180 protein-coding genes, 4 pseudogenes, 1 riboswitch and 2 other annotated features are annotated in these 190707 nt (G+C 41.9%); of the genes and pseudogenes, 49 read left to right on the top strand and 135 right to left on the bottom strand.

The features are described 5' to 3' along the window. Positions 1–204: 204 nt before the first annotated feature. The 11 genes from JOC94_RS05665 to JOC94_RS05615 form a co-directional block, all read right to left on the bottom strand. Positions 205–1593 carry a murein hydrolase activator EnvC family protein gene (locus tag JOC94_RS05665; RefSeq protein WP_077111619.1) on the bottom strand — a complete coding sequence of 463 codons (1389 nt, stop codon included), beginning with the start codon at positions 1591–1593 and terminating at the stop codon, positions 205–207. Between the two features lie 89 nt (positions 1594–1682). Further along, positions 1683–2567, bottom strand: coding sequence for a permease-like cell division protein FtsX (ftsX, locus tag JOC94_RS05660; RefSeq protein ID WP_077111620.1), 885 nt, complete (start codon positions 2565–2567; stop codon positions 1683–1685). Continuing rightward, positions 2557–3243, bottom strand: coding sequence for a cell division ATP-binding protein FtsE (gene ftsE / locus JOC94_RS05655; RefSeq protein ID WP_077111621.1), 687 nt, complete (start codon positions 3241–3243; stop codon positions 2557–2559). The genes ftsX and ftsE overlap by 11 nt, the downstream gene beginning before the upstream one ends. A gap of 360 nt (positions 3244–3603) precedes the next feature. Continuing rightward, the gene (gene cccB / locus JOC94_RS05650) at positions 3604–3930 is read right to left on the bottom strand and encodes a cytochrome c551 (RefSeq protein ID WP_077111622.1); all 327 of its coding nucleotides are present in this window, start codon (positions 3928–3930) and stop codon (positions 3604–3606) included. Between the two features lie 88 nt (positions 3931–4018). Further along, a protein-coding gene (prfB, locus tag JOC94_RS05645; protein ID WP_139345631.1) for a peptide chain release factor 2 occupies positions 4019–5117 on the bottom strand; the annotation gives its coding sequence in 2 pieces (ribosomal slippage) (positions 4019–5044 and positions 5046–5117; 1098 coding nt in all). A gap of 33 nt (positions 5118–5150) precedes the next feature. After that, positions 5151–7664, bottom strand: a complete 2514-nt coding sequence (gene secA / locus JOC94_RS05640) for a preprotein translocase subunit SecA (protein WP_077111623.1) — start codon at positions 7662–7664, stop codon at positions 5151–5153. 652 nt (positions 7665–8316) lie between these two features. Then, positions 8317–8865: a ribosome hibernation-promoting factor, HPF/YfiA family gene (gene hpf / locus JOC94_RS05635; RefSeq protein ID WP_077111624.1), complete on the bottom strand. Its 549-nt coding sequence runs from the start codon at positions 8863–8865 to the stop codon at positions 8317–8319. A gap of 108 nt (positions 8866–8973) precedes the next feature. Continuing rightward, positions 8974–9324, bottom strand: a complete 351-nt coding sequence (locus tag JOC94_RS05630) for a hypothetical protein (RefSeq protein ID WP_077111625.1) — start codon at positions 9322–9324, stop codon at positions 8974–8976. Further along, positions 9321–9728 carry a flagellar export chaperone FliS gene (fliS, locus tag JOC94_RS05625; protein ID WP_077111626.1) on the bottom strand — a complete coding sequence of 136 codons (408 nt, stop codon included), beginning with the start codon at positions 9726–9728 and terminating at the stop codon, positions 9321–9323. The genes JOC94_RS05630 and fliS overlap by 4 nt, the downstream gene beginning before the upstream one ends. Positions 9729–9756: 28 nt before the next feature. Then, entirely contained in the window at positions 9757–11745 is a 1989-nt protein-coding gene (gene fliD, locus JOC94_RS05620; RefSeq protein WP_077111627.1) for a flagellar filament capping protein FliD, read from the bottom strand. 22 nt (positions 11746–11767) lie between these two features. Further along, positions 11768–12118 (bottom strand): flagellar protein FlaG, encoded by a 351-nt coding sequence (locus JOC94_RS05615; protein ID WP_077111628.1) that lies wholly within the window; start codon positions 12116–12118, stop codon positions 11768–11770. 209 nt (positions 12119–12327) lie between these two features. On the opposite strand from JOC94_RS05615, the gene JOC94_RS05610 reads away from it, so the two are divergent. The 3 genes from JOC94_RS05610 to JOC94_RS23150 all read left to right on the top strand — a co-directional run bounded on the left by JOC94_RS05610 (position 12328) and on the right by JOC94_RS23150 (position 13814). Beyond that, positions 12328–12504, top strand: coding sequence for a hypothetical protein (locus tag JOC94_RS05610; RefSeq protein WP_171973892.1), 177 nt, complete (start codon positions 12328–12330; stop codon positions 12502–12504). A gap of 172 nt (positions 12505–12676) precedes the next feature. Then, on the top strand, positions 12677–13294 hold the full coding sequence (locus JOC94_RS05605; RefSeq protein ID WP_077111630.1) for a Dph6-related ATP pyrophosphatase: 618 nt from the start codon (positions 12677–12679) through the stop codon (positions 13292–13294). A gap of 391 nt (positions 13295–13685) precedes the next feature. Beyond that, entirely contained in the window at positions 13686–13814 is a 129-nt protein-coding gene (locus tag JOC94_RS23150; protein ID WP_268920952.1) for a hypothetical protein, read from the top strand. A 169-nt stretch (positions 13815–13983) separates the two neighbouring features. On the opposite strand, the gene JOC94_RS05600 is transcribed toward JOC94_RS23150, so the two are convergent. The 16 genes from JOC94_RS05600 to JOC94_RS05525 all read right to left on the bottom strand — a co-directional run bounded on the left by JOC94_RS05600 (position 13984) and on the right by JOC94_RS05525 (position 28289). Then, positions 13984–14670, bottom strand: coding sequence for an acylneuraminate cytidylyltransferase family protein (locus JOC94_RS05600; RefSeq protein ID WP_077111631.1), 687 nt, complete (start codon positions 14668–14670; stop codon positions 13984–13986). Between the two features lie 11 nt (positions 14671–14681). Continuing rightward, positions 14682–15827, bottom strand: coding sequence for a UDP-N-acetylglucosamine 2-epimerase (gene neuC, locus JOC94_RS05595; protein WP_077111632.1), 1146 nt, complete (start codon positions 15825–15827; stop codon positions 14682–14684). A gap of 3 nt (positions 15828–15830) precedes the next feature. Next, the gene (locus tag JOC94_RS05590; RefSeq protein WP_077111633.1) at positions 15831–16871 is read right to left on the bottom strand and encodes an N-acetylneuraminate synthase family protein; all 1041 of its coding nucleotides are present in this window, start codon (positions 16869–16871) and stop codon (positions 15831–15833) included. 15 nt (positions 16872–16886) lie between these two features. After that, positions 16887–18029, bottom strand: coding sequence for a polysaccharide pyruvyl transferase family protein (locus JOC94_RS05585; RefSeq protein WP_205178859.1), 1143 nt, complete (start codon positions 18027–18029; stop codon positions 16887–16889). Further along, positions 18019–19890, bottom strand: coding sequence for a motility associated factor glycosyltransferase family protein (locus JOC94_RS05580; RefSeq protein ID WP_077111636.1), 1872 nt, complete (start codon positions 19888–19890; stop codon positions 18019–18021). Before JOC94_RS05580 ends, JOC94_RS05585 begins: the two co-directional genes overlap by 11 nt. Then, positions 19877–20479 (bottom strand): hypothetical protein, encoded by a 603-nt coding sequence (locus JOC94_RS05575; RefSeq protein WP_077111637.1) that lies wholly within the window; start codon positions 20477–20479, stop codon positions 19877–19879. The genes JOC94_RS05580 and JOC94_RS05575 overlap by 14 nt, the downstream gene beginning before the upstream one ends. A gap of 326 nt (positions 20480–20805) precedes the next feature. Then, complete coding sequence (locus JOC94_RS05570) at positions 20806–21639, bottom strand: flagellin N-terminal helical domain-containing protein (RefSeq protein ID WP_077111638.1); 834 nt, start codon at positions 21637–21639, stop codon at positions 20806–20808. 150 nt (positions 21640–21789) lie between these two features. Beyond that, entirely contained in the window at positions 21790–22017 is a 228-nt protein-coding gene (gene csrA, locus JOC94_RS05565; protein WP_077111639.1) for a carbon storage regulator CsrA, read from the bottom strand. A 4-nt stretch (positions 22018–22021) separates the two neighbouring features. Further along, positions 22022–22456 carry a flagellar assembly protein FliW gene (gene fliW, locus JOC94_RS05560; RefSeq protein ID WP_077111640.1) on the bottom strand — a complete coding sequence of 145 codons (435 nt, stop codon included), beginning with the start codon at positions 22454–22456 and terminating at the stop codon, positions 22022–22024. A gap of 3 nt (positions 22457–22459) precedes the next feature. Beyond that, entirely contained in the window at positions 22460–23041 is a 582-nt protein-coding gene (locus tag JOC94_RS05555) for a DUF6470 family protein (RefSeq protein WP_077111641.1), read from the bottom strand. Positions 23042–23323: 282 nt separating this feature from the next. After that, a complete protein-coding gene (gene flgL, locus JOC94_RS05550) occupies positions 23324–24175 on the bottom strand; it encodes a flagellar hook-associated protein FlgL (RefSeq protein WP_077111642.1) in 852 nt (283 codons plus the stop codon). Between the two features lie 13 nt (positions 24176–24188). After that, on the bottom strand, positions 24189–25607 hold the full coding sequence (gene flgK / locus JOC94_RS05545) for a flagellar hook-associated protein FlgK (protein ID WP_077111643.1): 1419 nt from the start codon (positions 25605–25607) through the stop codon (positions 24189–24191). Between the two features lie 17 nt (positions 25608–25624). After that, positions 25625–26104 (bottom strand): flagellar protein FlgN, encoded by a 480-nt coding sequence (locus tag JOC94_RS05540; protein WP_077111644.1) that lies wholly within the window; start codon positions 26102–26104, stop codon positions 25625–25627. An 18-nt stretch (positions 26105–26122) separates the two neighbouring features. Continuing rightward, on the bottom strand, positions 26123–26383 hold the full coding sequence (gene flgM, locus JOC94_RS05535) for a flagellar biosynthesis anti-sigma factor FlgM (RefSeq protein WP_077111645.1): 261 nt from the start codon (positions 26381–26383) through the stop codon (positions 26123–26125). A gap of 75 nt (positions 26384–26458) precedes the next feature. Next, positions 26459–27166 (bottom strand): ComF family protein, encoded by a 708-nt coding sequence (locus tag JOC94_RS05530; protein ID WP_077111646.1) that lies wholly within the window; start codon positions 27164–27166, stop codon positions 26459–26461. Then, positions 27159–28289 carry a DEAD/DEAH box helicase gene (locus tag JOC94_RS05525; protein WP_328799776.1) on the bottom strand — a complete coding sequence of 377 codons (1131 nt, stop codon included), beginning with the start codon at positions 28287–28289 and terminating at the stop codon, positions 27159–27161. The genes JOC94_RS05530 and JOC94_RS05525 overlap by 8 nt, the downstream gene beginning before the upstream one ends. 672 nt (positions 28290–28961) lie before the next feature. On the opposite strand from JOC94_RS05525, the gene JOC94_RS05520 reads away from it, so the two are divergent. Together JOC94_RS05520 and JOC94_RS05515 are read left to right on the top strand one after the other, a co-directional pair. Further along, complete coding sequence (locus tag JOC94_RS05520; RefSeq protein WP_077111648.1) at positions 28962–29309, top strand: SCP2 sterol-binding domain-containing protein; 348 nt, start codon at positions 28962–28964, stop codon at positions 29307–29309. 225 nt (positions 29310–29534) lie between these two features. Then, complete coding sequence (locus JOC94_RS05515; RefSeq protein ID WP_077111649.1) at positions 29535–31367, top strand: AMP-dependent synthetase/ligase; 1833 nt, start codon at positions 29535–29537, stop codon at positions 31365–31367. A gap of 740 nt (positions 31368–32107) precedes the next feature. Here the strand turns inward: JOC94_RS05515 and JOC94_RS05510 are convergent. Then, on the bottom strand, positions 32108–33610 hold the full coding sequence (locus JOC94_RS05510; RefSeq protein WP_077109939.1) for a response regulator transcription factor: 1503 nt from the start codon (positions 33608–33610) through the stop codon (positions 32108–32110). A gap of 799 nt (positions 33611–34409) precedes the next feature. Between JOC94_RS05510 and JOC94_RS23145 the strand changes: the two genes are divergently transcribed. Together JOC94_RS23145 and JOC94_RS05500 are read left to right on the top strand one after the other, a co-directional pair. After that, positions 34410–35600: a DUF5011 domain-containing protein gene (locus JOC94_RS23145; protein ID WP_077109938.1), complete on the top strand. Its 1191-nt coding sequence runs from the start codon at positions 34410–34412 to the stop codon at positions 35598–35600. 210 nt (positions 35601–35810) lie between these two features. Beyond that, positions 35811–38309, top strand: a complete 2499-nt coding sequence (locus JOC94_RS05500; protein WP_077109937.1) for a YhgE/Pip domain-containing protein — start codon at positions 35811–35813, stop codon at positions 38307–38309. Positions 38310–38967: 658 nt separating this feature from the next. Here JOC94_RS05500 and JOC94_RS05495 read toward each other — a convergent pair. Together JOC94_RS05495 and JOC94_RS05490 are read right to left on the bottom strand one after the other, a co-directional pair. Next, positions 38968–39648, bottom strand: coding sequence for a response regulator (locus JOC94_RS05495; protein WP_077109936.1), 681 nt, complete (start codon positions 39646–39648; stop codon positions 38968–38970). Between the two features lie 29 nt (positions 39649–39677). Next, positions 39678–40820, bottom strand: coding sequence for a sensor histidine kinase (locus JOC94_RS05490; RefSeq protein ID WP_077109935.1), 1143 nt, complete (start codon positions 40818–40820; stop codon positions 39678–39680). A 158-nt stretch (positions 40821–40978) separates the two neighbouring features. Between JOC94_RS05490 and JOC94_RS05485 the strand changes: the two genes are divergently transcribed. Next, a complete protein-coding gene (locus tag JOC94_RS05485; protein ID WP_077109934.1) occupies positions 40979–41614 on the top strand; it encodes a YigZ family protein in 636 nt (211 codons plus the stop codon). A gap of 78 nt (positions 41615–41692) precedes the next feature. Here the strand turns inward: JOC94_RS05485 and JOC94_RS05480 are convergent, their stop codons facing one another. Beyond that, a complete protein-coding gene (locus JOC94_RS05480) occupies positions 41693–42577 on the bottom strand; it encodes an ROK family protein (protein ID WP_077109933.1) in 885 nt (294 codons plus the stop codon). A 135-nt stretch (positions 42578–42712) separates the two neighbouring features. Here JOC94_RS05480 and JOC94_RS05475 point away from each other — a divergent pair, with 135 nt between their 5' ends. Beyond that, positions 42713–43891, top strand: coding sequence for a M14 family metallopeptidase (locus tag JOC94_RS05475; RefSeq protein WP_077109932.1), 1179 nt, complete (start codon positions 42713–42715; stop codon positions 43889–43891). On the opposite strand, the gene JOC94_RS05470 is transcribed toward JOC94_RS05475, so the two are convergent. Both JOC94_RS05470 and tagU read right to left on the bottom strand, forming a co-directional pair. Beyond that, complete coding sequence (locus tag JOC94_RS05470; protein WP_077109931.1) at positions 43862–44269, bottom strand: VanZ family protein; 408 nt, start codon at positions 44267–44269, stop codon at positions 43862–43864. The two genes, JOC94_RS05475 and JOC94_RS05470, sit on opposite strands and share 30 nt — an antisense overlap. Positions 44270–44434: 165 nt before the next feature. Next, positions 44435–45361, bottom strand: a complete 927-nt coding sequence (gene tagU / locus JOC94_RS05465; protein WP_083717281.1) for a polyisoprenyl-teichoic acid--peptidoglycan teichoic acid transferase TagU — start codon at positions 45359–45361, stop codon at positions 44435–44437. Positions 45362–45537: 176 nt separating this feature from the next. Between tagU and JOC94_RS05460 the strand changes: the two genes are divergently transcribed. Continuing rightward, the gene (locus JOC94_RS05460; protein WP_077109929.1) at positions 45538–45996 is read left to right on the top strand and encodes a low molecular weight protein-tyrosine-phosphatase; all 459 of its coding nucleotides are present in this window, start codon (positions 45538–45540) and stop codon (positions 45994–45996) included. A gap of 255 nt (positions 45997–46251) precedes the next feature. On the opposite strand, the gene JOC94_RS05455 is transcribed toward JOC94_RS05460, so the two are convergent. The 5 genes from JOC94_RS05455 to JOC94_RS05435 form a co-directional block, all read right to left on the bottom strand. Then, the gene (locus tag JOC94_RS05455) at positions 46252–46614 is read right to left on the bottom strand and encodes a general stress protein (RefSeq protein WP_077109928.1); all 363 of its coding nucleotides are present in this window, start codon (positions 46612–46614) and stop codon (positions 46252–46254) included. A gap of 346 nt (positions 46615–46960) precedes the next feature. Beyond that, a complete protein-coding gene (locus tag JOC94_RS05450; protein WP_205178857.1) occupies positions 46961–47479 on the bottom strand; it encodes a hypothetical protein in 519 nt (172 codons plus the stop codon). Positions 47480–47756: 277 nt separating this feature from the next. Next, positions 47757–48422: an MBL fold metallo-hydrolase gene (locus JOC94_RS05445; RefSeq protein WP_205178855.1), complete on the bottom strand. Its 666-nt coding sequence runs from the start codon at positions 48420–48422 to the stop codon at positions 47757–47759. Next, positions 48419–49060 (bottom strand): TetR/AcrR family transcriptional regulator, encoded by a 642-nt coding sequence (locus JOC94_RS05440; protein WP_077109925.1) that lies wholly within the window; start codon positions 49058–49060, stop codon positions 48419–48421. The genes JOC94_RS05445 and JOC94_RS05440 overlap by 4 nt, the downstream gene beginning before the upstream one ends. 238 nt (positions 49061–49298) lie before the next feature. Next, complete coding sequence (locus JOC94_RS05435; protein WP_077109924.1) at positions 49299–49964, bottom strand: SOS response-associated peptidase; 666 nt, start codon at positions 49962–49964, stop codon at positions 49299–49301. A 125-nt stretch (positions 49965–50089) separates the two neighbouring features. Between JOC94_RS05435 and JOC94_RS05430 the strand changes: the two genes are divergently transcribed. Next, positions 50090–50698 (top strand): NAD(P)H-binding protein, encoded by a 609-nt coding sequence (locus JOC94_RS05430; protein ID WP_077109923.1) that lies wholly within the window; start codon positions 50090–50092, stop codon positions 50696–50698. Between the two features lie 131 nt (positions 50699–50829). Continuing rightward, positions 50830–51945: a KamA family radical SAM protein gene (locus JOC94_RS05425; RefSeq protein ID WP_077109922.1), complete on the top strand. Its 1116-nt coding sequence runs from the start codon at positions 50830–50832 to the stop codon at positions 51943–51945. A 47-nt stretch (positions 51946–51992) separates the two neighbouring features. Here the strand turns inward: JOC94_RS05425 and JOC94_RS05420 are convergent, their stop codons facing one another. The 19 genes from JOC94_RS05420 to JOC94_RS05330 form a co-directional block, all read right to left on the bottom strand. After that, positions 51993–52358: a DUF2512 family protein gene (locus tag JOC94_RS05420; RefSeq protein WP_077109921.1), complete on the bottom strand. Its 366-nt coding sequence runs from the start codon at positions 52356–52358 to the stop codon at positions 51993–51995. A 154-nt stretch (positions 52359–52512) separates the two neighbouring features. Continuing rightward, a complete protein-coding gene (locus tag JOC94_RS05415) occupies positions 52513–53358 on the bottom strand; it encodes a metallophosphoesterase (protein WP_408021902.1) in 846 nt (281 codons plus the stop codon). 409 nt (positions 53359–53767) lie between these two features. After that, a complete protein-coding gene (locus JOC94_RS05410) occupies positions 53768–54049 on the bottom strand; it encodes a hypothetical protein (RefSeq protein ID WP_083717279.1) in 282 nt (93 codons plus the stop codon). A 67-nt stretch (positions 54050–54116) separates the two neighbouring features. Then, complete coding sequence (trpA, locus tag JOC94_RS05405) at positions 54117–54920, bottom strand: tryptophan synthase subunit alpha (RefSeq protein WP_077109920.1); 804 nt, start codon at positions 54918–54920, stop codon at positions 54117–54119. Then, on the bottom strand, positions 54913–56118 hold the full coding sequence (trpB, locus tag JOC94_RS05400; RefSeq protein WP_205178853.1) for a tryptophan synthase subunit beta: 1206 nt from the start codon (positions 56116–56118) through the stop codon (positions 54913–54915). The genes trpA and trpB overlap by 8 nt, the downstream gene beginning before the upstream one ends. After that, on the bottom strand, positions 56096–56728 hold the full coding sequence (locus JOC94_RS05395) for a phosphoribosylanthranilate isomerase (RefSeq protein WP_205178851.1): 633 nt from the start codon (positions 56726–56728) through the stop codon (positions 56096–56098). Before JOC94_RS05395 ends, trpB begins: the two co-directional genes overlap by 23 nt. After that, positions 56729–57517 carry an indole-3-glycerol phosphate synthase TrpC gene (trpC, locus tag JOC94_RS05390; protein ID WP_205178849.1) on the bottom strand — a complete coding sequence of 263 codons (789 nt, stop codon included), beginning with the start codon at positions 57515–57517 and terminating at the stop codon, positions 56729–56731. It abuts the gene before it with no gap. Next, complete coding sequence (trpD, locus tag JOC94_RS05385; RefSeq protein ID WP_205178863.1) at positions 57518–58543, bottom strand: anthranilate phosphoribosyltransferase; 1026 nt, start codon at positions 58541–58543, stop codon at positions 57518–57520. Positions 58544–58607: 64 nt separating this feature from the next. Continuing rightward, positions 58608–58856 (bottom strand) — a binding site (T-box leader). A gap of 27 nt (positions 58857–58883) precedes the next feature. Further along, positions 58884–59137, bottom strand: a binding site (T-box leader). Between the two features lie 104 nt (positions 59138–59241). Continuing rightward, positions 59242–59436: a hypothetical protein gene (locus tag JOC94_RS05380; RefSeq protein WP_077109916.1), complete on the bottom strand. Its 195-nt coding sequence runs from the start codon at positions 59434–59436 to the stop codon at positions 59242–59244. 366 nt (positions 59437–59802) lie between these two features. Beyond that, the gene (locus JOC94_RS05375) at positions 59803–60015 is read right to left on the bottom strand and encodes a hypothetical protein (RefSeq protein ID WP_205178847.1); all 213 of its coding nucleotides are present in this window, start codon (positions 60013–60015) and stop codon (positions 59803–59805) included. A gap of 65 nt (positions 60016–60080) precedes the next feature. After that, positions 60081–60857: a TatD family hydrolase gene (locus JOC94_RS05370; protein WP_077109914.1), complete on the bottom strand. Its 777-nt coding sequence runs from the start codon at positions 60855–60857 to the stop codon at positions 60081–60083. Further along, positions 60850–61602, bottom strand: coding sequence for an ABC transporter ATP-binding protein (locus JOC94_RS05365; RefSeq protein WP_077109913.1), 753 nt, complete (start codon positions 61600–61602; stop codon positions 60850–60852). Before JOC94_RS05365 ends, JOC94_RS05370 begins: the two co-directional genes overlap by 8 nt. Continuing rightward, positions 61603–62364, bottom strand: a complete 762-nt coding sequence (locus JOC94_RS05360; RefSeq protein ID WP_077109912.1) for an ABC transporter permease — start codon at positions 62362–62364, stop codon at positions 61603–61605. Next, complete coding sequence (locus JOC94_RS05355) at positions 62364–62654, bottom strand: thiamine-binding protein (protein WP_077109911.1); 291 nt, start codon at positions 62652–62654, stop codon at positions 62364–62366. Before JOC94_RS05355 ends, JOC94_RS05360 begins: the two co-directional genes overlap by 1 nt. A 12-nt stretch (positions 62655–62666) precedes the next feature. Continuing rightward, a complete protein-coding gene (locus tag JOC94_RS05350; protein ID WP_077109910.1) occupies positions 62667–63668 on the bottom strand; it encodes an ABC transporter substrate-binding protein in 1002 nt (333 codons plus the stop codon). A gap of 69 nt (positions 63669–63737) precedes the next feature. Further along, a riboswitch (TPP riboswitch) is annotated at positions 63738–63847 on the bottom strand. Between the two features lie 168 nt (positions 63848–64015). Continuing rightward, positions 64016–65260: a helix-turn-helix domain-containing protein gene (locus tag JOC94_RS05345; protein WP_077109909.1), complete on the bottom strand. Its 1245-nt coding sequence runs from the start codon at positions 65258–65260 to the stop codon at positions 64016–64018. Between the two features lie 80 nt (positions 65261–65340). After that, positions 65341–66252: a TIGR01777 family oxidoreductase gene (locus JOC94_RS05340; RefSeq protein WP_077109908.1), complete on the bottom strand. Its 912-nt coding sequence runs from the start codon at positions 66250–66252 to the stop codon at positions 65341–65343. Positions 66253–66639: 387 nt separating this feature from the next. After that, a complete protein-coding gene (locus tag JOC94_RS05335; RefSeq protein ID WP_083717277.1) occupies positions 66640–67104 on the bottom strand; it encodes a hypothetical protein in 465 nt (154 codons plus the stop codon). Positions 67105–67381: 277 nt separating this feature from the next. Then, positions 67382–68581, bottom strand: coding sequence for a CdaR family transcriptional regulator (locus JOC94_RS05330; RefSeq protein ID WP_077109907.1), 1200 nt, complete (start codon positions 68579–68581; stop codon positions 67382–67384). A 156-nt stretch (positions 68582–68737) separates the two neighbouring features. On the opposite strand from JOC94_RS05330, the gene JOC94_RS05325 reads away from it, so the two are divergent. The 3 genes from JOC94_RS05325 to JOC94_RS05315 are packed head-to-tail and all read left to right on the top strand — an operon-like array spanning position 68738 to position 72399. Continuing rightward, positions 68738–69895 (top strand): NAD(P)/FAD-dependent oxidoreductase, encoded by a 1158-nt coding sequence (locus JOC94_RS05325; RefSeq protein ID WP_077109906.1) that lies wholly within the window; start codon positions 68738–68740, stop codon positions 69893–69895. A gap of 26 nt (positions 69896–69921) precedes the next feature. After that, the gene (locus JOC94_RS05320) at positions 69922–70890 is read left to right on the top strand and encodes an ornithine cyclodeaminase family protein (protein ID WP_077109905.1); all 969 of its coding nucleotides are present in this window, start codon (positions 69922–69924) and stop codon (positions 70888–70890) included. Positions 70891–70917: 27 nt separating this feature from the next. Then, positions 70918–72399: a sodium/proline symporter gene (locus JOC94_RS05315; RefSeq protein WP_077109904.1), complete on the top strand. Its 1482-nt coding sequence runs from the start codon at positions 70918–70920 to the stop codon at positions 72397–72399. Between the two features lie 217 nt (positions 72400–72616). Here JOC94_RS05315 and JOC94_RS05310 read toward each other — a convergent pair whose 3' ends face one another. From JOC94_RS05310 to JOC94_RS05290, 5 genes are all read right to left on the bottom strand, one after another. Next, on the bottom strand, positions 72617–73957 hold the full coding sequence (locus tag JOC94_RS05310; RefSeq protein WP_321189652.1) for a (Fe-S)-binding protein: 1341 nt from the start codon (positions 73955–73957) through the stop codon (positions 72617–72619). Next, the gene (locus JOC94_RS05305; RefSeq protein WP_077109903.1) at positions 73954–75360 is read right to left on the bottom strand and encodes an FAD-binding oxidoreductase; all 1407 of its coding nucleotides are present in this window, start codon (positions 75358–75360) and stop codon (positions 73954–73956) included. Before JOC94_RS05305 ends, JOC94_RS05310 begins: the two co-directional genes overlap by 4 nt. A gap of 133 nt (positions 75361–75493) precedes the next feature. Then, positions 75494–77365: a sigma 54-interacting transcriptional regulator gene (locus tag JOC94_RS05300; RefSeq protein WP_236016988.1), complete on the bottom strand. Its 1872-nt coding sequence runs from the start codon at positions 77363–77365 to the stop codon at positions 75494–75496. A 366-nt stretch (positions 77366–77731) separates the two neighbouring features. After that, positions 77732–78202 (bottom strand): hypothetical protein, encoded by a 471-nt coding sequence (locus JOC94_RS05295; protein WP_077109902.1) that lies wholly within the window; start codon positions 78200–78202, stop codon positions 77732–77734. A gap of 18 nt (positions 78203–78220) precedes the next feature. Further along, positions 78221–79201 (bottom strand): trypsin-like serine peptidase, encoded by a 981-nt coding sequence (locus tag JOC94_RS05290; RefSeq protein ID WP_077109901.1) that lies wholly within the window; start codon positions 79199–79201, stop codon positions 78221–78223. Between the two features lie 657 nt (positions 79202–79858). On the opposite strand from JOC94_RS05290, the gene JOC94_RS22815 reads away from it, so the two are divergent. Continuing rightward, on the top strand, positions 79859–80050 hold the full coding sequence (locus JOC94_RS22815; protein WP_328799778.1) for a transposase: 192 nt from the start codon (positions 79859–79861) through the stop codon (positions 80048–80050). Between the two features lie 258 nt (positions 80051–80308). Here JOC94_RS22815 and JOC94_RS05280 read toward each other — a convergent pair whose 3' ends face one another. After that, positions 80309–81790 (bottom strand): aldehyde dehydrogenase family protein, encoded by a 1482-nt coding sequence (locus tag JOC94_RS05280; RefSeq protein ID WP_077109899.1) that lies wholly within the window; start codon positions 81788–81790, stop codon positions 80309–80311. Positions 81791–82117: 327 nt separating this feature from the next. Here JOC94_RS05280 and JOC94_RS05275 point away from each other — a divergent pair, with 327 nt between their 5' ends. From JOC94_RS05275 to JOC94_RS05265, 3 genes are all read left to right on the top strand, one after another. Next, positions 82118–83755: a SulP family inorganic anion transporter gene (locus tag JOC94_RS05275; protein ID WP_077109898.1), complete on the top strand. Its 1638-nt coding sequence runs from the start codon at positions 82118–82120 to the stop codon at positions 83753–83755. A gap of 194 nt (positions 83756–83949) precedes the next feature. Continuing rightward, a complete protein-coding gene (locus JOC94_RS05270) occupies positions 83950–86106 on the top strand; it encodes an MMPL family transporter (protein WP_077109897.1) in 2157 nt (718 codons plus the stop codon). Positions 86107–86968: 862 nt separating this feature from the next. After that, on the top strand, positions 86969–87598 hold the full coding sequence (locus JOC94_RS05265; protein ID WP_077109895.1) for an SGNH/GDSL hydrolase family protein: 630 nt from the start codon (positions 86969–86971) through the stop codon (positions 87596–87598). Positions 87599–88092: 494 nt separating this feature from the next. Here the strand turns inward: JOC94_RS05265 and JOC94_RS05260 are convergent, their stop codons facing one another. The 5 genes from JOC94_RS05260 to JOC94_RS05240 form a co-directional block, all read right to left on the bottom strand. Then, positions 88093–91224, bottom strand: a complete 3132-nt coding sequence (locus JOC94_RS05260; RefSeq protein WP_077109894.1) for an MMPL family transporter — start codon at positions 91222–91224, stop codon at positions 88093–88095. Beyond that, the gene (locus JOC94_RS05255) at positions 91221–91670 is read right to left on the bottom strand and encodes a MarR family winged helix-turn-helix transcriptional regulator (protein WP_077109893.1); all 450 of its coding nucleotides are present in this window, start codon (positions 91668–91670) and stop codon (positions 91221–91223) included. The genes JOC94_RS05260 and JOC94_RS05255 overlap by 4 nt, the downstream gene beginning before the upstream one ends. A gap of 61 nt (positions 91671–91731) precedes the next feature. After that, complete coding sequence (locus tag JOC94_RS05250; protein ID WP_139345555.1) at positions 91732–92112, bottom strand: hypothetical protein; 381 nt, start codon at positions 92110–92112, stop codon at positions 91732–91734. A 273-nt stretch (positions 92113–92385) separates the two neighbouring features. Continuing rightward, positions 92386–92940 (bottom strand): nitroreductase family protein, encoded by a 555-nt coding sequence (locus JOC94_RS05245; RefSeq protein WP_077109891.1) that lies wholly within the window; start codon positions 92938–92940, stop codon positions 92386–92388. Positions 92941–93014: 74 nt separating this feature from the next. After that, a complete protein-coding gene (locus JOC94_RS05240) occupies positions 93015–94307 on the bottom strand; it encodes a pyrimidine-nucleoside phosphorylase (protein ID WP_077109942.1) in 1293 nt (430 codons plus the stop codon). 159 nt (positions 94308–94466) lie between these two features. On the opposite strand from JOC94_RS05240, the gene JOC94_RS05235 reads away from it, so the two are divergent. Further along, on the top strand, positions 94467–95000 hold the full coding sequence (locus JOC94_RS05235; protein ID WP_077109890.1) for a YceI family protein: 534 nt from the start codon (positions 94467–94469) through the stop codon (positions 94998–95000). Positions 95001–95657: 657 nt separating this feature from the next. Here JOC94_RS05235 and mscL read toward each other — a convergent pair. Continuing rightward, the gene (gene mscL / locus JOC94_RS05230; protein ID WP_077109889.1) at positions 95658–96050 is read right to left on the bottom strand and encodes a large-conductance mechanosensitive channel protein MscL; all 393 of its coding nucleotides are present in this window, start codon (positions 96048–96050) and stop codon (positions 95658–95660) included. Positions 96051–96307: 257 nt separating this feature from the next. Beyond that, the gene (locus JOC94_RS05225; RefSeq protein ID WP_083717267.1) at positions 96308–97804 is read right to left on the bottom strand and encodes a GGDEF domain-containing protein; all 1497 of its coding nucleotides are present in this window, start codon (positions 97802–97804) and stop codon (positions 96308–96310) included. A 288-nt stretch (positions 97805–98092) separates the two neighbouring features. Between JOC94_RS05225 and JOC94_RS05220 the strand changes: the two genes are divergently transcribed. From JOC94_RS05220 to JOC94_RS22805, 4 genes are all read left to right on the top strand, one after another. Continuing rightward, positions 98093–100033: a TRAP transporter permease gene (locus JOC94_RS05220; RefSeq protein WP_077109888.1), complete on the top strand. Its 1941-nt coding sequence runs from the start codon at positions 98093–98095 to the stop codon at positions 100031–100033. Positions 100034–100058: 25 nt separating this feature from the next. Continuing rightward, complete coding sequence (locus JOC94_RS05215; protein ID WP_205178845.1) at positions 100059–101042, top strand: TAXI family TRAP transporter solute-binding subunit; 984 nt, start codon at positions 100059–100061, stop codon at positions 101040–101042. 257 nt (positions 101043–101299) lie between these two features. Continuing rightward, positions 101300–101701 carry an IS110 family transposase gene (locus JOC94_RS22810; RefSeq protein WP_077109887.1) on the top strand — a complete coding sequence of 134 codons (402 nt, stop codon included), beginning with the start codon at positions 101300–101302 and terminating at the stop codon, positions 101699–101701. Between the two features lie 234 nt (positions 101702–101935). Further along, positions 101936–102508, top strand: coding sequence for a transposase (locus JOC94_RS22805; protein WP_236016983.1), 573 nt, complete (start codon positions 101936–101938; stop codon positions 102506–102508). Between the two features lie 327 nt (positions 102509–102835). On the opposite strand, the gene JOC94_RS05205 is transcribed toward JOC94_RS22805, so the two are convergent. From JOC94_RS05205 to JOC94_RS05180, 6 genes are all read right to left on the bottom strand, one after another. Then, entirely contained in the window at positions 102836–104038 is a 1203-nt protein-coding gene (locus JOC94_RS05205; RefSeq protein ID WP_077113787.1) for an acetyl-CoA C-acyltransferase, read from the bottom strand. Beyond that, entirely contained in the window at positions 104038–104688 is a 651-nt protein-coding gene (locus JOC94_RS05200; protein WP_077113786.1) for a 3-oxoacid CoA-transferase subunit B, read from the bottom strand. The genes JOC94_RS05205 and JOC94_RS05200 overlap by 1 nt, the downstream gene beginning before the upstream one ends. Then, positions 104685–105377 (bottom strand): CoA transferase subunit A, encoded by a 693-nt coding sequence (locus JOC94_RS05195; protein WP_077113785.1) that lies wholly within the window; start codon positions 105375–105377, stop codon positions 104685–104687. Before JOC94_RS05195 ends, JOC94_RS05200 begins: the two co-directional genes overlap by 4 nt. Before the next feature lie 154 nt (positions 105378–105531). Beyond that, positions 105532–106365 (bottom strand): alpha/beta fold hydrolase, encoded by an 834-nt coding sequence (locus JOC94_RS05190; protein WP_077113784.1) that lies wholly within the window; start codon positions 106363–106365, stop codon positions 105532–105534. A gap of 25 nt (positions 106366–106390) precedes the next feature. Next, entirely contained in the window at positions 106391–106858 is a 468-nt protein-coding gene (locus JOC94_RS05185) for a DUF3237 domain-containing protein (protein WP_077113783.1), read from the bottom strand. After that, complete coding sequence (locus JOC94_RS05180; RefSeq protein WP_077113782.1) at positions 106858–107997, bottom strand: muconate/chloromuconate family cycloisomerase; 1140 nt, start codon at positions 107995–107997, stop codon at positions 106858–106860. Before JOC94_RS05180 ends, JOC94_RS05185 begins: the two co-directional genes overlap by 1 nt. A 332-nt stretch (positions 107998–108329) precedes the next feature. On the opposite strand from JOC94_RS05180, the gene JOC94_RS05175 reads away from it, so the two are divergent. Then, positions 108330–109133 carry an IclR family transcriptional regulator domain-containing protein gene (locus JOC94_RS05175; protein ID WP_236016982.1) on the top strand — a complete coding sequence of 268 codons (804 nt, stop codon included), beginning with the start codon at positions 108330–108332 and terminating at the stop codon, positions 109131–109133. 171 nt (positions 109134–109304) lie between these two features. Here JOC94_RS05175 and JOC94_RS05170 read toward each other — a convergent pair whose 3' ends face one another. The 14 genes from JOC94_RS05170 to kynU form a co-directional block, all read right to left on the bottom strand. Further along, complete coding sequence (locus JOC94_RS05170; RefSeq protein ID WP_077113780.1) at positions 109305–110087, bottom strand: dioxygenase family protein; 783 nt, start codon at positions 110085–110087, stop codon at positions 109305–109307. A gap of 20 nt (positions 110088–110107) precedes the next feature. Then, entirely contained in the window at positions 110108–110650 is a 543-nt protein-coding gene (locus tag JOC94_RS05165) for an FAD synthetase family protein (RefSeq protein ID WP_077113779.1), read from the bottom strand. A gap of 34 nt (positions 110651–110684) precedes the next feature. Next, positions 110685–112229 (bottom strand): 4-hydroxyphenylacetate 3-hydroxylase N-terminal domain-containing protein, encoded by a 1545-nt coding sequence (locus JOC94_RS05160; RefSeq protein ID WP_077113778.1) that lies wholly within the window; start codon positions 112227–112229, stop codon positions 110685–110687. A gap of 224 nt (positions 112230–112453) precedes the next feature. Beyond that, positions 112454–114262, bottom strand: coding sequence for a XylR N-terminal domain-containing protein (locus JOC94_RS05155; protein WP_077113777.1), 1809 nt, complete (start codon positions 114260–114262; stop codon positions 112454–112456). Between the two features lie 22 nt (positions 114263–114284). Next, positions 114285–114758 (bottom strand): flavin reductase family protein, encoded by a 474-nt coding sequence (locus JOC94_RS05150; RefSeq protein ID WP_077113776.1) that lies wholly within the window; start codon positions 114756–114758, stop codon positions 114285–114287. 588 nt (positions 114759–115346) lie between these two features. Beyond that, positions 115347–116108, bottom strand: a complete 762-nt coding sequence (locus JOC94_RS05145; protein ID WP_077113775.1) for a DeoR/GlpR family DNA-binding transcription regulator — start codon at positions 116106–116108, stop codon at positions 115347–115349. Further along, positions 116083–116250, bottom strand: a complete 168-nt coding sequence (locus JOC94_RS05140; RefSeq protein ID WP_171974024.1) for a hypothetical protein — start codon at positions 116248–116250, stop codon at positions 116083–116085. The genes JOC94_RS05145 and JOC94_RS05140 overlap by 26 nt, the downstream gene beginning before the upstream one ends. 621 nt (positions 116251–116871) lie before the next feature. Continuing rightward, the gene (locus JOC94_RS05135; protein WP_077113774.1) at positions 116872–118281 is read right to left on the bottom strand and encodes a sodium:solute symporter; all 1410 of its coding nucleotides are present in this window, start codon (positions 118279–118281) and stop codon (positions 116872–116874) included. A gap of 30 nt (positions 118282–118311) precedes the next feature. Continuing rightward, positions 118312–119274 carry an agmatinase gene (gene speB / locus JOC94_RS05130; protein WP_077113773.1) on the bottom strand — a complete coding sequence of 321 codons (963 nt, stop codon included), beginning with the start codon at positions 119272–119274 and terminating at the stop codon, positions 118312–118314. A 155-nt stretch (positions 119275–119429) separates the two neighbouring features. Then, positions 119430–120830, bottom strand: coding sequence for a sigma-54 interaction domain-containing protein (locus JOC94_RS05125; RefSeq protein ID WP_077113772.1), 1401 nt, complete (start codon positions 120828–120830; stop codon positions 119430–119432). A 328-nt stretch (positions 120831–121158) separates the two neighbouring features. Then, on the bottom strand, positions 121159–121788 hold the full coding sequence (gene kynB, locus JOC94_RS05120; RefSeq protein ID WP_077113771.1) for an arylformamidase: 630 nt from the start codon (positions 121786–121788) through the stop codon (positions 121159–121161). A gap of 14 nt (positions 121789–121802) precedes the next feature. Continuing rightward, on the bottom strand, positions 121803–123146 hold the full coding sequence (locus JOC94_RS05115; RefSeq protein WP_077113770.1) for a sodium-dependent transporter: 1344 nt from the start codon (positions 123144–123146) through the stop codon (positions 121803–121805). 147 nt (positions 123147–123293) lie between these two features. After that, complete coding sequence (gene kynA / locus JOC94_RS05110) at positions 123294–124148, bottom strand: tryptophan 2,3-dioxygenase (protein WP_077113769.1); 855 nt, start codon at positions 124146–124148, stop codon at positions 123294–123296. A gap of 101 nt (positions 124149–124249) precedes the next feature. Beyond that, on the bottom strand, positions 124250–125533 hold the full coding sequence (gene kynU, locus JOC94_RS05105; protein WP_077113768.1) for a kynureninase: 1284 nt from the start codon (positions 125531–125533) through the stop codon (positions 124250–124252). Positions 125534–125691: 158 nt separating this feature from the next. On the opposite strand from kynU, the gene JOC94_RS05100 reads away from it, so the two are divergent. From JOC94_RS05100 to JOC94_RS23630, 3 genes are all read left to right on the top strand, one after another. Next, positions 125692–126306: a TetR/AcrR family transcriptional regulator gene (locus tag JOC94_RS05100; RefSeq protein WP_077113767.1), complete on the top strand. Its 615-nt coding sequence runs from the start codon at positions 125692–125694 to the stop codon at positions 126304–126306. 85 nt (positions 126307–126391) lie between these two features. Continuing rightward, complete coding sequence (locus JOC94_RS23635) at positions 126392–126595, top strand: zeta toxin family protein (RefSeq protein ID WP_456356007.1); 204 nt, start codon at positions 126392–126394, stop codon at positions 126593–126595. A gap of 17 nt (positions 126596–126612) precedes the next feature. Continuing rightward, the gene (locus JOC94_RS23630; RefSeq protein ID WP_236016981.1) at positions 126613–126957 is read left to right on the top strand and encodes a hypothetical protein; all 345 of its coding nucleotides are present in this window, start codon (positions 126613–126615) and stop codon (positions 126955–126957) included. Between the two features lie 269 nt (positions 126958–127226). Here the strand turns inward: JOC94_RS23630 and JOC94_RS05090 are convergent, their stop codons facing one another. Both JOC94_RS05090 and JOC94_RS05085 read right to left on the bottom strand, forming a co-directional pair. Further along, positions 127227–127961 carry a hypothetical protein gene (locus JOC94_RS05090; RefSeq protein ID WP_077113766.1) on the bottom strand — a complete coding sequence of 245 codons (735 nt, stop codon included), beginning with the start codon at positions 127959–127961 and terminating at the stop codon, positions 127227–127229. A 640-nt stretch (positions 127962–128601) separates the two neighbouring features. Then, entirely contained in the window at positions 128602–129342 is a 741-nt protein-coding gene (locus tag JOC94_RS05085; protein WP_077113764.1) for a hypothetical protein, read from the bottom strand. 177 nt (positions 129343–129519) lie between these two features. Between JOC94_RS05085 and JOC94_RS05080 the strand changes: the two genes are divergently transcribed. Next, a complete protein-coding gene (locus JOC94_RS05080) occupies positions 129520–129855 on the top strand; it encodes a DoxX family protein (protein ID WP_083717712.1) in 336 nt (111 codons plus the stop codon). Between the two features lie 4 nt (positions 129856–129859). On the opposite strand, the gene thiD is transcribed toward JOC94_RS05080, so the two are convergent. After that, complete coding sequence (gene thiD, locus JOC94_RS05075) at positions 129860–130684, bottom strand: bifunctional hydroxymethylpyrimidine kinase/phosphomethylpyrimidine kinase (protein WP_077113762.1); 825 nt, start codon at positions 130682–130684, stop codon at positions 129860–129862. 472 nt (positions 130685–131156) lie between these two features. Between thiD and JOC94_RS05070 the strand changes: the two genes are divergently transcribed. From JOC94_RS05070 to JOC94_RS05055, 4 genes are all read left to right on the top strand, one after another. Continuing rightward, complete coding sequence (locus JOC94_RS05070) at positions 131157–131990, top strand: PHP domain-containing protein (protein ID WP_077113761.1); 834 nt, start codon at positions 131157–131159, stop codon at positions 131988–131990. After that, entirely contained in the window at positions 131987–132790 is an 804-nt protein-coding gene (locus JOC94_RS05065) for a sugar phosphate isomerase/epimerase family protein (protein ID WP_077113760.1), read from the top strand. The genes JOC94_RS05070 and JOC94_RS05065 overlap by 4 nt, the downstream gene beginning before the upstream one ends. Then, complete coding sequence (locus JOC94_RS05060; protein WP_139345717.1) at positions 132765–133037, top strand: 5'/3'-nucleotidase SurE; 273 nt, start codon at positions 132765–132767, stop codon at positions 133035–133037. The genes JOC94_RS05065 and JOC94_RS05060 overlap by 26 nt, the downstream gene beginning before the upstream one ends. 326 nt (positions 133038–133363) lie before the next feature. Continuing rightward, the gene (locus JOC94_RS05055) at positions 133364–133735 is read left to right on the top strand and encodes an SLAP domain-containing protein (RefSeq protein WP_077113759.1); all 372 of its coding nucleotides are present in this window, start codon (positions 133364–133366) and stop codon (positions 133733–133735) included. 455 nt (positions 133736–134190) lie between these two features. Here JOC94_RS05055 and JOC94_RS05050 read toward each other — a convergent pair whose 3' ends face one another. The 7 genes from JOC94_RS05050 to JOC94_RS05020 all read right to left on the bottom strand — a co-directional run bounded on the left by JOC94_RS05050 (position 134191) and on the right by JOC94_RS05020 (position 140734). Beyond that, on the bottom strand, positions 134191–134988 hold the full coding sequence (locus tag JOC94_RS05050) for an HAD-IIA family hydrolase (protein WP_077113797.1): 798 nt from the start codon (positions 134986–134988) through the stop codon (positions 134191–134193). Positions 134989–135026: 38 nt separating this feature from the next. After that, a complete protein-coding gene (locus tag JOC94_RS05045) occupies positions 135027–136112 on the bottom strand; it encodes an ABC transporter ATP-binding protein (RefSeq protein ID WP_205178843.1) in 1086 nt (361 codons plus the stop codon). 89 nt (positions 136113–136201) lie between these two features. Continuing rightward, the gene (locus JOC94_RS05040; RefSeq protein WP_139345716.1) at positions 136202–136663 is read right to left on the bottom strand and encodes a hypothetical protein; all 462 of its coding nucleotides are present in this window, start codon (positions 136661–136663) and stop codon (positions 136202–136204) included. A gap of 195 nt (positions 136664–136858) precedes the next feature. Beyond that, the gene (locus JOC94_RS05035) at positions 136859–137644 is read right to left on the bottom strand and encodes a carbohydrate ABC transporter permease (protein WP_077113756.1); all 786 of its coding nucleotides are present in this window, start codon (positions 137642–137644) and stop codon (positions 136859–136861) included. Positions 137645–137656: 12 nt separating this feature from the next. Next, a complete protein-coding gene (locus tag JOC94_RS05030) occupies positions 137657–138541 on the bottom strand; it encodes a carbohydrate ABC transporter permease (protein ID WP_213088981.1) in 885 nt (294 codons plus the stop codon). Positions 138542–138567: 26 nt separating this feature from the next. Beyond that, positions 138568–139887, bottom strand: coding sequence for an ABC transporter substrate-binding protein (locus JOC94_RS05025; RefSeq protein ID WP_139345718.1), 1320 nt, complete (start codon positions 139885–139887; stop codon positions 138568–138570). 256 nt (positions 139888–140143) lie between these two features. After that, a complete protein-coding gene (locus JOC94_RS05020) occupies positions 140144–140734 on the bottom strand; it encodes a glycerol-3-phosphate responsive antiterminator (RefSeq protein ID WP_077113755.1) in 591 nt (196 codons plus the stop codon). Between the two features lie 452 nt (positions 140735–141186). On the opposite strand from JOC94_RS05020, the gene JOC94_RS05015 reads away from it, so the two are divergent. Next, on the top strand, positions 141187–144168 hold the full coding sequence (locus JOC94_RS05015) for an efflux RND transporter permease subunit (RefSeq protein WP_205178841.1): 2982 nt from the start codon (positions 141187–141189) through the stop codon (positions 144166–144168). A 469-nt stretch (positions 144169–144637) separates the two neighbouring features. Here the strand turns inward: JOC94_RS05015 and JOC94_RS05010 are convergent, their stop codons facing one another. Continuing rightward, positions 144638–145558 carry a DUF4349 domain-containing protein gene (locus JOC94_RS05010; RefSeq protein ID WP_205178839.1) on the bottom strand — a complete coding sequence of 307 codons (921 nt, stop codon included), beginning with the start codon at positions 145556–145558 and terminating at the stop codon, positions 144638–144640. Positions 145559–145794: 236 nt separating this feature from the next. Here JOC94_RS05010 and JOC94_RS05005 point away from each other — a divergent pair, with 236 nt between their 5' ends. Beyond that, positions 145795–146001, top strand: coding sequence for a helix-turn-helix transcriptional regulator (locus tag JOC94_RS05005; RefSeq protein ID WP_077113752.1), 207 nt, complete (start codon positions 145795–145797; stop codon positions 145999–146001). Continuing rightward, complete coding sequence (locus JOC94_RS05000) at positions 145998–146387, top strand: hypothetical protein (protein ID WP_077113751.1); 390 nt, start codon at positions 145998–146000, stop codon at positions 146385–146387. The genes JOC94_RS05005 and JOC94_RS05000 overlap by 4 nt, the downstream gene beginning before the upstream one ends. Before the next feature lie 316 nt (positions 146388–146703). Here the strand turns inward: JOC94_RS05000 and JOC94_RS04995 are convergent. The 10 genes and pseudogenes from JOC94_RS04995 to JOC94_RS04950 form a co-directional block, all read right to left on the bottom strand. Further along, positions 146704–147296, bottom strand: a pseudogene (locus JOC94_RS04995) (AAA family ATPase). 408 nt (positions 147297–147704) lie between these two features. Next, a complete protein-coding gene (locus JOC94_RS04990) occupies positions 147705–148130 on the bottom strand; it encodes a VOC family protein (protein ID WP_236016980.1) in 426 nt (141 codons plus the stop codon). Between the two features lie 716 nt (positions 148131–148846). Beyond that, positions 148847–150028, bottom strand: a complete 1182-nt coding sequence (locus JOC94_RS04985; protein WP_077113749.1) for a M20 peptidase aminoacylase family protein — start codon at positions 150026–150028, stop codon at positions 148847–148849. Positions 150029–150075: 47 nt separating this feature from the next. Beyond that, complete coding sequence (menC, locus tag JOC94_RS04980) at positions 150076–151209, bottom strand: o-succinylbenzoate synthase (protein WP_077113748.1); 1134 nt, start codon at positions 151207–151209, stop codon at positions 150076–150078. Between the two features lie 14 nt (positions 151210–151223). Beyond that, positions 151224–152210, bottom strand: coding sequence for an ABC transporter ATP-binding protein (locus tag JOC94_RS04975; protein WP_139345715.1), 987 nt, complete (start codon positions 152208–152210; stop codon positions 151224–151226). After that, on the bottom strand, positions 152191–153204 hold the full coding sequence (locus JOC94_RS04970; protein ID WP_077113746.1) for an ABC transporter ATP-binding protein: 1014 nt from the start codon (positions 153202–153204) through the stop codon (positions 152191–152193). Before JOC94_RS04970 ends, JOC94_RS04975 begins: the two co-directional genes overlap by 20 nt. Before the next feature lie 17 nt (positions 153205–153221). Further along, positions 153222–154130 carry an ABC transporter permease gene (locus JOC94_RS04965; RefSeq protein ID WP_077113745.1) on the bottom strand — a complete coding sequence of 303 codons (909 nt, stop codon included), beginning with the start codon at positions 154128–154130 and terminating at the stop codon, positions 153222–153224. Between the two features lie 16 nt (positions 154131–154146). Then, positions 154147–155097 (bottom strand): ABC transporter permease, encoded by a 951-nt coding sequence (locus JOC94_RS04960; protein ID WP_077113744.1) that lies wholly within the window; start codon positions 155095–155097, stop codon positions 154147–154149. Positions 155098–155123: 26 nt separating this feature from the next. Next, entirely contained in the window at positions 155124–156695 is a 1572-nt protein-coding gene (locus JOC94_RS04955; RefSeq protein WP_205178837.1) for an ABC transporter substrate-binding protein, read from the bottom strand. 654 nt (positions 156696–157349) lie between these two features. Then, a complete protein-coding gene (locus JOC94_RS04950) occupies positions 157350–157550 on the bottom strand; it encodes a helix-turn-helix domain-containing protein (RefSeq protein WP_083717709.1) in 201 nt (66 codons plus the stop codon). Between the two features lie 343 nt (positions 157551–157893). Between JOC94_RS04950 and JOC94_RS04945 the strand changes: the two genes are divergently transcribed. Both JOC94_RS04945 and JOC94_RS04940 read left to right on the top strand, forming a co-directional pair. Continuing rightward, positions 157894–158202, top strand: coding sequence for a helix-turn-helix domain-containing protein (locus JOC94_RS04945; RefSeq protein WP_205178833.1), 309 nt, complete (start codon positions 157894–157896; stop codon positions 158200–158202). 188 nt (positions 158203–158390) lie between these two features. Further along, complete coding sequence (locus tag JOC94_RS04940; RefSeq protein WP_077113740.1) at positions 158391–159305, top strand: EamA family transporter; 915 nt, start codon at positions 158391–158393, stop codon at positions 159303–159305. A gap of 102 nt (positions 159306–159407) precedes the next feature. Here the strand turns inward: JOC94_RS04940 and JOC94_RS04935 are convergent, their stop codons facing one another. The 3 genes from JOC94_RS04935 to glcD form a co-directional block, all read right to left on the bottom strand. Beyond that, positions 159408–159611 (bottom strand): cold-shock protein, encoded by a 204-nt coding sequence (locus JOC94_RS04935; RefSeq protein ID WP_077113739.1) that lies wholly within the window; start codon positions 159609–159611, stop codon positions 159408–159410. An 843-nt stretch (positions 159612–160454) separates the two neighbouring features. Beyond that, positions 160455–161774 (bottom strand): (Fe-S)-binding protein, encoded by a 1320-nt coding sequence (locus tag JOC94_RS04930; protein WP_077113737.1) that lies wholly within the window; start codon positions 161772–161774, stop codon positions 160455–160457. After that, complete coding sequence (glcD, locus tag JOC94_RS04925; RefSeq protein WP_077113736.1) at positions 161771–163183, bottom strand: glycolate oxidase subunit GlcD; 1413 nt, start codon at positions 163181–163183, stop codon at positions 161771–161773. The genes JOC94_RS04930 and glcD overlap by 4 nt, the downstream gene beginning before the upstream one ends. Before the next feature lie 131 nt (positions 163184–163314). Between glcD and JOC94_RS04920 the strand changes: the two genes are divergently transcribed. Beyond that, complete coding sequence (locus JOC94_RS04920) at positions 163315–164442, top strand: CdaR family transcriptional regulator (RefSeq protein ID WP_077113735.1); 1128 nt, start codon at positions 163315–163317, stop codon at positions 164440–164442. 200 nt (positions 164443–164642) lie between these two features. Here JOC94_RS04920 and JOC94_RS04915 read toward each other — a convergent pair whose 3' ends face one another. From JOC94_RS04915 to JOC94_RS04905, 3 genes are read right to left on the bottom strand one after another with little or no spacing between them, the layout of a single operon-like run. Further along, complete coding sequence (locus tag JOC94_RS04915) at positions 164643–165215, bottom strand: DJ-1/PfpI family protein (RefSeq protein WP_077113734.1); 573 nt, start codon at positions 165213–165215, stop codon at positions 164643–164645. Positions 165216–165270: 55 nt separating this feature from the next. Then, entirely contained in the window at positions 165271–165984 is a 714-nt protein-coding gene (locus JOC94_RS04910) for an iron-sulfur cluster assembly protein (protein ID WP_205178831.1), read from the bottom strand. A gap of 50 nt (positions 165985–166034) precedes the next feature. Next, the gene (locus JOC94_RS04905; RefSeq protein WP_205178829.1) at positions 166035–167057 is read right to left on the bottom strand and encodes an amidohydrolase family protein; all 1023 of its coding nucleotides are present in this window, start codon (positions 167055–167057) and stop codon (positions 166035–166037) included. Positions 167058–167520: 463 nt separating this feature from the next. Here JOC94_RS04905 and JOC94_RS04900 point away from each other — a divergent pair, with 463 nt between their 5' ends. Then, on the top strand, positions 167521–167967 hold the full coding sequence (locus tag JOC94_RS04900; RefSeq protein WP_205178827.1) for an ASCH domain-containing protein: 447 nt from the start codon (positions 167521–167523) through the stop codon (positions 167965–167967). A gap of 232 nt (positions 167968–168199) precedes the next feature. Here JOC94_RS04900 and JOC94_RS04895 read toward each other — a convergent pair. The 5 genes and pseudogenes from JOC94_RS04895 to JOC94_RS04875 all read right to left on the bottom strand — a co-directional run. Next, positions 168200–168735, bottom strand: a pseudogene (locus tag JOC94_RS04895) (MlrC C-terminal domain-containing protein); the annotation flags it as partial. Between the two features lie 273 nt (positions 168736–169008). Beyond that, a complete protein-coding gene (locus JOC94_RS04890) occupies positions 169009–169533 on the bottom strand; it encodes an SRPBCC domain-containing protein (protein ID WP_077113728.1) in 525 nt (174 codons plus the stop codon). 138 nt (positions 169534–169671) lie between these two features. Then, the gene (locus JOC94_RS04885; protein ID WP_077113727.1) at positions 169672–169995 is read right to left on the bottom strand and encodes an ArsR/SmtB family transcription factor; all 324 of its coding nucleotides are present in this window, start codon (positions 169993–169995) and stop codon (positions 169672–169674) included. A 353-nt stretch (positions 169996–170348) separates the two neighbouring features. Then, positions 170349–171623, bottom strand: coding sequence for an MFS transporter (locus JOC94_RS04880; protein ID WP_205178825.1), 1275 nt, complete (start codon positions 171621–171623; stop codon positions 170349–170351). A 165-nt stretch (positions 171624–171788) separates the two neighbouring features. Next, positions 171789–172037 carry a hypothetical protein gene (locus JOC94_RS04875; protein WP_077113725.1) on the bottom strand — a complete coding sequence of 83 codons (249 nt, stop codon included), beginning with the start codon at positions 172035–172037 and terminating at the stop codon, positions 171789–171791. Between the two features lie 322 nt (positions 172038–172359). Here JOC94_RS04875 and JOC94_RS22790 point away from each other — a divergent pair, with 322 nt between their 5' ends. Continuing rightward, complete coding sequence (locus tag JOC94_RS22790) at positions 172360–172458, top strand: putative holin-like toxin (RefSeq protein WP_236016979.1); 99 nt, start codon at positions 172360–172362, stop codon at positions 172456–172458. A gap of 272 nt (positions 172459–172730) precedes the next feature. On the opposite strand, the gene JOC94_RS04870 is transcribed toward JOC94_RS22790, so the two are convergent. The 5 genes from JOC94_RS04870 to JOC94_RS04850 all read right to left on the bottom strand — a co-directional run bounded on the left by JOC94_RS04870 (position 172731) and on the right by JOC94_RS04850 (position 175244). Then, entirely contained in the window at positions 172731–172892 is a 162-nt protein-coding gene (locus tag JOC94_RS04870) for a YvrJ family protein (RefSeq protein WP_077113724.1), read from the bottom strand. A gap of 88 nt (positions 172893–172980) precedes the next feature. After that, entirely contained in the window at positions 172981–173217 is a 237-nt protein-coding gene (locus JOC94_RS04865) for a helix-turn-helix domain-containing protein (protein ID WP_236016978.1), read from the bottom strand. Between the two features lie 23 nt (positions 173218–173240). After that, on the bottom strand, positions 173241–173822 hold the full coding sequence (locus JOC94_RS04860) for an RNA polymerase sigma factor (protein ID WP_205178821.1): 582 nt from the start codon (positions 173820–173822) through the stop codon (positions 173241–173243). A gap of 350 nt (positions 173823–174172) precedes the next feature. Then, a complete protein-coding gene (locus JOC94_RS04855; RefSeq protein ID WP_077113721.1) occupies positions 174173–174814 on the bottom strand; it encodes a hypothetical protein in 642 nt (213 codons plus the stop codon). Positions 174815–174896: 82 nt separating this feature from the next. Next, positions 174897–175244, bottom strand: coding sequence for a hypothetical protein (locus tag JOC94_RS04850; protein WP_077113720.1), 348 nt, complete (start codon positions 175242–175244; stop codon positions 174897–174899). Positions 175245–175719: 475 nt separating this feature from the next. Here JOC94_RS04850 and JOC94_RS04845 point away from each other — a divergent pair. Beyond that, positions 175720–175857 (top strand): annotated as a pseudogene (locus tag JOC94_RS04845) (JAB domain-containing protein); the annotation flags it as partial. A 10-nt stretch (positions 175858–175867) separates the two neighbouring features. On the opposite strand, the pseudogene JOC94_RS22785 reads toward JOC94_RS04845, so the two are convergent. From JOC94_RS22785 to JOC94_RS04820, 6 genes and pseudogenes are all read right to left on the bottom strand, one after another. After that, a pseudogene (locus tag JOC94_RS22785) lies at positions 175868–176186 on the bottom strand (hypothetical protein); the annotation flags it as partial. 93 nt (positions 176187–176279) lie between these two features. Next, the gene (locus JOC94_RS04840) at positions 176280–177512 is read right to left on the bottom strand and encodes a Zn-dependent hydrolase (protein ID WP_205178819.1); all 1233 of its coding nucleotides are present in this window, start codon (positions 177510–177512) and stop codon (positions 176280–176282) included. 46 nt (positions 177513–177558) lie between these two features. Next, entirely contained in the window at positions 177559–178671 is a 1113-nt protein-coding gene (locus tag JOC94_RS04835; protein WP_205178817.1) for a mandelate racemase/muconate lactonizing enzyme family protein, read from the bottom strand. Continuing rightward, on the bottom strand, positions 178668–179966 hold the full coding sequence (locus JOC94_RS04830) for a winged helix-turn-helix domain-containing protein (protein WP_205178815.1): 1299 nt from the start codon (positions 179964–179966) through the stop codon (positions 178668–178670). The genes JOC94_RS04835 and JOC94_RS04830 overlap by 4 nt, the downstream gene beginning before the upstream one ends. 14 nt (positions 179967–179980) lie before the next feature. Next, a complete protein-coding gene (locus tag JOC94_RS04825) occupies positions 179981–180772 on the bottom strand; it encodes a serine hydrolase (RefSeq protein ID WP_205178813.1) in 792 nt (263 codons plus the stop codon). Positions 180773–180786: 14 nt separating this feature from the next. Further along, positions 180787–182097, bottom strand: coding sequence for a GntT/GntP/DsdX family permease (locus tag JOC94_RS04820; protein WP_077113715.1), 1311 nt, complete (start codon positions 182095–182097; stop codon positions 180787–180789). Between the two features lie 500 nt (positions 182098–182597). Here JOC94_RS04820 and JOC94_RS23480 point away from each other — a divergent pair, with 500 nt between their 5' ends. From JOC94_RS23480 to uraH, 7 genes are all read left to right on the top strand, one after another. Further along, entirely contained in the window at positions 182598–182906 is a 309-nt protein-coding gene (locus JOC94_RS23480) for a CPBP family intramembrane glutamic endopeptidase (protein ID WP_205178811.1), read from the top strand. Positions 182907–182930: 24 nt separating this feature from the next. Beyond that, a complete protein-coding gene (locus JOC94_RS23475; RefSeq protein WP_077113713.1) occupies positions 182931–183329 on the top strand; it encodes an Msa family membrane protein in 399 nt (132 codons plus the stop codon). A 6-nt stretch (positions 183330–183335) separates the two neighbouring features. Continuing rightward, complete coding sequence (locus tag JOC94_RS04805) at positions 183336–184223, top strand: ABC transporter ATP-binding protein (RefSeq protein ID WP_077113712.1); 888 nt, start codon at positions 183336–183338, stop codon at positions 184221–184223. Then, complete coding sequence (locus tag JOC94_RS04800) at positions 184216–184974, top strand: hypothetical protein (RefSeq protein WP_077113711.1); 759 nt, start codon at positions 184216–184218, stop codon at positions 184972–184974. Before JOC94_RS04805 ends, JOC94_RS04800 begins: the two co-directional genes overlap by 8 nt. A gap of 748 nt (positions 184975–185722) precedes the next feature. Further along, the gene (uraD, locus tag JOC94_RS04795) at positions 185723–186223 is read left to right on the top strand and encodes a 2-oxo-4-hydroxy-4-carboxy-5-ureidoimidazoline decarboxylase (RefSeq protein ID WP_328799774.1); all 501 of its coding nucleotides are present in this window, start codon (positions 185723–185725) and stop codon (positions 186221–186223) included. A gap of 104 nt (positions 186224–186327) precedes the next feature. Continuing rightward, positions 186328–187302, top strand: a complete 975-nt coding sequence (gene pucL, locus JOC94_RS04790) for a factor-independent urate hydroxylase (RefSeq protein WP_077113710.1) — start codon at positions 186328–186330, stop codon at positions 187300–187302. Then, positions 187299–187652: a hydroxyisourate hydrolase gene (gene uraH, locus JOC94_RS04785; RefSeq protein ID WP_205178809.1), complete on the top strand. Its 354-nt coding sequence runs from the start codon at positions 187299–187301 to the stop codon at positions 187650–187652. The genes pucL and uraH overlap by 4 nt, the downstream gene beginning before the upstream one ends. A gap of 79 nt (positions 187653–187731) precedes the next feature. Here uraH and JOC94_RS04780 read toward each other — a convergent pair whose 3' ends face one another. Both JOC94_RS04780 and JOC94_RS04775 read right to left on the bottom strand, forming a co-directional pair. After that, entirely contained in the window at positions 187732–188547 is an 816-nt protein-coding gene (locus JOC94_RS04780) for a ZIP family metal transporter (RefSeq protein ID WP_077113708.1), read from the bottom strand. Positions 188548–188803: 256 nt separating this feature from the next. Beyond that, entirely contained in the window at positions 188804–190147 is a 1344-nt protein-coding gene (locus JOC94_RS04775) for a nucleobase:cation symporter-2 family protein (protein WP_077113707.1), read from the bottom strand. Positions 190148–190707: the final 560 nt, after the last annotated feature.

Below are 190707 nucleotides of genomic sequence, written 5' to 3'. Positions count from 1 at the left end.
CTTTATACGCGGGTATTTTGCTTTATACGCGGGTATTTTGCTTTATACGCGGGTATTTTGCTTTATACGCGGGTATTTTGCTTTATACGCGGGTATTTTGCTTTATACGCGGGTAGGCGATGCTCCACGCACGCAAAATGCGCGCGGGAGCATCGCCTAAACCAGAAAGCGCCGCATCCCGGCGGATGTGGCGCTTTTCCTTTATTAGTTAATATATTGTCTAGGGTTTACTGCATTTGATTTTGCTCCGTTCCAGCCGCCTACATGGATTTCAAAATGCAAATGTTGTCCGAAAGATTGTCCGGTATTGCCCATAGATCCGATGACCTGGCCTTTTTTGACCGCTTGGCCACTGCCTACTGTACGACTGCCCTTTCTCATATGGGCATATACCGTAGTATAAGTTTGTCCATTTATTCGGTGTGTGATATAAATAACTTCGCCGTAACTGCTGGAGAATTCGGATCGAATGACGATTCCATCAGCTGCCGCCACAATTGGCACTGTTCCACCCGCTGCGATGTCAAGCCCGTAATGGAATCCGCCACTGCGTGGCCCGTATCCGGATGAAAAACTACCGGCGGCAGGTCTTGTGAACATTCCTGAAGATACAGGCGGTGCACCTACGCTGGGACCAGAGTTGCTTGGAGGTGAATACTGCTTTTTGGGAGCAGCCGGTGCACCCTTGCTTCCTCCGGCGGAAGGACGGCTTTGTGGAGCCTGTTGAGATTGTTGGGCTTGTTCCGCTTGTTTAGCCGCAGCAGCTGCCGCAGCCGCTTCTGCTGCCTCACGCTCTTTTCTTTCTTGCTCTATTCTCGCATTTTCCGCCTTGATCGCTTCTTGGATCGCGGCATTTTGCGCGCTGAGGATTCTCTCTTCTTCTTCCAAAGAGAGCTTTTCAGTCTCGGCATGTTGTTTCTCGGCTTCGAGCTGTTTTACCGCTTCAGCCTTCTGGGCTTTTTGTGAATCCAAGCCCGCTTTTAGCTCTTCGAGTTCCTTTAGCATGTTGTTAAGATCGGCAAGCTTCTGTTCCACTTTTATTTTATTTTCTTCGAGCTTATCTTTATCGCGTTGTTGCTCCTCCATGATTTCCCTATCGGCACTTACAATAGTGGATACCGCCGAGAAGCGGTCAATAAAGTCTCCGAAGCTTTCAGATCCTAAAAACACGTCAATATAATTGACTGAGCCGCCATTTTGTTGAATGTTCCGGGCTCTTTCTTTTAAAAGCTCGTCCCGCTTTTCGATTTTTAATTTTAATTCTTCAATTTCTGCTTTGAGCTTTTCAATTTCTGCTTTCGTGTCAGCAATTTGCTTTTCTTTTTGTCCAATTTTATCGTTCGTTGCGGTGATATCGCGCTCGAGCTTTTCCACCTGCAACTCAAGCCCGCTTTTTTCGCTTTCAAGCTTGTTTATTTGGTTGTTCTTTTTTTCTATGGATTCATTAACATTGGACCGCTTGTTGACAATTTCATTTTGTTCATTTTGCAAATCTGATAGTTTTGAAGCCGAAGCATCCCCTATGTAAGCAAATGAACTCCCAAACCCGATTATTCCTGCCAATGTATAAGTTACAATTGAACGCTGTTTCAACAAAAAGTTCCCCTTTCTCCCAAGCACTGTTTCTCTATTGATGAAGTGGTTTTAATCTTGTTCACGAGGGTATCGTATCTATGAATACTTTATACTTTCAAAAAGCGTCTGACTGATATGAAACTGCCCCAACCCCCAATAATGACTCCTATTAATAGAATAATCGCGCTTACTTGAAATACGAACGGGCTATAGTCAAGCGGCTTGATCACTGAACTCGGAATGCGTGCCGCAAGAAAATCGTATGCGTAATAATATCCCGATGTAACAGCAATAATTGGGATAATTGCCCCGATAAAACCAAGCCACATCCCTTCCAGCAAAAATGGCCATCTGATAAACCAGTTTGTAGCGCCGACGAGTTTCATAATCTCAATCTCCCGGCGTCTTGCAAAAATGGTAATTTTGATCGTGTTGGAAATTAAGAACATAGCCGTAAACAACAAGCCAATAATTAAAACAAGCCCGACATTTCTGCTTGTCTTCAACGTGTTGAACAGCTTTTCAACTTTCTTTTCACCATAAACAGCTGAATTGACGAATTCAAACGTGCCGATTTCTTTAGCGACTGCCGGAGTGTCTGTCGGTTTTTTCGTTTTGACGATAAACACGTCATGCAATGGGTTTTCCTGTTCGTATAATTCCCAGTCTTTTCCCATTGTCTTGATTAAGTGGGTCAATTCATCTTCTTTTGAAGAAAAGGTGACAGACTCTACCTTATCCAGGCTCTCTATCTTTTGCTTCAACTTTTCTTGATCTTCTTTTTTCGCTGTTAATTCGATATGCGTCCGGATTTCAACATCATTCTCAATGTCTGTCGCAAATTTGTTCATGTTCATCATGATCACAAAAAAAACACCGACCAAGAGCAATGTAACAGTTACGGCACTAGCGGAAGCAAAGGTCATCCAGCCATTACGGCGCAGACTTTTGAAGCTTTCACCAAGATGGCGCCGGAATGTTCTAGCTTTCATACCCATATTCCCCCTGCTGTTCATCACGAACAACTCTTCCATTTTCAATGGCAATCACGCGATGTTTCATCGTATTGACGATTTCACGGTTATGAGTTGCCATTATGACCGTTGTTCCTTGAGTATTAATTTCATCTAACAAACTCATAATTTCCCAAGATGTTTCTGGATCCAAGTTTCCTGTTGGTTCATCGGCAATCACAACTTTAGGCTTATTCACAATCGATCTTGCAATAGATACACGCTGCTGTTCCCCACCGGAAAGCTCAGATGGGAGCATGCGTACTTTATGTTTCAACCCTACAAGCGCCAACACTTCCATGACTCTCTTTTTTATGTCTTTCGGATGGTGTTCGATCACTTCCAGGGCAAAAGCAACATTCTCAAATACTGTCAATGTAGGCAGAAGTTTAAAGTCTTGGAAAACAACCCCAACATTCCGCCGCAAATGCGGAATTTCTCTATTTTTTAAGCTCGATAGGTTAACTCCGTTTACTATTATTTTACCAGTAGTCGGTTTTTCCTCACGGTAAATCATTTTGATAAAGGTTGTTTTACCTGCTCCGCTAGGACCAACCACAAATACAAATTCGCCTTGATTGATCAGAATGTTCAAGCCATTGGCTGCCATAATTCCGTTGGGATATTTCTTTGTCACATCTTGCATTTCTATCATAACTAATCACCTTGCTCCCCATTCTGCAACAATGGTGTACTACGCACTAAGCAACAGATTAAGGGTTTGCCCCTTTCAATTTCTGCAATTTATGTACGACAAGCGGGTTTAAAAAACACGTCAAATAATATCGAAATTTAACCCCAAACCCATTATAACATCCGTAAATTATAAGTTAAGATATATTTATATTACATTTATGTTTCAAACTGTCATATTCTGTAACACGAGACATAATCTGAAATACCTATTTTTTCCATAATTTTATTAAAAATCAAGAAGATTTCTTCGGGACTTTTAGCCCACTCCAAAAAAGAACAAGCTGCAAAAAAATGCAGCTTGTCATTTCGTTTATGTTTGTTATTTTTTCTCCGCTAACCAAGTTGCTACTTTGTCAGCATCATCACCAGAAATAATGTTTGGCGGCATTCCTGCTGCCCCATTTTCAATTGTTTTAAGGATATCATCTTTACTTAACCGTGAGCCAACATCAGCTAATTTAGGGCCGCTAACTCCCTCCAAATTTTCTCCATGACAGCTGGCACAATTTTGCGCATAGATTTTTTCTGCACCCGCGGATGTTGTTTCACCGCCGTCTTTTTTGTCGTTGTCTCCGCCTCCGCCACATGCGGCCAGACCTACTACAAGGCCGGCTCCCGCGATGAAAGCCATCATTTTCCTCTTCAAGATCACACATCTCCTTTATCAAAATGGTGCTCCTTTAGTATACCAATAAATGATTTTTTTTAAACTTAAAAGCCCTCATAATTAATGTTTACAGGCGGGATCTTAAATATCCGTTAATAAAAATGTCAATATCTCCGTCTGTCACCGCCTGCACGTTTCCCACTTCAATATTTGTGCGATGGTCTTTTACCATGGAATAGGGATGGAACACATATGAACGGATTTGACTTCCCCAGCCAATTTCTTTTTGTTCCCCGCGAATGTCAGCCATTTCTTTTTCCTTTTGTTCAATTTCTCGCTGGTATAACTTTGCTTTTAACATTTTCATGGCTTTTTCGCGGTTTTTGATTTGTGAACGCTCATTTTGGCATGTGACTACAGTTCCCGTTGGCAGGTGAGTAATCCGGACGGCGGAATCTGTTGTGTTGACATGTTGGCCGCCGGCTCCACTTGACCGGTACGTATCGATTTTAAGATCCTCGGATTTGATTTCAATTTCAATATCATCGGTAAATTCGGGCATCACTTCACATGATACGAACGAAGTGTGCCTTCTTCCGGAAGAATCGAAAGGTGAAATGCGGACAAGCCGATGGACTCCTTTTTCCGCCTTTAAATAGCCGTAAGCATTATGGCCTTTTATTAAAAGTGTAACACTTTTAATGCCAGCCTCATCCCCAGGCAAGTAATCAAGTGTTTCCACCTTGAACCCGTGCTTTTCCGCCCAACGGGTATACATGCGAAGCAGGATTGAGCCCCAGTCCTGGGACTCTGTTCCTCCCGCACCTGGATGCAGTTCCAGTATTGCGTTATTTTTATCATACGGTTCGCTTAAAAGGAGTTGCAATTCATAGTTGTCGAGCTTGGAAATCAACCCTTTCACATCGTTCTCAAGTTCCGTTTCAAGCTCGGCGTCTCCTTCCTCTTTAACAAGCTCATAAGTAATTTCCAAATCCTCTTGGCTTTCCTGCAGCTCTTTAAATTCCCCGACGAGATCCTTTAAAGCATTCATTTCATTAATAACAGCTTGCGCTGCCGATTGGTCGTCCCAAAAATCCGGAGCAGCCATCTTCTCTTCCAACTCGGCAATTCTTGCTTCTTTTGCCTCTAAGTCAAAGAGACCCCCTAAAATCAGCGAGTCTCTTCGCTGTATTTTCCAACTCGGATCGAACTTCAAATAGCTCCATCTTTTACACCTCTGCTATATCTTGGATTGTTTGTTATGCCAGTCTGCCGTGACAATGTTTGTATTTTTTGCCTGATCCGCATGGACAAGGGGCGTTACGCCCAACACTTTCTTTCCGGCGGACCGGCTTTCTTTTCGCTTTTCCACCGTCTTCCTTCGGGTTGACCGCCTGGCCTTTTGCCACTTCTTCACGCTGTAAATTGCTGCGGATTTCAGCTTTCATTATATATTTTGCAACATCTTCCTCGATTGATACGATCATGTTTTCAAACATTTGGAAGCCTTCGTTTTGATATTCGCGAAGCGGATCAATTTGTCCATATGCCCGCAAATGGATTCCTTGGCGCAGTTGATCCATCGCGTCGATATGGTCGATCCATTTCGTGTCAACTGAACGGAGAAGAATGACCTTTTCAAACTCCCGCATCTGTTCGGGCGTAAGTGTCTCTTCTTTTTCATCATAACGCGCCTTGACTTTTTCAATAATCAAGTCCACCATTTCCTCAGGTTCCTTGCCCCTTAAGTCAGTAGCGGTTATGTCACCTTCTGGTAAAAGGTTGGCGGAAACATAGTCGACAATACCTTCCAAGTTCCATTGTTCTTCTTCTTCGTGTTGCGGCGTATTAGCTTCAACGGCACGCTTTACGACCGATTGAATCATATTTTCCACAATTTCACGAAGATCCTCTGCTTCCATTACTTCATTCCGCTGTTTATAAATGATTTCCCGCTGCTGGCGAAGGACATCATCGTATTGCAGTAGTTGTTTACGGGCATCAAAGTTATTCCCTTCTACCCGTTTTTGTGCCGATTCTACCGCCCTTGTCACCATTTTGCTCTGGATCGGTTCGGAATCGTCCATGCCAAGCCTTTCCATCATATTTTTCAAATTATCGGATCCGAAGCGGCGCATCAATTCATCTTCCATGGAAAGATAAAACTGTGTAACACCAGGATCTCCCTGACGTCCCGAACGCCCGCGGAGCTGGTTGTCAATCCGACGTGATTCGTGGCGTTCAGTACCGATAACAGCAAGGCCGCCTACTTCAAGCACGCCCTCGCCCAGCTTAATATCGGTACCCCGTCCAGCCATGTTGGTCGCAATCGTAACGGCTCCTTTTTGGCCGGCCTGGGTAATAATTTCGGCTTCGCGTTCATGATTTTTCGCATTCAAGACATTATGGGGGATTCCTTTTTTCTTTAATAGCGAACTAATCAGTTCGGATGTTTCAATTGCAACTGTACCAACCAGGACAGGCTGCCCCTTCTGATGACGTTCCGCTATATCTTCTACAACCGCGCGGAATTTGCCTTGCATCGATGCATAAATCAGGTCGGGCCGATCGTCCCGAATGATGGGTTTATTCGTGGGAATGGCCACAACACGCATATTGTAAATATTGCGGAATTCTTCTTCTTCCGTTTTGGCCGTACCAGTCATACCTGCAAGCTTGTCATACATTCTAAAATAGTTCTGGAATGTGATCGTGGCCATTGTCATCGATTCATTTTGAATATCGACGCCTTCTTTTGCTTCAATTGCTTGATGCAACCCATCACTGAAGCGGCGCCCTTTCATGAGTCGCCCCGTAAATTGGTCAACGATGACAATTTCTCCGTCCTGCACGACGTAATCAATATCCCTATGCATGCTTACATGTGCTTTTAACGCCTGGTTAATATGGTGGTTTAACGTAACATGGGATATATCGAACAAATTGTCGATATGAAAAGCGCGTTCCGCTTTATTAATACCTTCTTCCGTCAACTGGACGCCTTTTGTCTTCTCATCATACGTATAATCAATGTCTTTTTTAAGCGTATTGACAAAGGCATTTGCCTGTAAATATAATTGCGTTGATTTCTTGGCTTGCCCTGAAATAATGAGAGGTGTTCTCGCTTCATCAATCAAAATAGAGTCGACCTCGTCAATGACGGCAAAATGAAGAGATCTCTGCACGCGGTCTTCCGGGTACAACACCATATTGTCGCGCAAATAATCGAAGCCAAATTCGTTGTTTGTACCGTACGTAATATCCGCCGCATACGCTTCTTTTTTCTCGGCCTTCGACATGCTGTTCAGGTTGAGTCCGACCGTCAAACCGAGAAACTCATACAACTGCCCCATTTCCTCAGCGTCCCTGCTGGCCAAATATTCATTCACCGTCACGACATGAACGCCTTTACCAGTCAAGGCATTTAAATAAACGGGCATCGTTGCAGTCAGTGTTTTACCTTCCCCCGTCTTCATCTCGGCAATATTGCCTTCATGAAGGGTGACACCACCCATCAATTGAACGGGATAAGGATACAGTCCAAGGACACGGCGGGCACCTTCGCGAACCACCGCGAATGCTTCCACGAGCAAGGAATCGAGTGATTCACGGCTTAAATAGCGTGATTTAAATTCCTCTGTTTTTGCCCGGAGCTCATCGTCAGATTTTTTCTCCATCTCGGAACCGAGCCTTTTAATTTCAGTTGCTATTTTATCAAGCCGCCGTAATTCACGCGTATTTGAATCAAACAGTTTTGCTAAAAAAGCTGCCATACATAACTCTCCCTTGTTTAAAAATACGGGCGAAAAATCTATATACACTAAAATGAATTATATACTCACTTCATTCATTTATCATACCATTAACGACCATTTGCTGACAATAAGGCCGTGTGTGAACCTTCATTAACTGTAAATAACAAATCATTTTTTCTTTATAGTAAAACCTATTTTCTTCGTCACGTGAAGTGAATGGAACTTTTCTTGTCTCAATAATACTTATTTTAGAGCTAATTTATAAAGACCATATTCCAGCAGCGTTTAACCGCTTCACATGCGAAACCGTTGACTCTTAGTATCATACACAACTTCTGTATTGCCATCCTAATTTGTTTAGCAAGACCGCTGGCTCATTCGTTTTGCCTGATGAGATTTGTATTGCTCAGACTAAATAAAGGTTTGCCTGATGAGGTTCGTATTGCTCAGACTAAATAAAGGTTTGCCTGATGAGGTTCGTATTGCTCAGACTAAATAAAGGTTTGCCTCGAGCTTCCTTCAGATTCCGCGTCGCCATGGACATCCTTGCGTTAGACTAACCACTACTTCTGCCCTTCACGGCCAGGGACTTGCACCCTATAGACTGCGCCCATGGTGGGCGAACCAAAAGAGCACGCAACCAAAAAGGCGCGTGCTCTCTTTATCTACATCAGTTTGTTTCGATTAAACCATATTTTCCGTCTTTCCGTCGATAAACAATATTTGTTCCGTTTGTTTCCGCATCCGTATAGATGAAAAAGTTGTGCCCAAGCATGTTCATTTGAAGAACCGCTTCTTCGCTGTCCATCGGTTTTAAATCAAAACGTTTTGTACGAACAATTTGTAACTCGTCTTCTTCCTCTGAAGAAGCACCATTAATACCTGTTGCGAACAATTGCTCAATATTGCCCTTTTCACGGAACTTGCGATTTACTTTTGTTTTATGTTTCCGAATTTGGCGTTCGAGCTTATCGACAATTAAGTCGATGGCGGCATACATGTCATCATTTACTTCTTCTGCCCTCAACACCAATTGTGGAAGGGGAATCGTTATTTCAACTTTTGATTTTTTATCAGCGTTTACTTTTAAATTAACATGTACATTCGCTTCAGGAGTTTCAATAAAATATCTCTCTAGTTTGCCTACCTTCTTTTCTACGTGGTCTCGAATCGCCTCAGTAACCTGGATGTTTTCTCCACGAATCTGGTACTTAAGCATAAAAACTCCTCCTTTAAAGGCTATATGTATATACTTCTATATCATATCCCTTATTCCTGCCTTAGACCGCCAAAAATTTTGTCGAATTTATGAGTAATAAGGTAACAATTATAGACGTTTATCATAAAAAGCCCCGTCAAGCTGGCTCGCGGACCCGTAAGGATTGGCATATCGCGATGCAGAAGTTTTTTTCAATTCTAGCTCATTTAATTCCCGTAGAATATGACTATTGACACTCTCCAATAAAAATGACAACTCGTTGTTAAGATCGACCAGCTTCTTTCCGGCTATTAAGTCTTCTTCGGAAAAAGGAGGTTTTATTTGCGGCAGCAGATTCTCACGCCTGGTAAGCGTCTCTTCAATTTTATGTATCAAGCGATCACGCTCTGTGGAATTGGGATGACGGAGAATCACCAACAATTCCTCAGTAAGACGAAGGCATTCCTGGACAGCACTCATGGCATGGTCCTTTTTGATGGAGAGTGCTGTTGCTTTCTGTTAATTTGAAGGGCTTCTTTCCAGACATCGCGAAATTCCGTTATGATATCTTCTGCTTCTTTTAATAATTCCAAATCTTGATGAATATTTGCTTCAAGCAAGCGCCTGTTCACATATTCATACAATGGCATCATCTCTTTTGCCAGGCCGATTTCCATATTTAACGTAGCCATCAGTTCAGCTATAATGTTTTGCGCTTTTTGAATATTTCTGTTGCGGTCCTCAATCTGATTTTCCGTAATTGCAATTTTCGCAAGGCCGATAAATTTCAAGCAGCCGTTATACAACATTAGCGTCAACTCTCCGGGAGGTGCCGTCGTGACAGAATTCGTCTGATACGTCTCATACGGATTCCTGCTCGCCATTTTTTCTCCCTCCATTCCTCATCATTCATCACATTCCAAATTGCTGCATTAAGTACATCGCCTGATTGTTCGACTGCAGAATTGATCTTTCCATTGCCGAAAATTGTCGCCACAACCTGTCTTCTACCATCTTAAGTCGCTTTTCAAACCTATCGATGTTTTTATCAACTTCAATCAGCTCCTTGCCGATTGCAAATTGCTTATTCATTGAAGTCGCCCTGCCGGCTTTCGTCTGGATTCTTTTGATTGTTTGATCGACGGTATCATATAACTTGTTGACGATTCCCTTGTCGGAATCAGATGTTCCCGGACCGCGGAACAAGTTTTCTACAGCTTCCGGATCCTTCTCCACCGCTTCCTTTAATTTCGCTTCGTTAATTTCAAGCTTTCCGCCATCGCGATAATTGAATGTTGTTGTAATGCCAATCGCCGTCAATTGCTTGAAAGTCCCATTCGTTTCTACTGAACTATACATATCGAGGCGCATTTGGGAAAGAGCAGCGGTTAAGGTTGGGTCGCTCTTCAAGAGACCGCTTCTTGCCATTTCCTCCCACTTTTCCTGTTGCTTTTCCGTGAGCTTATCTCGCTCTTCATCGTCGGTTAGCGGCGTATATTTTCGATAACGCTCTTCGGTTAATTTATCGTTTATCTTGCCAATTAATTCATTATATTCATTGACAAAGCTTTTGATTGTTTCAACTACTGTATTCGTATCATTTGAAACCGCAACAGAAACGGGGTCTGTAAATGTCTGCTTTAAAGTAAACGTGACTCCGTTCATCGAAAAAGTGTTGGATTGGCGTTCTGTTGTTAAGCCGTTGACGGTAAATACTGCATTTTGTCCGCGTGATTCCGTCGTTCCTGAAAATTTCAAAACATCCGTGAGAAATTGGCCGGACAAGATGATTCCATCTCCGCCATTGTTGAAATCTCCGGTTTCTTTTCTCGTTAATGTCATTTGATCCTTAAATGAATCATAGAACATCGTAACCCCTGCTGAAGACTCATTTACCTTTTTTATGACGCCATTCATTGATTCATTTCCAGCAAAAAATATCCGTTCTTCCACTTTCCCTGTTGCTTGATGGGACCCAATCGTAAAACTTGAATAATTTTGTTTGAATGTGGCTGTTAGCTCTGATCCTTCAGCAAGCGGATCGTTAAACTGGATTTCGCCCGACAGCACATGAACTTTGCCAATACCTCCAAGGTCGGCAAACCCTGCATCATCGACGGAAGCCGGATCCATTGTATAAGCCGTACCATCAATCGTGACCGTAAGCTCCGAAATCGCTCCTTTTCCCAATCTCCAATTGGATTGTTCGGCACTCGCCGTATGGGAGATCGTTTTTTCGGCAATGGCATAGTCAACTCTTACACTACTGCCTTTTGGCAAGCTTTCTCCAAATGAAAGCGTTCCTGCACCGACATCATATAAAACCTGTCCTTTTTCGGGAACTCCAGATGTCACTACTTCATAAACTTTTCCGTTCACTTTCACGTTTAGCTCATTATTGCTAATCGAAGCGCCATTTAATTCCAAGTCAATCGGTGTATTTCCATCTGGTGCCTTTAAGTACTTCGTTTCTACAACACCCTGGTTCCATGTCAAGTCCGGAAGAACCGTTTGAGACTGGCTCCATAAGTTTTGGGTTAGATCTATTTTTTCTCCATCAGGTGTTATTTTGTTTCCGATTCTATAGGCCGCTTTTGCCAATTGACTGACACTCTCAATTGAATAGGAAGCCTTTGCCGCTCCACTCGCTACAGTTGCCGTCACTTTTGCTTCATCTGATGTCGATACCGTTCTTGCCTGGTAATTGCTTGAAAATTGAAGATCTGTTAAACGTTTACGAAATCCAAGCATTAACGTATTGATCGAACGAAAATCATCACGCTGCCATTCTAAAATTTGCTTTTTCTGTTTTAACTTATCTAGTGGCATCCGGTTGACCTTCATCAAGTCATTTACCATCTTATCGATGTCCATACCACTTACCAAACCGCTGACTCTCATTTGAAACCACTTCCTTTTCCCTTTAAAGTTTCGTGTCTACAATAAGCCCCAAAGAGCTTGCTATGGACGCAAACATGTCCAGCAGCTTTTTTGGGGGGATTTCTCTTATCACTTCATCTGTTTCCTGATTGACAATTTTCACATAAAACTGATTGAGTTGCTCATGAAGCTCATATTTCAAATATGTTTGCGTTGACTGCTCTAACAGATCATTCGCGTAAGACATCGCTTTTTCCAGACGGGCTTTTGACTCGATCTTAGAAGTTTTAGAAGATTGTTCTCCCCTTTGCATGGACTCCGTAACAATCTTTTGCCGGGAAAAGGCAACAATCATTTCGTCCGCTGCAAGCCGTCCTTCAACCGATCCAACCATCGACCTCTCTCCTTCGGCAAAAAATATCATCCTTATAAACAATATCGGCAACAAATTCAAATATTTAATAATGCTTTATTACTAATCCAAACATGGTTCGTGAGAAATGCCTATTTTGGTTTCCTGCCCTGTTTATAGATGCCTTTTCATGTGCTGAATGCATATGATGGGGTGAACATTACAAATTACATGAAAGAGGAGGATCCCAAGTGAATCACTATTATCATCCAGAAGGGTATGGCCACTATAGCCATTATGGAGCGTATCCGCAGCAAGACGAAAGACTTTGGTTCGGAAGGCCTTTCTTCAGGCCGTTTGGCTTTGGACCATTTTTTGGCCCGTTTGGCTTTGGCTTTGGCTATCCGTTCTTTCCATTTTGGTGGTAGAAGTAATATCAAAGGAAGGGTTGTCCAAAAAGTCGTTTTTTCGACTTTTGGCTTCCCTCTCTGATTATTTATTAAAAAAAATGAATTTTAGGCGGCCCCTTCGACAATTTATCCACTTATTTCCCAGGAAATTCACATTGTTTAGTATAATGAAGGGAAGGAGGGATGACTTATGAGCCAGAGAGTTGCTCTATCATGGAGTGGGGGAAAAGATAGTTGCATGGCACTACACAAGCTTGTGGAAGGAGACAAAAAAGTTGCATGCCTTGTCACGACAGTACCTCAAGAAACAGGAAGGACATTTGCCCACGATGAGGAAATCGGCAAAATGAAAGCTCAAGCGGAAGCACTCGACATTCCCATTGAATTCATCCATTGCTCATACGATACATATAATGAGGATTTTTTAAAACATTTGCTTGATCTTAAAACAAAATATGAATTAAATGCCATTGCCTTTGGCGACATGTATTTGGAAGGCCATCGAGAATGGGGAGAAAAATTAGCCACAGCTGCCGGCATTCAAGCCCTATATCCATTGTGGATGGAAGAATCCATGATGCTGGATGCGCTAAATCAATTTATCAAGCTTGGTTATAAGGCCGAAGTGATTAAAGTGAGAGGCGATATGTTACCACAGGATTGGGTCGGCCGCATACTGGACAAACGATTTATTGAAGAAATTAGCAAAAAAGCGGATATTTGCCCGATGGGGGAGTCCGGCGAGTATCATACTTTTGTTTTTGATGGGCCGTTGTTCAAGGAAAGAGTAAATACCAAAGGCCTTTAGGAGTACCATATTGAAAAAAGATTCGCTTTAAAAAAGGTTGATCAAGTTCAAAAGACTATCAAAGATTCTTAGCGAGAAGTCAACTTACATAAGTGGATCGGACCAATGTAAGAATGAGTCAACAGGAAGAAAATGGCTAATCCGGATGGGAAGTTCGAACAATAAATGTTTATGATTGAGAACATCGAGTGCCCAAACCGAAAGCATTTACGAAAATGGAAAGAAGATGGATGAGATTGATAACGACTTCAGGAAACAAATAATAAGTAGTTACGGGCCGTGTCTCGCAATAAATTCCACTATGAAAAAGCCCGCAAAATTTTTTTGTTTGACTTTCCGGCAAATGGGAAAAGTAAAAGAAACCAATCCCTTGTCAGGAGAGTGAAAATCAATGAAAAAAGGTAAAACCATGCTCACCACTTTAGCTCTTGGAGCTGCATATCTCTTGAAAAATGAAAAGTCACGAAATAAAATAATGGCCCAGCTCAAAAATCTGGGCATGAAAAAATCAAAACGATAACAGGATAAACAGGCGTGGATGGCTTCCCCGCCTGTTTTTACTTTTCCCCTGCAATTCTTCATCATAATCCAGTTCCAACCCATCTGTACATCTTGCCGAGTGACCACTTTTCTTTGTGCAAATGGGTGTTTTTTGATCAACCCAATCATATGGAGAGTCAGAGTTATATCTAAACCAATGTTAATAACGTCTTTATATCATCCATATCATCAATATCCAGATCATATTTTTTATCCATGAAAAACGGATATGAATTATCATTCAGACTCACATTTTCATGAAAAGATGCATCTATTTTATTGATATATATGGCGCCATTTACTTTGTAATAGGGAATAAATTCCTGACGCCTAACTGTGCTATTTTGAGGAAGGAGCCTCTGTAATGTACCTTTTTCATCGACCGAACGAATTAAAAGAGGATGATCTTTCACAACAGAAACACTAACCAGGTCTGACTGTTTTTTCTCTATTGCTTGTTCAATTGCATGATCAATATGCCAGTATTTTCGTAACGGTTGCGTAGGCTGCAACAGGACAATATAATCAAATCGCTCATTATTTTTTGCAAGTTGATTTACAGCATGAAGAAGTACATCAATTGTTTTAGAATCATCTGCTGCTAAATGTCCCGGCCTTAAAAAAGGTACTTCCGCGCCGTTTTGTTGTGCAACATCGGCAATCTCCTGACAATCTGTTGAAACGACGATTTTATCTACATATCGAGATCGCAATGCCTCATCAATGGTGTAACTAATTAGCGGCTTTCCTTTAATATTAAATAAATTCTTCTTTGGAATCCCCTTACTTCCGCCTCGAGCTGGAATAACTGCCAAAAACGTATTGTCTTTATACATGCGCCTCACCCTCAAAATTGCGAATTAAATGGTATAAACTTCTTTTGAATATCCATATCCCAAATGGAATCGTTATGTAAAAAGTTGATGAATTCTTTTGAACTGTTTCCATTTCCGTATAAAGATAATCCGCTACATCTGAAGTGATCTACCTGGTCGATTGCCTTCAAGATTTCAGCCTTCGATTCATTTACGTGTTGTACATTACTAACTTTTAATTTATCATATCGCCCTTTCTGCCTTGTGCCTATATCGATGGTCGGAACGCCGTACACACAAGTTTCCCTTACACCCGCGCTAGAGTTCCCAATCATAAATGTGGCGTTTTGAAGCAAAACTAAAAATGCTTCAAAGCGAATCGAAGGGAAACATCGGAATCGGTTATTTCCCTCAAGTATTTTTAATGCATCAAAAATAATATCGCTTCCTGGATCGTTATTTGGATAAACGACGATATAATTTTTTCCCGAATCTATTAATGAGTTCACAACCTCCATAATGTTGCGTTTTAAGTGATGTATTTCCGTCGTAACTGGGTGATACATAAATATGCCGTATTCCTCAAATTCAATATCATAATGTTGTTTTACAAATTGTAAATCAGGCAGCTGTTTTGAAAACATAATATCCATGTCCGGAGACCCAATGACAAAAATCGAACTTTCCTTTTCACCAAGTTGAATAACGCAATTTTTCGCCTCCTCATTTGCCACCAAATGAAAATGCGAAAATTTTGTAATCGCATGTCTAATCGATTCATCAATGGTACCTGAGATTTCTCCACCTTCAATATGGGCTACTTTAATATTATTCAGGGCTCCAACAATGGCCCCGGCTAAAGCCTCTACCCTATCCCCATGTACAACAATCAAGTCGGGCTTGAATTCTGCAACATAATTACTAAAACCAACAATCGTATTGCTTAAAGTGATATCCATACTCTCATTAATCCGCGTGTTAACAAATTTATGGATATTCTTAAATCCATCTTTTTCTAACTCAGAGTATGTTGAACCATATTTTGATAACATATGCATTCCCGTTACAAAAATATGAAGCTCAAACTGATTGCACTTTTGTATTTCTCTCATCAAAGATTTTAGCTTTCCATAATCGGCCCTAGTACCCGTGATAAATACAATATTTTTTTTCTTCATATTTTATTTCACCATATTCCATGCTAATTGTACATCTGCGGGAATATCTGTCGCAGCCGTTTTACCCATTACTTGATGAAAGTCGACAGCTTTCATTTCACCGGTACCGGGCCTTTTCACCCAAATATTATCCTTAGTCAGTCTCTCACCTTTACGAATCGGTTTAATTGAAACAACACATGCATAAGCAAAATTGATCGTTGCCTGTTCTTCCGGCATGATCTCTTTCTTGCCTCCCATTGCTTGCCATATTGCTTCTGTTCCTTTCATTAACTCTTTCAACTCTGAAGGATCGATAGATATGGGAATATCTGGACCAGGCCATGTTTTATCTGAAGTAAAATGCTTTTCCAAAATACTTGCACCACAAGAAACTGCTCCGAAACACGTATAATTTCCTATCGAATGATCACTTAATCCCAGTACTGCATTTGGAAAATTGATTTGTAAATCTCTGATGGCACCTAATTGTACTTTTTCATAGGGAGTAGGGTACATAGATACACAGTGTAATAGTGCATACGGTACCCTTTTTCTTTCTAAAATCTCAACAGCTTTACTAATAGATTCAATATCGTTCATGCCCGTGCTTAAAATCATTGGCTTGCCAAAAGAAGCTACATGATCAATTAATGGATAATTATTGCATTCTCCTGACCCGATCTTATAAGCATCTACGCCTATTGATTCCAGGCGATCGGCAGCAGCACGGGAAAAGGGGGTGCTTAAAAAGATCATTTTTTTGTTTTCTACATAGTTTTTTAATTCCTTTTCTTCTTCAAATGACAATGCACATCTTGACATAATGTCAAAAATCGATTCCTTGGCATTACCCGGAATCACTTGTCGAGCCGCCGGAATCATTTCATCTTCAATAACGTGTGATTGAAATTTAACGATTTCCGCTCCTGCATCATATGCATCATCAATCATTTTAATCGCTTTATTTAGATCACCTTCATGATTAATACCAATTTCAGGTATTACAAGAGGTGGAAATTCTGGCCCAACTTTTCTTGAAGCAATACGAATAACATTAAACATTTTAACCCCCAACATTTACAAATGTTTTTTGATCCAAGTCTTTAGATGTCTGTATATGTTCTCTTTTTCCTCTTTTATTTCTTGCATTTTTTGTAAATAATTTTTCCTTAACATAACTGTAAAATCATCATCGTGTATAAGACGATCCACATTATTCTCCAAAGTGGCCGTAAAGTTCCCATGATTTATATCTGTTTTTCTATCTGGCATCCCAATCTCATCATACAGATATCCGTGTTTTGGATAACTGATCAATCCCAATGTCGGAATCCCTAATGAGATCGCACACACATTTGCATGGAAACGCATGCCGAAAATAAACTTACAATCTTGATAGTATTTGAAGGTGTCTAACTCTCTTCCCTGGATAATGGGCGTAATGGAAACCCTCGTTCGGACATATTCATTTTTCAGTAACTTCAGTAAGTCTAATATGGCGTTATAGTCACTTTGAATATGTGGAAATAAGTATATATTGTTATCTGTTTCCAATAATAATCTATTTATCTGTCTACTCATTATTTCAAGAAAGCGTTCATAGCCGATATGTTGATATCTGATGTCAGACATGTCTAAAGCTATATTAAATCCTATGTTATGACGATTAAGCGGTTGAAAGGCATTCATATAATCTGTTTCATGAAGAAAAAAGCCATGATCGGGAACTTTATGAATCAAATCAGCAAATTCCTTGAAGTATTTCTGAATAACTTTCAAAGATCCGTCATTCCTGACAGTGAAAAATACATTGTCTTTTTCAAACAAGCCGTTCAAGAACGTCTTAAACTTCAGTATGTTGGATGGAGTGATCCCTTTATTATCATCGACGCCTATGCCATTAATCAAAATTGGTATTTGGATTGATTGCAACACTTCAGGGCTAATATCGATTGTCGTGCCCGTAGCGGAATAATCCCAACAAAGCTCAAAAAAATTACCGCCACCAATGATAAATAAATCAAATTGATTTACGTAATTGGCAAATTCCATGTCGAACTTTTGTTCATTCCATCTTTTATAAAACTTCCTGATTTCAAGCTTTTTTACGGTGATCTCTTCTGAGAATAATTGCTTAAATTGATGGTAAAACCCTTCATGGTTTGCTACATCTCCAATGTTCCCCGAAAAACTCGCTACATGAATGATGTTAATAGTCATTTTGTTCACTCTCAAAAATTGTATTATTTTTTAACTCATAGAAGTACGGCTTTACATATTGTACGTGCGCCACACATTCTTCCAAAAACGCCCGATACGATTCCACAACTTGATTCCCTTTTTTGTATAGGTTTTTTTCAAAGCGAATTTCTTTATTTGATTCCTCTAAAAGCTTGTGCTGTACTCTTACCATCGGCTCAATGAAATATTTGTAAAAAGGATTTTCTTTTAGTTTTTTTATTTCTTTGTCAAGTTTTATAAAATTGGTTTCCATATTGGCTACATGAAGCTTCTCTACAGAATCAGCGATATTTTTTACAACTGTTAAAGCCCTTTCCATAATGGGTTCCATCTTGCCAAGCGCTATTTCCAGTTTAACCAATTGCTTATAAGCATACATTTGATTGTAATGATTATTCGCTTTATACCATTGCGGCGACACACTTTTTTTCTTCCGCAGATGATGCTCTATCACCTCAGTAAGAGGCAAAAAAGTTGTTCCTTCTATAACGGCTCCACCCTTTGTTGTATTCAACACTTCTACGTTGGGACTCATGCTGATATATAGCTCAAGCTGCTGACGCATTTGATTGAAACTACTGTCCGTATAAATATCATTTCCATAAACATCTTTCACTGTTATTAAATGTTGTTCCTCTTCCGGAGAGATTTCTTTCGGAATATGGTTATAATGTATACCCTTTGCAAACCGCAATCTATTATGAAAAGCCAGATTTTGTCCAACAAGTATGATCTGCTTAAAGCCAAGAAGAGCAAGTAATTGAAACGTCACCACGGCAATGGAAGGTGCGTCTTGAACAATAGAGATTTTTTTATAGGATCCCAGTAAAAATGGCGAAACCGGGTCCTGGCTTGTAATCATATGAAGCATGGGGCCCGGATAGTTTTCCAATGTCTCAAACCCAACAGAGCTCCCATAAATTAGGGGGATTTCCTCTATTCCCCTATCTTTAATAATGCGTATGACATTTTGATTTCTTTCTTTAGGATCATACGTACAGGCGGCATCGGGATAAATTCCGTGTTCAATTAACGCATTGATCGCTGATCCCACCGAAAATATATAAGCCAATCCGTTTTCCTTAATGAATTTCAGATGCTCAAACTCTTCAGAGAGTGAAGGTCCTGCAGCCACAATGATGGCCGGTTTCCCCTCAAAAGCCTTTTGATCAATGTCATGCAATATATTAGGTGTTTTTAAGACATATGGGAAATTTTTAATTGCGTTGATCGTCCAACGTTTTTGGAAGGCTGCAGCCGTAGCCAGGATATTTTTTTGATCTTTTAAGCCTTCTTTGAACGTCTCAAATAATAGTTTCGTTTCTTGTGGGTATAGAGTGAGATAGACGGGTAACGTGAAAAAAAAGATGCGCTTCCCGTGAATGTTAATAAATTTCTGGACTTCTTGTTTCATTTCACTTTCTTCAGAAGCAAAAAAGATCGCTTGGATTTGACTTGAGAACTTCGTAATATCTTGGACCGTTAAAAAATGATACAAGACTTCCAAATCAGGTTCAAAAATCGTTATTTTTTTATCCGGATAAACTTTCGCAAATTGTTCAATATGGTAACCAAGCCCGGTTCCCACAAAAAAGACATGATCATATGCCTCCATATTCTTCTGTTGTTGCATAATTCGCTTTGACTCGTTGACAGGATCATATTTGCTATGAATGTATTGGAACTTTCCACCTTTATTTATTTTGAGTGTAGGATTTTCTTTTTTTGACGGCTCGATAACAACCCGTTTTTCATCTAAGCGGCTTTCCATTTCATTTAGCTGCTGTAATAAATGGCGGTTTCTCAATCTTAAATAATTGCGATTATTAATTAAGATCATGACGATAGCCCTCTGTATCAATTGTATGTTGAATCTCTGCGCCAAGCGTTGTAAAGTATGGCAGGATCTCATAGTTGATAATATCAGCTATTAAAACGTGATCTTTATTTTCCAAAGCTTCTTTCAGATTTTTCAATTCCTCTTCTACCGCAATACTCGCCTTTAAATAATTCATCCAGTTTTCAGGCTTTTGGGAGAAGGAGTCAATCGTTTGAATCATATGGGTTAACCACTGCAACCCTTCCAGAAGCTGGCCAAATTTATTCCAGCCTTCATGATTAGGATGGTTGTAAAAATGATCCGCGAGTGCTTCAATTTCTGGAATGGCTCTTTTCGTATAATCCTCCGCGGTCAATAAAAGATCGTTCACAAACTCTTGTACGGTCCTTGCAATGATTTCAAGCTCGTTAATGTCATTTAAATGTTGTTCCAGAAATTGCTCTGGTTCTTCATAAATCTCTACTCCATCAACTACGAGATGGCTAAAAAAGTATTGATCAGCCAAAAGACTATTAATTTTTTCTTTAACAAACTCCAAGGATAATTCATTATTTAATTGAATGGTCTCACCTTTAAACAATAACTTCATAGAGTAACTTGCCTCCATCATTTGGTTTACTGCTTTCTCACTACTTATATCGACAATGTTCGCCATTTATTAAAGTGGGTATTTGGAACGGATCTTCAACATGGAAAAATGTGGTTAGGTTTATGGGCAAGTAAGTTAAAGAGGACACATTTGCTCTTTTTATAGGTCGAAAAAAGGAAACCTCATGATCAAATTGACTGCTATGGAAATCAGTGATAAAAAGCTGTCAATAAGGCGGAAAGGAAAATAGATTGAGCTGTTCCCGTTTATCAAAAACGGAATAAAAAAAGCGGCCTTCTGTAATAGAAGACCACCTTTTTGTAAAATTAACGAAGAAGTTGAAGAACTCCTTGCGGATATTGGTTGGCTTGAGCCAACATTGCTTGTGATGCTTGAGTCAAGATGTTGTTCTTTGTGAACTCCATCATTTCTTTCGCCATATCGACATCTCTGATGCGAGATTCAGCTGCTGTCAAGTTCTCAGCAGATGTACCAAGGTTATTAATGGTATGCTCTAAACGGTTTTGTACTGCACCAAGGTTTGCGCGGTTTTGAGAAACAGCGTTAATGGCATTTTGTACAATCGTTAAGTTGGCACTTGATGTTGCATTCAAGCCTGAAGCAGTAGTAAGGCCACTGATAGATGTTAATCCGCCGAGACCCAATCCTGATGCTGTGTTGTTCGTTAATGTCAACGTAATCGTTTCACCAGAATTTGCACCTACTTGCAACTTGATTGAGCCGCTAGTGTTAAGGATATTTTTTGTGTTGAATTTTGTTTGGTTGGCAATATCATCTATTTGTGCTGTTAATTGTGTAATTTCAGCTTGGATCTTTTCAGCATCTTCCGGCTCCAACGTTTCATTTGCACCTTGAGTATATAGTTCAGCCATACGCTGTAGCATAGCATGCGTCTCATTTAACGCGCCTTCAGCAGTTTGGATTAAAGAAATACCGTCTTGGGCATTACGTTGAGCAGCTTCCATTCCGCGAACTTGGTTACGCATTTTTTCGGAAATGGCTAAGCCGGCAGCATCGTCACCTGCACGGTTAATACGCAGGCCAGATGATAATTTTTCCATGTTTTTTGATGCAAGGCTTGTACCTTGTGTTAATTGACGGTGCGTGTTGAGCGCCATAATGTTGTGGTTGATTCTCATTTTGCATTTTCCTCCTTGAATGTTGCCGCTCACGTCCGTGTGAACGGTGGTGTAATTTTTCAGCGAAAGAGTTCGGTCGGCCGCCCGTTTTTTTCGCTTTCACATTTTATATCGGCAAAGGGCAGGATAGTTTAATAGCTTTTTCTATAATTATTGTTTTTTCATGTTTTCAATGAGTCCGAAGAGGTTTTTCACCCCTGCCGATGCATTCGTATTTTCGGCTTGGATGTCGAGCCAGACTTCTTTGCGATGAATTTCAACATGTTTGGGCGCGGTGATCCCGAGCTTCACTTGTTCTCCCTGGATGGCCGTGACGGTGATTTCGATATCTGGGCCAATTTGGATCGTTTCTCCTTTTTTCCTCGTCAATATCAGCATGCCGTCACCCCTCCACTTTTTGCCCGAAAAGCGGGTGTCTCGTTTTATATACACCATCGTTTAATACAACTTGCTTCGCTTGGCGATTTTTCGTGTTGATGATAACCGGTGCTTGCAAGTTGCCGGTGGTTTTCTCAAATGGGTCATGGACCGTCAAGATGATGTAGACACGAACATCCTCAGCAGCCCTCAATTCGAGTTGATCAATGACCTGCTCTTCTAATTTAAAATCATATTCAGGGAAAAATAGAAACGGTTCCGTGACAATGAAAGCAGTGTCCGAAGTCGCTACCGACTGCATTACGGCGAAACCGGTGTCCTCCAACGGTAATACAACAAACTGTTTTTCATCCGGGAATCCGGGAATCCCTGATGTAAAATGGAGAATTTCTCCCTCATTCACTTTCACGGCACCATGATATTTCGTTGTAATATTCATCGTTCACTCTCCTAAACGCCTTTTCGGCAAATTCACCACATCGATTTTTAGTGACGGTCTTCTAACCATTTCCACAATTACTTCCCCAGGTTCATACTCAATCACCGGGCTTTCGAACCTTGCTTCAAATCGCGGTTGATGCACTTTCCAATTATAATCAAGCTTCGCTTTTTCGTAGCTCATCTTTACGCTAAAAAAGGAAGGGATAAACGTAATATTCGGTGTGCGGAGAGGTCTTGCTATATTTCGTTTCGCGATTTCAGGGATGGGGTTTGAGTTTTTATCCTCAATCTTCATCATTTCATCTCCCTCATCCACCCGTCTTGCAACACCTTTTCGATACTCCTGCTGGGCATGGTCTGTATTTTCTTCAATTGAGCGAAAAACATGCTTTAAATTCATGTCTTCCCAAGCTTTCGTCTGGTCAATCGTCAATTTGGCCGGCGTTCGTTCGATTTCGAGTTCAGCCGGCGGCTGTTCGATTTCCAATAACGGCTGAACGTGATGCATAGAATGCTTCCCTTGTGTCAAGTAGACAGCGATTTTCCCCATTTCCGATTCCAAACGAATTTGCGGCAACTTCACTTTCATACCTCCTCAATAAGAGCGCAAAGTACTGGCGATTTATCTAGTCTCCCTTTTACTTTGGACATGAATATTTTCACTGCGGTAAACGTGATCCGTTTCTGACGTGCAAAAAAGCTATCCTTTTCAGATAGCTTTTTTATCCTTTTAATCCCTTTAACTGGCAGTAAGATCCCACTTTATGTAACGGGATCAACAACAACGGCCAGGACAGATCAACTGCCAGTATAAGCCCGATTGGCTTAACTAACAATCAGCAATGCCGCTGATGGAAGTTTCGCCTTACCTGAGAAAATCAATTAATGTCGGTTGGATCACCCGTGCGCTGACACCGAGCGAGGCGCGCAAGAGGCTCTCCTCCTTCACCATTTCTGTGATCAATTGTTCATATTCCGCATCTTCATTATCAGACTGGAGCTGTCTGGCCATAATCTCTTGCATCCCGACCCGCTCTTCCATTAAATCTACCCGGTTGGCTCTTGCACCAAGGGATGTTCTTTCTGTCACCAAGTCGTTCATCAATCTTTCCATCGGGCCGATATGCTGCTGTACGTCGCCACCGTTTTCAATATCTTCTACCACTTGATCAATTTTCGCGAAAAAATCATTGGAGAACACTTTTTCAGTGGTGACATTGACAGGGATTTTAATGCCTTTTCCCAGTTCAATTTCCACTGCTTCTGTATTGATATTTCCGCCTACTGTCGGCTCATTCGTCGCCGTGCCGCTAAAGATATATCTATCTCCCACCTTCGTATTGGCGATGTTGATCAGCTGCTCTTTAATTTGTTTAATTTCGTCGGCAATCGCTTGCTTTCCGTCTTCCTCCATTGTTTCATTCGCTGCCCGGTTCACAAGCACGTTAATCCTGTGCATGGCTTCTCCCGCTTGATTGAGGGCGGCATCTGTATTGTCAATCCAATTATGTGCTTCTGCAAAATTTCTTTTGAATTGTTGTATCTCATTTCGATGTGCCCTTAAAGTGATTCCCCGCATCGCGACAACCGGATCATCGGAAGGTCGAGTAATTTTCTTTCCGGTATTTATTTGGTCATAAATCTTGTTGAGCCGGCCATAAGAATTGCTTAAGTGCCTAAGCGAATTGTGGCCCAGCATTGATTGAGTAACGCGCATGGTCTCCTGCCTCCTATCTTCCGCCAACACCCATTCCGTTCACAATCTTATCAAGCATTTCATCGATGACTGTAATCGTCCTGGCAGCGGCATTATATGCATGTTGAAATTTGATCATATTCATCATTTCTTCATCAAGGTGTACAGTGCTTACCGATAAGCGTTTTTCCTCAACAGCTACCTTTAAGTTACCTGCACTTTTCGTCTGTTGGTTGGCAAACTGTGCCTGGACACCAATTCTTCCAATGACTGTTTCGTATTCGTTCATAACTCCCTTAAAGGAGTCGGCTACATTTCTTGCATTCTTTCCGTCCCCGGTTGCAGTCACCGATGGAGCCAATTGACCAAGAGTTATGTCAAGCATGCGAATTCCTGCCGCTCCCGCGCCTTCTGTAAAAAGCGCACCGGCTGGTGATCCGTCCTTTGTGACTCCTTCCATATGGGCAGCATTTACACTTGCCGCAAAATCATTGGCCAGTTTGTCCAAATCGGCCAAAAGTTCCGAATACGTTCCATTATCCGCACTGCCATATCCGTAATTTTCGATCAAACTTTTCATTGATCCCTGCGGCATATTTACAATATCAACCGGTATACCGCCAAACGAGATATTCGTAACATACCCATCGGGCTTATCAACCTCAAGTTCTAAATAACGATCGTCATTGAGAATTTCAATTCCATTCGCCCGAATCACATAGGTACCTTCCGCAAGCGCTTTTACATTCCCCTCATTCGGAACTTTTTCCACTTCAATTTCCATGTAACCAGATAGCTCATCTACCAAGCGGTCACGCTCATCATATAAATTATTCGGCAAATAGCCGTGCGGCTCCATTTGAGCGATTTGGCGATTCAAATCATCGATCTCTCTCAACAGAGAATTAATTTTGTCCACGCCTCCGTCAACTTGCTTACCCAAGTCCTGTCGATAAAACTCAATTGAGTTATGAAGGTGTTGAAACGTTTCGGCAACCGCATTCCCCTTTTCGATGACAACTTCCCTCACACCGTCGTTTTCCGGATTCGTGCTCAATTCTTGCCACACTTGCCAATAATCGCTCAGCGTCTTAGAAAGCCCGACCGGATCTTTTCCGGTTTCATTTAAGATATCTTCCAGTTTGGCCATGGCGCTTGCATTCGATCCATGATAACCAAGCTTTGAATTTTCTGCGCGAAATTGGACATCTAAATAAAAATCTCGTATCCGCTGTATTGACTCAGCTGAAACACCTGATCCTAATTGTCCGGCAAATTGGGAGCGGTTTACCGAAGGGGGCGGCCAGCCTTCCGTCGCTTGAAAATTTACCCTTTGGCGTGTATATCCCAACGTATTGGCATTGGCTATATTATTTCCGGTTGTATACAACCCGCTCTGCTGCGTCAAAAGAGCTCTTCTTGCCGTTTCTAACCCATGAAAAGTAGATCTCATATTCAGTTCCTCCGATATCAAGCTTTTGAGTCAAAGAAGGATTGAGCCATCTTTGACTGTTTTTTTCCAGCCGGCCTTTCATATATCGCCGACTCAGGCTGAGGCTGCAATAAATCTAAAGTTAGATGTACATACTGTAGCGTCTGTTGAATCAACTGTTTATTCAGTTCATTTTGCGCATGAAGTTCCCCAATGACTTGTGACATGTTTTCCTGAAGAGCCTGCAACGACGCCCTCTCATCATTACCTGCCGCCTGAATACAGGCAGAGAGTGTCACATCAGCATCGGTGTCTTCTTGTAAAAAGATACGCGCCGCCTTTTCTCGTTCATTTTCTGCCACTGTAATTGCGGAAGTGCATTTCTGTTCCTCCCGCAAAATAAGTTGCAAGCTATCAACATCGCCGCTTTTCAACACTTCCGTTTTCTTTTTGGCTAAATCAAACAAGTGTTCATGCAACGTATGGAGCTTTTCCAATATATTTATTAAAGCTTTCATGGCTTCCACGGCCTCCGGTTATTTCTCCGTAAAATACTTGGCGATGCCTTCGGCAACAGCCTTCGGATGTACTTTATATTCACCTGATTGGATATGCAGTTTTAATTGTTCAACGCGGGCTTTACGTTCAGCTTCCCATTTGGACGATTGCTGGAGCTTTTTTGCCGCCTCTGAAATTTCTACTTGATCCGCTGCACTTTTCCGCAGTTCCTGCCCCGCTTGTTGCGGTTGATGCTTATACGGATTCAAATCAGGACGGTTGTAAGGGGTTATTTTCATAAAAGCCTTCCTCCTTTTCAGCATCGTAACTATTATATCGGATGCAAGCTTTGTTTGTTTAGTCCACTATAAAAATTATCCTCTTGCCAGGGTAAAAGCGCTCACATTTTTTGCACCGGCTTTTTTTAATACAAGCGCGGCATGCCGAATGGTAGATCCGGTTGTATATATATCATCAATCAATAAAATTTCTTTTCCGGAAACATCCGCTCGCTCCGGAACAGTAAACACTTGCTGCAAATGTATTCTTTCATTCCGTGATTTTTTCGACTGCTTTTCTCCATGGACGCGCTCCAACACCTCATTTACCTGAAATCCGGCTTCTTCCGCAAGCGCTTTTGATTGATTAAACCCCCGTTCTAGAAGCCGGTCTGGACTCAATGGGATCGGGATAAGCAAATCAAACGTTTTCTTTGATAAAAATTTTCGCACGCTTGCTCCAAAAGCCTTGGCCAATGCATAGTCTCCACGATATTTGAAGCGGGCCAGAAGCTCCTTAAAAAAATCATTATATTGATAAATAGAAACATTGTTTGCCAATAAACCGCGCCACTCGGGATCTTGTTCCCACCTGACACAATCATGACAAATGGTTCCGTGAATATACTTTGTGTCTAACAATGGAAGTGAACGAGAACAAACTATACAAACACTTCCGGTAATTTTCTCCAGCTTTCCGCAACAACTCCCGCACAACATTTGCTCCCGTGACCCCGAAATCAGTTTCGTCCACGACCATTCTCCCCGAATACGATCATCACAATAAAGACAATGGCTATTCATCAATCAATCCCGCTTTTCGGGCTGCTTTATTCATATGATTAATATGGACGAGGGCTTGGATCATCGCTTTCGTCTTGCCATGATGAAAAAAAGTGACATTCCCGCCAGGAAAATCGGCGCTTCTGCCAACACGTCCGGCAATTTGGACGAGAGCCGCCTCAGTGAAAATAGGATCTTCTGCACCGATCACCGCTACATCCAAATTTGAAAAGGTGACTCCTCTTTCCAAAATCGTTGTCGTTAAAAGAATCGGGATTTTCTCTCTCCTCATCGCATTCACTTTTTCTTCTCTTAATGGGTCCTCTGCATGTACGGCCTGAATAGACGAATGAAGCTGTTTAAATAATGGAAGGGAGTTTTCCATGAGTTGAATATGAGGGAGAAAAATGAGAGCCTGTTTTCCTGCTTGGAGCCGTTCACGGACCCACTTTAGTACAACACGGGGGAGTTTGCTTTTTTCAAAAGATTTGCGCCAATTGCCACACCAAACAAATACGGGAGCCGGGAGTGGCTTGCGGTGATAGCGGGCAGGAATCTTGATAAAGTTTCTTTTTCCATAACGGCATTCTTCCTGCCAGCGCTTGCTTGGCGTTGCCGTTAAATAAATGCGAGCGGCATTTTTCTTCGCCGCTTTTTCAACTGCCCATTGCAAGCTTTGATCAAAAGAATAGGGGAAAGCATCCACTTCATCGACGATCATGACATCAAAAGCGCGTTCAAAACGCATGAGCTGGTGGGTAGTAGATATACTCAGAGGAGAAAATACATGCCGGTCTTCACTCCCACCGTACAAAACAGCCACAGCTATCGAAGGAAACACTTTTTGCAATCGTGGAGCAAGCTCCAAGGCGACGTCTGTACGCGGAGTGGCAATGCAAGTTCTCTTGCCAAGTTGGAGCGCTGCTTCAATCCCTGAAAAAAGGACCTCTGTTTTTCCCGCCCCGCATACCGCCCATACCAGCAGTTCTTTCTCTTTCTTGACAGCACTTAAAACTGCGGCCGCCGCGGCGTTTTGCGCCTTGGATAATTGTCCGTCCCACTCAAGAGCCACCGCATCCGCCCATTCGGGCTCCGGGCCGGACCAGCGGTACAGGGTTGTGCACGAAGCCACCCTGCCCATCATGACGCATTTCCGGCAATATACACATGTTTTCTTACATGTTGCGCACGGGAAGCTGGCAAACAAGCGCTGCGTGTCATTGTTGCAGCGTCTGCACGAAAATCGTTTTTTGTGAAGGACGACTCCGGGACAGCGCTTAATAAACCCTCTTGCCAAATGCCTTTTTATCATTGGATTGGAAAAAGGAATTTCGGATCTAAGAAGAGACCTTCCGGACAAGAAATGTTGTAAATCGAATGAAAAAATGGGGGGACAGATCGCTTTTCACCTCCATCACGAATAAGGACATAATGCAAGACGGCGCTTTGCCCCAACTTAATGTTGGGCGGGGCTGCGGTTCCGCGTACCCGCGCTTTCATTAGTAATTTGGACGATTGTCACTCAACGCCATGGCGAAAACACTGGAGGAAAGATTGGAGAAAGAATCTTCAGTTTTGGAATATTGTTTATTGAAAATAACATAGCTTAGAATTGGAACCTTTTTTTCATTGAATCTATTTCAATACTGCATTTTAGGCAAACACGATGAAACAATACATTGAAAATGATAAATAACCTATCATTTTAGGGGTTAAAAACAAATACGGCCATTTATCCGACAATTAACGGGGTAGTAAGCAAAATCAACTTCTTATACGATAAAGTATATGTCACCAAAATAAGGAGGAAAGGCCTATGTCAGACGTGAAACATATGATAGACACAATGAATGCAACGATCAAAGAGAATCCGGCGCTTGTAAAGGGAATCGAAGCGGTATATCAATTTCATGTAAAAGATGATCATCCGGATACTTTTCAATTCGTATTGCGAGGCGAGGATAGCTACATAGCTGAAGGTGCAAAGGAGAAAGCAGATTGTATCCTTCATATAAAAGCGGATCATTTTATCAAGTTGGCGAAAGGAACTCTAAAGGGAACCACCGCTTTTTTAAGCGGTAAGTTGAAGATCGAAGGAGAAATAGGGATGGCGATAAAATTGGAAAGCATTTTATCACGTATTAACCATAAACTTCAAACATAATTGCTTTTAGGGGAGAAAAAATTGGGTTACAGATGATTGTACAGCTTTGCTTTTGTAAGGAGCAATGAGTATGCGCTAGCGCTATTTTGGGCGCTAGTAACGGATTTATTTATTTGATTATTTTAAATTTTTATCCCGATTATCAATCAATATATCTTATTATCATTCTAATTTCAAGTGATTTGATGAGAGGTTTGTTTAATCATTGCAAAGAGGTGATGGGAGATGAAAGTAGCTAATGTGTTGCAAATGCTAAATCGAACGGTTGAACAATATCCTAATCATATAGCTTATCAATGGAAAGAAGAAGGATCGATTCAAAAATTAACCTATCAGAATTTATGGAATAGGATTAAAGGCTTTGCGAATGGTTTAACCTATATTGGTATAAAACCAGAAGCAAAAGTGGCTATTATTTCAAACAGCAATCCTATGTGGGCCATTTCCGACTTTGCATTAGCTAGCATTTCGGCTGTTAGCGTACCCATTTACCCTACCATCCCCGCCGAACAAGTTGCCTATATTATAAAGAACTGCGATATCACAGCCGCAATTGTTGAAAACAAGGAACAGTATGATAAGTTAATCTCAACAGGCGTACAGCTGGATCATATGATTATGATGTTTCCCCAACAAATGGAAGATGATGGTTTTATGACATTTAAAGAAGTGGAAAATATTGGAGACAACCAAGCTAAACCAAATTGGGAACAATCTTGGCAACATATTCCTCGAGATCAGTTGCTTACTATTATGAACACTTCCGGAACAACAGGAAAACCAAAAGGTGTCATGTTAACACATGGTAATATTTTGGCCAATATAGAAGGCGTACAATTTTGGGTGGTTGAACTGTTGCCTGAAGATGTTTCGCTTTCTTATTTGCCGCTTTCCCATATTTTTGAAAGGCTCGCCGGACATTATTTGCCATTATCGATTGGCACAACGATTAGTTATGCAGAAAATATCACAACCATCCCTGAAAATTTACAGGAATTCAAGCCTACTGTCATGACGAGCGTTCCAAGATTGTTTGAAAAAGTGTATACAAAAATACAAAGTGAAATGGAAAATGGCTCAGCCATGAAACGAAAAATTTTTAATTGGGCGCTATCAGTCGGCGAAGAAAAGTACAAATACTATCTGAATGCGACTATTAATCAATATATTTCACAAGATTATTTACCAAAAAAACTCGCTCGTAAATGGAAGATCGCCAATAAACTTGTTTATCAAAAGGTGAAGAATCAGTTAGGTGGAAGATTGCGTGGACTCGTATCCGGTGGAGGAACGCTCAATGCAGACATAGCAAGATTTTTCTGGGCTTTAGATATACCATTACTGGAGGGCTACGGGTTAACGGAAACATCACCCATTATTTCTACAAACCCATTCATCCGGGCCAAAGTAGGAACCGTTGGGAAAATTTTACCTAATGTCGAATTAAAAATGGCCCCAGACGGAGAGATTTTAGTAAAAGGTCCCAACATTACACAAGGGTATTACAACAATCCCCAAGAAACAGAAAAAGCGTTTGAAGATGGCTGGTTTAAAACGGGTGACATTGGAAAATTAGATGAAGATGGGTATTTAAAAGTCATCGACCGTAAAAAGCGGATTCTTGTATTATCAACCGGGATGAATGTAGCACCGGCTCCAGTTGAAACGGCTATTAACGAAAGCGCATACATTAGTCAATCGCTTGTTGTTGGCGACAACAGGAAATACATTATTGCATTGGTCAATCCAGATTACGAAAACGTCATTCCTTGGGCGAAAGCGCAAGGAATTCGTACAGATTCCAAAGAAGCACTATGTAAGGATAAAAAAGTACAACAACTTTTAAATAAAGAAGTAGCTACACTCACTAAAAAGTTTACGAATTATGCACAACCTAAAAAAGTAATCATTATTAGCGAGGAATGGACGATTGACGGGGGAGAATTAACGCCAAAGCTATCCCTTAAAGCGGATATAATTGAAAATAGATATCAGGATCTCATTGACTCTGTATATAAAGAAGAGAGCGTGGATCATCAAGTCGCCGTCACTGTATAAAGTGAAACTTCATTCAGTAGGGCTCCTACTGAATGTTAGTTGAACCAATCGGGCATTTAGGTGCCGTTTTCTCACACTTAGACCTTTGGTATTCACTCAAGATTTTAAAGTGGGAGGCTTACGGCACCTTACATGCGGGATAAAGTGATACTTCATCAGTAGGCGTTTTCTTACATCTCCTACTGAATGTTAGTTGAACCAATCGGGCATGTAGGTGCCGTTTTCTCACACTTGGACCTTTTGTATTCACTCAAGATTTTGAAGTGGGAGGCTTACGGCACCTTACATGCGGGATAAAGTGATACTTCATCAGTAGGCGTTTTCTTACATCTCCTACTGAATGTTAGTTGAACCAATCGGGCATGTAGGTGCCGTTTTCTCACACTTGGACCTTTTGTATTCACTCAAGATTTTGAAGTGGGAGGCTTACGGCACCTTACATGCGGGATCAAAAACTGGCTGGCGGCTGCCCTTCGGTTTTCTCTTTTATGTCTAAGCCATCATATACAGAAAGCTTGGCTGACGACTAGCAAAGTTAGCCACTGTAGTAGCATCGTTTGACTTAAGAGTGCTTTAAGGCTACTATTGCGTTCTGCCTCCCTGAACGAAAAGGGAAATCAGGTTCTGTTATCTCCCCCTCATACTTCGTCGTATCACCTATAACCCTACTTCAGTCGGGGTAAAAAGGAGAAAATCTCGTAACGCTCCTTTTTACCTGTTTTATTTTTCCATAAAACTTTTTAAATAATTCCATGTCTGATAGCATAGGCCACCGCTTCAGTTCGATTTTTTGCTTTCATTTTTTGCATAATTTTCGTAATATAATCCCTCACCGTATATTCACTTAAGTGTAGCCTGTCGGCAGCACTGCTTGTCGATTCCCCTTCCGCCATTAATGTCAACACTTCAATTTCTCTCAATGATAAATGAAGGGATTGATTTAAATAATTAATGTTATTTTTAAATTTTCCGATAGTTTCTCCCGCGCTTTGTCCGAACTTGATCAATGCCGTATACGTATCTTGTGACATAGTAAAATGTTTATTGGCACCTTGATCCAAAATAGCCGCCCCGATTAATTCCTGATTAGAAGCTTTAAAAATGGGTGCCACCACTACCGTCTTTAATTGGAATTGATGAATATACCTAATGGGAAAACTAGCTTTGGCCTCGGGAATATAAAGCGGTTGTAAAAACTTTATTCCATTTCCAAGCAACCGTAATAGCTCTAAACCATTATGAATGAGCGGAAAATTACGTACATCTTCCGTAATCTTTTGAATTGCTTTTATATCGAAGCGATGACCGGATAACCCGATCCCAATTTCATCATTTGGGGAATAGGAAAAAATGCCGCAACGCTCAAACGGTAAATAATCGGTAAATCCTTTTGTGACCAATTCCAATGCCTCTTTAAACGATTTTGCCTGCATAATGGACTCATAAAACATCATAACAGAATCCTTCCAACGCTGTTCTTGCCGGGCTATGTTTAAAATTGTTTTACTGCTTTGAAAAAGGTGCAAGGCATGGTGAATAAAAGGAGCAATATGCCCCGTGCTGTTTTTTTCCGTACACAATAATAAAGTGACATTTTCAAAAGGAATCGTCATCACATTTTTATCATGAGAATGAGTGATATATCTCAACAGCTGTTCCGTTACATCAAATATATTTTCTGCTGCGATATGAACATGCGCATGCAGTAAACATTGGTATTGATTGAACCATTTTTCCACGTAAAACACATTGTCTCTTCTTCCGACAACAGCAATCCATTCAATTGGCAGTTGCTCAGAAGCAACAAGATGTTCTAAAAAAGTATCAAGTGTAAATAAGTGCTCAAGTTTTTCTGTCAAAATATGTTCGCTGATCTTCGTAAATACATATTGGATTGCTTGATGATCATTATAGTGATTATCCTTGTTTACTTTAGCGGCTTGATGAACTGAATTTTCTAATAACGATATCATGAATTTGTTCAATGGATTATTGCCTATTTCTTTGTTCCATTCAGCCCTCAATTGATTCATGATTGTCTCTTTGTTGTATTGATGATTAAAAAGGATGTCCGAGAAAATTTTAACGGATATTGCTGTAGTGCTGGCCACTTTTTTACCAGTATGTTGAAAATAGTGTTGGATTTGCTCCCAATGATGTTGTATCGCTTTTTCATTGTTGCGAATGATGTCTAATCCATGATGAAATAAGGAGTCTAGATAATGGTCCAAAGTCAATGTCATGAAACATGCTCCCCTTCCTTTTCATCAATTCATCCCAAGATTCATGAAGCTTTTAGCCGTCCGTACTCCCCTTTATAGCTATAAGGTAACAAAAAATTACAAGAAAAGCTGAATGAAACTTCCAACTTGGGATCTTCATCCCCCCTCCCTCGATAGAATGAACTTCATTTTGCTTTTTCCTTGAACTGCGATCAGCTATTTAAAAACAGATATATCCCTTATAAAGTGAAACTTCATTCAGTAGGGCTCCTATTGAATGTTAGTTGAACGAATCGGGCATTTTGGTGCCGTTTTCTCACACTTAGACCTTTTGTATCTACTCAGGTCTGAAAGCGGTGTATATGGCACCTTACATGCGGGATGAATGAAGGCTTGTATTTATCGCAAGGTCGTTATTGACCGTATAAAAATAGGGTATAACCGAATCAATTTGATGAAAATACGATATTTTTAGGAATTGGTGAAAAAGTGTAAAAATCTTAAAGTAATAGTACAGCTTTCGTACAACAGATTACTTAATACATCTCTGTACTATAACTGCTTTCATACTAACAGAAAATGAAAAGGTTTACAACGCTGTTTTATGAAGTCGGGGGAGTGTGATACGTGACTTATTAATAAAGTGAAACTTCATTCAGTAGGGCTCCTACTGAATGTTAGTTGAACCAATAGGGCATTTAGGTGCCGTTTACTCCCACTTAGTCCTTTGTTATTCACTCAAGATTTTTAAGTGGGAGGCTTACGGCACCTTACATGCGGGATAAAGAAGAATCAAACGAAGAAGAAGGAGGAGATAATCATGAGCAAAATCGCAAAAAAGCTCACTATTATGATCTTAAGTATGATTTGCGTATTTTTCTATAGCGGTGGAATGATCGCCGCACATGCACAACAAGCAACAAAATCGTTCAATTACGTATGTGTCGCAAAAACGTCCATTGCCGGAGACATTCTTATTGATATGAAGGTTACCCCTACTGTAACTGTCCCGGATAAGGTGAATCCAAATCAGCAGTTTTCTGTTTCTGATATTGAAACAGCTATTGAAGTGGATGTGACTGGGAGCTTAGCACCATTAAAGGGGTTAATTAATCCTTTTAATGGTCATGTACAGCAATTTCATTTGCAAGCAGCAAATGAGACAGTGAATGTAGTCGGAGCAGCAGGAGTTGCCATCCCGGAAACTCCGTTTGACAACGACGCGCCTTTTATTCCGTTCCGGATAAGTGCCAATGATGCAAGTTATACTGCGGGCAATGAGGATATAAATATCCATGTAGGTGAAATAAAAGCAGAAATTCATGCCAAGTTAGGGACAACACCAGTTAATTTGCCTGTTACTTGTACGCCGCCTGAAGATACGCTGCTTACGACCGTGAAAGTAGAAGAAACAGAGGCAGAAGTGGATCAAGAAGCACCGGTTATTACGTTAAACGGCGACAACCCAATGACTTTAAAAGTTGGTGAAACGTACAACGAGCCAGGGGCAACTGCGAAAGATAATGTTGATGGAGATCTCAGCGAACAAATTCAGATTTCGGGAGAAGTAAATACTCAAAAAGCCGGTAAATATAACGTTACATATTCAGTGACAGATAAAGCTGGAAATAAAGGGACAGCTACTCGGACTGTTTATGTTGAAGAAGCCGCAGATCCAGGAGATGGTGAAAAACCTGGGGATGGCGATAAACCAGGAGGTGGTGAAAAGCCGGGTGATGGTGAAAAACCAAGAGACGGGCAAAAGCCGGGTGATGGTGAAAAGCCGGGTGACAGGCAAAAGCCTGGCAATGATAACAAGCCGCGTGAGCAAAATGGTACAAATGTAGGGGCAGGGAATAACAACAATGATCCTCCAAAGCTAGGAGGTACTAGTAAAGGCGGAGTTCTCCCGAATACAGCAACGAATATTCCACTCTCCTTATTAACGGGCGCGATCCTTATTGCATTAGGTGGCTCTTTCCATTTTTTAAGAAAGTATATCTTCAATTAAATGATTGAGGATAGGCAGTGAAAATCTCATGATTTTCATTGCCTTTTTTAACAAAGCAAATGGAAAACTGTTTTTTCCAACAGATTATCATTCTTACTTTATTGAACTTTCCATTTTTTCCACTCGTGTCGTTTGAACTTCAGCACTTGAATGTTATCCATTACCTCTTAATAGGAAAAGACAGCAAGACAACTTAAAGGAGGATATTTCATGGAAAAAGCGGGTTATATTTCCGCAGAGATGAGACGTATTTTTAAAAATAAATATGTACTTCTATCTGTCTGCTTGGCGCTCCTCGTTCCACTTGTATATGCGATGATCATGTTATCTCCAAAATGGGGGCCATACGATAACACGGATAATTTGCCAGTAGCTGTTGTTAATAATGATCAAGGCGCTATGTCAGATGGCCAAAGAATTAACATCGGTGAAAGCTTAATTGCCAGCTTAGAAGAAAATGAGTCATTGGGTTGGGATTTTGTCTCACCTGAAGAGGCTAAGAGCGGTATGGAAAAGCTGGAATATTATATGACGATTGAAGTACCTGAAGATTTTTCAAAAAAGACATTGACTGTCCTTGATGACGAACCGATAAAGCCAGAATTAAAATATACACAAAACGAAGGGCTGCACTTCATGGCCGCCCAGGTGACGAATAAAGCTGCTGAAACATTAAAAACACAGTTGTCTACACAAATTACCGCGACATATGTAGAAAATGTCGTATCACAACTGAAAGAAGTGGCAAGCGGATTTACTGAAGCTGCAGATGGCGCCAAACAAATCAATGATGGGACTGGACAATTAAAAGATGGATCTGAACAAATCCTTGATTCCTTGAATGAAAAGTCGTCCGATATAGGACGTTTAGCAGATGGCGCTAAACAGTTGGCAGACGGGACACGGACGATGCGAGAATCTTTAATATCCAAGCAAGGGGACATAACAAGACTTGCTAACGGTTCACAAGAATTAAACATTGGAACCGGCACCTTGTTATATAATTTACAAAATAAAGTAAATGATATTGCCAGATTAGCAGATGGCGCCAGACAAGTAAATGATGGGACTGGACAATTATTAAGTGCCTTAAATGAAAAGTCATCTGACATTAACCGCCTTTCAACTGGATCTTCTCAACTAGCGGAGGGCGCAGGTGAACTTCATTCCGGTTCAACTCAATTACTAAAAGGCGCCCAACAAGCAAAAGACGGGACTGCACAGCTTAAAAGCGGGCTGAGCGAAAAAGTTCTTCCCGGAAGTGAACAGTTAGCTGCAGGAGTTCAACAGGCGCAAGCGGGTGTTAATGAAACAATTGAATCAATGCAAAATTTACGGGCAGCTCTTGAACAACTGCCTAACAGTGTGGATGGACTGGAAGAAAATGTTCTATATAAACTCATCATGGGACAATTAAACGAAGGTTTAAAAACAGTTCCTCAAAAACAAAAAGATTTTCAAAGACTGGTAGATGGAGCTAATGAATTACGAGATGGGCTTAAAAATGAGCTAAATCCTGGGGTAACCGCTTTAGACAATGGCCTTTCCCGGCTTGTAGAGGGACAACAACAATTACAGAATGGGGCAAGCCAGTTAGCTCAAGGCTCAAAAGAAGTGGCTGCCGGCAATCAATCGGTAGCAGCCGGGTGGAAAGAATTACAAACAAACGTTGCTAAATTACATGACGGAACAAAACAAGTGAGTGACGGTAATGCCACTGTAAAAAGTGGTTGGAATGACCTTACAAATGGAGCGGCGCAACTGCATGATGGTTCTTCACAAATTCGTGACGGCAACAATGCGGTCGAAAGTGGATGGCAAGAACTATCCTCTGGTGCTACAAGACTACATGATGGTTCTAGTCAAGTGAGTGAAGGAAATCAAACAGTGAAGGCAGGCTGGGCAACATTAACAGATGGTGTCTCACAAGTAGACGGAGGTCTGGAACAACTATCTGATGGAAGTGAAGAATTGCAGGCAGGTCTAGAAGGAGGCGCTGAGCGAACGAGCAGTATCAATCCAGAAGAAGAGAATATTGCGATGTTTGCTGAGCCTGTTGTGTTAGACGGTGAAGTCATTAATAGTTTTCCATTTTATCGTGATGCCAACGCACCGTATATTTTAACATTGGCACTGTACGTTGGAGTTTTAGTGATGTCGTTTGCTGTTCAGTATCGAAAACCAGTTACAATGCCTCCATCAGCCACATCATGGTTTACCGGGAAAATAGCAAAATTATCTATGCTTGCTACCGCCCAAGCATTAATCATCTCTTTGTACACGCTATTCATATTAAAACTAGATGTACAAAGCGGTATTTCCTTCGTTTTATTCTCGATTATGGCAAGCCTGACTTTCTTAATGATTGTATTATTCCTAGTAGGTTTAGCGGGGAACATTGGCAGATTTCTTGCTTTGGCATTTGTTGTTCTACAATTATCTACGACTGGTTCAGCATTACCGGTTGATATGCTTCCAGAAGGATTACGTAATCTAAGTGTCTTTTTACCATTTACGTATTCCATTAATAGTTATCGGAATATTATTACATTAGGAAGCACGTCCGAGATGTGGGGAAATATAAGCGTATTATTCGTTTATTTTGCTGTATTTGCCATATTGTCATTTGTTGTCTTTAAGTTCAAGTATCGCTCATTGCCAGAACGGGCTGACTTTAACAACGAGGAAATAAGTGAATCGGTCCATTAAGATTTCAAAGTTGCTCCCATCATGTCTGATGGAGCAACTTTTCTATTACCTAGGAAATGACATCTGTTTCTCTCTAAGAAAACTCTTTTGCAAAGCAGTTTTGTCTACCATGCAGATAACTGCCCATCCCGCTCTTTACTGGTAATCCGCAGGGTTTTTTGTGATTTACGCAATCGCCTCTCTTGCGTCATTCCATATCAATTCGACGATAGCCGTAATTCCCAAGGACAACCGCAAGCAGCCATTCGGGTTCCGGCCCGAAACCGCGCTACAGAGTTGTACACGATGCTCCCTCTCCATCAGGACTTACTTGCGACAATAACGCATGTGTCCATATACAAGCTGGCAATGTTGTACGTCAACACCAGAACCGTTTTGGTGTAAACCAGTCCAGAAATCGACGCTTAAAGCCCTCTATCAAAGTACGATACTCACTTTTTACTGGAAAAAAGAAGTTTCGAATCTAAGGAGAGAACGTCCGGATAAGGAGTATTGTAAAGTGGATGCAAAATCTCGGGAGAGGATTGATCATATATGGTTGTTCTTCTCCAACAGGAATCAGGAGCAAAACGCAGTTAGCGCTTTGCCCCGACTTTATTGTGGGGGTACGCTTCCGCGTCCCGACGCTTTCAGCAATTTGTGTTGCCAATAAAGCTCTTTATCTTACTTCAACCCAGCCATTTTTAATAGCGGTAATAACTGCTTGGGTACGGTCATTCACATTCATTTTTTGCAAAATATTGCTGACATGGTTTTTAACCGTTTTTTCACTGATAAACAGCGTTTCACCAATGCTGCGGTTGCTTTTACCGTCGGCGAGAAGCTGCAATACTTCACATTCGCGGCTCGTTAACAGGTGAAGCGGAACTCTGACTTCAGGCTGCTGGTAGCCTGTTCCTTTATTTTGTTCGTTTGCTAAACGTCTATATTCCCTAATTAGTTTATGGGTTACTTTCGGGTGGATGTAACATCCCCCGCCTGCTACGACCTTAATTGCTTCAATGAGTTCATCTGAATCCATTTCTTTCAACATATAGCCGGCAGCTCCGGTTTTCAATGCGTGTGTTACATACGCCTCTTCATCGTGAATGGAAAGGATGATCGCCTTGGCTTCGGGATATGCTTCCATTAATTGTTTTGTCGCTTCAATGCCATTTGTGTTTTTCATATTGATATCCAATAAAACGACATCAGGTGAATATTCCTCAACAATTTCCACAGCTTCACAGCCATCTTCCCCTTCAGCCACAACTGAAAAAGTTTTTTCGAATTCTAAAATTCTTTTAACGCCTTCACGAAATAATTCATGGTCATCAATAATGGCAATTCTTGTTTGCATCGTCCTTCCTCCTTTATTCATAATCATTTTTATAAGGGCAATGGTATTTTAATCGTAATAATGGTTCCGGCCCCCGGCTTAGAGTGAACCGAAAGGTTTCCATCTAAAATGTCCACCCGTTCTCTCATCCCGATCATGCCAAACCTTCCGCTTTTTGTCTCACTTATGTCAAAGCCGATTCCATCGTCTTTTATTGTGACATACACTTTGCTGCTTTGGATTTCCACCTTTACTTGGATTGTTTCTGCTTTGGCATGTTTAAGCGCGTTATGTACCGATTCTTGGATGAGCCGAAACAGGGCAACCTCATATTTCGGTGGAAGTCGAATATCTTTTCCCAAATAGACAAATTCAATATATGTTCCTTTATGATAATCTTCGACTGTCGTTAAATATTTGTTCAGAGTCGGAATCAACCCAAGATCATCAAGCGCCATCGGCCTTAAATCGTAAATGATGCGGCGCACCTCATAAAGCGCTGTCCGGATCATTTCTTTTAAACTGCGAATTTCTTGGAGTGACTGTTCCGGACCCTGTTGTTTATGCATTTTTTCCGCCAAATCCGAACGGATGAGAACATTTGCCAGCAGCTGCGCGGGACCGTCATGCATTTCCCGGGACAAGCGTTTCCGTTCCTCCTCTTGGGCTTCGATGATCCTAAGTCCAAATTCCTGCTTTAACTTGGCATCCTCCAACGCTTCTCCCATTTCCTTTATATCACTTACAAGGTAGTTCGATACGATCGTAATCTGGGAAACGAGTGTTTCCGCGCGATGAATTGTTTCCTGCAAAGTAATGAGCCTTCTCTCCAAGTCATCTCTTCGCATTCTGAGCTGCTTTTCAAGTTGGCGGTTGATTGTTAATTTTGTCTGCAATTCATGGGCATACTCATAAGCCTCGCGAATCTGTTCCTCGGAAAATTCCTTGAAGTTCTTGCTTACATCGGATAGGCGCCTCCTTGCCAGTTTGGCCTTAACCTCCAATGAATCTCCGGTTTGGATAACTTCTTTAACTTCGTCCTTTATTTCCTGGAGCTCTTTTATGATGTGATCGTGATCACGGCGGCATTGCTCCCCGATTTGAAAAATTTCATCTTTACTCCTGTCGACCGTCTCAATCATCTGTTCTACGATTTTGTCCAGCGCTTTCGGGTTTACCTTTTTCAGTGCCATAATACTCCTTGAAGGCTCCCCCTTTCGAAATGAATTACTGGTAAAATTAGGATTTGGTTATACGTCTCCCATTCTACATAGTCATTATATCATGTATAATTTCTTTAGAACACGACATGTCATTTGGGAAAAAAAGAGTTTTTAGGAGGAACGTACCGATGCTTCCACGTTATTTAACAGTCAAAACAGCAGGATCACACGAAATCATCATACAAAAATCCAGATTTATTGCCCATGTAAATCGAGCGGAAACAGAGGAGGATGCACAGGCTTTTATACAGTCCATCAAAAAAGAACATTGGAATGCCACCCATAATTGTTCTGCCTATTTGATCGGTGAAAATGACCTGATCCAAAAGGCAAATGATGATGGGGAACCGAGCGGCACAGCCGGAATACCGATGCTGGAAGTTTTAAAAAAGCGCGGGTTAAAGGATACTGTCGTTGTCGTAACAAGGTATTTCGGCGGTATTAAACTGGGGGCGGGTGGACTCATCCGGGCCTATGGCCGCGCGGCTTCGGAAGGGATCGACGCCGTTGGGATCGTCGAGCGAAGATTAATGAATGTAATGAAAATCGGTATTGATTATACATGGCTCGGCAAACTGGAAAACGAGCTCAGAAACCAAAAATTTCTGGTGAAAAACATTCATTATTCAGACCAGGTAGAGATCGATGTGTATGTGGAAAGTGAAGGAACCGGTCAATTTTCCGACCTGATTACTGAACTTACAAACGGCCAGGCTGATGTCTCTGACGGACCCCAAGAATATTTGGAAGTCGATGTGAATTAATTTATAAGACTTTAGGATGAAAGACATCTTACTTTTTTATTAGGGAAAATTCTCCTCATTTTTTCGTTTTCTAAAAATTTATTTTTGTTTTTCATAGGCTTTCTTTTTCTCTAAAATTTGTTTTGCCATGAGGAGAGCTCCCGTAACCCCTGCATCATCTCCGAGCTGCGGCGGCACAATATAATGCACCAACTTGTCAGGAAGAGGAACAAAGCCTTCAAGTTTCTCTTTGACAAGGGAATGAATTCGAGGAAATAAATGCTTTTGTTTCATCACGCCTCCCCCCATAATAATTTTTTCCGGGGATAGAATAAGGATATACTGGACGAGCGCTTCGGCGAGGTAATAAGCTTCCATTTCCCATGCTTTCTCATGATGAAGCATGTCCGCTTTTACTCCCCAACGCCCTTCAATAGCAGGCCCGGCAGCAAGCCCCTCGATGCAGTCCCGGTGATACGGGCAAAAGCCTTCATAAGAATCTTCCGGATGACGGCGAACGGAAATATGCCCCATTTCCGGATGTGATAACCCCCGCAACAGCTTTCCATCAACAACCGCCCCGGCGCCGATTCCTGTCCCTACGGTGATGTATAAACAGCTATTGTGTCCCTTGGCAGCACCATAAGCCCACTCTCCCAAAGCGGCACCGTCCACGTCGGTGATAAAATGAATTGGCACATGAAAGGCATTTTCCATCGTCTGGACAAACGGGAAGTTGATCCATCCGGGTTTGGGTGTCGATTTTATGTATCCATAGGTCGGACTTTCCTTATTGATATCAATCGGCCCGAATGAGGCTATTCCAATCGCTTGTATGGGAAATTCTCGAAAAAACGCAATCACCTCAGGGATTGTCCGCTCGGGGATGTCTGTATTAATTTGAATCCGCTCAACCAATCGTCCGTCCTTTTGCCCAACAGCACAAACAAATTTGGTCCCTCCTGCCTCAATGGCTCCAAGCATCTCTTTTCACCTTTCTTGCAATCTACTGTTCTTTTTCCAATCATACATTGTTTTCCGTTTGAAATCAGCATGTATCTGTGTTTTACACATACACCTATATATGATAAAACGTTTTTCAAACGGGGAGGGACAGCCGTGGAAATCCGGGTCCGACCAGGCGATACACTTATGAATTACAGCCAATTGTTTTCGATCCCGCTTATGTTAATCATTGATTCCAATCCCGAAATAGCAAAGTCGAATATTCTTCAAACAGGACAGAGGGTTACAATCCCCGGATTTACGACAGAGAGTTATACGACTCAAAGCGGGGATACGTTTGGGAAAATTGCCCACGCCCAACGATTACACGTCAAAGCCCTGAAACGATTAAATCAAGATGTTGATTCGGATCAGTTGCAAGCCGGGCAAAAAATAGTAGTTCCCAAAAAAACGGCGGCGGTGGAGATCAGTCCGGAAGGTTATAATTTCAAAAAGCTGGACCGTCATGTCGATCAACTCACTAAGATTTTTCCATTCATGAACAACATTACTGTTGGAAAAAGCCTTCTTGGTCATCCATTGCATATTTTGAAAGTTGGAAAAGGGAAAAAGGTGCAAATCAATGCAGCGTTTCACGCCAATGAGTGGATTACAAGCGCGGTATTGATGAAATTTTTACACGAGTATATGATTGCTTTGATAAACAATGAAACAATCAGGGGAATTCCAGCGCTTGACATGTACACACATACCGAATTACATGCTGTTCCTATGGTGAATCCCGATGGAGTGAATACGGTTTTAAATGGTCCTCCGGGTGATTGGGCGTCGGAGGTTGTTTCGTTAAACCGGGGAAGCGCCGACTTCTCCGGCTGGAAAGCGAACATACGAGGAGTTGATTTAAACAAACAATTTCCGGCAAAGTGGGAGTTGGAGAAAAAACGCAAGCCCCAAAAGCCGGGACCGCGTGATTTTCCTGGTTTTTTCCCCATTTCAGAACCGGAATCAAAAGCGATGGCGGCGCTCGCCCGCAAGGAAAACTATGATATTCTGCTTGCCCTTCATACACAAGGCAAAGAAATCTATTGGGGATATGACGGACTTGAACCGCCTGAATCTGAAGTCCTTGCTCGGGATTTTGCCCGGATAAGCGGTTATAAGTCTGTGCGCTACATTGACAACTATACTGGTTACAAAGATTGGTTTATACAGGAGTTTCGGAAACCAGGTTTTACGATTGAGCTTGGTTTGGGTCACAACCCGCTTCCCATCGAACAATTTGATGAAATATACGATGATATGTTAGGCATTTTTGTCCGAGCGCTTTCTTAAAGCGGAAACCAACCCCAAAGCAAGAAGAGCCCCCAGGGAATCAATCCCGACATCCAAAATGGAGGCAGTCCGATCAGGCACATATAGTTGATGCAGTTCATCACTTGCCGCATATATGGTGGTGAATAACCAAGCCAGCAAAAACCTTTTTTTGCGCAGCCCGTGATAAAAAAGGATGGCCAGTAATCCAAATGCGGTTAGGTGAACAAATTTCCGAAATAAAAGATTCAGTACTGATGCTTGTTCAGGCGTGAGGTGCAAAAATCGTTCAAAAAATATGAGCGTGTTCCCACCGGTCGAAGAAGGTGATCCGGTTGCGGTAAAAATGGCAACACACCATCCGATTGCCGCCAATAGCCATAAGTGCCTTTTCTCCATTATTAGACTCCTTTTTTTAAACATGAAAAAAAGCTGGGACATAAGTTGAAAACGAATGGATATTCGTCCAAATCGTGAAAATAAAACCGCGTGAAATCAAAGGTTTACATTTGATTTCATGCGGCTTATTCATTTTTATAGGTTTTTGTCCCGGCCTCTTTCAAGCTATATATTCAATTGTTCCTTTAGAATGCTTTGAATTCTCTCCCTCTCATCTTGGGGGACAATATAATAATAGATGTTGTCTATCCTTTGTCCTTGTCCATCGATCTGGTATTGTTCGATGTTGTGGCGGGCGCTCTTATAATTTTTTTGTATTTCGACCATTTCATTGAAAGACATGTTTGTTTCGACATTTTTTCCGAGGGCTTTCAGAACATCATCATATTTCCATAATGCGGAAATGTTCGCCCCCTTATTGATGACTCCCTGAATAACCTGGCGCTGGCGCATTTGTCTCCCAAAATCTCCCCTCGGGTCATTTTTACGCATTCTGGAATAGGCAAGAGCATCCGCTCCATTTAGGGAGATTTCCCCTTTGGGAAAATGTTTCTTTTCATAGGAGAATTCAAGATCATTGTTTACATTGATTCCGCCTACCGAATCCACAATTTCTTTGAATCCATCCATGTTCATTTTGATATAATAATCAATCGGAATATCAAGGAATTTTTCCACCGTATTCATGGACATTTCGATCCCGCCAAAAGCATAGGCGTGGTTAATTTTATCATTAATCCCTTTACCGACGATTTCTACACGTGTATCGCGGGGTATACTAAGCATTTCGATCGACTTTTTTTCCGGATTTACCGCCATGACGATAATCGTGTCCGACCGGCCGCGATCCCCTGCCCGCTCATCAACTCCAAGCATCAACACTGAAAAGGGTTCTTTTTTGCCTAGCTCCAAGTCGGAGGAACGCGGCACTTCCGGATTTCGCTCAACAGGTTTATGTATAGAATTGGCTGTTTTGTTCAAATTATGATAAATGGAATAACCGTAGCCGACAAGACCCACAACTAGGACCAGCAGCACGATCAAAACGATTTTTAGCGCTTTTCGTTTCTTTTTTGGTTTATATCTCGACATTGAATACTTTCTCCTCTTGGATATGTTCATTCCTTTTTGAAAAACAATCTACCAATCTTATTATAAAGAACTTATAAAACAAATCAATACAAAATTCGACGGTTCCAACGTTTTTCAATTTTCTTTATTTATGATACCATAACATATAAATCGAAAGAAATAATGGGAGACTGATCATGGTAAAGGTGTTATTTGTTTGTTTGGGAAACATTTGCCGCTCCCCAATGGCGGAAGCGATTATGAAAGACTTGGTGGAAAAAGAAGGACTGAAGGATCAAATATCGGTAGATTCAGCCGGAACCGGCTCATGGCACATCGGAGAGCCGCCTCATCAAGGAACGAAAAGAAAACTGGAGGAATATGGGATTAAAACAGAAGGGCTTGTCGCCAGACAATTTTCAAAGGAAGACCTCGAGACATTTGACTATATTATCGGAATGGATCGATCCAATATTCAAAACATTTATCAAATAACGGGAGAGCCGGAACACCCAAAAGTTATGCGGCTGCTCGATTTAACCCATTTAAAAAAAGATGTGCCTGATCCGTACTACACTGGTAATTTTCAAGAAACTTACGACTTGGTGAGTGAAGGCTGCCGTGTGTTGTTGGCAAAAATCAAACAACAACTTTAGGCGCTGTTGTTTTAAAAGCTGAATCGCCAACATGTTGAAACATGGCATATGGGGCCAATAGGGCGATTTTTTGACCTTATTGGCCCCCGCTTTTTTAAAAATCGGCTGGATTGTTCGTTGTCTGTCTACGATTATTTTACGTAAAGCGCTTTTTATCTCCCCTAGCACCTTTTTGAACGATATTATGCTCCGCATGTGGAACTGCATCGGCTTCTGTGCGCAACTCAGCATCAACGTTTGGCACATCGTAAGGATTTATATATCCCGAATGGACACTGGTGCTGTACCTTTCACCGTATTCCTTATCGACATACAAAAAAATTCCTCCGTCATCAATTTCCTGATAATATCGCTCCAGTCAGGGCCCGATAGCTCCATGTTCTGCATCGCCTCTTTTACCGGCTCTTCACCAGTCATAAAACGAACGAAGCGGTCAAACCAATCCCCTCCGCCTGACCGGACATCTACGTTTGTCTGTCCGCGAAGCATGGAAATATCATGCTCTTCCCGAGCTACTGCGTATATATCACTGGGATCATAACCTTGTGCTTCCAGATCTTCTATTTTCCGAATGGCATCATGTTCAGATTGAAATACACCGATGGCTTTTTTGTCCATTTTAGTGAACGCCTCCTTTAACTCATGTGGGGTCACTACATATTTACCCGACTATTTTTTGTAAAAACATGGGAATTGGGCTGTATAAAAGTGGCGGCCCATGCAGATTGATAAATGTCCTTATGGTTTCCTTTGCTGTTCGACCAATTTTTTGTGACATTTTTTACCAATAGCATTTTCACCTTTGGATTATTTTGTTAGTGACGCCCTTCATTGGCACATCCATGAGTGGAGGAAAGTATTTTAAACAAGGAAAAGATCCCGGACCTCCGGGATCTGAAATGTGGAAATAACTGTTGAGGATATATATGGTTGTGGGCATGCTTGTAGTTTTCGGAATAGATGATTATGATTGCATACTCCTGATGATGTTATGCAACTTCATATCATGGCTGGCAACTTTTATGTTTAAATAGTCAATATCATATTTCACAGTTTGTAGCTCTTTATTGACTACTTTAAAGACCGATTGATGCTCGTCCAGCTTTGCATCGACCCTCTTAAAATGGCTGCGCATTTCACTCGTGAGATTGTCCACTTTTTTATCAATTATTCTCACTTCGGTTTTTACTTCCTGAAGCTCTGCACGCATTTCTTTTTGATCGGCTTTTACTTCCTGAAGCTCTGCACGCATTTCTTTTTGATCGGCTTTTACTTCCTGAAGCTCTGCATACATTTCTTTTTGATCGGCTTTTACTTCCTGAAGTTCTGCACGCATTTCTTTTTGATCGGTTTTTACTTCCTGAAGTTCTGCATACATTTCTTTTTGATCGGCTTTGATGAGCTGAAGCTCAGATTTTACCCCTTGAATTTCTCCCTCAACATTTTCCAATTTTGATAATATTAATTGCAGGCTTTCTTCCAATGTCTCACCCCTCCTTTCATTCCATTGATTATACCATATTCTTTTGAATAATAACCTTTTACAACGTAAGATAGCTGATTATAAGGGAGCAAACATGTTGAGTACGGCGGCTTCTAAATGTTTAAGGAGCCAGCTTTCCGAATTACTCTTTGATCCAATAAAGCTTTAAGAGCAGCTGGTAAGCTGGCGGTACATAGTATTCATATATCAGGGCTCGGCTCCTTATAGCAATCGCGCTAAAAATTCCTGCCCTTATTCTTCACTCTTAAGTAAAACCTTAAAGGGTTTGGCGCAAATACTCTTCCAGTTGATCTGCCGGGTTGTGGACAGGATTTCCATGACATATTTCGAGATGGACGGGCTTTAGGCGGAAAAGAACTTTACTGCTCTCGACCGCTTCAGCCATGTCGGCCGTAAACATCGGCATCGGCCTGCGAAGCTTCCCTTTTTTGGAGGTGAATAAATCTCCCCCCAAAACGACACGGTCTCTTTCATGCCAATAGATAACATGTCCCGGGGAATGCCCTGGGGTAAAATAAGGCTGGAGTCCTCCAATCGGAAGCAGTTGCCCGGTTTCATCTGCAGGGAGAGGCTCGACAATTTCTTTTTCTAGGGAGACCGCGGCTTTTTTCCTACGCGGGTATGCGAGATCACCTTCCATGAAAGGAATTTCAATCGTATGTACGTATACGGGGACCGGAGTGGATGCCAGGATTCGTTTGACTGCTCCGACATGGTCAGAATGCCCGTGTGTGAGGACAATTCTTTTAAGCGGCCCCGCTCCAATTTGATCTACTGCCTTCAAAATACCTTTTGCCATTTGCGGAATTCCCGCATCAACGAGTGTAACTCCATCTTCCTCCACAACGAGCCAGACATGGATGGGAATGAATACCCACGATTTGAGGCTCCAAATATGCTCGGAAATCCGGCTCATTTTCATATTGTTCCCTCTTCTCTATTCAACTTTTTCTTAAAGCCAGCCAAAAGCACATCAACCATATCGTCAAAAGTGGAGCCGAGCCGCTCCCGCAGCTGTTCGTACGACTCTTCGGAATGCGCATAGGTTCCAACGATTCCATAAAGGGCAAAATAGTAAATCCGACTAAAAGTCAAGAGCCTGTTGTCATGTTGCTGAAGCTCAAGACAGCCCTGCAACGCAGCCATCATACTCGCAAAAAGCTTGTTACGCGTCCGGTTTATGTCCAACTCCGGTTCAGCTTCATCGACTCTACCCGCTCTTTCCGTAAAAAGAATGGTGAACATATTTCGCTTTAAGAGGCAAAAGCGAATGAACTCACGGCTTAAGCCGCGCAGCTTTTCTTCGAGAGATAATTTTTCCTCAGATAAAATTGTTTCAAACTGCCGCTCCAGTTGATTGAGGGCCGGCATCGAGAGATCGTGGAGGAGTCCTTCCTTATCCTTAAAATAAAGATAAATGGTCGTATGCGAGCAGCCGGCTTCCTTGGCAATCTCACGGATGGTCACCGACTCAAATCCGTGGGCGGCAAACAATTTGCCAGCTGCCTCCAAAATCGCTTTTTTTGTTTCTTCTGCACGAAGATCGTGTTTTTTGAACATGAATGAATCAGCATCCTTCCACCTTGATAACCAATGGTTACTAACCAGCGGTTATAATATAACCTGCCGATCACTCGCTGTCAACAAAAAACGCCAAAGACATATAAAGATTGGAAAAAGAGACCGCTATTTGTGTCCATTTTCTACAAACCCGCTGCTGTTCAAAATGCGGATAAGAATGCGCTTATTCGATACGAGCTTCATTTTCATGAAAAAACCCGGCTCACGGCCAGGCTTCCTATAATGATTGAATGATTTCCTTTTGATCATTTTTCGGGCTGTTCACTAAAGTAGAAACCGGATACGATTCCATATCTTCTGCGCTGTATGGTAGAAGCAACTGTTTAAGTTTTGCCGAATCTTCAATTGTGCGATCCAACCATATTTGCTCTGCTTTTTTCGTCAAAATGACTGGCATCCGGTTATGAACTTCTCGTACAAGTGTATTCGCTTCCGTGGTAATGATCGTACACGAATGAATGACTTTGTCTCCCTCTTCCCAGCGATCCCAAAGTCCCGCAAAGGCAAAAGGCAGTTTTGTTTTTAAGTGAAACCGGTAAGGCTGCTTCTTGTCCCCGTCTCTTTTCCATTCATAAAACCCATCTGCTGGTATCAGGCAGCGCCTTCTCGTTAATAATCGCTTAAAGCTTGGCTTGTGGTCGACGGTTTCCATGCGGGCATTGATCATTTTATTGCCGATTTTCGGGTCTGTTGCCCACGTAGGCACCAGTCCCCATTTTAGAAATCCTGCCCGGTTGCCCTTCTCGTCCCGGATGATGGCCAAAACTTGTTGGCTCGGCGCGATATTGTAGCGTTCAACCCATTCAAGTTGCTCGGAATTCGCCAGTTGGAAGCGCTCCGTCACTACATCCTGTTTGGAAAACAAACTGTATCGTCCACACATGCCGCATTCTCTCCTTTTTCATCCATTATAACAAGAAGCCGCTTTCATGAAACACGATCGGTTTATAAAACTTTCATTAAGGAAATACATACATAAAAGAAGAATTGGGAAAGGAGCGAAAGTCGATGAACATTTTGCTTGTTAGCGATTGTCGGCATCCGGGACGCTGCCTGTTTGAATTTTTATCCAAACATACCGACCATGATGTCAAAATGGAAACGTGGAAAACAGGCCCCATGATAACGGAGAACCAGGATGAGGAGCACTTGTCCAACGTGATGAAAGGGACAGATGTGGTTATCTTTTCTAGTGGTTGTGACGAACAAGCATATGAGCAAGCCCCCCATTCATCCGTCTTAAAACATATAAAAACGCTTATTAAAATGGCAAGCCGCATCAAAGTTCCCCGCTTCATTTTATTGAGCGCCCTGGGAGCTGACGACCCCCAAGGACCCGCTGAGGATTATTTGTATCATAAACGAGAAGCGGAAGATTACTTAAAAAACAGCGGACTTTCCTATACTATCATACGTCCCGGTCATTTGATCCACGGAGGCCCGTCCGGAAAAATCAACATGCAAGAAAATATGCAATGGATCGTCAACGTGGACATTTCCTGCGGAGATATCGCACTGGTGCTGAAATCTATCCTTGATTCCGGAAAGTTAATCAATAAGATTGTAGAGATCACTTCCGGTGAAAACAGCATAAAAAAAGCCATACATGGCATATAGGAAGGCCTCCTTTTTCCTTGGTCAATTTCATAACAAATTTTTGACAATTCGTCAGATAATTACTTTTTTCGAAATCTATAAAAAAGTTTATGTTATAGTAGTAATACTATATAAAAATGGGGTGATGAATATTGGCTTTGCCAAAGTACATTACGAAAATTGACCAAATCAAGCAGATTCCGGAAGAACAGCGCGAAAAATTGAAAGCAATTACAGAGAAATTTGTATTTCGCGTGAATGAGTACTATTTAGGTTTAATAGACTGGGATGATCCAAATGATCCGATTCGAAGATTGGTCATCCCTAGTGAAGGAGAATTAAAAGAGTACGGGCGCTGGGATGCTTCGGACGAAAATACAAACTATGTCGTACCGGGATGCCAGCACAAGTATACGACAACCGCTCTTTTGATCGTTTCCGAAGTATGCGGTGCTTATTGTCGTTACTGCTTTAGAAAACGTCTATTTAGAAATGACGTAAAAGAGGCATTGCTCGATGTTAGTCCGGGACTTGAGTATATCCGCCAGCATCCGGAAATTAACAACGTGCTTTTAACCGGGGGAGACCCGCTGATGCTCGGTACGAGAAGATTAAAATCGATCATCGAAAGTCTCAGAGAAATCGAGCATGTAAAAATCATCAGGCTTGGCTCAAAACTCCCTGTCTTTAATCCGATGCGGATTTATGAAGATGAAGAGCTATTAAAGGTGATCAAAGAAAATTCCACAACAGAAAACCGTATTTACGTTATGGCCCACATTAACCACCCCAGAGAAATCACTGCAGAAGCCCGCCGGGCCTTCCAGGCACTTCACGAAGCCGGTGCGATCGTCGTCAATCAAACCCCTGTACTGCGGGGGATCAACGATGACCCTGACGTATTGGCAGAACTCTTAGATAAACTTTCTTGGGCGGGAGTAACACCTTATTACTTTTTTGTAAACCGCCCCGTAGCCGGCAACAATGATTTTGTACTTTCCCTGAAGGAAGTATACGATATCGTTGAGAAAGCCAAGGCAAAAACTTCCGGACTTGGAAAAAGGGTTCGCCTTTCCATGAGTCACACAGCAGGAAAAGTGGAAATATTGGCGATCCAAGATGGAAAAGCCTACTTGAAATTTCATCAGTCACGCGACGGTGATTACGGTAAATTCATGGTTCTTGACTGTCCGGATGATGCTGCATGGTTTGACGATCTGCCCGGAAACGAAGCTTATTGGAAGCAACCTGATGAAGTCTTGATGTAAACAAAAAAGATATGAGCCTCCTTTTAACGGGGGATCATATCTTTTTCTCATCTTCCCAATTTCTCCTCTTTCGTGGCCCTTCCCGAACGAATGAGCCACATATGAACGAAAAATTCAATCGCCGTCAAGAAAAGAGCTACTACCATTGAACCAAAAAAAGTCACTTCGGCCCCAGCAAAAAAATAACTAAGAATGTAAATAGTAAGAGTAGATAAAACAAAGTCGCCTATGGTACTTAACCAAAAGGTACTGCGCGACAGAAGCGCCCATTCCAGCAAATGGCCGGCAACAGCAAGCGTTACCCCTATAACCACTGGCTGATACGCATAGAAATAATTGACATTCGTCAACATGGCGGCTGCTATGGAAAGCACGATCGGAGTGATGATCATTTTGATAATTAAATTTAACATGACAAAGGCCTCCTTTACTGTAAAAGGATGCCATATTAACGGATTTTTATTCAGTCAGTTTGTCATGATCAGAATTTCTTCACAAATGTTAAAACGATGAGAATTAAAAACTCTCAATGCGTCGGTAAACGGAGATTATCTTGGCATCGTTTCATTACCTGCTTTTCAGCTTTACAACGACAAGTTCTGGGCGGTTAAAGATTCTGAACGGAATGATGCTGTTCCCCAGTCCCCTGTTAACAACCATTGTGGTCATCCCGCGTTCATACTTGCCGGCCGTATATTTTGGAAACCAGCCTTGCCCCGGCGCAATCAAGCCACCAATAAACGGAAGGCGAATTTGTCCGCCATGTGCATGTCCTGTAAAAGCGAGATCAATTTCTTTTTTTACATAAACATCAAATACTTCGGGGCGATGAGAGAGTAAAATGCTATATGGCTGTCCCCTTATTCCGGTAAAAGCTTCCTCCAATGAGTCTGTCACCGCTTTGTCGGGATAATCCAAGCCTTTCATCAAAGGATCTTCAATGCCAGCAATGACGAGCTGCTCCCCATCAATCGTAAATGTTTTGGCGTCATTTGTCAGAACATGGACACCAAGTTTTTTCAGGGACGCATTGATTTCCTCCACCTGATTTACTGCCACTTCATGGTTTCCCGTTACATAATACACATCAGAAAGTGTTACTAGCTGCCGGACAAGGTCCAAGCTATTTTCTAAATCATAGCGATTGCTGTCAACGATGTCTCCTGTTATAAAAATTACATCTGGGTGGAGATTCTTCACTTTTTCTACCAATCTATTTTGTTTGTCACCAAAAGTGGCATCATGCAAGTCCGATAACTGGACAATCGTCAACCCGTCAAAAGGTTTTGGAACCCGCTCTGAATATATTTCATATGAAGATGTTTGCAGCCAATGATTGTTAAAATATAAAAAGAGCGATATAAAACAAAACAACAAAATGATACGAATCAATTTGCGCTTTTTACTCATCATTCGACATACCGTCATATTTTTGCAAAATCATACTGTCACCTCTAACGTTCAAAAGACTGCAATATGTCTATTTTAGTGTATGCGGTAAAAATGGACAATACCAAAAAAATTCAAGTGTTTTGAATCCCCATGAACAGAGTAAAGGTGATGAACTGCTTATAATAAGTGATTTTACAGTTTTTTCATTATCCGGACTATGACAAGGACATGATGACGGTGTTTACGATGGCTTGCCTCGCAACCCGGAGATCTTGGTTTTCGGTCTTAAAATGTTGACATTTTTATGGCATTCTTCTTGTTAGGCCATCACTACTCACACACATATTGGTTATATCCCTCATTATCTGGTTCACAACACGCCCCTGACGCCACAATAAAAAACAGCCCCGGCCAGGGCTGTGTTGTACATTTATGGTTGCTGTTGTTCTTCGTTATAAAAGTGAACACCGTATTGAGATCCTTCCGATACCATTTTGGCGTCTTCCAAAGAATATTTATCCGGATGACCCGCCTTTTCCACCAAGTTGACATCCTCTTCTTGGGCTCCCCGTAGTCTGATCACTTTATGTTTTATCTGCCTGACCTTCAGCATCGCTTTTTCACGATTTTCCCTGGAAGACAGATAGGCGCCAGCAAGACTTAGACCAAGACCTAGCAATACTAAGGAATTTATTTTTTTCGTTTGTCCCATAAGGAACTTCCTCCTTTTCGCATTTGTCTTGTCTTTACCCCATTTCCTTATCAATCAAGCCAAAATATTATAAATCGCTTAAAGTTTTTTCCTCTGAAAATCTCGAGGATTGCACAAGTGTCTTGATTTCCTCATGTTTCCCATCCGCCAGCAGTTGAACAATTTTACTTCCGACGATCACTCCGTCACAATGTTCTCCCAGCTCTTTTACATGTTGCGGATTGGAGACGCCAAAACCAGCAAGGACTGGAGTGGCAGAAAAAGACTTTAATGTTTTCAAATAGTCGGCTATCCCGGCTTCATAATCCGTTCTCGCGCCAGTTGTTCCTTTGACGGTCACGGCGTAAAGAAATCCTTCTGTTCTGCTGGCGATTTCGGCCATCCTGCCGCGAGGACTTGTTGGAGAAGCGAGACGAATCAAGGCTATATCATGTTCGGAAAGTGCGGGGGTCACGAGTTCTTCTTCCTCAAGCGGCACATCTGGAATAATGAGCCCGTCAACTCCCGCTTCCACACACATTTGGGCAAACTTTTCTATTCCATAGGAATAAATAAGATTGAAATAAGTCATGATCACGATCGGAACATGGCGATCCGCTTTTCCTTCCTTTAAAACGTCAAGTACCGCCTGCATCGTCGTTCCGCTTGCCAAAGCCCGGATTCCCGCCTCTTGAATAGTCGGTCCGTCCGCGACAGGGTCGGAAAAAGGAATGCCTAGTTCCACAATTGTAGCCCCGCATTTTTCTAAAAAAGTAATTTGTCCATGCAAATTGTCCAACCCTCCGTCCCCTGCCATTATATAAGGGACAAACGCTTTGTCTCCCCGTTCCAATACACGGGCTAATGCTTCATCAATCCGTTTTTTACCCATTCTCTTTTCCTCCCAACGCTGTTCTGACTGTATCTACATCTTTGTCGCCCCTGCCTGATAAGCAGATAACAATGATTTCATTGGGAGCCATTCTTTTGGCCAATTTGGCTCCAAATGCAACGGCATGGGAACTTTCGAGCGCAGGAATAATTCCCTCTGTTTTTGCCAACAACTGAAACGATTCAAGCGCTTCTTCATCCGTTGCGGAAGTGTATGTCACGCGCCCTGATTCGTTTAAATGGGAATGTTCCGGACCAACCCCAGGATAATCCAAACCCGCCGAGATAGAATGAGCCGGCAGGATTTGTCCCGCATCATCCTGAAGGAGATATGTCAATGTCCCGTGCAATACCCCCGCTTTTCCGCTAGTAAGGGTAGCTGAGTGCTTGCCTGTTTCGATCCCCGGACCAGCGGCTTCGACACCGTACATTTTCACATGCTTATCATTGATGAACGGATAAAACATTCCCATTGCGTTGCTTCCCCCGCCAACACAAGCCACAATTGCCTCCGGCAGCCTACCTTCTTGCCCAAGCAATTGCTGCTTCGTCTCTCTTCCAATCACACTTTGAAAATCACGGACAATTTGTGGAAACGGATGAGGACCGACAACCGAACCTAAAATATAATGAGTATCTTCTACATGCGCAACCCAGTAGCGAAGCGCTTCGTTAACCGCATCCTTCAATGTGCCGTTTCCTTGCGATACGCTTCTGACTTCCGCTCCGAGCAGCTCCATTCGGAATACGTTCAACTGTTGCCGCCGAATATCTTCTTCCCCCATAAAAACGATACATTCCAATCCGAGAAGGGCACATACCGTTGCTGTTGCGACACCGTGTTGTCCCGCTCCCGTTTCAGCTACAACCTTTTTCTTTCCCATTCTGAGTGTAAGAAGGGCCTGGCCGATTGTGTTATTAATTTTATGGGCTCCAGTATGATTTAGATCTTCCCGTTTCAAATAAATTTTGGCTCCGCCAAGCTGTTTTGATAGGCTCTCCGCATAATAAAGCGGGGTTTCCCTCCCGATGTATTGTTTTAGATAATAGGCCATTTGCCTTTCAAATTCGGGGTCTTCAATTGCTTTAGCGTATTCTTCTTCCAGTTCAAGCACGGCCGTCATCAACGTTTCTGGCACAAACCGACCGCCAAACTCGCCGTATTTTCCTCTATGATCAGGTAATGTGTACACGGACATCCTTCTCTCTCCCTTTTACCGCTTTAATAAACGCAGCAATCTTTTTTACATCTTTTTTTCCGTTCGTTTCTACACCGCTTGATACGTCGACCATTGCGGGACGAACGGTTCGAATGGCATCATGGACATTTATCTCATTCAGTCCCCCGGCAAGGATGATTTTTTCGTTTGGAATATCCCTGTCTTGAAGGAGATGCCAATCAAAGGTTTTACCGCTCCCCCCGCGATACTGTACTCCGGGGCTGTCAAGTAAAAAATAGTCGCAGTTATATTGGGACATTTTTTCGATAACGCTTTTTTCCCGGATGGCCAAGGCTTTAATGACCGGAACTCCAAGACTTTTACAAAACTCCGGTGATTCGTCACCGTGCAGTTGCACGTAATCTAAGCTCACCATTTCTTTGATATCGCGTATGACCTCGGCCTTTTCATTTACAAAAACGCCTGTTATCTTTACATTGTCCGAGAGCAATTGAACAATTTCTTTTGCCTTTTCCGGACTGATTCTTCGCGAACTTTCCGCAAATACGAAACCGATCATATCAGCACCAGAACGGGAAGCCGCTATAGCAGCGTCTTCTGTTGTAATTCCGCAAATTTTGACTCGCAATCAGCGCACCGCCCTCAACAGGGGAATTTTCAAATCAGACATTGTACCCGCAATATCTTCTGCTTTCATCAATGTTTCACCGACTAGAACAGCACTTGCACCAGCTTCTTTTACAAAAGTAGCATCTTCTTTCGTTCGTAACCCACTTTCACTGACAATGACAACATTTTCGTTTTTAACGAGGGCGGCCACTCGCTCCGTCACCGCCAAATCGACATGAAAAGTTTTCAAATCCCGATTATTGATGCCAACGATATTGGCTCCGATTCTTAAAGCCGTTTCAGCTTCCCGCTCGTTGTGGACTTCAAACAATACATCTAACTGCATTGATTGCGCATAATCATAAAGGTCTTTAAGCTGTTTTTCCCTTAAAGCTGCGGCGATAAGCAAAATAACGCTTGCTCCGTGGTCAACCGCGGCATCAATCTGCACTCGGTCGATGATAAAATCTTTGCACAATAAAGGCAGTTCAGGCAAAGCAGCGGAGACAGCAGCCAAATCAGCCATCGACCCTTTAAAAAATTGGCGGTCGGTTAGAACAGAAATCGCACTTGCTCCTGCCTCTTCGTATTTTTGGGCCTGCCTGATTGGATCGACATCTTGCTTAATATCTCCTTTAGAAGGCGACGCCCTTTTCACCTCGGCAATGACACTCATCGTGTCTGCATCACGAATGCTGTTAAACAGCGATTTTCTTCTTTGGGGCTTTACTTGGCAGGAAGTATAAATCGTTTTTAACTCACGCACCTCAATGTCTTTTTGGGCTATAATCCGGTCAAGAATCGTCATTCATACCACTCCCCGTTTCATTCGTTCATTCTTTCTTATTAAAAATTCCAGTTTGGACAATGCTGCGCCTGAATCAATACTTTCTTTCGCACATTGAATTCCCGCCTGAATGGTGTCAACTTTGCCGTTCGCAAATATGCCGACACCGGCATTTAACAGCACTGTGTCGCGGAACGGACCTTGATCCCCTCTTAAAATGCTCATCATAATCCTGGCATTTCGTTCCGCGTCCCCGCCTGTGATCTCTTCAATGGAATATGTCGGCAAATCCACTTCATCCGGGTGGAGCTTAATGGAGTTCAGCTCGCCTTCATCCAAAATGACGAGATGATTTTCTCCAGCAAGCGACAATTCGTCCATATGACCGGCACCGTTTACAATGACAGCTCTTTTCCTTCCAAGGCGTTTTAACACTTCACCCATAATCTGTAACTTATCGCGGCGGTAAATGCCGACAAGCTGGGTATCAAGCTCAATCGGATTGGTCAGCGGTCCAATTAAATTGAAAATAGTTGGCACGCGTAAATCTTTTCTTACTTTCATTACTCTTTTCATGGCTGGATGAACATAAGGAGCGAACAAGAAGGCAATTCCGTTTTCCTCTAGCAGCTCTTGCGTTTCTTCTGGAGTATTTTCCAAGTAAACACCGAGATACTCTAGTACATCTGCGCTTCCGGTTTGGCTAGAGATATTGCGATTTCCATGCTTTGCCACTTTAATCCCGGCACCGGCTATCACGAATGCAGACGCAGTGCTAATATTAAAGCTTTTGGACCCATCCCCGCCTGTTCCGCAATTATCCATCACACTTCCTCTCGTCTTTTTGATGGGAAGGGACCTTTCCCGAATCGCCTGAACAAGCCCCGCGATTTCATCAGCCGTTTCACCTTTTAAAGCAAGCAGTCCCAATAACGCGCCCGCTTGGCTGTCCGTCGCCTCTCCAGAACATAATATTCTTGCCGCGGCCGTCATTTCATCCACGCTTAAATGATTTCCCGCCATCAGCTTTTGCAAATAAGTTTGCATCATCATTCCTCCCATCTCATTTTTCATAAAAAAAAGCCCTCCATAAATACACAAAAGTGCATTTATAGAGGGCGAATGTATCGCGGTGCCACCTCATTTTGGAAATAAAAAATTTCCTTCTCTTTCGGGTACAGAATCGTCTTCAACCATTCGATACCCTATCCCGTTAACGGAGGAAACCGTGCTTTCCTACTCTGACTTCAGAAAGCCTCTCATAAGGCCATTCCACAAGGCGATTCGTGCCGGTTTCCCACCATCACCAGCTCTCTGATTCGAATGCGCCAAGCGTACTCTTCTTATTCATCGATTTTCTTTATGAAAAACAAAAAGGGCTCCTCATCCAAAGGACGAGGAAACCCGTGGTACCACCTTTATTAGCTGTTTGCACAGCCCACTTTGCCGGCAACAAGCGCCAATGCTTAATGCCCGTCTCGTTATAACGCCGAGAATACGCCAAAGCCTACTGCCTGCCCTCAGCAAGGTTCGGTTTGGAAGCTCGGAAGCCCATTCACTGTTCCCGCACACCGGTTTTCACCAACCACCGGCTCTCTTTAGTGCCAAGATACAGCTACTTCTCTTCGTCATAGCCATCACATATCAAACAAATCATATTATTTTATATATTAAAGGTGCTTGAAGACGATGTCAAGATTAATTTCATGTCAGCTTTCCTTTTCACCTTCACCGCTCGGGCATCATCATAGATATCGAGCACTTTTCAAGTAAAGCTTTTGCAAGTCTAATTTTGAAAGTCCACGTTTGTCAGCAACAGCTTGGATCAAGGCTATTTCATAATTCATTGCCTTAGAAAGCTTTCCTTTTTTGATATTCTTGTTAATTTCCACAAAAAAACTTGCTAATTTCTGATCTGACAGCTTATCGTATGAAGACAAACAGCGGTTCCCTCCCCTTAAATTGTTTATTATAGATATGTATTTTAGATCTCGTATATGTTTTCCTTCTTTTTTAAAAAAATTTATCCGGTTTGTCTTTCGAAACAGAGAAAAGCTAGTACAGTAAAAAGAATTAGCGCCGTTCGGTTTTTTTTATAAAAAACAGCCCCCTCCCGTTGTTACACAACGTTAAGCGTCTAATGCTTACTTGTTATTCACTTGTTAAACTTTTAATGCTTCGGCCTTGGCGGTAATAATAAAAAGCTCTTATTTACATATATAAAATTGCAAAAAAAACCGTCAATTTTTATCTGAAACGAAAAAGCAGTAATCCCGGTATTTTCTCGATTACTGCTTTTTGTCTATCTATAAATCCTTCGGCCCATAGGTTCCCCTTTTATCGTCTTCGTTTTCTTCGCGCTTTTCAATCAAGTCATCGGAAAGGTCATCAACTGGCATAACGAGTTGGTCGCGTTGGGCTTGCTTCGCTTTATCTTTGTAAAAGGCCTTATCTTTTTTATTGCGGTTCGCCAAAGCTTTTGCCCGATCTATTTTATTTTGTCCAGGTTCTGATGTCATTTGAATCCCTCCACTTCGTTTCTTTTTCTTTTTCCGTTTTGGGGTCCATTAAAACGTATTCGGCTTCATAGGCGGTAAAATTTGATTGTGTTTTGGTATAACAGATCATATACAATCGGGAGGGGCGTTTTTTTAAGCCGGGCAATTGCCGGGATCGCGTCATGAATCATGGCCGGATGGGTCATTTTTCCGGAAAAAGGTCCTTCAAAACGCCACGGTCCATCCGTTTCCACCATCATTTGGCGGAGTGGATATTGCTTGGCAACCTCTTGAATTTCTTCTTCGTACAAGATATCGGGTGTAATTGAAATATAAAAACCATTGGCCGCCATTCTTTGGATTGTCTTCTTGTCTCCTTTAAACCAGTGAAAATGGGCATTTGTCACCTCGTGTTTTTCGAGCAGGTCGCACGCTAGGGGAGCATCATCGTAAACGGCATGAAGAACAATGGGCTTGTCCCATCTTTTTGCCAATTTGATAAACTCTTCGAGCAATTCGATATAGCCTTCCAGTTGGAAGCCTGGACCATGCTCGTTCCGCAAATAATACGGCAGGCCCACCTCGCCTACAGCCGTCAGCAAATCTACCCGGGCCTCCATCCAGGAAATGAAATCAGCCAATTCCCGATCACTAGGAAGCGGCTGTTCTGGATGGAATCCGAAAGCAGGGTAAACATGGGAATATTTTTTGCTTAGCGCCATATTTCGCTTGGACGATTCCAAATGGAAGGAAACGGAAATGAGTCCCGCACAATTCATCTGCTCCATCTCTCCCAATATGTCCGTTATCTCTTCATCTTTATAAAAATCAAGGTGAATATGTGAATCAATCATCTTACGCATTTTCATCATCCTGTTTGGCGATATGATTTGCAACAAGGCGCTTCCACTCTAAAAATTCATTTGATAAAACGAGATTTCCTGTTCGCGGTCTCTCAAATGGAACCTCGAACTGTTTGACGACCGTTGCTGGATTCGTCGACAAAATGGCAATTCGGTCCGAGAGGAACAATGCTTCTTCTATATTATGAGTGATGAAAAGAATCGTCCGGCGATATTCCATCCAAACTGACTGAAGCCACTTTTGCATATCTTGCCGGGTAAAATCGTCCAATGCCGAAAATGGCTCATCCAAAAGTATAAGCGGCTGCGGGTTTAATAACGCCCGAATAAAAGAAGCCCTTTGTTTCATTCCGCCAGACAAAGCATCGGGCAGCGAATGTTCGTACCCGGCCAAACCAGCTTTGTGGATCATATCGAACGCTTTTTGTTGATCCTGTTTTCCTCCCTGCAACTCCTGGCCCAGCAGGACATTTTGAAGGACAGTGCGCCATGGAAAAAGCGCGTGATGCTGCGGCATATAACTAATAAAACCCCGCTTTCCGGTAATCTCCTGGTCATGTAAAAAGATGGAACCTTGATCAGGCTTTAGCAAACCGCCAATCACATGAAACAAAGTGCTTTTTCCACTTCCGGAAGGTCCGAGAATCGAGATAAATTCGCCCTCTGCAATGTTCAGTTGAATATCTCGCAACACTTCTTTTTGTCCGAAACTTTTACTTACACCTTGTATTGTTAAATGGCCCATTCACAGTACCTTCCTTTTTCTCCACTTGATCAGCCTGTTTTCCATCAAGGTAATCACCCCAAAAAACAGCAAACTCAAGAACATAATAATGAAAATCGCGACAAAAACGCGATCCGTGCGAAATGAGGAGGAAGCGAGCGTCATATAAACACCAAGCCCCTTTTTCGCTCCGAGCCACTCCGAGATCACCGCCCCCATGATGCTGTATGTGGCGGAAATTTTGAGTCCGGAAAAGACAGATGATAAAGCGTATGGCCATTCCAGCTTTGTAAATATTTGCATTTTTGAAGCACCGACCATTAACATATATCGCTTCATCTCGGCCGGGGCACTCCTAAACCCGTCCATCGCCGCTACCGCGACAGGGAAAAAACAGACAAGGGTAATGACAATGACTTTGGGTAAAAGCCCAAACCCCAACCAAATCACCAGAAGCGGCGCCAATACAATAATCGGCACATTCTGCGATAAAATGAGGAGCGGATAAACGGATTCGTGAAATCCCGGCACTAAATGAAGCAAGATGGCGACAAGAATACCAACTGCACATCCGATCAAAAATCCTCCAATGGCCAGTCCAACTGTAGACTGGATATGCGGCGCGAGTTCCGCATATCCGGAAACCCCTTCTTTTGCAATGGAGCTGGGGGCAGGAAGCAGCCAGCCCTGAATGTTGGCAAGTTTTACGTATACTTCCCATATACATAATAAAAGGAGGAGGACCCCCAGTGGCCTCCATCCTTTTTTGACCAGCACTTTCATTACCGGTATTTCTCCGTCAATTGGCCCATGGAAATTCCGTCCGGCTGATACAATATTTTCACTTGGGAGATCACATTTTTACTGCCCATTTCAATCATCCGGTCATTCATTTTTTTCACAACATCCATCAATTTGGTAAAGTCCCCTTCCATCGTCGTTTCCAAAGGATGTACTTCATAACGGACTCCGGATTCCTCAATGACTCTAATCGCTTCATCGACATATGGAATAACGTCTTCGCCACTTTTTGTTTTCGGGATGATCTGTATGCTGATCAGTGAGTTTGTCATCGTTTACTCCTCCTATTTGGGTAAAAATTCATTCGTGAAGGCTTTTTCTACATCCATTTCCTTTTCGAGCAAATCTTTTTCAAGCATCCAGTCCATGTAGTTTTTCCATACTTCGGCCTTTTGTTCTCCCCAGCGGGCCGCATCATCTTGATAGCGGGGAGAAAGCCATTCCTGACTTTTTTTCACAAGCTCCGGATCAAGATCCGGTACCGCTTTGATCAATATCTCCGCAGCTTTTTCGGGTTGGCTGATAGCAAACTCGTACCCTTTGGAGACGGCTGCCATAAATGCTTTAACCGTATCCGGATCCGATTTGATCATTTCCTCATTCGTCGTAATGACTGGCGTATAATAATCAAGCTGATCAGAGTAATCGGTCAAGTAAATCATATTCAATTTTTCCCCGCGAAGCTCCGCTTCCACTCCCGTCCATGCATAATAAATCCAAGCGAAATCAACATCTCTTTGCACAGCGGTAAAAAAGTCCGCTTCTCCCATGTTGACAATATCCACTTTCTCTATATCGGCGCCAGACACCTCCATCAGTGACGCCAGGACCGCTTCCTCAAGCGGGGCTCCCCAGCCGCCATACGTTTTTCCTTCAAAGTCTTTCGGAGATGTAATGTTCTTTTCCTTAAGGGAGGCAAAACCGGATGTATTGTGCTGTATCACGGCTGCAAGAGACACAATCGGCACGTCTTGAACACGCGCCTCTGTCACGCTTTCTTGGTAACTCACTCCAAATTCGGACTTTCCAGAAGCAACAAGCTGATCAGAGCCAGCTTCCCCCGGCATGATGATGTCAACATCCAGGCCTTCTTCTTCAAAAAAGCCTTTTTCCTTCGCCACATAAAGCCCCGTATGATTTGTATTGGGCGACCAATCGAGTACGACCGACACCTTTTGATGTCCTTTTTCTTCTTTTTTTTCATTTTCATTTTTATCGGCCGCATTGTTCCCGCAGCCTGCCAGGAATAAAAGCAATGTGATGCAACCTGCCCACCATTTATTCATTGGATGTTCCTCCTTGAATGATAAAAAGCGCCCGGGAAAAAAGAACCCAAAAGGCGCCAAAAGTATATATTTGTATTCATTGACGTTCCCTTCGCTGGTATGAACCAGATCAGGTTCAAAGGGTCAGCATTTCACCAATGCTTTCTCAACCGGCGACACCGGTTCCCCTACTCAAATGCGATGAAGTTTATTTTATTATATCAGAAGTAAAAAACTGCTCCAAGGCGGAGCAGTTCATTTTTATACCGGAGGAAAGATTGGTGGTGCTTGAGGGACGACTCCTCCAATAATTGGAGCGACGTACAGCGCAAATGCCACTCCTGCTGTTAAATATAGCTTTTTCATTTTCATTCCCCCCTTTCCGCGACTTTTTTATAATAATAAAGAGCTTTATCCAAGTTAGAGTCTGAATAATATCGGGCCAAGGATAAAGCGAATTTATTATAATCTTCTATAAAATAGGTCTTTTCCAAATATGGAAGCAAGTCATTTTCCAGAAAGTCCATCGCTCTATCTTTTCTGTTTTTCAATAAGTATTGATAATATTTGAAAATGAGCTGCTGCTTCCTCATGGAGCTTGCTTTTGTTTCCTGCAGTATTTTTGAAATATTTTCGAGTGCTTGTTCTTTCCGGCCCAGGGAAATGAGAAGCTCGGTGTAACTGCACAAGCTCGTTAAATACTCCGTTTCCGTCTGCGCATGTTCCATTGAAAGGAGATAATAGCGGGCAGCCTGATCCATTTCGCCCATTTTCTCTAAGAGCAAGGCATAATTGTTATACATGGCCGACTTTAATTCATCCGCATTAATCAAGTTCATATTTTTAAATATATAGTTATATTGTTCAGTGGCATTCTCGTAAATGCCCAAATCTGTATACGCAATGCCTAATAGAAACTGGGTATGCAATATTCGCAAATAATTAAACGATCTGGAAAACGCCTCCAACGCTTTATGGCCGTATGCAACACTGCTGCTGCTATCTTTTAGATTAGCATAATTGAAGGCAATGAAATAATAGAGTTCCGCTTGCCACGAAGACGGCAATAGATCATTCGCTTCTACTTTTAGCAGAGTATCCAAAGATAATTTATAATCACCTTTTATAATATAGTAAGCGCCATTAATAAATTCATAAAGCTCTTTTTCCTGTTCTGGCATTGAATTGACTATTTGTCTGATAATTTCTTGTTCCTTTTCAGCTTCCTCCAAATGATTCATCAGCAAGTGATAGCGATATACATATAAATGATAGAGTGATATATAGTTGGAAAACGTAATACACTCTTGTAATTCCTTCACACGATTGTAGCACTCCGTTGCCCGTTCCTTATCATACGAAAGCACCGCATCGAGTAAATCGGAAAGTTCTGTAGAAATCTTTTCTGATGTCTGCTGAATGGAATCCAGTGAAATGCCCAACCGATCGAGCAGCAGCATGATCGTTTCCCAATTTGCTTCTTTGTTATAGTTCTCAAACTTGCTTAAATGTGTGACAGAACAAATTCCCTTGCATAATTCGGACTGGGTCATATTCCTTAATTGGCGATGATATTTAATCATCGCACCTATATTCATCTTTTCTAGGCTCATATCTTCATCCTCTAGTCATGCTACTGTATAGATAAATGGTAGCATAAATTGGATAAAAAATCTATTTTTTGATAAACTTGTCATCTATTATTATCTAATATTTCTTTTAATGCAATCTCTATATTCGGATACAAAAAATCAAATTGATGTTTGATCGCCATTTCGGGAGTCACCCGCTGCCCCCGAACGAGCATATTGCTCATTTCTCCCAGTAACACGCGAATGAACCATTCAGGAACCGGAAGCCAATCCGGCCGCCCCAAAACAGCGCCGAGCGTTTTTCCAAACTCTTTCATTTGAACCGGCTTGGGTGCTGTGGCGTTTATCGGTCCAGAAATAGCAGGATGCTCGATTACAAAAGCTATTAAACGGGCCGCATCCTCCACATGAATCCAGGAAACCCATTGTTCACCGGAGCCGACCGTCCCTCCCACCCCCAACTTATAAGGAAGTGCCATCAAAGGGAGCGCGCCTTCTTTTCCAAGAATCAGGCCCAATCTGACAAGCACGGTTCGAATTCCAAGTCCTTCCGCCGCCAAGGCTTGTTCTTCCCAATCTTTTACGACAGTTGCCAAAAAGTCGGTCGCCTCGCTCCTTGAAGCTTCTGTAAATGTTTCCGTGGCAGACATGCCATAATACCCAATAGCCGAAGCATTGACCAACACTTTCGGTTTGTGGGCCATTTTTTCCGCCAAGCGTATCAGTTCTTTCGTTGCAGCCCGCCTGCTTCTTACAATTCTATCCTTCTTTTTGCTTGTCCATCTGATTCCATTAATCGTTTCTCCTGCCAGATTGACGAAAGCATCCACATTTATCAGTTCTTCTTCAGGCCGTGCTCCATCAACTAGCCATTTGACAGCCGCAAGACCTTCTGATTTTTCGACCTTGTCAGGATCTCTTGATAAAATAGTCACGCGAAAGCCATTGTTCAAAAGCTGCTTTTGCAACACTTTACCAAGAAAACCACTTCCGCCCGCAATCGCAACATGCATATCCATTCCCCCCGCTCAAATTCAATGTATATTTAAATATGATACAAACAAATTGGGGCCGCACCGCATCTATCCCATTCCCCTCCAAAAAAGGTCTCCCAACAATACCTATCGTACTATTTCCCTATTTTACATTTTCGTTTTTATAAATTGCCGAAGATCATGTATGTATTCAAAAAACTAGATCATTTTCCAGTTTGTCTTTTGTATCAGATTATTCTTAAAAATGAATAATTGCAAGCAGAAACGCCATCCACTGATCACTGTCCGTCTTTTATAACAAAAAACAAACCGCCTGAAATCAAATGTACAAACCTTGATTTCACGCGATTTTATTGTCACGATTTGCGCGAATATCCATCCGCTTTCCACTTGTGGCCCTGCCTTTTATGCCAACTGTATGGATGTTAATTGTTCAGGGCTTTTTTCTGTAACGGTAAAGCCCAGCTTTTCAAGAATTTTTATGATTTCGCCAGCTGTCTGATGTTGTGCCACCAAAAAGGTCCGGTCCCTTTCCATCGTTTGTTTAACGGACAATAACAGTGTGAATAACGAAGCAGTTTTTTCGTAGGTTTTGTTTTTGGGTAATTCTTTTAACAAAGCGGTAGTTGGCTCTGTAACAGGCAATATCCAGATCTCACACGGATACGGAATCGTAAGCAGTTCATTGAAAACATCCATTTTTTCCAAAGGTGTTCTAAAAGTGTAATCAGTCAATTCGTAAACACCTGTCTTATTATAATCGATGTTATGAAATGGTGACGGGTCTCCTTTCACAAAAGACTTTATTTGTAAGTTTGAACCAGCCTTCAAATCAGGTGTATTATCGGGTATGGAAGATGTCATACTCACGTTTCTTACTCCCCCTGTTCATCTTTTTCTCCAGTGTAATGTTTAACCAATACCCTTTTTTAGAAAAAACAAACATGACGGGAATTTTCACTTCATCCGTTGGCGTATGCCCACTCGTTAAAGCGTTCTTGTAAATCCAGTCATCTCCCTGTAGCGGTTTGGGAACGAAAGAATGATCATCGCTGTTTTGCTCAATTATCCATCTTTCACTGTCATTCTCGCCGAGCGCGGGAATGGTATCTTTATTGCCATTGGGTATATTGTTTTCGTAAAAATTTCACCCCTTCCTTTGCAAAGCTCTGTTTTCTATACTTTTTTTTAATACGATGTACAAGACTTGGCATTGTTCAAAGGACTGGACGTCAATTTTGAATAATTGGTTGATTTTATTCAGTCTATAAATGAGCGTATTGCGGTGCACATATAGAAACCTCGCAGTCCGGCTAACATTCATATTATTTTCACAGTAAGAAAGAAACGTCTTGACCAGCATTTCCGCTTCGGGATGCGCCCATATTTTTTGTATGTCATCAGCGAAAAGGTCTAAAAAGGAAAAGTCCATTTCCTCCAAGAAGATGTCGGGAAGAATTGCCCAACTGTCAAACGAATAGACTGCATTGTTCTTGTTTTTCTCCAAACCAATGATGAGCGCTTTGTGAGCCTGTCGATACGATTTGGAGGCTCCTTCAAGCCCCTTGTAGCATTTGCCGTATGAAATGGAAACCTTGCAATGAAGATGATGCCGCTCCAGAAACAAAGTCAACTTTCTAGCAGAACGTTCGCATAACTCCGCTAACGTTCCCATTTTTTGCTCTTCGATTTGTTTGAGAACAATCCACTTGTCTTGGCCAATCGGACACACAATATCACTCATGGTGGCTTGGAATAGATGACAAATAACGTTTTTAAGTTCTATTTGGGAAAAAGCAACAGGTTTTGCTTCTGCCTTTATTTGTGCCAGCGAAGGCAGGTGGAGGATCAGACAAACTCTGGGTAGATGAAACCGATAACCGAGCATTTCGCAATAGTTTTCCAGCTCGCCATTATTCTCCCATTCATTAAAATGAATCAAGTGCTGTACGAACAGTTCAGTTGTTTTCATTTGAAGGAGCAGTGACTCGGTTCGAAAGTTCTCATGAAGTATCATTTCTACATGGTTGCGAACGATGTTGACAAACTTTTCCACTTCTGATGGTTCTCCGATAATTCCGAGTACGCCAATGATTTGATTGTGCAAACGGATAGGCGTAGCAATACCGGGCAGTACATTTTCAAGAATCTTGGCTTTGTTTTTTGTAAAAACAACTTCTCTCCCTTCTCTGATTACCTGGGCGGATGCACGGTGCAACGACCCAATTCTCTCTTTCCGATCACAGGCGACAATCACCCCTTCTGCATCTGTAATGCTCATGGATACCCCTAATAAAGAGGAAGTTTGTTCCACGATTGATTGTGCAATTTGCTCAAGAATTTTCATGTTCCAACCCCCGAACGAGATAAAGTTTCTCTCCATGTACAAAAATTATAGCAAAATTCCACTATTTTTATATTCTAAATGTTGTGCATATTTTATATTGATTGAATGAGTATCTACTTTATAATGACATGTAATCAGCAGAGAGGAGGCAAGTCATTGAAACATCGCATCATTATTGTCGGAGGAGGAGTTATGGGATCGAGTACCGCATACCATTTGCGGAAATGCGGCTATGAAGGACAAATAATCGTTTTTGAAAAAGATCCCGCCTATGAATACGCTTCGACTCCCCGAAGTGCCGGAGGCATCAGGCAGCTTTTCACAACAGCCATCAACATAACGCTCAGCCGCTACAGCCTTCAGCAGTATAAACAGTTCTCTCAAACAATGAAAATAAACGGCGATCCCGCAGAGATCGATTTCAAACAGCGTGGATATTTATTCCTCGCCACAGATGATATGCTGTCGGCGATGGAGAAACAACAAAAGCTGCAAAACGAGCTCGGCGTGCCATCCAGATTTTTAGAGCCGGCAGAGCTGCTCGCTATTATTCCGGAGTTGAATCCAACTGATTTGGCCGGCGGATTGTTTTGTCCGGAGGACGGGTATCTGGATCCCTATTCCGTGATGCAAGCATATAAATATGAGGCCCGGAAAAAGGATGTTGAATATGTTTCCGAAGAAGTCGACATGATCCTCCATGACCGCGGCCAGGTGACAGGGGTCAAAACAAAAAGCGGCAGGGTAGAGGAAGCGAAAGTCGTGATGAACTGTGCGGGTGCCTGGGGTGCCGAGCTTAGTGAAAAAATGGGTCTTCCTCTCCCAATAGTAGCTTTAAAGAGACAGATCTTTTTGTTCGATCCTGCCGTACCGTTGAAAAACCCGCTTCCACTTACAGTCGATCCAACGGGAGTATATTTTCGCCACGAAGGCGACCGGATCATTACCGGATTTTCCGATCATGTAAAGCCTGGATATGATTTCGATTGGAAGCGCTCCCATTTCGAGGAGCTATGGCCAATTCTTGCCCACCGAATCACCAACTTTGAAAGCCTGAAACTCGAATCAGGCTGGGCGGGACTGTACGATTATAATCTGAAAGACCAAAATGCCATTATCGGCTCCCATCCGGAAATGCGCGGCTATTACATGGCACTCGGCTTTAGCGGACACGGGATGCAGCAGGCTCCGGGGGTTGGACTAGGCTTGGCAGAACTCATATGCAAAGGAGCATATGAAACGATTGACTTGACGCCTTTACGATTTGAACGGTTTGCAGAAAATGATCTAGTGCTGGAACATGCCATTGTATAACGCGATATAAAAGGAGGCGACAAACCTTGTTGTTATTGGGTGAAAAAGACATCCAAAAGGCGATTCATATCACTCAAATAACGGATTCTTTGGAACATGCCTACAAACTTTACCATCAAAAACAATTCGTCATGGGACAAAGAATGCAATTATCGACAGGAGAAAATACCTTTCTGCTCATGCCGTGTATAGCGGCTGAGTCAATCGGCACCAAAATTGTAAGCGTTTTCCCTGATAATATAGAAACTCCTGTCACTCAGGGACTGATGATCCTGCTTTGTGGCAAGAGTGGTCAAGTGAAAGCTATTTTAAATGGCACAACGTTGACAAATATGCGAACCGGGTCACTCGGCGGCTTGGCTGTAAGACACTTGGCCAAACGGGATGCGAAAATCATCGGTCTCGTTGGATTAGGCGCTCAAGGGTTACATCAGTTAACTGCGGCATGTAAAGAACGGGATTTTAATAAGATCGTTTTATGGAACCGTTCACGCCCAAAAACAGAAGCTTTTATTGAAAAGCTGAAACTGAAAATCGCTCCCGATATCGACATCACAGCGGAAGACTCTCTAGAAAAACTCGTGAAACAATCCGACATCGTGATTACCGCAACAACTTCAAAACAGCCGGTTTTACCAAATAACCAGCACATATATTCGGGAAAGCTCATCATTGGAATCGGCTCCTTTCGGGTGGACATGAGGGAATTTCCCGAAGCTCTATTCAAGGGCGCTTCCCGTATGTATATTGACACGCTTGATGCAAAAAACGAAACAGGAGACGTGATCGATCCTCTTAAAAACGCTTGGATGGCTCCCCGGCAAATCATCCCTTTTTCAAATGTTATTGTCAACAAGGTGGGTGCCATAAACAGAACTGATGAAAGGCCCGTTTTATTTAAGTCGACTGGCATGGCTCTTTTTGATCTTGTCGCAGCACTGAAAATATACGAAAGCGCGGTACAACGAAACATCGGCCAGAAAGTATATTTGTGATCGACTAAAAATAAGGAGTAGATGACAATGCATACTGTCATACTTGTTGAATTCGCCTTGTATTGTCTGATATTGGTCGCGGTGGGATACTATTTCAGCAGGAAAGACATGGGACATTCGGAGTTTCTTCTTGGCGGTAAAAAGCTGCCCGGCTGGACGCTTGCCTTTTCAGAAAGGGCGACAGGCGAATCCGCCTGGCTTCTGCTTGGCTATACGGGTTTTGTGTTTATGACCGGTTTTTCTGCCATTTGGGTAGCTGTAGGCATTGCATCGGGCATCATCTTTTCTTGGTTGTTTTTGGCGAAAAAGTTTATGGGAGAAGCCGAAAAATATCAAGTTATGACACTCCCCGGATACTTGGCCAAAAGGTTTGAATCGAAAGCCAAAATCATTCTGTGGATATGTACCATACTGATTATCAGCTTTATGATGTTTTATTTTGGCGCCCAAATCGCCGGCGCGGGGAAAACATTGTTTACCGTCTTTGGCATCAAGCCGGTGACAGGCGTTTTGATCAGTATCAGCATTGTCATTCTGCTCTCTTATCTCGGCGGATTCATCGCCGTCGTCTGGACCGATATGATTCAAAGCTTGATGATGCTGCTTACCCTTGTCGGCCTGCCCATTATCGCATTATTTAAAATCAAAGCGGAGAATCTGTCCATCCTTGATGCCTTAGTAAGTGCGGGTCCGACGATGGATTCGTGGACGGGCGGATTAACAGGATTCGCACTGGGTCTTTTACTATTTAACAATTTTGCCTGGTTCTTCGGATTTCTTGGAGGCCAACCACAATTAAGCGCGCGTTTTATGGCATTAAAAAACAGATCAGAAGCCAACACGGGAACAGCAGTGGCGATTTTATGGACCGTGTTTGCCTATACCGGGGCTTTCTTGATCGGGATTACCGCTTTGACATTATATAGAGGCCAAGCTTTTGCGGATGTGGAAACGATCTTGCCCTTAATGGTTCTTGATTTGTTCCCTGAGTGGATTGCGGGCATCCTTCTTGCCGGTATTTTGGCAGCGATCATTTCGACAGCAGATTCGCAATTACTTGTGGTAACGAGTTCCGTCAGCGAAGATATTGTCCGAAATGCGCTTGGAATCAACTTGTCAGAAAAAAAGCTCGTTTTGGTATCCAGGCTAACGATACTTGGAGCCGGCTTCCTTGGACTCATGATCGCCCTTTTTTCCAAATCGCTCGTTTATTTGATTGTCAGTTGGGCATGGGCAGGAGTCGGTTGCACACTCTCACCGGCCATCATTCTCACCTTCTTTTGGAGAAAATACTCTGGAACCGGCGTGATCGCCACGATTATTTCCGGATTTGTGGGAACGGTCGTCTGGATCTCCACGCCTCTTGAGGAGATCATCTCTTCCCGCTTTACCACATTTTTTATCGCTTTGGCCTTCGGTGTCATTTTCAGCCTTCTCTTCCCTGAAAAACAACAAGCGGATAAACAAGCGAAAGACGAAATTGCTGTTGGCAGCGCACTGAATGGATAGCAGGAAGACGGCAAGATGACTATTGAAGTATATTTACGGGATAAAGTGAAACTTCATTCAGTAGGGCTCCTACTGAATGTTAGTTGAACCAATCGGGCATTTAGGTGCCGTTTTCTCACACTTAGACCTTTTATATTCACTCAAGATTTCGATGTGGGAGGCTTACGCGGCACCTTACATGCCGGATAAAAGAGCGCCTGAGCCGCCATGCGCTCTTTTATGATTCAATCCCGCAAGCTTCCGCGAGCACCTCCACAATATGCAAAGCCCGGGCATTCTCAAGTCCGCTTCTTTCCACCCCCAGCTTCATTTGCAACAGGCAGCCCGGGTTGGTCGTCACGATCGTTTTGGCTTTGGTTGCTTTAACGTTTTCCATTTTATCATCAAGGATTTTCATCGATTCATCAAAGTGGATCAAATTATAGATTCCGCCGGAAGCACAGCAACGGTCGCTCCCTTTCATTTCCACAAACTCGGCCCCCGGAACCGAGCGTAACAGCTCCCTCGGTTGGATGGATACACCCTGGACGTTTCGCAAATGACAGGAATCCTGATACGTAATGATCCCGTCCCATTCCTCTTTTTTATAAGGAAGCGGGCCATACTCCACGAGCATTTCTGTTATATCGCGGGACTTTTCAGTAAACCGCCGGGCACGCTCTTCCCATTCTGGCTCTCCTTTTAAATGCTTATCATATTCACAAAGCATCGCGCCGCAACCACCGGCATTGTTGATAAAATAGGCCGCTCCGGACGATTCGAAAGCCTCGATATTGGCTTTTGCCAATTCTTTTGCTTCCTGTATCATTCCCTGGTGGGCATGCAATGCACCGCAACAGCTTTGTGCTTTGGGGATAAACACCTTACACCCCACTTTCTGGAGCAATTCAATGGTCATCCGGTTTATGTTTGACATCATGGCATCCATGACACATCCTGTAAAAAAAGCGACAGTCGCTTTTTTCTCGCCGTCGGCCGGATAGATTTCACCATATTTATACCGCTTCAATGGAGATTCCACATTCGGCAGGATTTTTTCAAACTGCCCCATCGACTCGGATACTTTATGCACGAGCTTCAGCTTACGGGCCAACTTGTTGGCGCCTGTTTTTTGATAAAGCCATGTGGCGTTTCCGATCAGACGAAGCCGTTTGCGGTGAGGAAAAACATTGTTCAGCACTTTGTCGCGAATCTTTACGCCAACAGAAGACTTGTTCTCCTCCTCTTTTTGCTGCTGGGCAATGACGCTCCTGGCCGCTTCATAGATTTCACCGTAAGGGACGCTTACCGGGCAGGCAACTTCACAGGCGCGACAGCCAAGACAAAGATCAATCGGTTCGGCAAGGTCTTTTTGCAAATCAATTTTGCCTTCTGCCGCCATTTTCACTAGATTGATTCTCCCTCTCGGCGATTGGGATTCCTTCCCCATCGATTCATACGTAGGGCAGGCTGGAAGGCAATAACCACACTGAACACACATATTAGCCGCCTCATAAGTCAGTTCATGGAGCAGAGAAACGTATTGATGTTCTGGATGACAGACAGCATTGTTTTTCACGTTAAAACCACCTTTGTTTGACCGGGCTGCGGAAAAATTTTGCCGGGATTCAAAATTCCGTTCGGGTCCCAGGCATCTTTAATTTTTTTCATCATCTGAACGCCTTCTTTTCCGAGTTCCATTTCCATATACGGCGACTTCAACGTACCAATGCCGTGCTCTCCCGACAGTGTGCCGCCCAATTCAACCGCTGCTTCAAAAATCTCACTCACCGCGGACTCCACCCGCTTCATTTCTTCCACATTCCGCTTATCCGTAATAATATTTGGATGAAGGTTTCCGTCTCCGGCATGGCCAAACACCACGAGGTTTAGTTGATATTTGTCACGTATGGCATGTAGCCGCTCCATCATTTTCGGAATTTCGCTCCGGGGGACCGTTGCATCTTCAGAAATTTTCGTTGGGCCCATTTTTGTGATCGCAGGCGAAACCATCTTTCTCGCCCTCCAAATGTTAGCCCGTTCTTCCTCGGTTTGGGCCACCCTCACTTCTGTTGCTTTTTGTGCAAAACAAATCGCTTCACATCGTTGGATTTCCTCGGCGATGGCTGCCTCATGCCCATCAATTTCAACAATAATGATCGCTTCCGCTTCGACCGGCAGCCCGCTTGGCGTGTAGCTTTCTACCGCACGGATGCAAGCGTTATCCATTAATTCCATTGCGCTTGGCAAAATTCCGGCAGATAAAATATTCGTTATGGCATGACCCGAATCTATTAATCTTTCAAACGATGCAAGCAATGTTTTCCGAGCCTGCGGTTTCGGTATCAACCTTACTATCGCCTCAGTCACAATTCCAAGCGTTCCTTCCGAACCGACAATCAGTCGCGTTAAATCATACCCGGTTACATTTTTCACTGTCTTCCCGCCGGTACGGATGATCTCCCCTGTTGGTGTAACGACTTCGAGACCTATGGCATATTCCTTCGTCGTTCCATATTTTAATCCTTTTGGCCCGCTCGAATTTTCAAGCAAATTTCCGCCTATTGTAGAAACGTGGGAACTGCTTGGATCGGGCGGATAAAACAATCCTGCTTCTTCTGCCTGTTGATGAATGTCTCCGGTAATGACGCTGGGAGAAACGATGGCCAGTAAATTTTCCCTGTCAATAACCAGCTTCTTATGAAACTGGGACATGTCAAGGACAATACCGCCTTTTACAGGCAGCGAGCCGCCGCTTAACGATGTGGCCGCCCCTCTTGGATATATAGGGATCATATGTTCATTGGCAAGCTTCATAATAGCCGCAATCTGCTCTTTATTTTCCGGTTGGATAACGAGATCGGGCAAATATTCCCCGAAAGAAGCATCAAAACTATATGAATATCTGTCTGCTATTTGGGTTAAAATTCGGCCTTCAGGGATGAGCGGGCGGACAAGTTCGCATATTTCTTCCGTCTTCATTGTGGTTCACTCCTACTTCATACATCGTTCTAAGATAATATTATGCAAATATGATGCCATCCATCATCTCAATGGAATCACAACTGCGTGAAATAAAAATGAAACAAAACGAAACATTTTTTCTCATTTTGTTTCATTTCGTTTCAATTCTCCAGGTTTTCAGTTTTCTCCAAAACGTTGTCCGGCTCATTCCCAATTCAGCCGCCGCTTTCCCTTTATGAAAATGATGCTTTTCAAGAGCACGGATGATTCTTTCTTTTTCGGATAAAAAGGATGGGTTGCTTTCAGTGGACTCTCGCTCCCCTTGCTCCGGCAAATGCTTGGCCAGCTCCAGTTCATCAATGACTTGTCCCTTGCAAAGTACTGTCAACCTTTCACAAAAGTTTTGCAGCTGACGAATATTGCCTTCCCATCTTTGCTCTGAAAGCAATTGCAGTGCCGATTTGGTGAATGTCACTTTTTGTAAAAAGGCCTCCGCCAAAACCGCGATGTCCTCGGGCCGCTCCCTCAATGGCGGCAGTTTGAGATCCAGCACACTCAATCTATAAAATAAGTCCGCCCGGAATTCGTTATTTTGCACCATTTTCAGTAAGTCTTGATTCGTTGCCGCAATAATTCTTACATCAACCGGAATAACTTTATCGTCTCCGACCCTCATAATTTCCCTTTCCTGGAGAACGCGAAGCAAGCGGCTTTGCAACTTGGGAGAGATTTCTCCAATTTCATCGAGAAACAGCGTCCCTCGATGCGCAAGTTCGAAAAAACCCTGTTTGCCGCCTTTCATCGCTCCGGTAAAGGCCCCTTCCACATAACCGAAAAGTTCACTTTCGAGCAAGCTCTCCGGAAGCGCGGCACAATTAATCGCCACAAACGGATTATTGCTTCGCTGGCTATGGTTATGAACGCTTTGGGCAAACATTTCCTTCCCCGTTCCTGTTTCCCCAATAATTAATATATTTGAATCCGCCTCGCTGTAGGATTTTGCCGTATCAATGACTTCTTGGATGGCCTTACTTTTGTGAAAAATGTCTCCAAACGAATATTTCGCGACATGGCCCCTCATATGCATTTTTTTACGGATCTTTCCTTCCATTTCTTGAATTCCGGTCACATCCTGGAAAGCGACCATATCTCCCACACGCTTGCCCTTGAGAAAGATCCCGGCTTTTTTCACGGATAACTGAATCGATTCATAGGAAATGATATCTTCGTGAAAATCTTTTTCATCAAGCAGGCGGTCAAGAAGTTCACCCTTAGACAAAACATCTGTAATCGGAGCTCCAAGCAAATGAGAACCGGAAATACCCAATATTTTTTGAGCGGATATATTAAAAATGGACACTTTTCTATTTAGGTCAACAGCTATAACCCCCTCATAGGCATTGTCCAAAATGGTTTTGTATTGCTGGGCCTTCTCCTGCTCTTTCCTGCTTACGATGGCGAGGCGCTTTGCTTCAGTCAAGGCTTGCCGAAACGACTCTTTTCCAGTTTCAATCAACATCGTTCTCAACCCGATTTGGTCGGCATATTTGCACGTATTATAACCTGATAAGATAACTTCGCAACCTTCACTTGCCGCCAAGTCTACGAGATGATCCGATGAACGAATATCATCCAGAATATATTTGTGAATCGGCAATTCAATAATATCCTCCAAATTCTCCACACCAAAAATCATGTTCGCCGCACCAATCACCGCAACCTTTTTTTGTCCGAAACGTTTCCTGCATTCATCCAGGCTGCGGATCAAATCAATTCCTTGAACAGGAATATCAACGATTGGAGTGGAATCGTGACTTTCTTTTAATAGTTTTGACACGAGCCCCCTTGAAATGATCACATCGGCATCAAACGTTTTTCCCCTTACTTGATCCGTAGGAACAACCACTTCTTCCAATATGAAATCAGGCCCCTCACGATCTTCACTCTCTTCGGTCAAAAGAAACTCATGAAACCTGTCCAGCGCATTTGTTATGTAATTTTTTTGGGGAACGACGAGTTTCATTTTAATCAAGGAAAGACTCTCCTTCACCTTAGAGTTTTATCATCCTGATCCACTTCCATAACGGATAACCGTTTCAATCATGTTTTTCTCTATTATACATTAAGCCGTACATATAGATAAAAACCTACCCGGTTTTTATGGAAAACAGCGCCTGCATTCACGTTCTTTCCACAGAGACGACAGGCAAAAAAAGGGTAAAATCAGATGAACATATGATAAAAATAATAAAAAAAGCTTATAGAGAAAAAATACCTGCTTTCTCTACAAGCTGAGAGTGGTAAATCCCACTCTTTTTTTATAAGGTTTTGGAAGAAACATCATTCGTTTATCTACCTCGTATCATTAAAATGAATTTAACTTTAATGATTAATGACCAACTCTAGGATGTAACACTTCAACACTTTCGATTTTCCCAATCATCGCAGGATATGATTCTTTAATAGGAGATTTCACAATAAAAGTTATATAGTCACCATTTTTTAAATTTAAACCTGTACTCGGTATTGAATAAAGTCTCAACCCGCCTATCGATTCAAAATATTTCATATATTCTTCTTCTAATTTTTTATCATTTTTAGACATTATGAACATGTTATGATAATAATCTTGAAAGTGGTTATCCATATTATGAAAATAATCTTTTTCAAACTCACTATCTTGTTTTTCTCTTTGATCAAGATAGCCGAAGTAATAATAGCCAGACATTTTAAACTCAATCTCTTCTTCTTTCACTACTTCATTTTTTACTTCCTTATTCTCAAAAACTATTTGTTTATAGAAAAAAAATATCATGGCTATTATTATACCTAATAACAAAAAGAAAATGATCCTCTTCATTTCAGTGAAACACCTGTTTTATTGTTTTAAAAAAAGAATTTTAAGTGGGTCTAAAGCAGTTCCATAATTTTTTTGATTAATTGTGCTACCTGCAGAATGGACTCCGATAACCTTGTTTGTATTATTATCCAACACAGGAGCACCACTTTGTCCACCATAAGTGTCAATTGTATAGCTTAAAACTCCATTGCTCAAGTTAGCACTCCCACTCATTATATACTGATTATAATTTGGTTTATCAGCAGGATAACCTCCAATTTTTACAGTTCTTGAGGAAGCATTTTCTAAATCTAAAGTTCCTAACCCAATAGACAAATCATCCTGCATTGTAACAGCGCCAATGTCAGTAGCTATTTGCCCAGTATTAATATATTCAGATGGAATTTTAACAGAACTTGCGTAAGAAACATCATCATACACTCCATCTTTCATTCCTCTATATATAGCCATTCCTAATACATAACCTTGAACAAAGTTCTCGTCCATTTCACGTGTATAAATACAATGAGCAGAAGTTAGCACTTTTCCTTGAGCCAAATTATCTTTAAAAAACGATCCTGAACATCTATAAATCACTAATTCATTAAAAGTATTTAAATATATAGATTCCAAGTAGACCGTTTGTTTATACGGGGTAACATTAATATTAGAAACTTTGGTTCGTCCATCAGGACCGATAACGACCGAAGGCGAAACGCTATTGGATTCACTTCCTTCATTATCTCCTACTATTTTTACGTTTGAAACTTCATAATCCGGATTATGTTTATTCCATTTTTCTAGATATTGCACCTCATTTAATACCGTGTTATTTTCAGCTAAAAAGGACAAATCAATATCTTTCCCTTTTATGATTCGACTTAATGATTCATCGCCTTCTTTAACCGATTGTGAATAAATAGGTTCTTCATGTATGGTTAATGGACTTGCACTTACAAACGTAGGAACAGACAACAAAAATAAAGTAACTAGTAAAATAACACCTAATTGTTTTCTCATAAACAACACCCCTTTTATTAATTTCAACTTCCAAAGAACTTCGTTCCTTAGATGATTGGTGAGTTGATTAACAAGACAATATCATAAAGTGATATTTTTGTAAAATATTAATATTTAAAATATTATCATTATATCTATAGAATTATGAAATCCCATAATATGTTCATATGCCAAGTGAATTTAATCACTCACACTTTCAGTGATACCTCGAACTCAACAGGACGGTTTGTATTCATCTAATCCATCGATACCAAAACATGTATGATCATTTTTATATATGTAATTTATCAAAAGTATTTAAGAAAGATGGACGAATGTCAAAAAGGTAATGTAAAGCAATTATGCTAAATAGCTTATCGAACGTTCGAAGTAGTTTGAACGGATAAAAAGAATTTGGAATGAAGGTGGAGAAAGTTGGATGGACGAAATAGAATTTGAGTAAGTAATTAAGTCATACTGTAGTATAACTTAGCACTTTTTGTTTTTATTCTTGCCGAACTAGCAAGTGACTATGAAGATCATGAATGAAACGATGTAACGGTAGTAACTGATGTTCCACCACAAGAAGTGGGAACAAAAGAAGCCAAAGAGTTTAAGCATTTCTTGCAACAAAAGCACCTAGTAACACGCAACGGTGATAAAATTGCTTCATACAAGATGGAGTATTCAAAAAGAACGGAGCGCCAACTGGAAAGGGAAATTCAAACGAAGCTTCGCAGATTCAAAAGAACGCATGGGCTTCGTTATTGTCGGTTGAGGGGGTTACAAAAGGCATCCGAGCAGGTGCTTCTCACTGGAGCCTGTCAGAACATGAAGAAGATTGCCTTACACCTGGACAGACAGGGCTAGGTGTAAGGGAGGCTTTTTTTCTTTGAGAAAAGGGTAAAATCAGATGAACATATCAATAAAAAAGCTTATAGAGAAAAAACACCTGCTTTCTCTACAAGCTGAGGTGACTGTCCGAAAAGTAATATTTCAGCTCGAAAATTTAAAAAAGCAAACCCAAGAATGCCGTAAAATCAACATTCTTGGGTTTTACATTTTAGTGTATTTCCTCTAAATTGAACTTTTTAGACAGCCCTGTTTCCCTATTATATAGATAATAGATTAGTAATTATCAATTTGCGCCCGCTGAATTTTTCCGCTGTAGTCTACGTATAGCGATCTCCACTCCGTAAAGACATCAAGGGAAGCGACTCCGGAATCCCTGTGGCCATTTCCTGTTCCTTTTGTTCCCCCAAACGGCAAGTGGATTTCCGCTCCCGTCGTACCCGCATTGACGTACACGATACCCGTATCGAAATCGCGCATGGCGCGGAATACTTTGTTGACATCGGCTGTAAAAATCGAGCTGGATAATCCGAATTTCACACTATTGTTCACTTCAATGGCTTCATCTAAGTCTTTTACCGGTATAAAAGAAACGACAGGCCCAAAAATTTCTTCCTGGGCGATTCTCATGTCGGCTCTGACGTCTGTAAAGAGCGTCGGTTGATAATAGTTCCCTTTATCGAGACCGTTACCGGTTGCAATCTCACCGCCGGCCAACATTTTGGCTCCTTCTTCTTGCCCGATCTTCACGTACTCATGAATTTTTTCCAAAGCAGAGCGGTTAATGACAGGTCCGACATCAACGGATTCATCGAGCCCATCTCCAAGCTTCAAATTGTTCATTTTCTCTAATACTTTTTGCTCAAGGGCTTCCTTGACCGTCTCTTGCACAATCACACGGCTGCAAGCGGTACACCTTTGGCCTGTTGTACCAAACGCACTCCAAACAATGCCGTCCGCGGCCAAATCCAGATCAGCATCTTCCAATACCGTTACGGCATTTTTTCCGCCCATCTCCAGTGACGTACGTTTCAATAGTTCACCTGCACGGCCATTGATTTTAGCGCCAACTTCATTGGAGCCTGTAAATGAAACGAGATCAATCCCTGGATGTTCAACGATCGCGTTGCCCACAACGCTTCCCGAGCCATATACAAGGTTCAGCAATCCTTTTGGAAGGCCGGCTTCTTCATATATTTTTACAAATTCGGCTGCCAAGAACGGGGTTTCTGTCGCCGGTTTCCAAACAACGGCATTCCCGGCAACAAGGGCCGGAAGCGATTTCCAAGAGGCAATGGCAATGGGGAAATTCCAAGGTGTAATCAATCCCGCAACACCAACCGGTACCCGTACGCTCATCGCAAATTTGTCTCTTAATTCGGATGGAACAGTCTCACCAAACAACCGGCGCCCTTCTCCTGCCATATAAAATGCCATATCAATTGCTTCCTGCACTTCTCCACGGGCTTCGGCAATCACTTTCCCCATTTCCGTCGTCAACACTTGGGCTAATTCTTCTTTTCTTTCCTTTAACAGGTTAGCGACTGTATATAAAATATCTGCCCGTTCCGGAGCGGGAACTAATGCCCATTTTTTCTGCGCCATTTTAGCAGCCTGCACCGCACGGTCCACATCTTTTTCGGTCGATGACGTTACTTCTCCAAGTACTTCGCCGTTTGCCGGATTCGTATTTTGAACCCATTCACCAGATTCTGAAGCAACCCATTCCCCATTAATGTAGTTGACATAACGTTTCATCCCATATTCCTCCTCGCTTTCTATATTATGTAATTCCCCACCGTGACCAGCAAAAATAATTGAAACGCTTTCGTACATATACTGTAACTTTATCCTACTTATAACTCTATGGTCAACATGTACAAAAATGATGAAGTTGATCTTGTTTTTTATTTATATGTCACGAATGAGATGCTTTTTTTCATACAATTCTCAAAGGATTTATTCACATTTTTGCATGTTTATAAAAAACTTTTTTTGCTTTTCCCGTGTTTATCGTCTATAATAAAGATAGATATACAAATTCCATTCATTTTCGTATGAACATATATTTAGAGGTGTTGCTGATTGTTTGGTGATGATCGATTTCGCGATTACCAACCCGCAAGCCTCCGCAAAGATTTCGTTTCTGGGATCACTGTCGGTATCGTAGCCATTCCACTTGGAATGGCTTTTGCCATGGCTTCAGGTGTAAAACCCGAATATGGCATTTATACGACGATCATTGCCGGATTGATTGTATCTTTGTTGGGAGGCTCCCGCTTTCAAATTGCGGGTCCTACAGGAGCATTTATTCCGATTTTGCTCGCCGTCGTACTTCAATATGGTTATGAAAATTTATTAATAGCCGGTCTCATGTCGGGAATTCTTTTGGTCATCATGAGCTTTTTAAAACTGGGGAACCTAGTCCACTTTATACCAAGGTCCGTCACAATCGGATTTACCACGGGGATTGCTGTCATTATTTTCACCGGACAGCTTGGAAATTTTTTGGGCTTGGATCATCTGGAAAAAAAGGAATACTTCCATCAAAATATGGCGGAACTTTTTCGTCATCTAGACCAAATAAACGGGTACAGTATATTAACAGCTTTCATTGGCCTTCTCGTCATTATGATTATCCCAAGGCTTTTCCCGCGGATTCCGGTTTTATTGGTCGGATTGTTGATTCCGACTTTATGTGCCGTCATCTTTTACCCTGGACAAGTTGAGACAATTGGCACGGCCTTTGGCGGAATACCGCAGTCACTGCCAAAGTTTCAGTTTCCGGAGATAACATTGGAAAAAATAACGATGCTCATAACACCCGCTCTTGTGATAGCCGCTCTTGGAGCAATAGAATCCTTGCTGTCAGCAGTAGTTGCCGACAGTATGACGGGAGACAGACATAAATCAAACCGTGAGTTGTTTGGACAGGGCATTGCCAATATCGTTTCTCCTTTGTTTGGCGGAATTCCGGCGACAGGTGCGATCGCGCGAACAGCAACAAATATTAAATCAGGCGCTGTCAGCCCATTGTCCGGAGTCATTCACAGTGTTTTCGTCTTGCTGACGTTGCTTCTTTTTGCGCCGTATGCTTCGTATATTCCGCTTGCCGCAATGGCTCCGATTCTGATGCTAGTGGCTTGGAATATGAGCGGATACAAAGCTTTTCAACATATTCTACAGTTAAAGACAAGCGACTCGCTCGTTCTCGTCGTTACATTTCTTTTAACGGTATTTGTCAATTTGACCGTCGCCGTCCAAGTGGGCTTGCTGCTCGCTGTTCTTTCTTTCGTCAAAAAGAAAAGCGAACAACTGCAAATCGACAATCCGCCTGATCCGCAAAAGCGGAAACAGGAAACACTTGATTTGACTGCTCACTTCCAAATAAAAACTTTTACGATAAAAGGTCCATTATTTTTCGGTACCGCCCAAAGCTTTGAACATTCCTTAATGGCCTCAATTGGAAGAATGCCTTCGGTCATTTTGCTCGATATGCAGCATGTAACCATGATAGATGCGACCGGAGAGGATAAACTCGCTTCCATTATCGAAAATATAAAAAAAGCGGGAAGCACGGTTCTAGTTTCCGGGCTGCCTGATTGGGGTATTGAACTGTTTAAAAAGAGCGGATTGTATGAAAAAATTGGCGCCTCATGCTTTTTCCCGGATGAATCCAGCGCAAGAGAATCAGCCTTTCGCCGTCAAGAAACGGCAGACTGATTCTTTTTTTATTTGCTGTCTTCTTTTCTTCATCCGGTTTGCGGCAAAGGAAGCTTTTTATCAAACATTTGACATAGAAGTTTTATGAAAACCGAAACAGGAAAGATGTAAGTAATGGTATTCTATACATAGAGCATCCGATGGACGGATTCATTCTTCCAAATGAGTAAAAAAGAGAAGAGCGAGGATCATTGATGGAAAAATTCGGTTCCTTTATTTATAAACAAAGAAAACTAGTATTGTTTGCTTGGATCGTTATCACAGCTGTTTTCGGATTTTTTGCATTAAAGCTCCCATCTGTTTTGGAGGGAAGCGGATTTGAATATAACGGCATGTATAATGAAGTAGAAAATAAGCTTGAAAAAGAATTTGACATTCCCCAATCATCCACTATCTTATTATTTGAAAAAAAAGATACAGGGAAATCCGAAAATTTCGCCGCCTATATTGAAAATACACTAAAAGAAGTCAAAAAAGTAGAAGATGTTGACTTAAACCGCTCGCCGCTGGAACATCCGGAAATGATGAAAGACAATGTGGCATACGCGCTTCTTTCCCTGGATGAAGAAAAAAATGAAATGAGCGGACAAATATCGGATGTTCGCGATAAACTAAAAGACGATAAACAGTTTAAGGCCAGCTTGACAGGCGGGCATGTCATTGAGGAAGACATGAGCAAAGCCGCGCAGGACGACCTCGTCCGGGCTGAATTAATTGGCATTCCAATTGCCCTGATTGTGTTGCTTTTGGCTTTTAGAGGGCTCGTCGCAGCTATCATCCCGCTTCTGACCGGATTTGTAAGCGTCATTTTCTCTATGGGATTGCTTTATTTTACCGGGAACACAATGGATTTATCGATTTTTGTGCTAAACGTCGCTCCGATGATCGGGCTTGCCCTTGGAATCGACTTCGCCCTATTGTTTGTAAACCGTTTTAGGGAGGAACTGACGACACAGCCTGTTGAAGAAGCCATTATCAAAACAGTGGCGACTTCCGGAAGAACGATTATCTTCTCCGGCCTGTGCGTGCTTCTGGGCATGATCGGCATGTTATTCATCGAAGTAGGTGTTTTTCAGGCTGTTGCATTGGCAGGAGTGGCGGTTGTCTTCACATCCGTATTGGCCGCGAATACCTTTTTGCCTGCTTTGCTTTCCATTCTTGGGCCGCGCATCAATAAACTGATGATTTTTCGGGAAAAGAAAAAGGAATCGAGCGCTTGGCATGCTTTTGCAACATTTGTTATGAAACGGCCTGTCATCATGGCTGTGCTGGCTTCGCTTCTGCTCATTACCGGGGCCCTTCCCGTTGGAAAAATGAATTTGGTCATTCCCGAAGCGGATGCCTTGCCGAAGACTTTTGAAGCAAGAACAGCATTTGAAACATTTGAGGATCATTTCAAAACGAAAAACGAGGTGACGGTTCCCGTCATAGCAGAAACTGAGGGAAAAATCACTGACAGGAAAACGCTGGAAGACTTGGAAAAAGTGGTTGACCAGCTAAAAGAAGATCCGCTCGTAAATAAAGTAGACTCGTTTTTTTCCGCGACCGACTTAAGCGCAGATGAAATCATCAACGCACTCGCCGTTCCTGAAATGGCTCAACAAGTAAACCCTGCCATCGATCAATTAACAAATGACGGGGATGCTTTGTTTCAAGTGACACTGGATACCGACACGTCATCCAAAGAAGCAAAAGACTGGGTAAGGTCTTGGAGTGATGACCAAGGTGAAATCCCGCTTCTTGTCGGAGGACATCCGAAATTCCAGCAGGAAATTTTTGATGAAATTTACGATAAAATTTTTTACAGCCTTGCTTTTATCTTAATTTCAACTTATGTGATTTTATTTATCGCCTTCAGGTCCGTCCTTATTCCATTAAAGGCGATCATCATGAATATCATCAGTCTGAGCTGTACATTCGGCCTCGTCGTTTGGTTATTCCAGGGCGGGCACTTGGGCTTTCATCCGGTAGACATCGCGCTCATGATTCCAGTATTCGCCTTCAGCATCGTATTCGGACTAAGCATGGACTATGAAGTCTTTCTCATTTCACGGATTCACGAAATATATATGAAGACACATGACAACGATCGGGCTACGCTTGAAGGCCTGATATCGACGAGTAAAATCATCACATCCGCGGCAGCCATTATGATTGTCATTACTGGGGCCTTCGCTTTTACCGGAGTCGTACCCGTCCAACAGATGGGAGTGACGGTTGCCATCGCGATATTTATTGATGCAACCATCGTCCGGATGGTCTTAGTGCCCTCTCTGATGAAATTGCTTGGAGACCTGAATTGGTGGGCACCGTTTCAAAAGAAAGCCAAATCAAGGAGCAGAAGCCATTAAGGCAACTGCTCTTTTTCAACTCTCCCATTTTGAATCACCTCATTCTTTCGGAGGTTAAGCTTCCAACTGAGAAAATGCGAAAAGAACGACCATGCCTCCAAACTCTATAGTCTACAGCCTCTCAAAGCAGTTCTGCTTTTGTGATGGAACAGACTATTAGAAAGAGTTTATTCTATTCTATAAGAGCGGGGACAGAAACCCCGTAAAAATGAATAAACCGCATGGAATCAAGTTGGTACTTACCCCCGAAAGTTAGAGTAGAAAATATAACTTTTAGGGGTAACCACCGTTTGAAAAACCTTGATTTCACAACGGTTTTATTCTCACGGTTTTTACGAATATCAATTAGCTTTCAACTTATGTCCCAGCCCCATCATTTTCTTCGCCGCAGGGCATTGCAAGAGCCAATCATCCGCCACTCCATGTAATGGTGCATACGCCCACTGCATCTAGAATTTGCCCGCAATATCGCAAGATCCTAGTCAATGTCTTCCTGGCGGATATTATTTGAAAAGCTTTCGTTTTATCAGCGCGGAAAACTTAGAACGTCAGTCATAAAGAGTGTCAGCTTTGAAATTGATATACACACAGAGCTCATTAATTGATTTTTTACCAAAATACAATGAAAATATAAAAAAGCAATGGCAAAGGGGCAGGAAAAGTATAAAAGAATGGGCCGGGACATACCCTGTAAAAATGAATAAACCGCATGGAATCAAGTTTGTCACAACGGTTTTATTCTCACGGTTTTTACGAATATCAATCAGCTTTCAACCTATGTCCCAGCCCTATTCAGAAAGACGAAAACATTCTGGGCTGATTTTTTCTCAATAAATACAAGAAACTGGAGGAGCATTATATCTTGTTTAGAAAGCATAGATACAACCTGACCGGAAAGAAATGGCTCATAATTGGCGACAGTATAACGGATCAAAAGCATTCACCACAGACAAAGAAATACCATGATTACATCAAGGAACGGACAGGCTGTACGGTCATCAACTACGGCCTATCAGGAACGGGCTACACAACGGAAGAAACATTTTTAGAACGGCTTATGCGAACTCCTTTGGATGTCGACTATGTGACAGTTTTTGGCGGAACAAATGACTTCAGACTGGGAAAGAAGCCGCTTGGAGAATTTGGGGATGCCACGAATGATACTTTTTACGGCGCCTTGGACATATTCTTGCAAGCACTGATCCAGAAATACCCGACCAAACAATTAAGCGTGATCACCCCGTTGCCGCGCTGGCGGGAAAACGAAGGGGAGTTTAACAGCCGTGGCGAAACGCTGGACCAATATGTCGAAGCGATCAAGGAAACCGCCGCACTCTGCGGCATCCCCGTCAAAGATATGTACCGGGAAGGCGGAATCTATGTAAAAAACCCCGACTTTCTTTCAAATTTTATGCCAGACGGACTGCACCCTAACAGCAAAGGACACCAATACTTTCACCAAAAAATTTTAAGCTTTATAGAGAGCCTGTAAGAACAAAAGACCGGATGACACTCTGAGCGTGTCCCATCGATCAAATGCGAGGATTTCTGTTAATCCACGGGGAATTTTACTCCTATACGCGGGTAAGTTCCGCCTATATGCGGGTATTTCCTTCTATATGCGGGTAAGTTTCTCCTATACGCGGGTATTTCCTTCTATACGCGGGTAAGCTCCCCTATACGCGGGTAAATTCCCCTATACGCGGGTAAGCTCCCCTATACGCGGGTAAGTTCCTCCTATACGCGGGTAAGTTTCTCCTATACGCGGGTATTTCCTTCTATACGCGGGTAAATTCCGCCTATGCGCGGGTAAGCTCCTTCTATACGCGGGTAAATTCCCCTATACGCGGGTAGCTTCCTCCCTTCACGAATCAACGGGTAGCTCCCCCTCCCTTGCGCGAGGGTTCCGTTTGCCGTTAGTTTTTCGCAAGCGGGTTAAACGCCCTCAAAAAAAACCGGGAGGCCACTGCCTCCCGGTTCAGTATGTTACTGATCGCTTTTACGCGGTATAAAAGGCCACCAGTTTGCTTTTCCCAACAGGTTGATGAGTACTGGTACAAATAGCGGCAGGACGATTAAAGCGTAAAACAGTAGTCCTGTCAGTACTAATGTGGCTATTTGCAGCATGGACAAGACGCCTGATGGCAGCATTGCCGCAAAGGTGCCCGCTAAAATAATGGCAGCACTGATGATGACCGTACCCATATTTTTCATAGCGAGCATAATGCCTGTTTTCACGTCCAGCTCTTTGTATTCGGAAAAGCGGTCCATCAAAAAGATAGAATAGTCTACGCCAAGGGCAATCAAAATGACGAACCCGAAAAATGGTGTAACCCAGTTGATTCCCGGATATCCAAGAATGTTGACAAAAATCACTTCCGTCATCGCGATTGATGAATAATAGGTTAATAGCAGCGAAGCAATGATATAAATCGGCATAACGAGCGACCGCAGTAAAATGATTAAAATGACGACGATTCCGGCCATCATAAACATGACGGTTTTTGAATAGTCCGCATCAGACATGGACTCGAGATCCCTGTTCATGCTCGTTACGCCGCCGATACCGATGTTGGCCTGTTCCAGTTTCGTGTCTTTAACGGCATTTTGAATCGTATCTTCAATATCAGAAAGCATCGTCATCGATTGCTTCGCATATGGGTTGGAATCAAGGACCACGTCAATTGTTGTCATTTTACCATCCCCGGACATGTATATATCAAACACGCGCTGGAATTCCTTGTCTGTCAACAATTGGTCCGGAATATAAATTCCCGACTGCTGTATGTCGGTGTCTTTTGCCAAATTGGACAAGTGCTGTTTCGCTTCGCCTAATCCACCTTCTATTTCTTCAAGACCTTCACTGCTGGCGGATAACCCGTCGCTTAATTCATCCAATTGGTTTCCCATTTGACCAAAGCCAGAACGAAGTTGTTCCTGACCACTAGCAATTTCCCCCATTCCCGATGCAATGGCCGGGATTTCATCGACAACTTGCTTTTGGCCAGAAGCAGCGGCTCCCAAACCTGACTCCAGTTCCTTCAAACCGTTCTCTATTTCTTTTAAACCCGAAGAAAATTGGCCCAAGCCTTCTACTATCCTTGTTAGTTGGCTGTTTGCCGTTGCAAGACCCGTTCTCACTTTTTCCAACTCGCCATTGAGAGCAGAAACCGTTCCTCCGGCAATCGCAACCTGCTTTGTCGCATTCTCCACAATGGACTGAATCTCGGCGAAATTTGGATCGTTAATGATTTCCGGGTGATTTTGCGCTAGTTTTCCGAGCGGCTCTTCCAACGACATGAGCTGATTTTGTGCCCCTTCCAAAGTCGACGGTATTTTCCCATATTCAGAGCTTAATTGCGCCAAACCCGTTTGAGCCTGCTCATATCCCCCCAGCAGTTCTTTCGTTCCCGCCTGAAGTTCCGCGGCCTTTTGACTTGCTTCAGCCGCCCCTTTTTTCAACTCACCAGCGCCATCTGTTCCCTGGCGAATTCCATTTTCGATGGCACCCAGCGCCGTTTGCAGTTGACCGACACCGGACTGCAATTCTTTCGTGCCTTCTTGCAACTCGCCAATCCCGCCGGTTGCCTTATCCAACTCTGGTTTGGAATCCTTAATCGAAGTAGCGGCCTCATTTAAGCCATCTTTGATTTTCGAGATGCCTTCTGTTCCTTCACCGATCCCTTCGCCGAGTTGATCGGCTTGCTTTTTCACATACAACTCTTCCAGTTTATCACCTGTCGGCCTTGTGACACTGCGGACTTTTTCCACGTGTTCAAGCTTTTCCAAATCATTTCCGAGCGACTCAATCAAGGTTAAATACTCTTTTGGTTTCATCGGATCGTCATTTTCAATGACGAGTTGAACCGGCATCATTTCGCCAGGACCAAAATTATCCTCAACAATGTTGAATCCTTTGACGGAGTCATACTCATCGCCGATTTCATCCAATGAATTAAATGAAAGTTCGCCGTCATAGCTTACAAGAAGCGGAACGGTGAAAAAGGAAACGATACCAAGGGCAACAAGCGGTCTTGTAATCGCGAGGTTTCCCATCCAGCCCCATAATCTACTTTCTTTATGAGAAATATTTTTTTTCACCGGCCAGAAAAGAGCTTTTTTCAAGGTCGCCATGAAAAAAGGAACGATCGTAAATAGGGCAATCAAAAGCACAAAAACGCCGACCGCTACCCCTGCTGCCGATTGATAAAGTTTAAATGAAGCAAACCCGATTGACGCAAAACCGATCATGACGGCAATGGCGCTGTATACAACCGTTTTTCCAGCCGTTTTGTAAGTTGCGACAATGGCGGAATAAATATCCTGCCCGTTCGAAAGCTCCTCCTTATAACGGCTTAGCAACAAAATACAATAATCAGTTCCAATTCCGAAAAGCACCGCCACCATGAATGTCTGTGTAAAATTGGAAACCGGAAAGTCGAGCCGATCTACTAAAAAGGCAACGATCGACGAACTAGCCAAATACGTCATCCCAACTGTTAAAAGCGGAATAAACGGAGCCACAGCGGAGCGAAATACTAACAGAAGAACGGCCATAATGAAAATAACGGTAATGATTTCTGTTTTTTTCAGCCCTTTTTCTGAACTGATAATGACATCTTCGTTGATGAGCGCATTTCCAGTCATGTACGTTTCCACATCGGCTGTACTGATCTCCTGATCAAGACGCTTGCGCACATCCTTTATTTCCTCGTCCCCAATCTTCACATCGAGCAATGCAATGACTGTATTCTTTTCTTTGGAGACAAGCTGGTCCGATAAGTCCTTGTCTTGAAAGTGGGTCGTGATTTCACTGATCCCTAATTCACTTTTTTTCTGGTCGAGTGAATCGATAGTGGACGCAATATTTGAAAGCTGCCCCTCGGAAAATGTGTCATTGCTATGAAAAACGGCGATAAATGACTCGCCCCCTTTTTCTTTAGGTGAGTGTTTGGCCAATATATCTGCCGCCACCGTTGACGGATATCCGTCCGCAATTGTCAACTGGCCTTTTTCCCGGACAAGTTGATTCATATTCGGCGCAAATACGACTAATGCTATCGCGCAAACTATCCAAGCAGCCAAGACGAGCCATCTCAGACGCAAGACCGTTCTCATGTTTTTTCCCCCCTGTAATTCTCGATGTGATAGGCAATTTTTTCAAAAACTTGCAGAAAACGCTCCATTTCATCTTTTGGAATATCTTTTACAATCGTTTCAACAAACTCGTTGATTTTATTTTCCATCGTTTCGTAGTATTCAACGCCCGCCTCAGAAAGTCGCAAATAGACACTTCTACGGTCTTCGATGTCCCGTTCCCGGATAAGCAATCCTTTTTTTACAAGTTTATCCGCACGAACCGTCACGGCACTTTTATGTACGTACAGCAACTCGGCAAGTTCTGAAACCCGAATGGTGCCAAGCTTGTAAACCTGTTGGATAAGTGTAAATTGTTCAATAGAATAGTCTTTTAAAAGCTGTTCTGAAACAAGCGTAGACATCCCTTTTCTTCCAGAAAGCATAATATTCATAAATCGCTCAAAAATTCGTTGATTGATTTCCATGGTTAGGACATCCCCCCTAAATAGTTGACCCCATAAACTATAATAAAAAACAATATGTGCGTCAATGCTCCAAAATCACTACGGGGGGTGTCGTGATAAAAATAAAGAGCGGGAAGGCTGGCCAGATGGGGAAAACTACTGAAGTTGATGAATCGTACGACATTTTTTCAAAGAGCGCCGAAGAAATAAAAATCACCTCCAGCATAAAAGTCAGCCTTCCATGGCCGTCTTCGATTCCATATCCTCGGAAAAAGCTTTCGCTTCCCTTTTGTGATCTGGCCGCTGGCACCGGAATTCCCTGGACGACGATGGACTCAATCAGCAACTCTTCACTAAGGTAAAGCTTTTTCGTAATCCCATCCGATTTAAGCCGACCATTTAAATGAAAAAAGGACCCAAACGGGTCCTCAGACTGTCGACAAACCCCCCGAAAATTAAACACGGCGAATCCATTCATACTTTTGGATTTACTCGTCTTTTTTGGGGTTTACTCGCGACTCTTGGGGATTACTATCCACTGTTTTGATTTACTCGCGACTCTTCGAGATTACTATCCACTTTTTTGATTTACTCGCGACTCTTCGAGATTACTATCCACTGTTTTGATTTACTAGCCGATTCCAGGTAATTACTCGCCATTTTTTTGATTTACTGGCGGCTTTTGGGACTTACCATCCACTTTCTCTACAAGCTGGGGACCCAAACGGGTCCCGCTTTAAAAATCTGTTAACTTTTCAGCAGGATTCGTCCGATTCCGGCTTCTTTTTGCCACTATTTCTTTATCAAAATATCCCACTTGCATGATTCCGGCGATTTTTTCTCCAGGCTCTAAACCGAGCGCCGAACGAAAGCGCGGGTCATGTATATAAGCGGGTGTTTTCCAGCATACGCCGATTTCCTGTTCCCAGGCAAGAAGCTGGAAGTTTTGCAAGAGACAGCTTGTTGCCGCAAAATCTTCTTCTCGTATTTTTTGCCGAGGATCGTCATCCACTACTGCTATTAAAAACGCTGGCACTTCCCCAAGCTTGGCACGAGTGCTTTCATGCTTTGCAGGTTCCACACATGTAAGTACTTCTTCTATAAATGCTTCTCTCCGTTCTTTCGATATAAAGATAAAACGCCACGGTTCACGCACACCATGCGTTGGTGCCCAAACAGCATCCTCCAACAATGATAGAATTTGTTTACGGCTTATTTCTTTATCAGTAAAACCTTTCTTAATAGATGTTCTTTCACGAATGACTTCCGCAATTGAGTTTACAGCCAACATCCATTTCCCCCCATCAACTTATTAAATGAGAATCACTTTCATTGATCATATCACGAAGCGGCAAATGTTGAAAGTCATCCTCTGATTAATGGTATTTGGTCAATCTTTTCTTTGGAAAAACGGTACGCTTTTACGATTTTTTCCATTACAGTCGAAACATTTTGGACATTGCTATGAATTGTCGCGATCGACTCTCCTGAATGTACCCTGTCTCCAATTTTTTTATGCAACATGACTCCAACACTTAAGTCAATATCGGATTCCTTTGTTACGCGGCCCGCTCCAAGCAGCATGGCAGCTGTTCCAATTTCGTCGGCTTTGATTGCCGAAACATATCCATTTTCAGGGGATGCGACCGGAATTTGATAAACAGCCTTCGGAAGCTTTTCCGGATTATCAACGACAGAAACATCTCCTCCCTGTGCGGCTAAAAATTGTTTGAACACTTGAAGTGCTTCACCGCTTTTCATGACTTTCTCCAGTAATTCGCGTGCTTCTTTTTCAGATTCCGCTTTTTCTGCAAGCACGATCATTTTACTGCCCAAAACGAGACATAATTCGGTTAAATCAGCGGGGCCTCTTCCTTGTAGCGTTTCAATGCCTTCCTTTACTTCCAATGCATTGCCAATCGCATTGCCAAGCGGCTGGCTCATATCTGAGATGACTGCCATCGTTTTTCTGCCCACCTGGTTGCCAATTTCAACCATCGTATTCGCAAGCAACCTGGCGTCTTCAAACTTTTTCATAAAAGCGCCGGAACCAGTCTTAACATCCAACACAATCGCATCGGCGCCTGCAGCGATCTTTTTGCTCATGATGGAGCTTGCAATAAGCGGAATTGAATTTACAGTTGCAGTTACATCCCTAAGACCGTATATCATCTTGTCGGCCGGTGCGAGATTCCCCGATTGCCCGACGATCGCGAGTTTGTTTTGATTGACAAGCCGAATAAATTCTTCTTCCGATACCTCTGCCCGATATCCCGGAATAGCTTCCAACTTATCGATCGTTCCTCCCGTATGTCCCAGCCCTCTGCCAGACATTTTGGCCACCGGAATGCCGAGTGCTGCGACAAGAGGCGCCAAAATGATACTAGTCGTATCTCCAACTCCACCCGTAGAATGTTTGTCAACTTTAATTCCATCAATGGTCGATAAATCAATCCTGTCCCCTGATGAAGCCATTGCCAGTGTAAGTTGCGCCGTTTCCGCATGGGACATCCCTTGAAAATAAACGGCCATGAGGAATGCGGACATTTGATAATCAGGAATTTCGTTACTAACATAGCCATTTACGACGAATTGAATTTCTTCGGGCGTCAATTCTTTCCCATCACGCTTTTTGGCAATCATATCAACCATACGCACGACCAACCATTCCTTTCCCTGTCTATTTCTCTAATTTGATTATTCATCGTTCCATCACGCTTGTCAAAAAAAGCAAACATATTCCCTTTACAAATAAATAACTATTAACTATAATTAAAATACAAACTTACTTTTTGTAACTAATGAGGAGGAATTATAGTGGCAATTTCTACATGGACACTTGATAAAGCGCATAGCACGGTTGAATTTTCTATTCGGCATATGATGATTTCAAGAGTAAAAGGAACTTTCAATGAATTTTCTGCTGATATAAAAGCGGACCCTGAAGATTTGACAACTGCCGAGGTTTCTTTTTCAATCGACGTGGCAAGTATTGACACTGGCAACGAAGACCGCGATAACCATCTTCGGTCTGCCGACTTTTTTGATGTTGAAAATTACCCGACTTTGACATTCAAATCAACAAATTTCGAAAAACAAGGAAAACAATATGCCGTGACGGGTGAAGTCACCTTGCATGACGTGACCAAAACGGAAACATTTACTGTTATACCAGGCGGTGTGGTGAAAGACCCAATGAGTGGAGCCGAAAAAGCTGGCTTCAGCGTCGAAGGAAAGATCAATCGGAGCGATTATGGTTTGACTTGGAACGCCCCACTTGAAACGGGTGGTGTCGTAGTCAGTGATGAAGTAAAAATTGCCTTGGAAATCCAAGCAAGTAAAAATGAATAATCATGTGTGTTGGTCATATTCAAAAAAGCAGCCGGGCGACTGCTTAGGAGGCTGTCCGAAAAGTAATATTTCAGCTTGAAAATAAAAAACAAACCCCAGAATGCCGTAACATCGACATTCTGGGGTTTTACATTGTAGTGCATATACTCTAAATTGGACATTTTAGATAGCCCTTAATCATGACAAATCCATATAACCTTTGGGATTTACTCGTCTTTTTTGAGGTTTGCTAACGACTTTTGGAAATGACGATCGACTTTTTCCACTTACTCGCAACCTTTGGGATTTACAATCCACTTTTTCGACTTACTCACGGCTTTTGGGATTTACGATCTGCTTTTTCGACTTACTCACGGCTTTTGGGATTTACGATCTGCTTTTTCGACTTACTCGCAACTTTGGGATTTACGATCCGCTTTTTCGACTTACTCACGGCTTTGGGGATTTACGATCCACTTTCTCTTCAACCTAAAGCAGCCGGACGGCTGCTTCGGCTTATTTTTTTGAGGATAGGATGAACGGGACGCCAAAATTCCTTATTATATAAAGAATCCATCGTATCAATAAAGCAATTTTTTCGTCATTTGGATGTCTCATCCTTCTGCTACATTCTTTACAAGCTACTTCCTCTTCGAACAGTCCTGACTGTTTTACCACTCATTCTTGCACATTGCTTTTTTCCGCTTTTAACAAATCGCGAATTTCTGACAGCAATTCCACTTCTGACGGCTTTTTAGGAACATCGGCCTCATCTTCTTTCTTTTCAAATTTCACCTTATTAATTAACTTTATAAAGACAAATATTGCTGCCGATATAATAAAGAAATCCACAATGCTTTGGATAAATATGCCATATTTAATCACAGCATCGCCCATTTGGAGTTCCAGCTTTTCAAAACTGTAGCCCCCCAACAAAATGCCGGCAAGAGGCATAATAATATGCTCCACTAGCGATGAAACGATTTTTCCGAAAGCTGCCCCGATCACGACCGCCACAGCCAAATCAAGAACATTTCCTTGAATGGCAAACTTCTTGAACTCTTTCCACATCCTCTTTCCTCCTCATGAAAAGCATACTAACATTCTACTTATTCATCTTCATTTTACAAGCTGGAAAAAAAAGTTAGCAAGCTTTCAGTTTTGGTTGAAATGAATTCAGAAGGTGACATCGGAAAAATCATCCACCCCAGCTTTTCTTGTCGACAATTCACTTTTGTTACTGGACTCTGGTTGTTCGTTCCGTCATTCCAGCAAGCAGCCATTTTCCAAAAAAAGGAACCCGCATGCCTAAATTCCGAAACATCAACTTAAAATCCTGCTTCGTTCGTTTTTTGGAAAATTTGAAACTGATTTTTTCCGTTTTCCTTTGATTCATATAAAGCACGGTCAGCTTTTTCATATAAACTCGCCAAATCATCTTCCGAATCGGCAAAAGCAATGCCGATACTGACGGAAATATCGATTTGATTCCTGAAGCGTATTTCACCAAATTGCTCATCAATATCTTTAATAAGAGAGGAAGCAACGAATATGATCTCGTTTTCGTCCAAGCCGGAAATGATAACGGCAAACTCATCGCCGCCAAGCCTTGTGGACTCATGGCTTTTTCCTACACATCTTTGAATGCGATAAGCAGCCATTTTTAAGATTTGGTCCCCCTCCAAATGACCTAAGCGGTCATTGACGAGCTTAAAGTTATCAAGATCAATCATCATTAAAGCCAAATTTTGTTTCTTGCTGCTTAATTTTTGTTTTACAATTTCCTCAAAGGCCGCCCGATTTTTCAGTCCGGTTAAACTGTCATGAAATGCCAAATACATCGGCCGCGCCATCCAGCGCGCGATAATCATGGAGATGATGATGGCCCCGGTAAAAATAATAAGCATCTGAGAAAAAAACTTGTTCCGGCTCTTACTCAACGCTTCATGCAAATCATCTTCGTTATAAATGATTTCTACAACTCTGCTGGTGGAATACCCTCGTGCTGATTCAGCCGCATAAGGAACATAACGGTACGTGACGTCTCTTCCGTTATACCGGCCTTTTACCTCTTGCGACTTTCGCGTTTTGGTCGCCGATTTAAATGCTTCCCAATTGTCGGATGAAAATGTGATATCTTCTTTTGTCTGATCGTTTCTTCCGATCACATATCCGTCATTATTAAAAATTCGAATCGAGTCAATAATGGAGAACTTATTCTCAATCTCTACTTCTGCATCAAAATAATTGAATTGCTTAAAAATCTCGCCGTTTTCCAGAGAAACACCGAGTTGCAATATGTATTTACGGTCAGGAGTAGGGATATAGCTGAATTTTTTGACTTCTCCACTGGTTTGTTGGATGTCCAATCCGTCATCCACAAATGTCCCTTCATTTCTCCTGATATTCAGCAAATTGGCGAACTCTGCGCAGCATTTACGAAAATCAAGGCCAATATCCGGCTCATAACTACTGTGAATAATGACATTCTCATTATTTATGATGTAAATGTCCATGCCGATTTGTTTTTTTAAAGATGTAAAATCCCAAGTCCTGAAATCAGGATTTTGTTGATACAATCCCAGCAGGACTTTAGACTTATCTTCCATATCCTTGGCAATATTTTTGTCAAATAGCATATACGCTTTGTCAATCGTATTCAGAGAACTTAAAATATTGTCCTCGACCATTTCCAGCTTCAACTTATGAGCTTCAAACAGCGTATTTTTAAGGTTATTTTGATTGAGCAACGCAACGACAAAAGATATAAAAATCGAAAATATAATCATAATGAAGGTAAGATGCAGTCTGAAATTATTATTCAAATAAACCTGCACTCCTTTAAATTCAAGTCGCGTCAAGGACTATTATACTATCATATAAACTTTTGGGGAATATGCATTCGCCAAACGGTCAAAAAGTAAGAAATCAATCGTTTCTCTACTTTGTCAACGTCAAAACCATTTTGTTACCGATAATCCACCTGATTTCTTTCATAAAAATGGCTTAAATAAATCTGGAAAGTAGTCACATTTTGTTAAATCAGTTTGCTATAATGATAATAATTCATTACCATTATATATAAATCTATTAAGAACCAGGGGAGTTTTTAGTTGGAAAATCAAGGGAATGCAACAAATGAATTGATTGAAAAAGCAGACAGTGAATTTCGAGTTAAGCATTACGCAGGAAAAGCCGCAAAGGTGGTCACAGGGATAGCAGTCATTTGGTCCATATTCCAAATTTTCACCTCCAGTTCGGGGGTTTTCGATGCCATGACTCTTAGGGGATGGCATTTATTATTTTTACTGGTCATGACGTTCTTGTTATATCCCGCAACGAAAAAAAGCAAAAGACATATTGTGTTTCCATCTGTTATTGACTCGATCCTTATTATTCTAAGTATTCTGTCTATTAGTTACGTTTTGCTCAACTATAAGGCGATTGTCCTTAGAGGGGGATTTTTAATAACAGCGGATTACATTTTCGGAGCCATAGGCATTCTCATGGTATTCGAAGCCGCCCGCCGGGTAGTTGGAAATCTCGCCATATTAGCACTGATTTTTCTGTTATATAACTTTTTGGGACCGTTCATACCCGGGACATTTGGCCACAGCGGATTTTCAGTAAATCGTATTATTGACTATCTTTTCTGGGGTAGTGAAGGGATTTTTGGAATAGCGATCGGCGTATCTGCCACTTTCGTCTTTCTTTTTATCTTGTTTGGCGCATTTTTAAGCCGAAGCGGCTTTAGTCAATTTATTAATGATTTTGCATTGACGATAGCCGGACGTTCACCGGGGGGACCTGCAAAGGTGGCTGTTATTGCTAGCAGCTTGATGGGAATGATTAATGGAAGCGCGATTGCGAACGTGGCAACTACCGGAACATTAACGATTCCTTTGATGAAAAAAAATGGCTATAAAGCCCGATTTGCTGCGGCTGTCGAAGCAGTTGCCTCCACTGGAGGACAGTTTGCTCCACCAATTATGGGCGCCGCCGGATTTGTCATGGCCGAATATTTAGGCGTTCCGTATACGACGGTAATGATCGCTGCCATTATTCCGGCTGCTCTTTATTATTTGGCCTTGATTATGGTTGTCCACTTTGAGGCAAAACGTCTCGGTTTAAAAGGACTGTCCAAGGAAAATATCCCCAAGGCCATGGAAGTCATAAAAAAGCAAGGCCATTTATCTCTTCCATTAATCGTCTTGCTTGGCATGTTGTTTCTTGGTTACACTCCGCTTTATGCGGCGGTCTTTTCCATCGCGGCCTGTATTGTCGCAAGCTGGCTCAGGAAAGAAACGCGGATGGGCTTAAAAGATATCTTGTTGGCGCTCGAAGAAGGAGCGAAAGGGGCAATTGGCGTAGCCGTAGCTTGTGCTGTCATCGGAGTCATTATAGGAACGGTGTCATTAACAGGCCTTGGCCTGAATTTCGGATACAGTGTCATGAATTATACAAATGACAGTGTTTTATTTGCCGCGTTTCTTGTCATGCTGATGAGCATCGTGTTAGGGATGGGTGTACCCGGCGTAGCGGCTTACGTCATCGTGGCGACGGTAGGCGCACCAGTTTTGGTCAACCTCGGTGTCACACCGCTTGCCGCGCATATGTTTGTTTTAATTTACGCCTGTTTATCCAATATTACGCCGCCTGTTGCCCTAGCCTCCTATGTGGCGGCCGGGATCGCGAATACGAGTCAGCACCAGGTCTCCATGACTGCGGTGAAGCTCGGAATCACCGGATTTATTCTACCGTTCTTCTTTATCTTTGAACCGGCCCTGCTGTTGGGAGAAGCTGCCTATTCAAAAAGTATCTTGCCTTCGATTACCGCAGCGATCGGGGTCATTTCCCTGTCTGCTGGGTTGCAGGGCTGGCTTTTATCATGGGCGTCAAATATACAACGCGTCCTGCTCACAGCCACTGGCTTATTCATGATTTCACCCGATTATATAACAGATTTAATCGGAATCGCCCTGCTCGTTATCGTATTGGCTTGGCAAGCTGCAACAAAGAAGAAAGCCCAGGATGTCAAACCATCTGGCACGTAATCAACTTAGAGAAAGGATTATGAAAATGAAAAATAAGCTTATTTTCTTATGTCTAACGTTATTCATTTTAACTCTTGGAGCATGTGGAAGTAAGGATGGCGGAAAAAGCGGAGGTTCTAAAAATACAAATCTTAACTTCCCGACCGCTTCTACTACCGGAACAATCTACCCATTGGGCTCGGCAATGGCCAACATGTGGGGTAAAAAGGTCGAAGGCGTACGTGTCAATGCGCAAGCCTCCAACGGCGGTGTTGACAATTTGAATATGATGAAAGAAGGCGAAGCACAAATTGCATTTGCCACCGCGGGTATCGCTTGGGAAGCCTATAATGGAGAAAGAGGATTCAAAGACCGCAAATATGAGGATCTCCGTGTCATCGCCGGCCTCTATTACAACCCAAACCAAGTCGTTGTTCGAAAAGATTCCGGAATTGAATCGCTAAAAGACTTAAAAGGGAAACGTTTTGCTCCAGGATCTGTAGGAAGTACACCTGAAGTTGAATCAAGTATTATTCTCCCTGCATACGGGATTAAATACCCTGAAGACATCAAAGAAAACTTCGTCGGATTTACAGAAGCCATTGATTTAATGAGAAATAAACAAATAGACGGCGCATTGATTCAGGCGGGTCTCCCAACTGCTGCGGTAACAGAAATGATTTCAACGGCGGATGGAACATTAATTGGCATTGAGCCGGAAGTTCGCAAAGAATTAATGGAAAAATATCCATGGTACGCAGAAATGACCATCCCGGCAGGAACTTATGACAACCAAAAAGAAGACGTAGATACGCTCGCCATTAAAATGCTGCTTTTGGCTGACGCTTCAGTAGACGATGAAGTGATATATGAATTGACCAAATCCTTCTGGGAAAATCTGAACGAATTGGAATCAACACATGCCATCGTCAAGCAAATGAAGTTGGAAGACGCAACTACAGAGCTTGCCGACATTCCGTTGCATGACGGCGCAAAAAAATATTACGAAGAAAAAGAGGTATTAAAGTAATTTCCAATTAAAACATACTAAGATTAGTAGCACAAACCAAGGCCATGGTTTGTGCTACTATTTTTATAATAGAAGTGAAAGAAAGTCCGACTGAAGCCTCGGGGATTGCGAATCCAAATGATAAACCGGGCTTCTTCACTTTCATTTTTGAATCAGGTTTAAGTATGTTGGAGCCATAGAGCTCGTGTATAGGAAATTGGAATCGAAATGAATAAGTGGAGATCTTTCAAATAATCAAGAAGAGCGAGGCAAAAATATTGGGATTAGTCATTGCTTTAGATATCTCTATGGGGAAAAGCTACAAAGTCACCTATGATGATCAAACTTGTCTTTCGGAAGGAGAAATTATTCACAATAAGGAGGGTTTTCAAGCGTTGCTTGCGGAAATTCAAAGTCTCCCTGAAGAACCTATTCTTGTTTTTGAATCAACAGGGGTCTATTCAAAGCCAGTTGAAACCCTTTGTCAAAGAAATAAGCTGCGTTATTGTGTATTAAACCCTTTTGAGGCAAGAACAAGGAACCCTAAGAAGCTGGAAAACGGACAAGCACGATGCTCACAAACTTGCACAAGTCCATCAACATCATTACCGAACGAAAAAAACAACAACCTGAAATTGATAATGAACTCCGAGATCTTTCTCGTTTCTACCAAGAAATAGAGGAGGAAATAAAGCGTACACGAATGCACTTACATAATGCACTTCAATTAAGCTTTCCAGAACTTGAACAATTCTTTTCAAGTAGAGTTACGCCATATGCCTTGACTCTAATTGAATTATTTCCACATCCGGAATTTGTCTTACAAACAAGTCGAACAACAATCAAAAAGCTTTTGATGAAAAGCACCACCAAAAAGATATCAGAGAATCGCCAAACAAAAAGCAAGTCAAATTATGGAATACGCAAAGGAGTCTTATCCTGCTGTTTCTTCGAACAGTGTTCAAACACAAAAAGTTCAATACTACGCGCGACAACTACTTCACCTATTGGAGGATAAAGAAAGCATTTCTGATCAATTGATAGAGAATGCAAAAAAAATAACGGAGTTTGAGCTACTTATAAGCCTTCCAGGGGTTGGTGGAATTAGCGCGGCGCTTTTCATAGGTGAATTTGGTGATCTTTCTCGCTTTTCGAATCATAAAAAAGTGAACGCATTTATTAGTATTGATATCCGAAGGTATCAATCAGGGAAATATACAGGTCAGGATCACATCAATAAACATGGAAATCCAAAAGGAAGGAACATTTTATACCTCATTGTTCGGAACATGATACGTCAACAACAAGCAGTACCCAATCACATCGAGGATTATTATTATAAATTAAAAAAGCAACCTACTCCCAAAAAGGATAAGGTTGCCACTGTAGCTCGCATGAATAAGCTACTAAAATGTATCTTACCATGGTCGGGAACAATACAAAGTACGATTATTCGTACACGGTCTCTTTGGACCAATAATATATAAGTATTATACCACGAATACCCTCAGTTTAAAAATTTGAATTGGCTGAGGTTTATTTCCCATTCACAAAAATAGGAAAGTAGAATAGTACATTAATTAAAATGTATGCTTGACTAATCGTAGGAAAAGTAGGCTCGTTCATCCAAATACGAGACATCCCGCCTTTGATCATTTCACGCATTGGATTTATCTCGTTAAAAGAGTATCATCCGACAGTTGCTTTTATTCACAAATATAAAATCAGGTGGAAAAAAACTCCACCTGATGTTTTCTCGAAAATTTAATCTTGCATAAAGCCGTGTTTGCTTTTTTTCAAGCACGTAGGTTTGATCAAAAGAGATTTTCTATCGCGACTGAAATCCCCTGGCCAACTCCAATGCACATAGTGGACAGTCCTCGCCTGGCCTCCCGTTTTTTCATTTCGTAAATTAATGTAGTGAGAATTCTGGCGCCGCTCGCACCAAGGGGATGCCCTAATGCAATCGCGCCACCATTTACATTGACTTGATCCATATCAAGGCCGAGCTGTTTGATACATTCCAGTGATTGTGACGCAAAGGCTTCGTTTAATTCAACGAGATCAAAGTCCTGCGGGGAAAGCCCGGTTTTCTTCATTAGTTTTCGCGTGGAATAAATCGGACCGAGTCCCATGACGGCTGGCTCCACTCCTGCCGTCGCGGATGCGGTAAATTTCACTAGTGGTTGCATTCCCAGTTCCTTTGCCCGTCTTGCGCTCATGAGCAACAGAGCCGAGGCGCCGTCGTTCACGCCGGATGCATTGCCTGCTGTGACTGTTCCACCGGGAAACAAAGGAGGGAGGTTGCCCAACTTCTCCAGCGATGTGTTTGGACGAGGATGTTCATCTTGATCAACAATTGTTTCCCGGCCTTTTTTGTCTATAAGCACAACCGGAACCATTTCCTCGGAAAATCGATTGTTTTCAATAGCCGCTTTTGCCCGTTTCTGGCTGATGTAAGCAAATTCGTCTTGCTCTTCCCGTGAAATACCATATCTTTTTGCTACATTTTCTGCTGTTTGGGGCATGGAATCTGTTCCGTACATCTCCTGCATTTTCGGATTAATAAACCGCCATCCGATCGTTGTATCAAATAATTCCATGTTTCCCCTTGGAAAATCCTGTTCAGGCTTTTTCATGACAAAAGGCGCCCTTGTCATGCTTTCTGTTCCACCGGCAATGATAATCTCTTCTTCACCGGACAAAATCGTTCGGGCGGCCATACTGACAGCATCCAGGCCAGATCCGCAGAGGCGGTTGATCGTTGTTCCGCTGACTGTTTCAGGCAAGCCCGCAAGAAGAAGAGACATCCGGGCCACATTCCGGTTATCCTCTCCGGCACCGTTAGCATTGCCGAACAGCACATCTCCAATCTCCTCTTGCGGCAAATCCGGGTTTCTATCCAACAACGCTTTGATGACAATGGCGCCCAGATCATCCGGACGGACATCTTTCAAAGCTCCTCTGTATCTCCCAATCGGTGTTCGTACCGCATCCACAATCACCACGTCGTTCATCAGCTTCCCTCCATCTGCAGAAGCTCTTCACTAACCCGGAAAGAGGCTGTTGTTTTTTCTTTCACTTCATTCAGTGTGGCGTTACCCATCAGTTCCATACATTCATAGCCACCCTTCTTCCATTGAAACACCGCCAGGTCGGTGATAATGACATCTGCAATCCTCGTCGCCGTAATCGGATAAGTACAGCGTTCCACAAACTTCGGCGAACCCTCTTTTGAGACGTGGCTCATCGTAATTATAATTTTTTTCGCTCCGGACAAAAGATCCATGGCCCCTCCGACACCGATAATATCTTTTCCGGGAATGGCCCAGTTGGCCACAAGCCCCTGTTCATCAACCTGCAAGGCACCCAGAATGGCGACATCCACATGGCCGCCGCGAATCATGGCAAAAGAATCGGCACTATGAAAATAGGAAGCTCCCACCGCTTCACCAACAGGCAGCTTGCCAGCATTCACTAACAGCGGGTCCATCTCATCGTCTTCCACGGAGGTAACCCCCAATAGACCGTTTTCGGTGTGTAAATAGTATTTACTTTCATCTAAATAATCTGGGACAAGGGTCGGGATGCCAATCCCCAGATTGATGATCGAATAAGGAGTGAGTTCTTTGGCCGCGCGCTTGGCAATTATTTCTTTCATGTTCATACTTCGACCACCCCTTTTTTCGTTAAAACAAGACGGCTCATGACCATGGCATCTACATACAGATGCGGAGTAATGATTTCTTCCGGCGACAGCTCTCCGGCTTCCACAATTTCATCCACTTCAGCGATTACATAGTCTGCGGCAGTGGCCATGATCGGATTGAAATTCCTGGCCGTTTTATAATAGACAACATTGCCTTTTGTGTCCGCTTTTTTGGCACGAATGAGGGCGACATTGGCTTTCAACGCTTTTTCAAAAAGATACGTCTCTCCGTCAATCACTTTTATCGCCTTTCCTTTTGCCAACTCCGTTCCTACTGCTGTCTTCGTATAAAAACCTCCAATCCCTGCTCCGCCTGCACGGATCGCTTCAGAAAAGGTTCCTTGCGGCAGTAATCCAATTTCAAGTTTTCCTTCGTTATACCATTTGGCCACTTCACGATTGCTCGTAAAATAGGAACCGATCGCTTTTTTAATTTTCCCCTGACGCAACAGCAGGCCCAAGCCTTTACCAGCTTCACCCACATTATTGCTGATGATCGTCAGCTCTTTAACATCATGGCGTGTCAGCTCATCAATTAATGTCAGCGGACTGCCAATCAGGCCAAAGCCCCCGACCATGATGACGTCACCCGACTGAATAACCTTTTGTATTGCTTCTTTTGCATCCATCACTTTTGAGGCGCTCATGCCGTCACTCCCTTAATTGAGATAAAGTGAAACTTCATTCAGTAGGGCTCCTACTGAATGTTAGTTGAACCATTCGGGCATTTAGGTGCCGTTTTCTCACACTTAGAACCTTTTGTATTCACTCAAGATTGTGAAGTGGGAGTATTACGGCACCTTACATGCGGGATAAAAATGCCTGAATCTGCCCAATGATCTCTGGCTGTTTATGAAATACCAGCTCATAATGGTTCACTGAAGTGGCCTCGGTGTGAAGATCTGAGATCCATTTTTTTGTCTGGGCATAGCCGCCTTTTTGAAACAGCGGGCCCTTTTCCCCAATGCTTCCGGTCGCGACTAGCAGAAAAGCGGAACATTGGATGAGCGGCAGTATTTTTTCCGGATGAAATGTATAAAAACTGTCAAAGTCACGCGTAATGATGCCGGGATCCGATTTATGCTTCCATACGCCATCTTCTTCTGTTATTTCGTAGCGGACAATTTCTTCCATCTGCTGATTCCATTCAATATTCAGCTTCGTATAAAGCATCCTCGCTTCCTCCACATACTGATCTGGTGTGGAATAGGTTTTTTTCAAGCGTTCCAGCGAAGGGAGAACCAACTGTCTTGTACCGTCATCCGCCCTGCCGGCTCCATCAAGAAGGATCAACGCTTCCACATCGGACAGCCGGCTGGCGGCAATAGCGCTGATATACGCCCCCATCGAATATCCAAGCAGGATGGGACGTTTTATTTCCAATGTAGCAATCAAGTCGAGCAAATCATTGGCGTGGGTATCAATCGAGCTTCCCTCCGGCGCCGGCCCGCTGTTTCCGCGGCCAAGGATGTCATAGCTAATAAATCGATAAGTTCCAGAAAAAGCTTCCTGGTAATGACGGAGCTGTTTATGATGGCCGGTCAGTCCATGAGAGCCAATAATCGTGCCATTTTCTCCGGGAGTTTCCCGGATATAAAAATTCCGCCCACTGTTTGTTGTTACATACCGTTCCACGTTATACCGATCCCCTCTTTCCGTTTTAATCGACTACATAGATGGAATAATTGACCTTTCCCGGCAACCTGATTCCTCTTGATATAAACAGCCTGCGATTCAGCCAGTCATATTTGGAAGAGGCCGTTTCAAAAATGGGAGCCGTTCGGAAATAGTACTCGTCCGGGTCCACTTGTTCATTGTTGTCCAGGCGCTGAAGCACCTCGGGTTCCCCGGTGCGAATTCCCCGGTACATCATCAAAATCAGCTCCCCGTCATCCGTTTTGAGCAAAATCCGGACGTCTTGGATAATCGTGCCGTCATCCCGTACTGTAATCCAGTCGTCTCCTCCCGGAATCACTTCGGCAGTCAATTTGTCTCCCCGGAGGGCTCCCCCGGTCACACGGATGATCCGGCGGTTCCCAATGGGCGTTTTTCCAGGCAGATGAGGCCCTTCAACCGTTAATTCCATATCACATAAAAAAGAGAGAGCAGGGGCGGGCAGATGTTTCATCAGATCAACACTCCTTTCTCTTCTTTTCTCCTATATTCTTCCACTTTCTGCTCATCCAGCTCGACGCCAAGCCCGGGGCGGTCCGGTACAAAGAGGAAGCCGTCTTTGGTCGTCAGCGGATTTTTCACCAGGTCATCGGCCAGCCAGTCGGGACCGAACAATTCACTGCCCTCATTCAAATTTGGAATCGAGGCATAGACATGGGCGCAGGCGGCTGTTCCAATGGAGCTCTCAAGTGATGTCCCTCCAAAACAAGATATACCAGCGGCTTCGGCAATTCCGGCAATCTTCATTGTATTTTTCATCCCGCCGGATTTATGAATTTTCAAGGAGAAAATATCTGCCGCTTTTTCTGTCGCCAGGCGCAAAGCATCCTGGACAGAAGCCAGACTCTCGTCAGCCATGATCGGAACCTTTTTCATCGCCGACAGCCGGGCCAATCCCTCAATATCTTCGGGAGGAAGAGGCTGCTCCAGAAAATCAATGCCCGCATCAAAGAAAGCATCCATCCATTTCATTGTGGAAATCCGGTCCCATGAGCCGTTCGGATCAATGCCGATTGTAGACCGCCCGCGGATTCCTTCGGCAATACGGATATTGCGCCTTGCATCATTCTCTGGAGCATCATGCCCGGATTTTGTTTTGAAATGGGCATAAGTCCCCGAATGGACATGACCTTTGGCTTCCTCGATATCACCTTCCGGCGTACCGGAAGCAAGCGCCCAGCGGACAGGTATTTTTTCACGGTGCAGGCCGCCAAGCAATTGGTGGACAGGTACCCCATATGTTTTTCCCAATGCATCAAAAAGTGCCATCTCCACCGTCGCTTTGGCAAAAGCATTCCCGCGAATTTGGCGATTCAGCTTCTGCAGAAGTCTTTCAATATACTCGGGCTCTTCATCGAGCAAAAGAGGAGCGGCGTACCGGTCAATGACGAGCTTCATCGTTTCCACACTTTCACCGCTCCACCAGATCCCCGGTGTAGTGCCTTCTCCAATCCCCACTACTCCGTTGTTTAATGTCAACTTGATCAATACAAAGCTTTTGGTGGAAACTTTTTCAGTTGAAAATTGATGAGGCCTTTTTATCGGAATATCAACAATGACCGTTTTTATTTCTTTTATTTTCGTTTTCTCCACTTCTACCCTCCTAACATATTTTTCGTACGCGACAGGAAAGTTGATATTTGCTGTTTAAAATTCATTTCCATGCCCGCCACGACAAATAAATGAAGGCGCAACCATTCGCAACTCCAAACGGATCGTCATCGCAAAATGAATTTGTCCATTGCAAAATAGGTAACTATCGAATACTACAAGTTTTCGATATTAACTACCATCACCTTCTTCGCTCCATTGCCCCGGATGTTTTTTTCATGTTAGCGCTAGCATTTTCTTTGTTTTTATTGTACGATATACGTACAAATATTTAATTATCGTACAACCTTATTATAGCAAGGGAGATGACGAGATTGTCAATAGAAAAAACAAAAAATTCAACAAAGTCTGCAGATTTCGTGCAATCACTTGAGCGCGGACTAGCTGTTATCCAGGCTTTTTCTGAAGAACATCCGTCTTTAACCATTAGTGAAGCCGCAAAAATAACTGGCATTAGCCGTCCGGCTGTTCGAAGAATTCTTCTTACTTTAAAAGAGCTCGGATATGCAGAATGTGCCAATGACCGCTTTTCACTTACCGTCCGTACTCTGTCACTTGGTTATGCCTACCTCTCATCAAAAAATATCTGGCATATCGCTCAGCCTCATATGAAACATTTTGTTGATAAAACGGGGGAATCCTCTTCTATTTCTGTATTGGATGAAACAGAAGTTGTCTATGTCGCCCGGGTTGCCACAAAGAGAATCATGACTATTGCCATTGATGTGGGCACAAGGCTCCCGGCACACGCAACCTCCATGGGGCAAGTATTACTGGCCCACCTTTCGGAAGCCGAGTTGGAAGAATATTTTAAACGGGCAACATTAGAGTCGTTCACAAACAACACCATTACAGATAAGTCACAACTACTTAACGTCTTTGAGCAGATCAGGGAAAACGGATGGATAATGGTTGAACAACAATTGGAGGAAGGGCTGCGATCTATAGCAGTGCCAATAAGAAATTCTAATGGCAAGGTAATAGCAGCAATCAATTGCTCTGCGCACGCCGGAAGGATCACCTCATCAGTCATTCAAGAGCAGTTTCTTCCATTGCTTTTAAAAACAGCAGAAAAAATAAGCAAGGATCTGGCAACTTACGATTCTTCGTTGCTATAGATGACCGATGTTCCCATGAATCCGGTCAAGTCAGACGAAAGGCGACAGTCGATATAAATACAAAACTGATCCAAGCGATCCGCTATTAGCAATCCCAAATCCCCAAATACAAAGCAGGTGGAAACGCAGCTTTTTCCACCTGACTTATTTGTCGTGACTTTTTACAACATGTTACTGCGGGCGCATGACGAAATTCAAAGAAGCCTCCTTATGTCCGCTTTTATCCTCCAGCTTTGTGACAAGGTCTGTCCGTACCCCGTCTGCCACATCTGTTTCCAGCCACTCATCCCCCTCAAAAAACACTTGGGTAATCAACGTTTCATGTCCCTCCGCCTCAAACATGAGATGAAGATGGGCCGGGCGCATCGGATGCTGGTCCATATACTTCAAGAATTCCCCTGTCGGACCGTCTGCCGGTATGGAGTACGGAACAGGCACGATTGTCTTCACTTCAAAATCTCCGTTTTCATCTGTATAAAAATGCCCTCTTAGATTGTATCTCGGTGCATCTGCATCAAAAGCAGAGTATTTCCCTGAATGGTCATTTTGCCACATCTCAACACGGGTGTTTGGAAGTGGCATGCCATCCGTGCTGCTCACATTTCCTTTAAACATCAACACCTCACCCGCTTCATCGTGCCGCTGCGTCAATACGAGAGGCTTCCCGGGCTCTTTCTTCAGCAATGGTGAGCCTTCAATAAAATACGGTCCCAATAATGACGGCTGGGTTCCAGGTTTATTGGTATACATCGCTTTGAGCACATGGGATTCAAGGAAAACATCCGTATACAGGGGAAGTTCACCGGCTCGTCCCAGACGGTCCGCCCAGTTGACAAAGTTCGTGTACTCTTCATGGTTTAACTTGGCTTCCTTTAAAAAGTTTTGCACGTGCTTAACAAATAAATGAAACACTTCCTCGACACGTTCATTTTTTTGTACCGCTTGCTTTTGCATAGATAATTCCTCCCTAGATATTAGTGAATTTCCAGGCTTTGTCTCCCCAACAAATCTCGCACTTTGATCCAGTCATTCTTCTGAAGCAATTTTCTAATTCTCGTAGATGAAATTCTTTTTCCTTGTTCACATGTTACAACAGGATGAATATTCACTTTCAAATATTCCGAGAGCCATTCCACGCTGCCTTCTTTGTCCTTCCCAAACCGAAAATCCGGTCCCACCCATATATCACGTGCTCCCAACAAACGTAGCTCCTTGATAAATTCTAATGGAGGCCTGGAAGCATAATGTCTGTTAAAATGTGCGACTATTGTAAAATCGACATTCAACTCCTTAATCAGAGCCATTTTTTCTTCAATGCTTGTTAACATCCGCTCGCTTTGAAAATAAACCCGAGGAGGAGGATCAAAGGTGTAAACGACAGATGGCACATCTAATTCGCGAGCCCTTTTGACCACCCGTTTAATCAATGTTTGATGTCCACGGTGCAAGCCGTCAAAAGCTCCGATGGAAACTACAGAAGATTTCAGAATCAGCTCATTTTCACGAAAGACTTTCATGCTGTTTTCCTCCTCATGCCAATATGAAAAAATATCAGTTTTGGAAATAATTTACATCATCCGGGTTCAGCCAAGTGTCGTTCACCCAGCCATCGAGGTCATAGTCAGCCATGCATTGCTCGGCAAATGCAATATATTGATCGGCCGCACCCGTCTGGTTGGCAACTGTCAAGTTCTCCAATCGGATATTTTCGTGGTTTCCGGAGTAGTTTCGTTCGTATAACTCATGGCGCCCACCGTACTCCGTACCAACAACTTCCCATAACAGCTTAATCAGCTTGATTTTTTCAAGAGAAGTGATGCCGTTGGACCCCCGATATAGTCGGTCGATCAACGGTCTTAATTCGGGGTTTTTAAAATCGGCCGCACTGGAAGGCTGCACGATCAAATTGCCGGCCACCACGTTTTCAATGATCCCTTTGATTTTTGGCCAGCCATCAGACATAAACACACGATAGGATAGCCCATATTTTAAGTTCGGCAAAACCGTTCCATTCCGCCCTTGATCAGGGTTCATGGCCATCGAATCACTAAGTGACCAAAACATATTTTTCCAAGCCAACACTTCGCCCACATTTGCCTGGACGCCGCGAAATTGATCCGTTCCGTTTGTTTTGACGGCTTTTAAAAGCAATCCGGAAATAAAATCGAGTTTCACCGCCAGTCTCGTTACCCCGTGAAACGTAAAGCGATGAAGAAAACCGCTCTCGGGAAAAAAGTTGTTGGCCTTTTCGACGTCCCGATAAATAAGAACATTTTCCCAAGGGATAAGTGCCCGGTCGAAAATAAGTACAGCATCGTTTTCATCGAAGCGGCTACTCAACGGATAGTCAAAAGGACTGCCCATCACCGCTGCCTGCATTTCATACGATTGACGGCAGATTAATTTCACTCCTGGCGTATCCATAGGGGCAATAAACACCAAGGCCATATCCTCTGAGCCAACCGGAACAGCGCCATAATGAGCAACAAAGTTGTAGTTTGTAAGAGCAGAACCAGTCGCAACCATTTTCGCACCGCTGACAATAACACCTTTATCTGTTTCCTCTTCCACCCTGACAAAGACATCCCGGACAGCTTCCAATGGTTTATTACGGTCAACAGGAGGATTGATGATCGCATGGTTAAAAAACCAGTTTCTTTCTTGGGCCTCTTTATACCAATATCTGGCATTGTCATCATAAGGAGCATAATAATCAGGATCTGCCCCTAATGTAGCTAAAAAAGAGGCCTTGTAATCCGGTGACCTCCCCATTTGGCCATAGGTGATTTTTGCCCATTCCGCAATGGCATCCCTTGAACCAATGAGATCATCCACTGTCCTGTCATATTGGAAAAACCTCTGCGTATAACCGTTGTTTCCCGTATCTGTTTCAGTTGTTAAAATTGCTTTCGTTTTTTCATCGTGTAAGGCATCGTATTGGCGAGCAATGGATCTCGCTGCATTTCTGAAAGCGGGATGAGTTGTGACATCTTTGACTCTTTCACCATGAATCCAAACTTCTCTGTTGTCCTTCAAACTTTCTAAGTACTCTTTTCCTGTCAATGGCAGCTTTACTTTTTGCTTTTGCGTGACCATTTAAGCCCTCCTTAAAAATATTTTTAAAGCGCTTTCAACTGCTGATTTTATTATGAATGTGTTTCAGCACAATCGTAAGTGCAAAAGAATATGAATATTCCTCCTATTACTATTATTTTTTGTGGTATTGCAGAAAGGCAAATGCCGTATTTGAGCTTGACCCACCTTCTCCTATGTTGGATACGCTTCCCATAAAAAAATCCTGCTGAAATAGCAGGATTCCACTAAGAATGTATGATTGGGGGCTTTTTTCCATTAATTAGCATGGCAAAATAAATTTGGAGAGCCAATTGACAATGAAATCGACCTTCTCCCGTCTTCAGATCAACGTCACACAACTCCGCAATCCGGTCCAAACGATATCGTAATCCAGCAATCGAAAGATGGAGCTTATCAGCGGTCTGTTGCAGGTTTCCATTATAATCAAGATACGTTTTTAAGGTGATTAAAAAATGAGACTCATTCACCTTGTCATACTCTATCAATTCACCGATTGTCTTTTTATAAAATTCTATAAGCTCTGTTTGGTCCGTTCCTTTTAAAAACATCATAATGGACCCCATATCTTCATACAGAGATATCAAACTGTCCGCTGGATGAGTCAGATGGATAAAATTGCTGATGGAACGAGCATCTTCATAGCTCTTCCTCAAATCAGCAAGATTCTTCGACTTTCTGCCAACGCCAATATAAAATCTGCCATTTTTAAACTGCTGTTTCAACTGTGTAAGGAGATTTGCAGAAACATGAAGAATTTGCTCCATATCTTCGTTGGTTAAAATCATGATAATAAACTCATCATTGGAAAAGAAATCTTTCTTAGAATAATCTGGATGCAGTTTTAAAAATTGCATGACATCCTGCCGTTTTTCGGAAGGTTCCACCTTAATGGAAATGACTCGGTTCGGATTATTGGGAAGAAAATGAAACAAATGCGAAAACTTTTCATAACCTTCATCAATGGAATGATGAAGCATTTCCTCAAAGAAATTTTCCTTCTTTTTCCATAGTGAACGAGTGATTTTCCAATCATGATACATTTGGACGGTAAAGATGCTTCGTGCCCGGCTTATAATAAGCTGATCTTTTTGAGTCATTTTTTCACGGCCTATGACTACCAACCGGCCAAGATTGACCGCGTTTGCTCTAATAGGAAATGTTGAAATGTCATTATGCCTTTCCTCTGTATAAATAAACCGATCAGACCAATTATGATAAATCGCCTCATCCTCCCTATCTAAAAAAGCGCTTTCAATCTGTTTGTTATAATAATCAATCACCAGACTTCTATTTAAAACGCGGGCAACAAATTGAACAGTTTCCGATAGCCCTTTATCTTCCAACAAATAATTCGTTAATTCTTCGTGAATTTTATCTGATTCGATAATGGTTTGATTGATGCTGTTCAGCTCTTGATAAGCCCGGTCCAGTTCGGAAACCAAAGTTTCGGCTTTGTAATAATTCAAATAGGACTTATGCTTTTCTTCAAGCTGTTCAACGGTTTTCGCAACAAAACGGCAATAGGAGTCTCCTTTTCCAAAGCAGCATTCTTCATAGGCGATGACATCTTTTCCAAAAGCGCTTGTTAAATAACCGCTTGCATAGCCGACAAGAATCCAGCAAGTGTGATCATTGCCCGCTCCTAAATATTCAATATGTTCTTTGGCCTCAAAGGAATTCCTCCAAAATCCGGTAAAGTGAATCGAGCTTTCCGTTAGTTCAATTGTGTCAGGCTCAACGGTGACAACCCCTTCCAAGGTATGAAGCACCGGGCCGGCCAACAGCAATTCCTTGGGATTTTTCCAATTATACATGGAAGCAATTGTTTCTCCGTCCTTTTTTCCCCATTCCCATCCATATCTCATTAAAAACCCTTTGGCCCGCTCCATTCCGAGCGTATTGATTAAATCACGCCGCAAAAGGCCCAAGGCTTCAACGGAAACCAAGACGCTTCTCTTATGATTGAACTTGATAATCCCTGTTCGAGGATCTGTTTCGATCAGATTGTCAAACAATAATTGGCTCGCCTTCACTCGTCAGTGACCCCCTTTATATTTAAGAGAGAATATGATTTGAATGTATCTTGGAAAACTGCCCACCATAATAAAGAAGCGGCTGTCCCGGATGATATTCAAAGCTTTTTACTTCCCCCAGAAAAAGAACATGATCCCCGCCATCATATGACTTCCATGGCTCACACTCGATATATGCCAGCGCCTCTTTAATTCTTTTTCCCAGCATACCATTTTCCCATTCAAACGGTTGATTTTTTTGAGGCCTTCCGGCAAAGTGCATGGCGATATCTTGCTGATCCTCTTTTAAAATATTGACAATAAATCGATTGTTTTCAAGGACACTCAAAGCTCTTGTTTTCCGATCGACAGAAACTAAGATTAACATTGGATCAAGCGATACAGATGTAAAGGAGTTTGCAGTAAATCCATGAGTACCTGTTTCCGTCTCACTCGTAATGATCGTTACACCCGTAGCAAACTGCCCTGCACAATTTCGAAATTCTCTCGTATCCATTTCATCTCTCCTCACTTTTAAGTCAATTTATTTAAAATTGTAACAATATTCGCGTCCACAATGAACCGTAAAAACCGGTAGATAATTTGCCGCTTACTTGCAAAAATACACGAACCACTTCACAGGGAACACTAAACATCATGAACAATTAAATGGAACACTAAGCGATTAAATCTTATTGAAAAGCAATTTTCGATGGTAATAATGTTCGCTTTGAGGGAAATAGCACTATGGCTAACGGGGGTGTGAGAAGAAACTGAACAGACAAGTTCCACACAAACGTTGGTACTTTAATGAAATCGCATTTAAAAAAGAAATATAAGGCCTGATCTCTATACGATACCGAGTTTAGGCCTTACCGACTCAAGTTCTTCACTGGACGCTTAACAGTTTTTACCCAGCTTCAGAGAAGCTTTGCAAAATAGTGATTCATATGGAAATCGTTTGACTGAATACTTTTACCCTGCATTGATGTATTTTTATACAATACAGGTGTCAATAGCATTCTACAAAATGCGCTGTACGCCACATCCAATGAGTCTTGTATAAATGATACACTAGAGAAGCTCAAATGAAACCCTTTTATACTTAGGCTAAATGAAAATCAATGTTGGCATTTGACAAAATGTATTTTTGCTCTGCGTCTAATTCCTTAGTAGTAATGAGGGTGTCAATTTCTTTCATATCCGCTACTTTGTATAAAGATATTTTGCCGATTTTAGTATGGTCAGCCATAACAATCACTTTTTTGGCGGAACGGATCATCGCCCTTTTTGCTGACACTAAATAATCATCAAAATGAGTGAGGCCGTGTGTGTGGTGGAAGGCGGGCGTCCCAATAAATGCCGTGTGTACATGCAGCTCTTTTAATGCCTGATCTGTCAACATGCCATTTAGCATATAACTTTCCGGAAAAAGCGTTCCCCCGGTGACAATCACCTTCGTTGACTTCGAAAAGCGCAGCTTGGCGGCAATATTAATATCGTTCGTTATGACAGTAATGTCCTTTTTATGTAAAATGGCATCAATGACATGCACAGTAGTCGTCCCTGAGTCTAAAATGATGTTATCTCCATCATTGATAAACTCTCCCGCCAGTTTGCCCATTCTTTTTTTCTCTTCGTACCACACTGATTCCCGTTCTTGAAATGGCGGTTCAGAATGCACTTCATCCTCAATCATGACTCCACCATGAGTCCGCTTCAACTTTCCTTCTTTTTCAAGGAGAGATAAGTCTCTTCGAATCGTCGCTTCATGAACACTAAAGTGCTGTGCCAATTCCGCCACTGTTGCCACCCTGTTTTTCCTGACAAACTCCAATACTTTATTTTGCCTGTCGAGTATGAGCAATGTAGTCACCCCAATCAAAGTATAAATATGATTTTTCCCATTTTTTCTCCTGCACAATTTGATCCATAGCGATCACCAAATCTTCAATTGTTTTGATGTAAAAAGGAGTTTCCGGAACTAGTTTCAGAAAGGTTTTTTGCAATGTGTAAGGCCCCCAGATTCTGAAAAGGATCTTCTTGAGCGGCTGAAAATGGGAATTCCTTTCTCCAATACATCTCTCGTATTGATTGGAACGTGATCTTCTGATACTCCCAATAATAGTAATTTACCATTACGAGAAATTAAATCAATGGCTCGATGAATGACAGTCTCACAAAATTTGCCGCCGCTACATTCAAAAAAACCGGCTACTCATGCAAGTTTATGTGGACGTATTTGAAAAAAAGGATTACATGTTTCTTCAACAGTCAACGCATCAGCAGTTGGAGCAGCCGTTTTAGGAGCAGTTACGGCAGGAGAATATAAGAAGCATCTCAGCGGATGAAACAACCTTTTATTTACATAAGGAAAGATATGCTGAATGATGTAAAATGTATGGTGAAATGCACCATTATTTTGGTCTCCAACGTCCGGAATTCATGGAGTAACGTGACGGCCGTTTTGGGGTGGGTCCATTTTTAAACGGGGATCAACCATTTATGAAAAGCAGCATTTACCAGTTAGGAGAGAATTTTAAAAAGGATTACCATGCTACGCTGAAACCTGCATGGTAATCCTTTTTCAGCAAGTAAATTGCTTCTTTATAAAACCTTTCGTTTACCGCTTACATTTCCTTTACGTTCAGGTCAACTTCTTTGCCTTTGTTGGGCGACCATATTGAAACTGTAATCATGACAACAAAGCTGACGGCAATACCGTAGATGATGGGTGCCGTAGATGTAATGCCTTCAATGGCCAATCCGGCCAAAATAACGGCGGTACTCGCGATAATGGCATAAAATGCGGCCTTGGCCGTTGCTTTTTTCCAGAACAATCCTAGAATAACCGGCGCAAAAATGCCTCCCGATAATACGGCATATGCCACATCAAGCGCCACAAGCACATCCTGAATCCATAATGCACAGACAATCGTCAATATGCCAATGACTGTTGTAACGACTCTCGATAATGCCAAGTATTGATCATCTGTTATATTTTTCAAGAAAAACCGTTTGATAATATCGTTTGAAATCAATGTCGAAGAGGCGAGCAATGTACCGGAAGCGGTAGACATGAGCGCTGAGACAACCGCCGCGATCACCAAGCCTAATACCCCGGAAGGCAAAATGGCAACAGCCATGCTGGCAAATGTATTTTGTGTATCTTCCAAATTAGGCAAGATGACGAAAGCGCACATGCCGATAATCGCAACGGCAACGCCGTAAAGCAAGCTGTAAACACCGGCTGCAACAGTACCGGCCCGTGCAATTTTAATTGTTTTCGCTGTCAATATTCGCTGCCAAATATCCTGGGCCACAACCATTCCAAGGGCAAAAAGCAAGAAATACTGAAATATTTCTTGGCCGCCGATTCCGGTAAAAGTAAAGTATGTGTCCGGCAATTGACTTTGCAGATTGGACCAGCCTCCGGCTTTGGAAAGACCGAGCGGAAGCATGATGAAGAAAACCCCGATCGTCATAATGATAAATTGTACAATATCCGTCATCGTAACCGACCACATGCCGCCAAGGATTGTATAGAATAAAACAACTCCTCCTCCCACCAGCATGGAAACGGTTAAATTCCAGCCAAGTAAAACGTTTAAAATCGTACCCATTCCAATTACTTGCGTAACGGAAACCATCATCGCATATGTCGCGGCAATCACAGCGCTGACAAGGCCTGCTTCCACCCCAAAGCGCTTACTCAAATATTCACTAATAGTCATGACAGAAAGATTGGAGATTTTTTTGGCGAGAAAAATGCCGAGCAGCATAATCCCCAAACCGAGCATAACGACAAGCCACATGCCGGATATCCCAAATTCATAACCAAGTTTGGTGGAGCCAATCGTTGATGCCCCACCTAAAATAACAGCTCCGAGACAGCCGAAATACATAAAGAAACCAAGATTTCTTCCGGCTAATACATAATCCTCAGATGTTTTGGCCCGTCGGGAACCAATAATCCCAACAATAACCAACAGCAGCAAATAGGCAATCATGATAGCAACGTCTAATGTGTTAAAGTTCATGCTGCTTCCCCCTTTACTTCTCTGAACTTTTTAATCTTTAGATTCCTTTTTCAACTGGCGTCTTTTCTTTAAAGCCGTCAGCGTAATCATTTCATAAATCACTGAAGAAGCGAGTACAGCCGTAATTTCGTTGGCATCATAGCTCGGCAGCACTTCCACCAAGTCAAAACCGACCACATCCAACCCATCAAGACCCCGTACATATTCAAGCGCTTCATAGCTAGTTGGTCCCCCAACTTCCGGTGTTCCTGTACCCGGAGCGTATGCGGGATCTACGAAATCGATATCATATGTGACAAATACTGGACGGTCTTTGACCCGGTCATGGATTCTTTTCATTACCTGTTCAAAGCCAATCTTCCGCATTTCCTTCATCGGAATGACTTCAAAACCGAGCTTTCGTGCATCCTCAATATCATCCGGGCTATACAGCGGCCCTCTCATTCCAACTTGGATCGAGTGCTCGACATCAAGAAGCCCTTCTTCCACGGCACGGCGGAAAGGTGTTCCATGCATATATTTTTCCCCGTAATAATGCTCCCACGTATCGCCATGGGAATCAAAATGAACCAAAGCGATTTTACCGAATTTTTTATGAAAAGCTCTCAAGTTTCCCAATGAGATGGAATGATCGCCACCCATAATAATCGGTATGACGTTTTTTTCTAAAAGCGGTGTCAGCTCTTCCACCATATTGTCATAAGTTCGAAGGGCATTTCCCGGAATGACGTTAATATCCCCATAATCCACCCCGGAACAATATTCAAAAATATCAATATCCATATCCGGATTGTAGGGGCGAAGGAGCACTGAAAAGTTGCGGATATGCTGCGGCCCGAAACGCTGGCCAGTCCGATTTGAAGCCGCTGTATCAAACGGGCAACCCAGAACGGCAAAGTCAATTCCTTCAGTTGTTCGTATTTGTTCTAATCTCATAAAAGTCCTCGTTCCGACAAATCGCGGGGACTGTGAAGAATCTTTTGGTTTATACATAAAATAACCTCCTGTCAGTTTTTATAGTCTCAAAATATACATTGCAAAATCCGTGCCAACTTTCGAGAAGCGCGGGTATTGAATCTGGCCCATAAAAAAAATCCATTAATGCATCAAAAAGACTTCTTTCGATTCATTAATGGATTATAATTCATTTATGAATTAATTCCGTATTTTTTCAGCTTACGAACAACGCTTGACTGGCTGATGCCCAAGTATTCGGCCATTTCATAGGTTGTTTTATATTGTCTGGCGGCCCGTTTCAACCAGCGGATCTCCACCTGCTCCAATGCCTGCTGCAAGCTTCCCCCTTCTTCTTCCCATCCTTCCCCTTCCGGCTCCAGGTCAGGTAAAGCTGCGGCAGCATGTGCATAAAAAGGCAAAGCATTTGGATAAATTACCCTGCCTTCTGTCGTAATGACGAGCCGCTCGACCAAATTCTCCAACTCCCTGACATTCCCCGGCCATTGATAATCGAGCATTGCGTTGACTGTCGCCTGATGAAAAACTTTATCGGTTTTATATTTTTCATTAAATTTCTCCAAATAAAAGTGGCACAACTGCAATAAATCATCCTTGCGCTCCCTGAGCGGCGGAATCGTAATCGGCACTACATTCAGGCGATAGTAGAGGTCTTCACGAAATTGTCCTTTCTGGACCATCTCCCATAAATCCCTGTTTGTCGAGACAATGATTCTGAAATTAATATTTTTCGGCTGTGTCCCGCCAATTCGGGTTATTTTCTTTTCCTGAATCACCTTCAGCAATTTTGCCTGAAGTCCGAGCGGCAGCTCCCCGACCTCATCTAAAAAAAGTGTGCCATGATTGGACAGCTCAATTAATCCGGGCTTGCCTTCTTTGTTCGCCCCGGTAAAGGCTCCCCGCTCATACCCAAACATTTCCGATTCAAACAATGTTTCCGGAATAGCTCCGCAGTTTACCTCAATAAATGCCTCTTTTCTCCGATCACTTTTTTCATGGATCGCTTTTGCAAACACGTTTTTACCGACGCCCGATTCTCCCAGAAACACGACGGTCGCATCTGATATGGCGACCCGCTGCACAAGCTGCCAAATGTTGTGCATTTCTTTACTCTTAAATGTAATGCCCTCAAGAATTTGTTCTTTATCCCGTAATTCCTGAATTTCGCTCTCATAATATTCCATTTTGGCGCGCAGTTCTTCATAATCTTCCTTGAGCTGCCGTAATTCCGTTAAATCATGTGAAAAACTGATGACCCGGATCATGTTGCCTTCATGATCAAACACCGGAAGAGCCGTTGCCATGACCGAGCGGCCCGTCAGTGTATGCTGCATCACCTGAACTTCTTTTTTCTCGGCGAGTACTCTTCTCGTAACGGAGGGAGAAAAAATTCCTTTCCGTTCCAACTCATCAACGTTTTTTCCAATCAGTTCTTCCGCTACTTTTCCATAAATGGATAAGCAGTTCGGACTTGCCCTCAACACTTTTCCTTGACCATCCGTAATGACGATATTGTCATACGAAGCGTCCAATATGGCTTTTAACTCCATTTCAAGAATATCTTCTTCGTTCATGATCCATCACTCGTTTTTCTTCATTATAATTGAAGTTATTTTATCATAAGTTTGCGACAAAACCGAAAGGGATGATAGCAAGTCAGGAAATCAAACTTGATTGAATAACATGGACTGTGAACCAGAAGCAGCCTTTTAACAGCGGCCTCATTAAAAGCTGGAGCTAAAGGTTTTTTTCCTGAAAATGGATACTTTCTTTGATATAGCCCAGGAAATAGGCATCCGTCCTGTTTCTAGTAGGGAGAACAGGAATCGCTATCTGTTGGCTGGGAGCCATTCGGAGCCGCCAAAAGAAAATGGACTCCCCCGCAGAGTCCATTCTTGTTGGCTAAATAGGCCTTATCACTGCGCGAACCGGGCTTCCGTCCGCTCCTTCAATCGCAAGGGGGAGGGCAATTAATTCATAGTTACCAGGTTCTACCTTTTCCAATACAATGTTCTCTAAAATAAACACGTCGTTTTCATGGAGAGAGTGATGTGCCAGCATTTTTTTGCTGTCAACGGGGTCAACGGATGGCGTATCGATTCCAAGCAAGCGAACCCCTTTTTCCTTTAAATAAGGCCCAACATCTTCACGCAAAACGGTATATTTTTCCGGAAAAACCGTCAAATCCCTGTCCGTCATGGTCCGTAAAAGAAGCCGGGGCACCCCTTCAATCCCAAACGGCTCAAGCTCAGCGCGCCCCACGCTCTCATATCCCGTGACATCAATGACCCGGGCAGTCCCAATATAAAGGTCAATATCCAGTTCATGTACTTTTTTTCCCTCATGATCAAAATGAAATGGCGCATCAATATGAGTTCCGGAATGAACACTTGTCGTTATCTGACCGATATTGACCGAGCCAGTTTGCTCTTTGGTATAACTGAGTTGAAAAGAAAACGGCGTATCCCCTGGCCAAACAGCCATTTCATTTGTCAGCGGCTGCGAAATATCAATCCATTTCTTTTTCTCCATCTATATCACTCCATTTAAATGAGTCCCAACGTATTTAAGAATACCACCACAATCGTAGCGGGGACAATCCAAGTCATCAGCAGGCGCCATCCGGAATAAAAACCCGGAGCGATGGTGCCATTCAACAAAAATTCTTCCTTAACGAGGACCTTATCCATTCGATGGATAATGAACAGCGCAATCAACAAACTGCCAAATGGAAGCATGAGATTACTCACCAAATAATCGGTCGCATCAAAAACACTTTTGCCAAAAATCGTAAAGTTGGAAAGACTGCTAGAGGACAATGCAGCTGGGATCGCTGCAATAAAAATCACAACTCCTGCAAGCCAGGTGACTTGTTTCCTTGACCGCTTTCCATTTGCGGTGAAAGCTGCAACTATGATTTCGTATAAACTGAATGATGACGTCAATGTGGCAAATAAAAACAAAAGCAAGAACATGCTTAAGAACACTTCACCGAAAGGCAACTGCGAAAAAACAGACGGCAACACAATAAAAAGTAGTCCCGGACCTTCCGCCGGCTCATATCCGAAAGCGAATACAACCGGAAAAATCGCTAACCCTGCCAATAATGAAACGAATATATTCATTCCCACAACCGATCCGGCAGAGGAAGTCAGGCTGACATCTTTTTTCAAATAAGAACTGTACGTGACCATGCACGAAAAGCCGACAGCGAGCGAAAAGAATGATTGTCCCAAAGCATATAACAGCGATTCACCCGTTATGTTTGAAAAATCGGGAGCCAGAAAAAACTTCACGCCCTCCATCGCGCCATCAAGCGTCAAGGAGCGAATGACAAGAATGATAAAAAAGAGAAACAAAAGCGGCATCATATATTTATTCGCTTTTTCGATACCATTTTGAACTCCCGAGGCAATGACAAGCACGTTGGCGAGCGTAAACAAAAGCAGTCCCAGTAGCGTGATCCACGGAGAACCGGTCACTGCTCCAAACAAGTCCGGATAATTGGCGCCGTCGGCAATAATTTTCCCGGGGAGCGACAAACCGCTATAAATAAGCACCCAGCCCCCGACAACACTATAAAAGGAAAGAAGCAAAAAACAACCAAGTAAGCCGAGCCTGCCGACCCACACCCAGAAACTATCGGGAGCCAACTTTTTGTATGCGCTAAGCGCCTCCCTGCCACTCCCTCTCCCGATAATAAACTCCGAAATGAGCATTGGCAGTCCGATTAACAAAGTGAATACGACAAAAATGAGAAAAAAAGCTCCGCCGCCGCTCATTCCAGTTACATATGGGAACTTCCAAATGGCCCCCAAGCCGATCGCCGCCCCGGCGGAAGCCAAAATAAAGCCAAGCTTGGATGACCATTGTTCCTTTCTTTCTTCCATACCATTTCCCCCTGTTTGTCCAAATAGTCTTTCAATTTATATAAAACACCGCCGGCTGCTTACCGGCGTTGACGTATGCTGAAGGTGCGCTCCCCACCTTCCCTTCCGCGAAATTTTAAAAGATCCCGGGTGCGTCATCTTTCTATTTTACAGCTCTGTTCTCAAATCCCACAATTCAGGGAAGAAACGATGATCTAATACTTGTTTCAAATAATTAACTCCGGAAGAACCACCTGTCCCTGTTTTAAAGCCGATAATACGCTCGACAGTTTTCATATGGCGGAAGCGCCATTGCTGGAGCCAATCCTCAATATCGACAAGCTTTTCTGCCAGCTCGTACAAATCCCAATATTGATCCACATTACGGTACACTTCCTTCCAGGCAGCCGCAACCGTCGGATCTCCTCCGTACGTTTTGGAAAAGTCGCGGTTCAACAATTCCGGATTGATCGGAAATCCTGCGCGAGCCAATGCTTGAATGGACACATCGTAAATGCTTGGAGCTTGGTGGGCCTGCTGAAGCATTTCATGCACTTTTGGATCTTTCTCGTATATTGTTAAAATATGGGTTGATTTGTAGCCGAGGGCAAACTCGATCAATCTGTATTGGTACGATTGAAAACCCGAGGCCCGGCCAAGGGAATCACGAAACTCCAGGTATTCCGCGGGTGTAAGTGTCGATAAAACATCCCAAGCTTGAATAATTTGTGTTTGTGTTTTTGATACTCGTGACAGCATTTTGAAAGCGGCATGCAATTCCCCTTTTTCAATTGCCTGGATGGCTGCTGTCATTTCATGCAATATGAGCTTCATCCACAGCTCACTCACTTGATGAATAATGATAAACAACATTTCATCATGGTGATCGGACAGCCTTTTCTGACTCGATAAAATTTTCTCTAGCCCCAAATACTCCCCATATGTCATGTCTTTTTTAAAATCCGTATAAATACCCTTTTCACTTTCAAGTTTTTGATGAAGTTCCGAAATGGATTTTGCCATGTTGTCTCCCCCTTTTAACATTCACAAAGTTAGTGAAATCGCCTCCACTTTAGATGAAATGGAACGGGCAGTGCCGACCGCGTCCCGTTTTCCAACATACACTATGCGACTACGTCTCTTTTATTTTCAAACTGCTTGTATTGTTCTTCGGCCATAATCTTCTTCAATGCTTGAACCGTTCTCCATACTTCTTCATACGTGTTGTAGAGGGCAACCGGAGCCAAGCGTATTCCTTTCGGCGTCCGGAAATCCGGAATAATGCCATTTTCTTTTAACGCCTTGCAAATTCTCGCCGCTTCATCATGTTCAAGATAAATATGTCCGCCTCTTTTATCCTCGTCACGCGGATTGGCAACGACAAATCCGAAATCCTTTAATTCTGCGTCAATTAACTTCATCATATATTCTGTCATGTCCAACGATTTTTTGCGAATTTTTTCGATGCCCACTTCGTTGAACATCGTTAAAGAACCGTATAATGGCGCCGCGCTCAGAAGGTGCGGCGTTCCCATTTGAAATGCTCCCGCATCAGGCGCTGGTGTCAGTGTATGTTCCATATCAAATTGCTTTTCTTTATGCGATCCAAACCAGCCCGCAAGTCCGGGGTTCGCTCCAAAATGCGCTTCATTGACATACAGGCCAGCCACCGCGCCGGGACCGCCATTTAAATGTTTGTATGAACACCAAAAGGCAAAATCGACACCCCACTCACTTAATTGATGGGGAATGGCGCCGATTGAATGGCACAAGTCAAAGGCAATCAAAATCCCCCGTTTATGCGCTTCTTTCGTCAAGCGTTCCATATCCAAGATTTGCCCGCTGCGATAGAGTACTCCGGCAAGGACAATCAATGCCACGTCGTCCGTCATTGCATTGATAATATCCTCTTCGCAAAGCGTCTGGCCGTCAGCGCTTTTTACTTGAATCAAATGCTCTTCCGGATCAAGACCATGTATACCCAGTTGGCTTTTCAATGCGTAAATGTCTGTCGGAAAATTCAACTCATCGGCAAGAATTTTTGTTCTATTTCCTTTAGGTTTGAAAAAAGTTGAGACGATTTGGTGCAAGTTCACGGTCGTCGATCCGGTGACAATGACTTCTTCGGGCTTGGCGCCAATAAGAGGAGCAGTCATCTCGCCCAGTTTCTCGGAAAAATAAAACCACGGATGTTCTCCCTTCGTCCAGCCATCTATACCATATGTCTTCCAGGAATCTAGCATCCGCCAAAGAGAGTCTTCTGCCCGCTTCGACAGCAGACCGAGCGAATTTCCATCCATATAAATGATTCCGGGTTGAATATAAAATTCTTCCCGATACTGCTTCAGTTCGTCCTCTTCATCCAGCTGACGTGCATATTCTTGTGTTAAATAAGCGTTTTCATTCATATAAAATTCTCCTTCATAACCGATAGTTGACTATAATCATAATATAACCCAGACGATGACATCAAGTCAATGACATAATGTCAATGAAATATTTGCCTGTTACATACATACAAGCTAATATATACATAGACATCTTTCATTCTGAGAGGACGAACAAAATGGAAGGAACAGAACAATTAACGAAACGGCAAATGAAAGCCCTTCAAACGAGAGAAAATCTGCTGAAGGCCGGCCGCGCCGTTTTTCTCGAAAATGGATTTCAAAAAGCAACAATGACCCAAATTAATAAAATGGCCCATACAGGATACGGCACCGCGTATGTGTATTTCCGGAACAAAGATGAATTGTTTGTGGAGTTAATGGAAACGATCATGCAAAAGATGTATGAGGTGGCGGATCTTCCGTTCCGACCTAAAACAAAAGAAGAAGCCTTTTCCCAGATACAAAAACAAACACAGCTATTTTTAAAAGCCGCATTGGAAGAAAAAGCGATCATGCAAATTGTAAAGGAAGCCATCGGCGCTTCAGAAATTGTCAGTGAAAAATGGAATAACATTCGCACCCGCTTTATTAACGGCATTACCACCGATATCGACTTCGTTCAAAAAACAGGTCTTGCGCGTCCGGACTTGGATGCATCCCTTATCGCCAAAGGTTGGTTTTACATGAACGAACAGCTCATGTGGGATCTCGTGTTGGAAGAAGTAGACGGGGACTTTGAAAAAGTGGCGGTAAACCTTGTGAAACTGTACACTGGAGGGCTTTATCAGTAAGCCGGTATCACTTAAGAAAATTCGTTCGATCACTCTTCTAATGTTTTTTTGAGACAACTAAAAAACCTTGGGATAACGTCCCGGAATGGAAGAGGAGATATTTATGAATCAAGGCAGAATTATGATCATTACTGGTTCACCAGGGGCTGGTAAAAGTACAACGGCATATATTGTTGCTAAAGAATCTAATTTATCAAAGTCAGTACATATGCACACGGATGATTTTTATCACTATATTCAAAAGGGGGTAATACCCCATTTTCACCGGAATCACAAGAACAAAACTTAGTTGTAATGGAAGCTTTTTTGGAAGCTGCAAAACGTTTGGCGCGTGGTGGGTACGATGTGATTGTAGATGGAATCGTTGGTCCTTGGTTTCTGGAGCCATGGTTTAAAGTTGTACAAGATCATTATGAAGTACATTACATTATTTTAAGAGCGGCCAAAGAAGAAACAATGAAACGAGCCATTAACCGTGCCAAATTGGACGAAGATGCCAACATTAAATTGGTGGAAAAAATGTGGGCGCAATTTAACAATCTGGGTTCCCTTGAATCCAATATTATTGACACAACAAATCAATCAATCGAACAAAGTGTTTCAACGATAAAAGCTGTGATTGAAAAGAAATCTTCCTTACTCACTATCTGATATGACATAAAGGTTCAATAAACGGGCGCTTTAATCGCATAAAAGAAGCGCATATATGATGTATGACAGGGAAGCAACCTGCTACATACGAAGAGTTTAAAAAAATTGAGGCAATACATCCAGTACTACAATACTAACCCATCGAACAGAAATTGGCTGGCATGAGTCCGGCTCTGTACCGTCTTCATTCCAGCCAACAGACTGCTTCATATAAAACTTTAACGTGTTGGGATCGTCTCACTTTTCCATTTAGGTGGGCGCGTTTTCCTTTACATTCCCGGATGTCCTTCCATGAAAATAATTTTCTCTTCCTTAAAAGGAAACAATTTCATTTCCCTTGCTTTTTCACCGTGGTTAATCATAATCTCATGGAAAATTTCTTCGTCAGACTTTCCGTCTGTATTCACTCCCAGCTTTTCAGCGGCCCGGTGAATCATCGTATGTCTCACTTCTTTGGCCAGTTCGCGAAGATCCTTGCCTTCCGTGGAGATTCCCAACTCTTCTGCATGCTTCAGAACTTGTGCTTCCCAAACTTCTTTCCTTAACTCCTTTAACGACTTTCCTTCTGTTGAAATGCCGAGTTCATGCGCTTGTTCACTGAGCCTCGCCTTTTTGACCTCTTTCTTTAATGTGTTCAAATCCTTGCCTTCTGTTTGAATACCATATTGCTTCGCGATATTTTTCATCCAAACCATCTGGATTTCCTTTTCTAATTGTTCCGTTGTTTTCCCTTCAGTGCTGATACCAAATTCCCCTGCTTGCTTTTGCAAATACTTTTCTTTTATTTCCTTATGTAAGGTTTCCGTATCTTTCCCTTCCGTGTCGATGCCCAACATCTCGGCGTATTTTTTCGTTAACTCCGGATCACTTTTATTTACTTGCTCCGCTGTAAAATTGCGCTTCCCCAATTCCTTGCCTAATTCAACATCGCCCGCCATCGCTGTTCCGGCGAAACCAACTACGAAAGTTAACAGCAACAGCATTCCGGCACACATCTTTTTCATAAAACATTCCTCCTTGACAAAAAATACTCATACATAGCATTCCCTGTCGTTCACAGATCATGTGCATATTGGTAGTTCTCCCGGAAAATCGGAGAAGGAGCATTTACCAATAACCGAGGTTAGTCAATCTTTTGGAGAGTATGTACCGATAATCGGAGTGGAGTTCAATCTTTTGGAGAACATTTTCCGACAATCGAAGTTGCCTTCAATCTTTTAGATCGTATTGTACCGATAACTGGAGTGGCGTTAAATCTTTTGGAGAGTATTTTCCAACAAATGGAGTGGCGTTCGGTCCTTGAGAGTATGTACCGACAACCGGAGTGGCCTTCGATCATCCGAAGTGTATTAGCCGATAAACCAAGTGGCCTTCAACCTTTTTGCGAGTATTTTCCAACAAACAGAGTGGCGTTAAATCTTTTGGAGAGTATTTTCCAACAAACGGAGTGGAGTTCAATCCTTGAGAGTATGTACCTACAACCAGAGTGGCCTTCAATCCTTGAAGTATTTGCCGATAATCGGAGTTTCGTTTGATCATTTGGGAAGTATTGCTTCGTGTTCCAAGTACTTGGACTATATTTCAAGTTTCTTTCGGACAAAAAATTCCCGAACGCAAGCCATATGGCTCGCATTCGGGACTGGTCTAATCCGTACCTTTTTTCTGCTTCTCCTTCTGCTCTAACAGGAAAACCTGGCCGGTCAATAATTTATAAATATATGAAGAGGTAAGCTGGTAGCCATTTTCGATTTTTTCTGCCAAGTGGCCCGCTCTTTCAAATATAATGGAGCGAAGATTTGTAACTTGCCGTAACACTTTTTCCGTTAACGCCTCCTGATTATCGAGCCTGTCAAGGAGTTCTTGGTGCCTTTCTTCTTGCTTGGATATCTGAATCCCCATGTCCTTTTGGAACTCATGGTGCTCGCGCAAATCGGCCAGAAAATCTTCGATTGTCGCTTCCTGCTTTTCCAGACGGTTTTCAATATCTTGTTGCATTTGCTTAAGATTGTGCAATTTTTCCAGGATGTCCTGTTTTAATTGGCTGTCCTCATTCAGCAATATCTGAAGATGCTCGTTCTGGCTCTCAATATTCTCCAGCCAGTTCTTTACATAATCCTCGAATTCCTTGCGTTTTCCGTTGATTTTCCGCTGTTCATTAAATTTATAGTATATCTTTCGCCAACGCTGTTGCTGGGCATGTTCTTGCTGTTCTATTTTATGATTTAAGCCCTTTAAGGACTGATCAATCTTGGACTGTACTCGCTTTTGCTCTTCAATGAGATCGGACCAATAATCGTATTTGGCAATCGATTGGTTCTGCCCGTCGATTTCCTCTTCCGTTTTAAAAATATAAGGATGTTCCTCATCATTGAAGTATATTGCCATCTTTCCACCCCCTTGCGGCCCCATATATTAGTCTATGCAATATGGCTGACAAGGGAGACATTGGAACAACAGATGGTTTGCGGGCATTTATTTTTAAAAAATAAAAAATAACGCATTTACGTTCATTATGTTCATATCTATATACAAAGACAAGCTCTTATTTGGGGGGGATGGGCTTTGACAATCGTCCGATATCTCGTCGGCTATGTGTTTATAACTTCCGGAATCATGAAATTTGTCAATCCTGAATTGGGTGAAACATTTATTAGCTTGAATTTGCCTTTTCCGCTGCAATTCATGACTGCTATAGCCGTTATTGAAATCATTTGCGGCTTACTCATCATTTTAAAAAAATGGGTGCAACAGGCCACGTTCCCATTAATTGGCATTATGATCGGCGCGATTATTTTAACAAAATTTCCCGTGTTGAATGATAGTTTTATGCAGTTTGCTTTTAATGCAAGACTAGATATCGTTATGCTTGTACTGTTAGCTTATTTGTACTTTGAGTAAATGTTTATTCGACTGTTACTTTTACGCCTTCTTCTCCGTATTTATGATAAGCGGCATGATAAGTCGGGCCAACGCCCCGCTTGAATTGAATCGAATGGCGGATGGCCGCAGTGATAAATTTCTTTGCTTCCTCCACCGCTTCGGGAACTGCTTTGCCTTTTGCCAATTCTGCCGCAATGGCCGCAGAATAACTGCAACCCGCCCCATTCGTATGAATCGTGTCAATTCGCGGAGCATCCAGTACATAAAACTTTTCCCCATCATATAACACATCGGTGGCAGGTCCTTCTAAGCGCCCTCCCTTGACAAGAACATATTTCGGACCCAGGTCGGCCAAGGCTTTCGCGGATTCTTTCAAATCTTCGACCGTTTTCAGCTCGTCTGTCTCAAGCAACCGAGCAGCTTCCGGCATATTGGGTGTGATAACCGTAGCGAGCGGCAGTAGTTTCTCTTTCAGCGCGATGATCGCTTCGTCTTTCAATAAAGGCGAGCCCATCTTCCCAATCATGACGGGATCTACCACAACACTAGACACACCGGACTCTTCAATCCAGCTTGCCACGCTGCCAATATTTTCTTCCGTAAACAGCATTCCCACTTTAATGGCATCCGCTCCAATGTCCCGAAGGGCAGTGTAAACTTGTGCTTCTATCGCATCCACCGGCAGAGGAAAAATCCCCTGGTCTGTCCTTGGGTGATTAGCCACAATGGCCGTAATGGCGCTCATTCCAAATACATCCAGTTCCTGAAATGTTTTCAAATCCGCTTGGATCCCCGCTCCTCCTCTCGCGGCAGAACCCGCAATGGATAATGCTCTATGTATACTCATCTTACCAATTCCTTTCATTTGCTTTTTTCAGATTCCCGAATAAAAAACCTGTATGGCGTATAACTACCCTGGCAACACTTTGCAGCCAGCTTTTGCCATAACCTAGAATAATACAAGAAAATTGTCCGATATCATTGTACCAAGAATCGCTTGATATTTCTTTTACTTACGTTTAAAAAATGCCTGTCCGATCCTTTCCGAGTTGAAAACTTGGTTTTACAACCGCCATTGCCCGCCAAATGTAAACTGAGTGTTAAAATTTTTACATTGGGTAAATACCACTTGAAAAGTCCCCCGACTTCATGTCTCTATATGCTTGTATGGATCCACTTTTTTCAAAAAAACAGCCGAATACGACACAGGCGATCTACTTTACAATAACTTTACGACTAACTTAATGAAACCTAATAAGTGATTGATATTCCTCCGCTATTGTTATAGATGAGGATTTTTGTGGAAATGGAGGGTGATCATGAAGGTCGATTTACATATCCATAGTACGTATTCAGATGGTCAGTGGACGCCTTTCAAACTAGTAGAAGAAGCCAGTTTCCGCGGCGTCTCCATCATGGCGATTACAGATCATGATGAAATGGCAGGTTCAAAAGAAATTCGGGAAAGCGCTGCCAAGAAAGGGATAACTATCATTTCAGGAATCGAATTAAACACCGACGGCGAAGAAGGAGAACTTCATATTTTAGGCTATGGGTTTGATGTTGAGAATAAAAGATTATGCGAATATATTCATTGGCGGCAACAAGAGCGGGTTTTTTGGAGCAAAAAAATTGTCGCAAAGTTGCAGCAGCTCGGTTATTTGATCGACTGGGACGCTTGTTGGAAACGCGCAAATGAAAAAGTCATTGTCAGAACACATATTGCAGATGAACTTGTTGATCAAGGCTACTTTTCTGATCGAGAGCACGCTTTTCAAGCGTTGCTCATGAAAGGCGCGCCAGCCTTTGTTGATCGCGAAGGACTGTCGGCGACAGAAGCTATCGAGCTCATTCACCACGCCGGCGGAAAGGCATTTGTGGCCCATCCGGGAGAATATAGTTGGGAATGGTCCTTAAAAAAATTGGTAGACCGGGGACTGGACGGAATTGAAGTTTACTATTCCAGACATAAACAAATGACCACATTATATTGGAATCATATGGCTGATACATTTAACCTGTTAAAAAGTGTCGGAAGCGACTTTCACGGACCCACATCAAGAAGCCCTTACCCTATTGGATCGGTTCATTTTAACGAAAATGAGGTGTTGGCCTGGTTGAAAGAGCTTTCTATTGAGGAGGGAGTATATTGAAGTTATACGCCTCATCGACATTAATGTGGGGAAAAGGAATCCGCGAAATGGCACAACTGGCACATGAGTTTCATCTGGATGGAATCGAATTATGGGCAGAGCAGGCTTGGTTTTGCCATATGAATACACGGGAGATTGTCCAGGTGCTTAAACAATATGGATTGGATGTAACGGTCCATGCGGCTAGTTGGGATACAAATATTTGTTCATTAAATGAAAGGATACGAAGAAAATCGTTGGAGGAAATTTTTCGCTCCATTATTTTTGCGGATGCCATTCAAGCAAAGAATGTAACCGTCCATCCCGGAAAAAGGACGTTATCCGCCGAATGGACTTTGTGGCATGAAAAAATATTAAACCAGAGCCTCGATCAATTAGAAGAAATAGCAAATCATTATGGGATTACTTTATCAGTTGAATTAATGGAAGAAGTCGATAAAGAATTGATCACGACGGCCGCTGCCTTAAACAGATTTATCACTCATCGATCCGAAGCGATTCAGACGACATTCCATATAACGCATATCTCGCTCGATAACGTATTGAATGATTTGCAACGTGTGAATAAAATGTATTTGCGTGACTCAACCTTGGAACAACCTCATGCTCCTCTTGGAGACGGTAAAATAAAACAAAAACAATTCCTGGAACGAATCATGAACAAAGACTATATAACGGTTTTGGATGGATTTGACACGAGTGAAAATGCTTGGATGCTCCAGAAACACTTATCTTATTTGGAGACATGCCGCCAAGCAATGGAGGAGATCAAGTTTGAAGTTTTTAGTAACAAACGATGACGGCAGTTTTGCGCCGGGTCTGGAAGCTCTCGTAGAAGTTCTTCTGCATTTTGGGGAAGTTCATGTTGTCTGTCCGGATCAAGAAAGCAGTGCTGTAAGCCATTCCACATTGGATCCCAGGTTTATATTATTGATCGCATTCATCCTGCCGTATTCAATGTGCTTGCCCTTTCCCAAAGCCTTCCCGCCGCATTTTGGGCATTCTGTTGCTGACGTTTTTTCGTTCATCCATGTTTCTCTCCTCTGATCGCATTTCATGGCAAATGCCTTAAAAGGTAATTATTTCCTTATTTCCTCAGTATAACAAAAAAGGCTTCTCTATCATTTTTGAAGCACCCCATCTTTTTCAAATGGGGTTACCTAGCTGGGAAAGCTATTACTTTCCGTCCATATCCTTATAAGATTATAGATGTTTGTAAGATCCAACTCATTTGACAAATTGGGAAATCAGTCTGTCGCAAAAACAAAAATGCTGGTTATTTCTCGGGAAATATGACAGGGAGGGTGACATGTCTCGTCCATTCATTTAACATAAGAAGAGGAGGGATTCTAACGAAAGGAAGGAGGATACAGATGATACAATTTCATCCTGTTTGGGCAAGCAAATTAACTCCAAAACAAAAAAATGAGCTCCTTCAGGCAGCGGAACAGCTTCCACCCTCATCTTCCCAATATAGCGCTGTTTTATTTAGGGGAAAGTATAAAAAAAACGGGGGACTTGTCGCCACTGTTTTTTTACGGAACGAAATGTCTCAAAGCTTGGATATTCAAAAAATCAAAGTTGAAATCTTGGAAAAGCATACAGTCATTGCAAAAGGAATCTTTTCACCCAATCTTCGTATAAACAGTGCATCTGTATATCCGTGGTCGTTTGTTTTTTCACCAGAATTGGTATGTCAATCCCATTCGGATCCTCAAAATTGGCATGTTCATATTGATATGTAAATAAAAGAGTGGCAGGCCCACTCTTTTCACTTTCCTCTTTCGCAAAGCACTTCACGGGCAGTAAGAATCCCCAAAACAACCGCCAGTAAAAACTCGATTGACTTAGATCAACAGGACAAAAAATTCGGCAGTGACACATCGCCATCTTTTATGGTTTTTCGCAATGTCTCGTGAAAGCGCAGCGACAGGACAAGAAAAGTTTTTCCGGCTTTGTCATCGTCCCTAAAAATGCGCGAGCTTTGAGGGCGATGTTGTTTAAGGTGGCCAGTAGGACACTTTCGACCTTTACCTTTTTCCGCTTCTTTTCAGTAGGGAAAACACCGTATCTTGTGACACCATCTTTATGATTGACATTTTTGTGGGCCTGATTGAAACTTCATCTTTCTTAATGATAAATACCAAGTTCTGTCTTTCAAAAAGCAAAGCTTTGGGAGCGAGACAGTCGTCGACTATATCTATGACTTTAAAAGGTGTGCAAACATTGATTGTAAACCCTGAATGATATAGTCGGGAAATATGTTCAATTTTTCAATATCTTCATGGCTGGCTACTCCTGTCAATACGAGACAAGTGCGAAAAGCATTTAATTTTCCCAGCATGATATCTGTTTCAAGGCGATCTCCTATAATTAAACAGCGTTCCCTTGAAACATTCAGTTGCGTAAGGATCATATCGCCATAAAAAGTAGAGGGCTTTCCGATTACTTTAAAAATATCATGCCCAGACGCCGTTTCAATTGCCCGGGCAATGGCCAATGTATCTGAAATAAATCCTCCTGGAACCGGACAAAATGGATCGGGATTCGTTACAATTAACTTCGCCCCGTTGCGTACCGCCGTCATGGCCGCGTTCAGCTTTTCATAATTAAAGGAGCGGTCGAGACCGACAATTACATGTGTTGCTTCTAAAGGAGCTTCAGTCAATTGTAATGAAAATTGCTTGAACTCTTCCTTGATTGCTTTCTCACCAACGACATAAACCGAGGATTCCGGGAAATATTTGGTAAAATACAATGCCGCAATATAAGATGCTGTAAACACTTCTTCAATAGACGAAGCCACCCCTAGCCGTTCCAACTTTTCCTGACATCCTTTGCGTGTTAAAGTGGGGGAGTTTGTAATAAACAGCACCTTCTTACCTTGTGCCCTAATAAAGTCAACACTGTCTTTTGCTCCTGGTAAAATTTCATCGCCCAAAAAAATCGTACCATCTAAATCAAAACAAAATGCATCATAATGATCTATATTTACCATTGGACTCTCCGCCTTTTTCAGTAGAAGTTCAAGCAACATCAATCTGTAAGCCGTTCCTCCGACTCTTGATCAAATAAGTGAATCGAATCCTCCTCAATTGCAAGAAAAATCGTATCCCCAGTCTTTATAGCTTCATTTGTTTGGGACTTAATGATAATGGAATGATCGGCAAACCGAGTGTGAACAAGCATTTCAGCCCCATTTACCTCTACTAAATCCACGATTGCTTTAAAAGGGGTTTTTTCATCATGTATGATAATATTTTCCGGCCTGACTCCCATCATGACCGGCTTGCGCCCATTTTTTTCAATAAGAGCCTTTTGGCTGGCCGAAAAAGGATAACGGATATCGCCAGAACCTATAAAGAAGCCATCTTCCCGAATGTCGCCTTTCAAGAAATTCATACCAGGCGAGCCAATAAAACTAGCGACAAATATATTTGCCGGCCGTTTATATACTTCTGCCGGGGAGCCGATTTGCTGAATCAATCCATCTTTCATGATGACAATTCTCGTTGCCATCGTCATGGCTTCTGTCTGGTCATGAGTGACATAAATCGTTGTAGTCCCAAGTTGACGGTGTAATTTACTAATTTCCGCCCTCATTTGCACCCGTAATTTCGCATCCAGGTTCGACAGTGGTTCATCCATAAGAAAAATTCCGGCATTCCGTACAATGGCCCGTCCCAATGCTACCCTTTGCCTTTGGCCGCCGGAAAGCTCTTTTGGTTTTCTTTTTAACAAATGGGTTAAGCCGAGAATCTCAGCTGCCTCATGGACCTTTTTTGCAATTTGATCCTTGGGCTCCTTTTGAATCTTCAAGCCAAACGCCATATTCTCAAACACTGTCATATGAGGATACAACGCGTAGTTTTGAAACACCATGGCAATGTCTCGGTCTTTGGGCGGCAAATCGTTTACCCTTTTCCCGGAAATGAATAAATCCCCTCCGGAAATATCTTCCAATCCGGCAATCATTCTTAATGTAGTTGATTTCCCGCACCCGGAAGGTCCGACAAGCACGATAAATTCTTTATCTTCAATTTCCAAATGAAAATCCTTGACGGAATATTCCCCGCTTTTGGGATATTTTTTGTATATATGATCTAGTTGAATGTTTGGCATCTTCTCATCCTCCAGCCATTAACGTTGAAGTAATGTCATAATTTGTTTCTTTGAACATTCTGTCCTTTTCATCGTATTTGTTTTCAGGATCAATTCAGAAGGTGCTTCCCTGAAATGAGAAAAGAGCGATTCCCTACCAATTTGCAAATGTTCATACTATGGCCATGGTAGTCATTGATATGCAAGCCGAATACACCATTCTCCAATACATAACAATGACCTGTTTCCAACATGATCCCGGCACGGCGGTTGCTATTTTTCAAACGATGAAAAACACTTCCTCCATAGTTGCTCCGATGACATTTTCCGATTGGAGCATTTTCAATGGCAAGTTTGGTTTCATCGGGTAAATCACCCAACATGTTCAGGGGAAAACGAGCCGCTGATTCTATCCCATCTTCTTGTGCCAGAATTGCTACCCGGATTTTCAGAACAACATCATCAACATTCCATATGTCCATAATAGGCAAACATTTTTTCCAAATGATCGGGTAAAGCAGGATTAAAGCGGCCGATCGGCAAACGGAGTATAAACGAAACTTCACCGCCATTGCCAAGCTATCCGCATTTTCCCCATTGCGCTCGGCTCACTTCCAATAAATAAACTTCGTCCGTACCGACTGCCTTCTACATGATTTCAATCGACTTCCAACTCTTGCCGATCAAAATAGCCCTCGCTTCATCAACATCATTGGATATGAAAATATTGTATAGGTTGAAATTGAACACCCATTCCCGTTACCCCGCTATTTAATTCCCGAATGCATAAAGCTGGAAATAAATTGCTTTTGAAAAATAAAGAAAGCCAGCAATAGAGGAAATGCAACAAATAACGTTGCCGCTCCAACAACCCCCCATTGAGCTCCGGAATCGGAGGCTTTGGCAAACATGGAAAGCCCCACGGTCAATGGTCGATTGGAATCTGAATCAGTAATGATCAAAGGCCACAAAAAATTGCTCCATTGTGAACAAATAGAAATTAAACCAAAGGCAACATAAGTTGGCTTCGCCAGCGGAACATACACATGCCAAATCGTTTGCAGCCGATTGCACCCTTCCATTTTGGCCGCTTCTTCCAGTTCATATGGTATGCCTTTAAACGTTTGCCTTAGTAAAAACACACCGAAAGCGGAAGTAAAATATGGCAACATAATCGCCCATTTCGTATCATAGATTCCCAACTGGGCGATTGTCCCCGAATTGGGGAAAATCAATAATTCTACCGGAATCATAATTTGGACGAGATAAAGAAGAAAAATCACACTTTTACCGATAAAGTTCATCCGTGCAAAAGCATAGGCTGCGAGCGTGATCGTAATGAGTTGCACCGCTAAAATGACGGTAACAATGATCAGCGTATTGATATAATATTGGGCAAAAGGAGCTGAATGCCAAGCTTCGACAAAGTGCTGAAGGGTAAAGGAATATCCTTCTGCCTTCGTGTCTTTAAAAGCCATATAAATGATTCCAAAAAGTGGAAGCGCCCAAAGAAAAGCTAAAACATGCGTTGAAATACTAATAAGCCGATTCAATGGAATACCACCTTAACTGTAATGAATTTTCCGATCTGTTCCAAAGAACTGAACGGCCGCAATGATCAACATCAATATTAAAACAACAACTGTGACAGTCGATGCCTTTCCGTAATCCATAAACCGAAATGTGCTTTCATAAATATAGTAAAGCAATAGATTACTGGCATTATTTGGTCCACCTTGAGTCATGACAACAAGTTGATCCACGGTTTTAAAGGCATTAGTCGTTGCAATCACAGAAGAAAATAAGGTTGTCGGCATAAGAAGGGGAAAGACAATCCTTCGAAATTGAGTCCACTTCGATGCGCCGTCAATATAAGATGCTTCCATTAATTCCTTGGGAATGTTTTGCAAGGCTGCCAAATAAAAAACCATAAAAAATCCGGCTTCCTTCCAGATGACCATCACCATAATGGCCATTAGCGCGGTTTCTGTATTTCCCAGCAAATTCAATTCCCCCGCACCGAATACTTTTAACAAACTGTTGATCATCCCATATTCCGGTGTATAAAAGAACAGCCATATAAACGCCGCGGTTACCATTGGGATGACAACGGGGTAAAAGAAAAAGGTTCTTGCCAATCCACTCCCCTTCATCGACCTGTTGACTAAAATGGCAAGCAGCAGTCCCAATAAAACACTTGTTGGTACGGTTCCAATCGCAAACCAAACATTATTGATAAACGCCTTCCGGAAAACCTCATCTTCCAGCATCACCTTAAAGTTATCCAAACCGATATAAACGGGCTCATTTGTTGATAAATCTGATTGAAAAAAGCTCAAATATACCGTTTTTATGATTGGATATAACGTAAATATGATGAGAAAGATGAAGGACGGAAGGAGAAAAATCCAAGCTGCAGTATTTTCTTTGACCAGTTTGCTTCTCCCCAATTCCTTCACCTCAAACAAAAAATGAATTACTTATATTGTTTTAATAAAGCATCGGCCTGTTCCTGGGCTTGATCCAATGTTTTGTCCACATCTTCACCATTAATCGCCGCTTGGATGGCATCCGACAGGATTTTAATAATTTTTCCTTGCTCATACACTGATATTTCTTTATGCGCATTTTCCAACTGTTTCATCGCCGTCAAAGCTTGCGGGAAAGAATCCGTATAAGCTTTTAATTCAGGAGTTTCGTAGCTTGATTGACGCGTTGCAATATATCCCGTATCGATGCTCCATTGAGCCGCGCGTTTAGGGTCGGCAATCCATTTAATAAACTCCATGGATGCTTTTTGTCTGTCCTCTGAAATATCTTTAAAAATGTAGAAGTTTCCGCCTCCTGTTGGGGTAGCCATTCGCTCTTTTGCCGGCAAAAAGGCAACACCAAACTCAAAATCAGCATTGTTCTTAACATTGGTTAAATTACCGGTTGTCGAAAGCATCATTGCTGTCTTGCCTTCAATAAAATCAGTCGGAACCGTATTCCAATCGAGAACACCTTTCGGCATCACTTTATGCTTCTTGGAAAGGTCAATCCAATATTGAAGCGCCTCTTTGGCTTCATCAGAATTGAAATAGACTTCTTTTCCATCATCGCTCATCAAGTTTTCTTCTCCGTTTTGGAGAGCAAGCGCCTGATAAATCCAATATCCGCTTATTGTCGCAGGCAGCTCAATACCCCACTTTCCATCTTTTGTCAGCTTTTTCCCATAGTCAACTACCTCATCCCATGTAGTTGGAGGAGCTTCCGGATCCAATCCGGCTTCTTTAAACATATCTTTGTTATAGTAGAGCAAAACTGTACTCCGTTGAAATGGGACAGACCACGTTTTTCCTTCCGCTTGTGAATTGAGCATAAAACCCGGGAAGAAATCATCCATCATTTTTTTTGCTTCCGGATCTTCAGCGATCAAATCATCCAACGGCATGATGGAATCCTTAATTTGAAAAAGATCCACCGATAATAGAACAGCCATGTCTGGGGATTTGCCATTTTTAACGGCCGTTTGCACTTTGGTCATGGATTCATCATAGTTGCCGCTATAAACAGGCTTCACGGTTACCTTTTTTCCATTTACTTCAATTCCCTCTTTATTGAATTCCTCTGCATAACCATCGATTACCTTTGTAATTTCACCACCGACATTGACGGGATAATACCAGGTTAAATCAATCGTATCTCCGGAAGATTCTTTGGAAGCGGCTGATTCTTGATCTCCCGAATCCTTTTTGGAAGAATTGCTGTTACATGCACTCAATATACTAAAAACAAAGAACAATAATGCCAACATGAAAAGACGTATCTTCACTGTATGAAACCTCTCTTTTCTATTAAATTTGTTATGATACCAAACCGCATTATCTTCAATTCCATTCCCGTAAGCCGTTTTATGCTTGCCCCCTTTCAAAGCATAAAAGAACCGCAAATAGACTGTTTTTCATCAACAGTTATTTGCGGCCTCTCTTATCGCGCCTTTTCTTCTATGTACTTTTCAATACTGATGATAGCCAATCTTTGTTAATGACATATAAATAAAATGTAAACATTTAATAAAGATCATTCAAATCCATTTTCCACAATTCAGTATTGGATGTTGATACGGCGGCAGCTCCATGTTCCAAAGCCTCCTTCGCATGATAAGGAGTTGTCAACAATCCACCGGTGATCACCGGAACATGTGATGCTTTTGATAAATCCGCCAAAAAATCGATGATCCGACTCGGCATCACTTCAATCATGTCGGCCTGAAGATGATCCAAGCCGGCAAGCAATTGATCATATACCTCCGTATCAATGAGAAAAACCCTTTGAATGACATACATTCCTTTCGATTTTGCTTTTTTGATAATACCGGATTTCGTCGTTACAATGGCAAATGGCTTCACATACTCTTGAATAAAATCAATACCATAATGGTCTACCTGCAAACCGCCAATTTTCTCCACATGTAAAATCACCGGCAACCCCGCTTTTTGGAGCACATCCACATATTGTTTGACCGTCAATATATTCCCTGTCATCAGGATAACCGCCGATATATGCTCCTTGTACTTGATGGCTTGTTCAATAGACTTGGGCTGCTTGACCGCGGCAATCAACTTGTGCTTTTTTAACCTCTCTTCAAAAATTTTCTTCATCCTCTTCACCACTTTACATGATGTATAAGACTATTGTACCTATCTTGTCTGACCACTTGCAATGCCGCAATCCTGTAAGCCAGAACTATTTTGCTGAAAAAAACCATCCCACCCCCATAAAAATTTACAAGAAGTGGTTGAAAGCGACCTTGCGTCATCTCGTATAATTTGCCTGACATGTTCATTTTGACTTGGTGAAAGGGGCCATCTAAAAACGAAATGGCTGGCGATGAACATCCATGTTGCCTCCTGCGGTACCGGGAACAATTAATATAAACTTCAGGATGTAATCCCACAAAAGGAATATATGTTTTCCAACGGCCAAGTGGTTGAAAGTTGCCATGAAAGGAGTAGAAGCGGGAGCTCATTTTACTAAATTGTGTCTCAGGAAATCGTACTGCCCAATTATCAGCCCCTACGATTTATTTTTACATTTTTAGGAGGGATATTTTTTGCGTTTACTTCAAATGCTCGTTCAAAGAAAAATACTCATCATATTAGCAACCTTTTTTACCATCGTGTTAGGTATTTTTACATTTTTTAATTTAGACAAAGAATTGACTCCAACAGTTGGACTTGATAGCGCCACGATTCATGTCGAGGCCAGTAACTTACATATAGATGATGTAGAAAGAAAGATTACCAATCCTCTTGAACAAACTCTCCAAGAAATGGAAGGAATAAAAGAAATTTCATCTACTACTTCAATTGGACGCAGTTCTATCAAGATATTATTTGAAAGTGGAAAAGGGGATGAAATATTTAAGGATGTCGAATCTAAAGCGAATGTCGTCTTAAGCGATATTCCGAACCTCGATTACTATCAAGTTTTGCAGGACGGGAAAAATCCATCCTTTGAATTTATTGTAGATGTTTCAGGCGGAAATCCCGATCAGATGTCTGCTTTTGCCAAGGATATTTTGAAACCTCGTTTGGAAAAACTTTCTGAAGTACGCGAAGTAAAGTTGGATGGTTTCACCGAACAGCAAGTAGATATTCATTTTGATCAAGACAAAATGAACGAAAAACATATAACGATACAGCAAGCAGTCGAAGTGATTCAACAATTGAACAACGAAGCAATTGTAGGAGAACTAACAGATGGACATGAAAGCCTTTCTTTGCGTTGGGACACTGCTTTGAAAAATATGGAAGACTTGAAAACACTGCAAATCCCGACGGAAAATGGATTGGTTGAGTTAAAGGATATTTCTGCTATTTCAATCAATCCAGTCACAAATTCCTCCAACACATGGAAAAATGGCTCAAAAGATATGATAATGGTTCAAATTGCCCGTAAAGCGAGCGCGAGTCAAGCAGATATGGCGGAAGCTGTCAGGAATGAATTACGAAAGATTGATGAAGAAGGTTTGGTGAAAGGCTTTACCGTCAATGAAGTAATCGCCCATGCGGACTTTGTCAATGACTCGATGAATGATGTGACAACTAATATGTGGATTGGCGGAATGATTGCGATCGTTGTATTGTATCTTTTTTTGCGCAATATCAGAGCTGCCTTTATTATTGGCTTATCGATTCCCACGTCCATATTGCTCACTTTCATAGCCATAGGCTTACTCGATTATAGTATGAACATGCTGACACTCATTGGATTAGGGCTCGGTATTGGGATGATGGTAGATTCCTCGATTGTGATTCTGGAAGCTATTTATAAGAAAAAAGAACAAGGGTTAAACAATTTACAGGCAGTGCTTGAAGGAACAAAGGAAGTGGCTTCAGCCATTATCGCATCTGTCCTTACAACCATCGTAGTCTTTCTTCCAATTGGCCTGATTGGGGGAGATTCCGGAAAATTTATGATGATTTTGTCAGTTGTGACCGCCATCACATTAATAAGCTCTGTAATCATTGCTTTTACATTAATCCCAACACTTGCCAATGAATTCATAAGATTAAAGAAACAAAAAAGCAATCATCAAAAAACGTTTTTTATGTCCATATATAAAAATACGGTAGCATGGTGTATTCAGAAAAAAAGTCGCAGTTTCATCGTCATCATCGCGTTTTTTATCGTATTTTCTTTATCACTTTTCCTCATTCCCAAAATACCAATGAAAATCATGCCGGATATGTTTAATCGATATACTGAAATGGTGATTGATTTAGAAAATGGGGTTTCTCAACAAGAGAAAGAGATGATCGCAGAAAAAGTACATGAAACCGTAAGTTCTACAGAAGATGTAAAGGCCAATTATGTACTTGACCTTGACGATAGACTAATAGTGAATATTGTGATGACAACGGGCAGTAAAATAACAACAGAACAAGAGAAGGTTACAGAAAATATTTTAAAAAAGTTGCGGGTCTTGGAAGAAACGCAACCCATTCGGGCCGTTGAAAGAGCCTTGGATGGCATCAGCGGATACCCGGTGCAAATCCATATAAGTGGTGATGACTATGCTGAATTACGAAAAGGCGCAAACGCTTTACAAAAAGAAATAAAGTCTATTAAGGGGATTACAGATGTCACAAGCTCACTAGACAACTTTTCCGAGACACCAACCATTCAATTAAAAGAAGAAAATATAAAAGCGGCAGGCCTATCAACGTTACATATCAAACAAACGATTGAAGCGTTTTTGTTGCAAGAACCTATCGGTACAGTTGAATGGGATGGCGACAAATTACAAGTATATGCTCATCAAGGTAATGAGAAGCTGACAAAAGAGGCGTTGCTGGAATTGTCCGTTCCAACGGCCAATGGTGAAAAAAAGCTTTCATCTTTTGTAGCCTTTGAAAAAGAATATAGGCCCGATCAAATCTTTCATAAAAACGGAGAAAGATATATTTCGATCATGGCTGATGCAGACAAGGAAGATCTCGGCACAATCAACAATGACATTCAAAAAGTTTTGAAAGGCTTTGACAGTTCACAAGACTTTACCGTTACATTAGCCGGCGACTTGGAAGAACAAAACCAACTAATGAATGAGTTCCTATTCGCCTTTGGTATTGCTCTGTTTTTAGTGTATGTGGTGATGGCCATGCAATTTAATCATCTCGGGCAACCACTCATTGTCATGAGCATCATACCGATTACGATTGTTGGGGCTATCCTTGGATTATTCATCACCCAAGCGGAATTACACTTTATGTCAGGCATGGGTTTCATCATACTGATTGGAATTGTCTTAAACAATGCGATTTTAATCATTGATCGCACGAACCAACTGCGCAAAAAAGGACTGCCAGTGATCGAGTCCTTGTTACAAGCCGGCGAAAATCGTATACGCCCCATTTTTATGACAACGTTAACGACAGTAGGCGGGATGCTTCCTTTAGCATTGGCAACTGGAATGTCTGCCGATTACCAAGCCCCGCTTTCAATCGTCATCATTTCAGGTATGTTATTTGCAACGTTCATAACTTTGTTATTGATTCCTTGTGTTTACAGGTTATTTAGTAAAAGTTAAGAATGATAGGCTTGAAGAGTCTGGACACAACTAAATCAGCTGAACAATACATTGTCCCAGTGTATCATACGCAAGCTTTTAGCGTAATCAACATATGTAGACTCCTGCGGGAATAGCTCGAGCTGAAGATCCCGCAGGAAAGCGGCCTTTGCTTAACGAGGAAGCTGAAGAGACCTGCGGAATGCGAAATATTTGACGAGCGATGACCGGGATCTGGATCATAAGTTAAAAGCTGATTGATATTCGTAAAAATCGTGAGAATAAAACCACGTGAAATCAAGGTTTTAAACTAGATTTCACGCGGTTTATTCTTTTTTACAGGGTTCTGTCCCGGCCCCTTTGCTATTTCGTATTTACTTATGTCCCAGCCCCTATTGAATTGGAAGTGTGTCAAAAAAGAGTGCTCTGCGAACAACTAAATCTATGGCAAAGGCTCTGACAAGAGACTCTTTCAAAATTACTGCTAAAATCAGTCCTGTTTCGTGTCCTTTATATGGGGTTTTTTTCTCTTCCGTCTTTTTACAAAATAATAAACTCCCACACCAATCAATGTGACTAAAGTCAAAATCGGCAGGTTTCCGACAAAAAATACGACAATCCCCGAAGCGGCCGCAAGTAAAAAGTTCAAGCTGACAGCAAGCTGCTGTTTTGTTTTTTCCCACGTATTCAACTTGTTTCCGTCCACTCCTGGAACAACCACTTTGTTTTCCTTCATAAAAATGTCAACTGTAGAATAGGCGGTTTGGTTTTCCAAGTATTTCATTTTGCCAACAATGACCTCAATCTCTTCCTGGACCTTCGCCAAATCACTTGAGATTTTCAATAAATCCTCAGTCTTTTGAGCAGTTTTCATAAAATCAAGCAACCGTTGTTCTACCGCCCGCTTTGATTTTAAGCGGGATTCCAAATCCACATATTCCTCCGTTACATCCTGTCCCGTGACACTTCTTTCCATCACTTCGACAGCCGCTTTCTCTGTATCATTTAGGAACTGTTGAAAGTGTTTTTCAGGGATGCGAATGGTTAAATACCCGCTCATCAGTTCATTTTCTTCTCTGTAAATATTCGATTCTACGATATATCCCCCGTATTCCTTCACCTTTTTCTCGATGTCTTTCCGGGCCGTCTCCAAATTTTTCACTTTTACTTCCAGATTGCCCCGGTGTACGATCATTCGGTCGCCTGTAACATCTATGTTCTCTTCTCCTGCTGGTTCATCCTCCGTAGATTTCTCCGCATCATCTCGCACCGCAAATTCTTTAGAATCGGATAACTCGTTCGTTTTGGCCATTTCTCCACTGCTGTCCGCGGAATCATCAGACTTGCAAGCCGCCAAGACAAACACCGTGATTATACAAAGAAGCCATATATAAAACCTTTTTTTCGTCATCAAAATCCTCCTTCCTTTACATATTAGACGATTCATCACGCATTACATTACACATAAATGACCCGGCAACTTTCTTTCAATGTGCCATAACCGTTCCCTAATACGATCGAAAAATGGAAAACGAGAAAATATTCCACTATCAGCTGTAAAAAATGTTTGACAGGTAGTTCATCTTATTTTACAATGATGGGTGTAAAATAAGTTTTACACTATTTCAAATGTAAAGGTGCTGTCCGATGCAAAATAGAATAAAAGAATACCGGGAAAAGAAAGGTTTTTCCCAAGGAAAATTAGCGGATTTGTGCCACGTCAGCAGGCAAACGATCAATGCGATTGAGAATAACAAATATGATCCTAGTTTGCAACTAGCCTTTAACATTGCGAAAACGTTAGGCATCAAAGTGGATGATTTATTCTTACATGAGGGAGAGATCGAAAAATGAGCACGAAAAAAATCGGCGCACTCATCATCGGGACTGCCACACTCATTGTCATTGCTTTCACAATCTATAAAATAAGTACTGGAAAAGCGATTGGATTCAATGAAATTATAACAATCTCGATATTGTTAATGATGTTTTTCTCCGCGATCACTTGGGGAAATAAAGAAGAAAAGGACGGTATATTACAAGAAGAAGAACTTGGCCAAAGAATTACAGAGAAAAGCTCAAAAATAAGTTATTTTATTTTATTATTCATCATATTGGCGGCTGTCACCGCTGATCATTTAGTAAACGGAACGAATAACATATTCTTGTTGGCAGTGCTAGGTTTCGCGATGATTATACTCCCTCTCGTTGAATTTCTCGTTGCCAAACAATATCAGTGATCTTAAAACGAGAGCTGGTTTTGCCAACTCTTTCAGCTTGTAAAGAAAGTGGACATTTTTTCTCTACAAGCTTTTTTACGCGGCCACTTCTCTTGCAGAAAGAGAATCGTAAAAGTTTGATAGGAAATTGGCTTACTTCTCTTGTCACGACCTTAGCACCGGACTACACACTCATTCCAATTTCCACGGCGTAGGTGTTCCATTCTGCTCTTTTGGCTATTTGTTGAAGATATAGGCCGATACAAAACCGATGGCGAATATCCATTTTGACCAATCGAAGAGTTGTATGACATGCATGCTGGATCATTCCCACGGGTTAGAAAAACCGGAAATGCTTGATTTTCGTTATCATTCTAGCCCATACTTTGCTCAGTTTTCCCCTGTTGTCGGGAAGAAGTGAAATGCTCGACATTGAAGCGATCTGCTCTGCCACTTGCTCAATAGACAGATGATCGGTTTGCAGATGTTGCTGAAACTTTTCATTGGACAGTCCATCGATACAACGCTCGACTTGCCGTGCCGCCCAAGATTGTCTGCCCTCTCCCCTGCTGCGCAATCTTTGCATCAATGTCTCTTTGGAAACACACAGCGTAAAGTGATTGACCTGTACGCCATCCCTTCTTAATTTGCCAATGATGTCATCAAAATAATGAGGATGGACGACCGTCATCGGCACAAGGATGACCCCATTATATTTACGATCAATGTAAGACAACATCGAGTAGTTACATTCACGCCACATCGGGTAGTTTTGAAAATCTGCTTCCAAGGTTTCTGGCGGAATATTTTTCTTATGTAAAATCCTGCGTTCTCCGGATCGAATACATACGAGCCTGGGATTCTTCTATGCAGCTCATAAGCCGTCTGTGTTTTACCAGCTCCGAAAGCTCCGTTAATCCAAATGATCATAAGAGCACCTCCCGTTGCATCTTCATCAATCCGTTTACCTATTCTTATGCTCGATGATAACATGATACAAATCACTTGGTAAGCCAAAAGATGAGGGCCCATAAGACGTAATAACGACAAACCCGAAAATAGCGCTTTAGGATCTGTCGTTATTTCAAAATCATTGGAGGTGCAGGTTTTTACCAAGTTTCTCGCTGGTCAGGGGTACTCTGCTTTGCCCCGGTGTAAGCTAAGAAAATCCTGGAATAGCTCTTTCGCCACGTCATAGGAAGTGATCTTGAAAAAAGCTTGTAACATCCCGCGAAACAAGCTCTTTATCTATTGCAGAGGATGGATCAAAATCGATCATTTTCGCTCCCCATATTCTCTTTTGAGACACCTATATTTGAGGTCCCTTTTAACAACATGTCATGATTGCTGATTGATTGCACTTGGATCCATATAGAAAATTTCCCAAGTATGCCCGTCCAAATCTTGGAATCCCCATTCGTACATAAAGCCATGGTCCGTAGGCTTTTTAGAGGGCTTGCCACCGGCAGCCAAAGCTTTATTGACAATCTCGTCTACATGGTCCCTGCTCTCCGCAGTTAACGCTAGGAGCACTTCCGTACTTTTCGTCGCGTCTACAATTTCTTTATCGGTAAACGTTTTAAATTTATCTTCCACCAACAGCATTGCAAATATATGGTCGCCAATCATCATGCATGTTGCCGTTTCATCAGTAAACTGGGGATTGAATTCAAAGCCGACGTGAGTAAAAAAAGTAACCGACCGATTCAAATCTTTCACTGGCAAGTTTACAAAAATATTGTTTAGTTTGAGTGCTCCCATCATGATCACCTCTTCATTTTGATAAACAGCTATTTTATTTCAGGTTCTTCGCTACATCATCACTTGTTACTACAACGAACATTGTGAACCTATTTTAGCACACAAACGATGAATTTCGAGTAAAAAAATTGTATTTTTTTCAAAAAATTAACATATTTTTCCACTGTAGGAGGCACTGAAGCGCAGTCCAAACTAAATACGGCAAGCCAAGTTAAATAGGCTAATATCCATTGGTGGAGTCACATAAGCAGAAAGGGTGATTTTTTGGAGGAACCAGAAAGGTTCTTCGAAATAAATGACGAAATTCCTTTTTAAAAAAGCTACTTGAGTGTTTGAAATTGAGAAATAGCATTCTTTGGTTGCATGCGTACGGCAACATTTTGGAAAAAAGAAAAGGCGCTCTATCATGGTTATATGCTTACCAAGGTACATACAACACCATGAATAGAGGCCTTCCTTGCATAATCCCGCCTTCTTCCCGTTTCATTCATACTTAATTGATGTTGAGCAACACACAAGAGATGATGGCTTCCAATTACAGTCCTTTTTGCGTAAAGCGCTACTTTTCTTTTGTCTGTGCCCCAACAAAATGAATACAACTACCACCATTTCATCATAATACCTATGAGCTTCCCATGACCGAACGGAACAACCGAATGGAAAATCAGCTTTATCTCTGCCCGGAACTTAACTTCACATTTTTCACCAAGTGAACAACTTCACCTTTGATATAAGGTTTGTCCTTTGCACTTGTCCATCATATCGAACCCGTTCTTTTTAAAAGTCAGCATAATGGCTCTCGTTAAAATTTCTGTACCAGCTATTAAAGCCTTACGATCAAATGTCATTTTTGGATGATGCAACCCAGGGGTTAATCCACATCCTAATCCAAGCATCGTTGCTTTTACTTTTGGGCGCTTAACACTATAAAAATGAAAATCCTCTCCGCCGGGCGTTAAGCTCGGCGGCAATACATTTTCCGCGCCAATGGATTGCTGAATGGCTTCCGCCATAATATCTTTTGCTTCTTCATCAACTTTAGCAGCTACCCCACTGGATGTATACTTATAATTTATTTCTACTCCATACAAATTCGAAATGGCGCTTAAAACCTTTTCTACTTTGTCTTTTAACAGGGTCATCACTTGATTAGTCTGAGCACGAAGGTCTAAGCTAAACTCTGCGGAACCTGGTATAATGTTACTGTTATTCCCTCCAGCACGAAACTTTGTCATCTTTACAGAATAAGGTACCATTGGGTCAAGACGTATTCCCCTTAAATGATTAACCAAATCCGCGCCAACCTCAATGGCGTTTGGTTGTAGATGCGGCCTACCGCCATGGCCATCCTCTCCCGATATCTTACCTGCAATAGAACTCCCCGCCCCGTGAATGATTGCGGGAGTGGCTTTCCCGTTCCCAACTTCCGTTTCAGGGCGTAAATGAACCCCGTATAAATAATCAACATCATCGACAACACCTTTTTCTATCATTGCTAAGGCGCCATCTCCCTTTTCTTCACTTGGCTGAAATATAAACTTAACCTTTCCCGGTAGACTAGTCCTTATTTTTTTTAAAGTTAAAAATACACCCAAAGCTAAAGTCATATGAGCATCATGACCACAAGAGTGGTTTGCCCGCCACACTCCATCTACTTCTTGCCACAAAGCATCCATATCGGCACGGATTCCAACAGTAATGGGACCATCCCCTATCTCAGCAACTAAACCAGGACTATCTTCAAACGTAGTAATAACATCTGCTCCCTCCTGTTGAAATATTTTGACAACATAATTTGTCGTATTGAATTCCTTCCAACTTACTTCAGGATTTTCATGTAAATAGTCGAAGATTTTATATAAATCAGCCTCAAGCCCATCGACACTAATTGTTTCAATCATCTTAAATCCCCCAGTTTATGACGCAATATTTTCTCAACTCATTCATGTTATTTTTCCGCTTGAAGTTTGCTTTTAAGAAACGTTTCTGTAGAAACTGTATATCGTTCCAATGCGCCCTGATTGATTTCATATCCCAAACCCGGCTTTGCTGACAGTTCAATTTCGCCATTCTCATTCATTTCAATTTCAGGTTGTATGATATCCTCTTCCCAATAGCGGGCGGATGGTGCGGTATCGCCAGGAATTGTAAAGTTATCCAAGCTTGTAATGGCCAGATTATGGGCGCGGCCAATACCGGACTCCAACATGCCCCCGCACCATACAGGAATTTGGTTTTCTTTACATAAATCGTGAATCTTGATCGCTTCGGCAATACCGCCGACTCTACCGATTTTAATATTGATGATTTTACAGCTTCCCAGTTCAATCGCTTTTCTCGCATCCTCAACAGAATGGATGCTTTCATCAAGACAAATCGGGGTTTTAATCGCCTCCTGCAGCTTTGCGTGATCAATGATATCGTCATGGGCTAGCGGTTGCTCAAACATCATCAAATGAAGAGGGTCCATTTGTTTAAAAAGATGAATGTCGTCAAGTGTATAGGCAGAGTTGGCATCGGCCATCAAGGGGATGTCTCCAAACTGGTCTCGGACAGCTTGTAACATTTCAATATCTTTTCCAGGCTTGATTTTTATTTTAATTTTTTGAAAACCTTGCTCGAGATATTTTCCAACAATTTCAACCAAATCTTCCTTGGTTTTCTGAATTCCGATACTCACTCCAACGGATATTTGTTTCTTCTCGCCACCAATGACTTCAGCAAGAGGCTTTCCCTGTTCCTTGGCGTACAAATCCCAAATCGCGCCTTCCAGTGCTGATTTAGCCATGTTATGGCGACGAACTTGCCGGAAAATATCACGCACCTCATTTGGATGAAGAATTTCTTCTTTTTGAAATAAAAACGGAATCAGAAAGTCTTTCATCATGTGCCAAGCAGTTTGAACCGTTTCTTCACTGTAAAAAGGTTTGGTATCGACCACGCATTCTCCATATCCAATATGATTTTCGCCGTATACTTCCGTAATGAGGAACTCTCGACCCTCTGATGTTCCAAAACTAGTTTGAAAAGGGAACTTTAAATCCATTTTCAGTTTTCTTAATACCACTTTTTCGATTTTCATCTGAATTTCCTCCTTCAATTATATAAATGACATGCAACCGCATGATTGGGCGCAACCATTTTTTTCATCGGTATTTCCTGTTTACATGTCTCGGTGGCATAAGGACACCTAGTATGAAACACGCATCCATCAGGAGGGTTTAGGGGTGAAGGAACCTCTCCTTTTAACGTAATTCGCTCTCTTTTTAATTCCGGGTTGGCTATCGGTACTGCTGAGAAGAGGGCCTGAGTATACGGATGAAGTGGATTCTTATATAATTCGTCAGTTATCGCTTCTTCCACTATTTTCCCTAAGTACATAACCCCAATACGATCAGATATATGACGCACAACACTTAAGTCATGAGAAATAAATAAGTATGAAAGATTGAATTCTCTTTGGATTTTGTTCAAAAGGTTTAGTACTTGAGACTGAATGGATACATCCAAAGCTGAAACCGGCTCATCACATATGATCAATTCGGGATTCACCATTAAGGCTCTGGCCAAGCCAATTCTTTGTCTTTGCCCTCCCGAAAATTCATGCGGATATCGAAAATATTGTTCCGGCTGAAAGCCTACTACGTTCAACATGCTCATCACTCGGTCCATTCGTTCTTTTTTATTTCCGATATGATGAATCTTCAAAGTCTCTTCCAAAATATGACCAACCCTTTTACGCGGATTTAAGGATGAATAAGGATCTTGGAATACCATTTGTATAGCCCGTCTTATTTCAAGGAGCTCCTTTTCCTTCAATTGATAAATATTTTTATCTCTGTAGATCGCCTCCCCATCAGTTGGTTCAATCAAACGCATAATTGTTCGTCCTGTCGTACTTTTCCCGCATCCGGATTCACCCACCAAGCCATAAGTTTCCCCAGATCTTACTTCAAAAGAAATATTGTCTACCGCTTTGACTTTTCCAGTTACTCGCCCAAGAGAATTTGTCACAAGAAAGTGTTTTTTTACGTTCTTCACCCGCAAGAGGGGACTGGCTCCTTTAGTTGGCTGTGTTGGCATAGACATCCTCCCTTTTTTCAGTGATTTCTTTGTAATGCCAGCACCTCACCTTGCGGCCATCTTTCTCCTCTACTAGCCTGGGCATAAGCTCCTTACATTTCTCACTGGCAAATTGGCAACGCGGGGCAAACCGACACCCCTTGGGAACTTGGTATAGTGTTGGGACTTTGCCTTTGATGACATAGAGTTCCTTTTTTCGCTCTCCATTTAAGTGCGGAATGGATTGTAATAAACCTCGGGTGTATGGATGATACGGTTGCCGAAAGATGGATTTGACATCAGCTTCCTCAATCACCTGTCCCAAATACATAATGACGACTCTTGAACATACCTCCGCTACGACACCCAAGTCATGCGTAATCATCACAGTCCCCATGTTATATTCCTTTTTCAAACGATCGATTAAATCGAGAATTTGAGCTTGGGTTGTTACATCAAGGGCTGTCGTTGGTTCATCCGCTATGAGAAGCCGGGGTTTGCAAGAAAGCGCCAAAGCAATCATTACCCGTTGTCTTGTACCTCCGGAAAGCTCATGAGGATATTCGTGAATTCTCTTTTCAGGTGAAGGAATTCCCGTGATCCGCAACATTTCAATTGCTTTTGTGTATGCTTCTTTTTTACCGCAGTTTTGATGAAGGAGGATGGCTTCAACAATCTGATTTCCCACTGTATACACGGGATTCAATGAACTCATCGGATCTTGGAAAACCATTGAAATATCGTTACCCCTAATATCCTGCATTTCTCTGACAGAAAAGTTTAGTAAATTCTTTCCCATATATAGAATTTCACCTTCATACCGAGTGGATGCTTCATTAAGGAGTCTTAATATGGATTCTGCCGTTACACTCTTTCCACACCCTGACTCGCCCACTACTCCAACCGTTTCTCCGGCATAAACGGTAAAAGAGACTCCGTCTACTGCTGTAACAGTACCCCACTCAGTTTGAAAATGGGTTTTTAGCTCTTTAACCTCTAATAGCTTTTCACTCATGTTTCCACCTCCGTTGCCTATGATTTTCCAGCTTTATTGTGATGAGGGTCCAAAAGGTCGCGCAGGCCATCCCCAAACAAGTTTAGGCCCAAAACGGTCAGCATAATGGCTACTCCCGGGAAGACAGTCATCCACCAAGCATTGTAAATGACCATTTTACCGTCATATAGCAGGTTACCCCAGCTAGGGGCCGGCGCCGGAGTTCCCGCCCCAAGAAAGCTTAATGCGGCTTCTGTTATGATCGAGTCGGCAAATATAAAAGTAGCCTGGACAACCAAAGGTGATATCACATTGGGAGCCATGTTAGACCATATAATTCTGGTAGAGCTAGCGCCTTGAGACCGTAGCGCTTCAATGTATGTTTGCTCCTTGACGACTAAAGCCGCCGAACGTACCGTTCGTGCTACATAAGGGGTAAAGACAATACTTAACGCAATAATGACATTTTCAATCCTCGGTCCCATGGCTGCCATGATAGCAATTGCCAGTAAAATAGCCGGAAAAGCCATCAGTCCATCACAAACTCTCATCAAAATGTTATCCAGCGCATGGAAATAAGCAGCATAGAGCCCGATAATCATTCCAAGGATAGATGTAATCAAAGAGACTGAAAGCCCCACTCCTATAGACACTTTTGCTCCATGTGCCACTCTGCTGAGAAGATCTCTGCCATAGTTATCAGTCCCCCAAAAATATTCCGAACTGGGGGCAAGCAACCGATTTTTCGCATGCAGATCATAAGGATCATGTGGGGTTATCAATGGACCGATAATAGTAAATAAGAGTATAAGAATAATAATGATACTTCCGGTAAGGGCTAATTTATTTGATAAAAAACGGCGAACCATTAAATACCGCCGTTCTTTTTTCATTTTTTGTGCCACATTTGACAATCCCAATTCATCTTTAAAAGTTGATGTATGCATGAGATGTCCCTCCTTTCTACTTCTTTGCTAATCGCACACGCGGATCAATCACACTGTAAAGCAAATCAATGACCAGATTAATGGCGACATAACTAATCGCTATGAGTAGAACAGACCCCTGAATCACCGCAAAATCGCGCCGTTCCACAGAATTAACAATTAACTGTCCTATTCCCGGAATATTAAATACCGTCTCCACTACAGCTGCCCCTGCTATGAGAGTGCCAAATGTTTGGCCAATGACGGTTAAGATAGGGATAAAAGCATTTTTAAGCGCATGCTTATAAACGATAATGATTTCTTTGACTCCTTTTGAGCGGGCTGTTTTGATATAATTCGCATTTAAAATATCTAACATGGTGGATCGTGTCATTCTGGCAATCAATGCCGCCTGCATAGATCCCAAAGCGATCGTTGGCAATAGTAAATATCTTACATGCTGGAACAGCCCATCACTTACTGGTTTATATCCCGCAACCGGAAGTATTTTTAGCTTTACAGCAAAAAACAATATGAGAAATAATCCTAATAAAAAGCTGGGTACGGAAATCCCCATCAAGGAGAAACCCATAAACGTCTGATCTATGATTGTGCCTCGCTTTCTGGCAGCTATTACCCCTAGAGGAATAGCAAGTATGACCGCAAAAAGCTGTGCCATTACAGCTAAAGAAAAAGTCGGTCCCAGATGTAACATGAACGCTTGCAAGACAGATTCATCCATGAAGTAAGAATATCCAAGATCTCCTTGTATAATTCCAAGCAACCACTTCGCAAATTGTTCGTAAAGCGGGAGGTTAAGGCCGAGCTGCTCTCGAAGCTCGGCAACCTCGGCGGGACTTGCATCCGGACCCAATATGACAGCAGCAGGGTCACCAGGCGTTATGTGGATAAGAAGAAAAACAACAACGGAAACAATCATTAATACAGGAATCAACGAAAGCAACCGCTTTAGTATATATCCCTTCAAATGTCTCACCACTCTCTGAATACTGGCTATTTTTTCTCAACATTCCATAAGATGATTCCTTGTAAAAAACCCATGCCTTCAATATTTGAACGAGTAGCAGTAATGGTCGTTTTATTGCCAAATTTAATGATGGGCAAATATTGATAGAATTCTTCTTGAAGCTGAGCAAAGTATTTCTTGGCTTCCTCTTGAGAAGCACTCCTATTAATTTGATCTAGCAATTCATCAATCTCGGGACTGTCACTCCATCCCGGCCATTCCTTGGCGGAATCTAAAAATGAATACTTAGCCGGGATTTGCTCGGTTGGAAACCCTGTCACAAAAATATCAAAGGCATTTGGATCCTCTCGCTTTTCCAATAGAGTTGGCCAATCATAAACATCCAGCTTAACCTTCATGCCAATCTTCTCAAGTTCTTGTTGAACGACAACCGCGGCATTATAGTGATCTTCATAATCTCTGCTCGTCAACATCACAATTTCTTCACCGTTGTATCCGGCATCTTTAAGGATTTTTTTCGCCTTTTCTTTATCATTTTGGTTATATTGATCTTTACCTGCTTCGCTATACCAACTTTCTTGATCCTTGATCATTAACCCATGTTCTAATTCATAGTAATTTTCATTTGTAAATGAAGCTTTAAGCACTTCTTCCAAATCCAATGCCGCATTCACTGCCTGACGGGCAGTTACATTTTTAAAAAGGCCTTGCTTCTTATTAAATACAATCCCATTGAAACCATTGTGATCAACATAGATGGTCACATCCGCATTAGCTTCCAGCTGTTCCCCATTATCAAATGGGATCGCATTGGCCACATCATATTCTCCTGTCTGGATGCCAGCCAATCTTGTGGAAGCGTCTGTGATAAATTGAAAATAAATATCATCGACGAGCGCTTCTTTTTTACCAGCCAAGCCACCACTTTCCTTTTCTAATGATTGGTAATCTTCAAATTTTTCCAAATGGATGTATTGATCCGTTTTCCATTCTTTAAACTGAAAAGGGCCGGTTCCAATAAATTCAGATAAACCTTTCTCTGTTGCCCCTTCATTGACTTCCTTAGGCACTATAACCGCGGATTGTCCCGGATCAGCGAGCATGGCAAGAGCTGTTGAAAGCCGTTCAGGCATTTCCAATACGACGGCGTTTTCGCCGCTTTCTTTAAAAGTTGCCTTTGAGAAATAAGCTTTTCCCATCGGGGTCGTATCTTTCCAACGATTCATGGAAGAAACTACGTCTTCAACAGTCATCTCATCCCCATTGTGGAACTTTATGCCTTTTCTTAATTGAAACGTGATCGTTTTTCCATCATCACTCACCTCATATGACTCAGCCAGCATTGGTTCAACTTCAAATTTTTGATTAAAAGTAACCAGTGACTCAAAAATATGTCTTGTAATATCTCTTGTTGCGACAGCAGAGGTTAATAACGGATCCATGGTCGGCGGCTGAGCATTATAAGCAACCTGCAGCTCCCCTCCTGTTACTTTTCCGCCGTTGTCAGACTGTTTGGTAGTTGCATCTTTTCCAGGCGAACAGCCAAATAAAGAAATAACCAAAAGCATAACCAATACTAGAACATTACTTCTCTTCATACGTATTCCCCTCTTTTCTCAAATGGCAATGTAATGTTTTTCCTTTTATCTCATGGGGTTATCACGTTCACATTGTCCTCCGGTGCCGGAATCCCGATCAATCGTGACATTACAATTTCGTATTCCTCACTTTTGATGGAACATAATCGCTTCTGTAATATCCGTACATAACGATTCATCATCCATGTCCCGAAGCCAATACTATAACTGAACTGCGAACAATAGAATGAGAGGGGGCCCATGATCGACCATGCCCCTCTATCTCCTGGCGGCAAGAATTTCAAAGAAAAACACAATGATAATGGAAGTATTTTGAAAGCCAAGATGACGAAATGGCTGGGTCAATGCATTAAGAGCGCTTTCAAAACCAATAGCTCCTTAACCAGGGATCTTCAAATCTCTTTTATACACCCGATGGTTAATTAAATACGGAACGAAGGCAGGTCCAAACCCGCTCCATTCTAACTTTTCTACATCCTACGGGGCAGCATCTGTCCCCAGAATGACTGCCCCTAGTGTAAGGTGATCAAAAAGAAAACGACTACAGCTTCAACGAGCAAAGCCGGGTCAGGGATATTATTATTGAAATATGAAAAATATAAGAGAAATACTCTTTAAAAAATCACAATGATACATGTACAACAATTTTACGGCTCAATTTTTCTTAAACAGCCGACTAATCGGTACTTCCAAGACATCAGAAATTTTTTCAAGGGTTGCAATCGATGGATTAATTCGCCCCAATTCAATTCTGCTAAGAGATTCCTGGCGAATATTGATAATCTCGGCTAATTTAGCTTGGGTCATATTTTTTTCTTCTCTTAATTGTTTAATCTGAAATCTTGACAAGTACATCACCTTTATAGTTTGAGTTGTTCTTGTTGACCTTCCTATTTGTTGGTACAATCTACTTATGATGTAATACATCATAAAAAATAGTTTGAAATTCAAAGCGGTTAGTTATTTTTGTTTGCAATATTCAAATAATAACGGATGAGTCACTTGACGACTATGTATGTTTCATATTGATGTATACACGTTTTGAGCCGTTTTTACACCCCTCTCTTTTAATAGCCCTTTAATTCATGTTACGTCATATTATATTGAATTAAATTCAATATGTCAACGGAAAGTTTTAATGAATTTCCAGTTTGTTTTGCGTTCATTGAATAAAATTCCATCCAAGTTGGTGAATATCATGATTAACGTAGGAAAACGTATAAAAAGTCTCCGAGAACAAGCGAATATGTCCGGACGCCTGCTCGCAGAAAAGACAAACCTAGACCCTTCCCAAATCTCTAAAATAGAAAAAGGTGTCAGTAAACCATCCCTAGATGCCCTTGAAAGAATTTGTAAGGTATTAAACATTAGTCTTTCAGAATTTTTTTCTGATAGCGCAAACGAACAAACCGCAGAATATAAAGAGTTTATTGAAACCATGAATGCTCTGACACCGATGCAACGAAAATTACTAAGCCAGTTTATTCAAACATTTAAAACGGAGTAGACAGAAGCCCAAACAAAAATCCGAAGGTTACTGAGTAAACTTCGGATTTTTATTTTTAAATACAGTATGTAACTGTCTTATCAACGTCACAACCCTCTTTTCCCATCAACATATTTTGGGGGTTGTGCGTGGCTGACTTTATGATAATATAGAAGAGGTTTTTACGAAAATAAAGAGGGACGAACGACATGTGGTTTATTTTTTCTATCTTAACAGCCATTTCTTGGGGCGCCGCAAATCTGTATTATAAAAAAGGTTCCGATAGCAGCGACAAATACAGTCATCTTAAAATTGTTACGATGGTTGGTTTTGTCATGGGGATTCATGCTGTTTCCTATATGCTAATCAAAGGGATCGCCTTTGACCCTTTTGATATGATTCGGTATTTTCCGGTTTCGGCACTGTATATTTTGTCGATGACAATCGGGTACGTCGGATTGAGATATATTGAATTGTCTATTGCCGCACCTGTGCAAAACTCTTCAGGAGCTGTCAGCGCAATTTTATTATTTATTTTCTTTCCACGGGAAATGAGCTTAATCAACATTCTTGGAATCGTCACCGTAACAGCCGGAGTGATCGGACTGGCAATTTTGGAAAAACAGGGTGAAATAGAAAGCTTGCGGGCCAGCAATGCGGTCATCCCAAAAAAATACCAAATCGGTATATTGGCCATCACTTTCCCTATTCTCTACAGTATTTTCGATGGCTTAGGCACATTCGTAGATGGCATGTATTTGGATGAATTAAAACTGATCAGTGAAGATTCGGCTTTACTTGCCTATGAATTCACATTCTTTATTGTCGGCCTACTTTCCTATTTATATGTCAAAATTATTAAAAAAGAGCCATTTGTGATACTTAAAGAGCATGATAAAGGATTTGCTGCCATCTTAGAAACAATCGGACAATTCTTCTATGTTTTCGCGCTGGCAGGCAATGCCATCATCGCCGCCCCGCTGATTGCAGCCCATGGCATATTCTCGGTGGTTTTATCGCGGATGTTTCTCAATGAGGTGTTGAGCAAGCGTCATTATGTCATGATCGCCATTGTCATGCTGGGAATTATTTTACTAGGGATCGCGGAGGGGCTTGGGGAGTAGTCGAAATGCCCAGCCTGCAGCCAACTTTCATCAACAAGTTTATAGCCCGAACCGGGTGGACAAAAAAAAACAGGCCCCAAGTAGTGGCCTGTTTCCAACCTTTTAATAAACTTTTTGTACGTTTGTAGCTTGTGGGCCGCGCTGGCCTTGTTCAACTTCAAAAGTGACACTTTGACCCTCGTCTAAAGATTTGAACCCTTCACTTTGGATAGCTGAGAAATGTACGAATACATCGTCTCCTTCTTCTCTTTCGATGAAACCGAAACCTTTCTCTGCATTAAACCACTTAACTTTACCTTGTTCCAAAACATTTCCTCCTGGTGCGCTTGTTCGCACATATGTTACTATCCTTGCTCTAATACCTTAGACGAAAAACAAAATCTGAGAGAGCAAAAATAACTCTTCTCTAGAATACCAGACAAATCATAAAATAGCAAGTTTCTGGACGATGCATTTTCCTAATCCAGGTGAAAAAAGCCTATTTTTTCGAAACCTTGAAGATCTTGTTAATAAGGTATTTGGCCTACAGACAGGTCCTTGTGAGCGATGAAAAAGTATCCTTCCAAAAATAGGTAAAGGAAACGATACGAATAAGCAAGCAAATTCACCAAAACAGTAAGTAAGTCTTGTCGGAAAAAAATGAAGAAGAGACGGAGTAAGGGACATTTTTTCCAAATGTAGTCACCTCTTTCACCAAACCAAGTAGAATGAGCTGAATTTTCCCGATGTTCCCCTGTTGAAAAGTTTGATTTGGCTTCCCGGAGCGTTCCCTAATGAAGAAGATGATCTTTCTCTTGGACTGCTCCTGCTTGTCCTTTTGTACGGAAGGCGCGGCACATAAACCAGTTGGAAAAGCAAATAGAGTTAGAGTCTGAAAAAACGGGTGACCAATCAGATAAAACATTGGTAAAAAGGGGCTTAAAAATATGGGCAACACGGGGATTACAAAACATTTCCTTATCTCAATTCCGAAACGAAAGAATATAACGGCGATAATAAAAAACTGGCCAAAACTGCCCGTGGTGTCCGATCAAAAAAGCGGGTCCAGGACATTATCAAAAGTAAGAGGAAACGATACTCCACTCCCCTTTTGTTTGATATCTATACCCCCGGCTTCAGCCGGGGGACTTCTTCAACTCGGTTTTTCATTTACATCAAGGCTTCCTGTAGTAAATCCACTATATGAACTGCCCGAACTCCGCGCAGGTTCTCTCTTTCTATTCCAAGCTTCATTTGCAGTAGACAGCCTGGATTGGCCGTTACAATGGTTGTTGCATTCGTCTCTTTTATAACAGTCATTTTTTGATTAAGAATATTCATTGATGATTCGGGTTCTACAATGTTATAGATGCCGGCTGATCCGCAACAGCTATCAGCATTTTCCATTTCACAGAACTTGGCCCCCTTGATGGATTTCAATAATTTCCGGGGCGCTTCATTGACATGCATGACATTCCGTAAATGGCAGGAATCCTGAAAAGTGATGATCTGTTCATCTAAAACCAGACGGTTTTCTTTATGAAAAGAAACTTCATAAAGGACGCTTGATATGTCTTTGATCTTTTTCGCGACTTCTTTTACCCGTCCTTCCCAGCCAGGTTCATCTTTTAGCAAGTGGTCATAATCGGACAAGAAAGCACCGCAACCTCCGGCATTGGTAACGATATAATCAACATGCTCTTTTTCAAAAGCTTCAATGTTCTGTTTGGCCATTTTTTTCGCCAGCTCTTTTTCGCCGCTATGTCCGTGCAACGCCCCGCAGCATACTTGTGTCTGAGGGATAACGACTTCACACCCTGCTTTTTGCAATAGCTTGATTGTCGCATCATTTGTTTCCCGAAAAACTGTATCCATTAGGCAGCCGGTAAAAAACGCGACTGTTGCTTTTTTTATACTGTCAGGCTTTACTCGCGTTATGCGCTTTGTCATGTTTGTTTTCTTTGGAACTTCAGGCAGTACTCTTTCCATTTCTCTTAAATGGTTGGGAAAAAGGTGTAAAAAGCCAATTTTACGAACCGCTTTTTGCAGGCCGGAGCGTTGATAAAATCCAATGAGACTTGTGATATTTTCTATGTTGTTCTGGTTCGGAAAAAGGTGTTTGAAAACCGCTTGATGAACGAGTTGGCTTGACAGGGAACGCTTTTTATTTTGGTTGATGATGTCTCGAGCTTCCTCCAATAAAAATCCATAGTTCACCCCCGCTGGACATACGGGTTCACAAGCTCTGCATCCTAAACACAGATTCAAAGATCTTTCAAATTCATCATCCGGTTCTATTAAACCATCGTAAACCGCCTTCATTAAGGCGATTCTTCCTCTTGGCGATTGGCTTTCCTTATATCCTGAAACAATATATGTTGGGCAAGATGGCAAACAAAAGCCGCATCTCATACAGTTGAGCAGCTCTTTCTCGTCCATTCGCTCTTGAAAACCCTTTTGAATATTTTCCATTTCCGTCATTGTCGTCATCTCGATACTACCACCCGTTTTCGAGTATCTTTTGCAAACATTTTACCGGGATTCATAATATGATTGGGATCCAAGGCATCTTTGATCGATTTCATTACATTGACGCCTGATTCGCCAAGCTTCCATTCCAAATAAGGAGCCTTCACAATCCCTACTCCGTGTTCTCCAGTAATTGTCCCGCCCAACTCAATCGCTTTATCAAATATTTCATCGAACGCATTTTCCACCCTTTGCATTTCATCCTTGTCCCGTACATCTGTCGGACAAGTTGGATGCAGATTTCCATCCCCGGCATGACCAAAAGTACATATGTTTATTTGATGCTTATTGGCTATTTCATTAATGGCCATCACCATTTTAGCTATTTCCGACCGCGGAACAGTCGCGTCCTCCAATATGGTCGTTGGCTTCATTCTTGCGAGTGCGGATAAGGCATTTCTTCTGGCCGTCCGTAAGGCTTCAGCTTCATTTTCTGTTTGGGCGATTTGAATGGAATATGCATTCTCACTTTTACATATTTCCTCTATTTTTATCATATCTTTTTCAACACTGTGTCCTTCCCCGTCCTGTTCAATCAGCAATACGCATTTTACGTCTGTCGGAAGACCGATTCGTGAATAATCCTCCACCACTTTTAATGTAGGTTGATCCAAAAACTCCAAAGTTGCCGGTATCACTTTGTTTGCGATAATTTTCGAAACGGACCGTGCCGCATCTTCTAAATCTTGGTAATGGACAAGCATGGTCTTTTTCGTTTTAGGAATTGGAATAAGCTTTAAGGTAGCTTCAGTTATAATCCCTAATGTCCCTTCCGAACCAATAAACAATCTTGTCAAATCATAGCCGGCAACATCTTTGGCAAGCTTGCCGCCTGTTCGGACAATTTCACCGTTTGGAAGAGCAACCTCCAGCCCCAACACATAGTCCCTGGTGACACCATATTTAAGGCCTCTTAATCCCCCGGAATTTTCATTCAAATTTCCTCCAATGGTTGATATTTTCATGGAGCTAGGGTCAGGCGGATAGAATAGTCCTTTTTTTTCCACCTCCCGTATCAGATCCAAAGTAATGACCCCCGGCTGGCAGGTGACTGTCAAGTTTTCCTCATCAATCTCCAAAATCTGATTCATATGATTGAAAAGGATGACGATGCCTCCCTTAACAGGACAAGTACCGGCGCATAGATTTGTTCCTGATCCTCTGGGGATGACGGGGATTTTGTATTCATTGCATAAAGCTAGTATTTTAGCCACTTCTTCCGAACTCCTTGGCGACACAACAGCATCGGGCATTGATTGGTAGTCTGGTGTAGCGTCATATGAATATACGAGTCTTTCAACTTGGGAATCGACAAAGTTCTCCGCCCCCGTTATATTGATCAAGTGTTCCTTTATCTGAGAGGTAAGCATGACAAGCCCCCTGTTTTTTAATTTTCAATATATTATAGAAGATATTCTTCTCGCAATCTATGTATGATGATATAATTAAAAGGCAAATCATACGCTTTTTCTTGTGTGTTTATCCAAAGGAGTGAATACAAGTGGAATTATCACCAAAACTGGCTTCCAGAATCACTTCTGAAGTACGCCAAGTCATGAAAGAGGATATTATACTAATGGGTATAAACGGATTCATTATATCGTCTACAGAAAAAAGCAGAGTCGGTTCTTTTCACGAAGGTGCCGAGATCGTCATTAACACAAAGAAAAAGCTCTATATCGATAAAGAAAAGGCGATGACCTTGAAGGGGGTAAAAGCCGGTATCAATATGCCCATTATGTTTAACCATCAAGTGATTGGCGTTGTCGGCATTACCGGCAATCCAAAAAAAGTGGAGCCATATGCTGAGTTAATTAGAAGAATGACAGAGCTTATCATACAAGAAGCTTTTTATACCGAAAGACATGAATGGGAAATAAGAGGTATCGAATCCTATATTCATGAATGGTTGAACGTCGTCTCCATTGATAATGAGTTTTTGGAAAACGGCATGATGCTGGGAATTCCGGTTGCTTCCCCGCTTATTTGCGCCCTCATACATTTGGATATCAAAAAGGTATCCAACTATGAAATGAGCAAATTGCAAAAAGATGTCATTGTACTGTTTCATTCCATCTTTGGTGAAAATAATTCCTTTATAATCCGCTGGGGACAAGAAAATTTTCTAGTTTTGAAAAAAGCCGGTCCTGCCTATAGTAAAAGCGCATTCCACTATCAATTAAAAAGGTTTAAAGACTCTTTCGAGCGAAGACACCTTCAATCCTTGTCCATCGGTGTTGGTAAAAATATATGCAAACATCATATCAAGAAAACATATAAAGAGGCCCAAAAAGCGTTAAAAGTTGCTCAAAAAAGCAAGGGCATCGTATTTTACGATGATTTAATTCTTGAAATCATACTAGAAGATATATCAGCAGAAATACAAACCGAATTTTTAAAACAAACCATTTACAAAATGAAAGAGGAAAAGCATTTAATTTATACCCTGCAACAATATATAAAAAATAATCAGTCCATTAAAAATACAGCCGAAGCGATGAACATACACATCAACACTCTGCATTACCGTTTAAATAAGATTGAGGAACTTATAGGAATTAATCCCAAAACAACGGAAGGAGTTGTGATATTATATATCGCCTCGATGCTGTTAAATCCGAATTTCTGACCATCATAAAGTGAAACTTCATTCAGTAGGCGTTTTCTTCCATCTCCTACTGAATGTTAGTTGAACGAATCGGGCATTTAGGTGCCGTTTTCTCCCACTTGGACTTTTTGTATCAACTCAGGTCTTGAAATGGTGTAGATGGCACCTTAGATGCGGAATAAAAGTAATGAGGACCGAGTTTCCTCGATCCTTGTCAAGCCTTAAACAGAGATTTCTTTTTTCGCTTTCAATAGCTTAAAAAATTCTCTCATGAAACCTGGCAAGTCCGGCCAGGCATGTCCTGAAACTATATTACCGTCCACATGCAGCATCTTTTCCATATAGATGGCCCCCGATGCCTCCACTTCCGGCCTGCAGGCTGAGTATGCCGTCATCTCTCTGTCCTTAATATACTCCCTGACTGTCGTTAAGACGAGCTGGCCATGACAGATGACCCCAACAGGCTTTTTTTCTTGTAAGAAATGAGCCGTTATTTCCTGAACCTTCGGGTTCATTCGAATATATTCCGGAGCACGTCCGCCCGGTATGATAAGACCGTCATAATCATTTGGATCAATCTCATCTACAGAAGCATGGGATTCGATCTTATATCCCCACTTTTCAGTAAATGTCTCCATCTCGGGAAGGAAATCATGGATAACTGTCTGAAGCTTTTTCTTTGTGGGAGAAGCGATTGTACAGTCAATGTTTTCTTCAATACAGCGATAATAAGGATAAAATACTTCTAAAGCCTCTACAGCATCTCCAGTAAGGATCAATACCTTTTTGCTCATTCTTCTCACCATTCCTTTTTTATTTTTTAATGAACCGGATCAGATAAAGATCCGTTTATTCCTTAACCAAGTCGACTTCTTCGGAAGGAGGCAAATTGTATCTCTCCTCCAACAATCCCCGGCAATAGTGAGCATTAAATTCCATGCTCATACGTGTTCTTTTAGCCCCTCGCAGATAATCCTTAAACACTTTTTTCGTTAACGGCTCTTCCTCCGGAGTTGTAACAGCTAGGAGGCTGGAGTGATGTAATGCCTTCTTTTTTTCCAAATACTTATTTCGAAGCAGCCTGCCTTTCTCTGACAATGGTAAATTTTTTAATGTTTGAATGGACAGACCTATTATCTCTTCCTCAGTCATTCCCCTGTTAAGAAGATGCTTTAACAGCTTTTCCTGCCTGGCGTAATAGGCCTTAATATCGAATGTCCGGCGCAAATCCTCGAGATCCCCGTCAGATAATCCACTAAAAACCTCATTGAATGAGCACCGATTTGTCACACCTTTATTTATTTCGTCTGAAGCACAATGGTCCAGCAAACTAACTTGTACAGTTGTCACCCAATCGAGTTCTGAAACATATTTTCTTATATCTTCAGCCATGATATAGGCAAAATTTGGAGAGCACCAATAAGTGGGCAAGCGGAAAACAACATGAACGGATGGGCCGTTTATTTCAACGCGGTCGATGAAATTCAAGTCGGTGAGTGGCTCGTCCAGTTCGGGATCATATACTTTTTCAAGCATTTGGTAAACTTCTTCCTCTTTTGTCATCGCTATGCAACCCCTCCCAAACCATTCGTTGTGCAAAATACAAGAACTCATCAAACCATCTGTACTGGCAATGGGCTGTTTTTTAATTTTTCCTTTTGTTCTTTAATATTAATGTTATATAATCTTGCAACATTTTCAGCTAAAATTTTCTTTTTCACATCAAGATCAAACGTAACACCAGTCTCTTCTTGAATATCTTCCGGAAGCTCTAATTCCAAGAACTTTTCAATGAGCCATTTTGGTTCCCAAATGGCATAGTCACTTCCGAAGATAATCCGATCTTCATCAAGCCAATACAATAGTTCGCTAATTATTTCAGCAAAATACCGCGGTCGTGTGTGAATTAAAGCAATGGCAACAGACAATCCGGCATAAACATTTTTTTCTTGTGTAGCAATCCAGCAAAAATCATCCAATCTGGGAAGCCCGACGTGTTCTACGATAAAGTTCAATTCAGGGAAACAGCTTGCCGCATCGTCCACATCTGCCACGTCAAAGGCATCACGGTGCAGCGGGGTGATGGTTGGTCCTTTATGGATATGGATATTTTTAATTCCCATCTCTTGACATTTTTCCAAGTATCTTTTGGACCAATCATCTGAAAGCTTGTATCCCTTGGAATTTCCATACCAATCTGCTGTATATAATTTTACTCCTTGCCAACCATACTTTTCCTTATTTTCTTCCAACTCCTTTAACCCCCTGTCCCCATGCCGAGGATCAAAGCCTCCATTACAAATGAAACGGCCCGGGAACTGCCTGGATAACTCTTCATTCACATCGTAATCGCCAAAACCATTCTTATAAAACTCGCTTAATAAAACCGGCTGGAAAATGGCCATGTCCGCATACCCTCTAACAAATACATCTTCTACCAACTTTTCCGGGGAATATGTGTCGAATTCTTCCCTTGACCACAAGAATTCTTTTGGGCTCAAGTTTTTGTGATAATCATAGAAGCAATTAATGAATTGCTCCCCATGGATGTTTAATCGATTTTCTTTCCTTGCGTCCCATAAAGCGATATGAGCATCAATTACGAAAATTTCTTCCCCGTTCGGTACTTTAATCAACTTCATTCCTCCTTGTTACATTTTTTCCATCATGGAGAATGTCAGCTATTTCATTAGATGCAAGGCGTATGCAGTTGTCAGACTCTTTTCATTACTTTATTTGATCTTAACAAAATTTTTAAACATTTTGAATATATGAACAAACAAAAAACCATCCAATAGCTTCTCCTTTTTTGGTATGAATGAACAAAAAACGATTCTTTATTGTTCAATATCTCCGAAGGGGAAAAAGAAAACCTATGGCGGCAAGGGCGAAAATAGCCGAATACTGAAAATGCTGGTTACTTTATCAAACAACGACAAAACGGAAGCACTTTATTTAAATAGAGTGTTTTGAGGGTTGAATAGCGCCCCTGCATAACACAATACTTGTGAAAACAAGATTGAAGAAAATGTTCTGTCAACCGTTTATTTCCTTGTATACTAGTCTTAGGTACATAATAAAAGCAAAGGAGAAAAAACGATGAACCAAGCTGCCAAAACATATTGGAATGATTATTGGAAGGGACAGGAGAAGCCCGCATCTGTCAGCGCCTGGCAATTTGGGGCTGATGCGGACCACCTGGCCCAGCTGGTCATAGATGGCGTAAAAACCGCAACTTGTTCAAGCTTTGTTTCTTATGAGTTTGAAAATGAACCGGTACCATCTGTTGGTGATTACAGCATTATTCTCAACAGTCGTGATGAGCCGGTGGCCATCATTCAGACAGTTGAAGTTGACATCATGCCGATAAAAAATGTTCCCGAAGATTTCGCTGCCGCGGAAGGTGAGGGGGACGGGACATATGCATATTGGAAGCATACCCATGTCAAATATTTTTCAGAAGAATTAAGCCGAATGGGGCTTGAGTTTTCAGACGATATGCTGCTAGTGTGCGAACGGTTTCAGCTAGTTGATGTAAAACAATAAATGATCCGTTCGTTGTAAAACAATAGGGAGATGTCCATATGAAAAACTGATGGCTTCTAAAAGGACAGCGTCTGTTTTTGTTGAAGAGCATCATCTTTTTTTCATGCTTGCACGAAAAATTGAAAGGAGACGACCGCTGGTCATGTCCACTGACCACGGAACATCTCCCTTCGTAAAGCAAGTCGTTCGGTCGCCCGTCATGTATTTTTTTATCAGGCGACCAGGTTCGATCTCATACTTGTGCCGTTTTCGGCTTTGGGCTTCTTTCAAAATGATCTAGCGGGTATAGCGGCCGTTTCAGTTTTTTATAATCAAAGATCGTGAAATCGAGTGTTGTTAATCCGGGTGAATCTAATGTGATGATTTCGCGGGCTATTGGTTCAAAAGCGGCTCTGAAATGCTGGCTTGACTTAAATGCAACAAGATTATAATTCGCTATGTCTATCCCATGAAGTAAAAAGTTTTGTTCGTCTAAAACTTGGGATTTGACGAACAAACGATGATATCAAGCCCCTCAACAACTAATCGAGCTGATTTGCCAAGGTTGTTTTTCATTCCCTTCCACATAGGGGATGATTGGTAAAATACACTGTCAGTGAGTGTTTTCACATAAGCATTTATTTCTAATGGCTTTCCATGGAGGTGATCTGTCTTTCCTCCCAGCCTAACTTGAATATTGGCACCGACTCCTGCTTGATGAGCTTTATTGGCCACTTCGGTATCGTAAATATACCCAAAGCAGCTGTCGGTTAATGATGCGTCAAGCACTTTGTGCCAAATATCATATAACTGGATGAAGGATTGAAAAGGCGCTTCAAGTTGAGGGCAGACCCGTTATCATCAATGAAACTTCAGACAATCCGGGTGGAGACACAACAGGAGATGGTATTTACGCAGGATCGGTGCATGGAACAAATAAATCCTTGTTAAAGGAAACTTTAACAAACCTTTAAGAAGGATACTGTAAAAGCTATCATTAGGTGTGCAAAAAAGCCATGCTTAAAAAATAAGCATAGCTTTAAAATCGAAGGTTGGTCTGGTTTATCCTATTTTTGTTAAGAGTTCATCCAGGCGCTCGTATTGTGAAGAGACTCCCTCAACTACTCCCATTTCCATGGCTTTCTGAAGCGCTTCTACAGACGGGAACTCCGTTTTGATAGTAACCTTTGTGACTCCTTCTTGTTCAGTAAAGACCATTGATGCTGACATTTCCGGCATATCTTCGACCGAATTTCCATCTTTATCGCAAAAAACATCTGTGTATACGATTTTCTCAGGAACAATCATTTCATGAAATAACATCTTGCCCCAAGACTCTTGTTGATAATACTCACCCATGTTTGGGTCGGTGCATGTCATGCAATAATGCCAAATGCCGCCGGGCTTAAACTCAAAACTGACGCTTTTCGTCTGCCACCCTTTAGGTCCCCACCATTTTTCCAAATGTTCTTGTTCCGAAAAAGCCGTAAATACAAGCTCTCGCGGAGCCTGAAAACTCCTCTCTATAATAAGAATTTTTCCTTCGGCAACCGCTCTTACCTTATTTACTGTATTATGATCAGTCATGTCATTTCTCCTTAGCAGAAGTTATTTTTGAAACATACTTTTCAACTATTCTACAAAACGATCATGTACGGAGGCATTGAAAACTCTATTGACAATGATACTTCTGCTCGAAAGGAAATTTTGCTGGCTGTGCGTTGATCAGCCATCGCCATTTTTGAGCATTTCATCCAAATAATCATCCAAACGGTCGAGTCTTTCTTCCCAGATGTGCCGATATGAAGCTAACCATGCGTCTAAAACGATAAATGGTTCAGGCCGCAATGTATAAAAGCGGCGGTTCGCATCTGGGTGTACTTCCACAATTCCCGCAGAGCTGAGAACGCGGAGATGTTTGGATGCCTGAGGCTGACGAATTTGCAAACGATCGGCAATTTCTCCAACGGTAAAGGGGCCTTCCCGCAAAAGTTCAACAATCCGCAAGCGGTTAGGTTCCGCAAGTGCGCTCAAAGTTGTCGTATCCATAATTGAACCCACCCTTATCTTCCGTTATTTATCCATCACTCCCAACATGTATGGATTAAAAATCAAGATGATTCATATTTTCTTGCTTATTTCAAATATACCTTATAAGGAATATTCTTGTAAAGGAATACTCCAAAAAAAAGTTGGTTTTTCTTTCTGACCCAATGACGAACTGCATTTCTGGACAAAAAGCAGATACGAATAGAAAAGACTTAGTCATTTTGAAGGCTTGATGAAAAATCTTCAAGCCTTACCTCAGAAGAAAGCACTCTTGCAGCCGGGATTTCTTTTTAGATGGCGTCGGAAACCAAGGCTTTATCTTCTTATTTCTAGATATTATATGACTGGATTCTTCAACTTCCGGCAACACTTTTCAAACTGCTTCTGCTCCAAACCACCATCGGGATAATGAGTAAGGAAATCATCCCGCCCGCAATTGACAACGTGGTATAGCTTGTTTGCGCTGCAATAATGCCCGAAATTCCCCCGCCAAGCGCTCCTGAAAGAGCAATAAACACATCAACTGCCCCTTGTGTCTTGGCCCGGGTAGCCAAACTTGTTGCATCAACGATGAGGGCTGTTCCACTAATAAGGCCAAAGTTCCATCCAAGCCCCAGCAATGCCAAGGAAAAAATAAGCGTAACCAAGGAATCGCTCGGGGCGATAGCCGGTAATGCTCCCGCAAAAAGTAATGTGATTCCCGAGGCGACAGCCATTGTGCCGCGCCCAAATTTATCGACAAGGATACCGGTAATCAAAGATGGCAGATACATGGCACCGACATGGATGCCAATGACTAATCCCACCCTGGATAAATCATGTCCGTGATTTTCCATATGTACAGGTGTCATTGTCATAATGGCAACCATCACAAATTGAGATAAAACCATTACTGTAAAGCCTACCGCGATCCCCTTGCTATTTGTTTTTTCAAGGGCCTTTTCCTTTATCTGATTCGCTTCCACTCGTTCACTAGTAATGGCTCTTGCTACAAAGAGGGGATCAGGGCGAAGGAAGAAAAGAAGGATCAGTCCTGCTAGAAAATATGCAAAGGAGGCCAAGATAAACGGACCGGCCAAGGATGGGATGCCGATTGCTTCAGCAAAGTCTCCCATGACATTGACCAAATTGGGACCCGCCACAGCACCCAAAGTCGTAGCGACCATGGCAATACTCACAGCTGTAGCACGCTGTGTCGAACCGGCCAAGTCTGTACCCGCGTAACGCGCTTGTAAATTTGTAGCGGTTCCGGCGCCGTAAATCAATAGTGAAGCAAACAGCAGATAAACATGACTCGTGATAGCGGCGATCACTACACCCGCAGCCCCGAGCGCTCCAGCAAGGAACCCCCCCGCCAGTCCAATGCGGCGGCCAAAACGTTGAGAAATACGTCCTACAATAAATGCCGATCCAGCAGACCCCAATGTAAACAAAGCAACCGGAACTCCGGCAAAACTGTTCGAGCCGAGCATTTCCTGCGCAAGCAATGCTCCAACAGTTATCCCTGCGGCGAGTCCCGCGCCCCCGAAAATTTGTGAAATGACTACAATGATTAACGTCCTGCGATATAATTCCATTTGCTTTTCAGAGGACTCAATATAAGCGGATTGCTCAGCTTTGTGTGGCATTGTTATTCCTCCTTTTCAGGTTCTTTCTATTACATTCATATGTTGAAGTGTCCCAATGATTGAAAAACACTTAATGAGGTCTTAACAAATAGGAGATCATTTAACTAATAGTGATGAATAACCCAATCTCGCGAATAAATAAGAGTGGCGTTGTGTCGCCGCTCTTCATTTTGCTCTTTGTATTCTTCTCACATCTGCTTTTGTTTCTACCAATTCTTCCAGCACAATCGTAAACTTTGTTTCCAGGTGCTTAATGTGGTCTGTCAGGTTTTGCTCCATAGACTTTAATTGGGCTTCCAAGTTACCTTGGCGGATTTCCAGATTTTCTTGGCGGGTTTCGAGAATGGCGAAGCGATCTTCCAAATTATCGAGACGCACTTCTAGACTACCGAAACGATCTTCCAAATAAATCATGAAAATGTTTTTTTAGATTTTAAAAGAATTAGCTCCACCGATCTTGAACTGTTTGAAAAGCTTGGGGTTGAATACATTGCATGGTTCAATGATAAAAAAGAAGCTTTGCAAAACGCTATTGATGTCATGAGTGCCGTAATGGTTAAAAGTAAGAAGATGACAAAATAAAGTACTATTAGTTGCTAAAGCACGTAAGCCACCCTTTAAGGGTGGTTTTTTATCTTTAGATAATATGTATCTAGCTTTTTAAGATGCTATAATAGACTGAGCAATAGGGCTTTCATGGGTGGTGGCTCATTCCCTGTAAAGGGGGTGATGCCTTATGACAGTATTCGAGAGTTTGATTTTGATGATCTCTTTTGCAACGTTAATCGTAGCTATACTGTCGCAACAAAAAAATAACCACCTCATGGCTGCCTAGCGAGCATTTTGGGTTGGTTATTTTTTGTGATAACTCAAAATTTGAGCTACCCCAATGAAGGGCTATTGCTTAGACCGAAGGTGTACCAGCTACCTTTGGTCTTTTTTAATTTATTCATTTTCTATTTACAGTATACCCTCTTTTTCTAAAAAAGAAAACATAAAACGGTAATCATAACTGAATAAAAAAGTAATCATTCGGAATTGCGGAAAACTAAAACCTGATGGCCGCAGCTGCTTTGTTGACTTTCTATTCTCCAACAACCTTTAATATTACTTTTTTGTAGTGTTAATGACCTCGGCTAACTGCATTATAACCTCGGCTAATTTTTCAAGTTTCTTTTCGAACCTGAGAAACAGATAAATTGTTATAGCTATAGGAAATCCAAAATTTCCGATTAGAGTTATCCAAAATGGAAATTCAGTTGGTGTCATTTCTCTCACCTCTTTTATCAATAAAGAGTTTTTTTTACTAAATTACAACCCCCTCCCAAAAATAAGTCCCTAATTCCACAATCTTTTGTCAAGAAATTTTTTGCCGGAACATTTCATAAAACTCCCAAAAACCGACGATATCTTCCGGGTCATATCGTTTTACAATATGGATCAATTTGAGATGCAGCTCCTGCTCCAAATCTTCCCTAATCTGGGTGTCTGTCTGAAGCAAAGTTTTTTTGATTTTGGGTGCAAAGAGGTTAATGACCTTTTCAATGGCTTTCTCATCTTTTTTTGTAGTTAGTTCATATAAATTGGATTCCAATTTAAAAACCTCCATTCTGAAAGTTAATCATCCTTCCGCAATAATTTTCTCATCTTGCTGAGTGCCTTTTTCCGGGCCTTGGATACGGCCTGCTGGGATTTTCCTAAGAATGTGCCAATTTCAGAATCTGTCAGTCCTTTTATATATGACAGGGATAAAATATCTCTTTGATTAGGGGTTAAACTTTGAATAGCTTTGTAAAGGGCTGGATCGGTAACATAATCCAAAATATTGTCCGACTTTAATTCGAAGTCTTCCTCAATTGCCGCTAGGTCTTTATAGGTTAACTCTGTGTCATCCTTTACGGGTTCGTCTAACATTGCGGGAAAACGGTAAAGATCTTGGCGAATCTTTTTATCCATATTAACCCCATGGTAGTGAAGCGTTTTAGATACATAGGCAGTAAACCGGATACGGAAATAAAATTCCCGGAAGGCTTGATCTAGCAACTCTTGATTCTGGGGAGTAGGATGGCAAATGGATTGCTTGAATAACTCAAAATGTTTTCTCGTGGACAGAAAACTTTTGATGATAGGATTACTCAAAAATTTTTTATTTTCTTTAATAAATTCAAGGAATTTACAACAAGACTTTTGATTTTCCATCTTAAAACCAACCTTTTTAGGAGCGTATGTTCGATTAATTACATAAAAAAATTTCACGCTATTTTTTCGGTTAATTCATGATGAAAAATGTCTATTTTTCCTTAGGCATTGATTCGAAGAATTTTTTGATGTCATTAGAAGTTCTGGTAGCATCTTTCACCAATTCTCCTAAGAAATCTTTTTCCTCCTCTGTTACAGCCTCATTTAAACATTTTGTATAAAAGGCTTGCGTTCGTCTAGATTCGCATAAGCACTGTAATAGCTTGTCAAACATCAAATATTTCACCCCTTATATAGTATTTATTTAATCTTTGATATATAAAGAGGCGTTAAGAAAAGATATAACAACCCTATTCGTATATTAAATGTTGTGTAAGTTTATCAACTAAGCAGCCGATACTATTTGAACGTCTATTCTCATCTTGATATGTCAAATCAAGGTGTGAAATTGGTTCAATGATAAAATTTCTTCCTGCATTCTTTAAGTTAAATGGAACTTTATCATATACGGCGATTAAAAAAAGATTATAATTAGGTAGCCGATTATGTTTTTTAAGAAGTTTGTTATCAATATTGGTTCCAATCTCTGGAATAAATTTCCCGGATATATAGTCAATTACTCTGTATCCACTATAAAAGCTATTCCACCAACCCATGAATGATTTGAGTACTTGATTAAATGCTTCTATACCTTCCTTATTCTTTTTAAAAAGGGATTGGTAATTATAATCGTTTGGGTTATTGATAAAATTGAGATCCAAGGTTGTCGGACTTTCATCTAAAGCAATTGTATTTTGCACAGATTGGATATAGCTTTCCCAATGTAAAGAAACTTCATTTTTGAAAGTATCCATTGGTAAAATTGCATTATTATTAAGAGGGAAATAAGGAAATAAGATTGGTTCTCCATCGTATATATATCGATTTTTATACATGTTTGAAACATAAATTAGAAAGTTTAAATTAGCTGAACAATGATTACAAAGGGTCATTACCCTCATCCCCTCTCTTAAAATTAGATGGCTTTAATTTTATAATAACAAAAAACTAAGCCAAGATGGCTTAGTTTTTTCATTAATTGCGATATGCTGTTTCACATTTTGGTACTACAAAACTTGAAGTGCCTTGATTGTCCCTCGCTACCCCAGTAAATACTGCTTTGTAAGTTTTTCCTTTGGTTTTTGGTCCTCCTCCTTTGAAGCCGGATAGGGCTTTATATGGTTGCCCCATTCCACTTACAGGGAGTGAAGCTATAAATCTAGCTCCGTCTTTGATCGTGATTTCGCCAATAAAGGAATAGAGCGTACTAAAGCCTGGTTTGACGTACCACCATAGGGTTCCTCCTCCACGATCTTCAATTTTAGCTATCCCATTATTCCCATAGCATGTCACAAATGGTTGGATTTGTTCATTATTTTTCATATTAATTCCTCCTCTTTTAATTTCTTACATATTCAAGTCCTAAACTATTTACTAATTAACCGGTTATTAGTGGTATTTTGAATATGTAAATAATAAAGAGGGGTTTAATAATAAAAGTACAACCTAAAAAATTTTTATATACATGATTTATTTTCAGCTATGATGACTGCTTTTTGGAGGAGAGAGAAAACACAAAAGAGTGGACGGTTTGTTTTCGGCATCGAGCTTCAACAAACTGACTATTTTCATTTCATGAAAATAGTACACTCATTCCGGGGATCCGGCCAACCAAAAACATGTTGGCCGAATCTGCCTAATTCGCTTCATTTGTTTTTTCTCGAATATGAAAACTCGAAAAAGCGTTCCTCCTACCTAGGGATATCCTTCTTTGTGTCTCCTAAGTGTAATGATTGGCTCATAACTCGGTCAAGGGCGGGCGAAAAGGCAAGCCGACCCTTGACTCTCGTTTTCGCCAACATTATCCCGGGAAGATGTAGAGGTAACTAAGCGATTAGTTGAAGCTGGCAGGATATTAGGAATTGAATTGCTGGATCATGTCATAGTGAATGCAACTGGCGAATATAGCAGCCTGAAAGAAAAAGGGTTCATCTAAAGGGGAAGGTCTAAAATGGGACATCCTCTTTTTTCTTCCAATCTATTATATAACCTTTGAGCACATCATGAGTGACGTAGCGCTTCTCTTCCATTCGGAGATGACATTGTTGGCAACTTTGGCACCGTCACCTGCCGAGACGATTGTATGGACACTGACGTCGGCAACGGTTCCTGCAGTCCAGATCCCGTCGATGATTGTTTACCTGCCAAATCTACTTGTACGACTGTTTTGATTCTCGGTTCTCTTCCTTACTCCGTATCTACACCGATTTTCTCAGCCAATGTGACCAACGCTCCCGTAGCCAAAATAACATGCTTGGCTTTGTATTGGTTTTTTGGAGGGTGATCAGCCTCCCCTTCACAAATTGGCGCTCAAGTCATTAAAAGAAAGCTTTCTATAACTTCCACTTAACCTTCCTGCTACGATAGTTTTTGATCTATGTTTAGTACGGCGTTCAGCATCACATTTGCGGCCTGTTCAATGTCTTCTTTTTTGCTGAATTCTTCGGGACAGTGGCTTTTGCCATTGATGCTTTTTACAAAAATCATGGCTGTTTTTGCCACGTCCGCCATATGCGTGGCATCATGGCCGGCCATGGATGAAAATGTTGTGTAAGGGATTTGAAGATCCTTGGCAGACTCTTGAATCCACTGAACGATTTGTTCATCAAATTGGCATTCTTGTTGATCGAGTATATTGACAACGTTGATGCTCACTTTCCGTCTGTCTATAACTTCATCCCATTTTTGATAGATCATTTTTTTCAACTCTATCCGTTCCGCTGCCGTTCCGGAACGGATTTCAAGCACCATATCTACTTTTCCGGGTATAATATTCGCCGCATTCGGAAAAACATCCAATTTGCCGATTGTGGCCACTGCATCAGTGCCATGATTTCTCAAAATTGTTTCTACCGCGAGTATCATCTCGGAAGCTGCGGTCAAAGCATCAAACCGGTCGTTCATCATCGTTGTGCCCGAGTGATTCGATTCGCCAATAATCGTGACTTTATCCCTGTAGATTCCAACGATCCGATCGACAACCCCTACTGGAAGTTCTGCTGATTCGAGCCGTTTCCCCTGCTCAATATGAAGCTCCACGAATGCCGCGATATCGTCTTTTTCAATAGGGAGACGTTCCAATGAACCGCCAGCTTTTTCAACAGCATCTTTCAATTTCGTCCCTTTTGAATCGGTAACTGTCATTAGATCTTCTTTTGTCAGTTTGCCGGTAAAAGTTCTGCTTCCCATCGTAGAAAGGTTAAAGTCGTTGGGCTCCTCTGCTGTAAAGGAGACAATTTCCAATGTGTGCTTTAATGGAACCTCATGCTCGATGATCGTTTTCATGATTTCTTTTGCCACCAAGACGCCCAAAGCACCGTCAAACATGCCGCCATTTGGAACAGTATCGAGATGGGACCCGATTACGATGGATTTTTTAGAGGTATCTTCACCGCTCCAGCGTCCCCATATATTTGCGATCGGGTCGACATATACCGCGAGCCCCATCTCCTTTAGTTCTTTCATAAATAATTCTCTCACTTGATAATCCGGCTCGCTGAAACTGGGGCGGGTCAACCCGCCCTTTGGATCTAAACCATATGTTCCATAACGTTCTATATCACTCATAAGCCGATCTATATTGATTCTCATTGTAACACCTTTCTCATTCGTGATTTAAAGAGAACTGCCGAACATTTTATTTGATTAGGTCTTCCGCCAAATGAACGCCAAGTCCGGCTGCGTTGCTGACTCTGATTTTACCGTCTTCCACTAAATCCCACATAGGGGTTTGGACGATATCATGTTCATGCAGATAAGCGCCACATATAAAATCACTCGGATTTACTATAACCGGAGTGCTGGCTGCGACATGCATGCTGGCTGCGATCCCGATGCCCAGCTCCAGGTTGCTGCCGATTGTGCAAGTCATTCCTGCTGCTTCCGCCATTCCGGCAATTTTTTTAGCTTGGTGGATTCCCCCGACTTTACAAATTTTCAAGTTGACAATATCGGCACAGCCGATTTTGATAATATTAGTCATATCATGAATGGAGAATACCAGCTCATCCGCCATGATAGGCGTTTTGACTGCACTTCTTATTTCTTTCAATCCGAATATATTCCACTTTTCAATTGGCTGTTCAACTGATTTCAAGTCACCTGTCTCTTCCAGTTCTCTGATTACTTTGATCGCGTCCGCTACATGATATCCCTGGTTCCCGTCCAGACGGATGCGAACATCTTTCTTGTTGTCTTTAATGGCTTGTCTGATTGATTGGACTACACGTATATCCCTGACAGGGTCCTTTCCAACTTTGATTTTGATTGTTTGGAACCCGAGATTCATTACTTTTACAGCCTCTTCATAGGCTTCTTCGTCACTTTTCATTCCAATCACATAAGTCAAAGGAATTTCTTCCCGGTAAAGCCCGCCAACAAGATCGTATACAGGTTTATTTTCCATTTTTCCCCAAGCATCGTGGATGGCGATATCAATCGCAGATTTTGCGGCACTTTGGCCATAAATCGTCTGATCCATATTCCTATGGATTTGACTCAACGATTGGAGCGGCAGTCCAGTGATAACAGGAGCCAAATATTGATCATTCACCAGCTTAATTGTTTCCGCCGTTTCGCCCATGAACGCAGGAGAAGGAGATGCTTCTCCGTACCCTTTAACTCCATCTTCAGTGACTACTTCCACAATGGCATGTTGTCTCACTTTAGAAGAGTAAAGCGATATTTTCCACTCATTTACTAATGGCACTTCAACAATGTACGTATTAACCTCTTTGATGTGATGACTCAATTGAAATTCTCCTTTATTTGATAAATTGCCCTTGGCCTTCCCATATCGTGAATCTTTCTTTCGCCAACCGATTCAAGCACGCCAGTGTCTGTCATTTTTTTAATGAGACGCGCAGCGGTTCTCGTTGTTACGTTCGCGTACTCAGCGTACTCCTGGGAAGTGAAGGGGCGGAATTGACGAAGCAATAAAAAGTCGGCAAATCTGGACGCTGTTTCAAGCGTCAGCCCACAAGTAAGCAATGCGTTCATCAATGATTCTTTGTTGACATCCTCTTCCTCGTTCAGCAAATAAATATAAGCTCCTGACTCGTTGTATAAATAGCAAATACTTTCATCTTCTTCCAATGCGCGTTGTAACGCACTTTGGGCATTATGTTCCGCCTGCCTTGCCGTCAGTCCGGAACCAAATCCGACGGCAACTGTAATGTTTAATTTCTTTTCTATTTCTTTTACAAAACAGGACAAATGATTATCCGAAATCAGCTTGTCGAAGCTGCCTTTTGTCCCAAAAATGATGAACTGATGATAATGGCCCTTATATAAAGAGAAGTCCATTTTATGAGTGTAATTCAGCAGTATTTGATGAAAAGCCAATAACAATTGCTCAAATTGAAAATCTCCCAGACTGTCCGATACGCGGTCCAAATTTTTAATTTTCACGAGCCCCATCACGATCCGGGACGTTTCACTCAGCTTTATTTGTCCGAGCGTTTTAGCTTCTTGCAAGCCATGCAAAAAGTTTTTCTTCGGAATCGGCATTTTCAGACAAGGAATGTTCAGCTCTTTCAATGCTTGGGCGACTGCATCGATACTTGTTAATACAAAGTCAATCGCCTCTTGATCCCAAAGCTGTTGATGGCGCTTGACAATTTCCGCAATGTCCAAACCCGGAATTTCATGAATATCATGGATAAAAATATCTTTTTGCTCCATCCCAAGATCGTTCAATACTTCTGTCACATGCGCCGGGTTCATAATATCAATGGAAAGCCTGCGAATCGCCATTTGATATTCCGTCGCCAATAAAAAGAATGTATGTGAAACCATCAATTCATCAAACGGCACGTGAGTATAAGGGACATTCATTTGTTCCAAGGCATTTTTGGCATACAGATAAGGCACAGGGCCGGCAAACAAGAACACGTCGCACGTATAGGCTTCTTCCACCAAATCTACACATTCTTTTGGCTGTTGATACGTGAACGGAACGATAGAAATATTAGAAAACAACTTGCTGTAATTCTCCAACCCTTTTACTGTTTCCTTCGTACCAAAAGCCGCGACTCGGATATTCATAAGACTCTCCCTTTTTATTCAGTGGCCGTCATGTATTCAATCGTCAGTTTGCCGATCTGCGAAATAAACTCCCGGCCCTGATAATTGTTGTTCCAGTTGGAAGATAATATCGCAGCATACACCTGTCTATTTTCAAAGGTAAACATCCCGACATCATGCTGAATGCCGTTTAACTCTCCCGTCTTGTTGGCGATTGATACCTTGTCATGAAACATGGCCTGGTGTGCTGCAAGCTTCTCCCTAAATTGCTGATTTTCTAACATTTGATAAATGACTTTTCTGCTTTCATTTGACAATAGTTTGTTTTCGTGGCCGATTAACCGGAAAAAACGGATCATATCACCGGCCGAGGTGTAATTGTCGATCCCGCGCTTCATCGCCTCGTGATCCATAAAATAACGACCAAGAACTGTTTGGCTTGCCCCCGCCTTTTGACAAAAAGCGTTAATGTTTTCTCGTCCAATTTCATGGATCAACAAGTTGGAGGCTGTATTGTCAGATACAATCAAAGCAAGGGTCATCATGTTTAAAATACTTAATTCCATATTACCAGATAAATAATTCAGTACACCCGTGCCCGCCACTTTATCTTGAACAACAACTTTTTTGTTAAGATCGAGCATACCTTGATCAGAAGCATGGAGACCGGCCATGACGATTGGTACTTTTATGACACTTGCCGCCTGCATTCTTTCCGCTTCATTGATTTTTATTTCCCCATCAGGTGTGCAGATATAAACGGCGGTTTTTCCACTGGCCTCTTGAGCCAATGTTTCAATGTGGCGTTTATATGATGAAAAATCCATCCCATTCACTCACCTTATATAATAATAGTCCGCAAAATGACAAACGCAACGATCACGGCTGTCCCCACGATTCCGAATATGACCATGCTCTTCAAGTCTTTCGAGCGGGCAATTCCCATTGCGCCAAGGGTATCTCCGATCGGATATAGCATTTCGGTCATTTGCGAGCCGACAAGAAGGACCATGATATAGATACTGATCGGAATACCGGCAGAAGTGAAAAGTCCCTTGAACATTTCATCAAGAACAACAACTTGCGCAACCGCCGCTCCAGGAATGCCTGCAATACCCGTAATCGTGGTCAAAGCGACAAGCGTAATGTCTCCGCCTTTTTCAATAAACGGCATGAGCAGATTTTTCAACGCTTCAAACCCGCCAAGTTGCTCTATATAAAAAATAAACGGTGAAAACAAGACAAACTGGAAGAACAGCCAAATTAACGGCTTTGCCCCCTCAAAGAAATGTTCCGCTATTTCATTCGGTGTCAAACGCCCAGCCAATCCAGTCACTACGGCAGTGATAACGATTACGGCAATGGCAAACGTTGACCCGCCTTCCGTAAGGATGCCGTACACAATTAAGGCAAACAGTGTCACCAAAAAGACGAAAGTTGCCTGTTTCTTAACTTTTTCGTTGCCTGGTTGCTCTGATTGACTGTTTTTGGAAAGCATAATATCTTCATCTGAGTAAGGAAACTGTTGCAATGTCTGCGGTAAAGTCTTTTTCACAAAAATAAAAGTAACGAGCCACATAACAACTGCTAATGGCAGACCTGCATATAAAACGATCTGTCCGTATGACAAGCCGGTGATTTCCATAAAAGTGACCATGGGTGGAGTAAATGGCCCGAGCCATAAGCCCGTCACACCAGCCCCTTGAAAAATGATTGCCACCGCGCTGGACGAAAGACCGGCTGATGCAACAATCGGAATTACGACAGGTGCGATGACCGCATTGGCACCAGCCAGTGTTCCGAGGGAACCGGTTAATAAGGCAGATGATGCCATCGTTCCAATAATTGCTTTGTTCGGTGTATTGACCCCGACCCGGTGCATGACAAAGCGGACAATATTTTCTGCCACACCCGTTCTTTCCGCAATTTTCCCAAGCCCTGCTCCCGCCAGGATAATTAATCCGACATAGGCAAGGAAAGAACCTAACCCTTCTTTTGTTTGTGTAGCAATAGATGTAATGCCGTGCCCGCCCATTACCGCTCCAACAATTGTTGCTATGGCAATGGCAACGACCGGGTGCCATTTTCTAAACGCCAATACGACAAAAATAATCAAGGGCAAAAGCCCCCACAATGTTGGCCCCTCAAACATAGGTTCCCCTCCTTTAACTAAAAGACATATATAAAGACGTTGTCTCTTTATTTTCAGATTCTAGTTTATTCAACTATAAAAGTCAATACATTTTTAAAGGGCTTACATAAAGAGAGAACTCTTTTCAGCCATTGCTGATCCACCTTTTATCTCCCCCATATCATTTGTAATAACATCAACTAGCGGCTTTCCATCCAAAAAGTAGTTTTCCCAATAAAATAACTTTTATATTTTATATTTGCAAAAAATTTTAATTGTGCTACAGTATTGAATACTATAGATAAAAAGAGAGGAATTTAAATATGAAAGCGCTATTTAAATTCTTTTCTCTGAATGAGATCAGCCTTGGAATCATCAAGTACAAGTGGGGTAATACAGTGACAAAAAAGCCGTAGAGATGAAGACTCTATGGCTTTAAAAAGTATGTGTGAAGTGAAAAAGAAGGAAAAAGTCGAAACTATGAATATTATTATTGAGGGAAGATGACATAATCTCTAATTTTGGGATTGCTCATTAGTGATGTTGAAACGACATTCCACCCCTTTTTAATTGCTACTTTTGAAGAATTCTTATTTAGATATTTAATCTTAATCATTCTAAGAAAGGAGTTCTCGAAATCTTGGAGCTTTATAATAGGTTCTATTTTATTCGCTATGTTACTTCACTTAAATGGAGATTGGCTTTTAAATATAATGATAAAGTTTCCCTCAAGTTTAATACTATACTACTTGGCAGATAAATATGGATTACAAGATGCAATTGCTTTTCATTGGCTACATAATCTAGCTATTACAGTTTATTCTCAATAAATTTCAAAGTACAGGTGATATGAAATGAGACTGAAAATATTTTTATCTATAGTATTAAATTGCATAACCTTTGGAATAGCAAGTCTTTTAAACATTGATATTTCACTACTTCTCTTAATCAGTTTAATTTACATTATACCCGTAATGTACAATTTAATTTTAGAGTATATGTTTCCGAGCAATACAAATTATGTAAGTATTTTTTCTTTGTCTCTTATTACTACAATTTTTTATTTTGTATTTAGCTTGATTATTATGTCAAATCCTAACTTTGATTTATTCATTAAAAAACATACAATGACTATCGGTGACATAGCGATTGAACTTAGTGATGATTTTTCTAGTCTCCCACAACTACTTTTTGTATTTTTGGTGAATTTCTCTATTTTATTTTTATATCAAAAGATTAAACAAAAGAGGTGAGCATCATTGTTAGAAGTTAAAAATGTAAGCAAAAAATTTAAAAGCAATGAGTTTTTTTCTTTGCAAGATGTCAGTTTTAGCATTAAACCTGGAGAAATTGTGGGATTGATTGGTAAAAACGGAGCTGGAAAAACAACCTTAATGAAGATGATTGCTAAAACGATCAAGCCAACAAGTGGTACCATTATCTATCAAGGAAAGGATATTTTTTCTGGAGACAATTTATTGCATAATGTCGGCTTGATGATTGAAGCCGTATATTACTCCCATTTAAGTGCCTATCGAAACCTAGAATTTTATTTGCAAATTCATAATCAGAAACAATATCATGAAAACATTGAAAAAGTACTTGATCTTGTCGGATTATTAGAAAAAAAAGACCAAAAGCCAAGCGGATTTTCTTTCGGAATGAAGCAACGACTTGGACTAGCACTCTGCCTCGTAACAAATCCTGAGTTTTTAATTTTAGATGAACCATTTGTTGGCCTAGATCCTAATGGTGTTGAAATGTTAATAAAAACATTGAAAAAGTGGGCTGAAGAAAGAAAAACAACCATTCTTATTTCAAGTCACCAATTGAATGAATTAGAAGAATTAGCAGAGCGATACCTTTTTATAGAAAACGGCAGATTAAAAGATGATTTTATACAGAGTCAGGAAAATATAACCATCATTCAATTGAGTAAACCGGTAAATAGCTTTGATTCTATAAAAAAGAAATATTCAGGTCAAATTACTTTAACCGGCGATGGAGATTATCTCGAAGTGAATTTAAAAGGAGAATCATTCAATAGCCTATTAGTAGACTTAACTAAAGAGAACCAAATTGTTGCTATTACAACAAAAGAAAACACCATTCAGAAATATTTTAAGGAGGAAAATGATCATGAATAAACTATTCCCTCCAGTCTTTTCTAATACACTAAAAATGAAGTCGTCTTTGTTGTATTTTGCTTTCGGGCTTTTTCCAATGATCTTGATTATCATCTCTCTTATAAATACTAACTTTATGCAGCTCACGGGGGAGCCTGGATCTCTAAGCGCACTTGAGTTTTTTGTATCTACTTCAGTAGTTCAACATAATGCGGTATTGCCACTAATTATTATTGCTTATATTGCGTCAACATTATTTTTCACTGAAATTGATAAAGGTACTTTATTTCTATATAAAGATCTCAACCGGACTTCTATTTTGAACGCAAAGTGGTTTTCTTTACTATCGCTTTACTTGATATATTTGATTATTTTATTTGTCTCTAGCATTATCGTTTATTATGTTCACTTAACTCAGTTCGATTACACATCCGGCAATTTTTTTCCTGCAAGTATGGCTGATTTTGGATATGCTTTAATCGAATTTCTAGGCGTGTTTTTTATTGATTTACTTTTTATTCAAGTTGTTACAGCGCTATCCATTAACTTCTCTACAGGGTATGCTATTTTTGGAGGGATTGTGTTTTTCATTATCACTGGAACTGCTCCAATGCTCAGTACGTTAAAGTACTTCTTCCCTAATGGTTATCTATCACTAGTGGGGTCTACTCATATGGGAATTCTTGTGGGATTGGTGATATGTATATTCATTATCTACTCAACATTGCTATACTTTTATTCTAAAATCAAATTTAATAAAGTCGAATATTAAAAACGAGTTTTGAAGATTTATTTTCCGTCTATCATCTTACATAACAACTGAAGAAAAATATACTAACATTAGTAGTACAGGCCAAGGCAATGGTTTGTGCTACTTTATTTTTTGCGGTAGAAAACCCCTAGGATCGACATAGTCCGTTTCAGCTTCCCCCCTCATGTGTATTTTAGTTTGTTGGGGCAGTGAAAATGTGTAAAAGAAAACGTATGTTGTATCTTGTTAAGGAATATGTTAGTCCGACTACATACGTCACCACTCTAAAAGCCATGGCGAATAGGTAAAAGATGGTGGAACTATGTTTAATTTTCAAATGTTTTCGTACTGTCGAGTTAAACATATGTTTGAGCATCTTTCTTATGGATCCCTCGTCGCACTTATACTTAAATAACAATTGTTATACCCGTTTACTAGTGAAGTGCTTTAGAAATTCTCCGAAAACAATCTACTGATTATTCCTGCAAAATCGCTGCTCTTAAAAAGGAGCGCCGTCCTTCAAATGTTTCGTTTAACCGTCAAGCACAATCATTCATGTTTCATATTCCTTTCCCCATAAGGCCATGACAGCACACCAAAGCAATATTGTGCTTTATGCACAATCCATATTTGGGAATTTGTCTTTCGACACTAATGACCTTATATATAAATGGAAGATAAAATAATAGTAATTCCCGAAAGCTTGCTATATAATTTACTCATTACTCTGAAAAGTCGCATCTTTACAATAACGAAAGGATGAACGATTGTGCGTTTAAGTCTCGAAATTCTCAATGGGATGGATCAAACCGATTTTACCGAGGCGCTTGGCTGGATTTTTGAATATTCCCCCTGGGTCGCCGAGCGAGTATGGATGAAACGGCCATTTGCTTCTATATCCGAACTCCATCAGACGATGGTAAACGAAGTAAATAAAGCGGCATTTGACGAAAAATTGGCCCTCTTAAGGGCACATCCCGATTTAGCTGCCCGTGTTAAAATGGCTGAAGCTTCTGTGAAAGAACAAACCGGTGCAGGCCTTGACCAACTGACAAAAGACGAACGAGAAGAATTTTTATCCCTCAATAAAGCCTATACAACCAAATTTCATTTTCCGTTTATTTTGGCTGTCAGAAACCACACGAAGGAAACCATTCTGGCAAAAATGAAGGAACGCCTCGATCATTCTCAAGAAGCTGAATTCAAAGAAGCGCTTGAACAAGTATATCAAATTGCCTATTTTCGGCTACAAGACTTTATCGCTTCCTAGAGTGTTTTCGCGTTTTTCCCACCTATCGGGTGTTACCATTCGCTTTGCAAAAAGAACGTTTTGCAAGTGAGGGATCACAATATAAAGCTTGAGGAGGAATTTGAATGAGTTCACAAAAAAGATTAATGTACTATGGGAAAGGTGACGTCTTTGTGTTCCGCACCTATCAAAAGCCGCTCGATGGAATTAAAGCGATTCCAGAATCAGGGTTTACGGGACGAAACAATGTCATTTTTGGGATGAATGCAAAGATTGCACTTGAAGGGGAGTTCCTGGAATCATTTACAAAAGCGGATAATTCCCGTGTGGTCGCAACTGACTCTATGAAAAACTTTATTCTTCGCAAAGCTGCTGAATATCACGGCTCCACTTTCGAAGGATTTTTACACTTTGTTTGCAAGCGCTTTCTTGATGTGTATTCCCACATAACTGCAGTTGAAATAACGGCAGACGAAATTCCATTCGAGGCAGTTCAAGTCGCGGGTGACACGCATTTGGAGACAAGTCCGCTCGTATATAGACATTCAAGAAATGAGTTGATCACTACGACGGTGAAGGTCCAGCGAAGCAAAGCAGGCTATGAACTTGCCAAACAGGAAAGCGGCATTCGGGATCTGCATTTGATTAAGGTTTCGGGCAGTTCCTTTTACGGCTATATTCGGGATGAGTATACGACCTTGCCAGAAGCAAAAGATCGGCCTTTATATATTTATCTCGACATTCTCTATCGGTACAATAAGAAAGAAGATGCCGTCGCAGATAACCCTGCTGTTTATGTGCCGGCAGAGCAAGTCCGTGATATAGCCGCTTCGGTGTTCCATGAAGCAGATAATAAATCAATACAGGATCTGATTTATCGAATTGGCTTACGGGTTCTTCAACGTTTTCCGCAACTGGCCGAAGTTCAATTTTTATCCAATAATCGTACTTGGGAAGCGGTGATTGAAGATATTCCTGGATACAAAGGCGCTGTCTGGACAGAACCGAGGCCGCCATATGGTTTCCAAGGATTTGTGGTCAGCCGCCAGGATCTTGTCAATGAAGGTTTGGAAAAAGCAAAGGAAAGTGTAAAAGCATGAATGGAAAATTAACAACTCATGTCCTTGATTTAATGAACGGTATTCCTGCGGAAGGTTTAAACATCGACCTTTGGAAGTTGGAACCAGAACGGACCTTTATCAAAACCGTTACTACAAACAGCGACGGCAGGGTTGATTCTCCCCTGCTCTGTGATGAGCAATTCAACCCGGGGGAGTATGAACTCGTATTTTATGTGGCTGATTACTTTAAGAAAAAAGGGGTTATTCCAGCGGCAACCCCGTTTCTGGATCAAGTCCCTGTTAGATTCGGAATTTCTGATATGAATTCCCATTACCATGTTCCGCTTTTGGTCGCTCCTGGCGGTTACAGCACCTACCGGGGGAGTTAGTTTGGACTTATCATGGCGCATACCTCCCGCGCCTTTGCAGACCGCGAAAAAAAAAGACCCCTTCCCAGGGAGGGGGTGTTCATCCTAATGCCACATCAAGAATCATCATCACTACAAAGCCGACCATTAAGCTCATTGAAGCCAAATCTTTATTACCCTTCTCTTGAGAAGCCGGAATAACTTCTTCCGCTACAACAAAGATCATTGCTCCAGCTGCAAAACTTAACGCATAAGGCAGTAACGGTTCAATAATCGCAACAGCAAATGCCCCGATAACTGCGGCAACCGGTTCCGCCATACCTGATAACTGTCCGTAAAAGAAGCTTTTTCTTCGCGACATACCTTCCGCCCTTAACGGCATGGAAACCGCAACTCCTTCAGGGAAATTTTGAATGCCGATTCCCAGCGCCAAGGTTAAAGCATCACTTAAAGAAGCTTCCGTTCCCCCACTTGCAAGCGCACCAAAAGTAATCCCAACCGCCAACCCTTCTGGAATATTGTGTAACGTGATTGCAAGCACCAACAATGTACTTCTTTTTCTTTTTTTCGCCTGATATCCTTCCGCTTTGCCAAAGGAAGTATTCGGGTGGAGATGAGGCAGTACTGTATCAATCCCCCACAAAAAAACGCCGCCCATCAAAAAACCAATTGCCGAAGGAAACCAAGCCCCGACGGAATTCCCATTTGACATGTCGATGGCTGGAGCCAATAAAGACCAGTAGCTGGCTGCAATCATGATACCACCGGCAAATCCTAACATACTATCCAATAGCCGCTGGTTTATTGTTCTTGTAGCAAAAACGAGGGCAGCACCAAACGCTGTCATTCCCCACGTAAATAAAGTAGCCATCAATGCTTGTGTAACTGGACTAAAATACATAAAAAAGTCTGCCATAATGGAATGACTCCCTTTAAGCTCATACTAAGATCAATAAATGACTGCAGGCACAAGTTCATTTTTTCATAAAGTTTCCCTGCTAACAAGCATATTACAAGCTTTGTCCCTTTATACGGCAAATATTGAAAATAGAAACACATCGCTAAGCTTACCAAAAAAAATCCCCCAGATATATGTTAGGGGATTTCAAATATATAAAGGTAGAGGTTAACAAAAATAAACAAATGTAAAAGCAAATTCATTCCAACATGATTCAACTGTCACCGCTAACAGCTTTTTGTTCCATATTCATGGCATTCGCATTACTTGGAACATGGTCCGTATGCCTGGGACCATTGATACCATTTAAAATAACGTTTAATAGAATGAGAACCAATGAGCCCATTACTACCCCGTTTCCAAAAATTAAGCGGATCGTATCAGGAAATTGTTCAAATGAAGCCGGAACACCCTTAATCGCTATTCCAATTCCAACACCTACTGCGATAATCAATTGATTGGAAGGCAAGGACAAGTTTTCACTGCTGATCATTTTTAAGGCTGCTGAAATGAGCATCCCAAACATCGGTACCATGGCTCCACCCAATACGGGAGCAGGTATCATCGTTGTCAGCGCCGCCACTTTTGGCACAAGCCCCAACAAAATCAGGATTCCACCCGCGGCGATCAGAACTTTTAGCTGTGTTACTTTTGTAAGGAGAACTAGTCCGACATTCTGGGAAAAAGTCGAATGGTTAAAGGAATTAAAAAACCCGCTAATAAAAGAGCCAAGACCTTCTGCGCGGAGCCCTTTTTTCACATCGTTCTCACCGATTTCCTTATTTGTAAACTCCCCCAGCGCAAAAAACACACCAATACTTTCAATCGCAATGATAAAAGAAATAATCGTCATGGCAATAATGGACGAAAGCTGGAATGTCGGGGCTCCGAAGTAAAATGGCCGGGGTATATTGAGCCATTTCGCTTCATTGAATACGCTAAAATCCACCAACCCAAAAAAACTGGCCGCAACCGTACCAATAATTAACGCAAGTAAAATCGATACGACTTTAATAAATCCCTTGAACAAAGTGTTTATAATTAAAAAGCAAATTAAAGTAAACACCGCCAATATCAAATTCTTCGGTTCCCCAAAAGTAGGGGAATTTGCTCCTCCTGCCGCATTGTTCATCGCAACCGGCATCAAAGAAATTCCTATAATCAGGATCACGGAACCTGAAACGATAGGCGGGAAAAACTTAACCAATTTTCCGATCAAGGGCGCGGAAAGTGTAATGATTAAGCCAGAGACGATAACGGCGCCAAAAACTCCCGTTATACTATAGATCTTTCCAATTGCAATGGCTGGTTCCACTACAATAAAAGAGACAGCCATCAATACAGGCAATTTGATTCCGATATGCTTCCCGCCGATTACCTGAATCAACGTGGCGACTCCACATGCCAATAAGTCAAATGATATAAGATAAACGAGCTGTTGTTGCGTTAATCCGATAGCATGTGCCACAATGATCGGTACTGCCACAGCGCCGCCATACATGACGCAAACGTGTTGAAATCCCAAGGTAGTTGTCTTCATTAAGCTTGTATTTCCCATTCGATTTCCTCCTCAATGTTCATTGTCGAGCGGCTTCTGTCATCACAAGAGCGTAAGCTGTCAAACAAATAGATGCCTAATTTTAGTAATACATTAAATTTTTAGAAAATTTAATGTGGAGAAAAAGTTGTGACAGATTTGTTATGAAAAAATCGGGATAGACATTGTAAATCAAATTTACAATACCACACAGCCAACAATATTCTCCCCCTGTCCTTTCCCTGGAACTTGGGCAAAGCAAGAAACAGATTCTCTTCTCGTAAGAGTTTCATTGACATGGATCTTCCATACATGCGAAAATCTGATGTATAAGTTTACTTCACTTACTGATAAATGTATCACCCCATTATATTTCCCCTTAAGTAAAACGCTTACAAATCCGCTTTAGATTCGCAAAACGTGCTTTTATTTACTTTTACATTGTATCTCCACAAAAAGGGCGGGTCATTAGTCAAAAGCAACAAGTATAAATGTCAACGATGATATGTACACTTTTGACTGTTTTAATATGTACAATTTTGATAAAAGACAATGGCTACAGGAACCCTAACTATATACAG

The organism is Siminovitchia thermophila (assembly GCF_016909185.1).
Taxonomy (GTDB): Bacteria; Bacillota; Bacilli; order Bacillales; family Bacillaceae_C; genus Siminovitchia; species Siminovitchia thermophila.
The sequence above is the reverse complement of the archived record's forward strand: the minus strand, read 5'-3'. Positions and strand labels throughout refer to the sequence as shown.

Excerpts from the sequence above, each read along its gene's own strand:
- ftsX (WP_077111620.1), bottom strand. The coding sequence starts at position 2,567 with ATGAAAGCTAGAACATTCCGGCGCCATCTTGGTGAAAGCTTCAAAAGT.
- ftsE (WP_077111621.1), bottom strand. The coding sequence starts at position 3,243 with ATGATAGAAATGCAAGATGTGACAAAGAAATATCCCAACGGAATTATG.
- secA (WP_077111623.1), bottom strand. The coding sequence starts at position 7,664 with ATGGCAGCTTTTTTAGCAAAACTGTTTGATTCAAATACGCGTGAATTA.
- hpf (WP_077111624.1), bottom strand. The coding sequence starts at position 8,865 with ATGCTTAAGTACCAGATTCGTGGAGAAAACATCCAGGTTACTGAGGCG.
- JOC94_RS05630 (WP_077111625.1), bottom strand. The coding sequence starts at position 9,324 with ATGAGTGCTGTCCAGGAATGCCTTCGTCTTACTGAGGAATTGTTGGTG.
- fliS (WP_077111626.1), bottom strand. The coding sequence starts at position 9,728 with ATGGCGAGCAGGAATCCGTATGAGACGTATCAGACGAATTCTGTCACG.
- fliD (WP_077111627.1), bottom strand. The coding sequence starts at position 11,745 with ATGAGAGTCAGCGGTTTGGTAAGTGGTATGGACATCGATAAGATGGTA.
- JOC94_RS05615 (WP_077111628.1), bottom strand. The coding sequence starts at position 12,118 with ATGGTTGGATCGGTTGAAGGACGGCTTGCAGCGGACGAAATGATTGTT.
- JOC94_RS05605 (WP_077111630.1), top strand. The coding sequence starts at position 12,677 with ATGAGCCAGAGAGTTGCTCTATCATGGAGTGGGGGAAAAGATAGTTGC.
- JOC94_RS23150 (WP_268920952.1), top strand. The coding sequence starts at position 13,686 with ATGAAAAAAGGTAAAACCATGCTCACCACTTTAGCTCTTGGAGCTGCA.
- JOC94_RS05600 (WP_077111631.1), bottom strand. The coding sequence starts at position 14,670 with ATGTATAAAGACAATACGTTTTTGGCAGTTATTCCAGCTCGAGGCGGA.
- neuC (WP_077111632.1), bottom strand. The coding sequence starts at position 15,827 with ATGAAGAAAAAAAATATTGTATTTATCACGGGTACTAGGGCCGATTAT.
- JOC94_RS05590 (WP_077111633.1), bottom strand. The coding sequence starts at position 16,871 with ATGTTTAATGTTATTCGTATTGCTTCAAGAAAAGTTGGGCCAGAATTT.
- JOC94_RS05585 (WP_205178859.1), bottom strand. The coding sequence starts at position 18,029 with ATGACTATTAACATCATTCATGTAGCGAGTTTTTCGGGGAACATTGGA.
- JOC94_RS05580 (WP_077111636.1), bottom strand. The coding sequence starts at position 19,890 with ATGATCTTAATTAATAATCGCAATTATTTAAGATTGAGAAACCGCCAT.
- JOC94_RS05575 (WP_077111637.1), bottom strand. The coding sequence starts at position 20,479 with ATGAAGTTATTGTTTAAAGGTGAGACCATTCAATTAAATAATGAATTA.
- JOC94_RS05570 (WP_077111638.1), bottom strand. The coding sequence starts at position 21,639 with ATGAGAATCAACCACAACATTATGGCGCTCAACACGCACCGTCAATTA.
- csrA (WP_077111639.1), bottom strand. The coding sequence starts at position 22,017 with ATGCTGATATTGACGAGGAAAAAAGGAGAAACGATCCAAATTGGCCCA.
- fliW (WP_077111640.1), bottom strand. The coding sequence starts at position 22,456 with ATGAATATTACAACGAAATATCATGGTGCCGTGAAAGTGAATGAGGGA.
- flgL (WP_077111642.1), bottom strand. The coding sequence starts at position 24,175 with ATGCGCGTTACTCAATCAATGCTGGGCCACAATTCGCTTAGGCACTTA.
- flgK (WP_077111643.1), bottom strand. The coding sequence starts at position 25,607 with ATGAGATCTACTTTTCATGGGTTAGAAACGGCAAGAAGAGCTCTTTTG.
- JOC94_RS05540 (WP_077111644.1), bottom strand. The coding sequence starts at position 26,104 with ATGAAAGCTTTAATAAATATATTGGAAAAGCTCCATACGTTGCATGAA.
- flgM (WP_077111645.1), bottom strand. The coding sequence starts at position 26,383 with ATGAAAATAACCCCTTACAACCGTCCTGATTTGAATCCGTATAAGCAT.
- JOC94_RS05530 (WP_077111646.1), bottom strand. The coding sequence starts at position 27,166 with ATGAATAGCCATTGTCTTTATTGTGATGATCGTATTCGGGGAGAATGG.
- JOC94_RS05525 (WP_328799776.1), bottom strand. The coding sequence starts at position 28,289 with ATGATGGGCAGGGTGGCTTCGTGCACAACCCTGTACCGCTGGTCCGGC.
- JOC94_RS05520 (WP_077111648.1), top strand. The coding sequence starts at position 28,962 with ATGTCAGACGTGAAACATATGATAGACACAATGAATGCAACGATCAAA.
- JOC94_RS05515 (WP_077111649.1), top strand. The coding sequence starts at position 29,535 with ATGAAAGTAGCTAATGTGTTGCAAATGCTAAATCGAACGGTTGAACAA.
- JOC94_RS05510 (WP_077109939.1), bottom strand. The coding sequence starts at position 33,610 with ATGACATTGACTTTGGACCATTATCTAGACTCCTTATTTCATCATGGA.
- JOC94_RS23145 (WP_077109938.1), top strand. The coding sequence starts at position 34,410 with ATGAGCAAAATCGCAAAAAAGCTCACTATTATGATCTTAAGTATGATT.
- JOC94_RS05500 (WP_077109937.1), top strand. The coding sequence starts at position 35,811 with ATGGAAAAAGCGGGTTATATTTCCGCAGAGATGAGACGTATTTTTAAA.
- JOC94_RS05495 (WP_077109936.1), bottom strand. The coding sequence starts at position 39,648 with ATGCAAACAAGAATTGCCATTATTGATGACCATGAATTATTTCGTGAA.
- JOC94_RS05490 (WP_077109935.1), bottom strand. The coding sequence starts at position 40,820 with ATGGCACTGAAAAAGGTAAACCCGAAAGCGCTGGACAAAATCGTAGAA.
- JOC94_RS05485 (WP_077109934.1), top strand. The coding sequence starts at position 40,979 with ATGCTTCCACGTTATTTAACAGTCAAAACAGCAGGATCACACGAAATC.
- JOC94_RS05480 (WP_077109933.1), bottom strand. The coding sequence starts at position 42,577 with ATGCTTGGAGCCATTGAGGCAGGAGGGACCAAATTTGTTTGTGCTGTT.
- JOC94_RS05470 (WP_077109931.1), bottom strand. The coding sequence starts at position 44,269 with ATGGAGAAAAGGCACTTATGGCTATTGGCGGCAATCGGATGGTGTGTT.
- tagU (WP_083717281.1), bottom strand. The coding sequence starts at position 45,361 with ATGTCGAGATATAAACCAAAAAAGAAACGAAAAGCGCTAAAAATCGTT.
- JOC94_RS05460 (WP_077109929.1), top strand. The coding sequence starts at position 45,538 with ATGGTAAAGGTGTTATTTGTTTGTTTGGGAAACATTTGCCGCTCCCCA.
- JOC94_RS05455 (WP_077109928.1), bottom strand. The coding sequence starts at position 46,614 with ATGGACAAAAAAGCCATCGGTGTATTTCAATCTGAACATGATGCCATT.
- JOC94_RS05445 (WP_205178855.1), bottom strand. The coding sequence starts at position 48,422 with ATGAAAATGAGCCGGATTTCCGAGCATATTTGGAGCCTCAAATCGTGG.
- JOC94_RS05440 (WP_077109925.1), bottom strand. The coding sequence starts at position 49,060 with ATGTTCAAAAAACACGATCTTCGTGCAGAAGAAACAAAAAAAGCGATT.
- JOC94_RS05435 (WP_077109924.1), bottom strand. The coding sequence starts at position 49,964 with ATGTGTGGACGATACAGTTTGTTTTCCAAACAGGATGTAGTGACGGAG.
- JOC94_RS05430 (WP_077109923.1), top strand. The coding sequence starts at position 50,090 with ATGAACATTTTGCTTGTTAGCGATTGTCGGCATCCGGGACGCTGCCTG.
- JOC94_RS05420 (WP_077109921.1), bottom strand. The coding sequence starts at position 52,358 with ATGTTAAATTTAATTATCAAAATGATCATCACTCCGATCGTGCTTTCC.
- JOC94_RS05415 (WP_408021902.1), bottom strand. The coding sequence starts at position 53,358 with ATGATGAGTAAAAAGCGCAAATTGATTCGTATCATTTTGTTGTTTTGT.
- JOC94_RS05410 (WP_083717279.1), bottom strand. The coding sequence starts at position 54,049 with ATGGGACAAACGAAAAAAATAAATTCCTTAGTATTGCTAGGTCTTGGT.
- trpA (WP_077109920.1), bottom strand. The coding sequence starts at position 54,920 with ATGGGTAAAAAACGGATTGATGAAGCATTAGCCCGTGTATTGGAACGG.
- trpB (WP_205178853.1), bottom strand. The coding sequence starts at position 56,118 with ATGTCCGTGTACACATTACCTGATCATAGAGGAAAATACGGCGAGTTT.
- trpC (WP_205178849.1), bottom strand. The coding sequence starts at position 57,517 with ATGACGATTCTTGACCGGATTATAGCCCAAAAAGACATTGAGGTGCGT.
- trpD (WP_205178863.1), bottom strand. The coding sequence starts at position 58,543 with ATGCAAACTTATTTGCAAAAGCTGATGGCGGGAAATCATTTAAGCGTG.
- JOC94_RS05375 (WP_205178847.1), bottom strand. The coding sequence starts at position 60,015 with ATGACATCAGAACCTGGACAAAATAAAATAGATCGGGCAAAAGCTTTG.
- JOC94_RS05370 (WP_077109914.1), bottom strand. The coding sequence starts at position 60,857 with ATGCGTAAGATGATTGATTCACATATTCACCTTGATTTTTATAAAGAT.
- JOC94_RS05365 (WP_077109913.1), bottom strand. The coding sequence starts at position 61,602 with ATGGGCCATTTAACAATACAAGGTGTAAGTAAAAGTTTCGGACAAAAA.
- JOC94_RS05360 (WP_077109912.1), bottom strand. The coding sequence starts at position 62,364 with ATGAAAGTGCTGGTCAAAAAAGGATGGAGGCCACTGGGGGTCCTCCTC.
- JOC94_RS05355 (WP_077109911.1), bottom strand. The coding sequence starts at position 62,654 with ATGACAAACTCACTGATCAGCATACAGATCATCCCGAAAACAAAAAGT.
- JOC94_RS05350 (WP_077109910.1), bottom strand. The coding sequence starts at position 63,668 with ATGAATAAATGGTGGGCAGGTTGCATCACATTGCTTTTATTCCTGGCA.
- JOC94_RS05345 (WP_077109909.1), bottom strand. The coding sequence starts at position 65,260 with ATGAGCCTAGAAAAGATGAATATAGGTGCGATGATTAAATATCATCGC.
- JOC94_RS05340 (WP_077109908.1), bottom strand. The coding sequence starts at position 66,252 with ATGCATGTTGCGATTGCGGGCGGAAGTGGTTTTCTTGGTAAAGTGTTG.
- JOC94_RS05330 (WP_077109907.1), bottom strand. The coding sequence starts at position 68,581 with ATGAAAATTCTTGAGCAAATTGCACAATCAATCGTGGAACAAACTTCC.
- JOC94_RS05315 (WP_077109904.1), top strand. The coding sequence starts at position 70,918 with ATGCATACTGTCATACTTGTTGAATTCGCCTTGTATTGTCTGATATTG.
- JOC94_RS05305 (WP_077109903.1), bottom strand. The coding sequence starts at position 75,360 with ATGAAGACGGAAGAAATATGCGAACTTGTCCGCCCGCTCATCCCTGAA.
- JOC94_RS05300 (WP_236016988.1), bottom strand. The coding sequence starts at position 77,365 with ATGAAACTCGTCGTTCCCCAAAAAAATTACATAACAAATGCGCTGGAC.
- JOC94_RS05295 (WP_077109902.1), bottom strand. The coding sequence starts at position 78,202 with ATGAAGAGGATCATTTTCTTTTTGTTATTAGGTATAATAATAGCCATG.
- JOC94_RS05290 (WP_077109901.1), bottom strand. The coding sequence starts at position 79,201 with ATGAGAAAACAATTAGGTGTTATTTTACTAGTTACTTTATTTTTGTTG.
- JOC94_RS22815 (WP_328799778.1), top strand. The coding sequence starts at position 79,859 with ATGGAGTATTCAAAAAGAACGGAGCGCCAACTGGAAAGGGAAATTCAA.
- JOC94_RS05280 (WP_077109899.1), bottom strand. The coding sequence starts at position 81,790 with ATGAAACGTTATGTCAACTACATTAATGGGGAATGGGTTGCTTCAGAA.
- JOC94_RS05270 (WP_077109897.1), top strand. The coding sequence starts at position 83,950 with ATGGAAAAATTCGGTTCCTTTATTTATAAACAAAGAAAACTAGTATTG.
- JOC94_RS05260 (WP_077109894.1), bottom strand. The coding sequence starts at position 91,224 with ATGAGAACGGTCTTGCGTCTGAGATGGCTCGTCTTGGCTGCTTGGATA.
- JOC94_RS05255 (WP_077109893.1), bottom strand. The coding sequence starts at position 91,670 with ATGGAAATCAATCAACGAATTTTTGAGCGATTTATGAATATTATGCTT.
- JOC94_RS05245 (WP_077109891.1), bottom strand. The coding sequence starts at position 92,940 with ATGTTGGCTGTAAACTCAATTGCGGAAGTCATTCGTGAAAGAACATCT.
- mscL (WP_077109889.1), bottom strand. The coding sequence starts at position 96,050 with ATGTGGAAAGAGTTCAAGAAGTTTGCCATTCAAGGAAATGTTCTTGAT.
- JOC94_RS05215 (WP_205178845.1), top strand. The coding sequence starts at position 100,059 with ATGAAAAATAAGCTTATTTTCTTATGTCTAACGTTATTCATTTTAACT.
- JOC94_RS22805 (WP_236016983.1), top strand. The coding sequence starts at position 101,936 with ATGGAATACGCAAAGGAGTCTTATCCTGCTGTTTCTTCGAACAGTGTT.
- JOC94_RS05205 (WP_077113787.1), bottom strand. The coding sequence starts at position 104,038 with ATGAACGACGTGGTGATTGTGGATGCGGTACGAACACCGATTGGGAGA.
- JOC94_RS05200 (WP_077113786.1), bottom strand. The coding sequence starts at position 104,688 with ATGAACATGAAAGAAATAATTGCCAAGCGCGCGGCCAAAGAACTCACT.
- JOC94_RS05195 (WP_077113785.1), bottom strand. The coding sequence starts at position 105,377 with ATGAGCGCCTCAAAAGTGATGGATGCAAAAGAAGCAATACAAAAGGTT.
- JOC94_RS05185 (WP_077113783.1), bottom strand. The coding sequence starts at position 106,858 with ATGAAACATCTGCCCGCCCCTGCTCTCTCTTTTTTATGTGATATGGAA.
- JOC94_RS05170 (WP_077113780.1), bottom strand. The coding sequence starts at position 110,087 with ATGCAAAAGCAAGCGGTACAAAAAAATGAACGTGTCGAGGAAGTGTTT.
- JOC94_RS05165 (WP_077113779.1), bottom strand. The coding sequence starts at position 110,650 with ATGAAAGTCTTTCGTGAAAATGAGCTGATTCTGAAATCTTCTGTAGTT.
- JOC94_RS05160 (WP_077113778.1), bottom strand. The coding sequence starts at position 112,229 with ATGGTCACGCAAAAGCAAAAAGTAAAGCTGCCATTGACAGGAAAAGAG.
- JOC94_RS05150 (WP_077113776.1), bottom strand. The coding sequence starts at position 114,758 with ATGGATACGAGAGAATTTCGAAATTGTGCAGGGCAGTTTGCTACGGGT.
- JOC94_RS05135 (WP_077113774.1), bottom strand. The coding sequence starts at position 118,281 with ATGAACTTTAACACATTAGACGTTGCTATCATGATTGCCTATTTGCTG.
- speB (WP_077113773.1), bottom strand. The coding sequence starts at position 119,274 with ATGTATAAACCAAAAGATTCTTCACAGTCCCCGCGATTTGTCGGAACG.
- JOC94_RS05125 (WP_077113772.1), bottom strand. The coding sequence starts at position 120,830 with ATGAACGAAGAAGATATTCTTGAAATGGAGTTAAAAGCCATATTGGAC.
- kynB (WP_077113771.1), bottom strand. The coding sequence starts at position 121,788 with ATGGAGAAAAAGAAATGGATTGATATTTCGCAGCCGCTGACAAATGAA.
- JOC94_RS05115 (WP_077113770.1), bottom strand. The coding sequence starts at position 123,146 with ATGGAAGAAAGAAAGGAACAATGGTCATCCAAGCTTGGCTTTATTTTG.
- kynA (WP_077113769.1), bottom strand. The coding sequence starts at position 124,148 with ATGGCAAAATCCATTTCGGAACTTCATCAAAAACTTGAAAGTGAAAAG.
- kynU (WP_077113768.1), bottom strand. The coding sequence starts at position 125,533 with ATGAATGAAAACGCTTATTTAACACAAGAATATGCACGTCAGCTGGAT.
- JOC94_RS05100 (WP_077113767.1), top strand. The coding sequence starts at position 125,692 with ATGGAAGGAACAGAACAATTAACGAAACGGCAAATGAAAGCCCTTCAA.
- JOC94_RS23635 (WP_456356007.1), top strand. The coding sequence starts at position 126,392 with ATGGAAGAGGAGATATTTATGAATCAAGGCAGAATTATGATCATTACT.
- JOC94_RS05090 (WP_077113766.1), bottom strand. The coding sequence starts at position 127,961 with ATGAAAAAGATGTGTGCCGGAATGCTGTTGCTGTTAACTTTCGTAGTT.
- JOC94_RS05085 (WP_077113764.1), bottom strand. The coding sequence starts at position 129,342 with ATGGCAATATACTTCAATGATGAGGAACATCCTTATATTTTTAAAACG.
- thiD (WP_077113762.1), bottom strand. The coding sequence starts at position 130,684 with ATGAGTATACATAGAGCATTATCCATTGCGGGTTCTGCCGCGAGAGGA.
- JOC94_RS05070 (WP_077113761.1), top strand. The coding sequence starts at position 131,157 with ATGAAGGTCGATTTACATATCCATAGTACGTATTCAGATGGTCAGTGG.
- JOC94_RS05055 (WP_077113759.1), top strand. The coding sequence starts at position 133,364 with ATGATACAATTTCATCCTGTTTGGGCAAGCAAATTAACTCCAAAACAA.
- JOC94_RS05050 (WP_077113797.1), bottom strand. The coding sequence starts at position 134,988 with ATGGTAAATATAGATCATTATGATGCATTTTGTTTTGATTTAGATGGT.
- JOC94_RS05045 (WP_205178843.1), bottom strand. The coding sequence starts at position 136,112 with ATGCCAAACATTCAACTAGATCATATATACAAAAAATATCCCAAAAGC.
- JOC94_RS05040 (WP_139345716.1), bottom strand. The coding sequence starts at position 136,663 with ATGGCGGTGAAGTTTCGTTTATACTCCGTTTGCCGATCGGCCGCTTTA.
- JOC94_RS05025 (WP_139345718.1), bottom strand. The coding sequence starts at position 139,887 with ATGTTGGCATTATTGTTCTTTGTTTTTAGTATATTGAGTGCATGTAAC.
- JOC94_RS05020 (WP_077113755.1), bottom strand. The coding sequence starts at position 140,734 with ATGAAGAAAATTTTTGAAGAGAGGTTAAAAAAGCACAAGTTGATTGCC.
- JOC94_RS05010 (WP_205178839.1), bottom strand. The coding sequence starts at position 145,558 with ATGACGAAAAAAAGGTTTTATATATGGCTTCTTTGTATAATCACGGTG.
- JOC94_RS05005 (WP_077113752.1), top strand. The coding sequence starts at position 145,795 with ATGCAAAATAGAATAAAAGAATACCGGGAAAAGAAAGGTTTTTCCCAA.
- JOC94_RS05000 (WP_077113751.1), top strand. The coding sequence starts at position 145,998 with ATGAGCACGAAAAAAATCGGCGCACTCATCATCGGGACTGCCACACTC.
- JOC94_RS04990 (WP_236016980.1), bottom strand. The coding sequence starts at position 148,130 with ATGATGGGAGCACTCAAACTAAACAATATTTTTGTAAACTTGCCAGTG.
- JOC94_RS04985 (WP_077113749.1), bottom strand. The coding sequence starts at position 150,028 with ATGATTGAAACAATTAGTGTCGATGGGCTTGAGGCTGATTTATATAAA.
- menC (WP_077113748.1), bottom strand. The coding sequence starts at position 151,209 with ATGAAAATCGAAAAAGTGGTATTAAGAAAACTGAAAATGGATTTAAAG.
- JOC94_RS04975 (WP_139345715.1), bottom strand. The coding sequence starts at position 152,210 with ATGCCAACACAGCCAACTAAAGGAGCCAGTCCCCTCTTGCGGGTGAAG.
- JOC94_RS04970 (WP_077113746.1), bottom strand. The coding sequence starts at position 153,204 with ATGAGTGAAAAGCTATTAGAGGTTAAAGAGCTAAAAACCCATTTTCAA.
- JOC94_RS04965 (WP_077113745.1), bottom strand. The coding sequence starts at position 154,130 with ATGCATACATCAACTTTTAAAGATGAATTGGGATTGTCAAATGTGGCA.
- JOC94_RS04955 (WP_205178837.1), bottom strand. The coding sequence starts at position 156,695 with ATGAAGAGAAGTAATGTTCTAGTATTGGTTATGCTTTTGGTTATTTCT.
- JOC94_RS04950 (WP_083717709.1), bottom strand. The coding sequence starts at position 157,550 with ATGTACTTGTCAAGATTTCAGATTAAACAATTAAGAGAAGAAAAAAAT.
- JOC94_RS04945 (WP_205178833.1), top strand. The coding sequence starts at position 157,894 with ATGATTAACGTAGGAAAACGTATAAAAAGTCTCCGAGAACAAGCGAAT.
- JOC94_RS04940 (WP_077113740.1), top strand. The coding sequence starts at position 158,391 with ATGTGGTTTATTTTTTCTATCTTAACAGCCATTTCTTGGGGCGCCGCA.
- JOC94_RS04930 (WP_077113737.1), bottom strand. The coding sequence starts at position 161,774 with ATGACGACAATGACGGAAATGGAAAATATTCAAAAGGGTTTTCAAGAG.
- glcD (WP_077113736.1), bottom strand. The coding sequence starts at position 163,183 with ATGCTTACCTCTCAGATAAAGGAACACTTGATCAATATAACGGGGGCG.
- JOC94_RS04915 (WP_077113734.1), bottom strand. The coding sequence starts at position 165,215 with ATGAGCAAAAAGGTATTGATCCTTACTGGAGATGCTGTAGAGGCTTTA.
- JOC94_RS04910 (WP_205178831.1), bottom strand. The coding sequence starts at position 165,984 with ATGACAAAAGAGGAAGAAGTTTACCAAATGCTTGAAAAAGTATATGAT.
- JOC94_RS04900 (WP_205178827.1), top strand. The coding sequence starts at position 167,521 with ATGAACCAAGCTGCCAAAACATATTGGAATGATTATTGGAAGGGACAG.
- JOC94_RS04890 (WP_077113728.1), bottom strand. The coding sequence starts at position 169,533 with ATGACTGATCATAATACAGTAAATAAGGTAAGAGCGGTTGCCGAAGGA.
- JOC94_RS04885 (WP_077113727.1), bottom strand. The coding sequence starts at position 169,995 with ATGGATACGACAACTTTGAGCGCACTTGCGGAACCTAACCGCTTGCGG.
- JOC94_RS04880 (WP_205178825.1), bottom strand. The coding sequence starts at position 171,623 with ATGCCACACAAAGCTGAGCAATCCGCTTATATTGAGTCCTCTGAAAAG.
- JOC94_RS04875 (WP_077113725.1), bottom strand. The coding sequence starts at position 172,037 with ATGATTTATTTGGAAGATCGTTTCGGTAGTCTAGAAGTGCGTCTCGAT.
- JOC94_RS22790 (WP_236016979.1), top strand. The coding sequence starts at position 172,360 with ATGACAGTATTCGAGAGTTTGATTTTGATGATCTCTTTTGCAACGTTA.
- JOC94_RS04870 (WP_077113724.1), bottom strand. The coding sequence starts at position 172,892 with ATGACACCAACTGAATTTCCATTTTGGATAACTCTAATCGGAAATTTT.
- JOC94_RS04860 (WP_205178821.1), bottom strand. The coding sequence starts at position 173,822 with ATGGAAAATCAAAAGTCTTGTTGTAAATTCCTTGAATTTATTAAAGAA.
- JOC94_RS04855 (WP_077113721.1), bottom strand. The coding sequence starts at position 174,814 with ATGACCCTTTGTAATCATTGTTCAGCTAATTTAAACTTTCTAATTTAT.
- JOC94_RS04850 (WP_077113720.1), bottom strand. The coding sequence starts at position 175,244 with ATGAAAAATAATGAACAAATCCAACCATTTGTGACATGCTATGGGAAT.
- JOC94_RS04840 (WP_205178819.1), bottom strand. The coding sequence starts at position 177,512 with ATGAGAATCAATATAGATCGGCTTATGAGTGATATAGAACGTTATGGA.
- JOC94_RS04830 (WP_205178815.1), bottom strand. The coding sequence starts at position 179,966 with ATGAATATCCGAGTCGCGGCTTTTGGTACGAAGGAAACAGTAAAAGGG.
- JOC94_RS04825 (WP_205178813.1), bottom strand. The coding sequence starts at position 180,772 with ATGGATTTTTCATCATATAAACGCCACATTGAAACATTGGCTCAAGAG.
- JOC94_RS04820 (WP_077113715.1), bottom strand. The coding sequence starts at position 182,097 with ATGTTTGAGGGGCCAACATTGTGGGGGCTTTTGCCCTTGATTATTTTT.
- JOC94_RS23475 (WP_077113713.1), top strand. The coding sequence starts at position 182,931 with ATGAGACTGAAAATATTTTTATCTATAGTATTAAATTGCATAACCTTT.
- JOC94_RS04800 (WP_077113711.1), top strand. The coding sequence starts at position 184,216 with ATGAATAAACTATTCCCTCCAGTCTTTTCTAATACACTAAAAATGAAG.
- pucL (WP_077113710.1), top strand. The coding sequence starts at position 186,328 with ATGAGTTCACAAAAAAGATTAATGTACTATGGGAAAGGTGACGTCTTT.
- uraH (WP_205178809.1), top strand. The coding sequence starts at position 187,299 with ATGAATGGAAAATTAACAACTCATGTCCTTGATTTAATGAACGGTATT.
- JOC94_RS04780 (WP_077113708.1), bottom strand. The coding sequence starts at position 188,547 with ATGGCAGACTTTTTTATGTATTTTAGTCCAGTTACACAAGCATTGATG.
- JOC94_RS04775 (WP_077113707.1), bottom strand. The coding sequence starts at position 190,147 with ATGGGAAATACAAGCTTAATGAAGACAACTACCTTGGGATTTCAACAC.